Annotated in this window: 211 protein-coding genes and 8 tRNA genes (2 of these 219 only partly in view); 96 read left to right on the top strand and 123 right to left on the bottom strand. The window is 59.5% G+C overall.

Annotated elements, in window-relative coordinates:
* The 3 genes from F550_RS0104840 to metG form a co-directional block, all read right to left on the bottom strand.
* Positions 1-30, bottom strand: partial view of an amidohydrolase gene (locus F550_RS0104840; protein WP_018147399.1) — the 5' end (the start) only. Its footprint begins 1,347 nt before the window's first position; only the first 30 of its 1,377 coding nucleotides appear in the window; the start codon lies at positions 28-30; the stop codon falls past the left edge of the window.
* Positions 31-110: 80 nt separating this feature from the next.
* Positions 111-740, bottom strand: coding sequence for a hypothetical protein (locus F550_RS0104835; RefSeq protein ID WP_018147398.1), 630 nt, complete (start codon positions 738-740; stop codon positions 111-113).
* 1 nt (position 741) lies between these two features.
* On the bottom strand, positions 742-2,487 hold the full coding sequence (gene metG / locus F550_RS0104830) for a methionine--tRNA ligase (RefSeq protein ID WP_040500783.1): 1,746 nt from the start codon (positions 2,485-2,487) through the stop codon (positions 742-744).
* A 108-nt stretch (positions 2,488-2,595) separates the two neighbouring features.
* Between metG and F550_RS0104825 the strand changes: the two genes are divergently transcribed.
* Positions 2,596-3,057, top strand: a complete 462-nt coding sequence (locus tag F550_RS0104825) for a DUF1761 domain-containing protein (RefSeq protein ID WP_018147396.1) — start codon at positions 2,596-2,598, stop codon at positions 3,055-3,057.
* A gap of 59 nt (positions 3,058-3,116) precedes the next feature.
* Here F550_RS0104825 and F550_RS0104820 read toward each other — a convergent pair whose 3' ends face one another.
* A complete protein-coding gene (locus F550_RS0104820) occupies positions 3,117-3,557 on the bottom strand; it encodes an OmpA family protein (RefSeq protein ID WP_018147395.1) in 441 nt (146 codons plus the stop codon).
* Between the two features lie 142 nt (positions 3,558-3,699).
* Between F550_RS0104820 and F550_RS0104815 the strand changes: the two genes are divergently transcribed.
* The 17 genes from F550_RS0104815 (at position 3,700) to F550_RS0104730 (ending at position 22,389) form a co-directional block, all read left to right on the top strand.
* Positions 3,700-3,775: transfer RNA gene (locus tag F550_RS0104815), tRNA-Thr, on the top strand.
* 107 nt (positions 3,776-3,882) lie between these two features.
* Positions 3,883-4,782: an NHL repeat-containing protein gene (locus F550_RS0104810; RefSeq protein ID WP_018147394.1), complete on the top strand. Its 900-nt coding sequence runs from the start codon at positions 3,883-3,885 to the stop codon at positions 4,780-4,782.
* Between the two features lie 392 nt (positions 4,783-5,174).
* A complete protein-coding gene (locus F550_RS0104805; RefSeq protein ID WP_018147393.1) occupies positions 5,175-7,976 on the top strand; it encodes a hypothetical protein in 2,802 nt (933 codons plus the stop codon).
* A gap of 103 nt (positions 7,977-8,079) precedes the next feature.
* A complete protein-coding gene (locus F550_RS0104800; protein WP_026180573.1) occupies positions 8,080-10,701 on the top strand; it encodes a TonB-dependent receptor domain-containing protein in 2,622 nt (873 codons plus the stop codon).
* 173 nt (positions 10,702-10,874) lie between these two features.
* Complete coding sequence (locus F550_RS0104795) at positions 10,875-11,747, top strand: type II secretion system protein N (protein ID WP_018147391.1); 873 nt, start codon at positions 10,875-10,877, stop codon at positions 11,745-11,747.
* A 4-nt stretch (positions 11,748-11,751) separates the two neighbouring features.
* Positions 11,752-13,689 (top strand): type II secretion system secretin GspD, encoded by a 1,938-nt coding sequence (gene gspD / locus F550_RS0104790; protein WP_018147390.1) that lies wholly within the window; start codon positions 11,752-11,754, stop codon positions 13,687-13,689.
* Between the two features lie 34 nt (positions 13,690-13,723).
* Positions 13,724-15,220, top strand: a complete 1,497-nt coding sequence (gene gspE / locus F550_RS0104785; protein WP_018147389.1) for a type II secretion system ATPase GspE — start codon at positions 13,724-13,726, stop codon at positions 15,218-15,220.
* Positions 15,221-15,222: 2 nt separating this feature from the next.
* Complete coding sequence (gene gspF / locus F550_RS0104780) at positions 15,223-16,437, top strand: type II secretion system inner membrane protein GspF (RefSeq protein ID WP_018147388.1); 1,215 nt, start codon at positions 15,223-15,225, stop codon at positions 16,435-16,437.
* Between the two features lie 20 nt (positions 16,438-16,457).
* Entirely contained in the window at positions 16,458-16,922 is a 465-nt protein-coding gene (gspG, locus tag F550_RS0104775) for a type II secretion system major pseudopilin GspG (RefSeq protein WP_018147387.1), read from the top strand.
* Between the two features lie 6 nt (positions 16,923-16,928).
* Entirely contained in the window at positions 16,929-17,414 is a 486-nt protein-coding gene (locus F550_RS0104770) for a GspH/FimT family pseudopilin (protein ID WP_018147386.1), read from the top strand.
* A complete protein-coding gene (gspI, locus tag F550_RS18405; protein WP_018147385.1) occupies positions 17,398-17,805 on the top strand; it encodes a type II secretion system minor pseudopilin GspI in 408 nt (135 codons plus the stop codon). Before F550_RS0104770 ends, gspI begins: the two co-directional genes overlap by 17 nt.
* Positions 17,802-18,434 carry a type II secretion system minor pseudopilin GspJ gene (gene gspJ, locus F550_RS16880; RefSeq protein ID WP_018147384.1) on the top strand — a complete coding sequence of 211 codons (633 nt, stop codon included), beginning with the start codon at positions 17,802-17,804 and terminating at the stop codon, positions 18,432-18,434. Before gspI ends, gspJ begins: the two co-directional genes overlap by 4 nt.
* Complete coding sequence (gspK, locus tag F550_RS0104755; protein ID WP_083910912.1) at positions 18,431-19,429, top strand: type II secretion system minor pseudopilin GspK; 999 nt, start codon at positions 18,431-18,433, stop codon at positions 19,427-19,429. Before gspJ ends, gspK begins: the two co-directional genes overlap by 4 nt.
* Positions 19,430-19,432: 3 nt before the next feature.
* Positions 19,433-20,599 carry a type II secretion system protein GspL gene (gene gspL, locus F550_RS18400; RefSeq protein WP_018147382.1) on the top strand — a complete coding sequence of 389 codons (1,167 nt, stop codon included), beginning with the start codon at positions 19,433-19,435 and terminating at the stop codon, positions 20,597-20,599.
* Positions 20,596-21,090, top strand: coding sequence for a type II secretion system protein GspM (gene gspM, locus F550_RS0104740; RefSeq protein WP_018147381.1), 495 nt, complete (start codon positions 20,596-20,598; stop codon positions 21,088-21,090). The genes gspL and gspM overlap by 4 nt, the downstream gene beginning before the upstream one ends.
* A gap of 4 nt (positions 21,091-21,094) precedes the next feature.
* Entirely contained in the window at positions 21,095-21,847 is a 753-nt protein-coding gene (gene gspN / locus F550_RS0104735) for a type II secretion system protein N (RefSeq protein WP_026180570.1), read from the top strand.
* A complete protein-coding gene (locus F550_RS0104730; protein WP_018147379.1) occupies positions 21,844-22,389 on the top strand; it encodes a hypothetical protein in 546 nt (181 codons plus the stop codon). Before gspN ends, F550_RS0104730 begins: the two co-directional genes overlap by 4 nt.
* Positions 22,390-22,428: 39 nt before the next feature.
* Here the strand turns inward: F550_RS0104730 and F550_RS0104725 are convergent.
* The 5 genes from F550_RS0104725 to F550_RS0104705 all read right to left on the bottom strand — a co-directional run bounded on the left by F550_RS0104725 (position 22,429) and on the right by F550_RS0104705 (position 26,739).
* Positions 22,429-22,504 (bottom strand) — tRNA-Asn (locus tag F550_RS0104725).
* A gap of 251 nt (positions 22,505-22,755) precedes the next feature.
* Positions 22,756-23,550: an enoyl-CoA hydratase/isomerase family protein gene (locus F550_RS0104720; protein ID WP_018147378.1), complete on the bottom strand. Its 795-nt coding sequence runs from the start codon at positions 23,548-23,550 to the stop codon at positions 22,756-22,758.
* 19 nt (positions 23,551-23,569) lie between these two features.
* Positions 23,570-24,343 carry an SDR family NAD(P)-dependent oxidoreductase gene (locus tag F550_RS0104715; protein WP_018147377.1) on the bottom strand — a complete coding sequence of 258 codons (774 nt, stop codon included), beginning with the start codon at positions 24,341-24,343 and terminating at the stop codon, positions 23,570-23,572.
* Positions 24,340-25,599, bottom strand: a complete 1,260-nt coding sequence (locus F550_RS0104710; RefSeq protein WP_018147376.1) for an acyl-CoA dehydrogenase family protein — start codon at positions 25,597-25,599, stop codon at positions 24,340-24,342. The genes F550_RS0104715 and F550_RS0104710 overlap by 4 nt, the downstream gene beginning before the upstream one ends.
* A gap of 18 nt (positions 25,600-25,617) precedes the next feature.
* Positions 25,618-26,739, bottom strand: coding sequence for an acyl-CoA dehydrogenase family protein (locus tag F550_RS0104705; protein ID WP_018147375.1), 1,122 nt, complete (start codon positions 26,737-26,739; stop codon positions 25,618-25,620).
* Positions 26,740-26,965: 226 nt separating this feature from the next.
* Here F550_RS0104705 and F550_RS0104700 point away from each other — a divergent pair, with 226 nt between their 5' ends.
* Positions 26,966-27,997: a phosphotransferase family protein gene (locus F550_RS0104700; protein ID WP_018147374.1), complete on the top strand. Its 1,032-nt coding sequence runs from the start codon at positions 26,966-26,968 to the stop codon at positions 27,995-27,997.
* A 14-nt stretch (positions 27,998-28,011) separates the two neighbouring features.
* On the opposite strand, the gene F550_RS0104695 is transcribed toward F550_RS0104700, so the two are convergent.
* Positions 28,012-28,085 (bottom strand) — tRNA-Cys (locus F550_RS0104695).
* Between the two features lie 150 nt (positions 28,086-28,235).
* Between F550_RS0104695 and F550_RS0104690 the strand changes: the two genes are divergently transcribed.
* The 8 genes from F550_RS0104690 (at position 28,236) to F550_RS0104655 (ending at position 38,594) form a co-directional block, all read left to right on the top strand.
* A complete protein-coding gene (locus tag F550_RS0104690) occupies positions 28,236-28,889 on the top strand; it encodes a protein-L-isoaspartate O-methyltransferase family protein (RefSeq protein WP_018147373.1) in 654 nt (217 codons plus the stop codon).
* A 129-nt stretch (positions 28,890-29,018) separates the two neighbouring features.
* Entirely contained in the window at positions 29,019-30,314 is a 1,296-nt protein-coding gene (locus F550_RS16875) for a TolC family outer membrane protein (RefSeq protein ID WP_083910911.1), read from the top strand.
* A gap of 123 nt (positions 30,315-30,437) precedes the next feature.
* Complete coding sequence (locus F550_RS19530; RefSeq protein ID WP_083910910.1) at positions 30,438-31,541, top strand: DUF2497 domain-containing protein; 1,104 nt, start codon at positions 30,438-30,440, stop codon at positions 31,539-31,541.
* An 89-nt stretch (positions 31,542-31,630) separates the two neighbouring features.
* Positions 31,631-34,489, top strand: a complete 2,859-nt coding sequence (locus F550_RS0104675; protein WP_018147370.1) for a valine--tRNA ligase — start codon at positions 31,631-31,633, stop codon at positions 34,487-34,489.
* A 16-nt stretch (positions 34,490-34,505) separates the two neighbouring features.
* Positions 34,506-35,600: an isoaspartyl peptidase/L-asparaginase family protein gene (locus F550_RS0104670; protein WP_018147369.1), complete on the top strand. Its 1,095-nt coding sequence runs from the start codon at positions 34,506-34,508 to the stop codon at positions 35,598-35,600.
* Between the two features lie 78 nt (positions 35,601-35,678).
* A complete protein-coding gene (locus tag F550_RS0104665; RefSeq protein WP_026180569.1) occupies positions 35,679-36,215 on the top strand; it encodes a GNAT family N-acetyltransferase in 537 nt (178 codons plus the stop codon).
* A 186-nt stretch (positions 36,216-36,401) separates the two neighbouring features.
* The gene (gene ilvD / locus F550_RS0104660; protein WP_018147367.1) at positions 36,402-38,129 is read left to right on the top strand and encodes a dihydroxy-acid dehydratase; all 1,728 of its coding nucleotides are present in this window, start codon (positions 36,402-36,404) and stop codon (positions 38,127-38,129) included.
* A gap of 93 nt (positions 38,130-38,222) precedes the next feature.
* Complete coding sequence (locus tag F550_RS0104655; protein WP_156807820.1) at positions 38,223-38,594, top strand: hypothetical protein; 372 nt, start codon at positions 38,223-38,225, stop codon at positions 38,592-38,594.
* A gap of 9 nt (positions 38,595-38,603) precedes the next feature.
* Here F550_RS0104655 and xth read toward each other — a convergent pair whose 3' ends face one another.
* Positions 38,604-39,383, bottom strand: coding sequence for an exodeoxyribonuclease III (xth, locus tag F550_RS0104650; RefSeq protein ID WP_026180568.1), 780 nt, complete (start codon positions 39,381-39,383; stop codon positions 38,604-38,606).
* Between the two features lie 146 nt (positions 39,384-39,529).
* Here xth and F550_RS16865 point away from each other — a divergent pair, with 146 nt between their 5' ends.
* Positions 39,530-42,262: a M1 family metallopeptidase gene (locus tag F550_RS16865; RefSeq protein ID WP_018147364.1), complete on the top strand. Its 2,733-nt coding sequence runs from the start codon at positions 39,530-39,532 to the stop codon at positions 42,260-42,262.
* Here the strand turns inward: F550_RS16865 and F550_RS0104640 are convergent.
* Complete coding sequence (locus tag F550_RS0104640) at positions 42,211-43,431, bottom strand: CaiB/BaiF CoA transferase family protein (RefSeq protein ID WP_018147363.1); 1,221 nt, start codon at positions 43,429-43,431, stop codon at positions 42,211-42,213. The genes F550_RS16865 and F550_RS0104640 overlap by 52 nt on opposite strands.
* A 114-nt stretch (positions 43,432-43,545) precedes the next feature.
* On the opposite strand from F550_RS0104640, the gene F550_RS0104635 reads away from it, so the two are divergent.
* Positions 43,546-44,718, top strand: a complete 1,173-nt coding sequence (locus F550_RS0104635; protein WP_018147362.1) for a DUF2336 domain-containing protein — start codon at positions 43,546-43,548, stop codon at positions 44,716-44,718.
* On the opposite strand, the gene F550_RS0104630 is transcribed toward F550_RS0104635, so the two are convergent.
* On the bottom strand, positions 44,715-45,404 hold the full coding sequence (locus tag F550_RS0104630) for an EAL domain-containing protein (protein WP_018147361.1): 690 nt from the start codon (positions 45,402-45,404) through the stop codon (positions 44,715-44,717). The two genes, F550_RS0104635 and F550_RS0104630, sit on opposite strands and share 4 nt — an antisense overlap.
* 118 nt (positions 45,405-45,522) lie before the next feature.
* Between F550_RS0104630 and F550_RS0104625 the strand changes: the two genes are divergently transcribed.
* On the top strand, positions 45,523-46,329 hold the full coding sequence (locus F550_RS0104625) for an NUDIX hydrolase (RefSeq protein WP_018147360.1): 807 nt from the start codon (positions 45,523-45,525) through the stop codon (positions 46,327-46,329).
* Here F550_RS0104625 and F550_RS0104620 read toward each other — a convergent pair whose 3' ends face one another.
* The 6 genes from F550_RS0104620 to F550_RS0104595 form a co-directional block, all read right to left on the bottom strand.
* Positions 46,330-47,595, bottom strand: a complete 1,266-nt coding sequence (locus F550_RS0104620; RefSeq protein ID WP_018147359.1) for an amidohydrolase family protein — start codon at positions 47,593-47,595, stop codon at positions 46,330-46,332. It lies immediately after the preceding gene.
* On the bottom strand, positions 47,592-49,022 hold the full coding sequence (locus F550_RS0104615) for an amidohydrolase (protein ID WP_018147358.1): 1,431 nt from the start codon (positions 49,020-49,022) through the stop codon (positions 47,592-47,594). The genes F550_RS0104620 and F550_RS0104615 overlap by 4 nt, the downstream gene beginning before the upstream one ends.
* Before the next feature lie 125 nt (positions 49,023-49,147).
* The gene (locus F550_RS0104610; RefSeq protein WP_026180566.1) at positions 49,148-50,053 is read right to left on the bottom strand and encodes a hypothetical protein; all 906 of its coding nucleotides are present in this window, start codon (positions 50,051-50,053) and stop codon (positions 49,148-49,150) included.
* Positions 50,054-50,160: 107 nt separating this feature from the next.
* On the bottom strand, positions 50,161-52,158 hold the full coding sequence (gene parE / locus F550_RS0104605; protein WP_018147356.1) for a DNA topoisomerase IV subunit B: 1,998 nt from the start codon (positions 52,156-52,158) through the stop codon (positions 50,161-50,163).
* Between the two features lie 119 nt (positions 52,159-52,277).
* Positions 52,278-52,940 carry a uracil-DNA glycosylase gene (locus tag F550_RS0104600; protein WP_018147355.1) on the bottom strand — a complete coding sequence of 221 codons (663 nt, stop codon included), beginning with the start codon at positions 52,938-52,940 and terminating at the stop codon, positions 52,278-52,280.
* Positions 52,927-53,505, bottom strand: coding sequence for a LabA-like NYN domain-containing protein (locus F550_RS0104595; protein WP_018147354.1), 579 nt, complete (start codon positions 53,503-53,505; stop codon positions 52,927-52,929). Before F550_RS0104595 ends, F550_RS0104600 begins: the two co-directional genes overlap by 14 nt.
* A 129-nt stretch (positions 53,506-53,634) precedes the next feature.
* Here F550_RS0104595 and rpoZ point away from each other — a divergent pair, with 129 nt between their 5' ends.
* The 7 genes from rpoZ to recO are packed head-to-tail and all read left to right on the top strand — an operon-like array spanning position 53,635 to position 59,683.
* A complete protein-coding gene (gene rpoZ / locus F550_RS0104590) occupies positions 53,635-53,985 on the top strand; it encodes a DNA-directed RNA polymerase subunit omega (protein WP_018147353.1) in 351 nt (116 codons plus the stop codon).
* 7 nt (positions 53,986-53,992) lie between these two features.
* Complete coding sequence (locus F550_RS0104585) at positions 53,993-56,236, top strand: RelA/SpoT family protein (protein WP_156807819.1); 2,244 nt, start codon at positions 53,993-53,995, stop codon at positions 56,234-56,236.
* Complete coding sequence (gene pyrE, locus F550_RS0104580; RefSeq protein ID WP_018147351.1) at positions 56,233-56,814, top strand: orotate phosphoribosyltransferase; 582 nt, start codon at positions 56,233-56,235, stop codon at positions 56,812-56,814. Before F550_RS0104585 ends, pyrE begins: the two co-directional genes overlap by 4 nt.
* 14 nt (positions 56,815-56,828) lie before the next feature.
* Positions 56,829-57,242, top strand: a complete 414-nt coding sequence (gene acpS / locus F550_RS0104575; protein WP_018147350.1) for a holo-ACP synthase — start codon at positions 56,829-56,831, stop codon at positions 57,240-57,242.
* Positions 57,239-58,009 (top strand): ribonuclease III, encoded by a 771-nt coding sequence (rnc, locus tag F550_RS16860; RefSeq protein WP_018147349.1) that lies wholly within the window; start codon positions 57,239-57,241, stop codon positions 58,007-58,009. Before acpS ends, rnc begins: the two co-directional genes overlap by 4 nt.
* The gene (gene era, locus F550_RS0104565) at positions 57,999-58,946 is read left to right on the top strand and encodes a GTPase Era (RefSeq protein WP_018147348.1); all 948 of its coding nucleotides are present in this window, start codon (positions 57,999-58,001) and stop codon (positions 58,944-58,946) included. The genes rnc and era overlap by 11 nt, the downstream gene beginning before the upstream one ends.
* Positions 58,946-59,683 (top strand): DNA repair protein RecO, encoded by a 738-nt coding sequence (recO, locus tag F550_RS0104560; RefSeq protein ID WP_018147347.1) that lies wholly within the window; start codon positions 58,946-58,948, stop codon positions 59,681-59,683. The genes era and recO overlap by 1 nt, the downstream gene beginning before the upstream one ends.
* On the opposite strand, the gene F550_RS0104555 is transcribed toward recO, so the two are convergent.
* Positions 59,680-60,378 carry an extensin-like domain-containing protein gene (locus F550_RS0104555; protein WP_018147346.1) on the bottom strand — a complete coding sequence of 233 codons (699 nt, stop codon included), beginning with the start codon at positions 60,376-60,378 and terminating at the stop codon, positions 59,680-59,682. The genes recO and F550_RS0104555 overlap by 4 nt on opposite strands.
* Positions 60,379-60,457: 79 nt before the next feature.
* On the opposite strand from F550_RS0104555, the gene parC reads away from it, so the two are divergent.
* Together parC and F550_RS0104545 are read left to right on the top strand one after the other, a co-directional pair.
* Positions 60,458-62,692, top strand: a complete 2,235-nt coding sequence (gene parC / locus F550_RS0104550; RefSeq protein WP_018147345.1) for a DNA topoisomerase IV subunit A — start codon at positions 60,458-60,460, stop codon at positions 62,690-62,692.
* A 65-nt stretch (positions 62,693-62,757) separates the two neighbouring features.
* The gene (locus F550_RS0104545) at positions 62,758-63,318 is read left to right on the top strand and encodes a LemA family protein (protein WP_018147344.1); all 561 of its coding nucleotides are present in this window, start codon (positions 62,758-62,760) and stop codon (positions 63,316-63,318) included.
* Between the two features lie 80 nt (positions 63,319-63,398).
* On the opposite strand, the gene F550_RS0104540 is transcribed toward F550_RS0104545, so the two are convergent.
* Genes F550_RS0104540 through F550_RS0104515 form a run of 6 tightly spaced genes read right to left on the bottom strand, consistent with a single transcriptional unit; the run spans position 63,399 to position 70,167 of the window.
* On the bottom strand, positions 63,399-64,979 hold the full coding sequence (locus F550_RS0104540) for a TRAP transporter large permease (protein WP_018147343.1): 1,581 nt from the start codon (positions 64,977-64,979) through the stop codon (positions 63,399-63,401).
* Positions 64,969-65,634 carry a TRAP transporter small permease subunit gene (locus F550_RS0104535; RefSeq protein ID WP_018147342.1) on the bottom strand — a complete coding sequence of 222 codons (666 nt, stop codon included), beginning with the start codon at positions 65,632-65,634 and terminating at the stop codon, positions 64,969-64,971. Before F550_RS0104535 ends, F550_RS0104540 begins: the two co-directional genes overlap by 11 nt.
* 9 nt (positions 65,635-65,643) lie before the next feature.
* The gene (locus F550_RS0104530) at positions 65,644-66,765 is read right to left on the bottom strand and encodes a TRAP transporter substrate-binding protein (RefSeq protein WP_018147341.1); all 1,122 of its coding nucleotides are present in this window, start codon (positions 66,763-66,765) and stop codon (positions 65,644-65,646) included.
* Positions 66,766-66,819: 54 nt separating this feature from the next.
* Entirely contained in the window at positions 66,820-67,584 is a 765-nt protein-coding gene (locus F550_RS0104525; RefSeq protein ID WP_018147340.1) for an arginyltransferase, read from the bottom strand.
* Positions 67,585-67,596: 12 nt separating this feature from the next.
* A complete protein-coding gene (locus tag F550_RS0104520) occupies positions 67,597-69,432 on the bottom strand; it encodes an SLC13 family permease (protein WP_018147339.1) in 1,836 nt (611 codons plus the stop codon).
* Between the two features lie 42 nt (positions 69,433-69,474).
* Positions 69,475-70,167 (bottom strand): OmpA/MotB family protein, encoded by a 693-nt coding sequence (locus F550_RS0104515; protein ID WP_018147338.1) that lies wholly within the window; start codon positions 70,165-70,167, stop codon positions 69,475-69,477.
* A 164-nt stretch (positions 70,168-70,331) separates the two neighbouring features.
* Between F550_RS0104515 and F550_RS0104510 the strand changes: the two genes are divergently transcribed.
* From F550_RS0104510 to F550_RS0104500, 3 genes are all read left to right on the top strand, one after another.
* Positions 70,332-71,201 (top strand): NAD(P)-dependent oxidoreductase, encoded by an 870-nt coding sequence (locus F550_RS0104510; protein WP_018147337.1) that lies wholly within the window; start codon positions 70,332-70,334, stop codon positions 71,199-71,201.
* 1 nt (position 71,202) lies between these two features.
* Entirely contained in the window at positions 71,203-72,204 is a 1,002-nt protein-coding gene (locus F550_RS0104505) for a TIGR00341 family protein (protein WP_018147336.1), read from the top strand.
* 66 nt (positions 72,205-72,270) lie between these two features.
* Positions 72,271-72,705, top strand: a complete 435-nt coding sequence (locus F550_RS0104500) for a DUF1801 domain-containing protein (RefSeq protein ID WP_018147335.1) — start codon at positions 72,271-72,273, stop codon at positions 72,703-72,705.
* Positions 72,706-72,717: 12 nt separating this feature from the next.
* Here the strand turns inward: F550_RS0104500 and dacB are convergent, their stop codons facing one another.
* From dacB to F550_RS0104480, 4 genes are read right to left on the bottom strand one after another with little or no spacing between them, the layout of a single operon-like run.
* A complete protein-coding gene (gene dacB / locus F550_RS0104495) occupies positions 72,718-74,193 on the bottom strand; it encodes a D-alanyl-D-alanine carboxypeptidase/D-alanyl-D-alanine endopeptidase (protein ID WP_083910909.1) in 1,476 nt (491 codons plus the stop codon).
* Complete coding sequence (hemB, locus tag F550_RS0104490) at positions 74,186-75,190, bottom strand: porphobilinogen synthase (RefSeq protein ID WP_018147333.1); 1,005 nt, start codon at positions 75,188-75,190, stop codon at positions 74,186-74,188. The genes dacB and hemB overlap by 8 nt, the downstream gene beginning before the upstream one ends.
* Positions 75,191-75,214: 24 nt before the next feature.
* Positions 75,215-75,742: a GNAT family N-acetyltransferase gene (locus F550_RS16855; RefSeq protein WP_018147332.1), complete on the bottom strand. Its 528-nt coding sequence runs from the start codon at positions 75,740-75,742 to the stop codon at positions 75,215-75,217.
* A 46-nt stretch (positions 75,743-75,788) separates the two neighbouring features.
* Positions 75,789-76,142, bottom strand: coding sequence for a PilZ domain-containing protein (locus F550_RS0104480; protein WP_018147331.1), 354 nt, complete (start codon positions 76,140-76,142; stop codon positions 75,789-75,791).
* A gap of 225 nt (positions 76,143-76,367) precedes the next feature.
* Between F550_RS0104480 and F550_RS0104475 the strand changes: the two genes are divergently transcribed.
* Together F550_RS0104475 and F550_RS0104470 are read left to right on the top strand one after the other, a co-directional pair.
* Positions 76,368-76,862, top strand: a complete 495-nt coding sequence (locus F550_RS0104475) for a MarR family winged helix-turn-helix transcriptional regulator (protein WP_233348989.1) — start codon at positions 76,368-76,370, stop codon at positions 76,860-76,862.
* Between the two features lie 56 nt (positions 76,863-76,918).
* Positions 76,919-77,617 (top strand): hypothetical protein, encoded by a 699-nt coding sequence (locus F550_RS0104470; RefSeq protein WP_156807818.1) that lies wholly within the window; start codon positions 76,919-76,921, stop codon positions 77,615-77,617.
* Here F550_RS0104470 and F550_RS0104465 read toward each other — a convergent pair.
* On the bottom strand, positions 77,588-78,100 hold the full coding sequence (locus tag F550_RS0104465; RefSeq protein WP_169332243.1) for a c-type cytochrome: 513 nt from the start codon (positions 78,098-78,100) through the stop codon (positions 77,588-77,590). The genes F550_RS0104470 and F550_RS0104465 overlap by 30 nt on opposite strands.
* A gap of 840 nt (positions 78,101-78,940) precedes the next feature.
* On the opposite strand from F550_RS0104465, the gene F550_RS19080 reads away from it, so the two are divergent.
* Positions 78,941-79,435 (top strand): SdrD B-like domain-containing protein, encoded by a 495-nt coding sequence (locus F550_RS19080; protein ID WP_156807817.1) that lies wholly within the window; start codon positions 78,941-78,943, stop codon positions 79,433-79,435.
* A gap of 68 nt (positions 79,436-79,503) precedes the next feature.
* Here the strand turns inward: F550_RS19080 and tig are convergent, their stop codons facing one another.
* The 5 genes from tig to F550_RS0104435 all read right to left on the bottom strand — a co-directional run bounded on the left by tig (position 79,504) and on the right by F550_RS0104435 (position 83,422).
* Positions 79,504-80,838 carry a trigger factor gene (gene tig, locus F550_RS0104455; protein WP_018147326.1) on the bottom strand — a complete coding sequence of 445 codons (1,335 nt, stop codon included), beginning with the start codon at positions 80,836-80,838 and terminating at the stop codon, positions 79,504-79,506.
* A gap of 160 nt (positions 80,839-80,998) precedes the next feature.
* Positions 80,999-81,083 (bottom strand) — tRNA-Leu (locus tag F550_RS0104450).
* Between the two features lie 49 nt (positions 81,084-81,132).
* The gene (locus F550_RS16850) at positions 81,133-81,978 is read right to left on the bottom strand and encodes an NAD(P)H-hydrate dehydratase (RefSeq protein WP_018147325.1); all 846 of its coding nucleotides are present in this window, start codon (positions 81,976-81,978) and stop codon (positions 81,133-81,135) included.
* Positions 81,979-82,087: 109 nt separating this feature from the next.
* A complete protein-coding gene (locus F550_RS0104440; protein WP_040500769.1) occupies positions 82,088-82,627 on the bottom strand; it encodes a histidine phosphatase family protein in 540 nt (179 codons plus the stop codon).
* A gap of 99 nt (positions 82,628-82,726) precedes the next feature.
* Positions 82,727-83,422: a Coq4 family protein gene (locus F550_RS0104435; RefSeq protein ID WP_018147323.1), complete on the bottom strand. Its 696-nt coding sequence runs from the start codon at positions 83,420-83,422 to the stop codon at positions 82,727-82,729.
* Positions 83,423-83,733: 311 nt separating this feature from the next.
* Between F550_RS0104435 and F550_RS0104430 the strand changes: the two genes are divergently transcribed.
* The 6 genes from F550_RS0104430 (at position 83,734) to F550_RS0104405 (ending at position 90,469) form a co-directional block, all read left to right on the top strand.
* Complete coding sequence (locus tag F550_RS0104430) at positions 83,734-84,072, top strand: P-II family nitrogen regulator (protein ID WP_018147322.1); 339 nt, start codon at positions 83,734-83,736, stop codon at positions 84,070-84,072.
* A gap of 57 nt (positions 84,073-84,129) precedes the next feature.
* Positions 84,130-85,533, top strand: coding sequence for a type I glutamate--ammonia ligase (glnA, locus tag F550_RS0104425; protein ID WP_018147321.1), 1,404 nt, complete (start codon positions 84,130-84,132; stop codon positions 85,531-85,533).
* A 186-nt stretch (positions 85,534-85,719) separates the two neighbouring features.
* Complete coding sequence (locus F550_RS0104420) at positions 85,720-86,346, top strand: ATP-dependent Clp protease proteolytic subunit (RefSeq protein ID WP_018147320.1); 627 nt, start codon at positions 85,720-85,722, stop codon at positions 86,344-86,346.
* Positions 86,347-86,464: 118 nt separating this feature from the next.
* Entirely contained in the window at positions 86,465-87,730 is a 1,266-nt protein-coding gene (gene clpX / locus F550_RS0104415; protein ID WP_018147319.1) for an ATP-dependent Clp protease ATP-binding subunit ClpX, read from the top strand.
* A gap of 161 nt (positions 87,731-87,891) precedes the next feature.
* Positions 87,892-90,300 carry an endopeptidase La gene (gene lon, locus F550_RS0104410; protein WP_018147318.1) on the top strand — a complete coding sequence of 803 codons (2,409 nt, stop codon included), beginning with the start codon at positions 87,892-87,894 and terminating at the stop codon, positions 90,298-90,300.
* Positions 90,301-90,393: 93 nt separating this feature from the next.
* Positions 90,394-90,469: transfer RNA gene (locus tag F550_RS0104405), tRNA-Val, on the top strand.
* Between the two features lie 192 nt (positions 90,470-90,661).
* Here F550_RS0104405 and F550_RS0104395 read toward each other — a convergent pair.
* Entirely contained in the window at positions 90,662-91,198 is a 537-nt protein-coding gene (locus tag F550_RS0104395; RefSeq protein WP_018147317.1) for a thioesterase family protein, read from the bottom strand.
* 22 nt (positions 91,199-91,220) lie between these two features.
* Positions 91,221-92,477, bottom strand: coding sequence for an FAD-dependent oxidoreductase (locus F550_RS0104390; RefSeq protein ID WP_169332242.1), 1,257 nt, complete (start codon positions 92,475-92,477; stop codon positions 91,221-91,223).
* Between the two features lie 167 nt (positions 92,478-92,644).
* Between F550_RS0104390 and F550_RS0104385 the strand changes: the two genes are divergently transcribed.
* On the top strand, positions 92,645-94,369 hold the full coding sequence (locus tag F550_RS0104385) for a sensor histidine kinase (protein WP_018147315.1): 1,725 nt from the start codon (positions 92,645-92,647) through the stop codon (positions 94,367-94,369).
* 11 nt (positions 94,370-94,380) lie between these two features.
* Here F550_RS0104385 and rlmJ read toward each other — a convergent pair whose 3' ends face one another.
* From rlmJ to F550_RS0104370, 3 genes are all read right to left on the bottom strand, one after another.
* Positions 94,381-95,163 (bottom strand): 23S rRNA (adenine(2030)-N(6))-methyltransferase RlmJ, encoded by a 783-nt coding sequence (gene rlmJ, locus F550_RS16845; protein WP_018147314.1) that lies wholly within the window; start codon positions 95,161-95,163, stop codon positions 94,381-94,383.
* A 3-nt stretch (positions 95,164-95,166) separates the two neighbouring features.
* Entirely contained in the window at positions 95,167-96,966 is a 1,800-nt protein-coding gene (locus tag F550_RS0104375) for a M28 family metallopeptidase (protein ID WP_018147313.1), read from the bottom strand.
* A gap of 90 nt (positions 96,967-97,056) precedes the next feature.
* Entirely contained in the window at positions 97,057-97,962 is a 906-nt protein-coding gene (locus F550_RS0104370; protein WP_018147312.1) for a pirin family protein, read from the bottom strand.
* A gap of 38 nt (positions 97,963-98,000) precedes the next feature.
* Here F550_RS0104370 and F550_RS0104365 point away from each other — a divergent pair, with 38 nt between their 5' ends.
* The 3 genes from F550_RS0104365 (at position 98,001) to F550_RS0104355 (ending at position 100,694) form a co-directional block, all read left to right on the top strand.
* Positions 98,001-98,597, top strand: coding sequence for a uracil-DNA glycosylase family protein (locus tag F550_RS0104365; protein ID WP_018147311.1), 597 nt, complete (start codon positions 98,001-98,003; stop codon positions 98,595-98,597).
* 68 nt (positions 98,598-98,665) lie between these two features.
* Positions 98,666-99,583 (top strand): alpha/beta fold hydrolase, encoded by a 918-nt coding sequence (locus F550_RS0104360; protein ID WP_156807816.1) that lies wholly within the window; start codon positions 98,666-98,668, stop codon positions 99,581-99,583.
* A 64-nt stretch (positions 99,584-99,647) separates the two neighbouring features.
* On the top strand, positions 99,648-100,694 hold the full coding sequence (locus tag F550_RS0104355; RefSeq protein WP_018147309.1) for a Glu/Leu/Phe/Val family dehydrogenase: 1,047 nt from the start codon (positions 99,648-99,650) through the stop codon (positions 100,692-100,694).
* 22 nt (positions 100,695-100,716) lie between these two features.
* On the opposite strand, the gene F550_RS0104350 is transcribed toward F550_RS0104355, so the two are convergent.
* Positions 100,717-103,329 (bottom strand): ribonuclease E/G, encoded by a 2,613-nt coding sequence (locus F550_RS0104350; protein ID WP_018147308.1) that lies wholly within the window; start codon positions 103,327-103,329, stop codon positions 100,717-100,719.
* A gap of 398 nt (positions 103,330-103,727) precedes the next feature.
* On the opposite strand from F550_RS0104350, the gene F550_RS18390 reads away from it, so the two are divergent.
* The 3 genes from F550_RS18390 (at position 103,728) to prfB (ending at position 108,784) form a co-directional block, all read left to right on the top strand.
* Positions 103,728-104,915, top strand: coding sequence for an N-acetylmuramoyl-L-alanine amidase (locus tag F550_RS18390; RefSeq protein ID WP_018147307.1), 1,188 nt, complete (start codon positions 103,728-103,730; stop codon positions 104,913-104,915).
* Positions 104,916-105,039: 124 nt separating this feature from the next.
* The gene (locus F550_RS0104340) at positions 105,040-107,610 is read left to right on the top strand and encodes a penicillin-binding protein 1A (protein ID WP_018147306.1); all 2,571 of its coding nucleotides are present in this window, start codon (positions 105,040-105,042) and stop codon (positions 107,608-107,610) included.
* A 60-nt stretch (positions 107,611-107,670) separates the two neighbouring features.
* A protein-coding gene (gene prfB, locus F550_RS0104335) for a peptide chain release factor 2 (RefSeq protein ID WP_156807815.1) occupies positions 107,671-108,784 on the top strand; the annotation gives its coding sequence in 2 pieces (ribosomal slippage) (positions 107,671-107,739 and positions 107,741-108,784; 1,113 coding nt in all).
* A 60-nt stretch (positions 108,785-108,844) separates the two neighbouring features.
* Here the strand turns inward: prfB and F550_RS0104330 are convergent.
* From F550_RS0104330 to F550_RS0104320, 3 genes are all read right to left on the bottom strand, one after another.
* Positions 108,845-109,384, bottom strand: a complete 540-nt coding sequence (locus tag F550_RS0104330) for a bactofilin family protein (protein ID WP_018147304.1) — start codon at positions 109,382-109,384, stop codon at positions 108,845-108,847.
* Positions 109,368-110,585: a peptidoglycan DD-metalloendopeptidase family protein gene (locus F550_RS0104325; RefSeq protein ID WP_018147303.1), complete on the bottom strand. Its 1,218-nt coding sequence runs from the start codon at positions 110,583-110,585 to the stop codon at positions 109,368-109,370. Before F550_RS0104325 ends, F550_RS0104330 begins: the two co-directional genes overlap by 17 nt.
* Positions 110,586-110,779: 194 nt before the next feature.
* Positions 110,780-111,238: a peroxiredoxin gene (locus F550_RS0104320; protein WP_018147302.1), complete on the bottom strand. Its 459-nt coding sequence runs from the start codon at positions 111,236-111,238 to the stop codon at positions 110,780-110,782.
* 80 nt (positions 111,239-111,318) lie between these two features.
* On the opposite strand from F550_RS0104320, the gene F550_RS0104315 reads away from it, so the two are divergent.
* Complete coding sequence (locus F550_RS0104315) at positions 111,319-114,738, top strand: YhdP family protein (protein ID WP_156807814.1); 3,420 nt, start codon at positions 111,319-111,321, stop codon at positions 114,736-114,738.
* 29 nt (positions 114,739-114,767) lie between these two features.
* Here F550_RS0104315 and mazG read toward each other — a convergent pair whose 3' ends face one another.
* The 8 genes from mazG to F550_RS19525 all read right to left on the bottom strand — a co-directional run bounded on the left by mazG (position 114,768) and on the right by F550_RS19525 (position 122,416).
* Positions 114,768-115,571: a nucleoside triphosphate pyrophosphohydrolase gene (gene mazG, locus F550_RS0104310; protein WP_040500443.1), complete on the bottom strand. Its 804-nt coding sequence runs from the start codon at positions 115,569-115,571 to the stop codon at positions 114,768-114,770.
* Between the two features lie 265 nt (positions 115,572-115,836).
* Positions 115,837-116,649, bottom strand: coding sequence for an MBL fold metallo-hydrolase (locus F550_RS0104305; RefSeq protein ID WP_018147299.1), 813 nt, complete (start codon positions 116,647-116,649; stop codon positions 115,837-115,839).
* On the bottom strand, positions 116,646-117,419 hold the full coding sequence (locus F550_RS0104300; RefSeq protein ID WP_018147298.1) for a TatD family hydrolase: 774 nt from the start codon (positions 117,417-117,419) through the stop codon (positions 116,646-116,648). Before F550_RS0104300 ends, F550_RS0104305 begins: the two co-directional genes overlap by 4 nt.
* Positions 117,420-117,429: 10 nt before the next feature.
* Positions 117,430-118,377, bottom strand: coding sequence for a DNA polymerase III subunit delta' (locus F550_RS18385; RefSeq protein ID WP_018147297.1), 948 nt, complete (start codon positions 118,375-118,377; stop codon positions 117,430-117,432).
* Positions 118,377-118,997 (bottom strand): dTMP kinase, encoded by a 621-nt coding sequence (gene tmk, locus F550_RS0104290; RefSeq protein WP_018147296.1) that lies wholly within the window; start codon positions 118,995-118,997, stop codon positions 118,377-118,379. Before tmk ends, F550_RS18385 begins: the two co-directional genes overlap by 1 nt.
* On the bottom strand, positions 118,994-120,151 hold the full coding sequence (locus tag F550_RS16830; RefSeq protein WP_018147295.1) for a D-alanyl-D-alanine carboxypeptidase family protein: 1,158 nt from the start codon (positions 120,149-120,151) through the stop codon (positions 118,994-118,996). The genes tmk and F550_RS16830 overlap by 4 nt, the downstream gene beginning before the upstream one ends.
* Positions 120,152-120,242: 91 nt before the next feature.
* The gene (locus tag F550_RS0104280) at positions 120,243-121,196 is read right to left on the bottom strand and encodes an SPOR domain-containing protein (protein WP_018147294.1); all 954 of its coding nucleotides are present in this window, start codon (positions 121,194-121,196) and stop codon (positions 120,243-120,245) included.
* Positions 121,197-121,378: 182 nt separating this feature from the next.
* Positions 121,379-122,416, bottom strand: coding sequence for a septal ring lytic transglycosylase RlpA family protein (locus tag F550_RS19525; protein ID WP_018147293.1), 1,038 nt, complete (start codon positions 122,414-122,416; stop codon positions 121,379-121,381).
* Between the two features lie 232 nt (positions 122,417-122,648).
* Between F550_RS19525 and F550_RS0104270 the strand changes: the two genes are divergently transcribed.
* Positions 122,649-122,738, top strand: a tRNA-Ser gene (locus F550_RS0104270).
* A gap of 125 nt (positions 122,739-122,863) precedes the next feature.
* Here the strand turns inward: F550_RS0104270 and F550_RS0104265 are convergent.
* The 3 genes from F550_RS0104265 to F550_RS0104255 all read right to left on the bottom strand — a co-directional run bounded on the left by F550_RS0104265 (position 122,864) and on the right by F550_RS0104255 (position 124,523).
* On the bottom strand, positions 122,864-123,262 hold the full coding sequence (locus tag F550_RS0104265; protein ID WP_018147292.1) for a hypothetical protein: 399 nt from the start codon (positions 123,260-123,262) through the stop codon (positions 122,864-122,866).
* Positions 123,263-123,381: 119 nt separating this feature from the next.
* A complete protein-coding gene (locus tag F550_RS0104260) occupies positions 123,382-124,026 on the bottom strand; it encodes a GNAT family N-acetyltransferase (protein WP_018147291.1) in 645 nt (214 codons plus the stop codon).
* Between the two features lie 2 nt (positions 124,027-124,028).
* Entirely contained in the window at positions 124,029-124,523 is a 495-nt protein-coding gene (locus tag F550_RS0104255; RefSeq protein ID WP_018147290.1) for a hypothetical protein, read from the bottom strand.
* Positions 124,524-124,727: 204 nt separating this feature from the next.
* Here F550_RS0104255 and F550_RS0104250 point away from each other — a divergent pair, with 204 nt between their 5' ends.
* Entirely contained in the window at positions 124,728-125,720 is a 993-nt protein-coding gene (locus tag F550_RS0104250) for a LysR family transcriptional regulator (RefSeq protein WP_156807813.1), read from the top strand.
* Here F550_RS0104250 and F550_RS18375 read toward each other — a convergent pair.
* The 4 genes from F550_RS18375 to F550_RS0104230 form a co-directional block, all read right to left on the bottom strand.
* Complete coding sequence (locus tag F550_RS18375; RefSeq protein WP_018147288.1) at positions 125,698-126,072, bottom strand: helix-turn-helix domain-containing protein; 375 nt, start codon at positions 126,070-126,072, stop codon at positions 125,698-125,700. The two genes, F550_RS0104250 and F550_RS18375, sit on opposite strands and share 23 nt — an antisense overlap.
* A gap of 315 nt (positions 126,073-126,387) precedes the next feature.
* The gene (locus F550_RS0104240) at positions 126,388-127,485 is read right to left on the bottom strand and encodes a CaiB/BaiF CoA transferase family protein (protein WP_018147287.1); all 1,098 of its coding nucleotides are present in this window, start codon (positions 127,483-127,485) and stop codon (positions 126,388-126,390) included.
* Positions 127,486-127,596: 111 nt separating this feature from the next.
* Positions 127,597-131,043, bottom strand: coding sequence for a transcription-repair coupling factor (gene mfd / locus F550_RS0104235; protein WP_018147286.1), 3,447 nt, complete (start codon positions 131,041-131,043; stop codon positions 127,597-127,599).
* A gap of 55 nt (positions 131,044-131,098) precedes the next feature.
* The gene (locus F550_RS0104230) at positions 131,099-131,359 is read right to left on the bottom strand and encodes a succinate dehydrogenase assembly factor 2 (protein WP_233348988.1); all 261 of its coding nucleotides are present in this window, start codon (positions 131,357-131,359) and stop codon (positions 131,099-131,101) included.
* A gap of 110 nt (positions 131,360-131,469) precedes the next feature.
* On the opposite strand from F550_RS0104230, the gene recG reads away from it, so the two are divergent.
* The gene (gene recG / locus F550_RS0104225) at positions 131,470-133,536 is read left to right on the top strand and encodes an ATP-dependent DNA helicase RecG (protein ID WP_018147284.1); all 2,067 of its coding nucleotides are present in this window, start codon (positions 131,470-131,472) and stop codon (positions 133,534-133,536) included.
* On the opposite strand, the gene F550_RS0104220 is transcribed toward recG, so the two are convergent.
* A complete protein-coding gene (locus tag F550_RS0104220) occupies positions 133,507-134,226 on the bottom strand; it encodes a DUF502 domain-containing protein (RefSeq protein WP_018147283.1) in 720 nt (239 codons plus the stop codon). The two genes, recG and F550_RS0104220, sit on opposite strands and share 30 nt — an antisense overlap.
* Before the next feature lie 79 nt (positions 134,227-134,305).
* On the opposite strand from F550_RS0104220, the gene F550_RS0104215 reads away from it, so the two are divergent.
* From F550_RS0104215 to F550_RS0104205, 3 genes are read left to right on the top strand one after another with little or no spacing between them, the layout of a single operon-like run.
* Positions 134,306-135,313 (top strand): phosphotransferase family protein, encoded by a 1,008-nt coding sequence (locus tag F550_RS0104215; RefSeq protein WP_018147282.1) that lies wholly within the window; start codon positions 134,306-134,308, stop codon positions 135,311-135,313.
* Positions 135,306-135,683, top strand: coding sequence for a DUF6285 domain-containing protein (locus F550_RS0104210; protein ID WP_018147281.1), 378 nt, complete (start codon positions 135,306-135,308; stop codon positions 135,681-135,683). The genes F550_RS0104215 and F550_RS0104210 overlap by 8 nt, the downstream gene beginning before the upstream one ends.
* A 1-nt stretch (position 135,684) precedes the next feature.
* Complete coding sequence (locus F550_RS0104205; protein WP_018147280.1) at positions 135,685-136,590, top strand: DUF3089 domain-containing protein; 906 nt, start codon at positions 135,685-135,687, stop codon at positions 136,588-136,590.
* On the opposite strand, the gene rfaE2 is transcribed toward F550_RS0104205, so the two are convergent.
* Positions 136,587-138,038, bottom strand: coding sequence for a D-glycero-beta-D-manno-heptose 1-phosphate adenylyltransferase (gene rfaE2, locus F550_RS0104200; RefSeq protein WP_018147279.1), 1,452 nt, complete (start codon positions 138,036-138,038; stop codon positions 136,587-136,589). The two genes, F550_RS0104205 and rfaE2, sit on opposite strands and share 4 nt — an antisense overlap.
* 154 nt (positions 138,039-138,192) lie before the next feature.
* On the opposite strand from rfaE2, the gene F550_RS0104195 reads away from it, so the two are divergent.
* Genes F550_RS0104195 through F550_RS0104180 form a run of 4 tightly spaced genes read left to right on the top strand, consistent with a single transcriptional unit; the run spans position 138,193 to position 143,019 of the window.
* Complete coding sequence (locus tag F550_RS0104195; protein WP_018147278.1) at positions 138,193-139,653, top strand: cryptochrome/photolyase family protein; 1,461 nt, start codon at positions 138,193-138,195, stop codon at positions 139,651-139,653.
* A 2-nt stretch (positions 139,654-139,655) separates the two neighbouring features.
* Entirely contained in the window at positions 139,656-140,987 is a 1,332-nt protein-coding gene (locus F550_RS0104190; RefSeq protein WP_018147277.1) for an NAD(P)/FAD-dependent oxidoreductase, read from the top strand.
* The gene (locus F550_RS16815; protein ID WP_083910907.1) at positions 140,984-141,787 is read left to right on the top strand and encodes a DUF1365 domain-containing protein; all 804 of its coding nucleotides are present in this window, start codon (positions 140,984-140,986) and stop codon (positions 141,785-141,787) included. Before F550_RS0104190 ends, F550_RS16815 begins: the two co-directional genes overlap by 4 nt.
* Positions 141,784-143,019: an SAM-dependent methyltransferase gene (locus tag F550_RS0104180; RefSeq protein WP_051076815.1), complete on the top strand. Its 1,236-nt coding sequence runs from the start codon at positions 141,784-141,786 to the stop codon at positions 143,017-143,019. Before F550_RS16815 ends, F550_RS0104180 begins: the two co-directional genes overlap by 4 nt.
* A gap of 41 nt (positions 143,020-143,060) precedes the next feature.
* On the opposite strand, the gene F550_RS0104175 is transcribed toward F550_RS0104180, so the two are convergent.
* A complete protein-coding gene (locus F550_RS0104175; protein WP_018147274.1) occupies positions 143,061-143,768 on the bottom strand; it encodes a DUF6134 family protein in 708 nt (235 codons plus the stop codon).
* Positions 143,765-144,289 (bottom strand): cupin domain-containing protein, encoded by a 525-nt coding sequence (locus F550_RS18370; RefSeq protein WP_018147273.1) that lies wholly within the window; start codon positions 144,287-144,289, stop codon positions 143,765-143,767. Before F550_RS18370 ends, F550_RS0104175 begins: the two co-directional genes overlap by 4 nt.
* Before the next feature lie 124 nt (positions 144,290-144,413).
* Here F550_RS18370 and F550_RS0104165 point away from each other — a divergent pair, with 124 nt between their 5' ends.
* From F550_RS0104165 to F550_RS0104135, 7 genes are all read left to right on the top strand, one after another.
* On the top strand, positions 144,414-145,418 hold the full coding sequence (locus F550_RS0104165) for a cysteine synthase A (protein WP_018147272.1): 1,005 nt from the start codon (positions 144,414-144,416) through the stop codon (positions 145,416-145,418).
* Positions 145,418-146,269 (top strand): 3-mercaptopyruvate sulfurtransferase, encoded by an 852-nt coding sequence (sseA, locus tag F550_RS0104160; RefSeq protein WP_018147271.1) that lies wholly within the window; start codon positions 145,418-145,420, stop codon positions 146,267-146,269. The genes F550_RS0104165 and sseA overlap by 1 nt, the downstream gene beginning before the upstream one ends.
* On the top strand, positions 146,266-147,426 hold the full coding sequence (metC, locus tag F550_RS0104155; RefSeq protein ID WP_018147270.1) for a cystathionine beta-lyase: 1,161 nt from the start codon (positions 146,266-146,268) through the stop codon (positions 147,424-147,426). Before sseA ends, metC begins: the two co-directional genes overlap by 4 nt.
* Positions 147,427-147,571: 145 nt before the next feature.
* On the top strand, positions 147,572-147,706 hold the full coding sequence (locus F550_RS19480) for a hypothetical protein (RefSeq protein ID WP_267878942.1): 135 nt from the start codon (positions 147,572-147,574) through the stop codon (positions 147,704-147,706).
* Between the two features lie 98 nt (positions 147,707-147,804).
* Positions 147,805-148,992, top strand: a complete 1,188-nt coding sequence (locus F550_RS0104145; RefSeq protein WP_018147268.1) for a type III PLP-dependent enzyme — start codon at positions 147,805-147,807, stop codon at positions 148,990-148,992.
* Positions 148,993-149,106: 114 nt separating this feature from the next.
* Positions 149,107-150,138 carry a 1,9-bis(guanidino)-5-aza-nonane synthase gene (locus F550_RS0104140; protein WP_018147267.1) on the top strand — a complete coding sequence of 344 codons (1,032 nt, stop codon included), beginning with the start codon at positions 149,107-149,109 and terminating at the stop codon, positions 150,136-150,138.
* A 116-nt stretch (positions 150,139-150,254) separates the two neighbouring features.
* A complete protein-coding gene (locus tag F550_RS0104135; protein WP_018147266.1) occupies positions 150,255-151,070 on the top strand; it encodes a crotonase/enoyl-CoA hydratase family protein in 816 nt (271 codons plus the stop codon).
* A gap of 88 nt (positions 151,071-151,158) precedes the next feature.
* Here the strand turns inward: F550_RS0104135 and F550_RS0104130 are convergent.
* Positions 151,159-151,235, bottom strand: a tRNA-Asp gene (locus F550_RS0104130).
* A gap of 136 nt (positions 151,236-151,371) precedes the next feature.
* Positions 151,372-153,810, bottom strand: a complete 2,439-nt coding sequence (locus F550_RS16805) for a putative bifunctional diguanylate cyclase/phosphodiesterase (protein ID WP_018147265.1) — start codon at positions 153,808-153,810, stop codon at positions 151,372-151,374.
* Between the two features lie 125 nt (positions 153,811-153,935).
* Here F550_RS16805 and glpK point away from each other — a divergent pair, with 125 nt between their 5' ends.
* Positions 153,936-155,444: a glycerol kinase GlpK gene (gene glpK, locus F550_RS0104120; RefSeq protein ID WP_018147264.1), complete on the top strand. Its 1,509-nt coding sequence runs from the start codon at positions 153,936-153,938 to the stop codon at positions 155,442-155,444.
* Between the two features lie 2 nt (positions 155,445-155,446).
* On the opposite strand, the gene F550_RS0104115 is transcribed toward glpK, so the two are convergent.
* The 6 genes from F550_RS0104115 to F550_RS18365 form a co-directional block, all read right to left on the bottom strand.
* Positions 155,447-155,523, bottom strand: a tRNA-Pro gene (locus tag F550_RS0104115).
* A gap of 57 nt (positions 155,524-155,580) precedes the next feature.
* Positions 155,581-156,087 (bottom strand): MerR family transcriptional regulator, encoded by a 507-nt coding sequence (locus tag F550_RS0104110; RefSeq protein ID WP_018147263.1) that lies wholly within the window; start codon positions 156,085-156,087, stop codon positions 155,581-155,583.
* A 15-nt stretch (positions 156,088-156,102) separates the two neighbouring features.
* Complete coding sequence (locus F550_RS0104105; protein WP_018147262.1) at positions 156,103-156,399, bottom strand: integration host factor subunit alpha; 297 nt, start codon at positions 156,397-156,399, stop codon at positions 156,103-156,105.
* A gap of 50 nt (positions 156,400-156,449) precedes the next feature.
* Positions 156,450-157,418, bottom strand: a complete 969-nt coding sequence (locus tag F550_RS0104100; RefSeq protein ID WP_018147261.1) for a beta-ketoacyl-ACP synthase III — start codon at positions 157,416-157,418, stop codon at positions 156,450-156,452.
* On the bottom strand, positions 157,415-158,455 hold the full coding sequence (gene plsX / locus F550_RS0104095) for a phosphate acyltransferase PlsX (protein WP_026180555.1): 1,041 nt from the start codon (positions 158,453-158,455) through the stop codon (positions 157,415-157,417). Before plsX ends, F550_RS0104100 begins: the two co-directional genes overlap by 4 nt.
* Positions 158,456-158,543: 88 nt before the next feature.
* Complete coding sequence (locus F550_RS18365) at positions 158,544-159,080, bottom strand: ubiquinol-cytochrome C chaperone family protein (RefSeq protein ID WP_018147259.1); 537 nt, start codon at positions 159,078-159,080, stop codon at positions 158,544-158,546.
* Positions 159,081-159,150: 70 nt separating this feature from the next.
* On the opposite strand from F550_RS18365, the gene F550_RS0104085 reads away from it, so the two are divergent.
* Positions 159,151-159,633 (top strand): outer membrane protein assembly factor BamE, encoded by a 483-nt coding sequence (locus F550_RS0104085; protein WP_018147258.1) that lies wholly within the window; start codon positions 159,151-159,153, stop codon positions 159,631-159,633.
* A gap of 102 nt (positions 159,634-159,735) precedes the next feature.
* Here the strand turns inward: F550_RS0104085 and F550_RS0104080 are convergent, their stop codons facing one another.
* The 11 genes from F550_RS0104080 to F550_RS0104030 form a co-directional block, all read right to left on the bottom strand.
* A complete protein-coding gene (locus F550_RS0104080) occupies positions 159,736-161,889 on the bottom strand; it encodes a sodium-translocating pyrophosphatase (protein ID WP_018147257.1) in 2,154 nt (717 codons plus the stop codon).
* A 139-nt stretch (positions 161,890-162,028) separates the two neighbouring features.
* Positions 162,029-162,958 carry a thiamine-phosphate kinase gene (gene thiL, locus F550_RS16795; RefSeq protein ID WP_018147256.1) on the bottom strand — a complete coding sequence of 310 codons (930 nt, stop codon included), beginning with the start codon at positions 162,956-162,958 and terminating at the stop codon, positions 162,029-162,031.
* 6 nt (positions 162,959-162,964) lie between these two features.
* Positions 162,965-163,441 carry a transcription antitermination factor NusB gene (nusB, locus tag F550_RS0104070; RefSeq protein ID WP_018147255.1) on the bottom strand — a complete coding sequence of 159 codons (477 nt, stop codon included), beginning with the start codon at positions 163,439-163,441 and terminating at the stop codon, positions 162,965-162,967.
* Complete coding sequence (gene ribH / locus F550_RS0104065) at positions 163,438-163,866, bottom strand: 6,7-dimethyl-8-ribityllumazine synthase (RefSeq protein WP_018147254.1); 429 nt, start codon at positions 163,864-163,866, stop codon at positions 163,438-163,440. Before ribH ends, nusB begins: the two co-directional genes overlap by 4 nt.
* Positions 163,866-164,993, bottom strand: coding sequence for a 3,4-dihydroxy-2-butanone-4-phosphate synthase (gene ribB, locus F550_RS0104060; protein WP_018147253.1), 1,128 nt, complete (start codon positions 164,991-164,993; stop codon positions 163,866-163,868). The genes ribH and ribB overlap by 1 nt, the downstream gene beginning before the upstream one ends.
* Complete coding sequence (locus tag F550_RS0104055; protein WP_018147252.1) at positions 164,990-165,619, bottom strand: riboflavin synthase; 630 nt, start codon at positions 165,617-165,619, stop codon at positions 164,990-164,992. The genes ribB and F550_RS0104055 overlap by 4 nt, the downstream gene beginning before the upstream one ends.
* A gap of 89 nt (positions 165,620-165,708) precedes the next feature.
* Positions 165,709-166,365 carry a RibD family protein gene (locus tag F550_RS0104050; protein WP_018147251.1) on the bottom strand — a complete coding sequence of 219 codons (657 nt, stop codon included), beginning with the start codon at positions 166,363-166,365 and terminating at the stop codon, positions 165,709-165,711.
* Positions 166,362-166,832, bottom strand: coding sequence for a transcriptional regulator NrdR (gene nrdR / locus F550_RS0104045; protein ID WP_026180554.1), 471 nt, complete (start codon positions 166,830-166,832; stop codon positions 166,362-166,364). The genes F550_RS0104050 and nrdR overlap by 4 nt, the downstream gene beginning before the upstream one ends.
* 7 nt (positions 166,833-166,839) lie before the next feature.
* Positions 166,840-168,144 carry a serine hydroxymethyltransferase gene (gene glyA / locus F550_RS0104040; protein WP_018147249.1) on the bottom strand — a complete coding sequence of 435 codons (1,305 nt, stop codon included), beginning with the start codon at positions 168,142-168,144 and terminating at the stop codon, positions 166,840-166,842.
* Positions 168,145-168,311: 167 nt separating this feature from the next.
* Entirely contained in the window at positions 168,312-169,529 is a 1,218-nt protein-coding gene (hemA, locus tag F550_RS0104035) for a 5-aminolevulinate synthase (protein WP_018147248.1), read from the bottom strand.
* Between the two features lie 113 nt (positions 169,530-169,642).
* On the bottom strand, positions 169,643-170,419 hold the full coding sequence (locus F550_RS0104030; RefSeq protein ID WP_018147247.1) for a class II aldolase/adducin family protein: 777 nt from the start codon (positions 170,417-170,419) through the stop codon (positions 169,643-169,645).
* A gap of 103 nt (positions 170,420-170,522) precedes the next feature.
* Between F550_RS0104030 and F550_RS0104025 the strand changes: the two genes are divergently transcribed.
* On the top strand, positions 170,523-171,287 hold the full coding sequence (locus tag F550_RS0104025; protein WP_018147246.1) for an NAD kinase: 765 nt from the start codon (positions 170,523-170,525) through the stop codon (positions 171,285-171,287).
* 7 nt (positions 171,288-171,294) lie between these two features.
* On the opposite strand, the gene secF is transcribed toward F550_RS0104025, so the two are convergent.
* From secF to yajC, 3 genes are read right to left on the bottom strand one after another with little or no spacing between them, the layout of a single operon-like run.
* Positions 171,295-172,224, bottom strand: a complete 930-nt coding sequence (gene secF, locus F550_RS0104020; protein ID WP_233348986.1) for a protein translocase subunit SecF — start codon at positions 172,222-172,224, stop codon at positions 171,295-171,297.
* A gap of 52 nt (positions 172,225-172,276) precedes the next feature.
* Complete coding sequence (secD, locus tag F550_RS0104015; protein ID WP_018147244.1) at positions 172,277-173,953, bottom strand: protein translocase subunit SecD; 1,677 nt, start codon at positions 173,951-173,953, stop codon at positions 172,277-172,279.
* Positions 173,954-173,974: 21 nt separating this feature from the next.
* Entirely contained in the window at positions 173,975-174,358 is a 384-nt protein-coding gene (gene yajC, locus F550_RS0104010) for a preprotein translocase subunit YajC (protein WP_018147243.1), read from the bottom strand.
* Positions 174,359-174,656: 298 nt separating this feature from the next.
* On the opposite strand from yajC, the gene F550_RS0104005 reads away from it, so the two are divergent.
* The gene (locus F550_RS0104005; protein WP_018147242.1) at positions 174,657-175,232 is read left to right on the top strand and encodes a hypothetical protein; all 576 of its coding nucleotides are present in this window, start codon (positions 174,657-174,659) and stop codon (positions 175,230-175,232) included.
* Between the two features lie 6 nt (positions 175,233-175,238).
* Here F550_RS0104005 and F550_RS0104000 read toward each other — a convergent pair whose 3' ends face one another.
* The 9 genes from F550_RS0104000 to F550_RS0103960 all read right to left on the bottom strand — a co-directional run bounded on the left by F550_RS0104000 (position 175,239) and on the right by F550_RS0103960 (position 183,232).
* Positions 175,239-175,598, bottom strand: coding sequence for a HesB/IscA family protein (locus F550_RS0104000; RefSeq protein ID WP_018147241.1), 360 nt, complete (start codon positions 175,596-175,598; stop codon positions 175,239-175,241).
* A 35-nt stretch (positions 175,599-175,633) separates the two neighbouring features.
* Positions 175,634-176,029, bottom strand: coding sequence for an SUF system Fe-S cluster assembly protein (locus tag F550_RS0103995; RefSeq protein WP_018147240.1), 396 nt, complete (start codon positions 176,027-176,029; stop codon positions 175,634-175,636).
* Positions 176,030-176,038: 9 nt separating this feature from the next.
* Complete coding sequence (locus tag F550_RS0103990) at positions 176,039-177,265, bottom strand: aminotransferase class V-fold PLP-dependent enzyme (RefSeq protein ID WP_018147239.1); 1,227 nt, start codon at positions 177,263-177,265, stop codon at positions 176,039-176,041.
* Positions 177,262-178,503, bottom strand: coding sequence for a Fe-S cluster assembly protein SufD (sufD, locus tag F550_RS0103985; RefSeq protein ID WP_018147238.1), 1,242 nt, complete (start codon positions 178,501-178,503; stop codon positions 177,262-177,264). Before sufD ends, F550_RS0103990 begins: the two co-directional genes overlap by 4 nt.
* Positions 178,500-179,261 carry a Fe-S cluster assembly ATPase SufC gene (gene sufC / locus F550_RS0103980; protein ID WP_018147237.1) on the bottom strand — a complete coding sequence of 254 codons (762 nt, stop codon included), beginning with the start codon at positions 179,259-179,261 and terminating at the stop codon, positions 178,500-178,502. The genes sufD and sufC overlap by 4 nt, the downstream gene beginning before the upstream one ends.
* A gap of 64 nt (positions 179,262-179,325) precedes the next feature.
* Positions 179,326-180,039 (bottom strand): hypothetical protein, encoded by a 714-nt coding sequence (locus F550_RS0103975; RefSeq protein ID WP_018147236.1) that lies wholly within the window; start codon positions 180,037-180,039, stop codon positions 179,326-179,328.
* Positions 180,040-180,137: 98 nt separating this feature from the next.
* Positions 180,138-180,539 carry a nuclear transport factor 2 family protein gene (locus F550_RS0103970; protein ID WP_018147235.1) on the bottom strand — a complete coding sequence of 134 codons (402 nt, stop codon included), beginning with the start codon at positions 180,537-180,539 and terminating at the stop codon, positions 180,138-180,140.
* Between the two features lie 14 nt (positions 180,540-180,553).
* The gene (gene sufB, locus F550_RS0103965) at positions 180,554-182,089 is read right to left on the bottom strand and encodes a Fe-S cluster assembly protein SufB (protein ID WP_018147234.1); all 1,536 of its coding nucleotides are present in this window, start codon (positions 182,087-182,089) and stop codon (positions 180,554-180,556) included.
* The gene (locus tag F550_RS0103960) at positions 182,090-183,232 is read right to left on the bottom strand and encodes a cysteine desulfurase family protein (protein WP_018147233.1); all 1,143 of its coding nucleotides are present in this window, start codon (positions 183,230-183,232) and stop codon (positions 182,090-182,092) included.
* A gap of 122 nt (positions 183,233-183,354) precedes the next feature.
* On the opposite strand from F550_RS0103960, the gene F550_RS0103955 reads away from it, so the two are divergent.
* Positions 183,355-184,095, top strand: coding sequence for an alpha/beta hydrolase (locus tag F550_RS0103955; protein WP_018147232.1), 741 nt, complete (start codon positions 183,355-183,357; stop codon positions 184,093-184,095).
* Here the strand turns inward: F550_RS0103955 and F550_RS0103950 are convergent.
* Positions 184,092-185,222, bottom strand: coding sequence for an anhydro-N-acetylmuramic acid kinase (locus tag F550_RS0103950; RefSeq protein WP_407637642.1), 1,131 nt, complete (start codon positions 185,220-185,222; stop codon positions 184,092-184,094). The genes F550_RS0103955 and F550_RS0103950 overlap by 4 nt on opposite strands.
* 50 nt (positions 185,223-185,272) lie before the next feature.
* Here F550_RS0103950 and tyrS point away from each other — a divergent pair, with 50 nt between their 5' ends.
* Positions 185,273-186,526, top strand: a complete 1,254-nt coding sequence (gene tyrS, locus F550_RS0103945; RefSeq protein WP_018147230.1) for a tyrosine--tRNA ligase — start codon at positions 185,273-185,275, stop codon at positions 186,524-186,526.
* On the opposite strand, the gene hflX is transcribed toward tyrS, so the two are convergent.
* The 9 genes from hflX to F550_RS0103900 all read right to left on the bottom strand — a co-directional run bounded on the left by hflX (position 186,523) and on the right by F550_RS0103900 (position 198,037).
* Positions 186,523-187,863 carry a GTPase HflX gene (gene hflX / locus F550_RS0103940; RefSeq protein WP_018147229.1) on the bottom strand — a complete coding sequence of 447 codons (1,341 nt, stop codon included), beginning with the start codon at positions 187,861-187,863 and terminating at the stop codon, positions 186,523-186,525. The two genes, tyrS and hflX, sit on opposite strands and share 4 nt — an antisense overlap.
* Positions 187,860-188,114 (bottom strand): RNA chaperone Hfq, encoded by a 255-nt coding sequence (gene hfq, locus F550_RS0103935; RefSeq protein ID WP_018147228.1) that lies wholly within the window; start codon positions 188,112-188,114, stop codon positions 187,860-187,862. The genes hflX and hfq overlap by 4 nt, the downstream gene beginning before the upstream one ends.
* Before the next feature lie 85 nt (positions 188,115-188,199).
* A complete protein-coding gene (locus F550_RS0103930; RefSeq protein ID WP_018147227.1) occupies positions 188,200-189,606 on the bottom strand; it encodes a hypothetical protein in 1,407 nt (468 codons plus the stop codon).
* A 36-nt stretch (positions 189,607-189,642) separates the two neighbouring features.
* Positions 189,643-191,016 carry a Trk system potassium transporter TrkA gene (trkA, locus tag F550_RS0103925; protein ID WP_026180551.1) on the bottom strand — a complete coding sequence of 458 codons (1,374 nt, stop codon included), beginning with the start codon at positions 191,014-191,016 and terminating at the stop codon, positions 189,643-189,645.
* Between the two features lie 2 nt (positions 191,017-191,018).
* On the bottom strand, positions 191,019-192,407 hold the full coding sequence (ntrX, locus tag F550_RS0103920; protein ID WP_018147225.1) for a nitrogen assimilation response regulator NtrX: 1,389 nt from the start codon (positions 192,405-192,407) through the stop codon (positions 191,019-191,021).
* A complete protein-coding gene (locus F550_RS16790) occupies positions 192,404-194,599 on the bottom strand; it encodes a sensor histidine kinase NtrY-like (protein ID WP_018147224.1) in 2,196 nt (731 codons plus the stop codon). The genes ntrX and F550_RS16790 overlap by 4 nt, the downstream gene beginning before the upstream one ends.
* 74 nt (positions 194,600-194,673) lie before the next feature.
* Positions 194,674-196,041, bottom strand: coding sequence for a sigma 54-interacting transcriptional regulator (locus F550_RS0103910; RefSeq protein WP_018147223.1), 1,368 nt, complete (start codon positions 196,039-196,041; stop codon positions 194,674-194,676).
* On the bottom strand, positions 196,038-197,090 hold the full coding sequence (locus F550_RS0103905) for a two-component system sensor histidine kinase NtrB (protein WP_018147222.1): 1,053 nt from the start codon (positions 197,088-197,090) through the stop codon (positions 196,038-196,040). The genes F550_RS0103910 and F550_RS0103905 overlap by 4 nt, the downstream gene beginning before the upstream one ends.
* Positions 197,087-198,037, bottom strand: coding sequence for a tRNA dihydrouridine synthase (locus F550_RS0103900; RefSeq protein ID WP_233348985.1), 951 nt, complete (start codon positions 198,035-198,037; stop codon positions 197,087-197,089). Before F550_RS0103900 ends, F550_RS0103905 begins: the two co-directional genes overlap by 4 nt.
* 158 nt (positions 198,038-198,195) lie before the next feature.
* Here F550_RS0103900 and F550_RS0103895 point away from each other — a divergent pair, with 158 nt between their 5' ends.
* A complete protein-coding gene (locus F550_RS0103895) occupies positions 198,196-199,341 on the top strand; it encodes a bifunctional 2-C-methyl-D-erythritol 4-phosphate cytidylyltransferase/2-C-methyl-D-erythritol 2,4-cyclodiphosphate synthase (protein WP_018147220.1) in 1,146 nt (381 codons plus the stop codon).
* A 9-nt stretch (positions 199,342-199,350) separates the two neighbouring features.
* A complete protein-coding gene (locus tag F550_RS0103890) occupies positions 199,351-199,842 on the top strand; it encodes a CinA family protein (RefSeq protein ID WP_018147219.1) in 492 nt (163 codons plus the stop codon).
* Positions 199,843-199,855: 13 nt separating this feature from the next.
* Here F550_RS0103890 and F550_RS0103885 read toward each other — a convergent pair whose 3' ends face one another.
* Positions 199,856-200,314 carry a type II toxin-antitoxin system RatA family toxin gene (locus F550_RS0103885; protein WP_018147218.1) on the bottom strand — a complete coding sequence of 153 codons (459 nt, stop codon included), beginning with the start codon at positions 200,312-200,314 and terminating at the stop codon, positions 199,856-199,858.
* Between the two features lie 9 nt (positions 200,315-200,323).
* The gene (gene lipA, locus F550_RS0103880) at positions 200,324-201,271 is read right to left on the bottom strand and encodes a lipoyl synthase (RefSeq protein ID WP_018147217.1); all 948 of its coding nucleotides are present in this window, start codon (positions 201,269-201,271) and stop codon (positions 200,324-200,326) included.
* A gap of 144 nt (positions 201,272-201,415) precedes the next feature.
* Between lipA and F550_RS16785 the strand changes: the two genes are divergently transcribed.
* The 4 genes from F550_RS16785 to F550_RS0103860 all read left to right on the top strand — a co-directional run bounded on the left by F550_RS16785 (position 201,416) and on the right by F550_RS0103860 (position 206,197).
* Positions 201,416-202,987, top strand: a complete 1,572-nt coding sequence (locus tag F550_RS16785; RefSeq protein ID WP_018147216.1) for an AMP-binding protein — start codon at positions 201,416-201,418, stop codon at positions 202,985-202,987.
* A gap of 94 nt (positions 202,988-203,081) precedes the next feature.
* Positions 203,082-203,597 carry an ATP-dependent zinc protease family protein gene (locus F550_RS16780; RefSeq protein WP_018147215.1) on the top strand — a complete coding sequence of 172 codons (516 nt, stop codon included), beginning with the start codon at positions 203,082-203,084 and terminating at the stop codon, positions 203,595-203,597.
* Positions 203,598-203,636: 39 nt separating this feature from the next.
* Entirely contained in the window at positions 203,637-205,202 is a 1,566-nt protein-coding gene (locus tag F550_RS0103865; RefSeq protein ID WP_026180549.1) for a UUP1 family membrane protein, read from the top strand.
* 2 nt (positions 205,203-205,204) lie between these two features.
* Positions 205,205-206,197 carry an alpha-L-glutamate ligase-like protein gene (locus F550_RS0103860; RefSeq protein ID WP_018147213.1) on the top strand — a complete coding sequence of 331 codons (993 nt, stop codon included), beginning with the start codon at positions 205,205-205,207 and terminating at the stop codon, positions 206,195-206,197.
* 4 nt (positions 206,198-206,201) lie between these two features.
* Here the strand turns inward: F550_RS0103860 and F550_RS0103855 are convergent, their stop codons facing one another.
* From F550_RS0103855 to tpiA, 15 genes are all read right to left on the bottom strand, one after another.
* On the bottom strand, positions 206,202-207,104 hold the full coding sequence (locus F550_RS0103855) for an SDR family oxidoreductase (protein WP_018147212.1): 903 nt from the start codon (positions 207,102-207,104) through the stop codon (positions 206,202-206,204).
* A 44-nt stretch (positions 207,105-207,148) separates the two neighbouring features.
* The gene (locus tag F550_RS0103850; protein ID WP_018147211.1) at positions 207,149-207,514 is read right to left on the bottom strand and encodes a DUF6460 domain-containing protein; all 366 of its coding nucleotides are present in this window, start codon (positions 207,512-207,514) and stop codon (positions 207,149-207,151) included.
* A gap of 31 nt (positions 207,515-207,545) precedes the next feature.
* Complete coding sequence (locus F550_RS0103845; RefSeq protein ID WP_018147210.1) at positions 207,546-208,382, bottom strand: mechanosensitive ion channel family protein; 837 nt, start codon at positions 208,380-208,382, stop codon at positions 207,546-207,548.
* Between the two features lie 46 nt (positions 208,383-208,428).
* Positions 208,429-209,163, bottom strand: a complete 735-nt coding sequence (gene pdeM / locus F550_RS0103840) for a ligase-associated DNA damage response endonuclease PdeM (protein WP_018147209.1) — start codon at positions 209,161-209,163, stop codon at positions 208,429-208,431.
* A gap of 72 nt (positions 209,164-209,235) precedes the next feature.
* A complete protein-coding gene (lpdA, locus tag F550_RS0103835) occupies positions 209,236-210,645 on the bottom strand; it encodes a dihydrolipoyl dehydrogenase (protein WP_018147208.1) in 1,410 nt (469 codons plus the stop codon).
* Positions 210,646-210,660: 15 nt separating this feature from the next.
* Complete coding sequence (locus tag F550_RS0103830) at positions 210,661-212,103, bottom strand: pyruvate dehydrogenase complex dihydrolipoamide acetyltransferase (RefSeq protein WP_018147207.1); 1,443 nt, start codon at positions 212,101-212,103, stop codon at positions 210,661-210,663.
* Entirely contained in the window at positions 212,103-212,426 is a 324-nt protein-coding gene (locus F550_RS18360) for a DUF5076 domain-containing protein (protein ID WP_018147206.1), read from the bottom strand. The genes F550_RS0103830 and F550_RS18360 overlap by 1 nt, the downstream gene beginning before the upstream one ends.
* On the bottom strand, positions 212,416-213,846 hold the full coding sequence (locus F550_RS0103820; protein WP_018147205.1) for a pyruvate dehydrogenase complex E1 component subunit beta: 1,431 nt from the start codon (positions 213,844-213,846) through the stop codon (positions 212,416-212,418). The genes F550_RS18360 and F550_RS0103820 overlap by 11 nt, the downstream gene beginning before the upstream one ends.
* On the bottom strand, positions 213,846-214,865 hold the full coding sequence (gene pdhA, locus F550_RS0103815; protein WP_018147204.1) for a pyruvate dehydrogenase (acetyl-transferring) E1 component subunit alpha: 1,020 nt from the start codon (positions 214,863-214,865) through the stop codon (positions 213,846-213,848). Before pdhA ends, F550_RS0103820 begins: the two co-directional genes overlap by 1 nt.
* 69 nt (positions 214,866-214,934) lie before the next feature.
* Entirely contained in the window at positions 214,935-215,234 is a 300-nt protein-coding gene (locus F550_RS16770; protein ID WP_169332241.1) for an FtsB family cell division protein, read from the bottom strand.
* A gap of 77 nt (positions 215,235-215,311) precedes the next feature.
* Entirely contained in the window at positions 215,312-216,586 is a 1,275-nt protein-coding gene (gene eno / locus F550_RS0103805; protein WP_018147202.1) for a phosphopyruvate hydratase, read from the bottom strand.
* A gap of 110 nt (positions 216,587-216,696) precedes the next feature.
* Positions 216,697-216,876 carry a 50S ribosomal protein L32 gene (gene rpmF / locus F550_RS0103800; RefSeq protein ID WP_026180546.1) on the bottom strand — a complete coding sequence of 60 codons (180 nt, stop codon included), beginning with the start codon at positions 216,874-216,876 and terminating at the stop codon, positions 216,697-216,699.
* 87 nt (positions 216,877-216,963) lie between these two features.
* Complete coding sequence (locus F550_RS0103795) at positions 216,964-218,598, bottom strand: CTP synthase (protein ID WP_018147200.1); 1,635 nt, start codon at positions 218,596-218,598, stop codon at positions 216,964-216,966.
* A gap of 59 nt (positions 218,599-218,657) precedes the next feature.
* Positions 218,658-219,161, bottom strand: a complete 504-nt coding sequence (gene secG, locus F550_RS18825; RefSeq protein ID WP_018147199.1) for a preprotein translocase subunit SecG — start codon at positions 219,159-219,161, stop codon at positions 218,658-218,660.
* Between the two features lie 67 nt (positions 219,162-219,228).
* Positions 219,229-219,996, bottom strand: a complete 768-nt coding sequence (gene tpiA, locus F550_RS0103785; protein WP_040500439.1) for a triose-phosphate isomerase — start codon at positions 219,994-219,996, stop codon at positions 219,229-219,231.
* 75 nt (positions 219,997-220,071) lie between these two features.
* Here tpiA and F550_RS0103780 point away from each other — a divergent pair, with 75 nt between their 5' ends.
* The 7 genes from F550_RS0103780 (at position 220,072) to lexA (ending at position 227,410) form a co-directional block, all read left to right on the top strand.
* On the top strand, positions 220,072-221,973 hold the full coding sequence (locus F550_RS0103780; RefSeq protein WP_018147197.1) for a peptidylprolyl isomerase: 1,902 nt from the start codon (positions 220,072-220,074) through the stop codon (positions 221,971-221,973).
* Complete coding sequence (trpE, locus tag F550_RS0103775) at positions 221,970-223,400, top strand: anthranilate synthase component I (protein ID WP_018147196.1); 1,431 nt, start codon at positions 221,970-221,972, stop codon at positions 223,398-223,400. The genes F550_RS0103780 and trpE overlap by 4 nt, the downstream gene beginning before the upstream one ends.
* Complete coding sequence (locus F550_RS0103770) at positions 223,397-223,972, top strand: anthranilate synthase component II (RefSeq protein ID WP_018147195.1); 576 nt, start codon at positions 223,397-223,399, stop codon at positions 223,970-223,972. Before trpE ends, F550_RS0103770 begins: the two co-directional genes overlap by 4 nt.
* Positions 223,973-223,984: 12 nt before the next feature.
* Complete coding sequence (locus tag F550_RS0103765; protein WP_018147194.1) at positions 223,985-224,761, top strand: alpha/beta fold hydrolase; 777 nt, start codon at positions 223,985-223,987, stop codon at positions 224,759-224,761.
* Between the two features lie 73 nt (positions 224,762-224,834).
* Positions 224,835-225,863 (top strand): anthranilate phosphoribosyltransferase, encoded by a 1,029-nt coding sequence (trpD, locus tag F550_RS0103760; RefSeq protein ID WP_018147193.1) that lies wholly within the window; start codon positions 224,835-224,837, stop codon positions 225,861-225,863.
* Positions 225,863-226,663, top strand: a complete 801-nt coding sequence (gene trpC, locus F550_RS0103755; protein WP_018147192.1) for an indole-3-glycerol phosphate synthase TrpC — start codon at positions 225,863-225,865, stop codon at positions 226,661-226,663. Before trpD ends, trpC begins: the two co-directional genes overlap by 1 nt.
* A gap of 63 nt (positions 226,664-226,726) precedes the next feature.
* Complete coding sequence (gene lexA, locus F550_RS0103750; RefSeq protein ID WP_018147191.1) at positions 226,727-227,410, top strand: transcriptional repressor LexA; 684 nt, start codon at positions 226,727-226,729, stop codon at positions 227,408-227,410.
* Here the strand turns inward: lexA and F550_RS0103745 are convergent.
* Positions 227,407-229,527, bottom strand: a complete 2,121-nt coding sequence (locus F550_RS0103745) for a ComEC/Rec2 family competence protein (protein ID WP_026180545.1) — start codon at positions 229,525-229,527, stop codon at positions 227,407-227,409. The genes lexA and F550_RS0103745 overlap by 4 nt on opposite strands.
* 36 nt (positions 229,528-229,563) lie before the next feature.
* Here F550_RS0103745 and gltX point away from each other — a divergent pair, with 36 nt between their 5' ends.
* On the top strand, positions 229,564-230,151 hold the start of the coding sequence (gltX, locus tag F550_RS0103740; protein ID WP_026180544.1) for a glutamate--tRNA ligase. It continues 897 nt past the right edge of the window; the window shows 588 of its 1,485 coding nt (coding positions 1-588); the start codon lies at positions 229,564-229,566; its stop codon lies off the right edge, out of view.

Raw genomic sequence — 230,151 nt, 5'->3', positions numbered from 1 at the left:
GCAGGCGGTGAGTTTCAATCTCGAAAGCATGTCGGGTCCTCTCAGGTTTCTGAGAAGCAGCCTAGCAGACTTTGCCTTCGCTGCCAGTCATGACGGCAAGGATGAGGGAGTCAGGTCTTGTCAGTCATGCTCTCATGCAATTGAGGCGCGTAACCGTTCTGCAGCGCTTTCAGGCCTGCTGCGGGCGTGAGCGCGGTCACATCGCCGTGCGGGAGCGGCTGCGGCTTGCCATCGCCCTGAAACGACCACTTACGGCAATGGCCATCTGTGGTCACAAACACGCTGCTATCGTGCGCGAACATCGCGCCATCTGGCAGATGCGCGGCCTTCATATCTGGTGCCATGGCCTTTCCTTTCAGGCGCGCCTGCACCTCTCCAGCAATGGCCTTATCGATATCCGCCGCCCGGCCGGATGCGTCGATCGCACCAGCAGCGACCAGTGCAACGCGAAAAGCTTCTGCGCGTGGCCGCCTGCATTCGAAACAGGGCCGGTGGCCTGCTGCGAGCGCCGTTGCTTCATCCAGGAAGAAAAGCTCCGTGTAGCGCCCCGGCGCCATCAGCTCGCGGCGACGTCCCTTGAAGTCGAGCGCGCAGATAATCCACTGCCGGCTTTTCCAGCGTGTGGGTTTCAGTTGCCGGCTCGCGTCATGGAAACAACCGCCTCGATTGCCCATGAAGGTACCGCGGGCAGAAACAGCGTGGATCTCGCCAAACGGATCAACGCGGTTCTGCAGGGGCATGTCAGTCGTCGCCGCCGCCGAAGCGGTCAGTCCATTCGGCGACCTGCTCGTCCTCAATCTTGCGGAAAAGCACGTCGGGTGGCGTAATCTCGTGGCCGCGTGGCAGGGCATCGAGCAGCGCTGGCACGTCGCTGAAAGCGTCTGCGCTCATGCTGCGGCGATCTTCCGGCACGCCCAGCGCGCTGAGGATCATGGCTGCTGCTTCTGGAATGATCGGCTGGGCGATAATGCCGAAGAGCGCGGCAAGGTTGAGGCCAGAGCGCACGCCGATCGCGGCCGCATCGACATCGTTCTTGTACTTCACCCATGGCTCTGCCTTGGTGAGGTATTCATTGCCAGCCGCCCAGATCGCGCGCGTCTCAGCCGCTGCCTTTCGGAAATCCATATTCTCATAGTGCTCGACCAGGGCTGGCAGGCGCGTTTGCAGTTCGCTGACCATCCAGGCCTCTGCGTCACCCGGCTCGCCGCCATCCGGTACCTTGCCGTCGAACTTCGACGCGCAATACTTGGTGATCCGGTTGACGAAGTTGCCAAGCACATTGGCGAGGTCGGAATTGACTGCTGACTGAAAGCCCTCCCACGTGAAGGCCGCGTCAGACCCTTCAGGCGCATTCGACGTCAGATACCAGCGCCAATAATCGGCTGGAAGCAGCTCCAGCGCCTGATCCATGAAGACGCCGCGCTTGTTGGAGGTCGAGAACTTCCCGCCATACCAGGTGACCCAGTTGAACGCCTTGAGCCGGTCAACCAGCTTCCATGGCTCCTGCGAGCCGAGGATGGTGACGGGGAAGCCCACCGTGTGGAAGGCGACATTGTCCTTGCCCATGAACTGGACATAATCGACGTCGTCAGCGCCCTCATCGGTTCGCCACCAGGATCGCCAGGCATCAGGCTCGCCCTTGGCTTTGGCCCATTCTTCCGTTGCGGCAATGTACTCGATCGGTGCATCGAACCAGACATAGAACACCTTGGTCTCAAAGCCTTCGCGAATGGAGCCGTCAGGATTGGTGACCGGCACGCCCCATGAAAGATCGCGTGTAATCGCACGGTCGCGCAGGCCCTCATCAAGCCATTTCAGAGCAATGGAGCGCGCAAGCGGTGGCCAGTCGGTCGCCGCTTCGATCCAGTCACGGATGCGGTCCTGCATTTGCGACTGGAGCAAGAAGAGATGGCGCGTCTCGCGCACCTCGACATTCTTTGAGCCTGAGACAGCCGAATAGGGATCGATCAGGTCCACCGGGTCCAGCAGACGCCCGCAATTGTCACACTGGTCGCCGCGCGCTTTCTCAAAGTCGCAATGCGGGCAAGTGCCTTCCACATACCGATCGGGCAGGAAGCGGGCATCATCAACTGAATAGACCTGGCGCATTGTGCGCTCTTCGATCAGACCATTGGCTTCAAGCACGTGCGCGAAATGCTGGGTGAGGGCCGCATTCTCAGCGCTGCACGAGCGTCCGAAATGGTCATAGGAAAGGAGGAAATCCTCGCCGGCCTTCTTCTGGATCTCGTGCTGCTCATCGACATAGGCGCGAACCGGCACATCTGCGGCCTGCGCGGCAAGCTCGGCTGGCGTGCCATGTTCGTCTGTGGCGCAGATATAGAGCACGTCATGTCCGCGAAGACGCTGGAAGCGCGCATAGATATCGGCCGGCAGCATGGAGCCTGCCAGATTGCCGAGATGCTTGACCCCATTGATATAGGGCAGGGCGGAGGTCACCAGGATGCGGCGCGGGGCGGAATTCGACATGATAGCTTCCGTCATTCTTGTTTTCGGCGTATTGTTTCAGGCGCCGGGGCTGTGAAGGGGCACTCTTAGGCGCGGCCGCAGAAAAATGAAACGGGCAGGGAGGAAACAATGCCACGTCTCGCAGGAGTAAATCTGGTGGGCGTTCTGCTCGCCGCTATCGTCATCTATCTTGTTGGGTTCGTCTGGTACGGGCTTCTCTTTTCAGAGCCCTACATGAATGCCGTCGGCATCTATTTCAATGAAGCTGGCGACGCGATCACTTACGCAACCTCTGAAGGCATGCAGACCCGCACGATGGAAGACGTCGAGCTGTTCTGGCTGCTGGGCGGGTTCGTCGTTCCGCTCTTTCTCGCCTTCGGGCTTGGCTGGCATCTGCGCCGCAAGAGCATCACCTCGGCGTCTCGCGCCGCAGGCTCCGCGTTCGCGCTTTCCCTTCTGATTGGCGTGCCGCTCATCGCCTATCCACTTATCTACACGCCGTGGCATGACTGGACAGGGTTCTTGGTGAACGCCTCTCATACTGTCGCGTGCTTTGTAGCGGGCGCGGTTGTTCTGTCATTTTTTGACTGATCAGAAAGCCCCCGGGCTGCGAAGGTCGGGGATTTCGGGGGTGGGGGACTTCGACGGTCTTATCCGACTGTAGCGGGGACAGTCTGAAACTCGATGTCGACATTACGCGCCATGACAGAATTGCCGAGATCAATCTCCATGGCAGTTCTGGACGCGCGAATACCATGCGCGACGAGCTCGTTCATGACAGTCGTCCGGCGGCGCTCGGCCAGCCCTGCAACCGGGGTCTCATAAATATCGCCTGCAAATGCTGTCGCATTCAGACGCTGAATGGAACAGCCGGAGAGCTGATCGCCTGCTTCACGAATCGCATCGCGCGCAAAAGGGGTCAGCTCGGCTGTGCCAGGTTTGAAGTAGATCTTGAGTTGCACCAGATCGCAGGTCGCGACCTGCGGAGCATAGTAAGGCTCTGTTGGCGGCGGTATGCGCGCCTCATCCGCGAGAGCCGGAACGCCGGCAATCGAACAGACAGTGGCAAGGGCCAGAAAATATCGTCTCATAATCAGTGCTCCTTGTTGCAACACTGATCTCATAACGCGTCCATGGCCAAAAGGTGCCCGCAAAAGGTTAAAATGCGGCGCTGCAGTGATCTTGCAAAGGAATCTTGCCCTGCGGCGAAGCTCGGCTTAAAGGGCGGGTGTCGCCGGTATAGCTCAGCTGGTAGAGCACCTGATTTGTAATCAGGGGGTCCCGGGTTCAAGTCCTGGTGCCGGCACCATTTGCGCCCTTGCGCATTTCTTCCTGCAGTTGTTGTTGTTGCGAAACCGTCATGCGTCTCCTTTCGGAAGCGCCGACGGTCGTCGCCGACTTTGTGAGGAAAAAATTATGCGGACTGCGATGATCCTTGGGCTTGCGGCCCTTGCTGGCTGCGGCGCTAAAATTCCGGAAATCGATACGCCGACACCTGTGCTGCCCAACGCCGAGGCGCCGACAGTCTTTACGCGCTCATACGGTCTTACAGAATCGCCCGATGGCAATATCAGGGTCTTCGCCAAGGAGGCGCGCGATTCGACCTTTCTTTATGAGATGCGCAGACAGGATGATGGGGCCTGGTCGGACCCCGCAAAGCTCGACTTCCCGACGATGGTGACGCTGACGACGCCATCCTTCAGTCATTCAGATGGTATGCTCTACTACGCGTCGGACGCCGACATCATGGAGCGGGGCCAGAGCGACGCGAACATCTGGCGCGTGGCACCGACTGTGGAGGGCTGGGCTGAGCCAGAACCGCTGCCGGCGTCGGTGAATACCGACGCTGCCCAGATCAGCCCGGCCATGGACCGCTACGGCAGGCTCTATTTTACTGATAATGGCCATGAGAGCGTCGGCGGTCACGATATCTTTGAAGCGACGGTTGATGAGCAGAGCGGTGAATGGACCGTCTCGGCCATGCCCGATGGCTTCAACACGTTTCGTTCAGAGGCCCATATCGCTGTCACACCTGATGGCAACCGGATTTTCTTCTATAGCCCGCGCACACCAAAAATTGGCAGTGTTGATATCTGGACCGCGGAACGGGGCGCCGACGGTGCCTGGCAGGCCCCGCAGAACCTTGGCGAACCCGTTAATACTCCGGGCATAGACTTCGGTGCAGGGATGTCAGGGGACGGATCAATTCTGTTCTTCTCCCGTGACGGCGAGCTTATGATGATATCGCTGAATGCGGCGCTTGCGGGTGCCGGTAGCGTTGAAGACAAAACGGTGTCGAATACCGACGCCGGGTAAGCCTTTGGTGCCAGCGAACGCCGCCACCAGAATTGTCTGTGGATAGAGAAACGGGGTCGCCGCGCGCGACCCTGTTTCGGATTCACCCGGTCGGGGCGCCCGTGTTCGCTCGAAAATGATTGCTTTCATATTCCATCAGTGCAGAAACGAACTAGAGACAAAGAATATCTTTATGCGCGCTATACTTATGCCGTTGAGCTCAGATCTTGGGTCGGCATGTCGTATTCTTGTCATAAAACAATTGGCTCGATTTGGTCGAGCAATGTGAAGGTTTTGTGATGTCGTATTAGTGTCGTTGAGCTGTGTCATAGCGCCCCCCGAGAGCGGGAGTTGGCAAAGGTTAGCCCCCGTTCTGCGTGATGGAACTCAGTTAACCCTGAAGGGGGCTTCCCATGAAAAAGGCGACTACTCTGCGTCTGGCATTCACGACGAGCGTACTGGCGCTTGCTGTAGCGGCATGTACGCAAGGGTCAGACATCTCTTCGCCAGGTGCATCTAATCCCGGTACGCCTCCGGACGGCGGCGGCGGTGGCGGCGGTGATGGCGGCGACGGCGGCGGAACTGTTTCCTGCCCCAGCGGCTTCACGCAAGGCGCCGCAGTGGGCGGTTTGACAACGTGTTCTCTGTCCGGCGTGATCCTGTCTGATCTGACGCTGGAAAACGTCAATGGCGTCGCCTACCGGATTGAGGGCCGCGTGGACGTGGGTGAGGATATTGGCGCCGACGGAAGCGCGGGCGGCACGTCTGCCTCGCTGACGATTGAGCCGGGCGTGACAATATTTGGCGCGTCTGGCGCCGATTATCTTGTGGTGAACCGCGGCTCGCGTCTGCTTGCTGATGGTCAGGCTTCTGCACCGATTGTCTTCACCTCTGCGAACGACCTTGAGCGCCAGGCAGACAGCGACCCATCGAACGATGATGGTGGCAGCAATATTTCTGAGTGGGGCGGTCTTGTCCTTCTTGGCCGTGCGCCAATCAATAACTGCCTCAGCCCGACGGCGACCACTGGCACGGACGCCTGTGAGAACATCATTGAGGGCGTGACCAGCCCTGAAGCTGTGTACGGCGGTGGCCGCGCAAATGACGATAGCGGCATCATGCGGTACATGCAGGTTCGCTTTGCCGGTTTTGCGATCAACACGCAGGGCAATGAGCTCAACGGCATCACGCTTGGCGGTATCGGTAACGGCACCACGTTCGAGTACATCCAGGTTCACAACAACTCTGACGATGGCGTCGAATATTTCGGCGGCACGGTGAACACGCGCTACCTGGTGCTGACCGGCAACGACGATGACTCCATCGACACCGACAATGGCTTCAGCGGCAACATCCAGTATGCCTTGGTTGTTCAGCGCGAAGATGGCGGCGACAATATCGTCGAAGCTTCCAGCGCAGGCGGAACAGCTTTGCCGCGATCGAATGCCACTATCTCGAACTTCACTTTCATCGGTAATCGCTCGAACGCTTTCCGCCTGAACACCAACACAATCGGCCGCTACGTCAACGGCATCGTTGATTATGGTGCTGAATGCTTCCGCTTCGAAAGCTCCGCCGGTGACGGTGCTGCAGGATATGGCGGCATTGACGTCGATCCGAGTTTCGATTCAGTTCTGTTCGATTGCGATGGCGGTCTTGCCCGCTCCGGCAGCGACGAAGCCACTGCAGCGGCAGCGGTTGCCGGTGGGAGCAACAACACGACTGGCGTTTCCAGCTCGCTCGCAGGGACCTACTTTCCGGGACCCGCAGAAAACGGCGTCACACCCTTCAACGCCGCCACGCTCGACGGTTTCTTCGACACCACAAACTATATTGGTGCGTTCGGCCCGACCGAGACACAAGACGCCAACTGGGCGTCGGGGTGGACCTTCGCGCTCTTTTCGGACCCAGCTTGTCCGAGCGGTACATCCGACTCTGGTCTCGATCTCGACGGTCAGAATGTCTGCCGGATCTCGGGTGTCCAGACCTCCAGTGTCCGCCTCACCCGCGGCAATGTATATGAGCTTGATGGACGCGTGGATGTTGGTGTCGATATCGGTGCCGACGGAAATGCTGCCGACGGTTCTGCTGCGACATTGACCATTGAGTCCGGCGTGACCGTCTTCGGTGACAGCGGCGAAGACTATCTTGTCGTGAACCGCGGCTCGCAGATCTTCTCAAACGGCACGGCTGCCGACCCAGTCGTCTTCACCTCCGAAGACGATCTGACGAACAGCCAGATCGATCCTGCCAACGCCATCGGTGAGTGGGGCGGTCTTGTCCTTCTTGGTCGCGCGCCAATCAACAACTGCCTCAGCCCAACGGCAGCTTCGGGTACGGTGGACTGCGAGAACATCATTGAGGGCGTAACCAGCCCTGAAGCGGTGTATGGCGGCGGTGTTGCAAACGACAACTCCGGTTCCATGACCTTCACCCAGGTGAAATATGCCGGTTTTGCGATCAACACGCAGGGCAATGAGCTGAACGGCATCACTTTTGGCGGCATTGGCAACGGCACCACCGTTGAGCATGTCCAGGTTCACAACAACTCTGATGATGGCGTCGAATTCTTCGGCGGTAACGTCAACGTTCGTTATCTGGTCCTGACCGGCAATGATGATGACTCGATCGACACCGACAATGGCTATAACGGTAACATCCAGTATGCGATCGTTGTCCAGCGCGAAGATGGCGGTGACAATATCGTCGAAGCCTCTAGTGCCGGGGGCACGGCGACGCCGCGCTCAAACGCAACCATCGCCAATTTTACTTTTGTCGGTAACCGGTCGAATGCGCTGCGCCTGAATACCAATACGATCGGTCGCTACGTCAACGGCGTTGTCGACTACGGTAAGGAGTGCTTCCGCTGGGAGGACTCGGCTGGTGACGGTGTTGCCGGATACGGCGGAGTTGGTGTCGACCCTAGCTTCGACTCGGTTCTGTTCGACTGCGATGGCGGTCTTGCCCGCTCCGGTGGTGACACGGCTGCAGCCCAGGGGGCGGTTACCGGTGGTTCGAACAATACCACGAGTGTTGCGTCAACTCTGAGCTCAACCTTTGTCAATGGTTCGGCCGAAGCGGCTGCGACGCCTTTCGATGCAACCACGCTCAATGCGTTTTTCGAAACAGCCCCATACATCGGCGCTGTCGAGAATGCGCAGGATACCTGGTGGCAGGGCTGGAGCTGCGGCCTTGAGGCCTCGGACCCCTGCTGATGAACGGGCCCGGACCGGTTAAACCTGCCGGTCCGGGCCTATCCATCTGGTCTCAATGACAACGCTCCAAACTTTACATGTCCGGCCGGAAAGGACACCTGAAATGTCTCAACGATCACTCCAGATTTACCTTATGCTCTCAACCGCGCTCTGCGCGATTTCGCTTCAGTCTGCATCGGCTCAGGAAGCTGAAGCGACCGCACCAGCCGAAGTGGAAGAAGACGCTGACCGCGCGCTTGAAACAGTTGTGATTCGCGGTGAGTACATTCCAGCGCCCCAACGTGAGACGTCGCAGGTCGCTTCTTTCCTCTCCGCCCAGGATCTCGCCCGACAAGGCGATGCCAACGTTGCTCTCGCCTTGACCCGTTTGAGCGGTCTTAGCGTGGTAGACGACAAGTTTGCTTATGTTCGCGGCCTAGGGGACCGGTATTCTTCCGCGCTTCTTAATGGCTCTCCGCTGCCAAGTCCGGAGCCGCTTCGCCGGACCGTTCCACTCGACCTCTTCCCGTCTGCAGTGCTCGAAGGCGCTGCGGTTCAGAAGACATATTCCGCTTCTTATCCGGGGGAGTTCGGCGGCGGTGTGATTGACCTGAAAACGGTCCGGATGCCGCGCGAAACCTACGCCAATGTCGAACTTGGTGCCGGGCTCAACACAGTCACGTCTTTGAATGAGGGCATCTTCTACCGGGGCAGCGATACCGACTGGACTGGCTTTGACGACGGCCTGCGTGACCTGCCAGGCCCGCTCTCGCGGCTCATTTCCAGCGGAACACCTTTGAGCTCGCTGAGCAATGCGGAAATCGAAACCGCTGGCGAAAGTCTGGTCAATTCGCCACTGACTGTCATCCAGAACGGCAAGCTCGGTCCGGATTTCAACGCCTCAATGGATGGCGGTTGGGTCGGCAATTTTGGCGAATTCGATATCGGTGCCGTAGGTGTTGTCGGCTACGACCAGAGTTGGGAAACCCAGGAATCCACGAGGCAGTTCGTTCAAAGTGGAACGATAGGCACCGAGTTGGAGTCGTTCGAGACGACGATGGACGTCACGACCAATGCGCTGGGCTCTGCCACGATTGGATGGGATCTCCACGAAGTGCAGGCGACCGCCTTCTACGTGCACTCGACCTCCAAGGAAGCCCAGATTGATACGGGCCGCGACTTCAACGCGCCGGGTTCAACGGGTGAAATATACGACGAGTCTACGGGCTGGTTCGAACGCGAACTCGCCTTCTTCCAGCTACGAGGCCTTCACGAGTTCGGTGACCTGGCCTTCAACTGGCGTGGGTCGGTAGCCGAATCCTCCCGGGATGCGCCATATGAGCGGTCGCTTCGTCGGCTTGTCGATGATCAGGGCCGGGTCCGTTACTCCGTCGCGAACAGCTACAATGTTCGCTTCTCTGAGCTGACAGACGAGAATGGCAGCTTTGGTGGCGACCTCTCATACACTCTGCCGATCGGACCGTACCGCGACGCCGTCTTCAAGGCAGGCTATGATTATTCCAAGACGGAACGTGAGTATGGGTTCCAGACTTTCAGGTTTGCGGGCGGTAACTCTCTCCCGCTGGACGTGCAGCTCGCTCGGCCAGACTATCTCTTCTCACCTGACAATATCAGCCCGTCGCGTTTTGAGCTCGTTGAAAGCACGTCGACCAACGACTCTTACCGGGCAGATCTTGAGGTTGCAGCAGGCTTCCTCGAGGCGGACGTTGAGCTTCTCGACTATGTGCGCACCACGATTGGTCTTCGGTATGAAGAAGGCGAAGAAAACGTCGAAACCTTCGATCGCTTCGGAAATGTCGGGACCGGCAACGCGACCATCATAAATGAGTACTGGCTCCCGTCGGCTACGCTGACGTGGAATTTCGCCGACGACCTGCAGCTTCGGCTCGGCTATTCGGAAACGGTGGCGCGTCCTCAATTCCGCGAACTGGCGCTATCGAGCTATTTCGATCCCGAGACCGAACGCACCTATCGCGGCAACAACCAGCTGCTCGATAGTGAGCTGACGAACTATGACGCCCGGCTGGAATACTATCTCGGCCGTGACGAGTTCATAACCGTTGCGGGCTTCTTCAAGGAAATCGAGAACCCGATCGAAGAAGTTCAATTCTCGACTTCGACCTTCGTCTTTGAGACAACCTTCATCAACTCTCCAAAAGCGGAGCTGTTTGGCGGTGAATTCGAGTATCGGCGCACATTTGACAGTCCTATCTTCACCGATGTCGACTGGGTAGCGAACCGCGACTGGCTGTTCTCCCTGAACTATACGTACACGGCCTCGGAAATCTCGGCGGGATCTGGCACACAGATATTCGACCCGATTACCCGTACTCTGCGCGATGCTTCGACTTTTGGTATCGACGGCTCAGAACTTCAGGGCACACCTGAAAACATCCTGAACATGCAGTTTGGCTGGCAGAGCGATGTGGAGCAATTCACCTTGCTTCTGAACTGGGTCGATGAACGTATCCTCCAGCGGGGTATCGACTCTGCGACTGCGGAACTGCCGGACATCATTGAAGATCCAGGCATCCAGCTTGATGCCGTTTATAACCGGGATTTTGTTATCGGTGGTCATGACGTCACGCTTGGTTTGCGCGCTCGTAACCTCCTCGGTGAGGCACATGAAGAATATCAATTTAGTGAAGGCGGCCTTGGTAGGACCGAATTCAACACTTACGATCGGGGCACAAGCTTTTCCGCAACGTTGAAGCTGCAGTTCTAATTGGGCAGTTAAGCAAACAGCCTCGGGATGTTGACCGGCTTCGGTCTCAAGCGCCGCTTCTAAAAGGACTGATTCAGTCTCTGTGGCACCCGGGCAGGCTTTCAACACGTACCAGTTAAGTTATACCGGCTCGGGGGCAGGGTGATCCTGCCCCCGGACCATTGAGGGATGGTATGGGATTCGAAGGACGCTTATCGCTGCCCGTCAATACCGGGCGCCTTATAGAGGCCGCCCGCCTGGCGCTGCAGTTCGTGCTCGTCATTCTGTTTGCCATGCTTCTGGCGCGTGTGATCTGGTTGCTGATCGCGCCTGCCGATGCGGTTTCGACCCTGACGCTGCGCCCTCTGCCGACACCGATCCAGCAGACCACGCGAGCAAATGCCCGCGGCGATCTCAGCCTTCTGCTGACAACAAATCCGTTCGTTTCATCCGGCCGCACTGCGGAGATCGTGCCCGATGCGCCTGAAACCACGCTGAACCTCAAACTCGTTGCCATCTTCATGTCGACCGACCCGACAGCCGACTCAGCGACAATCGTGACCCCGGATAATCAGACCGCCCGTTTTCAGCCCGGCGAAGAAATCATCCCCGGTACGCGCCTTGAGCGGGTCCTCAGCGACCGCGTGATCATTTCGCGCAATGGCACTGAAGAAACCTTGATGCGCGGTGGCCGCGAAGCGGGCTTGTCAGTGATTGGAAGCCCCAGCGATGCACGCCAGCAGACCTCGACCGTACAGCAGCCGCGTACAGCCACCTTCTCGCCAGGCGTGACGGCCCGCACGCTGCTCGCCAGCATGAACCCGATTGCCGAGACAGATAATGGTGCAGTCGAGGCTTTTGTGCTCCAGCCGCGAAGCAATCCCGGGCTTATGCAGGATGCCGGGCTCGAGCCTGGCGACCGGCTGATCCGTATCAACAACAGACCCGTCTTTGAGCTCGATACAGCGGCGCTCGCTGCTGAATTGGGTTCGGCGCAGACTGTCAGTGTGACAGTATTGCGGGGCGGGGAAGCACGTAATCTCGATATCCGTTTCGAGGAGGGATGAGACCATGAAGAAACTCCTCGCCGCCATGGCGATCCTCACGGTCGGAGCGCTGGCGCCAACCGCCAATGCGCAGACCGACCGCCATGTTCTCAGTCTCGACGATGTCGAGATCACGGCCCTGATCGACGATGTTTCGACGATCACCGGGTATACATTCATCCTGCATCCGGATGTTGGCCGCACACGGGTCACGGTCCTCTCGCAGACGCCAATGACGACCAATGAAGTCTTTGAAGTCTTCCTCTCCACCCTGCGCGTAAACGGCTTCGCCGCGATCCCGGCGGGCAGGGGCGTCTACCGCATTGTACCCGAGGCGCTCGCTGTCGGTGAAGCAGGCGGGGCCGCTAGCGGTCCGAACGCCTTTGTTACCCAGGTCTTCACCCTCGACAGTTTCGGCGCGGTCGAAGCCGCCCAGATGCTGAAACCCATCATTGATGCGCAGGGACAGGTCGTGGCGAATGCACGTTCCAACTCTGTCGTCGTCGTGGACTACGCCTCAAACATGCCGCGCATCCGCGAAGTCATTCAGTCGCTCGACACGTCTGACCGGACCGAAGTTCGCACCATCGCCCTGAAAAGCGTGCCAGCCCGTGAAATGGAGGGGATTCTCGTGAACCTCCTCGGCACGCAGGATGGAAATGCCCGCGCCAACTTTGAAGTCACCGCCTCACAGACCAGTAATTCGGTGATCATTCGCGGCGATAGCCCGACCGTGGCGCGTGCCGTTGAGGTCGCGACTGAACTCGACGCCGCCGAGCCGACCCGGGACAATATCCGGGTTATCCAGCTGAACAATGCGACCGCCGAAGAGCTGGCGCCCGTGCTCGAGTCGCTGGCGCTCGCAATGGCCGACCAGCGCGGCCCAGCAGAAAGCACTGCGCCGCCGGCCACGATCGCGGCCCATGTGGAATCAAACTCTCTCGTCATCAGCGCGGCGCCTGACGCACTGCTTGCAATGGAGCGGGTCGTTGATGCGCTCGACCAGCGCCGGGCACAGGTTCTGGTCGAAGCGATCATCGTGGAGATGTCGGATGACACCGCCCGTGAGCTTGGCGTTCAGTTCCTGCTCTCAGGCACTGGCGACTCCACCACGCCCTTCGCGTCCACAAACTTCTCGCGTTCCGCGCCGAATCTCCTCGCGCTTGCGGGCGCTATCATTGATCCCGACATTGGAGACGGCGGCGAGGGCGGCGGATCAAACCAGTTCACCAATGCAGCCATCAATTCGCTCCTCGGCGTCAATGGCTCGGTGCTCGGCATTGGCGGCCAGGACGGCGACACGCTGTTCGGCGCGATCATCAACGCGGTAGAGCAGGACACGAACTCCCGCGTCCTCTCCAAGCCTTTCAACATGACGCTCGACAATGGCACGTCTTCGCTGCTTGTCGGTCAGGATGTGCCGCTGACGTCTGGCGAAGTGCTTGGCAATGACAATTCCAACCCGTTCCGCACGGTCCAGCGCGAACAGGTCGGCGTGAAGCTTGAAGTGACGCCGCGCATTTCCTCTGACAGCACGATCCGCCTCGATATCTATCAGGAAGTTTCCAGCGTCGATGATTTCATTGGCGGCGGCTTCTCGCCCGACATCATACTGAATACGCGAGAGTTTCGCACCAGCCTGCTTGCTGATGATGGCGAGATCATTGTGCTCGGCGGCCTCATTGAGCAGACCGACTCGACCGTCAATTCCAAGGTGCCGTTCCTTGGCGATATCCCCATTGCCGGAAACCTCTTCAAATCCGAGGGCCGCTCGAACACCCGCACAAATCTGATGATCTTCATCAAGCCGACCATCGTGCGTAGCCGCGGCGATGCACAGGCGGTGACGGGGCGCAATTACAATTATATCCGCGCGCAGGAGCTACTTCGCACGAAGGATATTGGTGTCAGCCTCGACACCTTTCTGAGCGAAGTCCTCGGCCCAGAGGCGCCGACAGAATAAGATTGCAGGCGGCCAGCCTGCAGACTGAGTAGAGATGAGCGATACATCGACTGAAATCCGGACACTCACTTACGCCTTTGCACGCGACAAGGGCCTTGTCGTTATGGGCGAAGAAGATGGCGCAATCAGCCTCGGTGTGCGCGCTGGCGCAGACCCGATGGCGATCGTCGAAGCGCGCCGCGCTTTGGGGCGGACCTTACGCTTCACCCCCCTGGATGCGGGCCGGTTTGAGCGCGAGCTCTCTGAAACCTATGCCCGCAGCGCCATAGAGAATGAAGAAGCCGACGCGGCGATGGTTGGCCATGGTGACCTTCACTCCCTGATCGACGACATTCCGCAAACGGCAGATCTCTTGGACGGCGATGATGACGCACCTGTGGTGCGCCTGATCAATGGCCTTATCTATGAAGCAGTCAAACGCCGCGCCTCGGACGTTCACATCGAACCGCATGAGGACAATCTTTCGGTCCGCTACCGCATCGACGGCGTCTTGCAGGAAGTGCTGACGCCGTCCCGCAAGTTGGCCTCACCCCTGACCAGCCGGGTCAAAGTGATGGCGAGGCTCGATATTGCCGAAAAGCGCATCCCGCAGGATGGCCGGATCTCGCTCTCGATCGGTGGACGCTCCATCGACGTGCGTGTCTCGACCCTGCCGTCGCGCTATGGCGAGCGGGTCACCATGCGTCTCCTTGATACGCGCAACGCGCTGCTCGGTCTCGATGAGCTTGGCATGGACCCGGAAACGCTTGCCCGCTTCCGCACCGTTCTTGCCCAGCCAAATGGCATTACCCTCGTCACCGGGCCGACCGGGTCCGGCAAGACAAGCACGCTCTATTCGGCGCTATCTGTTCTGAACAATGGTCAGCGCAACGTCATGACGCTGGAGGACCCGATTGAGTATGGCCTCGACGGGATCAGCCAGACCCAGATGCACCACAAGGTCGGCCTCACTTTCGCGGCGACGCTGCGCGCGATCCTTCGCCACGATCCGGACGTCGTCATGGTTGGTGAGGTGCGTGACCTTGAGACGGCAAAAGTCGCCTTCGAATTCTCCTCCACAGGCCGCCCGGTGCTGTCCACCGTTCATACCAATTCATCCGTCGGCGCGATCCAGCGCCTGCGCGATATGGGGATCGAGCCTTATGTGATCGCCGCCACGATGCGCGCGGTTCTCGCCCAGCGGCTGGTCCGAAAGCTTTGCGATAGCTGCAAGGCCCCGCATGAGGCGACCTCAGACGAGAAAGCTATGTTCGGTCTACCAGCGGCAGACGCGCTAGACTTCTATCGTCCTGTCGGCTGCATGGCTTGCGCGCAGACAGGCTATCAGGGCCGCCTTGGTGTTTATGAGCTGCTCCTCGTCGATCAGGAGATGCGCCGTCTCATCCGCGAAGACGTCTCCGAGGATGATCTGGAGGCCCACGCTTTTGCAGGCCAGGACACGCTCTTCCGCAACGCCGCTCGCTATGTCACCACAGGCCAGACAAGCGTCGAGGAAGTCCTGCGCGTCTGCCGCAGGGAAGAGGACGCCTGAGCATGGCCGTCTTCGACTATCAGGCGATCGGGACGGACGGGAAGAAAACCCGCGGGGTCATCACGGCCGATTCCGCGCGCGCCGCCCGCAAGGAATTGCGCCTGCGCCAGCTTTCCCCGCTCAACATTGCCGAAAGCCGCAAGGCAAAGGCCGGAGCCTCGCTCAACGGACACGACCAGAAACTCGCAGGCGGCGACCTCGTCGTTGCGACGCGCCAGCTTGCCTTGCTGGTCAAGGCGGGCACCCCTGTCGAAGAGGCCATCGGCTCTGTGGCCGCCGAAGCTGAAAAGCCGGCAACCCGCAAGGTCTTCCTCGGTGTTCGGTCGTCAATCACTGACGGCCACTCTGTGTCTGAGGCCCTGAACAGCGCCCCGAGGGCCTTCCCGCCTTTTTACCGGGCCGTTGTCTCATCCGGGCAGGCCTCAGGCCGTCTCGACGAAGTTCTGGAACGCCTCGCAACCCATCTCGAAAAGTCGCGCAAGATGCGCAACAAGATCATGTCGGCGCTGATCTATCCCATCGTGCTGACGGTCATCGCACTCCTCGTCGTGACCCTTCTCATGGTGTTCGTTGTCCCGGCCATCGTTGAGCAGTTCGACACGCTCGGGCAGGATCTGCCGTGGCTGACGGATGCCGTGATCAGCATCTCCAGCTTCTTGAGGCAGTGGGGCATTGTCGTCCTGATATTGCTCGTCGCGGGCGTGTGGGGCCTTCGCCGCCTCTTTCGCCAACCACGCATCGCCGAAGCGCGCGACCGGTTTATCCTGTCGCTGCCCGTCGTCGGACGACTCGCGCGCGGTATCTCGTCGGCGGCCTTCGCGCGCACCTTCGCAACCCTCTCTGCATCAGGCTCTCCGGTGCCGGATTGTCTCGGCGCGGCGCGCGGGGCCATGTCGAACGCCGTCTTCCGCAAAGCGACGCTCTCTGTTCGCCGGCGCGTCGAAGAGGGCACCGGCCTTGCCCGCGCCATGCGCGCCGAACTCGTTTTCCCCCCCATCCTCCTTCACATGGTCGCCAGTGGTGAGCGGGGCGGCGACCTAGCAGGCATGATGGAGCGCGCCGCCGACTACCTCGAGGATGAGTTCGACAATGCGTCGACCATCGCGCTCGGTCTGCTTGAGCCGATCATGATCGTGGTCCTCGCCGGCATTGTCGCGCTGATCGTCCTCGCGATCATGCTGCCCATTCTTCAGATCAACCAGCTGGCCATCGGCTAGCGCCTAACGGAGACGCCTTCATGTTCGCAAGAAAACACCGTCCGGCAACAAAGAAACTGCGCTCGAAACAGGCAGGCTTCACGCTGACCGAGATCATGGTCGTCGTCTTCATCATCGGCCTCCTTTCCACGGTCGTTCTGGTCAATGTGCTTGGCGCGCGAACGAGTGCGCAGGTTCAGGCCGCACGCGCCAATGTGACGGCACTCACCAATGCGCTCGAGCAATACAGTCTCGACATGTACGACTATCCGACCGAGCAGCAGGGCCTCGACGCGCTGGTGGATCAGCCGACAGATACGACCGCTGCGGGCAGCTACCGGCGCGGCGGCTATATCAATTCTGTCCCGCTTGATCCGTGGGGCCGTCCCTTCGTCTATGAGCGCCCGGGCGAGAAATCCGGCAAGGCCTACGACCTCTATTCGCTTGGCGCTGATGGCCAGGAAGGCGGCGAAGACGAGAACGCAGATATCGGTAACTGGAGCTAGGGTCTGATGCGGCCCCGCCACCTGCCAGCCCGGCGCGATGCGGGCATGACGCTGGTCGAGGTGATGCTCGTGATCTTCATCATGGGTCTCGTCACCTCGGTCGCGGTCATGACGCTGCCGCCGCGCGAGACCCAGCAGGAGCGGGCGGTCCGCAAGGTCGAGACCGTGCTGCGTGATGCACAGGACAGGTCAGTTTTGACCGGAGAGATCATTGGCATCCAGCCGACAGATACAAGAATTGAGCTGGTCAGCTGGACGGGTGAGGAGTGGCTTGCCATCCAGCGCGGGGCGCTTGAACTCCCAGATGGCGTCAGGCTCGAAGTCCTCCCGCCCGATGGCGCCCTGCAGTCGCGTGAGGACACGCCCCAGCGCATCATCTTCAATCCACTCGGACGCGCCGAGCCCATCAATGTCGCGGTCAACTGGCGAAGCTGGTCGCAGCGCCTGACGCTCACCCCTGACGGGGAGGTGATCCATGACAGGGAAGGGTAGGCGATCCTCTCAGCGCGGCTTCAGCCTGGTGGAAACAATCGCGGCGCTCGGCATCCTGTCGCTGGCGGCTATCCCCCTGATGGAGGTCGCCACAGGCGCCGTCCAGAATACGGCTCGCCTTGAATCGCGCCTGCTCGCGCGCACCACGGCCGAGAACATTCTCGCCCGCGCGATATCTGATCCTGACCCAATTGAGCTCGGCGTTACTGAAGGCACAGAGATCCAGATGGGGCGTCCCTATCACTGGGAACTGACCGTCTTCCCAACCGAGCGCGACGCGCTTCTTCGCCTTGAGGTCCGCGTCAATGAAGAGAGCCGCGAACAGATCCTCGCTCGGCTGATGACGCTGAAAACGCTGCCCGCCAGAACCACTGAGCAGGCTGCCGAATGAGACAGGTTCAACCTTCCTCTCAGTCCGGTTTCACGCTGGTCGAAACGCTGGTTGCCTTGCTCATCCTCTCGGTGATGGCGATCGCGGGAGGCAGCCTTCTGATGCGGGCCACTGATGCAGGCAAACAGGTGCGCGACCGCGATATCGATATCCGCCAGCTCGACATCGCGCAGGCCTATATTCGCGACGATCTGGAAGCGGCGACCTTGCGCGCCGTAGAGACCGCGAACGGGCGCGGCGGCCTTCGGTTTCTGACCGGCGGTGAGACCCGGACGACAGGTGCCTTGATCAGCTTTGTGCGCAATGGTTGGATCAATCCCGAAGACGCCGCAGAGCGCTCCGGTCTCCAATATGTCAGCTATACACTGACCCAGGATGGCGAGCTCGTTCGCGAAGCGGCCCTCCGGCCGGACCCGACCCCATCAACCCCTGTGACACGGCGCGTCCTGCTGACCGGGGTCGAAGCGATAGATCTCGCCTTCTGGCGCGGGGACGAGCTGTCTCTCTATTGGGAGGGCGTGCCCGGAACCGCAACAAATCTGCTGCCAGATCGCGTCGATTTTGCCGTCCGCTTCGACGATGAACGCATACTGACGATTACTAGCCTTGTCGGCGGGGTGCCATCATGAGGGGGGCGGCACGTAAATCTGAAAGAGGCGTCGCGCTCGTCACGGTACTGATGATAGTCGCGGCCATGTCTGCCGTCGCTGTGACCCTGTCCTCAACGGTCCTCTCAATGACCAGCCGCGCACGGGCCGTCGATGCCGCCAGCCAGGCCGACTGGCTTGCGCTGTCGTCTGAGGAGTTCGGCCGTGTCCTGATCGAGGAGATGTTCACTGCAACCGAAGGCAAGCTCTTTGCCGGTATGCCGGGCCTCGGTCAGCCGGTGAGGTTTGAGATTGATGGCGGGCTCATCACGCTCACAGGCAGCGACGGGGGCAATTGTTTCAACGTGAACCGGCTTGCTGCGCCCAGTGCTGTGGCGGACGCATCAGGCGGCAATTCCACAACGCCGACAACCGCCGAAGACTATGAAAGCCTGCTCGACCTTGCGGGGCTTGATGATGGCAATCTGACAGGCCTTGTTGCGAGCCTAGTCGACTGGGTGGACGCCGACCAGTCACCGGGCATGAGCGGCGCGGAAAATGCCTTCTACGCCTCCCCGGGCCTGCAATACCGCACGCCAGGCATTCCTATGATCGACATCTCAGAGCTTCGGGCCGTTCGGTACTATACGCCAGACATCGTCGAAGCGCTGTCACCGCTTGTCTGTGCATTGCCCGGCGGAGACGAGGTGCCTCTAAACATCAACACGCTTAGCCAGGCAGAAGCGCCGCTCCTCTCGCTCGCCTTTTCCGGCGCGCTGACGGTAGAGACCGCCCGCGACCTCATCTTTCAGCGGCCTATTGGCGGTTGGCCCGATGTCGCCTCATTCCTGGCCGAACCAGCCGTGCGAGAAATCTCCCCAGAGCTTCGCCGCAACGACATGTTATCTGTCCAGTCAGCCTATATAGAAATCGAGGCAGCGATAGACTTCATGGGGACACGCCGCCTTGTGGACATCATGTACCGTCTGGATGGCCCGCAGCGCGCGAAAACTGTATGGCGAGAGCGGAAAGGGTAGGACATGGCCAGTCTCTTTGTTCTTCTTCCCGCGCACGCCGCCGACACGCCCCTTTTTGGTTGGCGCGAGGCAGGCGCGTGGCGTTTTGGCGACACGATGCCGGTAGACCGGGCTGGTGACACCGCTGTTGCGCTCGTGCCCGGCACGGCGGTCACGCGCCATCAGGTTCAGTTCACCGCGAAAAAGCCCTCCGAAGCTCGGCAGGCCGCTCTCTTTGCTGTCGAGGATGATGTCGCAGAGCCCGTGGACCAGCTTCACATCGCCCTTGGGCGTCCGGACGAAGAGGGCACACGCGATGTCCTGGTTGTAGCTGCGGTCGACATGGCAGAGTGGATGGCCTGGCTTGCCGCGAACGGACTGGCGGCAGCTGACCTTGTAGCGACGCATAGCCTGATGCCGGACGGCGTCTCAGCCTATCAAGCGCCCGGCGAAATCCTCCTCAGGAAGAACGGCCTCGCTTTCGCGCTCGATGACGAGACGCCAGACGATGTGCTTCGCCTGATTGCCGCCGATCCTGTCGGACCCGTGCATGGCGCGGCGCTGGCCCGCCGCCTTCGAACCACACTGACGGGAGAGGGCGCGCTCAACCCCGAAGCCTATATCGAGATGCTCGCCAACGAATATGAGCAGGCCGAACAGGGCAGCGTCATATCCTTGCGCCAGGGCATCTACACACGCCGCCGGCAGATGGGTTTTGACGGCGCGCGGCGCTGGCGCTTCGTTGCCGCGCTGGCGGCTGGCCTTGTGCTCCTCTGGCTTGCAAGCGTCGGTCTCGAAACCTCCGCCTACCGCAATCAGGCGGACGCTTTGCGCACAGAAACGACGGCCCTGATCAATGCCACGGTGCCGACCGCAAATGGCGACGTCGATACAGCCATTGCCAGCCTGCGTGAGCTTCAGCGGGTTGGCGCAAGCTCTGTCCGCCCGACAATCGCGTCCGCAGCGCTCTATGAAGCCCTGGAGGAGGCATCGAACGCCGAAATCCGGTCGCTTCGCTATGATGCTGCCGGTGGACAGCTTACGGCGCTTGTCCTCATCGATGATTACGCCGAAGCCGACGCCATCGCAGGCCGTCTCGAAATAAATGGTTTCGGTGTCTCGCTTGGCCAGGCGCGACAGACAGGCGCGCAGGTGCTTGCCGAGTTCGTAATTGAGGGAGCCGCCTCATGAGAGACTGGTGGACCGGACTATCGCTACGCGAGCAGGGCCTGATCGGGCTCGCCTGTGCGATCCTCGTCATACTTATCGGATGGTACGGCATTGTCTCGCCGCTTTTGACGGCGCGTAGCGATGCGCGTGTCGAGAGGCAGGCGGCCGCCAGTGACCTTGCGCAGGTCGAACGGCTGCTCGCCGTCCGGCGCGCCCAGATGCCACTGTCAGCCGGTGTGACCTCTGCCGGGCGCGCCCCCTATAGCGGCGATGCGTTCAAGACCGAAGTCACGCGCGCTGCCCAGTCTGCGGGCCTCTCCATCTCGCGCCTGCAGGGCGGCGAAGCGGGGCGGTTTTCAATGGTTTTCGAGCAAGCCGACGCACGGCAGCTATATTACTGGATGAACGAGGTCGAAAATCGCCTCGGTGGACGGATCGAGCGTATGAGCATCGACCAGTCCTCAGACAACCGAGTAAGGGCCACGATCGACGTTGTGGCCGGAGGAGGCTGAAGCCATGCGTATCCTGCTGATTCTAGCCGCTCTCATTGCGCTTGTCTGGGCTGGCGCCTCTCAGGTGCCGCTCGGCTTTGCGCTGCGCCAGCTTCCCTTGAATGCGATGGGCGTGCAGTGGACCCAATCTGAAGGGACGGTCTGGAATGGTCGCATCATGGGCGTCTACTTCAACGGACAGCCAGTGGGCGATATCGATGTGGCGCTGAAGCCGCTCTCCTTGATCACGATGCGACCTCAAGTGGCCTTTCAGTGGGGTGGGGCAGGCGGGCGCGGTGCCGGAACGCTGGCCATGAGCGGCGATATCATCGAAGCCGATGATCTACGCATCGAGCAGCGTATCTCCGCGCTCGAAAGCCTGTCTCCTGAGGTTCGCGCAATCGGCGGCATCTTTCGCCTCTCACAGGGCGCTGTACGCATCGAGGGCCAGCGGTGCACGTCTGCGACGGGGCGTCTGAACTCGAACACAGTTTCCATCGCCGCTGACCGGTTTGGGCGGGAGTTCTCTGAGCTCTCAGGATCCCTCGATTGCCGGGATGGTGCCTTCAACATCCAGATGAACGGCTCAGGGCCAGCGGGTGATACGATTGCCATAGACGCGGAAGCGACCCTCTATGGCCGCTCGGAGATCGAGGTTGTGGCCAACACAAATGATAATGAGATCGAGGCGCTGCTTGCCAATGCGGGTTTCTCCCGCCGGAACGGCGTCTGGACATATACGCGCGAAACCAGCGCGATAGGGCAGGGCGCACAATGAGACCGATCCAGACCAGCCTTTCACTTGTCGCCGCAATCGCGCTTCTTACGGCCTGTGAGAGCCTGCCTGGGGCGAATGAGGCGGCGCCACAGGAAGGGGCTGAGGCCGCTGCCACACAGGTCTCTGCGGCAGACGCAGCGCTCGCCGCGCAGGGCCTCGCGCCGGCTGTCAGTGTCATCCCGCAATCGGGCCTCGGCGCGCAGACGCTTGCCGCCAATGAGTGTGGCCTCTTCCTATGGAGCAAGACGCAGCCAGATCGCCTGATCTTTTTCCAGCGGGCTGCAAGCGGTCAGGCGCGAATCAAGATCGCCGACCAGACGGTCGACGCAGTCCAGAGCGCGAATCGCGGAAACATCTTCGGCCAGTTCATGACCGAGCAGACTTTCCTCGCGCCCAGCGGCCAGCAGGTCATGATCAGCTTTACTGCTGGAGAAGAGCTACAGGGCGGCCAGCGCATCGCTGATGGCCGCATGACCATCACCGCCGAAGAAGGCTGGCGTACCGTCATACCGGTGCTCGGCGTGCGCGCCTGCAAGCCCTGAGGGCCCCGGGCGTCGAGCAAGTATCGATGTTGGGGAAAGTGGCTCCGCGAGTAGGACTCGAACCTACGACCGGGCGATTAACAGTCGCCTGCTCTACCAACTGAGCTATCGCGGATCACTTGCGAGACGGCTCCAATACCAAAGCAAGCGGCCGTGTCAAACAGGGTCTTGCAGCCCCGGGCAAAAAAAGGGCGGGAGAAATGAATCTCCCGCCGAGGCGTTGGGTGATGGTGGGTGTCTCCAAAGAAGACAGGATCAGGTATGAGTCGGAATGGTTAATGCGCCGTAAAGGGATTAACGAAAATGCCGCTGGGATTCACAATAGTCCAGTGACCATCGCCAAACCCTGTCTGCAGCGACTTTTCACTAGGCGTCCTTGTAGACAGGCTTCCGCTTCTCGATGAAGGCCTGCATGCCCTCCTTAACGTCTTCAGTGCCTGCGCAGAGCACCTGATTCCGGTTCTCGATGGCCATGGCTGCTTCAAGGCTGGCAGCGTCAACCGCCATATTGAGACCTTCCTTGGTGAGGCGAAGGCCCATGGGGGAGGTCGCCAGCATCTCTTCGACGAAAACTTCGCCAGCCGAATCAAGCTCGGCGTCCGGCACGATCTGGTTGACGAGGCCAACAGCGAGCGCGCGGTCTGCATGGATGAACCGGCCGGTCATCATCAGTTCAGACGCGATCGACACGCCGACAAGGCGCGGCAGGAAATAGCTGACCCCCATATCGCAGGCCGAGAGGCCAAGCTTGATGAAAGCAGCGTTCATTTTCATGCTTTCGCCGCCAATGCGGATGTCGGAGGCGAGCGCAAACGCAAACCCACCGCCGCAGGCTGCGCCCTGGACCAGCGAAATGATCGGCTGCGGACAGCGGCGCATCTTGATGTAGACGTCCGCGAGATACCCCTGGAAGCCGAACCCGCCGCCAAAGGGCGTTTCATTCTCGCCGCGCGCCTTGATGTCGAGACCGGCACAGAATGCGCGCCCGGCCCCTTTCATCACGACGATGCGGCAGTCGCGATTGTGAAACAGGCCGCCAAAATAGTCAGAGAGCTCACCTACCATCTCGGTGTTGATGGCGTTCAGCATGTCCGGTCGGTTGAGCGTCAGATAGTGCACGCCCCCGCGAACCTCGACGCTGATCGTCTTGTAATCGTACATGGACTTTCTCCCTTTGGCCCTAGCGTGAGCCCTGGCCGTCATCGACGCGGATACAGGTGCCTGTGACAGCATCCGAGGACGGGCCGACCAGGAAAAGCAGCGCTGCATCGAGCTGGGCCGGGTTGCCAATCCGCTTGCGCGGGAAGTGCTGGGCGATATCGCCCATACGCTCCAGCATGCCGTCCATCATCTCGGATTCGAATGCGCCCGGGGCGATGGCGTTGACGTTAATGTGATTGCGGCTCCACTCCACCGACAGCGTCTCTGTGATCCGCACGACAGCAGATTTCGAGACCGAATAGAGCGCGGCGCCGTTGCCCGCATAATGATAGGCTGCAGCTGACGCGATATTGACGATCCGCCCCGGCTGGTCCGCAGCCATGAGGCGGCGCGCCACCTCACAGCTGAGAACGAAGGGGGCGCGGACATTGATGTCCAGCACGCGGTCGATCAGCTCGATATCCATCTTGTGGGCGCGCTGGGCGTCCGGAATGCCGGCATTGTTGACGAGGATGGTGACCGTGCCGAGCGCCTCTTCAGCCTTGGCGACAGCGGCAACCATCTGGTCGGCATCGGTCGCGTCCATCTGGACGGGCAGGGCGGTGCCGCCTGCCTCCTCAATCTCCTTTGCCAGCGATTCCAGCCGGTCCAGCCGCCGGGCCGCGATCGCGACCTTCGCACCCTGACTGGCGAGAACCTTGGCAAAGCGAAGACCAAGGCCGGAGGATGCGCCGGTGACCAGCGCGACCTGTCCGGAAAGGTCGGTCGAGTTGTTTGGCAGGGGATAGCTCATGCTTTCGCCTTTCCACTGGTCGGGATTTCCTTGAACGGCACATCCTTGTCGACGCGGATATCGCCCGGCAGGCCAAGCACGCGTTCGCCAATGATGTTGCGCAGGATCTCGTCAGAGCCGCCCTCGATCCGGGTCGCCGGTGAGCGCATCAGCATGGCTTGGAAGCGGCCATTCTGCGGGCTGTCCTCATCCCAGACGACGCCGGCTTCACCCTGCAGGTCGAGCGCATACATGGCGAGTTCCTGCATCGTGGCACCAGCGACCAGCTTGCCGATGGAGTTCTCAGGTCCGGGCGTCTCGCCCTTTGAAAGTGCCGAGATCGCTCGCATGCCGGTATATTTCAGGCCGCTCTGCTTGACAGCGAACTGGGCGAGCTTGGAGCGTACGCCAGAATCAGCGGTCGCCGCTTCGCCGTCGATCTCCATATCCATGCAGAACTTGAACAGCTCCGGAAAGCCGGTCGACATGCCAGAGCCAATGGACAGACGCTCATTCATCAGCGTGGTAAGCGACACTTTCCAGCCATTCCCGACATCGCCAAGGCGCTGGTCATCAGGGATGCGGACATCATCGAAATAAACCTCATTGAAGCCCGATGCGCCGTTCGCCTGTTTGATCGGCACGACTTTCACGCCGGGGCTGTCCATGCGCAGGAAGAACATGGTGAGGCCCTTATGCTTCGGCACGTCCGGGTCGGTACGCGTGATGAGAAGACCCCAGTCGGAGTTCTGCGCGCCGCTGGTCCAGATCTTCTGGCCATTGATGATCCAGTCACCGGAGCCATCATCGGCTTTCACCGCCCTGGTGCGCAGGCCTGCAAGGTCAGAGCCGCTGGCAGGCTCGGAGAAGAGCTGGCACCAGACTTCCTCGCCGCTTGCGAGTGGTGGCAGCAGGCGTTCCTTCCATTCTTCGTTTGCCCACTCCATCACGGTCGGGCCGCACATGCCGTGGCCGATTGTGAACAGGCCGGAGAGGACGGCATAGGGGCCTTCTTCCTGGCTCCAGATCACGCGCTCCATGGCAGAGCGGGCGCCCCCGCCATATTCCTTTGGCCAGTGCAGACAGGCCCAGCCGGCTTCGGCTTTCTTCTTCTGCCACGCCTTGGACGCCTTGATCGGGTCTTCGCTTTCAAGGCCGTTGGAGCCAAAGCTTGCGCGCTTCAGTTCATCTTCAAGGTGCTTGGGCGCATTGGCGTCAAGCCAGGTGCGGACTTCCTTGCGGAATTCGGCTTCTTGCGGTGTATCGTTGAAATCCATGATGTTTTCCCTTCCCTTCTAGGCGGCCGCTTCGACATTTCCGGCGCTCATCCGTTCGATGAGCAGGCTCTCCCAGGTAGAGAGCGAGCCGATGGTCAGGGCCAGTGCATTGGAGCGGCGGTAATAGAGGTGGCAATCGAACGCCCAGGTGAAGCCCATGCCGCCATGGACCTGGATGTTGTTCTTGGCGCAGTGCTGGAACGCATTCGTTGCCGAAACGCGAGCTGTGGCTGCCGCAATCGGCAGTTCAGCCGCGCTGGAGGACAGCGCCCATGCACCGTAGTAGCAGTTGGACCGGGCCAGCGTGGCAGAGACATACATGTCCGCGAGGATGTGTTTCACTGCCTGGAATGAGCCGATCTGCCGGCCGAACGCCATACGTTCCAGCGCATAGTCACGTCCCATCTCCAGCGCGCGGTCTGCGCCGCCTAGCTGTTCAAAGCCGATCAGGATCGCGGCCCGGTCCATAATCTGCGTCGCGATATGCCAGCCATCCCCAGCGCTGCCGATACGGGTCGCAGGCGTGCCTTCGAAAGTGAGCTTCACCTGTCCACGCGTCGGGTCAATCGAATCGAGCGTTTCGCGGCTGACACCGCTGCCGGACAGGTCGACCAGGCAAAGCGACAGGTCGCTGCCTTCCTTGGCCAGAACAATGGCGAAGTCCGCGATCCCGCCATCGGTAATCGGCGCCTTGGAGCCAGACACTGTCTTGCCATCGAAGGTCAGGGCGACTTTCGCAGGCTTCATCCTGCCAGTGCCTTCATTGATGGCCCAGCAGCCAATCGCCTCGCCGGCAGAGATTTGTGGCAGCCATGCCTGCTTCTGCTCTTCGCTGCCGGCCTGCATCAGGCATTCAGCGCCAAGATAGACTGTCGATGCGACAGGCACCGGCGCGAGGACGCGGCCAAGCTCTTCTGCAACGACACAAAGCTCCAGATGGCCTAGGCCGACGCCGCCATATTCCTCCGGGATCGCCGCGCCGAGTACGCCAAGGTCGGCCAGCCCCTGATACAGCTTGGCGTCATACTGGTCATCGCCTTCCAGTATCGCGCGAACCGCTGCTGGTGGGCAATTCTCCTTCAGGAAGCGGCGAACCTGGTCGCGCAGCTGTTTCTGTTCATCTGAAAAATCGAGATTCATCGGTGTCTTCCGTCCCTTTCTGGCCGCGGCTTTGGCGCACGCTGATTTGCTTATGGACAGAAATGAGAGCCATGCGGCCGGGTCAGTCAATCATGCCGCCACGTTACGGGGCCGGGACAGAGAGAGGACGGCTGCCGGTCTCACAGCTACCGTACCATGGGGAAGGCTTGTCATTCGTATTTCTGACCATCAGCGCTAAGAGGTAAACGGCTGAAGGAGAGGCAACATGGACACAGGCGTAGACCTTGAACGGCTGAGATCATGGATGGATGAGCAGTCACTTGGAACTGGCCCCATAGAGAATGCCACACGTCTCACCGGTGGCACCCAGAACATTCTTCTGAAGTTCGACAGGGCAGGGCGCACATATGTCCTTCGCCGTCCGCCGCTTTCGCTGCGTGGTAACTCAAATGAGACAATGCGGCGTGAGGCGCGCGTCCTCGCGGCAATTGCTGATTCTGATGTTCCACACCCCGGGCTGATCGCCGCCTGCGGAGACGAAGATGTGCTGGGCGCTGCTTTCTATCTCATGGAGCCCGTCGATGGTTACGCGCCGTCTCAAGGCCTGCCGGAGCCATTCTTCAGCTCCCCAAACCTTCGCCACCAGATGGGGCTCTCTCTTGTAGATGGCATCGCGGCGCTCGGCGCCATTGATTACAAAGCGGCCGGCCTTGCTGGCCTCGGTAAACCGGATAATTATCTTGAGCGTCAGGTCAGTCGCTGGAAGTCTCAACTTGAGAGCTATGCTGAGATCCCCGAATGGGATGGTCGCAAGGATATAGAAGGCGTCAACCGCGTCGGCGACTGGCTGGAGGCGAACCGGCCCAGCACATTCCGGCCCGGCATTATCCACGGCGACTACCACCTCAACAATGTCATGTACCGCCATGACCGTCCTGAACTCGCCGCCATCGTCGACTGGGAACTGACCACGATTGGCGACCCGCTCCTCGACCTCGGCTGGTTGATGGCGACCTGGCCGGACGAGGCGGACCTCGCAGATGGAGGCACCGTGACAGTGCAGCCATGGGAAGGCTTCCCGACAGCCGACGAACTCATCGCCCATTACGCAGCGCAATCAGACCGCGACCTCTCCCATATCCATTGGTACGGCGTGCTGGCCTGCTACAAGCTCGGCATCATCCTCGAAGGCACGTATGCACGGGCACGTGCCGGTAAGGCACCGAAGGAAATTGGCGACACGCTGCATGCCAGCACAATCCGGCTGCTGCGGCGGGCGCTGCGCTGGATCAATTGAAGCGGGAAATTCCCTGGAGGCCCCGGCCGGAATCGAACCGGCGTACACGGATTTGCAATCCGCTGCGTCACCACTCCGCCACAGGGCCGTGCCGAGAGAAGGAGCGTCGAATAGCAGCGCTCCGGGTTGCTTGCAATGTGCGATTGCGGCGTTTCGCACATCGGCCCGCCGTTGCACCTTCAAGCGGGCTAAGATAAGGCGACTGCAAGCAGCACTTATTGCCTGAAAGGTTGCGCCAATGGACTTTGCGAAGATGCGCCGGATCATGGTGGATTCACAGATCCGCCCGAATGATGTGACCGACCCCGAGGTCGTCTCTGCCTTTCTGCAGACCCCGCGCGAAGCCTTTGTCCCAAAGAGCGCGCAGTCCATTGCCTACGCCGAATATGAAATCGAGACGAGCGATGGCCGGGCGCTCTGGACGCCGCGCGATATCGGCAAGATGATCAAGGCACTGCAGCCAGAGCCGTCCGACATTGCGCTCGTGATCGGGGCAGGGGCAGGCTATGAGACAGCCATCCTTTCCAATCTTGTTGAAACCGTCATCGCGCTGGAAGACAGCGATGAACTGGTCGACGAACTTACAGCCCGATTTGCAAACCTCGGCCTCGACCGCGCAGTAGCTGTCCAGGGCGACCTTCATGAAGGCCTCGCCGATCAGGGCCCGTTCGACATCATTCTCGTCTGCGGATTGATCGAGCAGGCCCCGGAGACCTGGTTCAACCAGCTTGCCGACGGCGGACGCCTGGGGGCGGCGGTCCCGGCCGGCCGGGACCTCGCACGGGCGCGGATCTGGACCAAGGCTGGCGAAACCGTTTCCTACCGTGAGGTCTTCGATTGCTGCCCGCCGCGGCTGCCGGGCTTCGAAAAGCCGAAAACCTTCGTTTTCTAGCGACGCGCAGGGGCATCTGTCGCGGCGCCGGCCCAGGCCACCGAAGCGAACGCTACTCAGGAAGTGAACAGTGTTCACTTTTCGAAAAAACCTGTGTAGGGTCGTCCTTGCCGAGGGAGGGCACGGCGAATGCTTCGGATAAGAAGAGCCGCGACATTACTGGCAACGAGCCTTGCCATGACGGCGCTGCCCGTCAGCGCTGAAACACTTCAGGACGCGCTCTCTGCCGCCTGGCTGAACAATCCAGCGCTTGAGGCAGAGCGCGACAATACAGCCATAGCGAGCGAGCGAATTGAACAGGCCCGTGCCCAGCGCAAACCAAGCGTGACCCTCTTCGGTAGCTATGTCTACGAATCAATCGATTCGAACCGGCCCTTCGCGTTCAATCTTGGCGACCGCCCCGTTGCGTCAGCGCAGCTTGAGGCCCGCTTGCCCGTGTATACCGGGGGGCGTCTGATCGCCGGGATCCAGCAGGCCGAAGCAGGCGCTCTCGCCGCAGGCGCGCAGCTGGAAGCGGCCGGCCAGTCCATTCTGCTCGATACGGTGATTGCCTATGTTGATATCATCCGGGCCCGCGAAGTCATCTCGATCCGGCTGAACAGTATCCGCCTTCTCGAAGGACAGTTCACCGCGGCATCAGACCGGTTTGAGGTCGGCGACACCACCCGAACCGACGTCTCTCTTGCAAGGGCGAGGGTAGAAGGTGGCCGCGCCGCGCTTGCATCCGCGCAGGCCGATCTTGAAAACGCGCTCGCCCAATATGCGCTGCTTACCGGTCTGGAAGCATCAGATCCGCTGGCACCTGTACCGCCGCTCCCTGAATTGCCGAAAACCTTCGAAGCAGCGCTCGCCACCGCGCTCGACCTTAATCCGGATATCGAAGCTGCCCGTTTCGCAGAGCAGGCGGCCCGCCGGTCGGTAGAGGTCGCCCGCGGCGCGCTGAAGCCGGAAGTCTCGGTCATCGCGCAGGCTGGCGTCCAGGAATACCACACCGATGGCTTTACCGATTCCAGCGTGGTTGCGGGCGCGCAGGCGAGTGTCCCGCTATTCACTGGCGGATTGAACACGTCGCTCGTTCGAGAAGCCCAGCTGTCGCGCCGTCAGGCCGCCACACGGATCGCACTTAGCGAACGTATCGTACGTACCAATGTTGCGCGCGCCTGGTACGGTTTCGAGGCCGCCGACCGCGCGGTCGATGCCTCGGCCCGCCAGGTTGAAGCCGCCGAGCTTGCCTATGAAGGCGCGCAGGAAGAACTGAGCGTCGGTGTCCGCACGACGCTCGATGTCCTCGATCAGGAACAGCAGCTTCTTGAGGCGCGCCTCTCAAGGGTCAGTGCAGAACGCGACCGCTATGTGGCCGCTCATGCCTTGCTGGCCGCGATGGGGCAGCTGACGCCCTCGCGCCTGGACCTTGGCGTTCGCTAGCAAGTCTGGTTTAGTTAATCTCGGTGCCGCGGGTGTATCCTGGCCCGAATCCGTCATAACATCATGTTAACTGGCGCAGTATAGCCGGATAGAGGCACAATTGTTTTTCTGCGGGAGCTGAAAATGGCGGACAAAGCGCAATCGGAACCGACTATGGAGGAAATTCTTGCCTCCATCCGCAAGATCATTGCGGACGATGGCGAGAGCTCGCGTCCCGCTACCAAGGCAGACAGTCAGGAGACACGCTCAGTCGATGTGAACGTCTCGGACGATGATGATTTCGACGACCTGTCGCTGGAAGACGTCATGGCTGAAACCGAGTCCGATGACGTGAACGACCCGGCCGACAATTACTTCTCCAATAATCAGGAAGAAACAGGCCGCCATGCCGATTTCGACCTGATGGAAAAGGAAGACACGTCCGGCAGCCTTCTCGCCGACGTCGATGACGACATGTTCGATGATCTGACCTCCGATGAAGTCACGTCGAACGAGAACGATTTCGCACCTGAAGCCCCGCAACCGTTTGAGGCGCAGGAAGACGAGCTTGAAGACTTCGACCTTGCATCCGGCAATGACGAAGACGACAGCTACGTCGTTGACAGGCCTGTCTTCGGGCGCGGCGCCTCCGGTGCCACCTGGACACCTGAAGAGCTGGCGGCCCCGCAGACCGAGGCCGACCCGCAGGAGTCCGAACAGGCTTTCACCGCCTCGGATGACGAGCCGGACTTCGAGCCCGCGCCAGCTTTCCAGACCGAGCCTGACTATGGCACGGAGCCTGACACCAACACCGATCCGCTCGCTGGCGTCGCGCCGCAGCCGGAGCCCGTTTCCCAGACTGAAGCTGACGATGACAGCTTCATGTCCAGTTTCGATCCAGCGCCACCTGTCGAGGTGGAACCGGAAACAGAGCCGCTCGTTGCGGACATGAGCCAGGAAGAGCCGGAGCCAGAGCCCACGATGACTGATACATATACGTCCCAAGGGTCAGAGGGCGGCGACGCCCTGACTGACGAGCGCATCGCAGGCGCCGCCGCAACCGCGCTCGGTAAGCTGATGGTGAAGCGCACTACACCCGAAGACGAGGCCAATCCGAACACGCTGGACGGCCTCATGCGAGAGCTGCTGCGCCCGATGATCAAGGAATGGCTCGATGCCAACCTGCCAACGATTGTTGAGCGCAAGGTCGAGGAAGAAGTACAGCGCATCGCCCGCATGGCGCGCTAGACCCTCGTTCACACCCTGATATAGAGACGAGGCGCGCCCCAACAGGCGCGCCTTTTCTTTTGTAAACCGACTGATGATGGACCGACGACATGCTTGACCAACGCTTCGATCCCAAGAGCGCCGAAGGGCGCATCTATGAGCGCTGGGAAGAGGCGGGCTGCTTCCGCCCCTCCGGCGATACGAGTGCGCAGGCCTATTCGGTCGTCATCCCGCCGCCCAACGTCACCGGCGTCCTTCATATGGGCCACGCGCTCAATAATACGCTTCAGGACATCCTCGTCCGGTTTGAGCGGATGCGCGGCAAGAATGTCCGCTGGCAGCCGGGGACGGACCATGCCGGTATCGCGACCCAGATGGTGGTTGAGCGCCAGCTTGCCGCAGATGGCAATGAGAGCCGCGCCAGCCTCGGCCGCGAAGCCTTCATCGACCGCGTCTGGGAATGGAAAGAAAAGTCCGGCGGCCAGATCATCCAGCAGCTAAAACGCCTCGGCGCATCCTGCGACTGGGACAATGAGCGCTTCACCATGGGTGACCGCGCCAATCCCGACGACCAGATGCAGGAAGCGGTCCGCAAGGTCTTCGTCGACCTCTACGATCAGGGCCTGATCTACCGCGACAAGCGTCTGGTGAACTGGGACCCGCACTTCCAGACCGCCATTTCTGACCTAGAAGTCGAGCAGAAAGAAGTCCAGGGCGCTTTCTGGCACCTTCGCTATCCGCTCGCTGACGGCGTCACCTATGAGCACCCCGTGACCGATGAAGACGGCAATCCGGCCGGCACCGAAACGCGCAACTATATCGTGGTCGCCACGACCCGGCCTGAGACCATGCTCGGCGATACCGGCGTTGCCGTGCACCCGGATGATGAGCGCTATGCCTCGCTCGTCGGCAAGTTCGTCGACCTGCCGATCGTGAATCGCCGCATCCCGATTGTCGCCGATGAACATGCCGACCCTGAAAAAGGCTCAGGCGCGGTAAAGATTACCCCCGCGCATGACTTCAACGACTTTCAGGTTGGCGAGCGCGCTGGCCTGCCACGTCTCAATATCCTGACGGCGACTGCCGCCATCGTTGACGGCGCGGAGGCGGATGCTGCCGGTATTCCGCGTGACTATCGCGGCAAGGACCGGTTCGACGCTCGCAAGAAAATCGAGGCGGAGTTCGAAGAACTGGGCCTTCTGGTCGAGGTCGAAAAGAAAAAGGTCGAACAGCCCTTCGGCGATCGCTCCGGCGTCGTCATCGAACCTTGGCTGACAGACCAGTGGTATGTGAACGCTGAGGAGCTGGCCAAGCCGGCCATCGACGCGGTGCGTTCCGGCAAGACGAAATTCGTGCCCGGGAACTGGACCAAGACCTATTACAACTGGATGGACAACATCCAGCCATGGTGCATCTCCCGCCAGCTCTGGTGGGGACATCGGATTCCGGCGTGGTTCGGTCCAGGTATTGATAGCGATGGAAACGCGCTCGACACTCCATCGAAGTGCTTCGTCGCGGAAACTGAGCAAGAAGCAGTTAAGGCAGCTCAAGAGTGGTATGGCCCAAACGTCAAAATCGATGTCTTGGACGCCGGTTTCACTCACCAAGGTTGGGAAGCTGGCGAGAAACCCTCACGCATCGGCATATCGCAGGACGAAGACGTCCTCGACACCTGGTTCTCATCCGCCCTCTGGCCGTTCTCGACGCAGGGCTGGCCGGAAAACACCGAGGCGCTGAAGGCCTATTACCCCACCAGCGTGCTCGTCACCGCGCATGACATCATCTTCTTCTGGGTCGCCCGGATGATGATGATGGGCATTCATTTCATGGACGAAATCCCCTTCCACGACGTCTACATCCACGCGCTCGTTCTCGATGAGAAGGGCCAGAAGATGAGCAAGTCCAAGGGCAATGCCATGGACCCGCTCGAACTCGTCGACCAGTTCGGCGCCGACGCGTTGCGCTTTACTTTCGCCCGTCAGGCAGCCCAGGGACGCAACATCCGCCTCTCGCCGCAGGCCGTCGAAGGCTATCGCAACTTCACGACCAAGCTCTGGAATGCCGCGCGCTTCGCTGAGATGAACCAGTGCGAGTTCGGCCACGATCTCAAACCCGGCGACCTCAAACTCCCGCTCAATCGCTGGATCGCGGCAGAGCTTGGCAAGGCCGCGTCTGAAGTCACCAAGGCGCTGGAAGCTTACAAGTTCAACGAAGCCTCCGACGCGCTCTACCAGTTCATCTGGAACGTCTTCTGCGACTGGTACATTGAGCTGATCAAACCGGTGATGAACGGAGACGACGAGACCGCGAAGGACGAGACCCGAAAGACGTGTGGCTGGGTCCTCGACCAGACGCTGAAGCTACTCCATCCCTTCGCGCCATTCGTCACCGAAGCGCTTTGGGAGCAGACCGAGCAGGATACCCGCATACGTACTGGCTTCCTGATGGTTCAGGACTGGCCGGCCTTCGCTGATGCCTGGGCCGACGATGACGCCGAAGCAGAGCTTCAATGGGTCCTCGATACCGTGTCCGAAATCCGGTCCACCCGGTCGGTCCTCAACGTGCCGGCTGGCGCGCAGGTGCCCGCGTCGCTGATCGGCGCGTCTGATCAGGTCCAGGCCTGGGCCAGGCAGAACGAGACGCCAATCAAACAGCTCGCACGCCTCTCCGTTTTCGACATTGCTACCGAAAAACCCGCTGGCGCCGTGACCATCGCGTCCGGCGACGAGACAATCGCGCTTGAGGTGCAGGAGTTCATCACCCTCTCTGATGAGGTTAGCCGCCTCGACAAGGAAATGGCGAAACTCGACAAGGACATCGTCGGTACCGAAAAGAAACTGTCCAATGAGAACTTCGTCGCCAAGGCGCCGCCGGAAATCGTCGAGGAAAACCGCGAGCGCGTGACAGAATGGACCGCCACCCTTGCAAAGCTGCGCTCGGCGCGTGAACAATTGGCCGCGCTAGGCTGACAGGAACGAGAGACTCATGAAGCACCTCATTGCCGGATTAATCCTCAGTGCCGCACTCGCTGCCTGTACACCGGATGCGCCAGAGCAATCCGAGCTTGGCGCCGCGAGCGACACCAGCGCTGATGCATCAGCTGACATGAGCGAAGCGCCGCAAGCAACCGACGAGACGGAGACCGACATGGCCACAGCGCAGCGGCCGGACTGGCGGATCGTCATTCATGGCGGGGCAGGTGTCATCCTGCGCGAGAACCTCTCCGATGAGCAGGAAGCGGCCTACACAGCCGCGCTCGAAGCCGCGCTTCAGGCAGGTGCTGGCATTCTCTCAAATGGCGGGTCATCGCTCGATGCCGTGCAGGCCGCCGTTCTCACAATGGAAGACGACCTGCTCTTTAATGCAGGCTACGGCGCCGTCATGACCGCCGACCGCATGCATGAGCTTGATGCCTCCATCATGGAAGGCAACCAGCGCGATGCGGGCTCCGTCGCTGGCGTCACACGCGTCAAGAACCCCATCCTCGCCGCCCGCGCCGTCATGGACCAGTCCGAACACGTGATGTTTGCAGGCGAGGGCGCCGATAGTTTTGCCGGATCTGTCGGTCTGGAGCTTGTCGAGAATGACTACTTCACAACCGATCGGCGCGTAGAGGCGCTCGACCGCGTTCTGGAAACGCGTGAGCGCACGGATGCTGACCGACACGGCACTGTTGGCGCCGTTGCCATCGACCAGAACGGTAATCTGGCCGCCGCGACCACAACGGGCGGCATGACCGCCAAGATGCACGGCCGCATTGGCGACGCACCGCTCATCGGCGCGGCTACCTATGCCCAGAACGGTGTCTGCGCAGTCTCCGCCACCGGCCACGGCGAGTACTTCATCCGCGTTGGCGTCGCCAAGACGATCTGTTCACGCGTCGAACTCGCCGGTGAAGGCATCCAAACGGCCGCTGAGAACGCGCTGGCCCAGGTCGCAGACCTCGGCGGCGACGGCGGCGTCATCGTCATGGGCGGCGAGGGCGAGTTCGCCTATGTCTTCAACTCCAAGGGCATGTATCGCGGCATGATGGACGCGGACGGCACGCTGGAAACGGCCATCTTTGAGGCTGGCAAGTAATCACGCTGCCGGGATGAGCCGTCCATCAGGCAGACGCCGCATCTTTTGAGCACAGCCCGTAACAAAGAGGCCGTTGATATGTCAGCTGATCTCACAGGTGTTACTATCCGCGCTGCTGTTCCCGGCGACGCGGCTGCGCTCGAAGAACTCGGCCAGCGGACCTTTCTTGAGAAGTTCGGTCATCTTTATGCCAAGGCCGATCTCGACGCCTATCTTGAAGAGGCTCACGCACAGACGTTCTACGCTCATATGATCGACAGCCCGGACTACCTGGTCCGGGTGGCCGCGCTGCCAGACGGCGCGCTCGGTGCCTATCTCGTCTGCTCGCCGCTGGAGCTGCCGGCCGACGACGCCGAAGACGGCGCAGTGGAGCTGATGCGGGTCTATGTCGACACCCCGCTTCAGGGCAGGGGGCTCGGCTCCCATTTCATCGGTGAAGCCGTGGAGTGGGCGAGGATCTCTCAAGCGCCAGAACTCTATCTGAGTGTATTTTCCGGAAACGAAGATGCGCGCAGGCTTTATGAGCGACATGGCTTTGAGAAAGTGGGAGAGTTTGACTTCCCGGTCGGAAAACACCTCGATCTCGAATTCCTTATGCGGCTGAAATTGGAATAAATTTGCGCGGAGTTTGCGCGGCACCGGCAAAAACACCGCTAGTACACCGTCACTGCACCGTGATTTAAGGACAAAAGGGCAGAATTTTTCGCACACTTTCCGGCGGAAATTCGCTGCCGACCCCTAGCCTCAACCGGGACGGGCTTCTATCAGATCATCCAAGATCAAGCTTTAGGAGCCCGCGAAATGAGCAAGACCTGGGACAAGTCACGCCTGCCGTCGCGCCACGTCACCGAAGGCCCGGCCCGCGCCCCGCATCGCAGCTATTATTACGCGATGGGCCTGTCGACCAAGGACATCAAGAAGCCCTTCGTCGGCGTCGCGTCCTGTTGGAATGAGGCCGCCCCCTGTAACACCGCCCTGATGCGTCAGGCCCATGCGGTGTCCGAAGGCGTAAAGGCCGGTGATGGCACCCCGCGTGAATTCTGTACCATCACGGTTACAGACGGCATCGCCATGGGCCATGAAGGCATGCGCTCATCGCTCGTTTCGCGCGAAGTCATTGCAGATTCCGTCGAGCTCACCATGCGCGGCCACGGCTATGATGCGCTCGTCGGCGTTGCAGGGTGTGACAAGTCGCTGCCGGGCATGATGATGGCGATGCTGCGCCTCAACGTACCGTCGGTCTTCCTCTATGGCGGCTCCATCCTGCCGGGCCGTTTTGAAGGAAAAGACGTCACCGTTCTCGACGTTTTCGAAGCTGTTGGCGCCCATGCAGCCGGCAATAATGACATGACCGAGGAGAAGCTCCACGCGCTGGAGAAAATCGCTTGTCCGGGCGACGGGGCCTGCGGCGGTCAATTTACTGCAAATACAATGGCTTGCGTCTCCGAAGCGATCGGTCTCGCGCTCCCACTGTCCTCGGCTCTGCCGGCGCCTTATGCGAACCGCGATGAGTATGCCGTTGCCTCCGGTGAAGCCGTGATGCGCCTGATCGAGAGCAATCTGCGTCCGCGCGACATCTGTACCCGCGAAGCCTTTGAAAATGCAGCCATTGTTGTCGCCGCGACGGGCGGCTCGACGAATGCCGCGCTGCACCTGCCAGCCATGGCAAATGAGTGTGGTGTCGATTTTGAATTGAAAGACGTCGCCCGCATCTTCGAGAAGACCCCCTATATCGCGTCCCTCAAGCCCGGCGGCGAATATGTCGCCAAGGATTTCGGCGAAGCAGGCGGCGTGCCGATGCTCATGAAAACCCTTCACGAAGAAGGGCTTATCCATGGCGACTGCATGACCGTAACCGGCAAGACCTGGGCCGAAAACCTTGAAGAGGTCACCTGGAACCCCGAACAGAAAGTCATCTACCCGGCCGGCAAGCCCATCACCAAGTCAGGCGGCGTGGTGGGGCTCTGGGGCTCGCTCGCTCCTGATGGTGCCATCGTTAAGGTGGCCGGGCTTCATTCCCTGAAGTTCCGCGGTCCAGCGCGTGTGTTCGATGGCGAAGAAGCCTGCTTCAAAGCTGTAGAAACAAGGGATTACAACGAGGGCGACGTTCTGATTATCCGTTATGAAGGGGCAAAAGGCGGCCCTGGCATGCGCGAGATGTTGTCGACCACGGCCGCGATTTACGGACAGGGCATGGGCGACAAGGTGGCGCTCATCACGGATGGTCGGTTCTCCGGGGCCACGCGCGGGTTCTGTATCGGCCATGTCGGCCCGGAAGCCCAGGAAGGCGGCCCGATCGGGCTTATCAAGGATGGCGACATGATCTCGATCGACGCCGAAGCCGGTACGATCGACCTGGAGGTCAGCGACGCCGAGCTTGAAACGCGCCGCAAGGACTGGGCGCCTCGTATTACCCGCTATGGCTCAGGCGCGCTTGCGAAGTTCTCCAAGCTCGTAGGCCCTGCGCATAAAGGCGCCGTCACGCATGAAGGCTTCGAGGGCGAGCGGCACGTCTACGCAGATCTCTGATCTGTCGTCGAATCTGCAGATTGCGGCCATGAAATGGTCAATCCGTTCAGCGAGAATTCAGCCTTGTCCGGCTAGTCTGAGAGGATGATCAAGTTGAAATACTTACTGCCCATGGTCGCCGCTTTGGCTGTTGTTTCCACGGCAGCAGCCGCGCCGAACGCCTTTGCGTATGAAAGCTGCTCAAAGCAGGCCGCCTCGATTGAGACGGCGCGGCAGGCAGCACTGGAACTCAAAGCCGAACGCAACGCGGTTGTTCCAGAGCTCGAAGCGGCGGGTGATGCCTGGGAGGACGCCCAGACAGTTCGCAATTTCAGCGCAGACCATGCAATGCGCGCTGACCAGGCGAAGGTCGCCTATGATGCGTCCAAGTCAAAGCTGAGGTCGATTGAAGCGGAGCTTCAGGAGGCTGTTGCGAACGTGAATGAGAGAGTGAGCGTCTATAATAGGCATTGCGCGAGCGACTGACCCTGACTGTCAGTCTGCGAGCTCTGCGATCACGGGCACATGATCTGACGGTTTTTCCAGCTCCCGGGCTTTCTTGTAGATCTCGACGCCCTGCAGCCGGTCAGCCGCCTGCGGTGAGAGCAGAAGATGGTCGATCCGGATGCCATGGTCTTTCTGCCAGGCGCCCCCCTGATAGTCCCAGAAACTATATTGATGCGCGCGTCCGTCGGCAGCTTCATACGCTTCAGTCAGGCCCAGCCATTTGAGCTCTCTAAAGGCGTCTCGTGTGTTTTGGAGTGCCAGCGCATCGTCGCGCCAAACCGCGATATCCCAGCAGTCTTCATCGCGCGGAATGACGTTATAGTCGCCTGCCAGCACGAAGGACTCTTCAAGCTTTAACTGGGCCTCGGCATGCGCCTTGAGATGCTTCATCCAGTTCAGCTTGTAGTCGTATTTGTCGCCCGGCGCAGGGTTGCCATTGGGCAGGTACAAACCGCCCACGCGAACGGGCCGGTCCGCGAGAATGAGGGCTTCTATATACCGGGCCTGGTCGTCATTTTCATTGCCCGGCAGGCCGGTGATGACATCCTCAAGCGGATACCGGGACAGGAGGGCGACGCCATTATAGCTCTTCTGGCCATGAACCGCACAATTATAGCCAAGCTCCTCGATCTCCAGATACGGGAAATTATCGGTCTCGCATTTGATTTCCTGCAGGCACACGACATCTGCGTCGATAGCCTTCAGGACCTCGATCACGGTGGCCATGCGGGCCTTGATTGAATTGACGTTCCAGGTCGCGATTTTCATGCGCGCCTTATAGGACCGATTCAGGCTGGGCGCCATGCGTGGGCAGGCAAAATAGGCGTGGGTAATCGCAGTGCTGAGGGTCTTTTCCGGGTGACGCAAGCGGTCCGGCGCTCTTATGGCTTAGAGAAGGTCATTAGGGTTTCTTCATGAAGCGTCTCTCTTTTCTTTGCTTCGCACTCGTTCTTGGCGTTGCCGCTTGCGGCCCGACGCCCCGCCAGAAGCAACCTGAACTCGCCGACCTCTATGAACGTGCTCCCCGGGGGCCGCTTCCCGGCGGTGTTCGCCCCACCGGCTATGATATCGACCTGACCATCGACCCTTCGAAAGCGCGCTTTGGCGGGACGGTCACGATCGACGTGGAATTTGACCAGCCTGCTGACGGCTTCTGGCTGCATGGTCAGGGCTTGGAAATACGAAGCCTTCGCGTATCGGGTGGCCTGCTGAGCGACGAAAAGGCGACATGGCGGGATGTCCTGAATTCGGGTGTTGCGTGGATCAATTTTCCGCGCCGAGTAAACCCGGGCAGCGTCCGGGTCGCTATCGACTACACCGCGCCTTTCGACGCCAATCTTGCGGGCCTTTTCAAAGTCGAGGAGCAGGGCGAATCCTACGCGCTGGCCAAATCAGAGAGCATTCAGGCCCGCCGGTTCATGCCCGGATTTGATGAGCCGAAATTCAAGGCGCCGTTCGACACGACACTGACCGTTCGTGTGGATGACCTCGCCATTGCGAACACACCGGTTGAGCGCGAAGAAATACTGGAAGATGAGGGGCTTAAACGGATCACGTTCAAGCAGACGCGGCCTTTGCCGACCTATCTTCTTTCGTTCGCTGTCGGTCCATTCGACGAGGTTGATGGACCGCCGCTTGCACCCAATGCCGTTCGTGACGTCTCAATTCCGCTGACCGGGTATACGCGGGCCGGCAAGGGGAATGAAATCTCCTACGCGCTGATGATGACAGAGCCGATGATCGCCTTCTTTGAAAGGGAACTCGGCGTACCATACCCATATGAGAAGCTCGATATCATTGCCGCGCCGCAATGGCTGAGCGGGGCCACGGAGCTTGCGGCGGCGATTACCTATCGTGAAAGCCGGATACTCTATGGTCCGTCCAGCGGCCCGGCCGCGCGCCGCGCGCTTCTCAACATCCACAGCCACGAGATCGCTCATATGTGGTTCGGCGATCTCGTCACGCCGCCCTGGTGGGATGATCTCTGGCTGAAAGAGGCGTTTTCGAGCTGGGCCACCGGTATCGTATTGTCCGATCTGGAGCCTGATGGTGGATACGAGCTGGATTCGGTGGCCGACAGCGTCGATGCGATGAGCCTCGATAGCTTGGCGAGTGCCCGCGCGGTTCGTGAACCGATCACGTTGAATGAAGATATCCGCAACGCCTACGACTCCATCACATATGACAAGGGCCTTGCGGTTATCGCGATGGTCGATTCCTATTTCGGCGCTGAGACATTCCGGCCTGCACTCGGCCGCTATATTGAGCGGTTCGAGGATGGCGTGGCCGACAGCCCGGATTTCTTCGAGATCATAGCACAGGAAACCAATGAGCCAGACCTGACCACGGCGTTTCGCAGCTTTGTCGAACAGTCCGGTCTGCCGGTCATTGATACGCGTCTGCAATGCCGCGAAGACCAGACCCCAGAGGTGTCCCTGTCGCAGAGCCGCTATCAGCCGCTCGGCAGCCCAATTGAGGAAAGCCGGCGCTGGACCGTGCCTTTCTGCATGATCGCGGCAAGTGGTGAGACGCGCGAGCGTGTCTGCACAATGATGAGCGATCAGCAGACCACGCTTTCGTTTGATGGGTTTGAGACCTGCCCAGACTGGATCATGCCAAATGCGGCGGGGGCCGGCTATTGGCGCTTTACCTTGCCAGAGGCCCAGTGGGCACTGCTGGCGGTTAATTTCGCGTCGCTTGAGCCCGGTGAAGCCATGGTTGCCATCGATAGTGCGCGGGCAAGTTTCCAGGCTGGAGGTCTTTCCTTGCCGACACTGATGGCGATTACGAATGCGGGTGCCCTGCATGCCGAACGCCAGGTCGTCGAAGAGGCGGTTCGCACCTATTCTGATCTCTACAGGGCGGCATCAGGCGACGAGGCAGCCCGCACCGGCATCGCGGCAGAAATTACTCGCGTTTTCCGCCCCCGTCTTGCAGCGATTGGGGACTCCGAACTGGAGCGCGACCAGATTATCGCCTCCCGTCTGGAGGCCTTTCTAGCTCGAAGCGGCAATGATGAAGAGCTAAGGTCCGAATTCGCCCGCGCGGCGAATGCCTATGTCGGGCTTCCCGTTCGCGGCGAGGTGCGCCCTCTGACGAGTGATGACTTTTCCACAGCGCTCGCAATCGGCCTGCAGGAAGGCGGAGAACCCTTCCTTGAGGCGATGATCGTCTCGCTTTCGGAGATTGACGACCCGACCTTTGAACAATCGGTCGCCTATGCGATTGGCCAGAACAATGATCCGGCGCTTCTACCGGTCATCCTGGATCTCTCCATGTCTGGAAAGCTTGGAACGCGAGAAACCTACTCGGTTATGTATGGACAGATGCGCCAGACCGAGACGCAGGTGGGTGCATGGCGATGGTTGCAGTCGAACTATCCTGAATTCGTCACCCGCATCCCAGGTCAAAGGCCGCGGTCAACACCCCGCATGGCGGCGGAGCTCTGCACGCCAGCCGCGATCAGTGAGCTTGATGCCCTCTTCGAGGAATATGGCGACCTCGCCCCCGGCTATGAGCGCGCGCTGGCCGAGGCGCGAGAGAGCATTCAGCTCTGCATCGCACTGGAGGCCGAACGGGGCGACGAGGTCCGCCGCTATTTTGCCGGGCTAGCCCCGTCGGAGACCGCCCCGGCTTCCAGCAACTGAGTGATCTCTGCTTCGGTCCGTCCGATCGAAGAGAGGATTTCGCGGCTGTGCTGCCCGAACTTTGGCGACGGCCCCTTAGGCCCATCATCGGCGCCCGGAAAGCGGACCGGTGAGGCGGGAGACTGAAAGGTCGAGCCGTCTCCGGCAGACGATGGCAGGTCGACAATGCCGCCCGCTGCATGCACCTGCGGGTCTTTTGCCGCTTCCGCCAGCGTCTGCACCGGCGCCCAGGCAATAGAGTGCTCATCAAGGCGTTTGGCTGCCTCATCGCGCGTCAGCGCGCCAAAGCCTTCATCCAGAATGCCGACGCATTCGGCATTGTTCTTCCGTCTGGCCTTGGCCGTTGAAAAGCGCTCATCCTCAATCAGGTCTTCGCGGCCGATGACACGGCAGATCGGGGCCCAGTCGGAATTACCCTGACGCGCCACAATGCAGAGCCAGTGTTCGTCGCTGGTGCGGAAGAAGTTCATGATCGGAACGATCTGCTCATGGCGCTGTTTGGTGGAGCCAAGCCGTCCGAAGAAGAGCTGGATCGCAAAATCAGAGCCGAGCGTGAAGAGCGCCGTGCGCAGGAGAGACGCTTCAACGAGCCTGCCCTTGCCGGTCTTGCCCGCTTCGACGAGCGCCGCGCAGATGCCAGCAGCCGCCGCGATACTGGTCGTATGATCGCCGAAAGCGGTGCGGCAGGGGAAGGGTTCCCCGCCCTTTGGAATGGTAGAGCGGGCAACGCCTGAGCGCGCCCAGAAGCTGGCGACATCAAAGCCCGGCTTGTCCGCATCAGGACCGTCGAGGCCATAGCCGGTCAGGCTGCAATAGACGAGCTTTGGATTGACGGCCTTCAGGCCCTCATAATCCAGACCGGAGCGAGACAGGCCGCCGGGGCGCACATTGGTCAGGAAAACGTCTGCAGTCTCTGCCAGCTCGCGCAGGATCTTGCGACCCTCTTCGGTTGTCGTGTCCAGCGCGATGGATTTCTTGCCGCGATTGTCGAAATCGAAGACCGGATTGTCCTGAATGTCGGTACCAATCGTTCGGAAGAAGTTGCGGATCGGGTCGCCGCCTGGGGGCTCGACCTTGATTACATCAGCGCCCCAGTCGCTGAGGATACTGCCTGCGCCAGGGGCTGCCATATAGGTGGCGTATTCGATAACGCGAATTCCTTCGAGCATGTCTTCTCCCAGATTTTCTCAGGTCTGCTGCCGGACCCATTGGTAAACCGGACATTAACCGGCATGATAGGATTGTCAGCAGATTGATTCCTTGGGTAAGGGAAGGCGCTATCAATGGGTATTGCAAGCATGCGGCCGCAATTGTCCGAACAGGACATTGAGCGGCTCATGAAGGGCGAGACACCGGACGAGCGGGCTGGCATTGCGCACAAGCTCTGCCGCCGGATTGCGACCGACCCTCTCACCGATATTGAGCGCACACACGCTGAGGAGATCATCGCGATCCTGGCTGAAGATGCGGCTGAACTTGTCCGCAAGACGCTTGCGGTTGCGCTTCGCAATTCGCCGAGGCTGCCGCGCAATGTTGCGCTTAAGCTTGCCCGCGACGTCGAGAGTGTGGCGCTGCCGGTCCTTCAGTATTCGCCGTCCCTCACTGACCAGGATCTCATTGAGCTCGTGCGCGCGGTGCAGGGGGCCAAACAGATTGCCATCGCCTCACGCGAACGCGTTGATTCAGAGCTCTGTGAGACGATTGCCGGCGAGGGCATAGCAGACGCAGTCTCGGCGCTCGCCCGCAATCGCGGCGCAAGCTGGAGCAACAAGGCGTTCGATCGCTCCATTGGCCGGTTTGGCGATGATGAGGGGGTGAAGACGGCCCTTATCGCGCGGGAGCATATTCCGGTACACATTGCTGAAAAGCTGGTCTCGCTGGTCTCAGGTCAGGCCTTCGACATGCTGGTCAACCGGCATGAACTTCCAGCTCAGCTTGCTATCGACCTAGCCTCCGGGGCGCGTGAACGCGCGACTGTGGACTTGGTGGAGCAGGCCGACCGCAGTCAGGATATGGGCTATTTCGTACATCAGCTGGACCTTAATGGCCGGCTTACAAACTCGCTGATCATGCGCGCGCTTTGCCTTGGGCAGATGAAGTTTGTCGAGCATGCCATGGCAGAGCTTGCTGGCGTGACGCATGGCAAGGCGTGGCTGATGATCCATGACGCTGGCCCACGCGGACTGGCGGCCATTTTCGACAGGGCGGGTCTGCCCCGCAAGCTGCTGCCAGCCTTCAAGGCTGCGGTGAATGTCTTTCACGAGACAGAGGTCGACGGCGGCCCGAACGACAAGGCGCGATTCCGCATGCGCATGATCGAACGCGTGCTGACGCAGTTCCAGGCCATCCCGAAGGGGGACCTCGACTATCTGCTCGAGAAGCTCGATTTCTATTCGGACCAGGCCAAGGCAATGGATGCCGCCCCGTCCGAGGCAGCGGCCCGCCGGGTCAGCTAGCCGTCGACACGCGGGGCACGCGCAAGCTCGATCCCGACGCTCGCCAGTTTTTCACCGTCGCGGTAGCGGGCGTTCTCTGCGATCACAGCCATGCCGCAGGCGCTGGCCGCTTCGATACGGTTGAGAAGATCGGCCTCGTTCCAGACTTTCAGCGCATCGATGCGGACGGAATCCAGAAGCAGGCGAAGGTGGGTGTCGAGCGGCGTGCACCATGAGCGGGTCGCATTCACGCCAACGCGGAAGCCCCGGCGGCGGAGCGCTTCAATGCTTTTCAGAATGTCGGATTTGGACTGGAACAGAGTTGCGTCCTCGACCTCGATACAGATTTCCTGTGGGCAGAGCTTGCTGCGCGCGGCGGCCGCTTCGCAGGCGATTGGCGTGTCAGGGTGCATCAGGGCGGCGATTGGCGCTTCGATGATGATCGGGCGGGCGGTGGCCTGCGGATTCTCGTTAGCCAGTCGTGCAACAGCTTCGACATGATGCGCAAGCCAGAGGGCCGGGCTGATCCTGTTGACGAAAAGGCTGTTGCCGCTGAATGAGACCCGGTCGTCGAACGAGAACTGCGTTTCGGCCACGAGGTTCACAATGTCACCGCTGGTCAGGTGAACAACCGGCGACAGCCTCAGCTCGTCTGAACCTGGAACGATCGATGGTTGAGCCGTTGAGCGTGTCCGAACCTGTTGCATGCAGCATCCCTGTCTGTGATTGTGTCTGAAAGAAACAATGACAGACGCTGGTTGAGATCACGCGGATCGAGATGAGTGGATTTTCAGCAAATTTGCTGGATTTGAGGGAGGACTTGTTATGACTGAGGCCGCGCCGAGACTTTCTGCAACTGTCCTTCTCGTGCGCGATGCGCCCGATCTCCAGGTCCTGATGGTAAAGCGCCACTATCAGATCGATTTTGCCGCTGGCGCGCTCGTCTTTCCAGGCGGCAAGACGAATGAAGAAGATGCTTCTGATGAATGGGACGCGCTCAGCGACGGGAGCTATGATGGCAAAGCCCGGACGGCCCGCGTCGCCGCGCTTCGCGAAGCCTTTGAAGAATCAGGAATAATCCTTGCCCGTCCGGCCAGTGCCCGAGGAAAAGACGCCCCTCTGGTCGGCGTTGATGTGGCCGATAAGATCGCGCCATTCAGGGAAGCGGTTGATCGGCGCGAGAAGAGCTTTGTTGAGCTGATCAAGGAAAATGATCTGATCCTGGCGCTCGATACGCTGGTTCATTTCGCCCACTGGATCACGCCGGACATGATGCCAAAGCGGTTCGACACGCATTTTTACCTTGCGCCGACCCCGCCGCAGCAGCTTGCAACGCATGATGGGCGCGAGACGACCGATGCAGTCTGGCTGTCGCCACAGCTGGCGCTCGACATGGAAGCGGCAGGCAAAGCGACCATTATCTTTCCGACCAAGATGAACCTCGCCAAGCTCGCCGAAGAACAGAGCGTGCCAACAGCGATGAACCGCTTTCAGGATGGCGGGGTTGTCACCGTGCTACCTGTCGTGGGGAAGGATGAAAACGGCAAACCATGCCTGCACATCCCGGCCGAAGCTGGTTATGTGCAGACAATAGAGCCGCTCGAAAAAATCGAGAATGTCGCCAAGCGCTGATCAGCGCCGATAGGCCAGGGGCCGCTCGCTTTCATCAAGATTGATATAGCGATCGCGGAGCTTGGTCTGACGGCTTTCCATCGATTGTTCTTCGCCATCGATGTAGACGCGTACAGGTGCGCTTCTGACGTCCAGGGGGTCGCCGTCCCAGATAACGATGTCACCGGCGCTGCCGGTTGTCAGGCGTCCGGCGCCCTCAATCCCGAAGATATCGGCTGGCACTGATGTGACAGCCCGCAGCGCATCCGTGTGATCGACACCGCTGCCAACGGCATTGCCTGCGCTTTGCAGAACGAGACGGGTTTGATGGCTGTTGTCATCGAAGTACGCAAAAGCCGTCGTGACACCAGCATCGATGAGCCGAGCGGCGTTCTGCTGTGTCGCCCCAAGCTGGGCAAAACTGCTCGGCAGGTTGTCATAAGGGTCGATGATGACGGGAATGTCCGCATCTGCGAGCGCGTCGGCGGCCATCCAGCCTTCCTGCGCACCGACGATCACGATCTCAAGGTTCGGATTATCCTGCTTCAGCGCAATGATCTGGCGAAGATCGCTCTCACGGCTGGCCGAGATCAACAGCAGCTGCTCGCCCCGTGCGGCCCGGGCGAGGGCTTGAGCATCAAGACGGCTCAAGACATCGCCTTCCTGGCTTGCGATATAGCGCGCCGGGAACGCGCGTGCATCGCCGAGCGCTGCGCGGAAGGTCGCCCATGCCGCCGGGCGAGACCCGCCTGCCAGACCCGCGCCGCCTTCACCAAGATTTACGAAGGTGAATGCGCGTTCCTTGACGATGGAGCCTGGCTCACCTGTCGTGGTCGCGATGAAGCCTTGCCCGCCGAAAAGGGAGGAACCGAGGCTGGGCGCCACGGCCATGTGGGTCACCCCTTCAATGCGCGTGACATCGATGACGGTGGATGCCGGATTGAACGCATCGCTCATGTCGAGAGATGCGCTGAACCCAGACTGCGCCGCCGCCGTGTCGTTTGTGGAGTCCTCTGCACCGACTTCGACGATACCCGTTCGGGTAAACGAGCTGAAGATGCCAGGGGTCACCCAGGCGCCATCGGCATCGACCGTATCGAGGCCGGACGGCACATTATCCTCATCGGCCCAGGCGACAACCAGCCCATCGCGGATGACGAGCGTGGCATTTTCACGAACCGTTTCGCCGTCAAAGAGGTTGGCATTCTGGATGACGAGGTTCTGCGCGGCCGCAGAAAGGGCGAGAACCGACGTGGAGGCGGCGATGGCTGCAATCTTGCGGATCATTTCACGTCTCCTTCACCGGGCTGGCCGAGTTCGAAATCAGTAACGGGCGTAAAGTCGGGACGGTCGAGGTCAAACATGAGCGCGCCATCGACATAGACCTTTTCGGCATTCGTAAAGGTGCTGAATGGGTCGCCATTCCACACAACCACGTCGGCATCCTTGCCAACCTCAAGCGAGCCCGTCTCGTCGAAAATGCCGAGCGAGCGGGCTGGATTGGCCGACAGCCAGGTCCAGGCATCGGCGTCGGAGATCTCGATCCCCGCGCGGCGGCCATCGGCAAGTGCCTTCGCGGCCTCCTGATTGAGCCGCTGGATGCCGATATCGCTGTCGGAATGAACGATGGCGCAGGCACCTGCCTGATGCACCAGCGGAATATTCTCACGAATGCCGTCATAGGCTTCCATCTTGAAGCCCCACCAGTCGGCCCACATGGACGAGCAGATATTCTCCTCGGCCAGACGGTCGGCAATCTTGTAGCTCTCGACCGCGTGGTGGAAGGAGGTGACCTTATAGCCAAATTCCTTCGACATATCGATCACCTGCGCCATTTCGTCGGCGCGGTAGCAGTGCATGTGGACGAGGATGTCGCCGTCGAGCACGCCGCTCAGCGTATCGAGCTCCAGATTGCGGGTCGGCATCTCGCCGCCATCTTCTTCCCAGGCCTGCCACTTCTTTTGATAGGCCTGCGCTTCGATCCATGAGCCGCGATAGCCCGCGACATTGCCCATACGTGAATAAGGCGCGCCGCCGGGAAAGCGGCCGCCGCCATAGCCGTAGACGCGTTTTGGGTTCTCACCGCACGCCATTTTTAGCGTGTAAGGCGCATCCGGAAACTTCATGCCCTGCACCGTGCGCGAAAGCACGTTTTTGATGGTGACCCCGCGCCCGCCAAAGAGGTTCGCAGACCCTGGAAGGATCTGCATCGAGGTGACACCGCCTGCCAGGGCGCGCGTAAAGCCGGGGTCCTGTGGCCAGATGCCGTGCTCAGCCCAGACCTCCGCCGTGACCGGACCGGAAATCTCGTTACCGTCGCTGTGGGCGGTGACACCCGGTGAGGCATAGACCCCAAGGTGGGAGTGGTTGTCGATAATGCCGGGAGTTACAAACTTGCCAGTTGCATCGATAATTTCGACATCGTCGCCAGCCTCAATATCTTCACCGATGCTGGCGATGTCGCCGTCCTGAAGCAGGACGTCGTAATTCTGGTGAATATTGCCAACACCGTCATAGACGGTGGCATTCTGCAGAAGGACAGGCCGCGATGGGTAAGGGGCGTATGTCGACGGATAAGGATTGCGATTGAACGCAGCTTCCTGTTCTTCGCCGGCCGCAGCCTTTTCCTCGTCAGTATCGGTATCACTATTGCCGCAAGCGGAAAGCAGTGCGGCGACGGACAGCGTTGCTGCCAGACGCATGGCAAACTTCATGTCAGCCCCTCAGCCAGATTTCAGTTGAGGTCATTGTGGACCGTTTGATCGGTCTTGCAATGGGTGACCCTACAGGGATTTGAAAAAATCTGCTCTGACTTGCAGCTATCGTGCGCCGGTCAGTATCAGGCGGATAAAGGCCGTGTGCAGGTGGGTCTTGAAAGGTCGAGAACGAAGCTCGCCGGGGTTGGCGATGTGTCTTCGCTGCGGTGCAGTTTCTTGAAGACACGGGCGAGCGCCGCCTTGCCTAACGTTGCAGGGACCACTCCGCCTGGTCGGCCGGGCCGCGCGCCAAATGATCGTCGAAGACGGCCGTTCGCATAGAGCGCATTGGCGCGAAGAAGGGCAGGCCAGGTCATGAACTCGCAGGAAAGAGAGACATTCATCATGTCGCCATTCTGGACCCTGTGTGGTGCATTCTGCGGCCATGAAAGGCCCATGCCCGGGGAGAGCTCGAACGTTGTTGCGCTGGCCTCAAACGTCTCCTGAAAGACCAGGCTTTCGTCACCTTCGCTGAGCGCAATGGCTTCAAGACGTTCTGTCGGCGCAAAGGGATCGGCCGCCGGATAGACGTGCAAGGTCTTGGTGCCTCGTATCTGCAGCAGAGCCACAAGCGGTATGTCGAGGTGATAGTGAACGTGAATGCCCGGCGAGGAGATCAGAACGCTCATATCGCGTTTGATCGCGCGTTGACCAATGCGGGCCTGCAAGCTGTCGTAAATGGAATTCGCCAGGCCGGAATAGTCAGCGACGAGATCGTTTGTGGCGCGAAGGTTCAGCCAGATGCGGCCATTTCGAACCGCCGCCAGGATATCTTCCCCAGACAGGCCGTCGGCTGTGCCCCGAACCGGTCTGTCTTCGCCTTCGCCATGATCACCAAACGTCCAGACGCCAAGCCGCTCGCGTGGATAGGCGTCAAGGAGGGCGGCCAGTGACGCGTCACAGAAGAGCGGCGAATGATCCAGGCTGTGATCTGCGCGCAGAAGATCTGCGCCAGCGTGCTGATCCAATACCTGCCAGTCTACACTCATGGTATGAAACCCGTTCCCGTCTGCGCTTCAGGCCGTAATATACTGTAACGGCGTGAAGAATCTGTTGTCGGGCGAGCAAGATTTGCGCCAGACGGGCGCGGGTAAGGTCAGACGTCCAGATCGGACGCGAACTTGGCATTGTCCTGGATGAACTTGAAACGATGCTCGGCCTTGCGGCCCATGAGTGTGTCGATGAGTTCAGCAGGCTTCAGCTCCGTCAGCTCATCGAGCGAATCCGGCAGCGTGATACGGGCCAGCGTGCGGGACGCCGGATCCATCGTCGTTTCTTTCAGCTGCGGTGCGTTCATCTCACCGAGACCCTTGAACCGGCCGATCTCGACTTTCTCGCTGTTCTTGAATTCCGAGGCGATCAGCTGCGCTTTCTGCTCATCATCCATCGCATAGACAGACTTGCCCTTGTGGCTCAGCCTGTAAAGGGGCGGCATGGCCATATAGAGCCGTCCAGCTTCGATAAGGCCCGGCGTCATCTGATAGAAGAAGGTGATGAGAAGCGACGCGATATGCGCACCGTCGACGTCAGCATCGGTCATGATGATCACGCGCTCATAGCGAAGGTCGTCGAGGGTGAATCGCGACTTCAGCCCCGTGCCAAGCGCCAGCATCAGGTCCGACAGTTCCTGGTTTTTCTCCAGCTTGTCCATGGACGCCGAGGCGACGTTCAGGATCTTGCCGCGCAGGGGCAGGATGGCCTGCGTCTTCCGGTTGCGAGCTGTCTTTGCGGTACCGCCAGCAGAGTCGCCTTCGACGATGAAGAGTTCTGTGTCGCCGGTATTGGCCGAGCAATCGGCCAGCTTGCCCGGCAGGCGCAGGCGGCGGGTCGCAGATTTGCGCGCAACTTCCTTGTCCTTGCGCCGCTTGGCCCGCTCATCGGCGCGTTCCATGGCCCAGTTGAGAAGCTTGTCGGCCTCTTTCGGGCTACCGGCCAGCCAGTGATCGAACCGGTCGCGCACCGCATTCTCGACCAGGCGAAACGCTGCCGCGGTCGAGAGCTTGTCCTTGGTCTGGCCGACGAATTCTGGTCCGCGGATGAACACAGACAGAAGGATGCCAGCATAGGACATGACATCATCGGCGGTGATCGCGGTCGCCTTTTTCTGGCCGGTCAGCTCGCCATAATTGCGAAGACCCTTGGTGATCGCAGAACGAAGGCCAGCTTCATGGGTGCCGCCATCCGGTGTCGGGATGGTGTTGCAGTAGGACCGCGAAAAGCCATCGGCCTCGCCAAACCCTGCCGCTGTCCAGGCGATCGCCCATTCGACTTTCCCTTCGTCGTTCTCGACGAGACCGGAAAAAGCTTCATTGGTGATCGTCGCCTTGCCCTTGAAGACCTCTTCCAGCTGGTCGGCGAGACCATTGGGATAGGAGAGGGTGGCTTCTGCGGGAATCTTGGAGTCCTCTGGCAGCAGCGACGGGTCGCAGCTCCAGCGCAATTCAACGCCGCGATAGAGATAGGCTTTCGAGCGCGCCATCTGGAACAGGCGCGAGGGCCGGAACTGAAGCTTGTCGCCGAAGATTTGGGTATCCGGGCGAAAGCGCACGCTGGTGCCGCGTCTGTTGGGCGCCGCGCCTTTCAGCTCAACGGGTGAAACGACCTGACCGCGTTCGAAGACCTGGACATAAAGTTTGCGGTCACGGGCAACTTCCACTTCGACGCGCTCGGAAAGCGCATTGACCACCGAGATACCAACGCCGTGCAGACCGCCCGCGGTCGCATACGCCTTGTCGGAGAACTTGCCGCCCGCATGGAGCGTGCACATGATCACTTCGAGGGCGGACTTGTCAGGGAACTTAGGGTGGGGATCGACCGGGATACCGCGGCCATTATCTGTAACAGTCAGAAAGCCATCGGCCGCGAGCGAAACTTCGATACGGCTGGCATGGCCGGCCACGGCTTCATCCATGGCGTTATCGAGCACCTCGGCGAAGAGGTGGTGGTAAGACCGTTCATCGGTGCCACCAATATACATGCCGGGCCGTTTGCGAACGGGCTCCAGACCTTCGAGAACCTCGATGTCCTTTGCCGAATAGCCGGATGTATCTGGAGTCATGTCGTCGAACAGTTGCGCCTGATTTGAAGCTGCCATGACCACCTCGTCTAGAACGAATCAGACCGATCATACGAGGGCGAACCTCAGCTCTCCTAGCCCTCATGCATGATTAGCTGTTGAAGGATCGCAATCTGCTGCCGCGGCGTCAGATGAGTTTAGCGGCCGAGGAGCTCATTGGCGCGGCTGAAGACATCCTCGAACATCGCCGCCGTCAGGCGCCCCGTATTCGTATTATAACGGGAGCAATGATAGCTTGAGAGAAGGATCCGGTCGCCCGGCAGGGCATATTCGGTACCGTGACCAAAAGGATGGTCCTTCACCTTGAGGTCAAAGGCGCGCAGCGTTGAATCGTGCGCAATCTTGCCCAGGCAGAGTAGGACGCGTGCGTCTGGCAGGGCGTCGATACGGGCCATGAGGTAATTGCGGCAGGTGTTCACTTCGGTGCCGACAGGCTTGTTCTTGGGGGGCACGCAGCGCACCGCATTGGTGATCATCGCCTCTTTCAGCTCAAGCCCATCATCAGCGCGCGCCTGATATTCGCCCTCAGTATATCCGAACTTGCCGAGCGTCGCGTAGAGCAGGTCGCCAGCCCAGTCGCCCGTGAACGGCCTGCCAGTCTTGTTCGCTCCGGTCACGCCAGGCGCCAGTCCGATGACCAGCAGTTTTGCGGATTTGTCGCCAAAGGAAGGGACCGGTGCATTGAACCAGCCAGGATGCTCCAGACGATTTTTTGAGCGATAGGCGACCAGCCGGGGGCAAAGGTCGCAATTGGTCGGGGCCTCGGGCGGATAGATGGTCTGATGCTCAGTCATCGTCATGCGTCGCATAGGCGCTGGTCTTCTCGGAATTGCCACTGCGCGGACGCGCGATCAGGTCCGACAGTTCTTCCAGGTCGATAAAGACGTCGGCCTCGCGGCGCAGCTCGTCGCCGACCGTCTGGGGCTGGGACTTTACTGAGGACACAAGCGTGACCCGGCAGCCTTTGGCTTTCACGGTCTCAACCAGGCGCCGGAAGTCGGCATCGCCTGCAAAGAAAACGACGTGTTCGACGGTGCCGGCGGCCTCCATCATGTCGACTGCAATTTCAACGTTCATGTTCCCGCGTGCGCGGCGCCGGCCTTCACGGTCGGTGAATTCGCGCGCAGGCTTGTGGATGACATTGTAGCCATTGTAGCTCAGCCAGTCGACGAGCGGGCGAACAGGGCTGTATTCGTCGCCCTCAAGGATCGTCGTGTAATAGTTCGCCCGCAGGAGACGCCCGCGATTGCGGAACTCGATCAACAGTTTTCGGAAGTCGATTTCGACATCAAGAGCGCGCGTTGTGGAATAGAGGCTTGCTCCGTCAATGAACAGCATCAGCCGTTCGTCTTTATAAAAGGCCATTTATCTGCCAGTATTCAGGATCTTAATTAAATGCCGACAGGCTAGCTGGCCACTGCACTCTGCGCAAGGGACGGGTTGTAACGACCTGCTGCAGCGCATATAAAGACCGGCTATCAGGAGATTTCCCATATGGCACGAGTAACAGTCGAAGACTGCATTGAGCAGGTCCCGAACCGTTTTGACCTGATCCTTCTGGCGGCGCAGCGCGCGCGCATGATCCGCGAAGGCTCACCTATCACGGTTGACCGCGACAATGACAAGGATCCTGTGATCTCCCTGCGCGAGATTGCTGATCGCTCCGTCAGTCTCGATGTGGTTCGCGAAGGTCTGATTGCTGGCCTCCAGGAAGTTCGTCCGGGCGAAGAAGAAGAGCGCGAAGCCGATCGCGCCGCTCTGGAAACGGCACCTGCTGCGACCGAAGAAGACGTGATGCGCGCCTACCAGGCCGAACTGGAGTCGGGCCGCGACGACCGGTTCTAGTCTGCCGATGGAGAGTGCGACCGTACCTCAAACTGACCGGTCGCCCGCGAATATGGAGCGGCGCGAGGCGGGAGCCCGCGTCTCCATTCCAGCACGCGAAGACCTGATTGAGGCGGTTCGCGCCTATTATCCTGAAGTGGATTCTGCAAGGCTTGGGCAAGCCTATGATTTTGCTAAGGAAAAGCACGGCGAACAACTTCGAAAATCCGGCGACCCCTACTATTCGCACCCGGTTCAGGTTGCGATGCTTCTGGCTTATCTGCAGCTCGACCAGTGCACGATCATGGCGGGTCTGCTGCACGACACGGTCGAGGATTGCGAAGTTTCCCTGGATGAGATCGAAGCGAGGTTTGGCGATGACGTCGCCGAGCTGGTCGATGGCGTCACGAAGCTCGGCAAGCTTGATTACAAGTCGGAGAAATCCAAACAGGCCGAGAACTTCCAGAAGTTCATACTGGCGACCGTTCAAGATATCCGGGTCCTGCTCGTAAAACTCGCCGACCGGCTGCACAATATGCGCACCTTGCACTTTGTGCCGAAGGAAGAGTCCCGCCGCAGGATCGCTGGGGAAACGCTAGAGATCTATGCGCCGCTCGCGCGTCGTGTGGGGCTTTACCACGTGGCTTCCGAACTCGAAGATCTTGGCTTCCATCATATCAATCCGGCCGCGCGCGATAGCATCGTCGACAAGCTCGAAGAGCTTATGTCCGTAAATGCTGATGATCTTGAGCGCATCCGTTTTGCAATCAAGCAGATCGTTGCCGAACATGGCATTACCGCTCGCATAAAAGGGCGCCGCAAGCAGCCTTACTCAATCTGGCGTAAGCTCGAGCGCAAATCGATTTCCTTCAGGGGCGTCGCCGATATCTTTGGCTTCCGCGTGATCGTGAGCGACGTCAGCGAGTGTTACCGCTTGCTCGGGGCGTTCCATACGGTCTGGGCCTGCCTTCCCGACAGGTTCAGGGACTTTATTTCCGTGCCCAAGCCAAACGGCTATGCGTCGCTCCACACAACGGTTCGCGCATCGGGTAACCGCCTCGTCGAGTTGCAGATCCGCACCGAAGAAATGGACCGCACCGCCGAGCACGGGGTTGCGGCACACTGGACTTACAAGAACAGCGAATACGGGTTCGACCTTGAGTCCTCGAAGGCTGCAGGTCTAGACCCGAGCATGAACCTTCGCGCCTTCGGTGAATTGCTCGCCGACGGCGCAGAGCCCGATGAATTCCTCGAGCACGCCAAGCTCGAAATGTACCGCGAGCATGTTTTCGTGTTCACGCCGAAAGGACGTCTCATCATTTTGCCGAGCGGGGCAATGCCGCTCGATTTCGCTTATGCCGTTCACACGGCTGTGGGTGACACATGTGACGGTGTGAAGGTCAATGGTGTTGATCGTACGCTTCGTACACCACTCAAGAATGGTGATGTCGTGGAAATCCTGAGGCGACCTGAATCGCGCCCCGTCGTCGGCTGGGAAGCACTGACGGTGACGGGTAGGGCACGGTCTGCGATCCGCCGCCTCATCCGCGGACGAGAACAGATCGAGTTTGTTAAGCTTGGCCGCGCGCTGATGGACCGTGATTTGAGGCGGGCAGGGATCGACCCGATCGAGATCGACATGCCCCGCATTGCGCGCCGCGCATCGTATGAGACCGCAGAAGACCTCGCAGAGGCGATCGGCCGTGGACGTTATGAGACGGCCGAGTTCATCCGAACCGCTTTTCCAGGCCACGAGCCGTCGCAGGCGGTGCTGACAGATCGCACGCTCATAGATGACATGCATGCCAGCCAGATGATTGCGGGCGAGGACCTGACACCAGGCGTGACCCTTCATCTTGGTGAATGCTGCCACCCCATTCCGGGTGACCGCATCATTGGTCTGAGAGAGCCCGAAAAAGGTCTCGTCATCCACACGATCTTCTGCCGTCAGGTCGCCGCCTATGAAGACCGGCCCGATCTCTGGGTCGACCTTCGCTGGAATGAAGTTGCCAAGCAGGGCGTGGTGGCTGTGGGCCGGATCGGTGTGCTTGCGGTGAACAAGCCGGGCGTCATGGCGCTGCAGTGTTCGGCGGTCGCGCAGGCAGGGGGCAATATCACACGCGTCGAGACAGGTGAACGGGCCGCTGATTTTCTTCAGCTGATCTTCGATATCGAGGTTGAGGACTTGCGTCATCTCGAGCACATAAGGGCCGCATTGCGCGCGCTCGCCGTCGTGGAGAGCGTCGAGCGGATTGAGGAGACGACCAATTGACCAATGATGATGTGCTCGACTGTTTCCGCGAAGCTGGCGCATTGCTCGAAGGTCATTTCATTCTCTCATCGGGGCGCCGCAGTCCCGTTTTTCTCCAGAAGGCGCTTGTCTTCTCACAGCCAGAGCTCGCCGAGCGACTGTGCAACGCGCTGGCAGACAAGGTCACCGAAAAGTTCGGCAGGATAGACGTAGTGGCCGGACCTGCCGTTGGCGGGATCATTCCCGGGTACGAGCTTGCCCGCCAACTTGGCTGCCGCTCCATCTTTGCAGAGCGCGTCGATGGGGAGCTGCAGTTCCGGCGGGGTTTTTCCATTGCTGAGGGCGAGCGTATCCTGATTGCCGAAGATATTGTCACAACGGGCCTCTCTTTCCGTGAGACCGTTGTCGCGCTCGGCAAACTTCCGGGAGAGATTGTCGGCGGCTCCTGCGTCATCGACCGCTCCAATGGCCGCGCCGATGTCGGCTGCGAGCTTGTCTCACTCGCCCGTGTTGATTTTCCAGACTACGATCCGGAAGACCTGCCTGACGACCTCAAGGCTATCCCTGCCGTGAAGCCCGGCAGCCGCGGCCTCGTCTGAAGGAGCGCTCGGTCATGATCATCGGAATGGGCAATGATCTCTGCAATATCGAGCGGATCGAGAAGTCGATCGCCCGGTTCGGGGACCGGTTCAAGCAACGCTGCTTTACCGAGACCGAGATCGCCCTCGCTGAGCGCCGACGCCGCTCGGCCGAAACCTATGCAAAGCGTTTCGCCGCAAAGGAAGCCTGCGCGAAGGCACTTGGCACCGGCGTGCCCCGTCGCGGCGTCCACTGGAAACATATGGGCGTGGTGAACCTGAGGACGGGCAAGCCGACCATGGCCCTTACGGGCGGGGCCGCCGTGCGGCTTGCTGAAATGATGCCGGACGGACACGAGGCGCTCATTCATCTGACCATTACAGATGATCATCCATGGGCGTCGGCTGTTGTCATTATTGAGGCGCTGCCTGTACAAGCGCGCTCATGAAACCGGCCCGCCCGAAACGTACGCGCCTCCGCGCATCCGGCAAGACGCTGAAACGCAAGCGTCCAGAGCTATCGCCGGAAGATCGAACAGCGCTCGAAGGCCGGCTCGGCTATACGTTCAAGACGGTTGAATGGCTGCACCGCGCGCTGACGCATCCAAGCCTCATCGACAATTACGACGGCGATGCGCAGTTCTCGAACCAGCGCCTGGAATTCCTTGGTGACCGCGTTCTTGGCCTGATCATGGCCGAGATGCTGATCGCAAAATTCCCGTCCGAGCGCGAGGGCTATCTCACCCGTCTTTTCCACCAGCTCGTCAGCGGTGAAGCCTGCGCCGAAGTCGGTGAAGCGATTGGCCTCCGTCCCTTCATCTTTCTCGATGCGTCGATGGAGAACAATAAGCGTGGCAGTTACGACAAGAGTGTTGCCGACGCGATTGAGGCGATCGTCGCGGCCATCTACCGCGACGGCGGACTGGAAGCGGCGCGAACCTTTATCAGCCGTCACTGGATGATGGAGCTTGTGGACCGTGAGCTCTCGCAGCAGAACCCGAAAACAAGACTGAGTGACTGGTGTGGCGCAAACCGCGCACCTTATGCGACTTATGATATCATAGAGCGATCTGGCCCGGACCACGAGCCGGTGTTTCTGGTCCAGGCGAAGGTCGAAGGTCATGGGCAGGCCACCGACAAGGGCCGATCGAGGCAGGAAGCTGAAATGGCTGCGGCCGACCGTTTATTGAAGGATCTTATCCGCAATGCAGGCTGAGGATATCAAGCGCGCTGGCTTTGTTGCCATCATTGGCGCACCGAATGCGGGCAAGTCCACGTTGACCAATGCCATGGTCGGCACCAAGGTCGCGATCGTGACCCACAAGGTTCAGACGACCCGGTTTCCGGTGCGCGGCGTAGCCCATCAGGATGACGCCCAGATCGTGATCGTCGATACGCCCGGTATCTTCGGAGCAAAGAAACGGCTTGACCGCGCCATGGTAAAGTCTGCCTGGACAGGCGCCGAGGATGCCGATGCCGTCGTGCACCTGATTGATGCGGCTGCATGGATCGCAGAACGAAAAGGCAAGGCGGCGCCAGCTCAGATCAAATCTGTCGAAGACGACCGCGATGTCATCCGCACGCTGAAGCGCAATGAGCGCAAGGTCATCCTCGCGCTCAACAAGATCGATCTCTTCCCTCACGATGAGGTCCTTCCGCTGATCTCTACATTCAACGAAGAGGGCGCCTATAACGACGTCTTCATGATCTCCGCAGAAAACGGCGATGGTCTCGACACGCTGATGGCGCATCTCGCCTCGAAGATGCCGGAAGGCCCGGCCATGTTCCCGCCAGAACAGTCTGCCGATATTCCGATGCGCCTGCTTGCCGCCGAGATCACGCGCGAGAAGCTGATGCTGCGCCTGCACGAAGAGCTGCCCTATCAGCTCACCGTGGAGACCGAGACCTGGGAAGATTTCCAGAACGGCGACATCCGGATCGAGCAGAAAGTGATCGTTGGCCGCGACAATCACAAATCCATGGTGCTCGGCAAGAATGGCCAGACCATCAAATGGGTCAGCAGGGCCGCACGCGAAGAGCTGGGTGCGCTGCTGGGCACACGCGTGCATCTCTTCCTTTTCGTGAAGGTCGACGAGAAGTGGCAGGAACGGCGCGAAAGCTACGCGCATCTCGGACTGGAGTTCGATAGCTGATGCAATGGCGCGATGAGGGCCTTGTCCTCGGCGGCCGTAAATTCGGCGAAAGCGGCTTGATCCTTGATGTCCTGACGCGCGAACGTGGACGCCGCTCTGGCCTTGTGTATGGCGGCGCGTCCAGAAAGAAGCGGGCCCAGTATGAGCCCGGCAATACGGTCGATCTTTCCTGGTCTGGCCGTCTCGAAGAACAACTTGGCCGGTTCGATGTCGCTGAAAGTACGCGCCAGCGCGCCTCGCGCCTCATAGATCTGCCGCTCGCCCTCAATGCTGTTGCCTCTGTCTGCGCATTGCTTCGCGGCGCGCTCAATGAGGGCGATCATGCAGGCTCGGCGCTCTTTGATGCGAGTGAACTTCTGCTCGACCAGCTGGATCAGCCCGATGTCTGGCCCGCGCTCTATGTGCGGTGGGAGCTGGGATTGCTGGCGGCGCTCGGCTTCGGCCTCGACCTCGATGCCTGCGCGGTAAGCGGGGCCAATGATGGCCTCACCCATGTATCTCCAAGGACAGGCCGCGCGGTGAAGGGCTCTGAAGCCGAAGACTATGTCGACAGGCTATTCGTCCTGCCCAACTTCCTCACCGATACGCAAGCGCCGGCCGGCCCAGTCGATATCTCACAAGGTCTTGAGTTGACGGGACATTTCATTGAGCGGCGCCTGTTTTACGCCATGAACCGCGACCTGCCTGAAGCGCGGCGACGCCTGGCCGCCAAGCTTGCCCCGCGCGGCCCCGCCTAGCGACAGATGCTCGACCCGCCCATGTCGAAGTGAAAGTGATCGGCGTGCGCGGCGTTATAGTCCGGCCCCAGGACGACCGAGAAAAGCTGGCAGGCGCCGCCATGGACCTCATCCAGAAACTCACCGAATTCTCCGTCCTCACGCCAATGCTGGCGTACATCGATGACGCGGCCGTCCGCCAGACGAAAGCCTTGGATATCGATGGCATTGGCTTTCCCGTGTTCGCTGAGATTGCTGGAGCCGGCGATATTGCGGCACGAAAATGAACCATAGGAGAGGATGCGGTCGACCTCTTCGCCGAGAATAGCCTCTGCGGCTGGCGCGACCACTTCCTGCTCCCACACGAAGAGAGAGGCCGTCGTTGCGCATGTCATTTTCAGCGGTGCCACGGAATAGGGGTAGTTCGACTGGTCGAGGGTGAGCGGGCGTTCAAGCGGACAGCGCTCCGTGCCGCTGTCATCGGACAGGGCAGTATATTCCACCGAGGCCCGGTCGAGCAGGCTGTAGCACTGATCGAAATCGCTCTTCAGCCGGGAGAGTTTCAGCGGGGTCGCCAAGCCGATCGGGTCCGTCAGACTTAGCGGGCGAAGCGGGTTGTGCTGCACAGGCACGTATGCATTGAAGGCAATCGCAGCCAGAAGCAGTGCCGCAACGACACCAACCTGTTTAATACCCCGCTCAAGCGTGCTGATCATTTCTTATAATCGTCCGTCATTCTGATAGACTCGTGGCTTGAGCCTGATTCCTCCACAGGCTGAGCCCGAAGGAGCAAATATGTCCGACCTTCTGGACCCCGAAGATGGCAAGATCATCAATGAGCCGCTGAGTGAAGCCCTCACCAAGCGCTACCTTGCCTATGCTTTGTCGACCATTACCTCGCGCGCGCTTCCTGATGTGCGCGATGGCCTGAAACCTGTCCAGCGCCGCATCCTTTACGGCATGCGCGAACTTAAGCTCGATCCAGACTCCGGCTACCGCAAATGTGCGAAAATCGTCGGTGACGTGATGGGTAACTTCCACCCGCACGGCGACAGCGCGATTTACGATACGCTTGTCAGGCTCGCCCAGAATTTCTCTGTTCGCTATCCGCTTGTCGATGGTCAGGGCAATTTCGGCAACATCGACGGCGATAATGCGGCCGCCTACCGTTACACCGAAGCCCGGATGACCGAAGCGGCCAAGCTCCTCCTGGAGGGGCTGAATGAGGACGCAGTCGACTTCAAGGACAACTATTCGGAAACCGAGCGCGAGCCAGTTGTGCTCCCGGCCGGCTATCCGAACCTGCTGGCCAATGGCGCAACAGGCATCGCTGTCGGCATGGCGACGTCCATCCCACCGCACAACGTCGCCGAAGTCATCGACGCCGCGCTCCTGCTCATCGACGACCGCGACACGCCGCTCACTGAACTGATGAATGTCATGCCGGGGCCGGACTTTCCGACGGGCGGCGTCATCGTCGAACCGCGCAGTGCCATTCGCGAAGCCTATGAGACGGGCCGGGGCGGTTTCCGCATGCGCGCGCGCTGGTCGGTCGAGGATCTTGGTCGGGGCACCTGGCAGATCGTCGTCACCGAAATACCCTATCAGGTCCAGAAATCACGTCTGATCGAAAAGCTCGCTGAGTTGCTCGACACCAAGAAGGTGCCGCTTCTCAGCGATGTTCGCGACGAAAGCGCCGAGGACATCCGCGTCGTTCTCGAACCACGCGCCAAGACGGTCGACCCGGACGTTCTGATGGAGAGCCTGTTCAAGCTCTGCGATCTGGAGTCGCGCTTCTCCATGAACATGAACGTGCTCGACCGGGGCGCGCCGAAGGTGATGAGCCTTCGCGAGGTCATCATTGCCTATCTCGACCACCGCCGCGAAGTCGTGGTTCGCCGGGCAAAGTTCCGTCTCGACAAGATCGAGAAGCGTCTGCACCTGCTTGAAGGCTATCTGATTGCCTACCTCAATATCGATGAGGTGATCCGCATCATCCGCGAGGAGGATGAGCCCAAGAAGGAGCTGATGCAGCGCTTCAAGCTTACGGATACGCAGGCAGAAGCGGTTCTGAACCTTCGCCTGCGGGCCCTCCGCAAGCTCGAAGAGATGCAGATCAAGACCGAGCATGATGAACTCCTGGCAGAGCAAGCCGATATCGAATCGCTGATAGGCTCGCCCCGCCGCCAGTGGACCAAGGTCGGCAAGGAGCTGAAAGACGCGCGCAAGATCTTCGGGCCCGAAACAGAAATCGGTCGCCGCCGCTCAACCTTTGAAGATGCGCCGGAGATCGATCTCTCCGCCGCGCTCGAAGCTTCGACGCCGAAGGAGCCGGTGACGGTCGTCCTTTCATCGATGGGCTGGATCCGCGGCATGAAGGGGCATGGCCTCGACCTTGAAACGACCAAGTTCAAGGAAGGCGACAGCCTCTATCTCAGCGAAGAGGTCCAGACGACGGACAAGATCGTGCTACTGGCGAGCGATGGCCGGGCGTTCACGCTCACCTGCGACAAGCTCCCGGGTGGACGCGGCCATGGAGAGCCAATTCGCCTGTCCATCGATCTGGAAGACAATATCGAGATCATCTCCATGTTCCGGCTGGACGGTAACCGAAAACGCCTGATGGCGTCCGATATCGGCTATGGCTTCATCGTGCCTGAGAGCGAGCTGGAGTCGAACCGCAAGGCCGGCAAATCGGTCGTGAACACGGGCGGCGGCAACCTCCTGATCAGTCATGTGGTTGATGGCGACCAGATCGCTGTCATCGGTAGCAACAAGAAGCTTCTCATCTTCCCGATTGAAGAGCTGCCGGAAATGCCGCGCGGCAAGGGCGTGAAGCTGCAGGCCTATCGCGGCAAGGACAAACTGGCGGATGCCATGACGTTCAAGGCCGAGGAGGGGTTTGCGGTCAAAGATGCAGCCGGCCGTTCGCGCACCTTCCCGGAATGGGAAGAATGGATCGGCAAACGGGCACAGGCCGGCAAGGCGGCGCCGCGCGGCTTTCCGAAGTCAGGCACGTTTACGGGTTAGCTTGTCATGCTGAACAGGCAGGACTACTGATCTGTTCGGAACTTAATTGGAGGTGAGGGACCGCCATGACATTTCTATATATTCTCATAGGCGCGATGGCGATCCTGGTCGTCTTCCTGATCGGCATCTACAACTCGCTCGTCGCCAAGCGGCAGCGCTGCAATCAGGCCTTCGCTGACATCGATGTGCAGCTGAAGCAGCGCCAGAACCTGATCCCCAATCTGGTGGAGACGGTCAAAGGCTATGCCAGCCATGAGCGGGAAACGCTCGATGCCGTTGTGCAGGCAAGAAATTCAGCCGTTGCCGCCCAGTCGCCGGGTGAAATGGCGCAGGCCGAAGGCATGCTTACCGGTGCCCTCGGACGGCTCTTCGCCCTGTCCGAAGCCTATCCCGATCTGAAGGCGAATGAGAATTTCAAGGACCTGCAGGACGAGCTTTCGGTCATCGAAGACAAGCTTGCTGCCGCTCGCCGTTTCTACAACGCTGCCGTGCAGGACTATAACACGTCGCGCGAACAGTTTCCGAACTCCATCGTGGCCGGTATGTTCAACTTCGAGGAACGCGAATTCTTCGACCTGGGCGGCGACCGCACGGCGCTTTCAAACGTTCCGGAAGTTAAATTCTAGCGTTTTAGCGCTTCAGATCTGAATCTAAGTCCCGGTCTTTCGTCACTGAAAGATCGGGACTTTTTCGTTTCGGATCAGTTTTAGTCAGACTGAAGCGACGGGAGCCAGGTCGCAAGCTCCGGCAGGAAGGCGACAGCCAGGATCATCATGATCTGAAGCCCGATAAAGGGCAGGGCGCCTTGCCAGATTTCGATCGTCTTGACGTTGTCCGGTGCCGCGCCTCGAAGATAGAAGAGCGCAAAGCCGAAGGGCGGCGTCAGGAAACTGGTCTGCAGGTTCAGCGCCATCAGAATGGCGAGCCAGACAGGGTCAAACCCCATAATAATCAGCGGCGGCGTCACCAGCGGCACGACCACGAAGACGATCTCGATGAAGTCGAGGAAGAAGCCGAGCACGAACATGACCAGCATGGCGCCGATCAGCGCGCCCCAACGACCGCCGGGTATGGCCTGAAGCAGGTCGGCAACCATGTCGTCGCCGCCGAATCCCCGGAAGACGAGCGAGAAAAGCGATGCCCCAATAAGGATCAGAAAGACCATCGCCGTGATGTGGACGCCGCTTTTCAGGGCAAGTGACAGAAATCCCCGCCGATGAAGAATGACCATGCCTGCGGCGATACCGGCAAGAAACACAGCTGCCGCCGCCACGATAAGACCGATGCCGACAAGGGTGATCCCGTCTGTCGATGCGACCCCAAGGCGGAGGTCCATGATGTTTCGGATAAAGAGTATGACCAGAAGGGCCGCAAAGGCGGCAGCAATGATCCGCACAAGCATCCGGTCGGAAGGTTCGGCGAGGCGCAGGCCCGCCAGCAACAGGGCGCCGCCAACGCCAATGGAGGCAGCTTCTGTCGGAGTTGCGATACCGGACAGGATGGCACCAAGCACGGCGATGATCAGGAAGAGCGGTGCCCCAAGCCCGAACGCGATTTCCTTCGCGGTCAATGGCGGGCTGGTATCGTCGACAACAGGCGGGCAGCTATCGGGTTTGAACATGGCCATGATCGTGATCCAGCCGAGATAGAGCCCAACCAGTATCAGGCCCGGTATCAACGCACCGGCGAAGAGGTCGCCGACGGAGACCACAAAGCTGCCGACGCCCATCTCGTTGGCGGCCTGGCTGGCAGCGTTCGAGACCGCATCTGCGAGCAGGATAAGGACAATGCTCGGCGGAATGATCTGGCCGAGCGTGCCTGACGCGGCGATTGTGCCCGTGGCGAGTTTCGGGTCGTATTTCTGCGCCAGCATGGTCGGCAGTGCGATCAGCGTCATCGTGATGACCGTCGCCCCGACAATGCCGGTTGAGGCCGCCAGCAAGGCGCCGACAAGCACGACGGCATAGCCAAGCCCGCCGCGAACGCGTCCGAGCAGGCGGCCGGCAATATGAAGCAGATCCTCAGCCACGCGCGAGCGCTCCAGGATGACGCCCATAAGTACAAAGAGCGGAACGGCGACCAGCGTTTCGTTCTGCATGATGGAGCCGCCCTGGATACGGCTTGGCAGGGAAAGCAGCAGCGGCTCTGGGAATACCCCGAAGGCGATCCCGATGAGGGCAAAGAGAAGTGCGACGCCGCCAAGGGTGAGCGCAACTGGATAGCCGGCAAGCAGCGCGCCAATCGCCGTCAGGAACATCGCAAGCGCAAGCAGGAGTTCAAGCTCCATAATGGCGCTCCTGAGGTGTCATCTCGTCTTTCGCGCTGCCGAAGCCGGTAAGGCCAAGCGCTGCTTTCAGCGCGACCGAGAGGCCAGCGACGATCATCAAAACCGCGAAAATCGGCACCAGCGTCTTGAACAGGAATAGAAGTGGCAGTCCGTCGCTTTCGCGTGAGCCCTCGAGCAATGACCAGGTACGCGTTAGACCCTGCTCGCCTGTGGTAAGCAGACGAATACAGATCGGGAAGAGGAAGAGATATGTCCCGGCAAGCTCGACCCAGTGGCGGCCCGCTTCGCCAAACCGTGGGCGCAGAATGTCGACGCGGACGTGGGTGTCATCGCGCAAAGCGCTGGCCGCGCCGAGCATGAACATGGCCGCAAAGGCATAGATGACCGTCTCAGACAGCCATGTTGCGGTTAGAGCGAGCGCATAACTGCCGATCACCACGATGAGCTGCAGCATGAAAAGCAGAATTGCGGCCAGCATGGCGGCGCGCAGCGACCAGTCCAGTGACCTGTCGAGCCCATTCGCCAGCGTCTGGCCCGCCCCGTGTAGAGGGCGGGGAATGATCAGGATCAGAAGTGGCAACAGTAGAAGCGGCGAGGCCACCAGACCGATCCACTTCAGGAAGCTACCGATCGTCAGGAAGACTTGCGGGTCCATGATGGGGGCCTAGTCTCGGCTCTTACGGCCAAGGGCCCGGGCAGCATAATAAGGCCCGTCGGACACGGCGGCCCAGCCTGCCATTGTTTTTAGGCCCGCCTCAAAGCTCTCATAGATGCGTTTCTCGATGCCATCGCGGCCTGAGGCGTAACGTACGTCGCGCGCGGCCTCTGACATGGCGGTGACGACCTCATCCGGGAATGACCGAAGCTGGACGCCATGCTCCCGGACGAGCAGGTCGAGATAGACAGAGTTCTGATAGGTGAACTCACCGAGCGATGTGTGATTGACGGACTCGCACGCCGCCTTGATCAGCGCCTGCTCACCTTCGCTCATGCCTTCCCAGAGCTTCAGATTGATGCCGACGGCAAGGCTCGCCCCAGGCTCATGGAAGCCAGGCCCGTAGTAATAAGGGGCCTCGCGATAGAAGCCGAGCGAATAGTCATTCCAGGGCCCGACCCATTCGGTCGCATCGATATTGCCCGTCTGGAGCGCCTGATAGATCTCGCCGCCGGGCAGTGATTTGGCCGACCCGCCAAGCGCGCGCAGCACGTCGCCGCCCTGGCCAGGGATACGCATCTGAAGCCCGACAAGGTCATCGAGGCTGGTGATCTCACGCCGGAACCAGCCGCCCATCTGGTGGCCCGTATTGGCCCCCTGAAGCGGTTTGATGCCGAAGCCAGCCGACAGCTCATCCCAGAGGGCCTGACCGCCGCCGAAATCAATCCAGCCCATGATCTCCTGTGCCGTCATGCCGAATGGCACGGCGGTAAAGAACGGATAGGCGGTCGACTTGGCGGTCCAGTAATATTCTGCGCCGTGATACATGTCGGCAGAGCCGTTCGCGACAGCGTCGAAGCTCTCGAAGGGTGGAACAAGCTCTCCGGCGGCGTAAACTTTAACTTCGATCAAGCCTTCGGACATAGAGAAAATACGTTCCGCCACACGCTCTGCAGCACGCCCGAGACCGGGCAGGCCCTTGGGCCATGTCGTCACCATGTTGAGGCGCCGGCGGTTACGGCTGATTGATGGCGCGGCGAGATTTGCCGCACCTTCCGGATTGCCGAACGAAGCGGCAGCGCCGCCTATGCCAAGAAGACCTGCGCCAAGCAGGTTGCGTCTGCGTATCATATCCTCCCCCGGATCCCGCGGATCGCCCGGCCTCCCCCTCAGAAGGGCCGGGTTCTATTCAGTCTCTTGAAGCGGACGCCAGACCGGGCCGTCAAGCACTTCCAGCGGCTGGAAGCGGCGTTTGTAGTCCATCTTCGGGCTCTGCTTGATCCAGTAGCCAAGATAGACATGCGGCAGGCCATAGTCTTCCGCGCTCCGGATATGATCGAGGATCAGATAGGTTCCGAGGCTGCGTTTTGGCTGGCGGGTATCAAAGAAGGTGTAGACCATCGAGAAGCCATCGCGCAGTACATCGGTCAGAGACACAGCAATCAGCGGCGCGTCTTCCTCGGGTCCTTCGCGATATTCGAACATCAGCGTCTGGACGGGGGTCTCGTTCACCATGCCGGCAAATTCACGGAAGCCCATATCGGACATGCCGCCGCCTTCATGGCGGGTCACCAGATAGCGTTTGAGAAGCCGGTATTGCTCCCGCGTGGCTTTCGGCGCGACGGGACGGCGCACAAGATCACTATTCTTGCGCAGGATACGCGACTGGTTGCGGCTGGGTAAGAATTTCGACGCGTCGACGCGCACACTCCGGCAGGCATTGCAGGACGGGCAGGCCGGACGATAGGCGACAGACTGGCTGCGCCGGAAGCCGGACTCGCTCAGCTGGTTGTGAAGCGCGTCTGGGGACGCCTGATTGAGATGTGTGAAAGCCTTCCGCTCCATCTGGCCATCCAGATAGGGGCAGGGTGTGGCGCCCGTGACATAGAAACGAAGTCCGCGTCCGACGCCCGGTACGGTAAATAGCGACTCATCAAGTTTCATCGTCATCGATTAACGCACTCATAGATCAAAACGCCAAGGGGCCATTATGGTAAAAGCGACCCACATCACAACCAACAGTGGCCCACCGAACTTTAGGAAGTCTGAAAATCGGTAGTGGCCTGGCGCCATTATCAACATGTTTGTCTGATAGGCGATAGGCGAGGCGAAACTGCAGTTCGACGCATAGATGACTGCAAGTATATAGGGGAGCGGATCACTTCCGGTTGTTTGCGCCGCCTCCAGCGCGACCGGCGCGAAGAGGACGGCGGTTGCAGCATTGCTGAGGATATTGGTCAGGATCGCCACGCAGATGAAGATGGTCGACAGGATAACCACCGGGCCATGGGGCGCGGCGAAGCCGACGACCCCATTGGCGATCAGCGTGGCGGCCCCTGTCTTCTCGAGGGCCGTCCCCATCGCCAGCGCAGCGGCAATGACCAGGAAAATACGCAGGTCGAGCGCCCGGCTCGCCTGACGCGTGTTGAGGCACTGGGTGATGATCATGGCGAAGGCGGCAGCGACAGACGCGATCAGGATGCTTGTGAGGCCTGTTGCCGCCAGCACCACCATACCGAGCGCAATCAGCCGCGCCGCAAGGCTGTGCGCCGTGATCGGGATTTCCTTCTGCGACCATTCAAGCAGAATGATGTCGCGGCTTGTGCGCAGCTCCTGAAAGACATCCTGGGGCGCGCAGAGAAGGAGCGTGTCGCCAGATTCCAGCCGTATCTGCCCGAGCTTTGAGCGGATCATGCGAGAGCGTCGCTGAATGCCCAGAACCACGGCAGATGTCAGCCGACGGAACCCCAGCATTTCAACCGTACGCCCGGCCATTCTGGAGCCCGGCGCGATCACCGCTTCGATCAGGCTGAGCTGAGGAACAGATGTCTCGACCTTTTGCGCATCGTCGCCCTGCCAGATCTGCTGGAGTAGTCCTGGCTTGGAGGCGAGAAGATCGCTGATGGCCTTGCGCGTGGCGGCGACGATAACAAGATCGCCCGCGCGAAGCTCAATGTCTTCAAAAGGTGGAAGCAGCGCGCGCTCCCCCCGCTGAATGAGGCGCACGGTCATGTCTTTCAGGTCCGGGAACATGCCTGCCACAGGCGCCTGGCCGATCAGGAAATGGTCATGCGTCACTTCGATCTGCGCCACGAACTGCTTGCCGCTCGGCACGATTTCCTGCGCAAACGTATCGCGGTCGGGCAGCAGGAAGCGCGAGAAGATCGCGATATAGACCAGTCCTACCGCCGCCAGCATGAGCCCCATGGGCGACTGCTCGAAGAATCCGAGCGAGATACCTTCGGTCCGCCGATAGGCATCGGCGGCCAGAAGGTTGGTCGACGTGCCGATCAGCGTTGTCATGCCGGCCAGGATGGACACGAAACTAAGCGGCATCATGAGACGCGAGGGCGATGCGTTCATCCGCATGGCAATCGCGCTCATGATCGGCAGAAACATGATGACGACGGGTGTATTGTTCGTGAAGGCGCTGATCGCGAAGACGGCGAGGAAGGTCACGAACAGCGTATAGATGGGCCGTTTGCCATATGAGCGGACCAGTGATTTGGTCGGCCCATCAATTGCGCCCGTTTGAAAAAGGCCCTGGCCGACAACAAGCAGGGCCATGATCGTGATGAGGGCAGGGTTTCCGAAACCAGCGAGTAGGTCTGCGGATCCGATTGGTGTGCCGCCAACCCCGGTTGCTCCCGGCAGGGCAAAGACGACCAACAGGGCTGTCACGACGCCAATAGAGACAAGCTCCATCGACCAGCGGTCCAGCACATAGAAGACTATCGCGCAGACAATGACGCCCAGGCTGACCCACATGGGCCAGTTTTCAATCAGCTCAGATGCCATCCAGTCTCCCGGCCGCGCCCGGGACTTTGCCAGGGCGAGAAATCAATCGATATGGACGACTATGCTCAAGCGGCGGTTCTGAGGCAAGCTGGTTGAAGTGGCATCGAGGGGCCGGGTGTCGGCAAGGCCTGCAACGCTGCGGATGCGGTTCGGCGTAAGTCCATGGGCGAGGAGCGCGCGGCGGGCAGCGTTGGCCCGGTCTGCCGAGAGGTCCCAGTTGGAATAGTTGGCGCGGTGGACCGGGTCGCTATCTGTATGGCCTTCGACCGATACCGAATAATCAACAAGCGAGAGCGCAGCTGCGGTCAGATCTATAAGCGCTTCGCCGCGAGTGTTCAGCGTTGCGGCGCCTTTTTCGAACAGGGGCGCGCGGTCAGGGTCGAGAAGTTCGATACGCACACCATTTTCGAGGGTCTCCAGGGAAACGAAACTTCCGTAATCATTGAAAAGGGGCGACGAACCAAGCGTTGTGGCCAGCGCATCGGCTTCACTCTGAGCCGGGTAAAACGAAACAGGCTGCAGTGATTGTGTGGTGAGCAAAGAGGCTGCGCTAAACTGTTCAGCGACGCTTTCCTTCTGCTCCGGTGTTGCACCATGAACCAGCCATAGCACAAGGAACAGCGCGCAAAGCGCAGTCAGGAAGTCTGCATAAGCAAGTTTCCATCCACCAGTCTGGCGGATCGGCGCCAGGGGCATTCTGCCCCGGGCACGCGACAAGGCGTGTACATCAGCCATAACGTCCGATCTTTCTGATCTTCATGGACGGGTCTAAACGAAGGTGTTTTAGGTGAGGTTTGGCTGGATCGTTGAATTTTAAACAAATCTGGTCGTGTTGCGCCTGAAGCCCTAAGTCGGCACGAGGCAATCGGCAGGCATATGATCAGAAATGAGAGGTCTAGATGAGTAAGTGCGCATTTCTTGGACTTGGCGTCATGGGGTTCCCAATGGCCGGACATCTTGTGGCCAAAGGTTATGAGGTCTCGGTCTGGAACCGGACATCGTCCAAGGCAGACGACTGGGCCGCAAAATATGACGGCACCGCCGCGAGCTCGCCCGCCGATGCGGTAAGGGGCGCTGAGATCGTCTGTCTTTGCCTTGGCGATGATCCTGATGTCGAAGCCGTCTTCGATCAAATCGAAGACGCGCTGGCCGAAGGCACGATCGTCATCGATCATACGACAGCGAGCGCTGACCTCGCGCGCGCTCTACATGAGCGGTGCGCGTCTCGCGGGGCCAGTTTCATCGACGCCCCCATCTCTGGTGGTCAGGCCGGGGCTGAAGCTGGCAAGCTGACAATTATGTGCGGCGGCGATGACAGCGCAATGGATAAAGCGCGCCCGGTGATGGAGGCTTACGGCGCCCGCATTACCCATATCGGTGAGAGCGGCGCGGGCCAGCTGGCCAAATCAGTGAACCAGATCTGCATTGCGGGGATCGTACAGGGGCTTTCAGAAGGCATCCATTTCGCAGAGGCGAACGGGCTCGACGTCTCAAAGGTCATGGAGGCGATCTCTGGCGGGGCCGCACAAAGCTGGCAGATGGAGAACCGCTGGAAAACCATGGCCGCAAGAGAGTTCGAACACGGCTTCGCGGTCGACTGGATGCGTAAGGATCTGCGTATCGCGCTTAGGGCGGCCCGCGAGAGCGGTGCGCGCTTGCCAGTGACATCGCTGGTCGATCAGTTCTATGGCGACGTTCAGGCCGATGGTGGTGAGCGCTGGGACACGTCCAGCCTGATCACGCGTTTCGGCAAGTCGCGAAAGCAGTGATTTGAAACAGGTTGAAATCCATCTGAAGAAGCGCGACAGCGACACGATCGTCCGCGCGATCAAGGCGTTTGAGCCGGTCGACTGGATCCAATTCGATATCGAGCAGCAGGATCGCAAGATGATCCGCGTTCTGATGCATGACGGGCGCTGCCAGGTTCTTATCGACGCAGTGTCCGAAGCGCTGGAAAATTGCCAGGACTGGCGGGTTACAATGATCCCGGTCGAAGCGAGCCTGCCAGAACCGCGAGAACTTGAGCAGGATGAAGCTGCCAGCGAACTTCGCGTCCTGCGGGAAGAGTTGCTGGACGACGTCGTCAAGGACGCGACCCTGACGCGCGACTTTCTTATTCTGTCCGCGCTTTCAACAGTCGTCGCCGCCATCGGTTTGAACTCCAATGGTGTGGCCGCAGTTATCGGTGCCATGGTGATTGCGCCGCTGCTGGGGCCCATTCTCGGTTTCGCTCTTGGCGCTGGTCTGGGAAATATGGCCCTTCTTCGCCAGTCTGGCGTCACACTGGCCGGTGGTCTTGGGATCTCGCTTTTTGTCGCGTTCCTGATCTCTTTCGTGTTGCCGCTCAACACCGACAGCTATGAGCTCATGTCGCGCACGCAGGTCCGGCTGGATAGTATTGCGCTGGCTCTCGCCGCAGGTGGTGCGGCGGCGCTCTCAATGGCGCAGGGTAAGTCAGCTGTGCTGGTCGGCGTCATGGTGGCGGCAGCGCTCCTGCCGCCCGGCGCGGCATTCGGCCTGTTCGTTGGATCGCAGGAATGGTCATATGCTGGTCGCTCCGGCCTGCTGCTTCTCCTGAACATTATCTGCCTCCTCGTTTCAGCGTTGGCTGTTTTCCGTCTCAAGAACATCAAGCCGCGCGGCTGGATAGATCAGCAGAATGCAACGCGCGCTTTCTGGGTGAACATTTCGCTTTCGGCCATCCTTCTGATTGGGCTCGTGGTGCTTATTATCGTACTCGATCTCGGCGATGAGGTTGCCATCGGCGACTGATCTCGAGGTGCGTTTGCAGCCTCACGCCTCGACACGCTAGGTTTGCGCTCCTGAAGGGGAAAGAAGATGGCAAAAGCAGAGAACAAGACGCAACCGACCGCGCAAACGCCAGCGGAGTTCATTGATCAGATTGATCATCCCGTCCGTAAGGCGGACGCAAAACGCTTGCTGGAAATCTTTGGGGAGACAACAAGTCTCGCCCCGCGCATGTGGGGGCCGGCCATTATCGGCTATGGGCGCTATGCCTATAAGTATGAAAGCGGCCGGGAAGGTGACTTCCTGATGACTGGGTTTTCGCCGCGCAAGGCGAACCTCTCAATCTATATCCTGCCGGGCTATCTCGATCTCGAAGACAAGCTCGCCCGGCTAGGCAAGCACAAGGTCGGAAAGTCGTGTCTCTACATCAACAAGCTGGCGGATATTGACGAGGATGTGCTCGCCGAAATCATTGATCATGGCGTCCAGTATATGCGGGCGCGCTATGAGACGTGGGAAGAGTAGGGCGCGGTCGGCCTACTCCAGAAGCTCTACGACGTCATAGAGGATTTCATCTATACGCCGGCGCGTCGCCGATGATCTCAACGAGGAGTCATTGGCGAAGATGGCGAACGCGTACTTCGTCCCGTCTCGCGTCTCGAAATAGCCTGCAAGCGCACCGGTGCCGGTCAGGCTTCCGGTCTTCGCGCGTACCTTGTTAGGTGCGCCGAGGTCCGTGAACCTGTAACGGAGCGTGCCTGTCTCCCCCGCCTTGGAGATGTTCGCCGACCACGTATTGAACCAGCTCTGGCGGCTCGCCCAGACCAGAAGATCTGTCATCGCCGAGGGGGTAAGACGGTTGTAGACCGATAGGCCGGACCCGTCAGAGAAATTGTATTCGCTTGGGTCGGCACCCGCGGCGACCATCATGTCGCCCATCAGTTTGAGGCCAGATTCCTGGGACCTGTCCCGCGCGGTCAGCGAGATGTGGTGCAGCAGCACTTCGGTATAAAAATTATTGCTCTCATGAAGAATTTCTTCGAGCAGGTCGTCCGGATCCGGGTCAGGCAATGAAAAGTCTGCCACAGGCGGGAGCGCGTCTGGATCGACTTCCGGCTCATGGGTCAGCTCTGCGCGGTAGACGGGGCCGTGAACGGTGACGCCGCGCGCCTCCAGCATGGCCTTCAGCACTTCGCCCGCATAGAGCGCCGGGTCATCGAGACCAAACTGAAGGTGCACGGGCGGAGAGGCCAGCGGAAGCCTGCCCAGCAGAAAGGCCTGCCTGGCGCCTGGGCGTCTGATCAGGTCCACATTGAACTGCCGCGTGGTAACGGTTTCGGCTTCGGCGGTATTGATCGTGAAGAACGGCGTCCATTCCCAAGAGACTTCAGGCGGCTGCCCTCGGCGGCTGCCGGGCGTCAGCCTCGCCCGGGCAACCCCGCTATCGATGCTGAGAGAGGAAATCGCCGTGGCATAGCCAAAGCGGAAATCCTCGTGCGTCCAGCCGGAAGGCCAGTGCGGTGGCTGAAACAGGCTGTCATCGACATCGATCGAGGCGATGTCGGTCACGCCGCTGGCGGAGACAGCATCGGCGATCTGCTGGAGGCAATTGGTCTGGCAGTTACCTGTCGCAGAAAGGCTGGGATCGCCAGACCCCGTCAGGACGAGGTCCGGATAGTCTGAAATCTCGGTTGTCTCAAACCGAATACTGGTGCCCGCAGGCCAGCGGCCGGAATCATAGTCTCCCAGCATGCGAAAGGCCGCCGCCGTGGTCACAAGCTTGAGCGTGGACGCAGGCGCAAACCTCTGGCTCTCGGAGACAGCAAAGACCTGCTCACCGTCTAGCGACACGACGGAAATGCCCCAGCGGCCGCCTTCAAGGTCTGGCAGCGGCACGGTTTCTTCTGAAGTCTGCGCCTGAGCGCCGAGCGTGAAAACAGCAAGGCACGCAAACAGAGCGGGCAGATGACGGGTTGTGTTGAAGATGTTTGGCAATCGGGAGGTTTTAATCATGCATCAGCTTCGCAGCCGCTTCGGCGAAATAGGTGATGATGCCGGAGGCTCCAGCCCGCTTGAAACAGAGCAGCGTCTCCATCATGACGCGTTCCTCGTCGATCCAGCCCTGCTGGCCAGCGGCCTTGATCTGCGCATATTCGCCCGACACCTGGAAGGCGATGGTCGGCACGGCGAACGTCTCCGACACCCGTCGAATGATGTCGAGATAAGGCAGACCCGGCTTCACCATGACGAGGTCGGCGCCTTCCTGAATGTCCATGGCGACCTCGCGCAGGGCTTCGTCGCTATTGGCCGGGTTCTGCTGATAGGTTTTCTTGTCGCCCTTCAGCGCAGAGGCGGACCCGATCGCATCCCGGTAGGGACCATAGAAGCCGCTCGCATATTTGGCGGCGTAAGACATGATCATCGTGTTGACGTGACCGGCCTCTTCGAGCGCCGCCCGGATTGCGCCGACGCGCCCGTCCATCATGTCAGAGGGAGCGACGATATCTGCGCCGGCTTCGGCCTGAAGGACCGCCTGTTGTCTCAACAGATCCACCGTCGCATCGTTCAGCACATAGCCGTCACCGTCGATGAGCCCGTCATGGCCGTGAACCGTGAATGGATCGAGCGCGACATCGCAGATGATGCCTACATCAGGCGCGGCGGCCTTCATTGCCTTGATGGCCTCGGGGATCAGACCATCAGGGTTCAGCGCTTCGGACCCGGTTTCATCCTTCCGGGCAGGATTGATATGCGGGAAAATGGCAATTGCCGGGATACCCAGATCGCTGGCGCGCCTGGCCGCATTCGCAGCTTCTTCGACGTTCAGCCGATAGAGCCCCGGCATCGAGCCAACTGGAATGCTCGGCTCCTCGCCGTCATGGACGACCATGGACCAGATGAGGTCGCTTGGAGAAACGCTGTTCTCTGCGGAGAGGTTTCGAACCCAGCCTGCCTGACGAAGCCTGCGGAGCCGGGTGGACGGATAGCTTTGCGGAAATGGCGATGTCATGAGGCGCTACTTAGCGTGCTTTGATTAATTGCGAACGGTTTTTATCATGAAAAAACGTTTGGAAACATCCATAAGCGGTGCCTGTGCTGCCTCTATCCGAAACATGTAGTCCAGCATGTCGCCGCGCGGGATTTCTTCAAACCCGAGCGAGGCATAGAATGGACCGTTCCAGGCAAGGTCGCGAAAGGTGGATAGCGTGACCCGAGGAGCGCCGAGGTCAATCGCGCGCTGGTCGAGCCATGACATCAGCTGTCGCCCAATACCCTGCCGGCCATATGCCGGATCGACGCTGACCTGTTCGAGGTAGAGATCGCCTTCGATCAGCCCATACTGAATGAAGCCGGCCACGCGATTATTGGCGACAACTTCCGCAACATCGATGACGCCTGCATCAACAGCCGTCTCAACATCTGAAGCCTCGACATGGTCGTTGAGAGCGTCGTCGGACAGCAGGCCTGTCGGTTTGAACAGAGCAGACGCAGCTATGTCGGCCGCAATAATGGCGCTCACATCCTGCAGACACGCAGGCCTTATCAGGACGCTCTGTTCCATATTTCCGATGTTAGCCGGGTTTACAGCCGTGCCAATGCCGAAACGATCAGAGGGTGATGGTTTTCGCGCTTAGTAGCCTGATGCCGACAAGCGGGCCTCGCTGCCATTGGCGGCGCGCGGAACAGCGTTTCAGCTTTGAACGGTCAGGGCTGACAATCTCGACCGTGAAGGTGTCTGGCAGGATGGACGTCTTGTTTAGCAGGATCTTTGCGCCGCGCTGGGACATATCCTTCACAACGAAGGAGAGCTTGAACCCTGTGTCCAGGATAAGCGTACCGGACGTGTTTACGTCGAAACGCGGGAAGTCGCGTTTGTCGACATTGTCAGACAAGGGCATTTCGATCTTCGAGTGCATCATCGTGTCTTCTACAGTCTTCTTTACTCTCGGATATTCGAGCATTCACCTTCGGCTAGTCAGTGATTTCAAACAAAAAGGGTGCATGAGAAGAGTTTATCAAACGTTTATGTTGGACGTCAGGTTTCTGCGAGCAGCCAATATTAACCAGTAGGCCGCCATTTGTTAACGAACAGGCCGGCTCAGAAGGTCATGATTAACGAAATATCAGGATGAAGGGCGTAACTCTGTTCAAACTACAACAAAAGTTGAGTGATGATGGTGATTACAATGAACAACGCTGCACAAGCAGTGACCGAGGAAGATACGGTTGCTGAATCTTTCCTGAAATCCCTTTCTCTTCTCGAGCAGGCGCATCGCAGGCTGCATGATGTCGTGAAGGACGATCTCGAACGTGGCGGTGAACGTCACCTGACGGGTGTCCAGGCACTGCTCCTTTACGAGATCGGCGAGAATGAGACCCCGGCTTCTGTTCTGCGCGCACGCGGTGCGTTTGCTGGCACGAGCCTCTCCTATAATATCAAGAAGCTTCAGGAAGGTGGCTACCTTCTCCAGTCTCGTTCTGAAGCTGATAAACGCACGGTGCACCTTCGCCTGACCGATCGTGGTCACAAGGTCCGCCAGCGCGTCGAAGGGCTCTTTGCCAAGCAGGCAGACGCACTGGAACCAACAGCCAGCGTTCGTCCGATGGATCTGACCCAGCTCAACAAGACCGTCTCGCGTCTTGAGCGTTTCTGGTCCGACCAGATCCGCTTCCGTCTCTAGATTTGACTTCAACCATTGGCGGAGAGCGTTATAGCTCTCCGTGAATGGTTCGGTCATTGAAGTTCATACCTGCTGGCATCCTGCTGTCAGTTTTTGGTCTCCCCGCAGGGGCGGGGCCCTGGGGGCAGCCGGATGAGGCTGCCTATGGGCGTTTTGCAATCAATCGAACCGAAGTCGAAGGCCTTCCTGGCCTGCGAACTGATATCTATGGCGAGTACGGCATCTCCGATCATTGGACGCTGACCGCCAAGTATGAGCGCGTCACCTTCGATGAGTTCTCCGAATTCACAGCCAGCGGATGGCGGAGTACGCTGAGACGCAGCATCAGTTTGGCCGACGCCTGGACGGCCTCACTCGAGGCGGGCGTTCTTGAGGGCGAGGCGATCGGAGGTGCGGCAGGGTGCCAGTCTATTGGCGCCGAAGGCCGCAGTGGCATTGGGCGATCGTTCGCAAGGGGCAAGGGCACGAAGCGAAGAAACGGTTTCTGGTTTGCTGAAGCCGCAATTCGCGCCCACTCTGATGGATGCCAGAGATACCGCCTCGAGGCAGGCTATGGCCGCGAAATGACCCGCAACATCTGGCTGGTGAACCAGGTCTGGCTCGATCAGGGGTCTGAGAACGCGCGGTCGATAAAGTATCAGTTCGAATATGTCTGGCGCAGAGAGGTGTTCGATATCTCTGCTGGCTCACTCCTGGAGCTTGGCGGCGAGTTTGAAGAGGCAGGCCTATTCCTCGCCCTCGCGCGGCGTTTCTAGACGCGCATCCGTTCCAGTTGCGTCCGGCGTCGCCAGTACGAAGCCGCTCTCGACCATAAGATAGGCGATCACAGCGTGCCGGGCTTCGGGCTTGCGGACGCCCGAAAAACTCATGCGGTTCCCCGGCAGGTAGCCACGCGGATTTGCAAGCCACTCCTCGAGCCTCTCTGGAGACCAGACGAAATCCGCCTCCTGCAAGGCACGCGAGTACTGAAACCCATCTACTGACCCGACCGTGCGGCCGAAGACACCATGAAGGTTCGGACCAACCAGGTCCCGTGCCCCCTCGGCAACGGTATGGCAGGACTGACATAGCTTGAACGTGCGACGCCCCAGATTGTAGTCGGCTTGCGAATAGGGGGCAGGCAGAGCCTCAAACGACGCTTGTGAACGTGTTGAGGTGGCAGAAACTTCCGATGTAGTCTCGATCTCACTGGGCGGAGATGGAGCATCCGCCTGATCAGTCGTGCGATCACACGACATCAATACGGCGCCGGCAAAAGCTATAAAAAGTACATGAGAGTTCATGAGAGTATCTGAATATCCTTATGCGCTAAATCAGAGCCGTATTAACGCACGAGCTTCGATAGGACCGCTGGTTCTCGGTTCGAACTTGCTTGATCAGCCCAATTTTCCGGATTCGTGAAGCGCTCGCTTAATCCTGATCAGTTACGCACACTCGTAGCAGGCAGCGGTCCCTTCTTGCAGTGAGACAGATTGAGGCAGTGCGTGCCTTCATCCCTGTTTGTTTGAACATCGCCTCCACTAAAGAGCAGGTTCCAATTGCGGACATCTCACCTACTTCTGGCTATTTTCGCGTTTCAGCTTCTCGCCGCCCCGGCGTGGGGACGACCTGCTGAGCCAGGTACGTGGGACCGAATACTCTCACCGCAGTCGACTGACATAAGCGCGCAGATCCGCTCAGAGCCGATTGGCTCTAGAGACTTTGCAGCGCCACCGGGCGCAAGCGTCCGGCGCGCCAAGCTAACTAACGTCAATATCAATGCCATTGATGCGGCAATGGCGAACTTGTTCGCCGGAGAGCTGGCGCCGACTGCGCAGCCGGTCCGGCGGCTCAACGTTGGTAGCCGATCCGCCCAAGCGGTTCCGCGCAGTGCCGACTGGCGCAGTCAAGAGGCATGGGGTGCCTTTCTCGTTGAGGCCCAGCTGCGGGTGACAGCGAAATCACTCCCAGACGGCGTAGAGACAATCACGCTTCAAGACGTGTCCGCGTCGTACACAAAACAGATAAAAACCAGGGCAGGGCGGGCCCTGTCCCATCAGGCTACCTCAACCGCGTCTGACGATGCCGCTAAGGCCATTATGCGCGAAGCCTTCGAGCTGGGGGGTAATAGCCCCATCAATACCGGCCGCCATCCACGCCCGGAATTGCGGGTCAGTGCGTCTGCGACCGAGCTTACGCCACTAGAGACGTTGAACCGGCGTGAACCCTTAGGGGAGGCTTCTGGTCGCAGCGGGCAGCTTCGTGGCAGCGTCTTCATTGATCATGACGGCAACGGTGTGCCGAGCCGCGGCGATGTGCGCCTGGAGGGCCATCCAGTCCTTCTGACAAGCCTTGAGACGGGCGAGGACGCCGCCGAGCACCCGTCGGCGTCGTTCGGTCAGTATGCTTTTGAGGGACTGACGTCAGGCAGGTACGCGCTGTCTGTCAGTATCGGCTGGGACAGGGTGGAGGTACCAGCGCTCCTGAACCCTGACGATATGATGCAGATTGTCGAGATCGCTGTGCCACCAGATCTATTGTCGGTAGACGACGCCCGTCTACAGCGACCGCCTTCACGTCTCCGAACGAGCTGATATTTGGCAAAGAAAAAGCCCGACCAATTGGGGCCGGGCTTTTATGAAAAATCGAAGAGGCGTCGGGCCTATTCTTCGTCTTCGCTCATAAGCTCTTCGCGAGAGACTTTTTCTTCCTCGACCGTCACGGTCTCAAGAAGGTGGTCGACGACTTTGTCTTCGTAGATCGGGGCACGAAGCTGGGCCATGGCGCCTTCATTCTTCTGGAAGAATTCGAGCACCTGACGCTCCTGGCCTGGATAGCGCTGGGCTTCGCGAACGAGGGCCTGCTGGACTTCCTGCTCTGAGATCTTGATCTCTTGAAGGCGGCCGATTTCGGCGAGGACCAGACCAAGGCGCACGCGGCGCTCAGCAATCTTGCGGTACTCTTCCTTCAGCTCGTCCTCGGACTTGTCCTTGTCCTCGTCACTGACGCGGCCGGCATCCATTTCAGACTGCAGCTGCTGCCAGATCTGGTCGAACTCCATGTCGACCATCTTTGGCGGCAGGTCGAAGTCATGCTTTTCGTCGAGGGCATCAAGCAGGTGACGCTTGGCCTTGGCGCGTGAGGCGTTGTCCAGCTCCTGCTGGAGCTGCGTTTTGAGCATCGTTTTCAGCTCTTCGAGCGAATCGATGCCCAGGCCCTGGGCGAACTCTTCGTCGATGTCAGGCTTCTTCGGGGCGCGAACCTCATTGACCTTCACTTCAAAGACAGCGGCCTTACCGGCAAGATGCTCGGCCTGGTACTGCTCGGGGAAGGTGACTTCGACGTCTTTTTCTTCGCCGGTTTTGAGACCAACAAGCTGCTCTTCGAAGCCGGGAATGAAGCTGCCGGAGCCGAGAACCAGCGTATGGCCTTCAGCGGCGCCGCCTTCAAACGGTTCGCCATCGACCTTGCCGAGGAAGTCGATCACGACAGCGTCGCCGTCTTTGGCCTTCGCGGTCTTGCCGCGCGGCTCGTACTTCATGTTGTTCTCGGCGACCTGATCCAGCGTTTCGTCAAGCTGGGCATCGTCGACTTCAGCGACAGGTTTCTTGATCTTGATGTCAGACATGTCGGCGGGTTCGAAGTCCGGCATGATGTCGACGTGCATGTGATAGGACAGGTCTTCCTCGCCTTCGAGGACCTTCTCCATATCGCTTTCCATGTGCATGTCAGGCTGCGAGGCAGGGCGGACGTCTGCGTCCTTGATCGCCTTCTCGCTTGTTTCCTTCATTGCTGCTTCGATGACTTCGCCCATGAGCGACTTGCCGAACATCTTGCGCACGTGTGAGGCAGGCACTTTGCCAGGCCGAAAGCCTTTCAGGCGCATTTGCGGGCGGATCTCTTCGATCCGCTCATCAAGGCGCGTCTTGAGGTCACTTGCAGGCACCTTGACCTTGTAAGTGCGGCTCAGGCCATCAGTCGTTTCGGTGCATTCCATCTTGTCATTCCTTGTGCCGTCTAAGCCCCGAGGCATCTGGCTTTGGCGTTGATTTTTCCTAGAAGCGGCGGTGTATGTCACAGCGTGTCTGCACTGTCCATGCGTGCCGCTGATGCAATCTCATATGGCGCTGGGACCCCGTAGAAGGGGCCTTTAACGCTGGTGCGGATGGAGGGACTTGAACCCCCACGCCTCGCGGCGCCAGAACCTAAATCTGGTGCGTCTACCAATTCCGCCACATCCGCTTGTGGGCCAACGCCAGAGCTGGTCTCCTACTTGCGTGGCCCGGACCTATCAAGCGCGTCTTGCATAAAACTCTTTGAGGAGGCCGGGCAGGGCATCTGGGAGGTCTTCTGAAATGAGGCCAGGACCGAGACGCCGGGCGACCTCGCCATGGCACCATGCGGCAGCGCAGGCGGCTTTGAAGGCAGGCATCCCCTGCGCCATCAGGCCGCCAATCATGCCGGCCAGGACATCTCCGCTGCCTGCCGTTGCCAGAAATGGAGAGGCGTGGCGATTGGCGATCAGCTGGCCATCGGGGGCGGCGATGAGTGTCTCATTGCCTTTAAGCAGCACGATAGATCCGGACCGGGCAGCAGCGATCGCGGTGGCTTCGGGCCGTGAGTAATCGTCCAGAAGGCCGGGAAAGATGCGCCCAAACTCCCCGTCATGCGGGGTCATGACTGTAGGATGTTCGATCGCATCAAAGAGAGCCTCGGGCGCGTCCTTGAAGACGGTCAGGGCGTCTGCATCCAGAACGGCAGAGCCTGCTCTTGCCAATATGGTCAGCGTGTTCTCGCGCGTTGCATCGGTGACCCCAGCGGCCGGCCCGATCAGTGCGCAGGCGGCACTTGTTGCAAGCGTTGAGAGGGCGTCGCCCGAGTTGAAGGCCTTGACCATGACGGAGGTCTCATGGGCGGCGTTGACCAGTGTTGCCGATGGCGGTGAGAAGAGCGTGACGAGGCCGGCACCAATGCGAAGCCCGGCGCGGGCAGCCAGCCTTGCAGCGCCTGTCGAGGCGGCCGGTCCGGTGACAACGCCCAGCGCGCCGCGCTTGTGCTTGTGACTGTCATCAGACGGCCAGGGCCAGTCATTGAGCCAGTGATCAGGATGATTGATTTCGGGCGCTGAGGAGGTCATCGGGCTTGCGGAGTTTCCGTGGGAAAGTTCGGTCTTTACTGGCCGTCGGGACGGTGTCGTCACGGTGTCTGGGCGGTGTTTCGGCGGTGTCTCAAAATAGCCGCTGGTGTCACAGCACTTTGGTTGCCGCCTCGCTGCCGGTTTCGACCACGCGAAGAACGTCGTTCTCACGCTCCAGTTTCGTGACCGAGCAATGGCCCGGTGTGAAGCTGGTGACCAGATCGCTGCCGGTCAGGTGACCAACGATCGTGTTGATGGCGATGAAGTGGCTGAACACCACCGTTTGGTCTTCAATTGAAGCCAGCTTGCCGATCAGCGTGTCCCGCCAGTCGGCGACCACGGCTGGGGCAGCGTCCCAGGTGCCTGCCATGAAGCCGCGCAGCCAGACGACGCGGTCATCAAGACCTTCCGGCGTCGGGATTTCGCTCACGGCAGGTTCGGTTGCGACCTTGAGGCCCGACTCAGTGGCAAACGGCCTTGAGGTCTCCTGGCACCGGCGCATGGGGCTGACGAGGATCTGGTTTACAGGTTGCTGGCCTAGCTGCTGAGCAACGGCCTCAGCCTGCCGGAGGCCAAGCGCGGAAAGGCCGGGGTCCGGTGCGGTGCCCCAGCCAGCTTCAGCTTCGCCGTGTCTGACAAAATAGATCATTGGATGTCCCGGATCGTTCGATTGATGTGGCTGGCCACGAAAGAGGTCAGCATCCATCGAATTTCATGTCGGGACAACCGGCTAAGGTGTCGCTTGTCGCTAGAGCTCGCCCGCATAGGGGTCGATGCCCTGGGCGCGCATGACCTCGTGGGCATGATAATAGGCGACCGGCAGATTGATGTTCAGCTCTTCGCGAACCTCATCGAGGGGGCGCGGAAGCAGGGTTTCGATGTCCTGCTCGATTAGGCGTTTGGCGAGTTTGCCGTTGCGCCGGCCTTCCTTCATGACAGCCTTGATGTTCGCTTCGCGCGGCACGCGCTTGGCGACCTGGCGACCGCCCATGTAACTGATGAAGCTGACACCGGCGCCGCCATGCTGGCTGTGTGTAAAGCCGAGCAGGGTCGCTTCGCCGAGCGCATCGCGACCATAGCCAGTCAGGATATGATACATGTCGTGGGTGTCGCGCAGGCGATTGCCGTACCAGAGCAGGTCGTCTTCGTGTGCGCGCAATTTGCCGGGCCGCTTTTCGCTTTCGGCGACGAGGCCCGCAGCTGAAAGCCCTTCACGCTCCATGAACTCAACATAGGTCCGGCCAACGCTACCCTCGGGCAGGTCGTGCAGCGGGTCGTGATTGTCGAGGATCGGGGGGAGGAAAGTCCGCTTGCGAAATTGCGCCTGTCCTGCGGGCGTTGCCATGAACCGCTCAAAATCCTTAAGCGCGGACTTTCCGTTCAGCGCCTCGATGATCTCGAAGACCTGTTCGGTGTCTTCCTTGTCGGCGATGAGCTTTTTCATGTGCCGCCAGGCCTTCAAAGGCTGGAGCTTTGGTGCTTGTCGGGCAGGATCAAGGTAGAATGTGGTCGTACTCATGGGATGCCATAGGTGCCAATTGTAACTGTCACGAATATAACACCTCGAGCGACAAAAACAATGACGCATGCGTCACCTTTTTTTTGCTGACTTTCGAACGATTTCTGGGCAGTGGCGCTGAAAATATAGGCAGGGTGAATTGGCTTCACTGATTTGAGCTGCCGAAAAGATCGACCGCAGCGTGCAGCCTGATAGGGGTGACGCAACTGCCTACAGAGAAGGGATATGGGAAGGCGATGAAAAAAATTGAGGCGATTATCAAGCCGTTCAAACTCGATGACGTAAAAGAGGCGCTTCACGGCGTCGGCATGCAGGGGATGACTGTCACTGAGGCGAAGGGTTTCGGGCGCCAGCGCGGTCATACCGAGCTCTATCGCGGCGCAGAGTACGTCGTCGACTTCCTGCCCAAGCTGAAGCTGGAACTCGTCGTTTCTGATTCGAGCGTTGCCAATGCGATTGATGCAATCACCAAAGCTGCCCAGACCGGAAAGATCGGCGACGGCAAGATTTTTGTTTCGGACGTGACAGAAGCCGTGCGCATTCGTACGGGTGAGACCGGCGACGGCGCACTCTGAACAATTGCCCGTCCAGATATAACGGGCACGCAAGTACAAATCTAACAGGAGGGCTTAATGGCCGAAAATCTCGTAAAAATGATGAAGGAGAAAGACGTCGAGTTCGTCGATCTCCGCTTTACCGATCCACGTGGCAAGATGCAGCACGTGACCTTCGACAAGGGTATGGTCGGTGAAGATTTCTTTGAAGAAGGCCAGATGTTTGATGGCTCGTCCGTCGCAGGCTGGAAGACGATCAACGAGTCCGACATGCTGCTTATGCCGGACCAGGGCGCAGCGATCATCGACCCGTTCTTTCAGCAGACCACAATGGCAGTCTTCTGCGATGTTCTCGACCCGACGACGATGCAGCCATACAGCCGCGACCCGCGCACCACGGCGAAGAAAGCGGAAGCCTATGTGAAGCAGGCTGGCGTTGGCACCACTGTGTATTTTGGTCCGGAAGCTGAATTCTTCGTCTTTGATGACGTTCGCTGGAGCACCGACCCGCACAATACAGGGTATTCGTTCGACTCCACTGAACTTCCGTTCAATACGGGCAAGGAATACGCCACCGGCAATATGGGGCACCGCCCACATACCAAAGGCGGCTATTTCCCCGTCCCGCCAATCGACTCCGAGCAGGACATGCGGTCCGAAATGCTCGCTGTCATGGGCGAGCTTGGCATGGAGCCTGAAAAGCACCACCACGAGGTTGCGCCAGCCCAGCATGAGCTTGGTCTGAAATTCTCCACGCTCACCGTGATGGCTGACCGGCTACAGCTCTACAAATATGTGATCCACAATGTGGCGGCGCAGTATGGCAAGACGGCGACTTTCATGCCGAAGCCATACTTCAACGACAATGGCTCTGGCATGCACGTTCACCAGTCCATCTGGGACGGCGACAAGCCGACCTTTGCAGGCGACGAATATGCCGGTCTTTCCGAGAACTGCCTGTTCTACATCGGCGGCATCATCAAGCACGCCAAGGCGCTGAACGCGCTTACCAACGCGTCGACCAATTCCTACAAGCGTCTGGTGCCAGGCTTTGAAGCCCCAGTCATGCTGGCCTATTCGGCCCGCAACCGCTCTGCCTCCATCCGGATCCCGTTCGGCTCCAGCCCGAAGGCAAAGCGTATCGAGACCCGTTTCCCGGATCCGACCGCCAACCCATACCTTGCCTTCTCGGCGCTGCTTATGGCTGGCCTCGACGGGATCGAAAACAAGATCCATCCGGGCGAAGCCATGGACAAGGATCTCTACGACCTGCCGCCAGAAGAAGCCAAATCGATCCCGCAGGTTTGCGGCTCGCTGCGTGAAGCGCTTGAGAACCTCGATGCTGATCGTGACTTCCTCAAGAAAGGCAATGTGTTCGATGATGACCAGATTGACGCCTATATCGGCCTCAAGATGGAAGAGGTGGAGCGTCTTCAGCTTCATCCGCATCCGGTCGAATTCGACATGTATTACAAGGTCTAAGCTGGCCGCGTAGCGCATTCATGATGCCGGGGCAGCGATGTCCCGGCATCTTCTTTTTCAAACCTCACCACTGTTTACAGTTTCGCAGGGGGCTTGCGTGCAGAGTGCAGTAGACAAATATGGAAGTGTCTGCGACCACAAGGTCCAGATTTCACGAACGACTACAGGCAGGCTGGACCGCGTTATATGAACACCGACCCATTCAACACCGCTCTCAATCTCGTCCCCATGGTTGTCGAACAGACAAGCCGCGGCGAACGGGCCTTCGATATCTTCTCGAGGCTTCTGAAGGAGCGGATCATCTTCGTGACGGGCGGGATCGACGATGGCATGGCCGCGCTGATCACCTCGCAGCTTCTCTTCCTTGAGTCCGAGAGCCCGAAAAAAGACATCTCGATGTATATCAACAGCCCCGGAGGATACGTCTCCTCCGGTCTTGCGATCTATGACACGATGCAATACGTCCGCTGCCCGATCTCGACCATGTGTATTGGTCAGGCCGCGAGCATGGGCTCGCTCCTGCTTGCTGCAGGTGAAAAGGGCATGCGTTTCGCGCTGCCGAATGCGCGCGTCATGGTGCACCAGCCATCCGGCGGCTATCGCGGCGTGGCAACCGACATTGAGCGCCATGCCGAGGAAATCCTCGAGCTGAAGCGCCGCCTCAACAACATCTATGTTCGCCACACCGGCCAGGACTATGAGACGATCGAGCGCAAGCTGGATCGCGATACGTTCATGACGGCTGAAGAGGCGTGCGAATTTGGCCTTGTCGATCAGGTCTATGAGCGCCGCAAGGACGAAGACAAAAAGTAGTAGGCACCTCATGTGCTTGAGGCTTGCGCTGCACGGCCCACGAAATAAGATCATTGTCTAGAGGGATTTTCGCGCGGAATAAATCGTGCGTTAAAGGCTCCCAAGCTAAGAGGAAGCCATGACCAAGCAAACCGGCTCCGGCGATTCCAAGAATACGCTCTATTGCTCCTTCTGCGGAAAGAGCCAGCATGAAGTTAAAAAACTGATTGCCGGCCCGACCGTCTTCATTTGCGACGAATGCGTCGAGCTCTGCATGGATATCATCCGTGAGGAGAGCAAGGCGGCAGGCTTCAAGTCGAAGGAAGGCGTGCCGAGCCCGCGGGATATCTGCGATGTGCTCGACGATTATGTGATTGGCCAGAAATACGCCAAGCGCATCCTGTCGGTCGCGGTTCACAATCATTACAAACGCCTCTCGCATGCCTCGTCTTCTGACGGCGTCGAGCTGTCGAAATCGAACATCCTGCTGGTTGGCCCGACCGGTTGCGGCAAGACGCTGCTAGCGCAGACGCTTGCGCGTATCCTGGACGTGCCATTTACCATGGCAGACGCCACGACACTGACCGAAGCCGGTTATGTCGGCGAAGATGTCGAGAATATCGTGCTTAAGCTGTTGCAGTCTGCCGACTATAACGTCGAGCGGGCGCAGCGCGGCATTGTCTATATTGATGAGATCGACAAGATTTCGCGCAAGTCGGACAATCCGTCCATAACCCGCGATGTGTCGGGTGAGGGTGTCCAGCAAGCGCTTCTGAAGATCATGGAAGGCACGGTCGCGGCTGTGCCACCGCAAGGCGGGCGCAAGCATCCGCAGCAGGAATTCCTGCAGGTCGACACGACGAACATCCTGTTCATCGTTGGCGGCGCGTTTGCCGGCCTCGACAAGATCATTACCTCGCGCGGCGACGGTACCCGCATGGGCTTCGGCGCCGATGTGAAGGATCCTGACGCGCGCGGTGTTGGCGAAGTGCTTCGCGACACAGAGCCAGAAGACCTTCAGCGTTATGGCCTGATCCCGGAATTCATCGGCCGTCTTCCTGTCATTGCGACGCTGGAAGACCTCGATGAGCCAGCCCTGATTGAGATCCTGACCCAGCCGAAGAACGCGCTGCTGAAGCAGTATCAGCGTCTCTTCGACATGGAAGATGTCGAGCTGACCTTTACCGAGGAAGCCCTGACAGCGGTGGCCCGCAAGGCAATTGCCCGCAAGACGGGTGCACGTGGCCTGCGCTCCATTATGGAAGGGATCCTGCTCGACACGATGTTCGAGCTGCCCACGCTTCGCGGCGTCGAAGAGGTCGTTGTGAACGGTGAAGTGGTCGAAGGCCATGCCGCGCCGCTCTATGTTCACGCCAAACAGGCCAAGCCAAACGAAGCCTCGTAAGGCTACCCACAGGAAATGCGTCAGATCGGCCTGTTCGAGACAGCTTGAACAGGCCGCTTTTGTCTCCACATCTTCCTCAGGAAGCCGGAATCGTCGAACAGTAAACGAGGTCCGGCCGGATTGCTGCTGAGCAGGATCCAGATAATCTAGAGGAGGCTTGAATGCCCAAAAAAACCCTCCCAGTACTGCCGCTCCGCGATATCGTGGTTTTTCCCGATATGGTGGCGCCGCTTTTCGTTGGCCGTGACAAGTCCGTTGCTGCCCTCGAAATGGTGGATGAAGGCGAGAACGAGATCATGCTCGTTGCCCAGAAGGACCCGTCGACCGACGAGCCTACGGGCGATGATGTACATGCGCTCGGGACCGTTGCGACGATCCTTCAGCTCCTGAAGCTGCCAGACGGCACGGTGAAAGTGCTTGTCGAAGGCTCTTCGCGCGCCCGCATCACGGCCTTCAACGACCGTGACTCCTATTTCGATGCCGAGGTCGAACTCGTCGAGCCGGAAGAGGGCGACACGGGTGAGGTGCAGGCTCTGGCCCGCGCTGTGATCGACCAGTTCGAGAACTATGCCAAACTCAACCGCAAGATCCCGCCGGAATCGGTGGCGACGGTGTCGCAGATCACGGAGTCCGGAAAGCTGGCCGATGCGGTCGCCTCGCAGCTGCAGGTCAAACTCTCCGACAAGCAGGAACTGCTCGAACTGACGAACGCTCGCGAGCGTCTCGAAAAGGTCTTCGCTCTCATGGAGGGCGAGATGGGCATGATGCAGATGGAGCGGAAGATCAAAAACCGCGTCAAGCGTCAGATGGAGAAGACCCAGCGTGAGTATTATCTGAATGAGCAGATGAAAGCCATTCAGCGCGAACTTGGCGATTCCCCCGAAGGCGAGCGCGACGAGGTCTCCGAGCTTGAAGACAAGCTGCGCGAAACACCGCTTTCCGAAGAGGCCCGCACCAAGGCCGACCAGGAGATGAAGAAGCTGCGCCAGATGAGCCCGATGTCAGCAGAGTCGACGGTCGTGCGCAATTATCTGGACTGGCTGGTCGCCCTGCCATGGGGCAAGCGTACCGATATTTCGACCGATCTCACCAAGGCTGAAGAGCAGCTTGATGAGGACCATTACGGCCTTGAAAAGGTCAAGGAACGGATCATCGAGTATCTGGCCGTGCAGAAGCGGACCAAGAAGCTCAAAGGCCCGATCCTCTGCCTCGTCGGCCCTCCAGGCGTCGGCAAGACATCGCTCGGCCGCTCGATTGCCGAAGCCACGGGCCGCGAATTTGTTCGCGTCTCACTGGGCGGCGTGCGTGACGAGAGCGAGATCCGCGGTCACCGCCGGACCTATATCGGCTCCATGCCGGGCCGGATCATCCAGTCGATGAAGAAGGCCAAGACCGGCAATCCGCTCTTCCTGCTGGACGAGATCGACAAGATGGGCATGGACCATCGCGGCGATCCGGCGTCTGCGCTTCTCGAAGTGCTCGACCCGGCGCAGAACTCGACCTTCAACGACCATTATCTGGAAGTCGACTATGACCTGTCTGATGTGATGTTCGTCACCACGGCGAACTCGCTCAACATGCCACAGCCGCTTCTCGACCGTATGGAAGTGATCCGCATTGCGGGTTACACCGAGGAAGAGAAGATCGAGATCGCCAAGCGTCACCTCTTCCCGAAGATCCTCAAGGATCACGGGCTCGCAGAGAGCGAGTGGCAGGTCGAAGATGAGGCGATCCGCGATCTGGTCCGCTATTACACGCGCGAGGCCGGTGTCCGGAACCTCGAGCGTGAGCTGGCAAAGCTTGCCCGCAAGGCGGTGCGCCAGATCTCGCAGAGCGACAAGACAGTCATCACGGTGACCAGCGAGAACCTCTCTGAGTTTTCCGGTGTGCGGAAAGTCCGCTATGGGCTTGCCGACGAGGAAGACCAGATCGGTGCGGTCACAGGACTTGCCTGGACGGAAACAGGCGGCGACCTTTTGACCATCGAAGCGGTCAAGATGCCGGGTCGCGGCATGATGAAGGTCACGGGTAACCTCCGCGATGTCATGAAGGAATCGATCCAGGCGGCAAGCTCGCTTGTCCGGTCCCGTGCGGTCATGGTCGGCATCAAGCCGAGCCAGTTCAACACGACCGACATTCACGTCCACGTGCCGGATGGGGCGACGCCAAAGGATGGCCCGTCAGCGGGTGCCGCAATGACCACAGCCATCGTGTCGTTGCTGACCGGTAACCCGGTGCGCCGCGATGTGGCGATGACAGGTGAGATCTCGCTGCGCGGCCGCGTGCTGCCGATCGGCGGCCTGAAGGAAAAGCTCCTTGCTGCACTTCGTGGCGGCATCAAGACGGTGCTTATCCCGCAGGAGAACGAGAAGGATCTCGCTGAGATCCCGGATATCGTGAAGGAAGGCCTGAAAGTCATTCCGGTCACCGATATCAATGAGGTGTTCTCTCATGCGCTGGTGCGGCCAGTGTCGGAGATCGAATGGTCTGACGCCGACGAAGCTGCGCTGCAGGCAACGCTAGCCGGCAAGTCGTCGGAAGGTGATGGCGACGCTGCCGTTCGCCACTAAACCGGCCAACACGACCTTTTGAGAGACGGCCCCTGTACTTAGGCGCAGGGGCCGTCTTGCATTTCGGGGCAGGCTGAAGCAAATGTCTGGCGGGGGCGGTTAGCTCAGTTGGTAGAGCATCTCGTTTACACCGAGAGGGTCAGCGGTTCGAGCCCGTTACCGCCCACCATCCATACATCAGCGGCGACGACGCCAGGCCCGGTAGGCTGCGATCATGCAGCCAATGGCGAGACCGAGTGCGGCGAGGGCCAGTATGTGCATGGTCTTCTCCTTACAAGTCCAGATCTGGTCTCACCCATATAGCTGAGCGCGACCTGCCACCAACGCTGATCATAGTCTGCGCGGACTGGTCACGCAGACCCTATTCGGTGCGCAGGCTCCGCACGGCCTCGACATCTGCGATCATTGCCTGAAAAGCGTCGGGCAGGGGCGGGGACGTTCGTTCGACGCCGAGATAGGTTACCACATCCTGCATCGTGACACGCTCGCGCTTGCGGCTGGCAAAGCGGGAGATGATCCGCACCGTCGCGGTCGGCTTGCCCTTGTGAATGAAGTCATGCTGGAGGCACATATAGGTGTCGGTCCAGCCGACCAGATGTGTCTTTATCTCAAACCGCTCTCGCCAGCTGAGCGGGCGCGAGAACGCAACTGACTCAGCGCAGACGACCGGAAACCATCCGCGCTTTCTGAGTTTTGTCCACGTGCCTGTGCGCACGATATAGTTGATGACGCCAAGATCGCTGAACGAGAAATAGCGGCTATTGGTCATGTGCGCGAACATGTCCTGATCGGTGAGCATGACGCGGGACTGGATGCGGGTCGTATCGAAAAGGCTGAGGTGCGGTTTCGCCAGGGAGGCCCTGATGAAAACCATGAATAGCCGGAAGAAAAGGTTCATTAGGTGTGCCGATTAAACAGGATTACATCGCTGCTTGCATCTTGCGCGCCAGACCGGCGTTGAAATTCACGATATTGGACACCGCCTCGTGGGAAAAAGCCGAACCTGTGTACCAGGTTGCTCGCTGTCCCTGCATCTCTTCCAGCCGTGTCAGCAGCCCTTCCCGCACCGCCTCTGACTTGTAGCGCGCAAAATACTTCCACGTGCGCTGCAGGATGATGTTGGTGACCTCGCCGCCCTCGCGGGTGATCTCCTCGCGCAACAGCTCTTCCAGCTCGTCATCGCTATAGGCGCCGCTGAGCTGGCCCGTGAGGTAGAGATGCCCGCCAAGGTCTGGCTCATACCCATCATAGCGCGCCGACATCATCTGGCCTGTCCGGGCTCCGGGAACGAGGGCGCGGCTCCAGGCGGTGACATCCATGTCGGTGAACTTTTCAGGCGTCGCAACAAGCGTTGTGGTGTAGCCGTTCCAGTCCATGGCGCTGGCGGCAAATTCCTCTTCGGGGAGGGGCACATCCAGCAGTTTCGCGAAATCATCGATCGCGATCGCACAGACAAGCTGGTCGGCTTCGAAGACGTCTCCGCTGGCTGTTGTCAGCCTGGCCCCGCTTTCATTTCGTTCAATGTGCGCAATGGGTGTGTTGGTGCGCACATCCAGCGCCTTCGCGATCCGTTCCCAGAATGCCGTCCAGCCTTCCACGGGCATTTTGAGCTGTTTCAACAAGCCCGTCAGGATGAGGTCGAAATCGTTCCAGCGCATGGCCTGAACGATGGGTGTTTCATCGACGAAGCCGTAGCCGAGATTGGTCATGGATCGATACATGAAGCGCTCGATCTTGTGCAGATTGCGCGCGCGCAGCCAGTCTGCGGTAGTCTGGGCGGCTTCCTGTCTGGTGGCCTTCGACACCGGCGTCCGGCTGAGCCGGGCCATGAGACTGCGCCGGGCGGCAAGAAAGCTGAGAATCTGGAAAGGCAGGGCCGAGCCATCGCCGCGTTTGACATAGTCGAGAAAGTCTTCGCCATCGAAGCTCTGTTCGCGCAGAGGTTTAAGGTTAATGCCTGTCTCTTTCATCCACGCCAATACGATCCTGTGCGCGCGGGTCGTGTAGCACGTTCCCATTTCAACAACGGCGTCGCCCTGGAGAAATGAGAAGGACTTGCCGCCCGGGCGCGGCGCAGCCTCGAATACTGTAATCGTTGCATTCGTCTGCTCACGCAGAAGCCGGGCAAGGCTCAATCCGGCCGGTCCACCGCCGACTATCGCTATTCGCTGCGCCATAATGGCTCCCATCGGCTGGGCTTGGCTACGGTACAGCCGCGCCATTCGTGTTGATCTTGCAATTATTTCGGCGATTCTCCACACACAATTACATGGCGGGCGATGTGTTTCATTGATCACAGCAAGTTTGCCGATGGTTAAGACACTTCTGCTAGTTCGGTGTTCTGATGGATCAGTCGCCGAAGGCCTCAAGCTGGGCCAAAACCCTGTTCAAGAAACTGCCTGCGCCCAGCTCGGCGTCGGAAGAACGCGTTTATGCGGAGATGCAGCGGCTGATGATCCGCCTGCTGATCCCAATGGCTGTCATCAATTTCGTGAATGGCCTGATCTATTCGATCGCCTTCCTGCAATACGTCGAGCCCTGGCGGGTCGCCCTCTGGTTTACACCCGTGGTCCTTTTTTCGTCGATGCAGGCGCTTAGCGCTCATAGCATCAAGAAGCGGGGCGGGCTCAATCGTGTTTCGGTAAAACTGCTTCGCAAGGCAGAAGCTACATCTCTTGTGCTTGGCGTATTCTGGGGGGCTTCTGCGGTTGCCTTCTACTCAGACAACGACCTCGCAAACCTGTTCATCTGCGTTGTTATAGCGGGCATGAGCGCAGGCACTGTCTCCATCCTGGGGCCCGTGGCGCGCGTCGGCAGCCGCTTCCTGCTCGGCAGCGTGCCGGTGATGCTGTGCGCCAATATTGTTCTTGGCTCTCCCTTCGCGCTGGAAGTCACCCTGCTGGCGCTGTCATTCACGGCCGCGCTCATAATAGGCGGTCTGCGAAACTACAAGCACGTCTTCGAAATGGTCGATCAGAGCATCGAAAGCGAGCGCGCACGCCAGCGCCTTGCCGATGCGATCGAGTCGTCCAACGACGCTTTTGCGTTCTATGATGACAGGAACGAACTGTTGATTGCCAATGCCCGGCACCGCGACTGGTTCGACGGTGAACGGCCAACGTTTTCGCCCGGTGAAGACAGCATGCCTGTTCTGCTCGACAGCGGCCGCTGGCTGATGCGGTCTAGCCGGAGCACGGGCAAGGGCGGCGCCGTCGTTGTGCACACTGATATTACGGCCCTCAAGACCCGTGAGCGAGAGCTGATTGAAGCACAGCGCGAAGCGGTTGAGGCTGACGAGTCCAAGAGCCGTTTCCTCTCAACGATGAGCCATGAGCTTCGCACGCCGATGAATATCATTCTCGGCTTTTCAAAGCTTATGACGGGCGAGTCGAAGATTGCGCTGTCGCCTGATGATGTGCGTGAATACGCCGACAATATTCACGCAAGCGGTACCCATCTCCTGAAGCTCATCAATGATATTATTGATTATTCGAAAGTCGGTCTTGAGCGGATGCCGGTGCACGCGGTCGACCTGGATACGAGCGCTCTGCTGAGTGAAACGATCACCCTGGCGGCAGGGTTTGAAGACCAGGCGTCGGTCGATGACTTCGACGTCAGCGTCTCGGCCAAGCTGCGTACGCTTCACGCAGATGAAACAGCCATGAAGCGGATTCTCATAAATCTGGTCAGCAATGCAATCCGGTTCAATGAGCCCGGCAAGAAAGTGGTTATTCGCGCAGGTCTCGATGCACAGGGGGCGCCTTTTATAGCCGTTCGCGATTTCGGGCCCGGTATTCCTGAAAGCAAGCTTGAGAAGGTTTTCGAAGCTTTCTATCAGGCGGACGGCAGCTTTGACCGGGAACATGGTGGAACGGGCCTTGGCCTGACACTTTGCCGGCACCTCGCCAGGCTGATGTCCGGGGATGTCGTCCTGAAGTCTCGGGTGGGTGTTGGCACGACCGCGATACTGAGCCTGCCGCCTTCTGCTGTCGGTCGGCCGTCTGACCGCCCTATGGCCAGTGATGACGAGGAAGAATGGATCGGCCCTGCGGACCGTGACGTCGCCTGAGGCGGCAACTACTACCAGTAGCTATCCAGCGTTTCAGCGATTTCATAGGCAGGACGCGCCATGGCCGGCGTGGTACGCAGACCAATGATGGCAGACCCCTCCAGCGCTGAATCCTTGCCGCTCGTGTCCTGCCAGCGCGTGCCGGCAACGAAGCCATAATCCAGGCTGGAGATGAACTGGCCGAATTCCAGTTCGCGCTCGTCCAGGAAAAGCGGCATCCAGACCAGAAAGGCCGCCTTTGGCCAGCGTTTCATCGCGCGTGGCAGCCAGCTTGCGAGCTGGTCCATGTCGCGTTCGGTTTCGTAGCTTGGATCAAGGAAGACCAGCAGGCGTTCGCCGCGGCGGGGCTGAAGCTTCAGCGCGCCATTATAGCCGTCTTCCTTGAGGGCGCGGGCGCGGTCATCTCCGCCAATCGCCGTCTTCAGCTTCTCGATTTCGGCTGGGTGCTTCTCAAAGAAGATCATGCGATCGCGCTCACGCAGACATTGCAGGGCGATCTTCGGCGATCCCGGATAGGCCTGCGGCCCGGCGGCGCCCGTAAACTCCAGCCAGGCCTTGAGCGCGTCGGAGCCTGATGGAGGAGACTTCAGAAGACGAAGCACGCCTTCATCTGCCTCCGCCGTCTTGCGGGCAAGCTTGTCATTCAGATCATAAGTGCCGGCAGCCGAATGGGTCTCCAGATAGAGCCAGTCATGCTGGGCCTGAGCAGCGATCTGGAGAATTGAAAACAGGACTGCGTGCTTGAACACGTCAGCCCTGTTTCCGGCATGATAGCCATGCTGGTAGGAAAGCAAGGTCTACTCGCCGTCAGCTTCTGCGAGCGAGGCCTCGCGGGCGGCCTCGAACTCATTGCCTTCATACCAGGTCGGCCACTGGTCGGAATTGATGATTTCAAGTCCGACCTCGTAGAGCGCGGTGACATCTTCCACCATGCCTTCAAGGTTCCAGTCTTCGGAGTACTCATCCATCGGCTTGTGGTAGCGCTGCGCGGTGTAGGTGTCGGCAGCTGCACGGCCTGCAGCCACGCCGCCATCGCGCTTGTCGATGCCGCCATCAGCGTAAAGCATCGGCACGCCCTTCTTGGCGAAGGAAATGTGGTCAGAGCGGTAGAAAGAACCGGCTTCCGGACGCGGATCCGGCTCTACGACGCGGTCCTGGGCTTCGAGCTTGGCTTCGAGGATGTCTTCCAGTTCAGAAGCCCCATAGCCAACGACGACCATTTCCTTGGTGCGTCCCACAGGTAGCATACCGTCCATATTGATCCCGGCGACGATCTGGTTGAGCGGCACGGTTGGATTGTCGGCATAATAGGCAGAGCCGAGAAGGCCGGATTCCTCGAGTGTCACGGAGACAAAGAGACCAGAGCGCGGATGCTCACCTGCGGCCATGGCTTCGGCGATATCCAGAAGCGCTGCGGAGCCGGTCGCATTGTCCACGGCACCGTTGAAGATTTCGTCCTGGTAGAAATCTTCGGTTGGCGCGCCAGTGCGTTCTTCGGTTTTCTTGCCGAGGTGATCCCAGTGTGCGGTGTAGAGAACATATTCCTCAGGGCGTTCGGTGCCCGGAAGCATGCCGATCACATTGCGCGACTCCATGGTATCGACGGTCTGAACGATGTTGCCGGACACTGTGAGGTCCCCCATGTCGACCGGCTCGAAGCCTGGCTCCATGGCGGCGGACTTCATTTCCTCCAGGTCCATGCCAGCATCAGCGAAGAGGGTTTCAGCGACATCGCGGCTGATCCAGGACTCGAATGTGGTGCGGCTGGAACCGCCATCGCCGCGGACGAGATCGGCTTGCGCGCCAGACCAGGAATTGCGCACGACTTCCCACGGATAGGAGGCCGGCTCGGTCTCGTGAATGATGATCGCGCCGGTTGCGCCCTGACGGGCGGCTTCTTCGAACTTGTAGGTCCAGCGGCCATAATAGGTCATGGCCTTGCCATTGAAGAGGTCATCTGTGCCGCGCGCAAACCCCGGATCATTGACCAGCATGACGACCGTCTTGCCGTCGACATCGAGGCCCTCATAGTCGTTCCAGTCATATTCGGGGGCAACGACGCCATAGCCGACGAACACCAGTTCGGAATCGTCGAAGGCGAGTTCTGTTTCGTCCTGATGCTTGGTCCAGAGAACAGCGTCTTCCTTCAGCGTAAGCTCCATAGGCTCACCGGAGGAGAGACCGTTGACGCGGATCCCCGATACGCTCTCGTCCAGGGTCTGTTCGACCATGCCAACGGACTGGAACCAGCCGCCATTGTCGCCGCCCGGCTCAAGTCCGATGCGCTCCATCTCGCGGGCAATCCAGAGCGCAGCGTTCTCGCCTGCTTCGCTGCCCGGGCCGCGGCCCTCATAGGCGTCGTCTGCAAGGGTCGAGATACGAACGGCGAGATCTTCGGCGGTGATCTCTGCCGACGAGTTGTCCGGAAGCGGCAGGATCAGGTCTGCGCTTTCGAATGAAGCATCTGCGTCCATGTCTTCAGTTGCAGCGGCTTCGTCTGCGGGCGCTGTGTCGACTGTGTCTTCATTCGTCGCGGCGGGGTCAGAGCAGGCAGCCAGGGCGAGCAGCGAAATGGCTGGCCAGAAAGTGCGCTTCATAAAAAGTCTCCTGAATCGGTCTGTTGCTGCATGTTGTGACACAGCGGCGCAAGCCTCACAAGAAACCCCGCAGCGCCGATGCGCGCGGCGTCAGCCAGGACCGGGCAGAGCGATATAGTCTTCTTCACCATCGGGGAGGCCAAACCGGGTGCCAATCCAGTTTTCTTCGATGGAGCGCGTCCAGTCGGCACGTGCCTCATCGATAAGCTCGCGGCGGCTGGCGACGAAATTCCAGTCGATCAGGCGTGGTCCATCCATGGTCTGACCTCCGGCCAGCATCAGATGGCTGTGCGCTGAGGCAGTGATCTCAGCGCGTTCGCCGGGTTTAAGAATGATCATGCAGCCATCGCCATAGGTCTTTCCCGCGATCTCGACCGTTCCTCCGGCGACATAGATGGCGCGCTCATCTGCGGCGTCGCCTGGAACGTCGAAAGCGGCGCCGTCGGGCGCAGAAATGCCGAGGTACCAGATCCCCCATGGAAACTCGACAGGGGAGCGGTGGCCCCAGGCTTTACCGGCAAGAAGCCGGGCGCGCGCGCCGCCGAGGTCAAACTCCGGTAGCGTATCTGCCGGGTGGTGCGTAAAGTAGGGGTCGCAGGCCTCATGTGTCTTTGGCAGAGCGACCCAGGTCTGGATGCCGTGCATGCGCATGCCGGTTTGGCGTTCGGCGTCAGGGGTTCGTTCCGAATGCACGATGCCCTTGCCAGCGACCATCCAGTTGACCGCGCCCGGCCTGATCGTGATGTCAGAGCCGACGGTGTCCTTGTGATGGATCGCGCCATCGAAAAGATAGGTGACGGTTGCCAGACCGATATGGGGATGGGCGCGCACATCGAAGCCCTTGCCGGGCGGATAGTCGACAGGTCCGAAATGATCGAAGAAGATAAACGGCCCGACCAGTTTGCGCTTATGGAAGGGAAGCACCCGGCGAACCTTGAAGCCGCCGCCAAGGTCTCTGGGCCTCGCATCGATGACAAGGTCTACAGGGTCTGACATGCGCGTTCGTCCTTGCTTTGGGCTATTGCCTATCCATCTTGGCGCAAGTGAACGATGAGCTGAACACCTATCTTGAACAATTACGCGCCTGCACGATCTGCGCAGGCCAGATGCAGCGTTCGCCAAACCCCATTGTCAGAGCCGCAAAGGGGGCGCGCATCCTGATTGCGAGCCAGGCGCCGGGAAACCTCGCCGACCGTTCATCCAGGCCATTTGCAGACCCGTCCGGCGTGCGCCTGCGCGAATGGATGGGTGTCAGCGAAGAAGAATTTTATGACGAGTCCCGGGTCGTGATTGCGCCCATGGGCTTCTGCTTTCCAGGCTATGACAAAAATGGCGGCGACCTGCCGCCCATGAAAGTCTGCGCGCCCACCTGGCGGCCGGGACTTCTGGAGCGCTTGCCAGATATCAAACTGGTTCTGGCCATCGGCGGCTATGCTCAGAAATGGCACCTTGGACCTGACGCCTCGCGAACGCTAACCGAAACAGTTCGTAGCTGGCGTACCCATCTGGAGGCCGGTATCCTGCCGACACCCCATCCAAGCTGGCGCAACAATGCCTGGCTGAAGAGGAACCCGTGGTTTGCGGCAGATGTCCTGCCTGTGCTGCGCCAGAAAGTGAGAGACCTGCTTTGAGATGGCTGATCCTCGTTCTCCTGCTTACCGTTTCAGCCTGCGCCACACCGCGCATGCAGGAGGCGCTCATGACTGATGGGCAGGTCCAGCCGGACCTCGCGCCGGAGCTTTCGACCTTTGTCAGTTTCGATGGGGCGGAGCTTGGCCTGACAGTCTGGGACGCTGAGCCCGCGCCAGCCGAACGCGAGCACGTCATTCTTGGCGTTCATGGCATGAATGACTACGCCAACGCCTTTCACATGGCCGCGCCATGGTTCGCCGCGCGCGGTGTGAAGACCTATGCCTATGACCAGCGAGGGTTTGGCCGGTCCATCGGGCGGGGCATCTGGCCTGACCCGGAGCTGATGCGGAAGGATTTGCGCGTTGCGGTAGATCTGGTGCGCGCGCGTCATCCAGATGCGACGCTAACGCTGGTCGGGATATCGATGGGCGGGTCGGTCACGATGACCGCGTTCGGGTCGGATAATCCGCCTGAAGGCGTGGACAGGTTGATCCTGTCCGGGCCGGGTCTGCGCGGCTGGGGCGCCATGAACTGGCTCTATCGCGGGGCCCTCTGGCTTTCTGCACATTCGCGGCCAGGATGGGTTGTCCGGCCTCCGCGCGGGGTCAAGATCGAGCCTTCGGACAATATCGAGATGCTGCGCCGGATGATGGCAGACCCACTGCGCATGACGGACAACCGGATTGATCAGGTCTACGGCGTCGTCGCCCTCATGGAGGAAGCGCATGCCGCCGCACCAAAGCTGCCCGCATCGATGCCCACGCTTCTGACCTATGGTGCCAAGGACATTGTCATCCCGCCAGCAGGCATGAAACGGACCATCCGGAGCCTGCCCGAACATGTGCGTACCGCCTACTATCCCAAGGGGTATCATATGCTGCTGAGAGACCTTCAGGCTGAAATCGTCTACGCCGATATGTGGGCTTTCATGCAAGATCCTTCTGCAAGCTTGCCGTCGGGCGTATCTGCCATTCCAGACAGGTGAGCGAAGCGGTTGACCGCCAATTCCAGCGCGCTAAGGCCGTGGCGAGACATTCAGGAGATCAGCCATGTTCGACCATCCTTCCTTCGACGGTCATGAAGGCGTCCATATGTTCGAAGACAAGGCGAGTGGCCTGAAAGCCATTATCGCGGTGCATTCGACGGCGCTTGGGCCAGCGGCGGGCGGATGCCGGATGTGGAATTATGATACCGGGGAAGAAGCGCTTCGCGATGCCCTGCGCCTCTCCAAGGGGATGAGTTTCAAGAATGCCATGGCGGGCCTGCCGCTCGGCGGCGGCAAGGCCGTTATCTGGGGCAATTCGAAAACCGACAAGTCACCGGCCCTGTTCGAGGCGTTCGGTCGTGCGATCAATTCACTGAACGGTTCGTACTATACCGCCGAAGACGTGGGGATCAGCCCGAAAGACATGGAAATCGTGGCGACGCAGACGAAATACGTCGCCGGACTGGACCAGGGCGATGCGGCGAGCGGCGACCCATCGCCGATCACCGCGCTTGGCGTCTATCGCGGCATCAAGGCCAGTGCAAAGCGCGTTTTTGGTACAGATGACCTCTCGGGGCGCACCATTGCGGTCCAGGGCGTCGGTCATGTTGGCGGTTATCTCTGCGATCATCTCGCGGAAGAGGGCGCGACCCTCATCATTGCGGACATTGATGAGGCATTGCTGAAAGATGTCAGCGCGCGTACCGGGGCCACGGTCGTCGCGACAGACGAGATCTATGATCAGTATGTCGACATCTTCTCGCCGAACGCGCTTGGCGCGGTCATCAATCCGCAGACGCTGCCGCGTCTGAAAGCCAAAGTCGTTGCAGGCGGCGCGAACAATCAGCTTTCCATCGCCGAAATGGACGCCGCTCTCCGTGACCGGGGCATCCTCTATGCACCAGATTACGTCATCAATGGCGGCGGCATCATCAATGTGGCTGCGGAGATTTCCGGTGCCTATTCGAGAAACTGGGTCATGGGCAAGCTGAACGTCCTCATCGAGACGCTGGGCGAAGTGCTCGACGAAGCACTGAGCCGGAACGCGCCGACAAATGAGGTGGCCGAGCAGATTGCACGCACACGCATTGCGGCGGCGCAATCTGCCTGATCAGTCTGAAGCGTAAGTCGCCTTAGCGACGGCGGGCCCACCAGCCACGCCGTTTCGGCTTCTCTTCTTTTTTCTCTTCCTTGGCCGGAGCCTGTTTTTCGTCGGCGACGAGAACGGGTTCGCTGGCGACAGGTTTTCCGGGCTCGGAAACGGCGGCGGCAGAAGGCTCCTCCGGTGTTTCAGTTTCCTTAGCCGTATCAGCTGCTGCCGCGACAGGTTCGGGCTCCTTCGGCGCCGGCGTTGGCGCTGCGACCTCTTCGGCAGGGGCCTTGTCCTGCGTCGGCTGTTCGGAAGCGGTCTGGTCGCTCGATGGCGCCTCTTGCTCTGGCGAGCTTACCGCATCGTCTGCTTTGGCGTCCGTTCCTTCAGCCTCGGCGTTCGCCTTCTGCGACGGGCGACGTCCACCACGACTGCGGCGTGAGCGCGACCGGCGCGGCTTTGGTTTGTCTTCCTTCTCTGCGCCATCGTCTTCGCTCGAATTGCTTTCGCCCTTCGAGTCGCCATCATCCTGTTTGATGGCATCAAGCGCGACAGCCTTGGCAAGTTGCGGCTGGGCCGAATTCGACCGGTTGGCTTCATCTGGATCGGGGAGGGCAGGTGGCTCCTCATCGATCATCATGGCGACGCTGTGCGCGATGCCATCAAGAAGCGCGCCGCCATCCAGTGGCACGACAGGGTTTGGCTCGCGCCGTCTGCGGCGACCGCCGCGGCGACCGCGGCGCCTGCGCTTGCGTGAGCTGCCTGACGAGTCGTCATTGTCGGAGCCATCATCCGATGACTGCTGATTGTCGCCATCATCGTCCGTGTCGGCTTCGGACCCGGCATCAGCCTCAGTCTCGGAATCATCTTCCTCGACATCGTCCTCTGCCATTTCGTCGCCCTCATCGGGCAGCTGATCGTCATCGGCGTCGCCGCTGATATGACGATTACGGTCCGATTTGCGGCCACGGCGGGATTTGTAATTCGGGTCCTTCTCGGCATCGATCCGGAAATCGCCGGGAAGGAGTTCTTCTGACGACTGGATGGAGATCGCAAAGCCGGCGACGTCCTCAATCTCGGTAACCGCTTCGCGCTTATTGTTGAGAAGGTAGAGCGCCACGTCGGTGGGGGCGTGGACAGTGATGGAGGCGAGTCCGCCACCTGCGGCGCGCGCTTCCAGCGCGCGAAGGAGCTGGAGCGCTGCAGACGGAACCGACCGGCGCCGGCCTGTCCCATCACATGCATCGCACGGATCAGATGTTGCCTGAAGCACACCGGCGCGGCGGCGCTGACGTGAAATTTCCATCAGACCAAACTGAGAGATCTTGCCGCTCTGCACGCGGGCCCGGTCGAATTTGAGGCAGTCTTTCAGCTTCTTTTCAACCGCGCGATTGTTCTTGTTCTCATCCATGTCGATGAAATCGATCACGATGAGGCCGGCGAGATCGCGAAGGCGCATCTGGCGGCAGACTTCTTCGGCTGCTTCCAGATTGGTGCGCAGGGCGGTCTGCTCGATATTGCGTTCTTTCGTCGCCTTGCCAGAGTTCACGTCGACGGCAACCAGGGCTTCTGTCTGGTTGATGACCAGATAGCCGCCCGACTTCATCTGCACGGTCGGCGAGAAGATGGAGTCCAGCTGTTCTTCAACTGCCTCAGAGACAAAGAGCGGCGCAGCGGATTTCCACTGTTTCACCTTCTTTGCCTGCGTCGGCATGATCATCTTGGAGAGGTCTTTTGCCTCTCTATAGGCCGCCTGACCCTGGATGATGACTTCCTCGATATCCTTGTCGAACATGTCGCGCATGGCGCGGTGAACGAGGCCGCCTTCTTCATGAATGATGCAGGGCGCGATCGATTCCATGGTCCGGCCACGGATATTGTCCCAGAGCTTCTGGAGGTATTCATAGTCGCGGCGGATGTCGGTCTTGGTGCGTTTGGCACCGGCCGTGCGCACGATCAGCCCCATGCCGGTCGGCACGTCGAGGCTGGACATGATTTCCTTCAACCGTTTGCGGTCAGCACCGTTCGCAATCTTGCGGGAAATGCCGCCGCCGCGCGGCGTATTCGGCATAAGAACGCTGTAGCGGCCGGCCAGCGACAGGAAAGTGGTAAGCGCTGCGCCTTTGTTGCCGCGCTCTTCCTTGACCACCTGGACCAGCATCACCTGCCGGCGGCGAATGACTTCCTGGATCTTGTAGCGTTTGGAGCTTGCCTGCGGCCGCGGCTTGGCGGCAGCCGCTTCAGAGGCAGCTTCATCAGCATCGGACTCATTTTCGCTATCGTCGCCGTCACCATCATCGCTGCTGGCGTCGTCGTCATCATCATGAGGATCGTCAGCTGCAAAACCGTCATCGTCATCATCGACGGCGGCGCGGGCGGCATCCTGAAGCAGCGCTTCGCGGTCTGCCTGGGGAAGCTGGTAATAGTCTGGATGGATTTCGTTGAAAGCGAGAAAGCCGTGGCGGTTGCCGCCATACTCAACAAAACAGGCCTGGAGCGAGGGTTCGACCCGCGTCACCTTGGCGAGGTAGATATTGCCTCTTAGCTGTTCCTTGCCTGTGGTTTCGAAATCGAAGTCATCTACGCGTCCATCCGATACGAGCGCGACCCGGGTTTCCTCCGGGTGGACCGCATCGATCAGCATCAATTTGCTCATAGGTTATCGCCTTGTGATCTGGCGGCGCGGCGCGGGAAGTTGTCATCCCTGTGCTGCGGCGAACGCCAGTTAAGTTGTAACGGGATACCTTGCGTCCGCACGTCTGCGCGCCTTTAGGCGCTAGTCTCGACGGTGCTTGCTGGGACATAAGATACATTGCTGGTTGTTCCGTGTCCGAAAATGTCATGCGCGGGGAAGTACGCCCGTCTACACGCCATCCGGAAATGGCTCTGCCCCTTTATAGAGGTCTGTAGAAGCATGCCGAAAGCTGGACCTAATGAAAAGCTCAAAAATCAGAGAAGTACGAAATAAGCAGTGGCTTCTCTGACGGTAAACGCTGGATTAACGAAGCCGATGCATTCTTCAAACTCAATGACTCAGCGACTTTCGACAGGGCCATGACCATTTCAGTTCGGTATTTTATTCTAGTTGTCTGCGCTTCCGTCTGGCTGTGTGTCAGCGCGTGGGCGGGCGAAATCAGCGAAATTCGCGTCGAGGGTGAGGGCGAGTACACCCGAATCACACTTGCCTCGAATGGAGAGATCCACCACGGGATCTTCTCTCTGTCTGAAGCGGGTGACCTTTTCGTTACTGTCGACTTTCCGGGTTCGCGCGTTGCTGACCGGGCCGTAACGCCGCCCCCAACAGGCGCGGTATCATCCTATGAAATCCTCGGGGGCGGGATCGCCTTCAGATTGAAAAAACCCGTGACCGTCTCCCGCGCGCTTAGCGTTGGCCCGACAAGCAGCGATCCGCGCCATCGTCTGGTCGTTGACCTTGTCCGCGTTGCGCCCAACCGGTTCGACAGGGACGCTTCCATCGATGTCGACCGGCGCGCGGCCTTCTTCGCGGGCGGCGGCGTCAGCGAAACTCTCGAGGTTGCAGAAACGCAAGCGCCGCCACGCAAACGCGTCATTGTCATCGATCCGGGCCACGGCGGGCGCGACCCCGGGGCGTCTGCGCAAGATGCAACGCGCGAAAAAGTGGTTGTGCTGAAAACGGCGCAGGCCCTGAAAACCTATCTCGACGCAACGGGGCGTTATTCGGTTTTCCTCACCCGCGACGACGACACCTATATCGAGCATGAAGACCGCGTCTCCATGGCGCGTAACTGGGGCGCCGATCTCTTTATCTCTATCCATGCCGATGCAGCTGGGAACCGCTCTGTGTCCGGGGCGACCGTCTATACCCTCAATACACGCGGCGAGGGCAGGGTGGACCCGACGGCAAACAAGCATGGCTGGCATTTGCCGATCGAGGATGGCACCTCGCGCGAAGTGGCGAGCATCCTGACCGACCTCACCAAGCGGGAAACCAAAACGAATTCATCGATCTTCGCAGAGTTGCTGATCCCGGAACTCAGCCGGGCAGGGCCGGTCGTCCGCAACAGTCACCGCCAGGAGAACTTCTTCGTTCTTCTGGCGCCAGATGTTCCGGCTGTTCTGGTCGAGGTCGGCTTTCTGACGAATCGCGCAGATGCTGCGCGTCTGGCCTCTGCCGACGGGCGAAACCGCGCCGCGCGGGCCATTGCAAACGCGATTGATAGCTATTTTGACCGTCCAGCAGGCCATACTGCAGTAAATTAGGTGCTCGCGGCTTCCGTCTGCCGCCAGCGCGCCTTACTCTCGTCACCTAGTTCTGCGAGGCGCTGTTCTCGTGTCGAATAGAGTTGCCTAATAGACTGGCCCAATAGACGAGAACGGACATCGCATGAGTGAACAGTCGGTCTGGAAGCGTTATCTGACGTGGAAGCTTGCCCGCCGCGTGGCGATCGGGATCTTTATCATCGGTGCGCTCTGCTTCGTCGCGCTGGTTCTCTGGGTCGCCGCTCTGTCGCGGGACCTGCCATCGCATGAGCGTCTTGCCGACTATGAGCCACCGATTACCTCGCGGGTTCATGCCGGCGACGGGACGCTGATTGCCGAGTTTGCCGAAGAGCACCGGGTCTTCGTGCCGATCGAATCCATGCCCGACCACGTAACCCAGGCCTTCGTCGCCGCCGAAGACAAGAAGTTCTTCGAGCATGATGGTCTCGACTATGTCGGCATCCTGCGCGGGGCGATCAATTCGGCCCAGATCAAGCTTTCGGGCAGCGATGGCAACCTGCAGGGCGGGTCCACGATCACCCAGCAGGTCGCCAAGAACATGTTGCTGACGCGCGACCAGCGCATCGAGCGCAAGGTCAAGGAAGCGATCATTGCACGCCGCATGGAAAACACCTTCACCAAGGACCAGATTCTCGAGCTTTATCTCAATGAGATCTATCTTGGCGTGCGGGCTTACGGCGTCGGCTCTGCCGCTCTGATCTATTTCAACAAGTCGCTTCCAGAGCTTAGCCTGTCGGAAGCGGCCGTTCTGGCATCGCTTGCCAAGGCGCCATCGACGGTAAACCCCTATCGCCGCCCGCAACGTCTTCTGGCCCGCCGCAACTATGTCCTCAACCGTATGCTGGAAGACGGCTACATAACTGAGGAAGAGGCTGAAGAGGCAAAGTCCCAGCCGCTTGAAGTCGTGGACCGCCTGCGTGGCCCCGAATACGCCGCGGCGACCTATTTCGTTCAGGAGCTTCGCCGCGACCTTATCGAGGAGTATGGCGAAGAAGCGCTTGAGCGCGGCGGGCTTTCGATCCGCACCACGCTGGATACACAGATGCAGCTTGCCGCCCAGAATGCGCTTCAGTCAGGCCTTGAGACCTATGACCGCCGCCATGGCTATCGCGGCCCCTTCACTTCGGTGGATGCGTCCGGCGATGTTGCGGGCCAACTCCAGGAAGTTGAACGCCCCGCCGGCTTTGGTGACTGGGAAGCCGGCATGGTCCGGGACATCTCCGGCGAGGGCGCGGTAATTGTGCTCAATGATGGCCGCACGACCAGCATTCCGGATGAAGATGTCCGCTGGGCAAATAGCTGGGACCGCCCGGATGGCGGCGAAGGTCTTGCGCGCGGCGATGTCATTCTCGTCGATGTCGAGCGTACCGAAGAGCTGAAGCCGGGCGCTGAAGCCCCGGCCGAGGGCGAGCTTCGCAATGAAGAAGACTGGATTGCGGTGCCTTCCGAAACGGCGACCTTGAAACAGGTGCCTGCGGTCGAGGGCGCCATCGTGGCGCTTGATCCGCATACCGGGCGCGTGCTGGCAATGGTCGGCGGCTATTCCTTCTTCAAGAGCCCGTTCAACCGGGTCACGCAAGGCATGCGTCAACCAGGGTCCGCCTTCAAACCGTTCGTCTATGCGGCCGCGCTCGAAAATGGCTATACGCCTTCGACGCAAATCCTCGACTCCCCGTTTGTCTATTTTGATCAGGTAACGGGCCAGACCTGGAAGCCTCAGAACTATTCTGCGGGGCGCAGCTATGGCGAAGTGACCATGCGCACCGCGCTGGAGCGCTCCTTCAACCAGGTGACCGCGCGTGTGGCCGTCGATATCGGCATGGAAGATGTGTCCGAGCTTGCCGAGCGGTTCGGTCTCTATGACGATCTGCCAGCCTATCCGGCGATGGCGCTGGGCTCTGGTGACACCACGCCCTGGCGGATGGCGCGCGGCTATGCTGCTTTCGTCAATGGCGGCAAGGAAGTGACGCCAACGCTGCTGGACCGTGTTCAGGACCGGCACGGCCAGACGCTCTATCGCCATGACAAGCGCGCCTGCGAAGGCTGCGTCTCGGAAAGCTGGGACGGCGAAACGCCGCCAGAGCTTGCCGACGACCGCGAACAGCTGATCGACCCGGTGATCGCCTATCAGGTCGTGCACATGCTTGAAGGCGTGGTGGAGCGCGGGACGGCCCGGCGCGCAGCCAGCCTCAACAAGCCTCTGGCCGGCAAGACCGGGACGACGAACGATTATTTCGATGCGCTCTTCTATGGCTTCTCGCCGGACCTCGTCGTTGGTGTCTGGGTCGGGTTTGACCAGCCGCGAACGCTTGGAAATGGTGAGGCGGGCGGCTCGGTCGCCCTGCCGGTCTTCGTTAATTTCATGAAAGAAGCGCTCGAGGATGCGCCCGCCATGCCGTTCCGTATCCCGCCCGGTGTGCGGCTTGTTTCGGTCGATCATGATACCGGCGGTCTGCCGACATCGAGATCGGGTGAGGTCATTGTCGAAGCCTTCCGGCCGGGCACAGAGCCGGGTGCGGTCTTTGACGAGGATGATGGGTTCTCCATCTCGGGCAATCAGGGCGCCAGCATGTTTGGCGGCAATGATACGGCCGATCCTTCCGCAGAAGGCTTCGGTGACAATCCGCCTGAGGAAGATGATGTCGCGGACGAGAATTTGGGCGGGATTTATTGACCCTGCGACCCAATATGTGCATGCCGTCCAGCCTCACGATCAAGTAGAGACACGAGACTTATGTCCACTGAGATTACGACCCTTATTAATGAAATCGAGCAGTCTGCAGAGCTGCTGAGGAGGCGTCTTTGACTGGGACGTCGCCCAAAAACGTCTTGAAGAGCTGAACGCGCTCTCCGAACATCCTGAATTCTGGAATGATCCAGACAATGCCCGCAAGCAGATGGCCGAGCGCCAGCAGCTTGAGACGAGTATTCAGACCGTGCTCGACCTCCAGCAGGAGACCGCCGATGGGCGGGAGCTCCTGGAACTTGCTGATGGCGACGCCGAAATGATCGAGGATATCGCCGCCAGCATGAAGCGCCTGAGAGAGCGCGCGGCGAAGGCCGAGCTTCAGGCGCTTCTGTCAGGCGAGGCCGATGGCAATGATTGCTATATGCAGATCAATGCCGGGGCAGGGGGCACGGAAAGCCAGGACTGGGCTGCCATGCTGCGGCGAATGTATGTCCGCTGGTCAGAGAGCAGTGGCTACAAGGTCGAGGAAGTCGATGCCCATGACGGCGAAGAGGCCGGAATCAAGTCGGCGACGCTGCTGATTTCGGGCCAGAACGCCTATGGCTGGCTGAAGTCGGAGTCCGGTGTCCACCGGCTCGTCCGGATATCACCTTACGACTCGTCGGCCCGGCGGCACACCTCCTTTGCCTCGGTCACGGTGTCTCCCGTAATTGACGAGTCCATCGAAGTGGAAATTGATCCGTCAGATGTGCGCACCGATACCTACCGCGCATCCGGTGCGGGGGGGCAGCACGTCAACAAGACTGACTCCGCGGTTCGCCTGACGCATGAGCCGACCGGTATCGTGGTTGCCTGCCAGGCGGGTCGGTCGCAGCACCAGAACCGGGCGAAAGCCTGGGAGATGCTGCGGTCAAAGCTTTATGAGGTCGAGCTTCAAAGGCGCCGGGACGCAGTGAAGGACAGCCACGACTCCAAGTCCGATATTGGTTGGGGCCATCAGATCCGCTCCTATGTCCTTCAGCCTTATCAGCTCGTGAAGGATGTCCGCACCAATCACGAGACGTCAGACACGTCGGGCGTTCTGGACGGCGATATCGATGCTTTCCTAAGCGCGTCGCTCGCCCATCAGGTCGGCGCGTCGGAGGAAGAGGACGCATAGAAAAACGGCCACCCGTGAAGAGTGGCCGTTATCTGAAACTGATTTGTCGTCTCTGACCGATCAGGACAGCGCGGTGCTGTGCGCCGTGCTGGCGCTCGATGAAGAGGTCTTTGGGTCGGACGTGCTGGTCGCCTTGCTGGACATGTCGCTGCTCGATGGCTTCGCAGGCTTTGGACCAGACGTCTTGAGCGGGTCATCTGAATGTTTGACCTGGCCTTCGAAGATCGCGTTTGGCTGGATGCTGAGCGAGGCATGAAGAATATCGCCTTCGACGCGGGCGCCGGTTTCAAGCTCAACGCGGCGAGCCCGGATGGAGCCGAGCACTTCGCCCTTTACCTTCACGGCGTCGGCTTTCACTTCGCCGATCACCTTGCCGGTTGCGCCGATCGTGATGTCGCCCGCAGTCACGTCACCTTCAACGACCCCGTCAATATGCAGGGCGCCTTCAGAATTGATCGACCCTTTGATTTCCATGTCGTTGCAGATGATGGAGGCTGCCGAGGAACGGGCACCGCTCGTGCGGCTTGCGGCCGCGCGGCTCGTATCTGCGGGCGGCGTGTAGCTGGACGCGCTCGAGGTCTCTTTACTCTTGGTGAACATGTTTACCTGCCCTCAGAAACTCAACTGGATCATATGGCTTATTGTTGAACCATACTTCGTAATGGAGGTGAGGCCCGGTGCTGCGGCCCGTGGACCCCATTGCGCCGATAACATCACCGATGGCGACCGTATCACCTTTGTCGACGTTGATACGTCTTAAATGTGCGTAACGCGACTTGAAGCCATGGCCGTGATCGACCTCGACCAGACGGCCATAACCGGACTTTGTGCCGGCAAAGCTGATCGTGCCGGGGCCCGTCGCCGTGATTGGCGCGTTCCAGTAAGCGCCGACGTCGACACCATTGTGCCAGCCAGGGCGCTGATTGAAAGGATCGACGCGAAGGCCGTAATCAGAGGTCAGACGCGAAGGCACACCCACCGGATCAGCCAGTGGAAGGTTAGAAATGACCGTCTCATAGTAACGGGCTTCTTCCATCCGCGCGGCGACCTGTGCGACGCGCTCGGCGAACATTGCTTCTTCCGGCGTGTTGAAATTGCCTGAGGCGAGGCTTGCAAATGGGACAAGAGGGCCGCCCATTTCGCGGTTCTCAGCAATCCGGTTCGTGCCAACGGCTGTCAGACGCAGAACGCCGCGGGCAGCTTCTGCGCGTTCGATGGCAATGTCCTCGACTTCATCGAGAAAGGCCTGCTGTTCGCGCTGGATATCAGCAATCTGGCCGCGAACACCGACATTCGTCGCATTCGCTTCTTCAACCTGCTCGGATGCGCGCGACTGTCTGCGGTCGGCTTCGTCGATGGAAGCATTTACGAGAAGGGCGGTGCCATTGCCGCGAAGGGCGGAGGCTTCAAGCTCCCCCCCGTTGCGGAGCGACTCCAGCATGACTTCAAGCGTGCGGTGGCGCTGTTCGAAATTGACGGTCGCTTCCTGGAAAGCTTCGGTGCGCTCTACGAGTTGGGAGCGCGACAGCGCATCACGGGCGCGCAGCTCCTGTACCCAGCGTTCGTATTTGTCGATCTGTTGCTGGCCCTGGGCCGACAGCGTGCTGCCGGGGATAAAGACGAGACTTGCGGTGGCGTAGAGTGTCCAGCCGACGACGGCGGCGATGGCGATGGACAGTACGGCTTGTTGCGGAGGCGATATAGTAAAGTAACGGACGGTACCGCCACTGCGGTGGTAAATCTGACGCTCCGGGAAAAGGCGACTGAAAAGTTCACTGACCTTCATCGTCTTCTTCGTCATCGACGCGCCAACCTCTCTAAAAACTCTTACACTTGCCGTGGATTCTTCCTCGGCGACACCCTCACGAGCTTGTGTAACGCAGTTTGAGCCTATGCGAAAAGGGTAAATGGCTCGTTTGGACGCATTTTTTTCAGAATTGATAAAATTTTGTACCAAATCTTCCCCCGCCCCGGGCACAACAGGTGCAGAATAGATCAAAGTATAGACAGAACTTCCTCTGCATGTCCTTTGACCCGCACCTTCTGCCAACATTCAATAATCGTGCCATCGGGGCCGATGGCAAATGTAGACCGTTCAATGCCCATGAATTTGCGACCATACATGTTCTTTTCCTTCCAGACGCCGAAGGCTTCGCAGGCCGACCCGTCATCGTCGGCCGCGAGCGGTATTCCAAGCGCCTGTTTTTCAATGAACTTCTCATGAGAGGCGAGGTCTTCGCGGGAGATGCCGACGATGTCGAACCCTTTCTGCGCAAACGCCTCCCTGAGTTCGGTGAAGGCCTTCGCCTCGGTCGTGCAGCCAGGCGTATTGTCCCGCGGGTAAAAGAAGAGAATGAGACCGCGGCCGTTCTCGGGAGGGACCTCAACCGGGCCATCAGTGGTGATGAGTTGGAGTCTTGGGGCGGTGTCGCCTGCGCAAAGAGCTGCTGACATCGTGGTTTCGTCCTATTTCTGCTTTATTGAGAAGCTAGTAGGGGTCTACAGCCAGAACTGAAGGAGGCAAACCGGCCTTGGTGCGACAGACCGCAGCCGTCATTACATTCGAGATTGTCGGCGGGATACTTCTTCTGGCGATTGCGGGGGCTATTGGACTTGCGTTCCTTCTCTCGCGCGGGCCGGTAGAGCTCAATGTTTTCAAGGGCGAAGTTGAAAATGCCCTGATATCTGCGCGAAACGGCCGCGACGTCGACATCGGACGGCTGACGCTGCAATGGTCGCCGACGGACCGCCGCATGATCGTCGCGGCAAATGGCCTGAAGCTCGCAGACAATGACGGGCAGCTTGCCGGAGAGGCCGAACAGGCCGTGATCACGCTTGATGCCGGATCGCTGCTCTTTGGCCGGGCCGAAGTTATCGGCACAGAGCTGCGTAATGGCTGGGCAGATGTGCGCAACATTTCGCCGACCGAGTGGACATTTGCAGGCGAGCCTCTGCCGGAGTTCGAAGCCCGCGACCTGCCAACCACGCCCGAAGGCTGGTTGAAACTGACAAACTCATCCCTTGGAAGCGTCTTGAGAGGTCTTCAGGCCAACAGGACGGTAAACCCGCTCGAGACGGCCGCGTTTCGCAATATGGAGCTTCGCTTCTTCGATGCCTCCGGCGACCTTCTTGCCCAGATGGAGGAGGCCAATGGCCGGTTTGAGGAGTCCGAGCGCGGTATAGAAGTAGAGCTTGCAGGAAGCGGGGAGGGGATAGGTCTTCCCGGCGACGTCTCTTCCGAGCTGACCGTGCCGCCCACTTATGACGCGCTGAATTTCAGCATTGGCATCACAAACTGGAGTGTGGGGGACCTCGCCGCACGTTTCGGTGTTGGAGACAAGATCATCAGCGGCTTTCCGGCCGATATCATCATAGGCCTCGAATATCAGGACGGCGAAGGCGTTACAGCGCTCAACCTTGCCGCCGATGCCGAAGATGGCCGCGTGACACTTGCAGGCCGAGAGATCGACATAGAGACGCTGATCTTCGATGCGGCGTACGACCCCGTCGCAGACCTGCTTCAGCTGAATGACCTTGCGGTCGTCACCGAACGCGCCAGCGGGGATATCGCTGGCAGCATCACGGGCATTGTGAAACGCGAAGATACGATCGCGTTCGATCTGACGTCCGACGCGTTTGAAATCGACGTCACGCCATACTTCCCGGAAGTCTGGGAGCTCGATGCCGTCCGCGTGACCGGCTCCCTGGATGAAGAGACGACCGCGCTTGTACTGGACAATTATGAAGTCTCGACACGTGGCATCGATTTCAAAGGGACGGCAGACCTTGCTCCGATAGGTGATGTCGCAGAAGGGGAGCTACCCTTCCGCATTCTCTCTGAAGGAGAGGCCGAAGGCACCATTACCAAGGAACAGGTGCTGGCATTCTGGCCGGAAACGCTTGGTGCCGGCGCGCGGAATTTCACAGAGAACCGCGTCCTCAGCGCGCGCGTTACAGCGGCGAACTACCGGCTGGACCTGAAACCCGACAGTTTTGCCGAGGGGTTTCTGCGTGACGAGGATCTGATGGTTCGCTTCTTCATTGAAGATGGCGCGGTCAAATTCCTTGATGACCTGCCGCCTGTAACAGATGGCGTCGGCAGCGGCCGGCTGACGGGTAACGGTTTCCAGGTCCAGCTGAGTGAAGGCGATTATGACGGCTGGACCCTGACAGAGGGCAGCGTCCAGTTTCCAAAGCTCAACCCGAAGGGCGAGATGTCCCGCATCTTCGCAAGAGGCGAGGGGCCGCTGGTCAATGTGATGCGCAATATCGCGAACTCACGGCTCATGGAGGGGAATGACGGCGCGCTGGATCCGGAACGGTTCTCTGGCAACGCAACGGCGACCTTTGAGATGCTTCGCCCAGCCCTCGACGATGTTCCGATGGAGGATATGGACATCAAGGTTTCCGCCAAGGTGACAGATGCCGCCTTGTCCGATGTTCTACCGGGGCTCGATCTCACAGGCGCCGATGTCGATGTCGCATTGGAGAATATGCGCCTCGTCATGACCGGCTTTGGGGACCTCGGCCCGGCGCCGGTCCAGTTCACCTGGCGCGATGAATTTGGCGATGACGTCGATACGGCCGACCTCTCAGCAAGTGCCTTCATCTCTCCCGATTTCCTCAACCGGTTCGGCATTGTTGGCCGCGCCTATGTTTCTGAAGACATCCCCGTAGAGCTTCAGGCGCAGGTGGCAGCAGACGACCTGGCGGCAATCGAAGTTGGGTTTGAGCTCCAGCAATCGCGCGTCGACATATCCGAAATCGGATACATCAAACCGGTCGGTGAAGCGGCGCGAGCGACACTCTCCTATGACGCGAAATCTGACACAAATGCCTCCACTTTTCGCTATGTAAGCGAAGAAGCCCGCTTTGACGGGGATGTTGTGCTCTCGAAGATAGGGCGACTCCAGACCCTGAGCGTTCGTGAGGCGTTTCTTGACGGGTTTATGGACGTCAGCGGCAATATCCGGCGCGAGCCCAACGGCAAACTTGTCAGCGAGCTAAACGGGGCCTTTCTCGATGCCAGCGCATTCTTTGGCGATTTCGGCGCCATGGGCAGCAACGCGTCCGGTGTCAGCCTGCCCATCACGCTCAGCGCCGAGCTGGATACGCTGCGCCTGCGAAGTGGCCTCGACCTGGAAGATGCGAGCCTGACCTTTGTGAGCTCCGAAAATGGCGTGCGCGAAGTGCGCGCCGACGGCACGATTGAGACCGGTGGCCAGATGAGCGCGCTGTATACGGGCCCGACGGCAGACGACCCGGCAAAGATCAGTCTCGACAGCGATGATGCAGGCTTCTTCATGCGGGCCTTGCTGCGCCAGGACTTTCTGACGGGCGGCTCGCTTCGGCTCACTGGCGACCTTGCGCGGGGGACTGATCCAGCGCGACTGTCGCTCAGACTGAACGATGTGCGCATGCGTGACGCGCCATTCCTGACGCAGGTGTTGTCCTTGGCATCCCTCAGAGGGCTCGCCGACACGCTTAGCGGGGAAGGGGTGCTTTTCAGCGATATCGACGTGCCCGTCGCCATGCAATCGGGCCGTTTCGTGATCGAAGGCGCACGTGCCAATGGCCCTGCGCTGGGTCTTACCTTGAATGGCTGGTACGAGCAGGAGAGCGATGAAATCCGTCTCAGCGGTGTGCTGGTTCCAAGTTTCGGAATGAATTCCATGCTCGGCGGCGTGCCGGTGATCGGCGATCTTTTCGTTGGCCGCGAGGGCGAGGGCATCTTCTCGCTGACCTATTCGGTTCGCGGAACGCTCAACCGGGCGCAGGTCGCGGTCAATCCGCTATCGGCGGTGACGCCTGGCGTCCTGAGGCGGATATTCGAGAACCCGGCCGACACGTCCATTCCCGACAGCATTCCGGTTGACCCGGGAAAGACACCGCCAGCGCCGCCCATGCCGGATGCAGAGTTTATTCCTTCAGCACCAGGGGTTGAACCGAACTAGCATCGCTTGCTTGCCGCTCGGAAGGCCGTTTATTCCTGGGTCTTTACCTCATCCCAGAGCGCGCCTTGCTGATCCAGCGACAGATCGCTGAAAACCTGCCCGCGCCCCGCCGCTAGGGCTTCCATGGCACGAAAGCGGCGTTCGAACTTCGCATTTGCTTTCCTGAGCGCAATTTCGGGATCCAGCTTGAAGCGTCGCGCAAGATTAGCTGAGACGAAGAGCAGGTCGCCGATCTCGTCCTCAATGTCATCGATATCGCCGCTATCTATCGCCTCGCGAACCTCGCCGGATTCCTCTTCTAGCTTCAGAAGAATATCCTTGGCGTCAGTCCAGTCGAAGCCCGTTCGCGCGGCGCGCTTCTGGATCTTTTCGGCGCGCATGAGCGCAGGGAGGGCGTTCGCCACACCGGCTAGTGCAGATGTGTCCTCATCGGACTTGCCTTTCTCGGCGCGTTCGCGCGCCTTGATTGCCTCCCAGGCTTCGGTCTGTGTGTCGGCGTCGCGTTCGTCTGCGTCTCCGAAGACGTGCGGATGCCGGCGCACCATCTTGTCATTTATACTCCGGGCCACATCCTCGACGCTGAAGAGCCCGGTCTCCGACGCAATCTGGCTGTGGAAAACCACCTGCAGCAACAGATCGCCGAGTTCTTCCTTGAGATCGCTGTAGTCGCGCCGCTCGATCGCATCGGCGACCTCATAGGCTTCCTCGATCGTGTAGGGGGCAATCGTCTCGAAACTCTGCTCAAGATCCCATGGGCAACCACCATCGGGATTGCGCAGCTGCGCCATGATCGATTTCAAGCGGTCGAATTGGGAAGTGTTGGAGGTCGTCAAAACGGGGAAGCTCCATTCAGCGTGTGATTTGTCGTACGGATATCCGGTTAACCTTCTGGCGTGCTTGCGGCCTCGCGCACAATAGGGGAGTGCCAGGTTTTTCAGCTTGGCTCGCCAAACGTGTTCTGGACAGCCAGCGGAATTGCCTGAGACAGGCAGCGATCGCGATATACTAAAATCCCGCGCACGGCAGCGTCAGGGAGTGGCTTCGTCCAAACTAACAAAGATCGCATAATCTATATTATGGGAAATTACGACATACGGTTCAGAGCGTGAAATCGATGGAGAGGCCATCATAGGCCGGCCGGATATGCGTCGGAAGCTCTTTGCAGAGCGTCTGATAGTCCATGTCGATGTGAAGATTCGTCAGCCATGCTTCGCGCGGTGCGATCTCCTCGATCCAACCCAGCGCACGGTCCAGATGGGCATGGCTTGGATGTTCTGTATAGCGCAGCGCGTCCAGAACAATGATGTCGACCCCTGCTATAGCCTTGAGGCTCTCTGGCGGGAAATCATGGAGGTCATTGCAATAGGCAAGATTGCCCATTCGAAATCCGAGGCTCATGATCCTGCCGTGCATCTGTTCGACAGGCAAAAAGGTCACCGGACCGCCCTCTCCGCTGATCGTGAACGGCTCCAGCGGCACGATGTCGGCCTGCCTGTCCAGGATGGGCGGGTAGCCGCCATGGCCTTCAAAACAGTAGCCGAACCGCTCTGTCAGCGTGCTGGCTGTCCGTGCATCGAGATAGGTCGGCACACGTCGCCGCATGCGAAGCGCCAGCGCGCGAACATCATCGATCCCGTGCGACTGGTCTGCATGGTCATGTGTATAGACCAGCGCGTCGAGATGCTTGACCTCTGCGTCAAGCAACTGGTCGCGCAGCTCAGGCGAGGAATCGATGAGAATGCGTGTGCACTCGTCTGGTGTCTCAACTGGCCCGGCATCGACGAGCGCGCAACACCGGCGCCGCCTGTTGCGCGGCTCAGCCGGGTCGCAGTCGCCCCAGTCATTCCCGACACGTGGTACGCCGCCGGATGACCCCGTCCCAAGAAATGTAAAGCGGCCCTGACCTGTCATGATGGTATTTTATTGAATAATTGCAGAGCATTATGTTCACAAATAGATGCTATTTCTTCGCGAGACATATTGTGCAACTCTGCCAGAGCATCCGCGACATGTGGCAGATAGGCCGGCTCATTACGGCGACCCCGGTAAGGTACTGGCGCGAGATAAGGACAATCGGTTTCCAGGATGACCCGGTCGAGCGGCACCGTCGATACAACTGAGCGGACATCCTTGGCGCTCTTGAAAGAGAGAATGCCTGAGACCGAGAAATAGGCGCCGAGCGCGACGCCGCGGTCTGCAAGGTCCTGCCCACCCGTATAACAGTGCAAAAGAATACGGAACGAACCGTTCTTGTATTCGCTTTCGAGCAGATCGGCCGTCATTTCGTCTGCTTCCCGTGTGTGAACGACAAGCGGCAAGCCTGACCGGCGCGCCGCATCTATATGACGGCGAAAATTTGCGACCTGGTCCTGTTCTGCGGAATACCCGTAATGGAAGTCGAGGCCCGTCTCCCCTATCGCAACGGTTTTGGGGTCGGCAGCAGCGGTCAGAAGTGCCTCGACCGTCAGGTCCGGGAAATCCTTGGCATGGTGCGGATGAACGCCGGCCGTGTTCCAGATGTCCTCATTGGCGTCCGCGATTGCCTTCACCGTCTCGTAATTGTCGAAACGGTCACAGATCGCGAGGAAGCGCTTTACGCCGGCTTGGCGCGCTCGGGCCAGAACCTCCTCGCGGTCGTCTTCGAAGGCCTCTGCGTGGAGATTTACGTGCGTGTCGAACATGAGGTAGCGACTAGCCCTTTGCGGCGCCGGATTGAAGGCCTGTCACCAGTTTTGACGCCGCCTGAACCGGTGTCATGTGCAGGTTTCGCTGCGCGGCGACAGTGCGCTGAAGTTCAAACCAGACCGTGGCCCAGTGCGGCGCGTCATTCGCCTTCTCGCCAACCCAGCTCATGATTTCATCTGCGAAGACAGCAAAGGATGTCTCGTCTTCAGCTGCGGCCTGAATGGCTGTGGCGAGCGTTGCATCATTCGGTTTGGGAAAGGCTTTGAGCAGACTGCGCGCCGCATGGGCCGCAGCAAGGACTTTGGTCCCGGTCAGCTCCTCGGCACGTCCTGGCCGGCCCTTGACCAGCGTTGCGGTCTGTTCAGGCGTTTCGGAATTCTGGGCCTTCAGCGCCCGGAGCGTATCCTCATCCGAGAGCGTGTTTAGTCTGAGGGTCTGACAGCGTGACCGGATCGTCGCGAGCACGGGAACTGTGCCATGAGAGATCAGGAACAGGATCGCCCGCGCCGGTGGCTCTTCCAGTGTCTTCAACAATGCGTTTCGGCCGTTTGCGTTCATCTCATCAAGTGCGTCGAGGATCCCGACCCGCCAGCCGCCGAGGGCCGGCTTCAGCGAGAAAAAGCCGTTGAGTTCGCGGATCTGCTCGACCGAGATGTCCTGTTTCAGGTTTCCCTTGTCATTGAGGCCGCGTTGAACGTGTTTGAGGTCGGGGTGGCCCGAGGACGTGATCTTCTGCATCACCGGGTCGTCTATTGATGCTGCCGCAACATCAGGTCCGGCAGGTTTCGCCCCAAGCAGCATCGCGGCAAGACGAATAGCGAAGCGCGATTTTCCGATGCCGGACGGGCCTTCTATGATCCAGGCATGATGAAGACGCCCGCCATCGCGGGCTTTGAGGAATTTCTTCTGGGCGGTCTCATGCCCGAAAAGCGGAAGGGCAATCTCGCTCATCATCAATCCTCGTGCAGTTTGGAGAGCGCCGCCTTCAGGACATCATCAGGCGCCTGCATGGCATCGATGACCCTGCAGCGCTCTGGATCACGGGAGGCGATATCCAGAAATGCTTCGCGGACCTTTTCATGGAAGTCGATCGGCATGGACTCGAAGACGTCCGACATCCCCCTGTCGCGGCGCCGAGAGAGCAGATCCTGAACAGGCCCGTCGAGAATAAGCGTCCGGTCGGGCTGGGAGGTGCCGACGACGAGTTTGTCCAGCGTATCGATGCTGTCTTGATCGAGGCCACCTAGCCCCTGGTATACCCGGGTCGAATCCGCAAACCGGTCACAGATGACCCATGCGCCCGCCTCAAGCGCGGGAATGATGATGTTCTCCAGGTGGTCACGGCGCGCGGCATATACCAGAAGCGCTTCGCTGAGTGCGCTCCAGCGATGTCCGCCCGGTGGTGAGAGTACAAGCGCACGGACAGCCTCGGCAAGCTGGGTGCCGCCGGGTTCTCTCGTTACCGTGACCGCGATGCCGTCGTCCAGGAGGTGAGTTTCAAGGCCGGCAATCAGCGTTGACTTGCCAGTGCCTTCCCCGCCTTCAACCGTTATGAAACGCCCGCGGCGGGTCATTCTGCCGTGCCGCCACCCATTTTCAGGCTGAGCCCTTCGATCGCGCGGCCCATGAAGCCAAGCTCGCCGACCGATTCAGTCGCGACGAGCGGCGCGGTCACCGGGACGTCCTTGCCTTCCATCGTGACGACGAGCGTGGCGATCTCATCGCCAGCGGCGATCGGCGCTCTGAGAGGGCCGTCGAAGACGATTTCGGCATTGGCTTCGTCGAAAGCCCGCTTGTGGCCTGCTACGCGAAACTCGGACGCAAGACGAACGCCAACGGACCGTGCCTCTCCATTCCAAACCGGAAGCTCTGCAATCGGTTCTTCGGTTGGTTCGACGGTGCGTGTATCGAAGGCCGTGAACGCCAGACGCATCAGGCGCTGGGATTCGTCATAGCGTGCCTGCGAGCTTGGAAGTCCGTTCAGGACCATGATCATGCGCTGGCCATCGCGCTCAGCAGATGCGGTCAGGCCGTAGCCGGAGGCTTCGAGGTGACCTGTCTTCAGGCCGTCTGCGCCTTCCATCGTGTAGAGCAGCGGGTTGCGATTGCCCTGCGTGATGCCATTCCAGGTCATCTCGAGCTCTGAATAGTATTTGTAATATTGCGGATAATTGCGGATCTCAGCGGCCGCCAGCTTGGCAAGATCGATCGCCGAAATGACGTGCCCCTCAGCTGGGAGGCCGCTGGCATTCTCGAAATTTGCGGACGACAGGCCCATTTCCCGGGCAACGTCTGTCATCCGGTCGGCAAAAGCTTCCTCTGAGCCCGACAGGCCTTCTGCGAGCACGATGCAGGCATCATTCCCGGAGAGCACGATAACGCCGCGGAGGAGCTCCTCGACTGTCGGCGTTTCGCCGATCTCGAGGCCCATCGTGGAGCCGCCAGTTGCCCAGCCGCCTTCACGCCAGGCACGTTCGCTGACGACCAGCGTGTCGTCCAGCGAGAGCTCACCCTTTTCGATGGCGTCATAGATGACGTGAGCGGTCATGATCTTCGTCATCGAGGCAGGGATCATCTCCTCGTTGCCGCGCTTTGAATAAAGAACATCGCCGGTCTCATAATCCATGATGACCGCAAATTCCGCTTCTGTATCGATATACTGCGCGCTGGCAGGCAGGCCGGCCCCAAACATGACGAGGATAGCAGCAAACAAGTTCAGGCGGGGCATTTCATGGTCTCCGGAGGCTGGCAGGATCTTCTGATCTGCAACCTAAACCAGTGACGGCGTTTTGGAACCCGGGTCAATGCACCCGGCTGTATCAGCCCTGCGTGACGAACCCGTCGCGAAACCCTTGCGACTGCAGGCTGCTCCGGGCCCGGTTGGCCGCGGCGCGGTCGCGAAATGGACCGACCATGACACGGTGATAAGTTGTGCCATTGACGTCGACCGTCCTTACATCGTTCGGCAGGCCTGAGGTCACGCGGTTCGCGACCGAGCTGGCTGACCCGGGCTTTGTGAAAGACCCGATCTGGACAAACAGACCAGAGGACTCGGCTGTCTGCACCGGCTTCTGCGGAACGGGCGCTGGTGCCACCGGTTGCGGGCGCGGCGCCGGCGTCATGGGCTGCTCTTGCGGCGCAGTGCGGGCCTCCAGTGGCGCAGGGCCAAGATAACTAACCTCAACCTCATTGCGGTTTGCCGCCGACACGCCAAGCATTTCTGCGGCGTGGGTAGACAAGGCGAGTGTATCTGCCCGCTCCGCCGATGTGCGCGATGAAATGCGCACGACAATCTCACGGCCTGTCGCCGGGTTTAGGACGTGAGCCAGACTGTTGAGTGGCAGGCTCGCATGTCCGGCGGTCATAGTACCACCAGAAACAAGGGATGGGGAAACCGACACCATGTTCGTAAAGCTGCCAGATGGAGCAGCGGCGCGCATGGTGGGCGACCGGGGAGACGTCAGGTTGGCGGGGGGGACGCTTCCCGGATAGGCAAAGCGGATCTTCTGCCTGACAGATGGAAGCGTGCCGGAGCCTGTCCGGGTCACCGGCCCCCGCCAGGTGTCATGCGCTGCAGACGGGTTCGGCCTTGGCATGGCGCCAGAGACTGACCGCGATGCTAGCGTTCGATGGCTTTGCTGGGCCGCTGTCTTGCGCACGAAATCAATAGGTGCGCCGACACGCGGATCAGCGGTTGCAAATACCTGACAAGATGAAACGAGAAATGTCGTTGCGACGAGCGCACGTATCCCGGTACTGGCGTTCAAAGCCATAGGAACCTCATTCTGAAGTCTATTTTCGTGTCCGACATTCTGCCGGGGCACGGACCGATTTATTCGGTCAACTTGAACAGTAGAGTAAGAAGGTAGAGGTCAATTGAAGCTGAAGTGAAAGTTTGCAGGGGTTCAGGTAGGAATTTGCTTACAGGTTGCGCCGGGCCCGCCAGTAGCGGGATCTAGCGCAGAACCAGAAAACCCTCACCAAGTCCCAGAGTGCTTAGGGTCTGGCGCGCTGTCTCTCCAGCATCGCGCGTTGCGAACGGGCCGGCAAAGACGCGGAAATAGTCTGCGTTTTCAATCCGGATCGCTTCGATATCGGTCTCAAACTGGCCGCGCAGACGCTCTGACACCGCCTCGGCATTGTCGATACGCGTGAAAGCGCCGATCTGGATGAAGACTTGCGGACCGAGCGGCATTGCTGAATTTTCCGTCGGGTCAGACGCGACGTTGTAAGGGCGAATGCTGGCCTGCCCCCGTTCTATCGGTGGCTCTGGCTGTTGCTGGGCTGTCTGCGTCTCGACCTCAGGCTTCAGCGGCCGCGGCTCTTGCAGCTTTGCAGGTGTCGCGATGCGTTTGCCAGGGTCCGGCACGCCGAGAGACGGCTCTACGCCGCCAAGCAAGGTGTCGTTGTAAAGGGTTGGCTTGGCTTTCTGTTGTTCGAGCGCGCTCGCCGCGTTTGGGCCCACACTCGGCTGGAATGAGGCACTATCGTCGAATTGAACTGTCTGTTTGCGCGGCGCAGGGCCGATATAATCGAGCGTGACGGTTGCCGTCCCCTGCTCCAGCATGCCGAGCGTTTCGGCGGCGCGGCGCGAAAGATCGATGATCCGGCCGCCTGTGAACGGGCCGCGATCGTTTACGCGCACGACGATTTCACGGCCATTGGCCTGATTTGTCACTTTCACCAGGCTGGGCAAAGGAAGGTTCGGGTGAGCTGCTGTCAGTGCATCTGCGTTGAAGATTTCGCCGCTCGCTGTGGGCCGGCCGTTGAAGGCCCGGCCATACCACGAGGCAATGCCGCTCTCTTTGGCGGCGACGAAGGATGACGTGGCAGATGACGTCCGAAGCAGCTGCCCGGTATATATGGGCGCAATGTCTATATGGGCGCGGGAAAGGTCCCGGTCCATATCATCCGCCCGGGCTGGCAGTGCCACAAGCCCAATGACCAGCAGGCTCGCCAGGGTTTTCTTGGATGCTCGATGCGATGTCGCCATGGGACCTCGTCTTCTGTTCAGGTTTTCACCGGCTGCCAGCGTGCAGCCGATGTGCTGGATCGAAACCAGCCTGGGCCCCTGCCCCAACTGGTTTCATTACGACGGAAATTACAAACAAAGGGTTTCTTCGCCTAACCCTCTGACGCGACAGGTCGCGCTGGAATAAGGCAGAATTGAGGTTCAGCACTGCTCTTGCATTTGCTCGCATAATGTCAGAAAGAGCGCCCCACGCGGAGGGATGGCAGAGTGGTTGAATGCACTAGTCTTGAAAACTAGCGAGCGTGCAAGCGTTCCCGGGGTTCGAATCCCCGTCCCTCCGCCATTCTTCAGTATCCCAAACATGAAGCAGCACCTGCGGCCGCGGGCCCGGTGGCTGCGGCGGATGGTTTGTCTATAGCGGCATGGATACCTGCATCCGCATGTATCTGCGGACATTCGGCCTGTGGGTCAGGGCGGCTGCAGAAGCAGGCCGTTATGCTGCATCAGCCTTGGCAGGACTGAGCGTGTGGTCTGGTGAGCATCTGGAATCAGGTTGATGCAGCCGTGTGCATTAGCTGCCGTTCCGAGCAGTCGCTGAACCACACTTCCCGGCGCGAGCCGTTGCCATGGGGCGCGTGGGGCGAAGTCTGTCCAGTCAGCTTGTTGTGACGGTTCATCCCCGAAAGCCTGCAGCGTGATATAGACGCGGCCCTTCTTGCAGACTGCAAAGCCGATGAGGCCTGAGCTGTGTTCGGCACGGCGGGCGTCCAGGTAGCGATCGAGCCAGTAAAGCTCCCACAGGAAGATGGGCCAGTACCTGAGGTCCAGCATGCCGAGGGTTTCGAAGATCCAGTCACGGGCGATCATGGCAGAGAGCCTAGACGGGAGATGTCAGGGGGCGGAAACTCTGGTGCGAGGAGAGTGCGCTGAGGGTGTTCCGGCGGTGTCTGGGCGGTGTTTCGCGCCGCGCCGGTTTCGCCAGCTGACTAAGCAGCTTTTTCCGCCGCCTGCGTCCCCGATCGCTCTGCAGATTCTTCGAGGATACCCTTTCGGTCCCAGTCGCCTTCGGGACGGATAAGAATGAAGGGGTCGCTATCGGGGCCGAGCGCGTCTGGATGAGACGGAACCGGAATGTCGATTTCAGTATACTCATAGTCGGAGAAGCTGAAGCCCTGCCGGCCTTCCTGAAGCTCGCAATGCAGTACCCTCGACCAGAGCGGCCAGAGGCGCGCCTGGATCTGGCCGATCATGAGCGTGTAACCTTTGCGCGCCGCGATTTCGAGGGCGTGGGCAAGCAGGATGCGCTCAATATGCCGGCCACGCATGGACGGCAGGATGCAGACTCGTTCGATCTTACCGAAGCTGGCGAACCAGCGAAGTCGCAGTGTTCCGACGGGTTCGCGCCCGATGGATGCAATCAGGTGGAGGGCGGCCAGATCATTGCCGTCATATTCTTCGTCATAGGGACAGCTCTGCTCTGCCATGAAGATGGCTGCCCTTATGGCAAATATGCGCTGCAGATCATCGAGGGACTGAACGGGCCGGACGTTCACAGCACGAAACTTGTCGATGGTCGGCGGTCGCCGGAGGGCTTTTGCGCCCGTTATTGGATAGGGAAGCGGAGCCTGCATGACTATTCGCTCACCGGGTCTGAGATGAAGAGGTCTTTCAGCCCGCCTTCGAACGGGCGATAGCCAAGCGCGAGCATGGACCGCGCGCCATCTTCGGTGGCCCCGCGCGCATAGGTAGGCACGGCAGCAAATGCATTCAGGCGGAGATCGCCCGCCGACATGAGGACCGATTTTCGCGCCTCGCGTGTGGCGCCAGCATAGATGCCGCAATAGACGCCAAATACAGGGGTGTTTGCCGGTGCAATGTGACGAACGGCAGGATCGCCCGGATTGAATGAGCCGTCCTCGACCGCCTCTCTGCCCGCTTCGGTAACGGGGACGACGAGGAAGATGCCGGATATCGGATCACCGGTGTTCCAGATCGTCATCTGCGTGATGGCGTCGACGGTCGCGACGACTTCCGGGCTGGCGAGTTCGCCGTCGATGAGACGCTCACCAAGACGGAGGGTTTCCGCCAACTCTGCTGCGCCTGCCCGGCGCAGATCGTATTTTCCCATGATGTCAGCCACTTTTTGCGGCGAAGCGATACAGTACGGACTGGCGGTTTGTGATACAACTGATCGGTGAACGGTCATCGAAAAACTCCCTTTGCGCGAGATTTCTCGGTTTTCGCTCATGGGTTGTCAAGTATTACGATTTACAATTGGGCGGTTTGAAGTCAGGGCGAAGCCTCTAAGCCTTTGCTCCGGGACCAAATTTTCATGAAGAAAAACCAACTCGACTGGGACAAGCTTCGCGTGTTCGGTGTGGTGGCAGAGCTCAAGAGTTTTACTGCGGCCGCAAAGCGGCTCGGTGAATCGACCCCGACGGTCAGCCGGAAAATCGATGAGCTTGAGAAAATGCTGCGATGTGATCTCTTCACCCGCACCACAAAAGGCGTCGAGCTGACAGAGGCTGGCTGGCAGGTCGTGAAGCGAACGCATTCGATGGGTGATCAAGCAAATGAGATCATCAACACGCTAAGCGGTATCGATAAGGATGGCGGGGGAAGCCTGCGCCTGGCTGGTCAGGACGGCGTCGCCTCGCACTGGATCACAAAATTCATACCGGAGTTTCAGGCCGAGAATGAGCTGATCGATCTGGATATCCAGATTCTGGACCATGAAATTGACCTGATTGCGAGCGAGTCCGATCTCAGCATTACATTCACCGAGCCTCGCCACAGGGACATCATGGCAATCCGGCTTGGCGTGCTTCATTACATGTTTTTCTCGACCGAGACCTATCTCAAGGGACGCGCGGTGCCGGAGAGCCTCTATGACCTTCGTGGTCACGACGTCCTCATTCATGACGCTTATTCTCACCAGATAGAACGCTGGTCGACGCGGGCGGTCGACCTGAAGAAGGCACTGCGCTTCAAGCTGCACACCAATTCCGGCACTGTACTGAAAGAGATCTGCGCCTCGGGAGGCGGCATCGCGGTCATGCCATCCTATGTCATTGATATCGACGACCGGCTGGTGGCGCTCGACCTGCCTGAAGTCGCACCGATCCAGTTCTGGTTGACCTACTCGCCGCGCATCCAGAGGCTCTCACGCGGGCGCGCGCTCATCGACTGGTTGCGCAAGCAGTTCTCAAGCGATCGCTCGCCCTGGTTTCAGGAGACGTTCGTGAACCCGAACAGGTTCGAGACCTATGAGAGACGTTTAAGGCCGGAGGCCTCGCCTGGAGCTAAACCGTCTTCAGGATCGTAACGATCGCTTCCAGTTTCTTTGGATCGTCGATTGTGCGGGCAATGCGTCCAACTTCGGCGCGCATGCGGTCAATCTCTGAGTCTTCGCTATCGGACCCACCCAGAAGAACTTCTTCGGGAAACAGGTGATCGATCGGAACGGTCAGGATGTTGGCGATGGCCGCGAGCGTCCCTGCACTAATCCGGTTCGTGCCGTTCTCATACTTGTGGACCTGTTGATAAGACAGGCCGAGTTGCTTGGCGAGATCATCGAGCGTCATGCCTATACGGCGTCGGGCCTGGCGAACGAGTTGGCCAATACCGCGATCTGCGTCGCTCACCTTACGCGGTGATGCCGTTAGAACTGTGCTCATTTAAATCCTCGAACAACCATAATTAGTGATTTGCTCTCATTACTATCGTCTAGCTTTACGCGTTACAGCAATAAGCAGCTTCACAAAATATATGAAACACAAGACTTACTGAAAGTCATCATCAAGTGATCATGACAATAGATAAAAAAAGGGCCGCCTATTGGCGGCCCAGTTCAAGCAAGAAGGACGTCGATCGCAAATCAAGCGGGCAAAAAACGCCCATAAGCACGACCGACCCTGATTTTATAGCAATCGGCGTCTGAACGGGGTGGCAGGCTTATCGTTGTCTCCCGTTCAGGTGTCGCGGCTGCACCTTTAGCTGATCTGCCAGTCATTCAGCACTTCATCGGTATGGGCGCCAGGGCTGGCTGGCGGGCGCTGGATCTCGCCGGGAGTCCTGGAGAAACGGGGGGCTGGGGCCGGCTGGGTGACGCCCTCATAGTTGACGAAGGTCTGGCGTGCCTTGTTGTGCGGATGATCGGGCGCTTCCTGCATGGAAAGGACTGGCGCGAAACAGACGTCCGTGCCTTCCATGATGTCGCACCATTCATCGCGGGTCTTCGTCTTGAAGACGTCAATGACCTTTGCCTTGAGATCTGGCCATTTCGCCCGGTCCATCTGGTGCTGGAAGTCCGGGTCTGTGAGGCCCGCCTTTTCCAAGAGAAGCGCGTAGAACTGTGGCTCGATAGAGCCGATGGCGACGTAGCCGCCATCCCTGGTCTCGTAGGTGTCGTAGAAATGGGCGCCGCCATCGAGCAGGTTGTTCTCGCGCTCATCATTCCAGACGCCCATGGCGCGCATGCCATAGAACATGGAGGTGAGAGAGGCCGCGCCATCGGTCATGGCAACATCGATGACCTGGCCTTCGCCGCCGCCCTTGGCGTTGATGACCGCAGCCAGCAGGCCGAAGGCGAGATAGAGCGCGCCGCCGCCATAATCACCGATCAGGTTGAGTGGCGGCGCAGGACGCTCGCCCTTGCGGCCCATGGCGCCGAGCGCGCCGGTGAGCGCGATATAGTTGAGGTCGTGGCCGGCTGCCTGTGAGAGTGGACCTGTCTGGCCCCAGCCGGTCATCCGGCCATAGGCGAGCTTTGGATTGCGCTTCAGCGCGACGTCAGGGCCAAGGCCGAGGCGCTCCATGACGCCGGGACGGAAGCCTTCGATCAGGCCGTCGGCCTTCTCGATCAGCTTCAGCGCTGTTTCAACATCGTCAGGGTTTTTCAGGTCGAGGGCGATCGAGCGCCGGCCGCGCGATTCGACATTGGCTGGCGTGGCGGCCCGCCCGCCCTTGCCTGCCCGGTCGATCCGGACAACGTCAGCGCCGAGATCGGACAGCAGCATGCCGCAGAACGGCCCTGGTCCAATTCCCTGAAATTCAACGATCTTGATGCCTGTTAGTGGTCCGCTGGCCATAGCCTGGCTCCTCCCTGATTTCGCAATTCGCGAGACCATATAAGAGCCGGACCCGCTGCCAAGACTTGCCGTCGCGTCGCAGTCCGCCGCCAGCGCAGCGCCAGTGCCAGGTCAGTGCGGAACGAGGCCGCTCAACTCACGCAGCAGGTTGCGGATAAGCTGGATGCGCTTTTGCTTGTCATCAGGGGCGCGCGTCACGACGAGTTTCGAGTCTGGGCGCAACTTCATGGAGTTGGGCCGTGACTGAACGATGGTCATCAGCTCACGCGGTTCAACCGACGTGTCTTCGCGGAACGCCATGACGATGCCCTTGGGCCCGGAATCGAGTTTCGAGATGCCGAGCGCCTTGCAGGCGGCCTTGATGGCGGTGACATCGAGAAGCTGCTTGGTCTCCTCAGGCAGCGGGCCGAACCGGTCGATAAGCTCGGCGGCGAAGCGCTCGCGGCCTTCTTCCGTGTCGATCTCCGCAAGGCGGCGATAGAGGGCGAGGCGAACGCCAAGGTCCTCGACATAGTCTTCCGGTATGAGCACGGCGACGCCGAGATTGATCAGCGGCGACCAGTCATCAGCGACTTCTTCTTCAAGGTCATTGCCGGATTTGAGGGCCGCGACGGCGTCTTCCAGCATGGACTGGTAGAGCTCCACGCCGACCTCTTTGACATGGCCTGACTGCTGGTCACCGAGGAGGTTGCCGGAGCCACGCATGTCGAGGTCGTGGCTGGCGAGCTGGAAGCCAGCGCCGAGGCTGTCGAGCGACTGAAGGATACGCAGGCGGCGTTCGGCGCCCGGGGTCATGACCTGTTGGCGCGGCGTGGTGAGGTAGGCGTAAGCGCGCAGTTTCGACCGGCCGACGCGGCCGCGAAGCTGGTAAAGCTGCGCCAGGCCGAACATGTCGGAGCGATAGATGACGAGCGTATTGGCGCGCGGGATATCGAGGCCGCTTTCAACGATGGTGGTCGACAGGAGCACGTCGAACTCGCCCTCATAGAAGGCGGTCATGATGTCTTCCAGTTCGGTTGGCGGCATCTGTCCGTGCGCGACCACAAAGCTCACTTCAGGGACATTGTCGCGCATGAAGGTTTCGAGGAAATCGAGGTCGGTGATTCTCGGCGCGACGAAGAAGGCCTGGCCGCCGCGATACTTCTCGCGCAGCAGGGCTTCGCGGATGGTGACGGTGTCGAATTCAGCGACATAGGTGCGCACCGACAGGCGGTCGACGGGCGGGGTCGCGATGATCGAGAGGTCGCGAATGCCGGTCAGCGCCATTTGAAGCGTGCGCGGAATGGGCGTTGCCGAGAGCGTCAGGACATGGACGTCGGATTTCAGCTCTTTCAGGCGTTCCTTGTGCTTCACGCCAAAGCGCTGCTCTTCGTCGACGATGAGCAGGCCGAGCCGTTTGAACTCGATCGACTGCGAGAGAAGCGCATGCGTGCCGACGATGATATCGACGTCGCCATTGGTGAGCCCTTCGCGGGCCTCATTGGCTTCCTTCTGGGTGACCATCCGCGAGAGATGGCGCACTTTGACGGGCCAATTGGCAAAGCGTTCCGAAAAGGAATTGAAGTGCTGGCGGGCGAGCAGCGTGGTCGGCGCGATCACCGCCACCTGCATGCCGCTCATCGCCGCGACGAAAGCGGCACGGAGGGCCACTTCGGTCTTGCCGAAGCCAACATCGCCGCAGACCAGGCGGTCCATGGGCCTGCCGCTGGAGAGATCGGTCAGCGTGTCTTCGATGGCGTTGAGCTGGTCGTCGGTTTCCTCATAAGGGAAGCGGGCGGCGAATTCCTCATAGAGTCCCTGCCCTGTCGTGGTTGGCTCGGCTCGTTTCAGCTCACGCGCGGCGGCGATGTCGAGCAGTTCGGCGGCCATTTCGAGGATGCGTTTCTTGGCCTTGGCCTTGCGGGTCTGCCAGCCGACTCCGCCCAGTTTGTCCACGGCGCTTTCAGCATCATCGCTGCCATAGCGGCTGATAAGGTCCACGTTCTCGACGGGCAGATAGATCTTGTCGCCGCCGGCATATTCCAGCTCGAGGCAGTCATGCGGGGCGCCGGTCAGCTCCAGCGTTTTCAGCCCTTCATAGCGCCCGACGCCATGATCGACATGGACCACGAGGTCGCCTGTATTCAGCGAGGCAGCTTCGGAGATGAAATTGGCGGCCTTGCGCTTGCGGCGCGGTGCGGCGAGCCGATCGCCGAGGACGTCCGGTTCAGAAATGATGGCGAGGGCATCGGTTTCGATCCCCTGTTCCAGAGGTAGCTCGCAGATGCTGAGACCCGCGCTCTTTGCCGCCTGCATCGAATAGGTCCGCGGAAGCGCGCCGAGGCCATGGTCTTCCATGACGTTGACCAGCCTGTCGGCCGAGCCGGACGTCCACGCACCGAAAACAACTGTAAGGCCTTTCTCGCGGAGTGCTAGCGCATGAGCGGCGGCGGCCTTGAAGACATTGAGTTCGGGCTGTGCGCGCTCAGGGGCGAAATCGCGGCCATATTTGCCGCCAAGGTCTATGCCGCCCGCTGCGGCGGATGCGGTGAACCGGGCGATGCCGCGCGACGAAAGCGCTTCATCAAGCTCGCTATTGGCAAGATAGAGCGCGTCCGGTGGCAGAACGCGGGACGGCCGGTCGTCGGTTGCCGCGTCCAGCCGGGCTGCGTGATAATCTTCTGCCTGTGACCGGCGTTCGGCTGCTGCCTCGCCCGACAGGTAGCTGAAGCCGACAATCGCATCATCGCCGATATAGTCGAAGATCGTATCGAGATGGTCGTGGAAGAGCGGCAGCCAGTTTTCCAGCCCCTGTCGGCGGATCTGGGCGCGCGCTGCCTCATACATCGTGTCGCCGCCCGGTGCGCCAAACGCACTAAGGTATTTCTCACGGAAGAGGCTGAGTGTGTCGGTGGAGAAGAGGATTTCAGAGACAGGAGCGAGCGTGACCGAGGTCAGCTCCCGCGTCGAAATCTGTGTCTCTGGATTGAAGGCTTTGAGCTGGTCCAGCGTGTCACCGAAGAGGTCGATCCGGATCGGCTCCTCGCTGGTCGGCGGAAAGATGTCGATAATGCCGCCGCGAATGGCGTACTCGCCGCGCTCGCTGACGGTGGAGGCGCGGATATAGCCGTTCACTGAGAGGTAGTCGGTGAGCGCGTTTTCAGCGAGCTCTTCGCCAACGCTCATCGAGAAGCTCGCCGCGCGCATGGTCTCGCGCGGCGGCATGCGCTGCACGAGGCCAGAGCCCGTGGTGATGACGAGCAGAGGCTGACTGTCTTCGCGCTGCTGGGCGATACGGGCAAGCGCGGCGCATCTTTGCGAGGACACAGCCGCGCTTGGGCTGACGCGGTCATATGGAAGAATGTCCCAACCCGGCAGGAGGACACGGTCCATAGAGGGGTGGAAGAACTCTGCGAGCTTTAGCGCGGTTGCGGCGGTCTTGTCGTCGCGGGCCACATAGAGGGCGATGCCGCCTGCATCCAGAAGCGCATCCTGAAAGGCTTTGATGTCCAGCCCGAAGGGCGCACCGGAGACATTCGTCGGCGCAGAAAGACTGGCAAGACGCGAAGGGCTAGGCATGGTCGATCACCTGACGGGATAGACAGGAGCGCGCCTTCAGCGCGTTCGCCGTAATTTACTGAGCGCGCGCGTCGTATCTAAAGCCGAGCAGCTGGTCCAGCACCGGGCCTGCATAATTTGGCGGAACAGGCTTGTTGCCGATGATCCACGCGAAGACTTCCCAGTCAGGCGTCGCCAGGAGACGCTCGAACTCATCGAGCTCTGCGTCCGACATATCGGCGATCCGCTCATTTGCGAACTGGCCCATCAGGAGGTCCATTTCTCGGAAGCCGCGGCGCCATGCCCGGAATTTCAATTTACGTTTGCGTTCTTGCACGATCGAGACCTCTATTGAGCTTGAAACCGTCACATAGGTGCGCGTGCGCCGCTTGCCCAGCTACCTCTTCAATTGAAGCCTGCGACGCTTTCGATATGGTCCCTACGCTTATGCGCGATGAACGACTCTTTCCCTTGTTCCAGCCGGTCGACAAATTGCCGGGGATCGGACCCAAGCTGAAGCCTGTCTTCGAGCGGCTGATCGGCGGCGACACCGTATGGGATCTGCTGTTGCACCTGCCTGAGAAATGGCTCGACCGGCGCGTGCGCGACAGCTTCCAGGACCTTGTCGCCGGTGAGGTCGCGACCGTGCGCGGCGAGGTGCAGTCCTGCAAGGCGCCCTATTCCGACCGTGCGCCGCACCGCATCCAGCTGTTTGACGGGTCGGGCTTTCTGACGCTGACTTATTTCCGGGCTGACCCGAGATGGCTGCAGGGACAGTTTCCGATCGGCAAGGAGCGGATCGTGTCAGGCGTTGTCGGTGAGTTCCAGGGCGAGCGGCAGATGTCGCACCCGGACTATGTGCTGGACCCGGCCCGCGGCGAAGCGCCGCCGCCTGTCGAACCGATCTACAGGCTGACGGCCGGGCTGACCAATCGGCGGGTTCATTCGGCCGCCGTTGCGGCGCTGGAGCTTGTGCCAGATGACCTTCCGGAATGGCTGGGGGCTGACCTTCTTGAAGCGAATCACTGGCCCGCGTTCAAGGCGGCGCTGTCGGGGCTGCATGCGCCAGAAAACTACAATGAAGACGCGTTCGAGATCGCACGGCGGCGGCTCTCCTATGATGAGGCTTTGGCGCGCGAGACCGTGTTTGCGTTCGCAAGGGATAGCCGGGCGCGAAAATCTGCTCCGGCGCTAGAGGCGGCGAATGATGCGCTGAATGAGCTTGTTGGCCGCCTGCCCTACAAGCTGACATCGGCGCAGCGAAAGGCCGTCCGGGAGATTACAGATGATGTGGCGCGGCCTCATCCGATGCGGCGGATGCTGCAAGGCGATGTCGGGGCCGGCAAGACGCTGGTTGCGGTGCTGGCGGCGCTGAAGGCTGTGGCCTCTGGTTATCAGGCGGTCTTCATGGCGCCGACCGAAGTGCTGGCCCGCCAGCAATATGAAACGGTTGCCGGATTTCTCGGCCCCCTCGGTCATGAGGTTGCGGTGCTGACGGGGCGGGAAAAAGGGCCAAAGCGCGAAGCGACGCTGATGGGGCTCGCCGATGGCAGCATTCATGTCGCTGTCGGGACGCAGGCGCTCTTTCAGGAAAGCGTGGCGTTCAAGAAGCTCGGCCTGATCGTGGTGGATGAGCAGCACCGGTTTGGGGTGGCAGACCGGATGCGCCTGGTCGAGAAGGCATCGGCGCCGCACATGCTGGTGATGAGCGCGACACCTATTCCGCGAACGCTGGCGCAGGCGGTTCACGGCGATCTCGATGTCTCAATCCTTGATGAGAAGCCAGCGGGGCGTCAGCCCATCGAGACACGGGCCATTCCGGACACGCGGATCGAAGATGTCGTCGAGGCCATCGGGCGAGCCGTCGAGCGCGATGAACGCGTCTTCTGGGTCTGTCCCCGCGTCGATGCAGATGAGGATGACAGCTCGGCTGTCGCGCGCGCGGCGGCGCTAGAGGACTGGCTGGGCCAGAAGGTCGGCCTTGTGCATGGGCGGCTTCGCGGCGACCAGAAGGATGAAGCGCTGGAAGCGTTCAGACGCGGCGAGACGCGCGTCCTGGTGGCCACGACGGTGATCGAGGTCGGCGTTGATGTGCCCGATGCCACGGTGATGGTCATTGAGCGGGCCGAGGGGTTCGGGCTTGCCCAGCTTCACCAGCTGCGCGGGCGCGTCGGGCGCGGCTCTCGCAAGTCCTATTGCATCCTGCTCTATCGCCCGCCGCTGGGCGAGGTGGCGCGCAAACGTCTTGAAACGTTGCGCGAGACCGATGACGGCTTCGCTATCGCCGAGGCCGACTTCAAGCTCCGCGGGCCCGGTGACCTGCTTGGTGTTCGCCAGTCCGGCGCTGTCGATTACCGGATTGTCGACCTGCAGCTGGATGCCGACCTTATCGAGATCGCGCGCAAGGATGCCCGCTATGCCATTGAGGGCGATCCGGGACTGACGAGCGAGCGCGGGCGGGCACTTAGCCTCCTGCGCGAACTTCTAAGCCCGCTCGTCAGACAGCGGGAGTGAACGCTGCTCAGGCTCGCCCTTGCCGAAGTGAGGTACAACAAGACCAGCGGACAGAATCATCTTGGCGCCGTCCTCGATAGACATGTCCATTTCGATGCACTCGGTTTCCTTCACATAGATGAGGAAGCCCGATGTCGGGTTTGGGGTTGTCGGTACAAAGACGCCGACGAATTCAGGGCTGAGGCGATGGGCGATCTCCCCCTTGGCATTCGAGGAGACGAATCCGATGCACCAGGAGCCAGTCTTCGGGTACTCGACCATGACGACGCGGTCGTAAGAGGCCTGTTGATTGTTGGTCAGCACCTCGACCAGCTGTTTGAAGGCGGCGTAGACATTCCGGACGATGGGGACGCTCGACAAGAGCCGGTCGGCCCCGCGCACCACTGAACGTCCGAGAAGGTTGGTGGTGATCGCGCCGAGGATGGTCAGGGCGACGATCATCACGATCACGCCGAAACCCGGTATCGCGATATTGGTATAGGTTTCCGGCTGGATGACCGGCGGCAGCAGGGGTTTGACGCGGTTGTCGATGAAGTTGATCAGAAATTGCAGGACGAAGAACGTAATGGCGATCGGCGCCGCGATCACCATGCCGGCAAGGAACCGGCCACGAAGCCACGCCCCCAGGCTCGGCCGTTTCGGGGCCGGGGTCATCAATCCGTTGTCTGATTGACCGGACTTTTTCGCCATTAAAGCGCTCCTGAATCTCGCATGGGTTTACGTTGAGTATGGCTTGGAGAAGATATGATTTCGGTTAATTGTGGCCGAGATGAGTGACAAACAAGAATTCGATAACAGGCTGCAGGCGGTCCTTAGACGCGTGTATGGTGAGCAGACCAGACTCACCGCTGCCAATAGACTGTCCGGCGGCGCGAGCCAGGAGACATGGCTGCTTGAATTAAGTGGTGAGGGCGCTCCTGGTTCCCTCATCTTGCGCCGGGCCCCTGAAGGTATGGAGGCGACCGAAGACTCGCGCGCCCTGGGCCTTCCAAATGAAGCGGCGCTGATTCGCAAGGCCGCAGAGACCGGTGTGGTCGTGCCCGAGGTCGTGCATGTCCTCACCCCTGGTGAAGGACTTGGCGAAGGCTTCATCATGTCGAAGATCGAGGGCGAAACGATCGCCCGGCGCATCCTTCGCGATGATGAGTATGCAGAGGCGCGCAAGAATTTGCCCGCCCAGTGCGGCAAGTCGCTTGCGGGTATTCATGCCATCGACGGATCGGATGTCTCGCGCCTGCGGCTCAACAGCGGGCTTGAGCAGATCGATCATTATGAGGCGACCTATCAGGAGATGGGCGAGTGCCGGCCCATCTTCGACCTGGCGATTGTCTGGCTTCGCGAGAATGCGCCGACGCAACTAGATCCAGTGCTTGTTCATGGCGACTTTCGTCTCGGCAACATCATGGTCGACGAAAAGGGCCTCGCCGCCGTGCTCGACTGGGAGCTCGCCCATTATGGCGACCCGCGCGAAGACATTGGCTGGATGTGTACCAATTCCTGGCGCTTCGGGCATTCCGACAAGCGGCTCGGCGGGTTCGGCCATGTCGAAGCCCTGCTTGAGGCCTATGCTGAGGCTGGCGGGGCTGAGTTCACGCCTCGCGACATCGACTGGTGGGACATGCTCGGCAGTATGAAATGGGGCATCATGTGTATGGGGATGTACGAGACGTTCCGTTCTGGCGCCGATGCCAGCGTAGAGCGCGCGGCCATTGGGCGGCGCGTTTCGGAGACAGAGATGGACCTCATCAACCTGCTGGAGGGTCAGCGTCATGCATAATCAGCCAAGCGTCAGTGAACTGGTCCAGGCGGTGAAGAATTTCGTCGATCACTCGGCCATGCCTGAGCTGACAGGGCGCGCGGCCTTTCACGCCCGCGTCGCCTCCAACGTGCTCGCGACAATCCTCCGCGATCTCGACAGCCGGGAAGAAAACGACGCCGAGGAGTATGCGCGTCTGCAGGCGCTGATTGCCGACAGCGACGGCAAGACGCGCGCTGAGCTGAACGCAGAATTGCGCGGCAAGATCAGGTCGGGCGAGCTGACGGTTCAGTCAGCTGAGCTGATGGACCACCTCAAAAAGACCGCAATTGCGCAGTTGAAAGTCGATCAACCGAAATATTCGGGACTGGCAACTGCTCTAGAGGACTAAAATGCGCCCTATCCTGATTGCGCTTGGCATTGTGGCTGCGCTCGCTGTCGGCTGGGTCGTGTTCAAGGATAGCCTTTATGCGTCCTGGCTCGGCCAAGGTGAGCGGGTTGCCGAAGAGCCTGACTATTCCATGGAAGAGGACTGGCTTGATCGCCCTGCCGAGCTGCCCGCCGGTGGATGGGCGAGCCCTTGGGGCGTTGATGTCTTCCTGATTGCGCCCATGCCGACGAGCCCGGCACCCGCTGGTCTGATGGATGCGTCTTCCGAGGCCCTGAAATCCGATTATGCGCGTTTTGTTGAACAGACCGAATTGGTATCCGAGACGGCTGTTCTTTATGCGCCGTCCTATCGCGCGCCGTCTCCGGCTGCGGGCAAGAAGCTGAGAAGTGAGGGCACAGATCTCGCGGCCGCTGACGTCCGGCAGGCCATGACCCGTTACCTGAATGCAGACAATCGCAAACGCGCGCTGATCCTTGTTGCCGCGCCGGGCAGCGAGACCATGCTTGAGCCAGTGATTGAGGCGCTGCCGCAGGACGAGGAATTTCGTCAGCGCTTTGGCGGTGTGATGCTGCCAGCGGGCATGGCGACCCATGAATGGTCTGAAAAGGTCGGGCCTTGCAGCGATGCCGTGGAGGCCTGCGTGGTGGAGACGGGCCTTGCCACAAGCAAGCCGTTCCGGCGCTTCCTGATGCCGAGTCTGCCGCGGCCACAGCTCGTCTATTCCGACACCGGCTCTATTGGCGCGGAGATAGACAGCCGCGCCGAGGCGCTGTCTAGCTGGCTTGAAGAGAATGCGACGAAACCTGCTGAGCCTTTTGACACATGGGCCGCTGAAGAAGTTGTCGACGTCGCGCCAATCCGCCGCCCGAACTCCGAGCGTGATATCTCAGGTGAGCGCGGAAACTAGCTGCGCGAGCGCTCGATGATGCCCGTGGTCGAGCGGCCCTCCATCAGCGGCACGATGATGACCTCACCGCCGCGCGCGGTGACGGTCTCTGCGCCGACGATCTCGTCAGGCTTGTAGTCCCCGCCCTTGACCAGAACGTCCGGCTGGATCGCCTCGATCAGGGCGGCTGGTGTGTCGTCGTCAAAGCTGGTTACGGCATCGACGCCAGCGATTCCAGCGAGCAGGATTGCCCGGTCACCTTCGGTATTCACAGGGCGGCTGTCGCCCTTCAGACGCTTGACGGAGGCGTCTGTATTGATCGCGACGATGAGACGGTCACAGTGCGCCCGCGCCTGCTGAAGGACTTTGAGATGGCCCGGGTGCAGGATGTCGAAACAGCCATTGGTGACGCCGACACGGAGGCCTGCTGCCCGCCAGCGCTGGGTCATCTCCACGAGGTCCTGCCGGTTGAGTACCGGGGCTGATGGCGGCGCATCATCCTGCGATAGCGCGCGGTGAAGCTCCTCGGCGCTGACCGTTGCGGTACCGACCTTGCCGACAACAATGCCGGATGCGGCGATGGCCAGTGAAACAGCGTCGCGAAGATCTGCGCCGGTGGCGATCGCGGCGGCGAGAGCTGCCATGCTGGTGTCCCCTGCCCCGGACACGTCGAAGACTTGCCGCGCTTCGCCGCGAAGGTGAAAGGTTTCCTGTCCGGCCAGCCATGACATGCCCTTGCCGGCACGTGTCACAACGATCTGGCAGCCCGGCATGTGTTTGGAGGCGTCCAAAAGTGCCGCTTCGACCTCCCTGTCCGATGAGGTTGGCAGGCCTGTGGCCCCGCTCAGCTCGCTCGCATTGGGCTTGATGAGGTCGGCGCCGGCATAGAGCGAGAAGTCTTTCGACTTCGGGTCAACCAGAAGCGGGATACCTGCCGATCTGGCCGCGTCTACGCAGGCCGTGAACACGGCTGGCGTGATCGTGCCCTTGGCATAGTCTGAGACGATGATCGCAGACGCGCCCGTTGCCGCCTTGGCGATCGCTGAAGCGAGCACAGCGCCGGCTGGCCCCATGTCAGGCCGGTCATCTTCGGTATCGACGCGAAGCAGCTGCTGTGTGCTGGCAATGAAGCGCGATTTGACGACGGTCTTTATGGCGCTCGTTTTCGCGAGCTGGCACTCGATCAGAGGGTCGGACCCTAGAAGCGCTGCAAGCTGTTCGCCTGCCTCATCGTCGCCGACACAGCCCAGCATGATCGTGTGGATGCCAAGCGCGCTGAGATTGCGGGCGACGTTTCCGGCCCCGCCTGGCACCTCGAGAGAGTGGGTCTTGCGCAAGACCGGCACGGGGGCCTCAGGTGAGACACGGCCGACATCGCCGTACACATAGCGGTCCAGCATCAGGTCGCCGATGCAGAGAACGCGTTTGCCTGAAGCTTTCTCAAGGATTTCAGATATTTGCTGTCTCAAGCTAGATATTCCTTGTGCCAGCAGGCCGATAGGAGCGCGCGCTCTTCTGCGTAATCAATCTTTTCCCTGAGCACCAGACTGGAGGCTGCTGGACAAGGCTGATCTGCGTCACAGTTTAGCGCGTACTCGTTTTAGGAATGTTCACAGGAGGCATGTGCTGGCGCAAGATAATCCCAATTCCGTAATCGTATGGTTTCGCAATGATCTTCGGATTTCGGACCATGCAGCGCTTGCTGCCGCCGCCGATGCGGGGGCGAAGATCTATCCGGTCTATATTCTTGAAAATGACGCCGACGGCAGCAGGCCGCTTGGCGGCGCATCGAAATGGTGGCTCGACAAGTCCCTGAAGTCGCTTCGGTCTGATATCTCTGAGCGCGGCGGGAAACTGATCTGCCGCAAGGGTGACGCGAGCAAAGTGATTCGCGATCTCATTCAGGAGACGGGTGCAGACGCCGTATTCTGGGGGCGGCGGTACACGCAGCCGGAGATCGACCGCGATGCCGAGATCAAGCAGCAACTAAAGGACGACGGCCTCGAGTCGCGCAGTTTCAACACGACGCTTCTGACAGAGCCCTGGGCGTATCAGACGACGACCGGCGGCTACTACAAGGTTTTCACCCCTTATTGGCGCTCGGTGCGCGATAGCTATGAGGCGCCGGATCCAATGGGCGCGCCCGATAGCTTTGCAGGCGTTGGGATTGATGGTGACGAGATCGAGGATTGGGGACTTCATCCAACCAAGCCTGACTGGTCAACCGGCTTCGATAGCCTATGGACGCCTGGTGAAGCGGGCGCGCAGGAGCGGCTGAGCGATTTCCTCGACGGGCCGGTGCGGGACTATGAAGAAATGCGCAATCGGCCGGATGTAGAGGATGGTACGTCCGGACTTTCTCCCCATCTCCATCATGGTGAAATCAGCCCGGCAACGGTCTGGCGCGCCGTCATGGGGCGTATCAATCGCGGTCTGAAGCAGGAAGAGAGCGCCTTGTCCTTCTTGTCGGAAATCGTCTGGCGTGAATTTTCCTACGTTCTGCTCTATCATAATCCGGCTATGGGGCGGGAAAACTACAACGATAAATTCGATGCCATGTCGTGGAGGTCCAGCAAGAGCGACCTTGAGCGATGGCAGAAGGGTCAGACCGGGTATCCGATTGTCGATGCCGGTATGCGCCAGCTCTGGGAGACAGGCTGGATGCACAACCGGGTCAGGATGATCGTCGCCTCGCTCCTGACAAAACACTTGCTCATACACTGGGCCGACGGCGAGGACTGGTTCTGGGATACTCTGGTCGATGCAGATCCCGCGTCCAATGCTGCGGGATGGCAGTGGACGGCAGGGTCTGGTGCCGATGCCTCGCCCTATTTCCGTGTCTTCAACCCAATCACGCAGGGCCAGAAGTTCGACAAGACGGGCGAATACGTCCGCAAGTGGTGCCCAGAACTCGCAAAGCTGCCGCAAAAGCATCTTCATGCACCCTGGGAAGCGGGCAAGGACGTACTGGAAAAGGCAGGTATCGAATTGGGAGCGACTTATCCCAAGCCGATCATTGAGCATAAGGCCGGGCGACAACGCGCACTCGATGCGTGGGAGTCGCTCAAGGAAAAGCAGGACTGAGAATGAAAAAAATCGCTGTCATCGGGTCAGGCATCAGTGGGCTCGGCGCTGCTTTCGCACTGAAGGACACGGCAGAAGTAACCGTGTTCGAGGCGCGTGATCGCGCCGGCGGACATGCCCATACGAAGACGATCGACTATGATGGCACCGAACTCAGCGTCGATGTTGGCTTCATTGTCTATAATGGTCGGAATTATCCAAACCTGACGGGGTTCTTTGAGGCTCTGAATGTAGAGACCGAACCGAGCGATATGAGCTTTGCGGTGTCGAATGAAGACGGCTTTGAATGGGCCTCGACCATCAAGGGAATGTTCGCCCGCAAGCGGAACCTGCTGCGTCCGCGTTTTCATCGTTTCTGGCGGTCGATCCTGAAGTTCAACGATATGGCCCGCGAGGAACTTGCGGGCGGACTTATCGGAAGTGAGACGCTCGGCGTATGGCTGGGCCAGAAAGGGTTCAGCGAGGACTTCAAGCAGAACTATATTCTGCCTATGGGCGGGGCGATCTGGTCGACGCCGCCGGCCGAAATGATGGACTATCCGGCGCTAAGCTTTTTCCGTTTCTTCGATAATCACCGGCTGATGCATGCCGAGCGGCCCACATGGCGGACAGTCACTGGCGGCTCGAAGCAGTATGTCGATGCGGCCAGCAGCGTGCTTGGTGAGCGTCTTCGGCTCAATTCGCCGGTTGAGCAGGTCAGTCCGTTTGGGGACCATGTGAAGGTGACAACCGCTGACGGGCACGATCACCTTTTCGATGATGTGATCGTCGCTACCCACTCTGATACAGCGAGATCACTGCTGGCACCCGCCTATGAAGATCAGCGCTTTCTTCTGAAGTCGGTCGGCTACAGGCCGAACCGCATCTATCTTCACAAGAACCCGGACTATATGCCGGAGCGCAAGCGGGCATGGGCGAGCTGGAACGTTATTGACCGACAGTCGGACGGCGAGAATATCTGCCTAACCTACTGGATGAACCGATTGCAGAATTTGCCGGACAAGCATCCGCTCTTCGTGACGCTGAACCCGGTCGAACCGCCGCCCGCTTCGGATGTGTTCTATGAGCTGACTTTTGATCACCCGCAGTTCGATGCAGCGGCAGCGGCGGCCTGCCGGTCACTGGAGCGTATTCAGAGCGACCGGGGGCTCTGGCTCGCAGGCGCCTGGCTCGGCTCTGGTTTTCATGAGGATGGCCTGAAAAGTGGTCTGCGCGCAGCGCTGTCTCTTGGTGGCCGCGTGCCATGGGAGGCAGAGAACGTGACCCTTGTTGAGCGGCTGGGAGCCAAAGCGGCCAAGGCCGACCTCAGAGCCGCCGGGACTGCAGCTCAGTGACCTACCCTTCCCCCGCCTTGCGGCTCCATCATGGCGAAACGGTCCACAGGCGGTTCACACCGTTTGTGTCGGATTTCAGCTACAAGGTCTTCATGATCGAGCTGGATATCGACCGGCTTGATGAGGCTGACCGGCAGTGCCGTCTGTTTGGTGTGGACCGCAGTGCGCTCTTCTCATTTCGGCCCAAGGATCATGGCGAAGGCGGGGCGCAAAGCCTGCGAAGCTGGGCAGAGGACCGTTTCAAGACGGCAGGCGTTGACGCGTCTTCGCTGCGGTTGCGGCTGATGACATTTCCACGGCACCTCTTTCACAAGTTCGCGCCAATTTCGCTCTGGCTTGCAGAGACAGAACACGGCGCGCCTGCAGGTGTCCTCTACGAGGTCCGAAACACGTTCGGCGAGCGGCATACGTACGTCTCAGTGATTGAGGGTAAGTGGACGCGGCACGTGTCGAAGAAAGATTTCCACGTGTCGCCCTTTTTCGATCTTTCGGGACATTACGAGTTTTCGCTGCAACGCTCAGAAGACCGCCTGAAACTTGGCGTGACGACGATGAAAGACGGCGCTGCCAAACATATGGCGACGCTATCGACGGCCTTTGAACCGGCGACCGATCAGGCGCTGTTGCGCGCGGCGGTCTTGATGCCTGCGTCGACGATCGGCGTGACGCTTGGTATTCATTGGGAAGCGTTGAAGCTTTGGCTGAAAGGCGCAGATTATCACCCCAAGCCGCATCAGAATGAACAAACCGTATCAATAGCAGCGCCATCGGGCCGCACGATCAAGGAGACCCAGGGATGAGCGAACAATTGGATGAAACGAGAGCGACGATGACGTCCCTGAGGCAGTTGTCCGGGGTTCCGGCCGGGTTCCGCTTGGCAGGCCTGTTCTTGCTGCGCACTGAGAACGGATCGCTCCGGTTCAATCTGCCGGATGGACGGACAGTGCTGTTCGATCATGGCAATCCCGGCCCGCATGCGGTGGTCGATGTGCATGAATTCGGTTTCGCCAAACGGGCGCTTGCGGGCGGTGATATCGGTTTTGCCGAAAGCTATATGGACGGCGAATGGTCGACGCCGGATCTGACGGCCGTGCTGGAGTTTTTCTCGGAGAATTTCGAGGCCGCTGGGAAACTCGCTGTTGGCGGGTCGCTGGTGAAGGGCATCAACAAGCTTCGCCATATCTTCAACCGCAACAGCCGGGCAGGCGCGCGCCGCAATATCATGGCGCACTATGACCTTGGCAATGATTTCTATTCGGCCTGGCTGGACGAGACGATGACCTATTCTTCGGCGCTGTTCGACCGGCCGAACATGTCGCTCGAACAGGCGCAGACCGCGAAATATAATGGCATCGCAGACCAGCTCATGGCGGGTCCGGACAGTAACATCCTGGAGATCGGATGCGGCTGGGGCGGTTTTGCAGAATATGCTGCAAAGGTTCGCGGCTCGAAGGTGACCTGCCTGACGATCTCGGAAGCCCAGCGCGACTATGCTGCGGCGCGGATGCAGAAAGAAGGTCTGTCGGACCGGGTTGAGATCCGCCTCGAAGACTACCGCGACCATCAGGGGGCGTATGACGGCGTTGCCTCGATCGAGATGTTCGAAGCGGTCGGTGAGGCCTACTGGCCAAGCTACTTCCAGAAGGTTCGCGAAAGTCTCGCTGGGCCAGATGCGAAGGCTGCGCTGCAGATCATCACCATCGAGGACAAGCTTTTCAGACGCTACAGGAAGCGAACCGATTTCATCCAGCGCTATATATTTCCGGGCGGAATGTTGCCGAGCGAAAAAGCGCTGCGGGAATCGCTATCGGAGTCCGGGCTTCGCTTCGATGCCGTTCACTATTTCGGTCAGGACTATGCGAAGACGCTGAAGATCTGGGCGGAGCGTTTCGAAGAAGCCTGGGACAAGGTGCAGACGTTCGGGTTCGATGAGCGGTTTCGCCGTCTCTGGCGGTTTTACCTGAGCTATTGCGAGGCCGGGTTCGGGAATGGCCGGATTAATGTCGGTCAGTTCCAGCTGTCGCGGGCCTAAAAGAAAAGGCGGGCTTTAGAGCCCGCCTTTTTCAGGTCGTCCTAGTAAAGTTCGGTCAGCACGTAATCGATCTGTTGGCCGCGTGCCTCAAAACCGAGTTTCACCCAGCGCGATTCGTCATCGTACCAGAGGTCTACGGTCAGGTCAGAGACGAGACGATAGTGGGTTGTCTCAACATCTTCGCCGCCGATCGTAATGGTTTCGCGTCCGATTTTCTCGACGCTGGTGTCGAGAAGTTCACCCGATTCGGTCGATAGGATCTGGTCGCTGAAGGCCTGCTGGATATTCCAGTGGCTAGACGGGATGATTCCAATGGGAGCATCGCCGGTATAGGCCGACCCTTCGATTGCGAGACTGTCGCCGCTCATATTGGCTTCGACATATTCATCATCGCCATCATCATTGGTCCTGCCTGACAGTCCAACGAGGTTTCCGTCCTTCCAGGCTTCCGTCGCATCCAGAGAATACCGAAAGACGGTGATCGGTCCGAGGCCCGCCTTCAGATCTACATCGGACGTAGCAGTGAATCTGTCTTCGGACTCGACATCGAACGAGATGGTATGGGTACCAAACTCCTTGCCCTTGCGAAGAACATTAAAGGCGATGCGGTCGCCATCTTCTGGCTGCCATGCCGCCGGCGCGTCTGCTTCGACCGGAGACTTGATGCTGTCGGTCTCAGCTGTGTCAGCGAAGGCGGGCGCCGCCAGAAAGACGACTGCAATAGAGGCGATACAGGGTCGATTGTTCACGTAAATCTCCAGAATGGCGTATCTGCACGAGCAACGAAGCAGGTACATGCCTTGTTCCCGGCCGCTTCGGGCCGGTGGCGGACGCCGGAGGTGGCCAGAACCAGATCGCCGGCCTCAAATGTGCCGCGGCCATCCTTGAGGCTGCCCTCAAGGACGATCATCGCCTCGAGCGTGCTGTGACCGTGTTCGAAGACGCGGTCTCGAGGATCAAGTCGCATGAGAGAGCCGCTTTCCTCGGGAAGCTTCGCCGTCCGGGCCCCAGAGAGGCCGCGCCGCCAGTTCACAGCATCATAATCGGTCTGGATGATATCGGTTGCGACATCCTCCATCCGGTCGAGCGCCTGGCGGTAATCCGCCCCGGCTTTGCCCAGAGACGTGCGGACTGTTTCCCAGACGCGCGCGGTCTCATCGCCCTCGCTGGACATCAGACGGTGGATCGTGGCCGCGATACTCATGCTGAGCGACAGATTGCCGGTCGCATAGTCGAGCATGAAGGTCTGATATGTATCCGGGTCGTTCATAGCGTGTTCCAGAAGTTGCAACTCGCTCTGAACTACGCGTGCGGTCGCCATCTGGATCAATTGGGCGAGTGTTGTAACTGACAGTGTGCCCAGCTAAACCAGATCAATAAATGGAGTGCCTTGAATGATCCTCAATTCTGTCCTGGATGCGATCGGGAATACACCGCTCATAAAGCTGCAGCGCGTCTCAGAAGAAACCGGCTGCACAATTCTCGGAAAGGCCGAATTCCTCAATCCCGGCCAATCGGTGAAGGATCGCGCGGCGCTTGGCATTGTGCGTGACGCCGAACGCTCTGGCACCCTGAAACCGGGCGGCACCATCGTCGAGGGCACAGCCGGCAATACAGGTATCGGGCTTGCGCTCGTGGGCAGCGCGCTCGGCTACCGCGTGGTGATCGTCATGCCGCGGACCCAGAGCCAGGAAAAGAAGCTGGCGGTGAAACTCCTGGGGGCCGAGCTGATCGAGGTGGACGCCGTCCCCTATTCCAACCCGAACCATTATGCGCGCTATTCCGGCAAGCTTGCAGAAGAGCTCGCCAAGACCGAACCCAATGGCGCAATCTGGGCGAACCAGTTCGACAACATTGCCAATCTGGAGGCCCATTACGAAACGACGGGCCCGGAAATCTGGGCGCAGACCGAAGGGAAGGTCGATGGCTTTATCTGTGCGGTCGGCTCCGGCGGCACGTTGGCCGGCGTTGCGAAATACCTTCAAGAGCAGAGCAAGGACGTGAAGATAGGTATCGCCGATCCCGGCGGCGCGGCGCTTTACGAGTATTTCAAGAATGGCGAGCTGAAATCAGAGGGCACCTCGATTACCGAAGGCATCGGTCAGGGCCGGATCACCAAGAATATCGAGGACCTGAGGGTCGATTATGCCTATCGCTGCCAGGATGAAGAGGCGCTCAACATCCTCTATGATCTCATCCAGAACGAAGGGCTTTGTCTTGGCGGGTCTGCCGGGATCAATATTGCGGGAGCTGTGCGGCTCGCCAAGGACCTTGGGCCGGGCCACACGATCGTGACGATCCTCTGTGATTACGGCAATCGCTACCAGTCCAAGCTCTTCAATCCGGAATTCCTGCGAAGCAAGGACCTGCCCGTACCGCCATGGATGGAGGAAGCCTGATGGCAACAACATCCCCCCTCGTTTCAGCCCGCTGGCTGATGGACAATATGCACGCGCCCGATCTTCGGGTTGTGGATGCGAGCTGGTTTCCAGGCTGGAGTGCCGCGCCCGGCGCAGGCCGCCAGTCCTATGATCGCGGACACATACCGGGCGCTGTCTATTTCGACATCGATGATGTTTGCGATCAGGAGGCCGAGCTGCCGCACATGATGCCGGATTCGGTGAAGTTTTCGTCCCGCGTGCGAAAACTCGGCATTGGCGATGGCAACCGCGTCATCGTCTATGACGCGAATGACTTCTTTGCCTCTGCGCGTGTCTGGTGGATGTTCCGGGCGATGGGGCACAAAGATGTCTATGTCCTGAACGGCGGCCTGCGCGCCTGGCAGGCCGAAGGCGGAGAGCTGGAAGACCTGCCGCCGGTCATTACGGGTGGGCGCCACTTTACCCCGCGCGTGCGCTCAGACCTCATCCGGTCGCATGCACAGGTCATAGCCGCGTCACGGGCCGCAAAGCCTCCTATACTTGATGCCCGGCCTGCCGGAAGGTTTTCCGGGACAGAGAAAGAGCCCCGCGAAGGCCTTCCTTCCGGCCATATTCCAGGAAGCCTCAACGTGCCGGCTTCCAGGCTGGTTGAGCCGGATGGCAAGCTCGCGCCGACCGACAAGTTGCAGGACCTTCTGGGTGGTCATGCGAGCGGACCGGTCATCGCCAGCTGCGGTTCGGGCGTGTCAGCTGCGGTCATAGCCCTGGCGCTCGCAGAGCTCGGCAATTGGGACGTCGCCATTTATGATGGGTCGTGGTCTGAATGGGCCGCGCACCCTGAAAGCGAGATTGCGACGACGTCGGCATGAAACTTCCGACCCGGCTGATCCATAACCGCAAGGGCAATCCGGAACGGCGAACGGTGAACCCGCCGGTCGAGCGCGCGTCAACTGTTCTTCTGCCAGACCGCGGCGCCCTTTACGGCAGCGGGACAGGCTATGGGCGTATGGGGCTCTCTGTTCATCGTGAACTGGAAGCCGCCCTCTGCGAGATCGAAGGTGCGGCGCATGCGCGGCTCACCCCGTCGGGCCTGAGTGCCTGTGCGGTCGGCATCGCCTCGGCTGTAAGGGCCGGAGACCACGTTCTGCTATCAGACTCGGTTTACGGGCCGACACGACGCTTCTGTGAGAAGCGGCTGCCGAAGATGGGGGTATCGTCTGCAAGGTTCAATCCGCGCGACCTGGCGGCGCTCGAAAGAGCCATCACGCCGCAAACGAAACTCATCGTCCTGGAGGCGCCCGGTTCACTTACGTTTGAAATCTCCGACACGCCTGCCATCGTGAAAATGGCGCGGCAGGCCGGTGTTCTGACCATGATGGACAATACCTGGTCGGCTGGCGTCTATCACCGGCCGCTCGACCTTGGTGTCGACATATCCGTGCAGGCACTGACGAAATACATGGTCGGTCATGCCGATGCGTTTGGCGGTGCCGTGATGACGACCAAGCCAGCTCACGGCGCAGCGGTGGAGGCGCTCACGGAGGATTGGGGCATCTCTCTTGGGCCGGACGATGCCTATGCCGCTCTGCGAGGCACACGCACCCTCTTCACGCGGCTGAGCGCTCATCAGGAAAGTGCGCTGGGGCTGGCCAGGTGGCTTCAGACGCAGCCGGATGTAGCGCTGGTCATCCACCCTACCCTTCCCAGCCATCCCGATCATGAGATCTGGCGCCGCGATTTTTCCGGCAGTTCAGGTCTTTTTGGCTTCCTGCTGGATGCGCCGGATGACGCACACATTGATGCCTTTCTGTCAGCGCTGAACCTCTTCAAGATGGGCTTCTCCTGGGGCGGGTTCGAGAGCCTTGTTATCCCTTGCGATGAGCAACTGACGCGCCTTCCAGATGACTGGACAGCGCATCGGCAGGGGCGTCTCGTCCGGCTCCATGCGGGGCTCGAAGACCCTGGTGATCTCAAGGCAGATCTGGAGCGCGGACTGCGCGCGCTTCATGACGTAAAAAACACTTGATCTTTGAATACGGTTTCAATATTCGAACCGCCGACACGCAAGCGAGCTACGACGGTCCCGAAAGGGCGTCAGTACGGGTGAGCCCAGATGTCTTCACTTTCATCACCGGACCAAACCCCCGGTAATGCTTGACGAGGATACTTGGATGGCCCCTAATATGATCGCTTTCGCGGCAGCTTACAGCCGTATGGATGCAGCCTGGGATACCGGGCTCTATAACTATTACGACAAAAAATTCGGAGATTATGCGGCTGCGGTCGCTGAACTTATAAGGCCGTAGCGGGTTCGCCCGCCGAACTGTCGAGCGCGTCAGGCGTTGTGTTCTGGTGCAGTCTGTAAGTTCACTGGCGTCATGCCAGCAAATTCCGAATCATTGCCATGTTTAAAACTGGATATGCGCCTCTGGCGCGCCCTGCTATTCTTCCCGATACTTCCACGCGTACTGGCCTTCCGGCCTTTGCAAGCGTTGGAGATGTCCTGCGCGCCTATGAAGGCGATGACGCGATCTTTGTGCTTTACCCAAAGAAGATCGCGGCGGCTGCGCGCACCTTCCTCAACGGTTTTCCGGGCAAGGTTCTCTATGCCGTCAAAGCCAACCCGCATCCAGCCGTCATCAAGACGCTCTGGACCAGCGGTGTGCGCAATTTCGACGTCGCATCGACGCGCGAAGTCGACCTGATCCAGGGCCTCGTGCCTGGCGCGAAGCTCTTCTTCATGCATCCTGTGAAATCACGCACTGCGATCCGCCATGCCTATGAGTGCGGAGTACGCGACTTTTCGTTCGATTCGTTCGACGAGCTTCAGAAGATGCTCGAAGTCACCGGCTATGCCAGCGACCTGATCCTCCACCTTCGCGTGGCGCTGCCGAAGGGCGGCGCGGCGATGCCGCTATCCGGCAAGTTCGGCGCGGACCGTGATCTTGCGATCGAGCTTCTCGGCGAAGCCCGTCGGCATGCCTCCAAACTCGGCGTAACCTTCCATGTCGGGTCGCAGTGTCTTGAGATCAGCGACTATGACACCGCACTGTCCTATGTGCGCTCCATCGTCGATGCGTCCGGCGTCGAGATCGACTCGATTGACTGCGGCGGCGGGTTTCCTGTTCCCTACCCCGGCATGTCGCCAAAACCGATGGGCGACTATTTCAGCGCTATTCGCGCCTCGCTTGCCGCGCATGGTTTTGATGGCCTTCAGGTTCTGGGTGAGCCTGGCCGGGCGCTCTGCGCGCAAGGTGGCTCGACGCTGGCCCGCGTTGAGCTTCGCAAGGATGGCGACCTCTATCTTAATGATGGCAGCTATGGCTCGCTGTTCGATGCGGCCCAGTGCGCATGGAAATTCCCGGTCAAGCTCCACACCGTCGAGCCACGCGCGGCCGCAGAAACAGAAGCGTTCCGCTTTTTCGGACCGACCTGCGACAGTCTCGATGTGATGGAAGGCCCGTTTGAGCTTCCATCCGATGTTGCTGAAGGCGACTGGATCGAGATCTGCCACCTTGGCGCCTATGGCCAGGCCCTGTCTTCGCGCTTCAATGGCTTCTATAGCGAGACCACTGTCGCCGTTATGGCGTAACCCGCCCCCTCGTACCAGACCCTGAAACCTCCGCTCTGACGGGCGGAGGTTCTGTCTGTCTGGACCCTGTCACATCACACCGTTACAACGCCTCCCACGCAATCGGAGTTATCCATGGCTGACAATTCAAACCGCAAGGCCGAGCTTCTCAGCAAGCCGGTCGAGCATATCGACATCACCACGTTCGATGCTCGCCCTATCGTCGAATCGATGGGCAAGATGTCCTTCACGTCCCGCGACCTTGCCCGGGCGACAGACATCTTCAACATGGCGCTGGAAGATCAGGACTGCTCCACCATTCTGACACTCGCTGGCTCCACCTCTGCCGGCGGCTGCATGCACGTCTACCGCGACCTCGTGAAATACGGACTGGTTGATTGTATCGTTGCGACCGGCGCATCCATCGTCGACATGGATTTCTTTGAAGCGCTTGGATACCAGCACTATCAGGCACCAGAATCCGTAGACGATAACATCCTGCGCGACCTCTATATCGACCGGATCTATGACACGTTCATTGATGAGGAAGAGCTTCAGGCCTGCGACGACGTAATCTACCAGATTGCGAACAAGCTGGAAGCGCGCCCCTATTCCTCGCGTGAGTTCATCTGGGAGATGGGCAAGTGGCTGAAGGACAATGCGGTCAAGAAAGGCTCGCTCATCGAGACCTGCTATGATCACAATGTCCCGATCTTCGTGCCGGCCTTCTCTGACTGTTCTGCTGGCTTCGGCCTCGTGAAGCATCAGGTCGAGAACCCAGGCAATTACATGTCGATCGACAGCGTCGCCGATTTCCGTGAGCTGACCGACGTCAAGATCGCGGCAGGGACAACCGGCCTGCTGATGGTTGGCGGCGGCGTGCCGAAGAACTTCGTGCAGGACACTGTGGTCTGCGCGGAAATCCTCGGCAAGGAATGCGAGATGCACAAATATGCCGTGCAGATCACTGTCGCCGATACCCGCGATGGGGCCTGTTCTTCTTCGACGCTGAAAGAGGCGGCGAGCTGGGGCAAGGTTCAGACCGTCTATGAGCAGATGGTCTTCGCTGAAGCCGGTTCCGTCGTGCCACTTCTCGCATCGGCCGCCTGGCACAAGGGCGCCTGGAAGAACCGCAAGCCGCGCGAGTTTGCGAAGCTCTTCCTCTAGCGCCGAGTGCGGCGAATAGAGCCACCAAAACTGTATGACGCCGGGACATAACTTGTCCCGGCGTTTTTCGTTCGGCAGATTGGCCGGCGGATCACAGGATTTATGAGGAGACGACGATGTCGGAACGCATTCAGGTTACCAAGAAAGATGGCGTCGCTGACGTCAAACTTGTTCGCACGGACAAGATGAATGCGCTCGACGACGCCATGTTCGAAGCGCTGCTTTCGACGACCGATGAGCTTTCCAAGGACAAGTCGGTTCGCTGTGTCGTTCTCTCCGGCGAGGGCCGCGCGTTCTGTGCCGGGCTGGACATGGGCAATTTCGGCAAGATGGCTGAAGGGTCTGGTGGCGGCGGAACGCCTGCTGGGCGCTCAAAGCTTGAGCCGCGCACGCATGGCATCACGAACCGCGCGCAGCAGGCCGTGTGGGGCTGGCGAGCGCTGCCAATGCCGGTCATTGCGGCCGTGCACGGCGTCGCCCTTGGCGGCGGCTTTCAAGTGATGCTGGGCGCCGATATGCGCATCATCCATCCGGCGACAAAGCTCTCCATCATGGAGATCAAATGGGGGCTGGTGCCGGACATGGCGGGCACGGCGATCATGGGCACGCTCTGCCGCGACGATCGCCTCCGCGAGCTGACATATACCGGCCGCATCTTCTCGGGCACGGACGCCGCCGAATACGGCTTTGCGACCGAGGTCAGCGAAACGCCATATGAGCGGGCAATGGAGCTTGCCGGTCTGATTGCGTCAAAGAATCCTGACGCTATTCGCGCCAACAAGGAGATCTACAACAATCTGCCGAACATGAATGATGCCGAAGCCCTGCTTCAGGAATCGGTGCTGCAGGACAAGTTGATCGGCAGCAAGAACCAGGTCGAGGCGATCATGGCCGAGCTTCAGAAGCGTCCAGCCAACTTCGTCGATAGCTGATACAGGTCTCTATTGTAGGTAAAAAAGAAAGGCGACCGTCTGGAACGGTCGCCTTTTTCTTGATCTGCTTTCACCATTTCGTTCGAAATGGCGCGAGTGACGGGGCTCGAACCCGCGACCTCCGGCGTGACAGGCCGGCACTCTAACCAACTGAGCTACACCCGCGCAGATCGTCCACCGCATTTGGCGGTGAGGCGCCTGATTAGACAAGGCAGGCGGGCCGGTCAAGCATGAACTGCGCCCGTGTGCAGACGAGTTACAGCTAGAGATGCTGCCACCCCCTGCCCGTCTGAAATACGGTCTAGCCGGTGGCCTTTTGCTTGTCGCGCGGCTTGGCATCGAGCTTGATAACATCGCCCGTCATACGGATCTCGGAGTCGGATGCCGCCAGTAAAAGATCGGCCTCTGCCTGCGTGCGTATCGGTATCAGATGGCCGAGGAGGTCCAATGGCTGCGGCCTGCTGATGAGATAGCCCTGAAGCTCATCGCACCCGATGTCGGTCAGATACTGCTTCTGGGTCTCGGTCTCCACGCCCTCGGCGGTGCAGCTCATGTTCAAGGCCTTGGCGATCTGAAGCGTGGCTTTGGTGATCGCGCGGCTTTCGTGGTTGTGGTCAATGTCTTCCACGAAGCTCTTGTCGATCTTCAGCTTGTCGAATGGGAAACGGCGAAGATAGCTGAGCGAGGAGAAGCCCGTGCCAAAGTCATCCAGCGAGATGCGAAGGCCGATATCCTTGAGCTGTTTCAGGCGCTGCAGCGTGAACTCGGTATCGTTCATCAGCACTGATTCGGTGATCTCCAGCTCCAAGCGGGCCGGATCGATCTGATTGACCGCGATCGCATTGATGATCGTCGTCACAAGGCTTGAGCTGTGGATCTGGAGAGGCGAGATATTTACCGCGACCCGCATATTGTCCGGCATGCGGCGAGCGGCCTTTAGCGCTTCGCGTAGTGCCCAGTCGCCGAGACGCGTAATGATGCCGCTGTCTTCTGCATGCTGGATGAAATGGTCTGGCCCGATCAGGCCGCGGGTTGGATGCTCCCAGCGGATAAGGGTTTCGCAGCCGATGATCTCATTTGTCTTGGCGTTAAGTTGCGGTTGAAAGAAGAGCCGCAACTCATTGTTTTCAAGTGCCTTGTTGAGGTCGAGCTCAATGCTCTGACGAGCGCGTGCCTTGTCTGCGAGGTTCTGGCTGAAGACGCACCAGGTGCGTTTGCCCACTTCCTTGGCCTGGTAGAGCGCAAGGTCAGCATGTTTCAGCAGCGTCTGGATTTCCATATTATGCTGCTCGATGATCCGCACGCCGATACTGGCGCCGCAATGCACGATCGAGCTCCAGATGTCGTAGGGACGGTTGAGCGTCTCGCTCATTGCCTTCACGGTCTCCAGAAGGGCGTCCTGATCTTCGCTCTCTAGCAGGACTGCGAACTCATCGCCGCCAAGCCGGGCTGTAACCTCGGCATCGGGCGCTGCATCCCGCAGACGTTTGGCCACCTGACAAAGAAGCTCATCACCGGCTGGATGGCCGAGCGTATCATTGACCCATTTGAAATTGTCCAGATCGAGCCAGAGAAGCGCGCGGCAGCGCCCTTCCGGTACGGGTCGCAGCGAAGCCTTTTCGAGAGATTCGTGAAGATTGGCGCGGTTCGGCAGCGAGGTAAGCGGGTCGTAATGCGCCATGAAGGCAATGCGGTCTTCGATGGCCTTCGACTGGGTAATATCCGAGGCGACGCCTCGAAAACCCTGAAACCGCCCAGTTGCGTTGAAGATCGGTTTGCCGGTGAGAGACCACCATGTCTCTTCCGCGTTCTCAACCTGCAGGACGAGATCCCGGAAACTCTGTTGACGCTCAAGGCAACGCGCCAAGGTATTTGCTTCATCACTCGATTTGAAGAGGGTTAGCAGGTCATCCCCCTGCGACATGGCTTCAAAATGATTCTGCTCTGTCATGGAGGGCAGCGGTATCTCGATCAGACAATTCTTCTCGTCGGTCTGCCACAGCCAGTCGGAGGTGCTTTCCTCAAAGTCTCGGAGAAGCAGGCCGATCAGCTGGGCCTGCTGCTTAACCGCGGTACCGCTGAGATGCTGCTCGACAAACTGGTTGAAAGACCATTTCGAGGACGTCCAGAGAACGACTGCGTAGACAAAGGCTAGTACCGACAGGAAGTCATTGCGTGGATCCTGGCCCAGCTGAAGGCCGACAATATAGCCAAGGGCGGTTGGCACAAGAAAGCCGATCGCCGCTTCTGGTATACGTCCGACAAGCAGGACCCCTGCGAACATGACGCCTGCGACAATGGAGCTGACGGCCAGCTGATTGGTATGGTCCGTCAGCGGCAGGATCAGCAACGGCAGGATACCCCAAAGAATACCAAGCACTGAAGCAAAACGTCCGAACCGGTCGATGCTGGCCTTGGACCGCTCATCCGCCGAGCCGAGGTCAGCGTGCTGCCTGTTGCGGCGCATCATAAAATAGCCGACGAGCATGATCGAGGTCGCGATCACCATTGTGAGCGACCAGACGCCAAGAAGTCTGTTCGCGGGCGTGTTCGCGAAGGACATCATGACAACGGCAGCATTTACGAGGTTGGCAAGGCCAATGACGGGCAGGAGCGAGCCAACTGCGAGCAGCTGTTTTTCACGGATCGAACCAAGCTGTTCTTCCGGAATATCCAATGTACCCACAATGCCCGCGCTCTTCAGCGCGAGTGTATTCGCTGGCTTAGGTTCGTCGCCCATTACCATTCCTCTTTGCGGACCTTCGCTCACGGTCTTAGACAGGAGAGGTGAACATCCCCTCAAGACGGGTCCTTGAAATTTCAACGACCTTTCGCGTGGGGCACTGAAAATACGGAGCTTTTCCTATGTCGCCTCAACCGCTCATTCTCACCCTGGATCAGGGCACAACGTCCAGCCGCGCTATGGTCTTCGACGCGGCCGGTACTGTTGTCGCGACCGCTCAGGAGGAGTTTGCGCAACACTTCCCGAAGCCCGGCTGGGTTGAGCATGACCCGGAAGATATCTGGCGGACAACCTTGGACACCGCCCGCCAGGCCATGAGCGAGGGTGAAGCGCAGACGGACGGGCAAGTCGTCTCTATCGGTATCGCCAATCAAAGAGAGACAGTTATTGTCTGGGACAGGCGAACAGGAAAGCCGGTCGGGCGGGCGATCGTCTGGCAGGACCGTCGCACGGCAGCCATGTGCGAAACGCTTCGCGCTGCCGGCCATGAGACCCTCGTCAATCGCCGGAGTGGCCTGACCATCGACCCCTATTTCTCGGGCACCAAGCTTCGCTGGATCCTTGAGAACAGGCCCGAGGCCGAAAAGCTCGCCGCGGAGGGTAATCTGGCGTTTGGCACGGTGGACAGTTTTCTGATGTTTCGCCTAAGCGGCGGCAAGACGCATGTCACAGACGAAACCAATGCCAGCCGGACGCTGCTCTACAACATCCAAGACGGCCGCTGGGACGATGAGTTGCTGCGCCTGCTGGATATCCCGAAATCGGTTCTGCCCGAGGTGAAGCCGAGCGCGGCGGCCTTCTGCGAGACGGACCGGCAATGGTTTGGCCGGTCCCTGCCGGTGACGGGTGTCGCAGGTGATCAGCAGGCAGCCGCTTTCGGACAGGCTTGTTTTCATCCGGGCATGGTCAAGAGCACCTATGGAACGGGCTGTTTCCTGCTCGCGAATACGGGTGACCAGTGCCTGCAGTCGACGAACCGCCTCCTGTCGACAGTAGCCTGCCGGACTGGATCGAGACCGCAATTTGCGATCGAAGGGTCTATCTTCATTGCGGGCGCTGTTTCTCAATGGCTGCGCGACAGCCTGCAGATCATCGAGAGCGCGAGCGAAACAGAAGCGTTGGCCAAGCAGGCTGGCGGCAATGAGGGCGTCTATTTCGTCCCAGCTTTCACCGGTCTAGGCGCACCGCACTGGGATCCGGAGGCGCGCGGAAGCATGTTCGGCCTCACACGCGGGACAGACAAGGCGGACATTGCCCGCGCTGCGCTTGAGTCGGTGGCCTATCAAACGCTTGATCTTCTCAACGCGCTTAATGCCGATGGGTTTGATACCAGCCGCATTCGCGTCGATGGCGGCATGGTCGCCAATAGCTGGTTCCTGCAATTCCTGGCGGATGTGTCAGAGACTACTATTGACCGCCCGGACATGATCGAGAGCACGGCGCGGGGCGCGGCATTCCTCTCGGGGCTTCAAGCTGGCGTCTTCGAAAGCGTGGATGTGCTCGAGAAGCTCTGGCAGAGCGAAACGGTGTTCTCGCCGTCAATGGCAGATAGTGAGCGAAAATCGCTCGTTTCGGGCTGGGAAAAAGCCGTAAAGGCAACGCTTTACAGGGCCCAGCTGGACCGGGAATAGAATGGTCGGAGCGGCGGGATTCGAACCCACGACCCCTTGTCCCCCAGACAAGTGCGCTACCGGGCTGCGCTACGCTCCGACTAGGCGCCTGCTTAATCGCGGCGCCTGATTATTGCAATCGCTGTTGCTGCTGGTTTCAGGCCGCCTTGCTGAGACGCGCGGCGTCGAGCCGGGCCTTTATGTCTTCAAGATCAGACAGCATCGTCTCCAGGCGTGACCGGCTGGCACCTAGCGGTTTGGGTCCGGGTTGTTCATAGGAAAACGCGGCGCGAACCGATTCCTGCAATCTGCGAGCCGGGCCTTCCGGTTCGGTCTTTGCTGAAATTGGGTCTGCCCTTTTCGCATTCAGCGTAGCATCACCGCCAAGAACGGCATCGAGCCCCTGTTCGTTGAGGAGCTGGCCTGCCCCCTTCAGCGTGAACCCCTTTTCATGGACGAGCAGCTGAATGGCCTTGAGCGCCTTCATATCCTCTGGTCGGAACATGCGGCGCCCGTCTGGGCGCTTCATGGGTTTCAAGTGCCGCGTGAACTTGCCTTCCCAGTAGCGCAGGACGTGGGGCTGAAGGCCCAGTTCGTCTGCGGCTTCCCCGATCGACCGGTAGGCATCTGCGGATTTCTTGACCCGCTTTGCGGCATTTCCCATGGATTTCCCTCTTATCTATTCTTCTGATTCGACTGCCGATTTGAGGAGCGGTGACGGTTTGAACGTGACGACTCGGCGGGCAGAGATCTTTGCCTCGACGCCTGTTTTTGGATTGCGTCCAGCACGCGCTGATTTCTTGCGAACGACAAAGTTTCCGAACCGGGAGAGTTTGACCTCATTCTCGTGTTCGAGGCTTTTCCCGATAAGGTCGAGCACACGGTCGAGAATGTCGCCAGATTCCTGACGAGTCAGGCCAACTTCACGGACGATAGCGTCCGACAGCTCTACGCGGGTGACGGTTTGATTGCTCACGAATTCAGCTCCTCTGGTTAACAGATATGGCCGATTTCTTAATGAAAAGATTACAGCCTGAAGAGGGAGGCGCCCCAGGAAAAACCGCCGCCCATCGCTTCACTTAACACAAGATCACCCTTTTTGATGCGTCCATCCTTAATCGCTGTGTGAAGGGCCAGCGGAATGGAGGCAGCGGATGTATTTCCGTGCAGGGCAACGGTCGAAATGACCTTGTCTTCATCGAGACCGAGCTTGCGGGCGACACCGTCCAGAATCCGCTGATTGGCCTGATGAGGCACGAACCAGTCAATGTCGTTTATGTCGTGGCCAGTGTCTGCGAGGACGGCCCGAACGGCGCTGGATATGTTGGTGATCGCATGGCGAAACACCTGATTGCCCTGCATCCGGACGTGGCCAATTGTGCCTGTGGATGAGACGCCGCCATCGACATAGAGCAGGTCTTTCTTGGAGCCGTCGGTACGCACGTGATGGGCGATGACGCCCTCATCCGCTTCGCCAGTCCCCGTCTGAAGCACAACAGCCCCTGCCCCATCGCCAAAGAGCACGCAGGTCGACCGGTCGGACCAGTCAAGGATTCGGGTAAATGTCTCCGCGCCTATGACCAGCGCAGTGGTAAAGAGGTTCTGGCGCAGCATCGAATCAGCGGTCGCGAGCGCGAACAAAAATCCTGAGCACACCGCCTGGACGTCAAAAGCTGCGCCCTGTTTCATGCCGAGCTTGTGCTGGACCGTGGTGGCGGTAGCCGGAAATGTCTGATCCGGCGTGGTCGTCGCGACCACGATGAGATCGATGTCGCCTACGGTGAGACCTGCATTTTCAATGGCTTCGCGCGCGGCGGCCGTTGCGAGGTCTGATGTGAATTCACCATCTGCAGCGATGTGGCGCTCTTCGATGCCGGTCCGCTCCCGGATCCACTCGTCAGACGTATCGACCATGGCTGCAAGGTCGTTATTGGTGAGGGTCCGGGCCGGAAGGTAGGCGCCAGTCCCCAAGATCAAGCTACGCTGCATACTCATCCGTCGACTGTTTCCGTGTCGGTAACCTGTTTGGACACTCGCGAGAGGGCCGAGGCTACTTCCTGCATATAGTTGCTGTGCGCAAGGTTTGCCGCCAGGCTAATTGCGGTTGCGTAGCCTTCAGGATCTGTGCCGCCATGGCTTTTGACGACCACGCCATTCAAACCGAGCAGGACGCCGCCATTAACGCTGGACGGGTTCATCTTCCGTTTGAGTTCCTTGAGGCCGGACCCTGCGAGCACCGCGCCGAGTTTGCTGACCGCGCTCGCTGTGAGGGCCTGACGTACATAGGTGGAGACGAGACGGGCGGTGCCCTCTGCTGTCTTCAGCGCGACATTGCCTGTAAACCCGTCAGTGACGACGACATCGACCACGCCCATTGAGATATCATTGCCCTCAACGAAGCCTCTGAAGTCGATGCCGAGATCTCGGTTGCGCAGGATCTCGCCGGCAAGCTTGATGGCGTCGGTGCCTTTTTCCTCTTCGGACCCGATGTTCAGAAGACCGACAGTGGGCCGTTCCTTGCCGAAGACGGCGCGGGCATAGGATTCGCCCATCACGGCGAACTCGACAAGCTGTTCGGCATCGGCGTCGAGATTTGCGCCCACATCCAGAACGACGCAGCGGCCTTCCAGAGTAGGCCAGACGGCAGTCATGGCGGGCCGGTGCACGCCTTCCATCTTGCGGAGTGCCAGCATCGACATAGCCATCAGAGCGCCGGTATTGCCTGCAGAGACGCCCGCGGTAGCCCGGCCATCCTTTACCGCCTCGATCATGCTCCACATGCTGGTGCCTTTTGCCTTGCGCAGCGCGCTTGATGGCTTGGCATTCATGCTGACGATATCAGGCTGGTCACAGATATCGCAGATCGCTGCGAGGTTGCGCGCTGCAATGCCGGCTTCAAGCTCAGCCTGACGCCCGTGGAGGAGAAAGCGCGTCTTTTCGCTGGTCTTACTGAACAGCTTTATGCCGTCCAGAACAACTTCAGGGGCTGCATCGCCGCCCATGGCGTCAATTGAAAGGGTGAGTTCGCTCATCTGGGAGACAGTACCAATCATTTATTGGCCAGACAGTAGGCACCCGGCCAGAGCAGTGCAACTGACTGACCGCAACGCGGAACGTATTTCATGATTGGTCCCAGCCTGTCTGTCCCGCCAGCAGCGCGTCGTCGGCCTGGGAAGCCAGCGACGCGTGCGCGCGCATCATGCTCGTGCGCAAAACGAAAGTGCCATCGCCGGACGCAAGGCCATTGCGCTCGATCATGGATGCAAGGTCGCTCTCGATATTGTTGCCAGCAAAAGCTTCGTTGACGGCGATGCCCAGCCCGACGAATCTTTCCCCGATTTTTCGGACCTTGCGGGCGATTGACGCGTCCCCGACCCCTGTTTCCCGGAGGCCTGCATCTATTTCGTCGAAGATGCTGTCTGTCAGGCGGCTCGATAGTGCCTGCCCTTCCGGGCCAATGGCCGCGAGACGTCCCGTCACCAGTCCGGCGAACAAGGCTATACAATTTGTGCGGCCTTCAATCGTGTCCTCAAGCGCGTTGCCGCCATAGAGGCGCGGAGCCCGGGAGCGGGCCGTCACATCCTTATGAAGGCGCTTTGCAGCTTCGCTGCGATCTCGCGATTTCTGGCTTGTGAAAAGGTTTCGGAGCCGTTGCATATCTGCGCTCTGTAACTTGCCAATTGCCTGCAGTGCCCTGTAAGCGAATTGGGAGTGAAAGGAACTGTTTATGGCACATCGTACCATTCTTGCGAGCGTGGCACTGGCCTGCATAACAGCGGGCTGCATTTCCCCGGTCAAAGCCTATCATGGCTATGCCCCTGACGAAGTTGCTCCCAACCAGATCACGCCTGGCATTGATACGCGCTCGACCGTATTGGCCCAGCTTGGTTCACCTTCGACAAGCAGCGTCTTCGACGAGAACACCTGGATGTACATCACGACGGTCCAGGAGCGTTTTGCTTTCTATCGTCCGGAAATCTCGACACGTACCGTCACAGCGATCCGGTTCAGCGACGAGGATGTCGTTGAAGAGGTGCTTGAATACGATCAGAATGATGGCCGCGTCATCAACTATGCGTCGCGCGAAACGCCTACCCGTGGCCGTGAACTTGGCCTCTGGGAGCAGATATTCGGCAATGTCGGTCGTTCTGTGCTGCCGCAGACAAACGAAGCGACGCCTGGCAACCCGACAGGTCGTCGTCCCCAATAGTCTGTGATGTGGGCGCGTCTGATCGCCAGTTTCATTTATCCCGAACAAAAAAGCCCCGGCCAGATTGGCCGGGGCTTTTCTTTGTCTTGAGTGGCCGAAGCCCTAGTGCGCCAGCATGGCCAGCATGAGCAAGGCCACGATGTTCGTGATCTTGATCATCGGGTTCACGGCCGGGCCAGCAGTATCCTTGTACGGGTCACCAACGGTGTCGCCAGTCACAGCGGCCTTGTGAGCCTCTGAGCCTTTGCCGCCATGGTTGCCATCTTCTATATACTTCTTCGCATTGTCCCATGCGCCGCCCCCTGATGTCATGGAAATCGCGACGAAGAGACCCGTCACAATGACACCGAGCAACATGGCGCCGACAGCTGCGAGCGCAGATGCTGGGCCTGCAATTGGCCAGATCACAAGGAACAGAACGATCGGCGAGAGCACTGGCAGCAGTGATGGGACAATCATTTCCTTGATCGCTGCGGTGGTAAGGATATCGACAGCACGCCCATAGTCAGGGCGAACCTCGCCTTTCATGATGCCTGGCATCTCACGGAACTGGCGACGGACTTCCTCGACCACAGCCTGCGCCGCACGTCCAACCGCCATCATCGACATGCCACCGAACAGGAATGGCAGCAGGCCACCAAACAGCAGACCTACGACGACGTAAGGGTTGGCGATCGAGAAGTTCACCGCGCCGACATTGGCAAAGAAGCTGCCTTCGACGGCGTTTTCGGTGAAGTACTGCAAGTCGGCATTGTAGGCCGCAAACAGAACAAGCGCACCGAGGCCGGCAGAACCGATGGCATAGCCCTTGGTCACCGCTTTGGTGGTGTTGCCAACGGCGTCCAGCGCGTCCGTCGTTTCCCGGACTTCCGGTGGAAGCTCTGCCATTTCAGCAATACCGCCAGCATTGTCGGTCACCGGACCGAATGCATCGAGCGCGATGATCATGCCGGCAAGCGCCAGCATTGTGGTCGTCGCGATCGCGATGCCGTAAAGACCCGCGAAGTTGTAGGTGACGATGATACCTGCGATGATCGTGATGGCAGGCAGCGCGGTGGACTCCAGCGAGACCGCCAGACCCTGGATCACATTCGTGCCGTGTCCCGACTCCGATGATTTGGCGACCGAACGAACCGGGCGGTAGGCGGTGCCGGTATAGTATTCGGTGATCACGACAATAAGGGCCGTGACGACCAGACCTGCTGCACCGCAGACGAAAAGGTCCATACCGGTCAGCGCGCCGACAGCGACACCGATGGATGCGCCACCCGCACCCTCGAGCACGCCGAAGCCTGCTGGCAGCACGAAATAGATCGCGGCAGCAAGACCGATCAGTGAAAAGATGCCGGTTACGATGAGACCCTTATAGAGCGCCCCCATGATGTTCGTGGAGCCCTTGCCGAGCCTCACGAAGAAGGTGCCGATAATCGAGGCCACGATGCAGACCGCACAGATGGCGAGCGGCAGCAGCATGATGGAACCGATATATGGCAAGGCGCCAAAGTAGATCGCACTGAGAACCATGGTCGCGACGATCGTCACGGCATAGGTTTCGAAAAGGTCAGCCGCCATGCCTGCGCAGTCGCCGACATTATCACCGACATTATCAGCAATCGTTGCAGCATTGCGCGGGTCATCTTCCGGAATGCCGGCTTCGACCTTACCGACCATGTCGCCACCGACGTCCGCACCCTTGGTGAAGATACCGCCGCCGAGACGGGCGAAGATCGAAATCAGGGAAGCCCCGAAGCCGAGCGCAACGAGACCGTCAACGACCGTCCGCTCACCGTCCACATAGCCTTCAAAGCCTGTCAGAAGGCCGTAATAGGCAACGACACCAATCAGGGCGAGACCGACGACCAGAAGTCCGGTGACCGCACCGGACTTGAAGGCCATATCGAGCCCCTTGGCGAGGCTGATGCTGGAGGCCTGCGTCGTGCGGACGTTCGCCTGAACCGAGACTTTCATCCCGATGAAGCCCGCAGCGCCTGACAGGACTGCGCCGATGACAAAGCCAAGAGGCACTTCCCAGCCACGGAATGCGATGGCGAGGCCAATCGTGACGACGACGCCGACCATCGCAATTGTCGTATACTGGCGTTTGAGATAGGCGTTTGCGCCTTCCTGGATCGCCGACGCGATTTCTTTCATGCGGTCCGAGCCAGCATCAGCGCTCATGATCGAGCGCGACTGAAGCCAGCCATAGAGCACTGCGACGATGCCCGCCGCGAGTGCGATATAATACCATAGGGTCATGTTTTGCCCTTCCTCCCTTATATTTTCGGAGCTTGATTCGCGCGGAATCAAACCTCCCCATTTGTGGATTCAGGAGTGCCAAACCCTGCCGCGATTAGCAAGAAACTTCGAGTGGAAGCGGGAGGCGCTTAACGTCGGTTTAGTGTGAATAGCCTGAGCGCGTCGGCGTCTCGAAGATCTCGTCCTGAAAACGAAGCTCAACCTCGCTGCCGGTACGCACTTGTCCGATTACGGTGACAGAGAGGCCGCTTTCATCCGCCCGCTCCAAGCACGCCTCTAAATCAGAAGGCGGCACCGTGAAAAGCGTCTGATAGTCGTCGCCGGAGGTTGCCAGATTGATCGCGTCTTCTGCAGTTGAAACGGGGGCTGCATAAGGCACATCGCTGAGTTGGAGCGAAACAGCCACCCTGCTCTGTTCAGCAATAAGGGCAGTATCGGATAGAAGCCCATCGGAGACGTCGATCGAGGCGCTGGCAAAGCAGGCTACGAGGTCAGCGACCTCTACGCCCGGCAGCCGGGGTACCCTGTAATGATCCGCATGGGTCGATGGGCGCCCGGCCTTCGCATCGGTAAGCCCCAGGCCTCCATGACCGATTTCGCCGGTCACGCAAAGAACATCGCCTGGCTGGGCGCCGCTTCTCTCGACGGGCCCGGCAGCGAGGCACGTGCCCGTCAATGTGATGGTCAGCGTGAGGGGACCTGGCGTTCGCACAGTGTCACCGCCCAGGAGGGTAACGCCCCATTCTACGAGGTCGGCGCCGAGTCCCCTGCAGAAAGTCGCAAAACTTTCTTCGGTGAAATCATTGGGCAAAGCGACGGACAGCAACGCATCTTTGGGCAAAGCGCCTTTGCAGAGAATATCCGAGACGTTCACGCGCAGGAGTTTCTTGCCGACCGTCTCTATGGGGTCGCTGGAAAGAAAGTGTACGCCTTCGACAATCGTATCCATTGTCGCGATCGTCGCGCCCACACTGTCGCTCAGCGTCGCGACATCATTCTTGAGATTGTGCGCGCCGGGAGCAGTGGCGAGCGGGCGAAGATAGCGGTCGATCCAGTCGAACTCGCTCATTGCGCCCTACTCCTCTGGCCTGACGTCCCGGCCGATATTGTCCAGAACCGCGTTCACGAAATTTGCTTCGGATGATTCGAAAAAGTCATGCGCGAGCGATACGTACTCGTCGATCACCACGGCGCGCGAAAGTTCGCGGTGCGCAATGAACTCTGCCGTCGCTGCGCGAAGAATAGCGCGCGTGGTGGAGTCGAGGCGGGCAAGCTTCCAGCCCTTGTTGAGCCGCTTCAGGATCGCGCTGTCGATGGCACTCTGGTGCTCGACGGTCGCTTTCAGGATTTCCTTGAAGAGATCGGGGTCGGCTTCCTCGACAGGCTCCTCATCCGGGCCGAAGCCCAGACGGTCTTCCATGAACTCACGGATGACGGCGCTGGCACCGCGGCCTGTCTGTTCCATCTGATAGAGCGCCTGCACAGCCGCCAGGCGGGCGCCAGCCCGGCGCGCGCGAATAACTTCAAAGGGGAGTTTCTGAGCGTCGCTCATCCCACAAACTTCTTGCGGAGCTTCAACATTTCAAGGCAGGCGATTGCAGCATCGCGGCCCTTGTTCTTGCGTTTGCGGTCCGCGCGTTCCAGCGCCTGCGCTTCGTTTTCGACCGTCAGGATACCGTAGCCGATGGCGAGGCGCCGCTCGACAGCGAGGGTCATCAGACCGCGGGCACTCTCACCGCAGACATAGTCATAATGGCTGGTCTCACCGCGAATGACGCAGCCAAGCGCAATATAGCCATCAAACCGGCCACTGTCGGCCGCCATGGCGATGATGCCTGGGACTTCAAATGCACCAGGCACTTCGATGGTTTCCAGGGAGACGTCCTCATCGGCGAGTGTTTCGGCAACGCCCGCTTCCATTTCGCGAGAGATGTGATCGTAATAGCGCGAGGTCGCGACGAGAATGCGGTGGGGCATCAGGAGTTTCCGTCCGTAAGGGTTCGCCAGCCTTCGATTTGCATGCCATAGCCTTCAAGGCCAGCCACGCGTGTCGGCTTGGTGTCTGAGAGAAAGGTCATTTTCCGGACGCCGAGCTCACGCAGGATCTGCGCGCCGACACCGTACTCGCGAAGCGGCATGTGACCATCATCGTCCTCGGAGGTTTTAAGGCCGAGACGCGACGCGATCGAGTTGGGGCGCATCGTGTTGACGAAGACAACCACGCCTGGCTCATCGGACTCAGCAATGATCTTCATTGCCTTTTCGACAAGGTTTGCGCGGGGGCCTTTCTGGCCTAGAATGTCCGACAGAACATCGGTCCGATGGACGCGCACAAGAACCGTCTCGTCAGGGCTGATCGTGCCGTGGACTACGGCGATGTGCTCGGAATTGTCCAGCGAGTTACGGAAGACGACCGTCTTGAAGCCATCGCCATACTCACTGTCGAGCGGGGCTTCTACGCGCCGCTCCAGATAGCGGTCATTCTTGCGGCGCCAGGCGATAAGATCTGCGATCGTGCCGATCTTGAGACCATGAAGCTGGGCAAAGGAAACCAGTTCAGGAAGTCGGGCCATCGTCCCGTCATCATTCATGATTTCGCAGATCACGCCAGCTGGATAGAGGCCCGCCATGCGAGAGAGATCGACAGCCGCTTCAGTATGCCCTGCCCTGACGAGCGTGCCGCCATCGCGCGCGATCAGTGGAAAGACATGGCCCGGTGAGACGATATCGTGGTGATCCTTGGTCGGGTCGATTGCAACAGCGACGGTCCGGGCGCGATCTGCCGCAGAAATACCGGTCGTGACGCCGTCTTTTGCTTCGATCGAGACGGTGAAGGCCGTCTGCATGCTTTCGCGGTTGTCACGCGCCATCATGTCGAGGTTTAGCGTGCGAGCCCGCTCCTTCGTCATGGAGAGGCAGATCAGGCCGCGGCCGAACTTCGCCATGAAGTTGACCGCTTCAGGGGTCGCAAAGCTTGCCGGGATGACAAGGTCGCCCTCATTCTCGCGGTCTTCCGCATCAACGAGAATAAACATGCGCCCATTGCGAGCGTCCTCGATGATTTCATCGATGGAAGAAATTGCGTGGTGGAGGTCGCCGCTCATGCCTTACCCTTGGTCTCCGGTGCGTCTGCACCGATCATCCGGGCGACGTACCGCGCGAGCATGTCGACCTCAAGATTTACTTTGCTGCCCGGCTGTAATGCGCTCAGCGTCGTGACTTGCCAGGTATGGGGAATAATCGCGACATCGAAGTCGCCATCTTCATGAGCCTTTGCGACGGTGAGAGACACGCCGCTAACTGTTACCGAACCTTTGGTCGCGAAGTAGCGGGCGATGCTGGTTGGCGGGCGGATGCGCACACGGTAGCTGTCACCCTCTTCCGAAATCGAGACGATCTCACCGAGGCCGTCGACATGACCATAGACGAGATGGCCGCCGAGCTCGTCGCCAAGTCTGAGTGACAGTTCAAGGTTTACAGGTGAACCGGTCTCAAGCTCGCCGAGCGTCGTCAGAGACAGCGTTTCTGGGACGGCCTCAACCTCGAACCAGCTACCATCCTCGGCCGGGCCAAACTCGACAACCGTCAGGCAGACCCCTGCATGCATGATGGAAGCGCCCAACGTAATGTCGTCTGCTGGAAAGTGTGAGCGCACACGGAGGCGTCTCAGCCCGTTCGTGTCCTCGACGCTCTCAACGCGTCCAATGTCGGTAACCAGACCGGTAAACATGTCTATTCCTCTTCCTCAACGGCCATATAGGGATGGGTTGCAGGTGCACCAATCACTTTCGCTGGGTCAATTTGACTTGGGGGCAGTCGTCAGATCGGGGTCCAGAGCTCAAGGCAGTCGTCATCGAATGCCTCCCGTGCGGTGAGCGACCAGCGGCGGGTTTGCTCCATGCGGTCCAGCCCAAGCAGACCGATGGCTGGAATGCCGTCCCCGCCGATCAGAATGGGCGCGCGAAACCAGGCGAGGACGTCGACCAGACCAGCAGCGAGGAAGCTGGCTGCCAGCGTGCCGCCGCCCTCGAGGAAAATGCGATTGAAGCCTTCAGCTTCGCAGCGGCGGAGCAAACCATTAAGATCGATTTGACTTCCATCGCTGCCTACGGCCCAGGTTTCAGCGCCGGTCGCTCCAAACGGTGACGGGTCGGCGTGGTCATCATGGGCCAGAATAACCCTGCCGAGACCAGTTGATTCCACCAGCCTCGACTGACGCGGCGTGCGTAGTTTGCTGTCAGCAACAATACGGGCCGGTTGCGTGTCTGGCGCAGGAACAGTGCGCGCGGTCAGAAGCGGATCATCTGCCAGCACCGTGCCGACACCGACCAGGACTGCGTCATGCTCGGCGCGCATCTGGTGAACGCGGGCGCGTGATTTGCTGTTTGTGATCCACTGGCTGACACCGTTCGACAGCGCGATGCGGCCATCGAGCGAGGTTGCGAGCTTCAGTGTGACGGTGACGTTCCGGCTCACTCTTCGTTGCCGGGGTCGTCTAGCGCTGAGGAATCGATGAACTTCGCAAAGTCGGTCGGATCGCGAAAATCCTTGTAGACGCTGGCGTAGCGGACATAGCCGACCGGATCGACGTTCTTCAACGCATCCATGACGAGCTCACCGATGTCAGCCGACGTCACTTCGGTCTCGCCACTGCTTTCAAGCTTGCGGACGATGCCGGACACCAGCTGCTCGACGCTCTCATCGCCGACGGCGCGTTTGCGAAGCGCTATGGTGACGGATTTCGCGACTTTCTCGCGGTCGAAGAGGGCTTTCTTGCCGTCCCGCTTGGCGACGATGATCTCTCGTAGCTGTACGCGCTCAAATGTCGTGAACCGGCCACCGCAAACCTCGCAGGAGCGGCGCCGACGCACAGCCGTATTATCCTCGGCGGGACGCGAGTCCTTCACGGCAGTATTTTCAGCGGTACAGAAGGGGCACTTCACGGGCGGTCTATCCCAGCGTGTGGTAGATCGGGAAACGGGCGGTGAGCGCCTTCACCTCTTCGGCGACGCGCGCCTCGGTTGCAGATGGGTCTCCGGCGGCTACGGCATCCACGATCTCACCGATCCATGCGCCGATCTGGCGGAATTCTCCTTCCCCGAAACCACGTGTTGTCCCAGCAGGTGAGCCGACACGAATACCGCTGGTGATGGCAGGCTTCTCAGGGTCGAACGGGACGCCGTTCTTGTTGCAGGTAATATAAGCGCGGCCGAGCGCGGCCTCGGCGTCCTTGCCGGTCACTTTCTTGGGGCGAAGGTCGATCAGCGCGACATGCGTGTCAGTGCCACCTGAGACCAGATCCAGCCCGGACTCCTTGGCCGCAGAGGCCATTGCGCGTGCGTTCTTTACCACATTGTCAGCGTAGACGTGGAAATCGTCGGTAAGGGCCTCGCCGAAGGCGACCGCCTTCGCGGCGATAACATGCATGAGCGGACCACCCTGAATGCCCGGGAAGACGGCCGAGTTCACTTTCTTCGCAATCGTCTCGTCATTGGTCAGAACCATGCCGCCGCGCGGACCGCGAAGTGTCTTGTGGGTTGTCGTGGTCGCGACGTGGCAATGATCCAGCGGGTTTGGATGCGCGCCGCCGGCCACGAGACCCGCAAAGTGCGCCATGTCGACAAGGAACCAGGCGCCAACTTCGTCGGCGATTTCGCGGAACCTGGCAAAGTCGATCTGGCGGGGATAGGCCGAGCCGCCCGCGATGATGAGCTTGGGCTGATGTTCCTTGGCGAGCGAGCGCACCTGATCAAAGTCGATGAGGTCGTCTTCTTTGCGCACGCCGTACTGGATGGCATTGAACCATTTGCCAGACTGGTTGGGTTTTGCCCCATGAGTGAGGTGGCCGCCGGCATCGAGGCTCATGCCGAGAATGGTGTCGCCCGGTTTGATGAGGGCCTGAAAAACGGCCTGATTGGCCTGGCTGCCGGAGTTTGGCTGGACGTTCGCAAAGTCGCAATTGAAGAGCTTCTTCGCCCGATCCATTGCGAGGTTTTCAGCTAGATCGACGAATTCACAGCCGCCATAATAGCGACGTCCCGGATACCCTTCGGCATATTTGTTCGTGAGGACGGACCCCTGCGCATCGAGCACGGCTTTGGAGACGATGTTCTCTGATGCGATCAGCTCGATCTCGTGCCGCTGGCGATCAAGTTCCTTGGCCAACGCGTCTGCGAGTTCCGCATCGGTGTCCTTGACCCCTGCCGAAAAGAAGCGGTTCAGGTCGAATGTCGCCGCGGGAGACGTGTCAGGCATAGGGGCTATCCTCTTTGTGGTGCTTGGTTCTCATTTACGAGGCATTGCGCCCTCTAGCAAGGCGCAGGACCGCACACCCTGCCGCTCGTTTTCGCGCTTCAAGTGGGCGGGGCCGAAGACAAAAAAAAGACCTGAAGCGCGGACACTCCAGGTCTTGTCTGTTTGCGCTATGCGGCTTCTTCGAGACCGAGCTGTTTCCAGACCGCCAGAATAGCGGCGACAAGCTCATCCATCATGACTTCATCATGGACAGGGCCAGGCGTGAAGCGGAGCCGTTCGGTGCCACGTGGAACGGTCGGATAGTTGATCGGCTGAACGTAGATGCCGAAATCAAAGAGCAGCGTGTCGGACAGCGCCTTGCACTTTTCTGGATCGCCAACCAGCAGAGGCACGATATGGGTTACGCTGTCCATGACGGGCAGTCCTGCCTGACGGAACTTCTCCTTGAGCAGGGCGGCCTTGGCCTGATGATCGGCGCGAAGTCGGCGGCCATCATCGGACCGCAGCTTGCGCACGCTGGCAAGCGCGCCAGCGGCCATTACGGGACAGGTGGAGGTGGTGAAGATGAAACCCGAGGCCATCGAACGGATGGCGTCAATCATCGTGTCGTGACCGGCGATATAACCGCCCATGACACCATACGCCTTGCCGAGGGTGCCTTCGATAATATCGACGCGGTTCATGACACCGTCGCGCTGGGCGACCCCTGCCCCGTCATCGCCATACATGCCAACGGCGTGGACTTCGTCGAGATAGGTGAGCGCATCAAACTCATCTGCGAGGTCGCAGAACTCTTCGATCGGGCCGACATCGCCGTCCATTGAATAGACGCTTTCGAAAGCGATCAGTTTTGGACGCGAGGGATCGTCATTCTCGATCAGTGCGCGCAGATGTTCGATATCATTATGGCGGAAGATGCGGCGGTCGGCGCCGGACCGGCGGATCCCCTCGATCATCGATGCGTGATTGAGCTCATCGGAATAGATAATCAGCCCCGGCAGGATCTTGCCCAGCGTCGAGAGCGTCGCTTCATTGGCGACATATCCCGATGTGAAGAGCAAAGCGCCCGACTTGCCGTGAAGATCGGCAAGCTCTTTCTCAAGCTCGACGTGATAGCGGGTCGTGCCGGAAATATTGCGTGTTCCGCCGGAGCCTGCGCCAAAGCTGTCGATCGCTTCGTGCATGGAGGCCAGAACGTCTTCATCCTGGCCCATGCCGAGATAATCGTTCGAGCACCATACGGTGATCTCCCGCTCGCCGGATTCAAACCGGGCGGTTGCCTTGGGGAACTGGCCACGATGACGCTGAAGATCGACAAAGACGCGGTAGCGGCCTTCGTCACGAATATTCGTCAGCGCATCTTCGAATGCTTTGATATGTTTCATATCATTTGCCTTCCTGAACGCAGGATTGCTGTTGTTACGGAGCTATATGGCAAACTCACACAGCGCATTCTATAGGTGTTTTCCGCTATACCGTTTTTGTCGCAGACACAGGGTTAAGCGTCATATCCAGGCGACTGGCGATCGAGTTTGCGTTTGAGCCCAGGCCAGACGAGCTTTTCGGTCAGGGTTTCCATGCCGCGAGACCCTTGCCCAGCAACCTTTTCCTGAATGTCGCGGTCGCATTCCAGAACGCCGTCACGCCCGGCAGAAAGGGCCTGAACCTGCATGCTACAGGCGCGCTCAAGGAAGAACATCTTCGTGAACGCAATCGATGCGGTCTTGCCGCATGTCAGCGTGCCGTGATTACGAAGCATCATGGTCGACTTTTCAGGGCCGAGGTCGCGCACCAGTCTTTCGCGCTCATCAAGGTCGAGCGCGACGCCCTCATAGTCGTGATAGGCAAGATCATCGCGCACAATCATCGCTGTCTGCGAGATCGGCATTAGCCCTTCCTTTTGAGCGGAAACAGCAACGCCCTGATCGGTATGAAGGTGCATGACGACATTTGCGTCCTCGCGATTCGCGTGGATGGCCGAATGGATCGTGAAACCTGCCGGATTGATGAAGTATGGCGTGTCCATCACGATATTACCTTCCAGATCGACCTTGACGAGGGAGGATGCGGTGATCTCGTCAAAGAACTGCCCGTAAGGGTTGATGAGGAAGTGATGTTCCGGACCCGGCACACGATGTGAGATATGCGTGAAGATCATGTCGTCCCAGCCATGCAGAGCCACGAGGCGGTAAAGCATCGCGCAATCGACCCGTGCCTGCCACTCCTCTGCGGATACGGCATTCTTCACATCAACTGATTTCATATCGTCCGGCATGTCTTCCTCCTGATCTTTGACGGCATCATACAGGAATTATGGCGATTTGCACCATCCCCCTGCCCACGCTTGACCTGAGCGGCGCAGCCAGCGAGATGGGCCTATGAAGATAAAGATCGCTTTCACAGCCTCCCGGCGGCCCGAAGCCCAGGAAGCCTTGCAACGCCTGACCAAGCAGTATGGCCAGTGTGATGAAGACGACGCCGAAGTTATCGTGGCGCTCGGCGGCGATGGCTCAATGCTGAACGCAATGCGCCGCCGGTTCGACGATCGAAAGCCGGTCTATGGCATGAACCGCGGCACGGTCGGCTTTCTGATGAACGATTTCGTCGAAGAAAATCTCTATGAGCGAATCAACAAGGCCTCGAAGGCCTCGCTGATTCCGCTCCGGATGACGGCCACGGATGTGCATGGCGAGCATTTCGAGCGTCTGGCGATCAACGAGGTCTCATTGCTGCGAGAGACGGCGCAGAGCGCGAAGCTGCGGATTCGTGTCGACGGAAACGAGCGGATGAGTGAGCTGACCTGCGACGGCATCATGGTGGCAACGCCTGCAGGCTCTACTGCGTATAACCTTTCAGCGCATGGCCCGATCCTGCCGATCGGTGCCAATCTTCTTGCACTGACGCCTGTAAGTGCTTTCAGGCCCAGACGCTGGCGCGGCGCGCTGCTGCGTCATGATGCGAAGGTAGAATTCGAAATCGTTGAACCGAACCGGCGCCCGGTGTCTGCATCGGCCGACAATCAGGAAGTCCGCGACATCGCCAAGGTCACGGTGACCGAAGACCGTAGCAAACCGCTGACAATGCTGTTCGACCCAGGCCACGCGCTCGATGAGCGCATCCTTCGCGAGCAGTTCTCATTCTGAGCTGGAATTAAGAGACGCCCTGAAAGCCTTCGACTTCGCGGCGCTGTTTCTCGCCCTGATCGAGCCCCAGCAAGAGCAGCACCGACGAGGCAACGAACACTGATGAGTAAGTGCCGATAATCACGCCGAAGATGAGCGCAAAGCTCATGCCGCTCAGCACAGTTCCGCCGAACAGGTAGATGCTGAAGAGAGCAAGCAGCGTGGTGCCGGAAGTCAGCAAGGTTCGCGACAGTGTCTGGTTCACAGCAAGATCGATGACCTTGTCGGACTCCATCTTCTTGTATTTGCGCGCTTCCTCTCGCACGCGGTCAAAGACGATCACGGTGTCGTTCATCGAATAACCGACGATGGTCAGAAGCGCGGCGATGGTCGACAGGTTGAACTCAAACTGGGTCAGCGAGAACATACCCATCGTTATGATTACATCATGGAAGAGCGCGGCCACGGCGCCGAGTGCATACTTCCATTGGAAGCGAACCGAGATGTAGGCCATCATCAGAGCCAGGGCGACACCAAGCGCCAGAAGACCACTTCTCAGCAATTCACCGGAAACTTTGGGGCCGACCGCGGCGCTGCTTCGGACATTGACGTCTGTAAAGGCTTCGTTGAGGGCAGCGCGGACGCGGTCATTCGCCTGTTGCTGGGCTGTGTCCTGGTCCATTCCCTCTTCGGCCTGCTGGGTTGCAAACCGGATCACGATTACTTCGATACCTTCGACGCCAGTACCGCGAGCCGCGTTAACGCCAACCTCACCGAGGTCGAGGCCAGCCATGACTTCGCGCACATCTTCTTCCTGCACGCCTTCTGGCTGTTCGATCTCGATGACGGAGCCGCCCGCGAAGTCGATGCCGAAATTCATGCCCTTGGTGAAGATGAGCGCAAAAGACGCCGCAATCAGCACTGCCGAGAACAGCAGAGCCGGCAGGCGATACGACATGAAACGAACGTTCGTGCTCTTGGGCCAATACTGAAGCAGCATAACGTTTCCTCTAGATCGACAGCTTGCGGGGACGTGCAGCGCGAAGCCACATGGCCGTGAACCAGCGCGTGACAACGAAAGCTGTGAACACCGACGTCACGATCCCGATGGCGAGCGTTACTGCAAACCCCTTAACCGGCCCGGACCCGAGCAGATAAAGGATGGAAGCTGCAATGAAAGTGGTGATGTTGGCATCGAGAATGGTGGAGAGGGCGCGTTCGTAGCCGGCAATCACCGCCGTGGTCGGCGATCTGCCATTCCGCTGCTCTTCCCTGATCCGCTCAAACACGATCACGTTCGCATCGACCGCCATACCGATGGTCAGGACGATGCCCGCAATGCCCGGAAGCGTCAGCGTTGCGCCAAGCCCTGACAGAGCGCCGAGGATGAGAACGATGTTGGCAATCAGCGACCCGACAGCAAACCCGCCAATGAGACCGTAAGCAAGGATCATGAAGACGCCGACGAGCACCATGCCTATCATGCTGGCATTCGTCCCGGCTTCAATCGAATCGGCGCCAAGGCCCGGACCCACAGTCCGTTCCTCGATGAAGTTCAGTTTTGCCGGCAACTCACCAGCTTCGATAATGTCGGCTAGGTCCTGAGCCTCTTCGAGCGTGAAGTCGCCTGTGATCTGAACATTGCCGCCCCAGATCGGCTCATTGATGCGCGGGGCAGACATGACGGTCCCGTCCAGCACGATCGCGAAGATCTGCCCGCGATTATTGGCTGTTGTCTGGCCAAAGCGCTCAGCGCCTGTGCCATTCAGCCGGAAATCGACCGCGGGCGAATTGTCATCGGGGTTGCGGCCCTGGCTGGCGGTGGCGATGTCGCTGCCCGTCACAACCGGTGTCCGATTGACAAGAATCGGGCGACCGAACTCGTCTTCAAGCAGCTCGAACCCCGGCGCAGGGCGCGTGGCTTGAGCCGCATTGACCGACGATGGGTCGGTATTCGCCATATTGAAGGTGAGCCGACCGGCCTGGCCGAGGATGTTCTTGATCCGGCGCGGATCGGCCTCACCCGGAGCCTCGATGACGATTCGTGTATCGCCCTGTGGCGTGATTGCCACCTCGCTGACGCCATCGGGGTCGAGCCTGCGACGGATGATGGTGATCATCGTGCTTTGGGCATCCGCAGCTAGTGCTTGCTGGGCGTCGTCGCTGACGCGAACCATGATCGTGTCCTGGCCGGTCTGGTCAATCGACAGAACACGCTGGTTGCCTGTCGCCCCGATTGTCGGATTGATGCGGCGGAGCCGGCGAAGGGCGTCTTCCATATCTTCAGCATTGCGAAGCTGGATCGGCAGGGTGACGCCCTGCTGCTCAGGCACGTTGCGTTCAATCAGCGGGTCGCGGTTCAGCGCCTGAACGATGTCCGTCTGAAGTGTTTCAAGCCGGTTGGCGGCCACTTCTTCCGGTTCAATCTGTGTCAGGAGGTAGACGCCGCCCTGAAGGTCGAGGCCCAGATTGACCTTGCTGGTCGGAAGAAAGCTCGGCCACCACGACTGTTCTGCCGCCTCGACCTGCTGCTGATAGGCCGCGATATCCTGCGGGGCGTCAGATTCAGGCTCGCGCGGTTCTACACCGAGGAACCCATTGGAGAAGGCATTCGGCATAGCCATGAGCGTGCCCCAGATGAGCACGATCAGGATCAGAATGACTTTCCAGGCCGGAAAATTCAGCATGGCCCACTCCCCTCAGAGTGATCAGGACGATTTGGTATCGTTAGCGGCAGGCACCGGTTCATTCTTGCCGCGAACATCGGCAATCATTGCGCGGACGATTCGCACGCGGACGCCGTCGGCGACTTCGATGCTGAGTTCCTGCTCGGTCACCCTGATGACCTTGCCGATCAGACCGCCCGACGTGATGACGGTATCGCCCTTCCCGACGGCCTCGATCATCTGCTTGTGCTTCTTCTGGCGCTGGTTGGCCGGCCGGATAAGCAGAAAGTAGAAAATGAGGATCAGCGGAACGAAGAAGATCAACTGTCCGACGATGCCGCCCATGCCGCCAGTTGCTTCCTGCGCAGAAGCCATGGGGGCGAGGCTTGCTGCCGTCAGGCCTGCCAGCGTTAGTCTTGAATACATACTCTTATCTCCGCGGAATTTCAGGCTCGTCGCTATATCTGTGGAGGGCTTACATTGCAAACAAGACCAATCAATACGCGATTACAGTACGGCCCGGAGTTCAACTCGCGTCTCTTGCGTCCCGATCGAAAAAACATTTGCGTCTCTTATCCAATATGTTGGTGAGCGCATATTCTCCACGGCTTGGATAATCCCATGAATGCCGGACAATAATCAGTAGCTGAAGCAGTTGACCGCAACTGAAAACTTGGCCCTTTATGCATGTGCGGCGGAGGGAGCATTCATCATGAGATTCTGTTTGCTGGCGACAGCCATCGCAATTGCGTGCGGTAGTGGTTTCGCAAATGCGGAGGACGCTGGACCTGCCCCAGATGCGTGGGAAATCCGTTCGTGGGACCGCACGATCACATGGCGCGGATCAGCAGACGATGACATCAATTACCTGATGTACACTCTCCATACGACAGCGACAGACAAGCCGGGGGTTATGTTCTCTTGCAGTGATAAATACGGCCTCAACGTCCTCTACAGCTTCGACGACGTAGATTTGATGGAGCTTTTCTATAGCAGGCGCCAAAGCAGATTGCGGTCTGTCCCGATCCACATGTGGGTGGGGGACTACGCGTTCGATCTCGCCTATTATAACGTCCGCAGGCACGACAAGGTCATCGCCAATCAGAAAGCGTCACAAGCCTCCATCGCTATGGGCGCTTTTCTGCAGAATCTGCCGATAAGACTGAAGGCTCACAACTATTTCGATGTAACCTTGGACCTGCCGCCGGCGGACCAATCCGTTCACCGATTCATCGAAGTTTGCGACAAAGCTTCCGAACTGGCTGAAAGAGTACGGGCAGCAGAAGCTGAAAAAGAGTAGTCTGGCCTATCCGGCCACTGCCGGAGTGATCGTCACGCTCTCGCCGCAGCCACAGGCATCTGTCTGGTTCGGGTTACCGAAAACGAACTTCTCGTGAAGCATCGTCGTTTCATAATCGACGGTGCAGCCCAGCAGGAAGAGGACAGCTTTCGCGTCGACAACGATCTTTACGCCCTTGTCCTCGACAATCTCATCGAGATCTGCGGGCGCTTCGACGTAGTCCATCACGTATTCCATACCTGCACAGCCGCCATTCTTGACGCCGACACGCAGATAGCCGGCGCCCTTTTCAGCCATGATCTCTTCAACGCGCTCTGCAGCGGCGTCTGTCAGGGTAACAAGTTGTGGGCGTGGTCTTCTGGCCATGAGGATTAGATGTGACCTGTCAGTTCGTGTTTCAACTACAGCATGTTCAACGCAAGGCGCGCTTCATCAGACATGCGCGACGGATCCCAGGGCGGATCGAAGGTCAGCCGGACCTCAACATCCTGAACACCTTCGACGGTGCGGGCGGCATTTTCCACCCAACCAGGCATATCTCCGGCAACCGGGCACCCAGGCGCGGTCAGCGTCATATCGATATCGACCTTGCGATCATCATCGATGTCGACCTTGTAGATCAGACCGAGTTCGTAGATGTCGACCGGAATTTCCGGGTCAAACACCGACTTGAACGCCATGATCAGCTCGTCCGTCAGGCGGTCGAGTTCTTCCTGTGGAATCTTCGTGTCGCCGGCGCCGCTGTTTTCGGCGTCGAGCGTCTGATCAGTGTTCGAAAGGCTCATATCGTCTGGCATCACAGGCCCTTATAACAACATTCCGCGCGCTTTGTTGAGCGCACCGATAAAGGCGTCAACTTCATCGAGTGTATTGTATAGCGCAAAACTCGCGCGTGCGGTTGCACTAACCCCTAGGTGGGTCATCAATGGCTGAGCGCAATGGTGACCTGCACGTATGGCAACACCATAACGGTCCAGTAGTTGCGCAATGTCGTGTGGATGCACGCCTTCAAGGCTGAAGGAAAGGACGGGGCCCTTGCCTTCGGATGTCCCGTGAATACGGACGCCATTGATCGCAGTAAGCTCCTCTGTCGCCTTTTTCAGCAAGGAGGTCTCATGCGTGCGCACCTCATCCATATCGAAAGCTGAAAGCCAGTCGATTGCAGCCCCGAAGCCGATAGCCTGCAGGATGGGCGGTGTGCCTGCTTCGAATTTGTGCGGTGGTGAATTATACGTAACGCGGTCCTGTTCGACGATTTCGATCATTTCGCCGCCGCCCTGATAAGGACGCAGCGCTTCGAGCGCCTCCATGCGGCCGTAGAGCGCGCCGATACCGCTTGGCCCGTAAATCTTGTGTCCGGTCAGGACATAGAAATCACAGCCGATGTCCTGCACGTCGATATCGAGATGGACCCCCGACTGGCAACCATCAATCAGGATATAGGCGCCAGCAGCATGCGCGATCTCGGTTGCCCGGCGCGCATCGGTTTTTGTGCCCAGAATATTCGACATATGGGTCAGCGTAACGAGCTTGGTTTTGGGACCAACCGCCTTCTCAAGCGCGTCCATGTCCAGTGAGCCATCTTCGAGAACCGGCACCCATTTGAGGACAGCGCCATGGCGCTCTCTCAGAAAGTGCCATGGCACGATGTTGGAGTGGTGCTCCATGATCGAAAGGACGATCTCGTCACCCGGCTCGATCATGTCGGTGATGCCGGACGCGACGAGGTTCATGGCCTCCGTGCCACCCTTGGTGAAGATGATGTTCTCATCGCCTTCAGCGTTCAGGAAATGGCGGACCTTGCCGCGCGCAGCCTCATAGGCCTCCGTTGTCTCATTCGCGAGCGTGTGAAGGCCGCGATGGACGTTGGCGTATGCTGTTCGCGCCTGGTTCGACATGCAGTCCAGCACGGCGTCAGGCGTCTGCGCACTGGCAGCATTGTCGAGATAGACGAGCGGCTTGCCGTTCACATCGCGGCTGAGAATCGGGAAGTCAGCGCGAATGGCTTGAAGGTCCAGGGCACGCGCCATCATGCGCTCCGTTGCTGGCGGAGAAACCGGCTTGTCGCATTGATGAGCTGCTGGCGAACGCCATCATGCGCGTCTTCAAGCGCTTCTGCGATGAAAGCCTCAGTCAGAAGCGCTCGGGCTTCGGGTTTCGGGATACCGCGCTGCTGCATGTAAAAGAGCGCCTCGTCATCAAGCTGGCCCGACGTGTTGCCGTGTTCGCATTCGACGTCATCGGCATAGATTTCAAGCTCGGGCTTGGCGAAGACTTCCGCGCCGTTGTCGAGCAGCAATGCCTGATGCTGCATGTTGGCATCGGTGTACTGGCCGACCGTTCGAGGCACGAGGAACTTGCCCTGGAAGATGCCGCGGCCGCCATTTGCCACGGCGCCCTTGGTAAGCTGCGTTGTGACGCAGGATTCCGCGCCATGGGTTACGTGCGTCGTGTAGTCGATGTGATAGCCAGAGGCAGCGAGGTAAGCGCCGTTGATTGCCGCCTTGGCCTCCGCGCCCTTATGCTCAAGATGCGTCTCGATGCGGCAAAGCTTCCCGCCGAATGAAAGCGCGGTTTGTTCGAACTCTGCTTTGGTATCGAGATGAACGGTCGTCGTGATGGCCGTCACATCGTCCAAACTCCCTTCCTGCAGAAGTGTGCGGCTAATGCTCCCGCCTTCTCCAATACCGAACTCGATAAGGAAGGAGGAAAACCCCGATCCGCCGGAATAGTGCTCGAAGAGGTCGAGGTGCGCATTTTCGCGAACAACGAATACAAGCCTGGAGAAAGCCGTTTCGCGATTGTCGCCCATTATCGAAACGACGAGGGGGCGCTCAATCTTTCCGTCGACTTCCACCATCAAAATGTCATCAGCGGCATGGCCGGTCATAGCTGCGGCCAACGCGCCCATGGGCAACAGGTCGGCCTGCGCAAAGTCATGTTCGCCCGTCTTTGGAAAGATACGAAGACCTTCTGGAAGGTCCTTCGGGAAGGTCCAGGACCGGCCGTCGAAAGTCAGCTCTACAGAGTTGGCTGGCGCATCGACAAGGGTGTCGGCGGCGCCGCTAGAGGACTGGAGCGCGGGGAGCGCCTGACGCACGTCGCTCCATTTCCATTGCTCAAGCCTTCGATTGGGCAGGCCGCGCTCAGCAAACACATTAAAGGCCGACCGATGGGCATCATCGCTATCGAAACCTTCAAACAGCCTAGCGAGCTGCTGTTCTGCTTCGGTTGGATTTTTCAGGGCTGGCAAAAGCTCGGTTGAAGTCAAGCGACCTCCCCGAGGATGCCGTCATAGCCTTCTCTCTCAAGCTGATGGGCAAGCTCTGGGCCGCCAGACTTGATGATCCGTCCTTTGGCCAGCACATGCACCTTGTCTGGACGGATATGGTCCAGCAAGCGCTGATAGTGCGTGATGACAAGCATGCCGCGCTCTTCGCTGCGCAGCGCGTTCACGCCATCTGCAACGGTCTTGAGCGCGTCGATATCAAGTCCGGAATCCGTTTCATCCAGGATCGCGAAGCGTGGCTCGATCATCATCATCTGAAAGATTTCCAGACGCTTCTTCTCGCCGCCGGAAAACCCGACATTGACCGGGCGCTTAAGCATTTCAGCATCCAGATTGAGTTGCTTGCCGATCTCGCGGGCCTTCTTGATGAAGTCGGGCGCGGAAAACTCGTCTTCGCCGCGCGCCTTACGCTGGGCGTTGATCGCCGCGCGCACGAACGTCATGACGGGCACGCCGGGGATCTCGACCGGATACTGGAAGGACAGGAAAAGACCTGCCGCCGCACGCTCATCAGGCTCCATGGAGAGGAGATCTTCGCCCTCCAGCGTCGCGGTGCCGCCGGTTGCTTCGTAGCCTTCGCGGCCGGTCAGCACGTAGGACAGGGTCGACTTGCCGGCACCATTGGGCCCCATGATCGCATGGACTTCGCCAGCGGGCACGTCGAGCGACAGGCCGTTCAGGATCGTTTTGCGGCTATCGCCTTCGCCAATATCGGCGGTAAGATTATCAAGCTTCAACATGCAGCCGATGTAGAGATGCTGGGCCCGAATTCAAAGCCCGTATCGCCGCACCCGCAAGCAAATGTCAGCGAATATCGGTCAGACCGTAAAAATCCTGGCCCGAAACAGCCGCATCGAGATCAATCGGGTTCAGTAGAAGCGTCCCGATATAGTGGACGCTTTCTTCCTGACCGTTCAGGATACGCTTAAGCGCCGTGTTGATCGGCGTTGCGACACCCTGAGGACCGACAAGGACAAAGCTGTCGAGGCCTGGGTCAAAGCCGTAATGCTCAGTGAAGTACGGATTTGCCGCCATGAAGCGGTCAAACCGTTCCCATTGCCAGTTGAGCGGCGAGTTCGCCCGGATCACTTCGCCAAGATAGAGGCCTGCGAACGAGACGGTGTTATCGCCGCGCCCGTCCGCAATCAGCGATTCGCCAGCGCGGCCTTCCGCAGCTTGAAGCCTGTTGACGGTGTGAACATCCTTCAGCCAGTCATCGATGGTCTTGAGACTCTCGATTGAGAAATCGAGTTGTGACCGGTCGAGGCGGTTGGGGAGCAGGATGAGCTGGTCACCTTCAGGCGACATGAAACGGTTGAGCGCTGGCCCGATGTCGGAAACTGACAGGCTGGCTGCATAGCGTCCATCGTCGCGGCCGATAACCTCCCCGCGCGCAAACCCGGCATGTGACGCCGTGGCGCCATAGCCGTCATAGGGAATATAATAAGGGGTCGGCTTTGCCGGTGTCGCGCACGATACCAGCGCGAACAGTCCCAAAATGATACAAAGACGGGCCATCAAGGTCCAATCGGATAAACGTATACACACTCAGGTCTGCTTACCAGCAATCCGTGTGCCGAGCGTTAATCGACTGGATTCGCGGCGAAATTACAACTTCAAGCGTCAAAGTCCCGCATCAGGTCGCCCTGCCCCGGTTCGAGGCGCTCTTGCCACTGGTTGAGTTCGATGCACGAAGCCGAGCGGAACCTGGCCTGTAGAATGCCATCAATCCGGACCGGATCATCGGTGCCCTGCCGCGTGAACTGTAGCTCAAAATGGGCCCAGCCCCCATCGCCGGAAACCGAGATGACTTCATAGCCAAATGCCACATCTTCACGAAGCGGCATGACCTTTTGCATCGCTTCCCGCAGGGCAAGCTTGTCTTTCAACGGTGCCGAGAACGGGCTTTCGCGGTAGAGAAGTTCATCTGCGAACAGGTCAAGGAACGCATCCACGTCGCAACCCTCAATCGAGGTTTTGAGCGAGACCAGCCATGCGTCGAATTCCTGCATTTCCATGTGACGGTCTCTGTCTAACCCACTGATCCTTCGAGACTTACCTTGAGCAAGCTCTGGGCCTCGACAGCGAACTCCATCGGAAGATGCTGCATCACTTCGCGCACGAACCCGTTGACGAGAAGCGCAACCGCTTCTTCCTCGCCGAGCCCGCGTTGACGCGCATAGAAGAGCTGGTCTTCTGACAGTTTAGTGGTCGTTGCCTCGTGCTCAAGCTGGGCATCGGCGCGGCGGTTTTCGACATAGGGCACCGTGTGTGCCCCGCAGTCGCCGCCGATCAGTAGCGAATCACACTGGGTGAAATTGCGCGCCTTCTCAGCCTTCTTGTGGATCGAGACGAGCCCGCGATAAGTGTTGTCGGACCGGCCAGCAGAGATCCCCTTGGAGATGATGCGCGAGCGCGTATTCTTGCCTAGGTGGATCATCTTGGTGCCCGTATCGGCCATCTGGCGGCCATTGGTCACTGCGATCGAATAGAACTCGCCCTGGCTATCATCACCGCGCAGGATGCAGGACGGATATTTCCACGTCACCGCAGAACCTGTCTCAACCTGCGTCCAGCTGATCTTGGACCGCGCGCCGCGGCAATCGCCGCGCTTGGTCACGAAGTTGAAGATACCGCCTTTGCCATTCTCATCGCCCGGCCACCAGTTCTGTACGGTCGAGTATTTGATCTCGGCATCATCCAGCGCAACCAGTTCGACGACAGCAGCGTGTAGCTGGTTTTCGTCTCGCATCGGGGCCGTACAGCCTTCGAGATAGGACACGTAAGAGCCCTTGTCGGCAACGATGAGCGTGCGCTCGAACTGGCCCGTATTTTCGGCATTCATCCGGAAATAGGTGCTGAGCTCCATTGGGCAGCGAACGCCCTCGGGGATGTAGACGAAAGTGCCGTCCGAAAAGACCGCGCTGTTCAATGTCGCAAAGAAGTTATCGGACTGAGGCACGACAGAGCCGAGATATTTGCGGACCAGCTCCGGATGCTCACGCAGGGCCTCGGAGATCGACATGAAGATCACGCCAGCTTTCTCAAGCTCTTTGCGGAACGTGGTTGCGACGGAAACAGAGTCGAACACGGCATCGACAGCAACGCGAGGCTTCTGCGGATCACCGCGCGCCTCTGCGGCCGTCTCAGCAGCGCCCTCTACGCCAAGCAGCACCTCTGCTTCGCGAAGTGGAATGCCGAGCTTCTCATAGGTTTCGAGAATTTCCTTGGGCACGTCATCAATCGACTCATATTTCGCGCCCTGTTTTGGCGCGGCATAATAGTAGATGTCGTTATAGACGATTTTCTCATAGTCGACCTTGGCCCAATCGGGCTCATCCATGGTTTGCCAGCGCTCATAGGCCTGAAGGCGCCAGTCCAGCATCCAGCTAGGCTCACCCTTCTTCTCGGAGATAAAGCGAATGACTTCCTCATTGAGACCCTTCGGAGCGTACTCGGTCTCGATGTCAGTCTTGAAGCCTGCTGAATAATTCTCGGACTCGAGCGCCTTCGCTGCCGCGACAGTGCCTTTGTCGATACTATCCTTGATCCTGATGTCATCGGGCATTCAAGCCGTCTCCTTCGTCTTGCGCCGGTGCAAAGCCTGCAACCAGGCATCAGCCGTCCGGTCAAAATCTTCGGGCGTGCTGTTCCATCCAAAGCTGGTGCGGATTGCGCTTTCTGCAAGAGCGTCATCTGCGCCCATCGCTGAGAGAACAAGCGATCTTTTCACTTTGCCGCTCGAACACGCCGATCCCGATGACACGGCTATTCCAGCAAGATCCATCGCCATGACCTGCGTTTCCGCCCGAAACCCAGAATACGCAAAATTCGACGTGTTTGGAAGGCGTTCAGCCGTTTCGCCAAAGACGGTGACGCCCGCTTCGGCTTTCAGCCTGGCTTCCATCCTGTCGCGATGGCCTGCGAGATTCGTGTAGGTCGAAAGATCTTCAGTGGCTGCCTGGGCGGCAGCGCCAAAGCCTGCAATACCGGCAAGGTTCTCTGTCCCAGAGCGCAGCGAGCGTTCCTGCCCGCCACCGAACAAGCTGGCGCGCAATGGTGCCCCGCTTTTCAGCCAGAGCGCGCCCGCACCCTGGGGGCCGCCTGCCTTGTGCGCAGAGAGCGCGAGATAATCGACGCCCAGTAGTGACACGTTGAGCGGGATCTTGCCGAGGCCCTGCACGCCGTCGCAGATCGTCAGACCACCTGCCTCCCGCACCAGCGCGGCCGCTTCAGCGACCGGCTGGATGACGCCCGTTTCGTTGTTTGCAAGCATCAGAACGAGGACCGGACGACCATTTGCTTCGCGGTCCCACGCTGTCAGCCGCTCCGAGAGATCAGCAAGATCGGCCTTGCCCGATGGTGTCGCATAAACAGTCTGGACCCGCGCGCCGGAGTAGCCGGCATTCTTGGCAGCCGCTTCATGCTCGATCGCCGATACCAGGAGCGTGCAGGCGCCCTCAAGCTGGCGCACGACCCCATTTATCGCCATTCCGATCGCTTCAGTGCCGCCTGAGGTGAAGACGACACCCTGCGGCAAACCGGAAATGGCGCCCGCGACCTGGCGCCTCGCCGTTTCCAGCACCTTGCGCGCCTGCCGGCCCGGACCGTGGACGCTGGACGGGTTTGCACCCACCTCAAGCGCCGCGAGCATCGCATCGCGTGCTTCGGGCCTGAGAGGCGCTGTTGCATTGTAGTCTGCATAGATCATGGGCTGGCCGATAAGCTAACACGGTTCATCCTTACACAAAAACTTGCATTCAGTTGCCGCTTTCGCCTAAAGCGCCCTCTTCACTCCCCAGCTCAAAGCGACATAGAGAAGAGGCGCCCAGCATGGCAGAACTCATTATTCCTGGTCCGGCAGGCCGTATCGAAGCCCGCTACACTGAACCGGCACAGGAAGACGCGCCGATTGCGCTGGTTCTTCATCCCCATCCGCGGGCAGGCGGATCGATGCAGGATCCGATTACGATCCGCCTCTATCAGATGTTTGAAAAGCGCGGTTTTGGCGTTCTTCGCTTCAACACGCGCGGCGTTGGCCGTTCCCAAGGCGTTTATGATCAGGGTGTCGGTGAGCTGGAAGACGCCGCCTATGTTCTCGACTACATGGAAAACATGACGGAAAATCCGCGCTTTGTCTGGTGCGCTGGATATTCGTTCGGCGCGTGGATCACGCTCCAGCTACTGATGCGCCGGCCTGAAATCGATGGCTTTCTCGCCATCGCGCCGCCCTGCAACCACTATGACCTTTCTTTCCTCGCCCCCTGCCCTGCATCGGGCCTGATCATCTCTGGTGAGAATGACAAGATCTCCGGCCCAAAAGATGTCGAGCGCGCTCTGACCAAAGTCCGTGTGCAAAAAGGCGAAGTGATCGAACGCGATACGATCATGGGTGCCAATCACTTCTTCGTCGACAAGCATGATGAGCTGCTGGACAAGTGCGAAACCTATGTCGATCGCCGTCTTATCGAGGACGAGCAGAAGATGCGGCTGGCATCAGACACCTCGAAAAAGCGCGGCGCCGCCGCGATTACCGATCAGAGCGATGAGGACGTCGAAGGCGACGACGACTAGTCGGCAATCAGGCCGCCTGTCATCGCTTTCGGGACATTTGTGGTGCCGGGCCAGCTGACGGGCAGCCCGCGCATTGTTCTGACCGCCAGATAGGCAAAGGCCTGCGCCTCGATAGAATCGCCCAGCCAGCCGACAGCTTCGGCTGACCGCACTGTGCATGGGACACGGGATTTGAGCTCTGCCATCAGCTGCGGATTTCGGCGCCCGCCGCCGCAGACGATGAGCTGATCAGGTGTGTCATCGAACTGTCTGATGGCGTGGGCCACCGCTTCGGCTGAGAACGCCGTCAGGGTCGCCGCGCCGTCCTCCAGCGTCATGCCTCGCGCGAGATTTGCGTCGAAATCGAACCGGTCGAGGCTTTTTGGACCGGTCAGATCAAACCAGGGCTTGTCCATCCAGAGATCGATCGACATCTCATCGACCCTGCCGGCAGCCGCGATCTTGCCGTCTGTGTCCTGCGTCCCCGCGCCGTGCAGCTCGATCCATTCGTCGATCGGCCCATTTGCGGGACCTGTATCGAACGCGAGCAAATCGCCGTTCGCGGACCGGTAAGTGATATTCGCCACACCGCCGAGATTGAGGACAGCGTTTGACTGGCTATCGCCGAGATTGCGCAGGAGCGCGGCATGGAAGGCAGGCGCGAGCGGTGCCCCCTGCCCGCCAGCCGCAACGTCGGCGCTCCGGAAGTCATATGCGAGCGGGACACCGAGAGCGTCTCGCAGGCTCACGCTGTCGATCAACTGAAGCGTGCGGCCGGTTACATCGGTTGTAGGAGGCCTGTGGAGCACCGTCTGGCCATGAACGCCTGCGATGGCCGGTGGATCGCCGCGCCAGTCCGCCATGAGCTGCTGCCAGGCATCTGCATGGGTGCGCGTCAGGACATTTTCCGCAGCTCTGAACGGCGCTTGGGGCTGTGGACCAGTCCAGTTCCATTTGCGTGCCGCATCCACCGCTGCCTTCAGCGCAGCCCGCTCAGCGTCATCATATTTGCGCTCCGCAACCGGCCCGATGTCATAGACACGCTCCCCATCTGTCAGGATGAGGGCGCCATCGACGGCATCGATAGAGGTGCCGGACATGAAACCAGCCGCCCATACGGGCTCAAAATGATCTGTCGCCTGTTCCAATTGTCGTATGACCCGTGCTAGCAGCGCCCTTCGATAATGGAGAAACCGGCATGAGCCAATACAGGTCCGACTTCCTGACGACGCTGGAGACACGCGGCTTCATCAAGCAGGTCACCCATCCGACAGAGCTGGATGCGTACTGTGCGAACGGTGTACCTGTCGCCTATATCGGTTTCGATGCAACGGCCGACAGCCTGCATGTCGGATCGCTTCTCCAGATCATGATGCTGCGCCACCTCCAGAAGGCAGGCGGCAAGCCGATCGTTCTCATGGGCGGCGGAACGACCAAGGTTGGTGACCCGACGGACAAGGAGAAGTCGCGACCTTTGCTGACCAATGAGCAGATCGAGGAGAACATTGCCGGCATCAAGAAAGCATTCGAGCCCTTCCTGACCTTTGGCGACGGCCCGACCGACGCAGTCATGGTGAATAATGACGATTGGCTGAGCAAGCTTGGCTATATCAACCTGCTGCGCGAAGTGGGAGTCCACTTCACGATCAACACGATGACCAAGCAGGAGACGGTGGCTCGGCGCCTCAACAATGAGCAGCCTTACACCTTCCTCGAGTTTAACTACCTCATCATGCAGTCCTACGACTTCCTTGAGCTTTATCGCCAGCATGGCTGCCAGCTGCAGATCGGCGGGTCGGACCAATGGGGCAATATCGTTGGCGGCGTCGATCTCGTTCACAAGGCGGATGGCGGTGATGCCTATGGGCTGACCGCGCACCTCATTACGACCGCGTCAGGCGGCAAGATGGGCAAGACGGCTGACGGCGCGGTCTGGCTGAATGCAGACCGCAAGTCGCCTTACGAATACTGGCAGTTCTGGCGCAATACTGAAGACGCCGATGTTGGCCGCTTTTTAAGACTGTTTACCGAGCTTTCGATCGGAGAGATCGAGAAACTGGAAGCGCTTAAGGGCGCTGACATCAATCAGGCAAAGATTGCGCTTGCGAATGCGGCGACCACCATGCTGCATGGCGAAGATGCAGCAAAAGACGCTGAACGTGCCGCGTCGGCTGTCTTCGGCTCGGGTAGCACGGACGATGCGCTGCCGACGGCGGATATCGCGCGCGCCGATCTTGAAGCCGAGCTGCTGGTAGCAGCCGCTTTCACAATGGCCGGCCTCAGCAAATCGAACGGAGAGGCTCGCCGTCTGATCAAGCAGGGCGCTGCGCGTGTGAATGACGCGCTTGTTTCTGATGAGAACGCGTCATTGACGCTCGCCGATCTTGGCGATGGGGATGCCGTTAAACTGTCGGCCGGCAAGAAACGGCACGCGCTTCTGAAGGCGGTCTAGGCCTCGGGAGCGACCGTCACATCAAAGTCGATATCGGGAAACTGTGAGGCAAAACGACCCTCATGTTTCTCGCTCAGGCCAACGATGAGCTCAGTGCTGCCCTCCGGCTGAACGCGCTCGTCGTGAACGGCGCCGTATTCGAACAGCCAGGCCCTGGCTGCGCCCTGGCTTGGATCGAGCCGGATCTTGAAGGTCTTGAGCTCATCCTGGATCGAGTCCTGTACCAGCGCGAGAAGTTCAGTGATCCCCTCCCCCGTTAGCGCCGACGTGATAACGGCGGGCGTTTCCTGAACGCCTGTGCGAACAGAGATACGAAGCGTCTCCTGCACATCCTCTGGCAGGAGGTCAATTTTGTTCCAGGCCTCGATGATGGGTGGAAGCGGGTGGCCGCTTTCCTCTTCCAGGCGTTTCAGGACCCGCAGAACGTCCTGCTTGCGTTCTTCGTCAGAGTCTTCTGACCGGTCGCGAACATGTATCAAAAGATCAGCTTCCAGCGTCTCTTCAAGCGTCGCCCTGAAACTGTCGATGAGGTGGGTGGGCAGGTCAGTGATGAAGCCCACTGTGTCGACGAGGGCCGCGTCACCCAGTCCGGGCAGTTCCAGCCGCCTTATGGTCGGGTCCAGAGTTGCGAAAGGCATATCGCGGGCGAACACATTCGCTCCGGTCATCCGGTTGAAGAGGGTCGATTTGCCAGCATTCGTGTAGCCGACAAGCGCTATGACCGGGAAGCCCGCCTCGCGCCGCCCTGAGCGCTGTAGCCCGCGGGTGCGCCGTACATCTTCGAGGTCTGACTTCAACGACGCCAGCGTCCGGTCCAACATGCGGCGGTCTGCCTCAAGCTGGGTCTCGCCGGGGCCGCTGAGGAAGCCCTGACCACCCCGTTGGCGCTCAAGGTGTGTCCACGTCCGCACGAGCCGCGAGCGCTCATAGGATAGCCGCGCCAGCTCGACCTGGAGCTTGCCTTCCTTGGTGCGGGCACGAAGGCCAAAGATTTCGAGAATGAGGCCTGTCCGGTCGATAACTTTCGACCCGAGCGCGCGTTCGAGGTTTCGCTGTTGCACGGGTGTGAGGGCCGCATCTACGACGCAGAGGGTGCAGCCTGATGCTTCGATATCCTCTTTCAGTCGCTCCAGGATGCCGCCTGACAGAAGATGTGATGCGCTCGGTTTGCGGATCTGCTCGGGGCGCAGGAATGCAAGGTTGCAGCCCAAAGCCTCAACCAGACCCGATGTCTCGGAAAGTCTTTCCCTGTCCGGCCGGTCGGACGGCTGCGTCCACGGAATGATCACACCCGCCCTGTCAGGGACAGGCGTACGGTCAATCAGCTCCGTGTTCAATCCTTGTCCGCGCTGGTTTCTTCGTCGAACAGCTGAACGGGTGCCCCCGGCGCGATCGTCGAAATTGCATGCTTGTAGACAAGTTGCGGCGGGCGTCCGTCGCCGCGAAGCAGGACGCAGAAATTATCAAACCAGGTGACAACCCCCTGTAATTTAACACCGTTCACAAGGAAGATCGTCAGCGGAGTGCGCGACTTCCTGACAGCATTTAGGAACGTATCCTGCAGGTTCTGTTTTTTATCCGACGACATGGTCTTTATCCGTATGCTGGCGCTGTTCGCTATGCGTTTTCGCAGGCGCTATCCGGATTGCTAAAGCTTTGCAAGTCCCGGCTGCTTAGCGACGCCAAAATGACACCGTAAGCAATGGTATCAGAGCAAGTATCTCAAGTCGGCCCAATATCATACCAAAGATTGCAAGCACCTGATAGAGCGGCGCATCGGAGATTTCTGCCCGAGGAATGAGATGTCCTGAATTTGTCAGACTACCGAGCGTTGTCGCCAGGGCATCGTCGAAGCCTAGTCCCAGAAAGGAAAACAGGAGCAGGCCGATGACGGAGGCCATGATGTAGGCGACGAGATAGACCCAGATCCCCATCAGCGTCCTGTCCGACTGAATACGCCCTCTGAACTGAAAGTGCACCAGGGACTGGCGAAAGCCCATCCGCTTGAATTCCTGACCGACCCGTCGCCCGAGCACATAGAGACGCCCCAGCTTCAGACCGCCTGCGGCTGAAAGAGCCGCGCCGCCGACAAGGCACGGCGCCAGTTGCAGTGGAAGCGGCAGATTTCCGGTCGTTTCCTCAGCAACAAGAGCAATGCCGCTCGTAGACAGGCTCGAAAGCGTCCAGCCGATCGCATTGAGACCTGTCAGGCCGAGTAGAACACCGGCGACGGAGAAAAGAATGAGGGCGAGTCCAAATGACAGCGTTTCCGCATCAATGAACGCCTTTTTCCACTGACGGTTCGCGATCTGAATCATGAAGAAAATCCCGAGCGACCCCAGAATAAGTCCCAGCGAAAGACCCAGCACCCGCGCGATTCGGACGACATCGCTGGACACGCTGAGAGGATCAACCAGCCCTGTGGTAATGGCACTCACGGCATCGAGAAACGCCATGTCGACCGGTATTCCGCCGACCACTTCGATGGTAAAAATGGCGAGGATGCAGATGCTCCCGAACAATCCAGTTACCTTCAGGACCCTGGGCATTGTGTCGAAAAAGCTCTCATCGGAGATGCTGAACAGAGGCGTACGGTGAATGCCCGGCCCATCAAGGCTAAGCGCCGCGAGCACTGTCGCAGCGAATGTTACCGTCGCAGCGGCGCCGGCTAGATGAAGGAGGGCGCGCCACAAGAGGATTGACCCTGGTAGCGGAGGTCCTGCCGGATCGAAAACCGAATGGCCCGTCGTGGTCAGGCAGGAAATGGCTTCATGGATAGCCGCAGCCGCGCTGGCGTTCGGCAGGCCCAGCAGAAAAGGCGGCGCACAGGCAAGGCCCGCAAACACCCAGAAGAAAACCATGAAAGCCAGACCGTCAGATGGCTGGGCGCGCCTGGTGGGGCGACCGACCATAACGAGTGTCGCCGAACTCACCGTCGCCAGCAGAACAGCCGTGGTAAGAAAAACCCTGAACTGCAGGCCCTCGCCGAGCAACAGTGCGACGAGCGATGCGAAGCCCATGGCAATCACGAAGCCAAAACCAGTGAAGGCGAGCATTCTGATGATCGCAGGATAGTTCATGGGATCCGCCTGAAGGAGGAAGGTTACCCGGAAACGCTAAAAGAAATCAGCGCTGACCCGGAAGAATTGCTCGACCTTGCTCGTCATCGCGCCTTCATAAAAGAGCAGAACGTGATCATTCGCCTTCACGGTTACGTCGCTGGACGCAAAGACAACCTCGCCATCGCGTAGGACGGCCGCAGCGGTCACGCCCTTTGGCAGATCATCATAGCCAAGCGTCTTGCCGATCAGCGGGGATGTATCGAGTGTGACGCCTTCTGCAATCTCTGCGGCTCCATCTTCCAGCGACTGCAGCGCGAGAATGCGGCCACGGCGCATCTTCATAAGAATGCGCGAAACGGTGAGCGCCCTAGGGTCGAGCACCGCGTCGAGTTTCATTTCGCGGGCGAGAGACGCAAGCTCAGGCGCGTTGACGAGCGCAAGCGCACGTTTGGCCCCCATCTGTTTGGCGAGCTTTGAAATAAGGATGTTGGTCTTGTCGTCATGGGTCGTTGCAATGACGAGATCGGCGGTCGGGGCGTCGGATTCTTCCAGGATATAGCGTGTCAGGCCATCCCCATGGATGACAATGGTGCGTGAAAGCTCAGCGGCGGCCCGCTCGGCACGCCCCACATCTGCTTCGATGACCCGAACGCGAATACCCGATTGCTTCTCGAGCCCCTTTGCGACGTACAGGCCGACATTACCGCCGCCGACAACCACGACGCGGCGCATCTCCGGCTCCGGCCGATTGAAAATGCTGTTCAGCCTGTGACTGTGAGATTTCAGGACAGCGACATAGGCGGTGTCGCCAATCTTGAGGTGGTCGTTTCCGCGGGGTGCAAAAACATGGCCCGCCCTGTTAATGCCGACAACCCGTGCACTCAGGCTTGGAAACAGCCCCTGTATCTGATCCAGCGCCGTATCAAGGACGGGGCTGTCTGCAAGCACCTCGATCGCGACAAGTTGAACATCACCGCGTCCGAAGTTCACGCTCATCAGCGCACCGGGCGTGCTGAACCGCTGAAGGATGGCATCACCAACTTCAATCTCTGGCGAGATGACGAGATCAATGCCGAGACCTTCTCGCGAAAAGAGCTGCCGGTAACCGACCTGGAGATATTGCTGGGCCCGGATGCGCGCAATCTTGTTGGGAATGTTGAACAGCGTATCCGCGACCTGGCAGATCACCATGTTCACTTCGTCGGAATAAGTGACCGCGATGATCATGTCGCAATCGGCGCCGCCTGCTGATGCCAGGACTTCGGGATGGCCCGCGTGCCCCTCAATGCCCCGGACATCCAGTTCGGTCTGCACAATATCAATCAGCTTGGTGTCCTGATCGATCATCACGATGTCATGGTTTTCCCTGGCTAGCCGCCGTGCAATGCCCTGCCCGACGCGCCCAGCTCCACAGATAATAACCCGCATGGCTAGACTTCCGACCGCGATGCCGACGCATTGACGCCAAGCGCTTTCAGCTTCCTGTGCAGCGCCGACCGTTCCATGCCAATAAACTCGGCTGTGCGGGAGATATTGCCGTCGAACCGGGTAATCTGAAGAGTCAGATACTCGCGCTCGAACTGCTCGCGGGCATCTCGAAGAGAAAGACCGACGAGATCAGCAGAGGCCGACGGATGGGCGCTGCCGCCGAGACCGCTTCTCTCCTGTGGCAGCTCATCCACGGACACCGGACGCTTTGCATCATGGGGCGACAGGATCAGAATACGCTCAACCAGGTTCTTTAGCTGACGGACATTGCCTGGCCACTCCATGGACTGAAGGACAGCAACGGCCTCGGACGAAAACGAGCGGGCATTCAGTCCGGAACTGTCAGATATCTTGCCTGTAAAGTGATCGACCAGCGCCGGGATATCATCTCGGCGCTCTGCCAGAGATGGCACACGAATAGGTACGACGCTCAGCCGATAATAGAGGTCTTCCCGGAAACGCTTTGCAGCGATCTCTTCCTTGAGATCCTTGGTCGATGCGGACATGACGCGCACATCCACGTGCACGTCTGATTTGCCGCCGACACGCTGGAAGCGCTGCTCTGTCAGCACACGCAGTATCTTGTTCTGTGTGCCGAGGGGCATATCGGCCACCTCATCCAGCAGAAGCGTGCCGGTATGGGCCTTTTCAAAGAGACCGATCCGCTTCGGTCGGCCCTCATGGTCTTCCTCACCGAAGAGCTCCTGCTCCATAAGGTCCGGAGAAATATTTGCCGCGTTCACAACGACAAAAGGGCCATCATGACGATTGGACTGCGCATGAATAAGGCGTCCGGCAAGCTCCTTGCCAGCGCCAGCTGGTCCTGTGACCAGAACACGAGAATTGGTCGGGCCGACCTTGTCGATAGCCGTTCGCAACGTCGCGGCCGCATGGCTGGTACCGATCCAGTCATCACTGCTGATGACCATATTGCGGAGCGATGCATTCTCACGCTTCAGCGCCGTAGATTCCAGCGCTCTGCCGACAAGGTGCAACAGGCGGTCTGACTTGAAGGGCTTTTCGATAAAGTCATAGGCGCCGCGCCGGATGGCAGCGACGGCTGTCTCGATGTTGCCATGCCCACTGATGACGATGACCGGGATAAGCGGGTCGATCGACTTCATGAATTTGAGAACCGACAGGCCATCCATGTCGCTGCCCTGCAGCCAGACATCAAGGATGACCAGACCCGGCGCACGCATCCTGACTTCCTCAAGGGCCTTCTCTGCTGTCGCCGCGGTGCGGACAGCATAGCTTTCATCCTCAAGCACCCCCGCGATCAGGTCGCGGATGTCTGGCTCGTCGTCTACGACAAGAATATCGGCACTCATGAGAGAACCTCCGTGGTCTCAACTTCGGCAAGCTCGTCCAGTTCGGCATGTTTTGGCAACATGATCCGGACACGCGCGCCGCTACGCGATCCCTCGCGCTCCTGTAATTGTATCGCCCCACCATGATCGACGATGATCCTGTTGACGATGGCGAGCCCCAGACCGGTGCCCTTTTCGCGCGTTGTGACATAGGGTTCCAGAAGGCGTTCGCGCGCCTCTTCAGGAAATCCCGGCCCATTGTCCTCAATGATGATTGCGATCGAATCATCACTCTCTTCGATCTTGATTTCTATCAGCCCCTGTTTCTCTTCCGTTTCAGGCAGGCGCTCGATTGCTTCGGCAGCATTCTTTACAATATTTCCAACGGCTTGTCCCAACAGGCGCTCATCCGCTGATATCATCAGAGGCTTTCGTGCATGCACGATGTCCACGTCGATTTCAGGGCTGACAACCTGTTGCGAAAAGCCGATTTCATCAATGAGCTTGGCGAGGTCGAACGTGTCCAGGGTCGGTTTTGGCATGCGCGCGAAGCCGGAGAACTCCTCGACCATACGGCCAATGTCGCTGACCTGCCGCAATATCGTATCAGTGCACTTCTCAAAGATCGTATCGTCTTCGGGAATGTACTGTGTATAGCGACGCCTTAGACGCTCGGCCGAGAGCTGAATCGGGGTCAGCGGATTGCGGATTTCGTGCGCGATGCGACGTGCGACGTCACGCCAGGCAAGCTGTCGCTGCGCCGTTACAAGACGTGTCGCGTCATCGAAGGTGAGAACCAGCCCTCCGGTTGAATCGCGGGCCGCTTTTAATCGGAAATGGCGCGGGCCGCCGACAGTGCGAAGATCAAGCGAGGCATCAATCGGCAGCCCGGATGCCATTGCCTCCTCGGTATGAGGCATGAAAGCGGGCGCGATCTCCGAAAGGAGGCGCCCCTCAACCGGTGCTTCAGCGTCGAGGAGCTTCTGCGCCGACGGGTTCGCCAAAGTGACGACAAAGCCTTCGTCGATACGGATGACGCCGGCGCTTACCTCTTCAAGCAGGGTTTCCAGGAAGAGCCGCCTGTCTTCGGCCTCTTCGCGCGCGAAGATGAGCGCAGATCGCTGCGCGCCCAACTGTTCTGTCATGACGTTGAAAGACCGCGTCAGGGCGCGAACCTCATCCTTGCCTCGCGGAAGCGGGACGCGGATATCGAGATCTCCATCACGCACAGACTGGGCCGCATTTGCCAGCCGGCCAATCGGCCCGGTGATCCTGCTTGCCGCCTCAAGCGCCAGCCTGATCGCCATTAGGAGGACGAGCGCAACGATCTGGCCATAGGCAACAATGAAGAGCGCCTGCGAACGCGTACTCAGCTCGCCAGCAATCCGGTATTCCTCCAGCGCCTGCTCTGCACGTCTGAGGCGAGCAAATGCATCGCGGTCTAGGGGCTTGGCGAGATAGAGATAGGCCTCTGTCATCCCGTTCAGCTTGATAAGCGACGTCGTGAACCCTTCATTTTCGAAGAGAGACAAGACCACTTCACCGTCGTCGGCTTCATCGAACATGTCAGGTGTCGGCCGACGGTAGTAGGCTTCACTACTCGCATTCTGGCCAATGGAAAGCGGATCCCCCTCGCGGTCGATGACATAACCCACGCGCATGTTCCGCAGCAGGGCCTGCATGCCGAGATATGAGGAAAAGGCTTCCGGCTCATCGGTGAGGCCTTCCAGCGCATTGTTTATATCGGTGGCCGCAAGGCGCGTGTCCTCCTCGAGGGAGTCGCTATACTCATCGACGTTTTCACGCGCGACTGTCGCAGTCTGCTCAACGAGAGTGAAGACACGCTCGCCAAACCAGGTGTCGAACCCACGCGAGATGGCCGCCCACAGAAAGACTGAGACGACGAGAGCCGGAATGACGGCGGAAAGGCTGAACAATAGCAGGAAACGGCGCGCCAGCCGGTTGCCCTCGGCGCCCTTCTCCAGCGTTCTGGAGGCCCGGTAGCGCTGCACAATAATCAGGGCGAGGATGCTAATGATAACCGTATTGGCAATGATCATTGCCTGGACGTCGCGGCTCATTGGCGCGATCGGGTCCATCTCTGATACGGCGACAAATGTCACCATGGCCGCCAGAAAGGCAGCTACGAGAAACAGCCACTGAAACAGGGTCCAGCCGGTCTGGGATTTTCCAGGCTTCAGGAAGCCGCGCAAACTCTACCTCGTCGGTGTCGCTGTTGTCGAAGCGCAACACTGAGACTTTAGAGCAACAGACCGGGAGGCGTCAATCAGTCGTCTGCGAGGCCGAGTGAGTTGATCCTGGAGCGAAGCGTGTTTCGGTTGACCCCTAGAAGGGCAGCTGTCCGAAGCTTGTTGCCGGATGTAACTGACAAGGCAAGCTTGATCAGCGGGCGCTCAACCTGCTCCATGATGGTGCGGTGAATGTCGCTATCGTCCGGGTCTGCCTGCAGCAAATCGGCCATTACGTATTTGTGCAACAGCGTCTCGACTTCCTTCTCGAAGCTGCCGGACGACGAGATGTCCTTCAGCGCTTCGGCCCGCAGTTCGCGCTCGACGTCGCGCTGAGAAATCACGGCATCAGGGCTGAGCGCCGCAAGACGCATGATGAGATTTTCGAGCTCGCGAACATTGCCCGGCCAGTCATAGGCCATGATGAGGTCCATCGCCGCTGGCTCCAGCTGCTTGCTTGGCAGCCCTTTGCGTTGAGCGCGGATGAGGAAAGCGCGAACCAGTTCGGGAATGTCTTCCTTGCGCTGTCGCAGTGGCGGCATAAAAATCCGCACCACATTGATGCGATAGAACAGATCTTCTCTGAAGCGGCCTTCCTCAACGAGGGCGCCTAGCGGTTTGCGCGTCGATGCGATAATGCGCGCCCCACCTGCTTCCCGCATCAGCTTGACAAGCTGGGTCTGTGCCTCGGCGGGCAAGTCACCGATCTCATCGAGATAGAGCGTTGCACCCTTGTCGAAGGCGAGGCCCGGTTCTTCAGCTGTCCCGAAGAGGTCCTTGCTGATCCGATCGGTCGGCATTGCGGCCAGGTCCAGCGCCTTGAACGGCCCGGTCATCTCGCTGCCGAGCTCATGGATGGCCTGGGCGGCAAGCTCCTTTCCGGTGCCGGATTCGCCCTCGATCAGGACGGTCAAGTCTGTACTCATCACTCGCGAAATGATGCGGTAGACTTCCTGCATAGGCTCTGAGCGGCCAATTAGAGGCAGGCTGTTCTCGCCCTGCCCTTTCAGAGCATCAGCGGCGGCGGCATCCTTGCGCAAAGGCCCTTTGAGCGCGCGCCCGACAAGGCTGGTCAGCTGGTCGATATCGAACGGCTTGGGCAGATAGTCATAAACGCCATGGCGAGCAGCTGACGCCGCCGTCAAAATCGTGTTCTGGCCGCTCATCACAATGACGGGAAGGTCAGGACGGGCCAGCTTGATGGACGGCAGCACTTCGAAGATTGCCGTGTCACCGAGATAGACGTCGGTGACGATCACGTCGCCTTCGCCATTGCGCACCCAGCGCTCAAGCGCATCCACAGAGCTGGTCGCGCGGACCTGATAGCCCGCGGTGACAAGGGTCTGGTTGACGACCAGCCGGATGCTGGCATCGTCTTCGGCGAGCAGTACAGTCTTCTGACTCATTGAACGTTTTCCCGTTTCATCGGCAGGAACACCGAAAATTTTGTCTGGCCGGGCCGGCTTTCGACCTTGATGCGGCCTTCATGTGCCGCGACGACCTCAGAGACGACACTCAAACCAAGACCGCGCCCGCCAGCTTTCGTCGATGAGAACATATCGAACATCTGGTCGCGGGTCTCCGCGCTTATGCCTTTGCCATTGTCTTCGACCGTTATCCTGATCGCGCGCTGCAGCCGGTTCACATTGCGCTTGCTGGAAAAGGCAAAGCCGGTCTCGAAGGCCGTCTGCAACGTAACCTGGCCTTTGCCGCCCGTTTCACCAGCCGCTTCGGCAGCATTGCGGACGATATTCTGGAAGGCCTCATGCAGATGGTCTTCATCGCCGAGTATTTCGGGCAATGATGGATCATAGGCACGCTTGAGCATGATGTTGCCACCATGCGCGGCTTCTTCAGCGACAAGAATCTTGTCGAGAAGCTGGTGGATGTTGAAACGGTCGCGGCGCGGGGCTGAGAACAGCTCGAAGGCCGACAGACGGCTGACGAGTCGTTCGATCCGGCTTGCCTCGCTGCGGATGATATCAAGTAGCGGTGCCTGGGTCTCATCTGCTCCGCGCAGAAGGAGCTGCGCAGCACCGGAAATTCCGGCCAGCGGGTTCTTCACTTCATGTCCGAGTATGCGGCCAAAGCCGGAGATGCCTGCCGCGCTGTCTGCGGCATCGCGAACAAGTGACTCGCAGAGCGCAACAATCGTCGTGCCCTGCGGGGCCGGACGCAACCGCACATCGTAGAGCTTACCTTTAAGAACCGATGGGCCGGACACTGTAACGCCATGGGCGCTGACATCGCCTTCTTCGCCGCTTACCCGGTCCAGAAGCTCAAACAACGGCGAGTCGTGATAGACGAACTCGCCCAGATTTCTCTGCCTCAGAATGGCCAGAGAATGGCCCAGTACAATCTGAGCTTCGGTATTGGCCGCCAGTATCGTCCGCCGCGCATCAATGTGCAGGACCGCAAAAGGCGCAAGATCAAGAAGGCTCGCTTTTTCGCTCACGCAGCGACACTCCACTTGTCGGCATAGACCCGGTTCAGGAAATCGAAGAGCGGGGCCGGCTCGACAAACTTGCACGCTGCGCTGCGGATTTCTCTGCGCTCGGTGTCAGACCAGTCATTCGCGAGCCAGTCGATGGAGGCCGAGATGTGCTTGCGCACGATCCGCAGACCAAGGCATGTCCCATAGAGCGTCATGCTATCCTCGATCTGCTCGATCAGGCTCTCATGCTTTTCGGCGGCGCTCGGTTCGCTCCAATTGGTTCTTCCAGCAAGGTGAGCCGAGATCTCACCCAGCATCCAGGGGCGCCCCACGGCTGATCGCCCGACCATGACACCGTGAGCCCCAGACTGCTGCAGGGCTTTATCCGCGTCTTCGACGGACCCTATATCGCCGTTCACCACAACAGGCAGCGCGACGGCATTCACCGTATCTGATACCCGTGCCCAGTCCGCCTGCCCCTTGTAGTACTGGCAGCGCGTGCGCCCGTGGACCGCTAACATGCAGAGGCCAACGTGTTCGGCGTATTGGGCGAGTTCAGGCGCGTTGAGCATATCGCTGTCCCAACCGAGCCGCATTTTCAAGGAAACCGGAAGGCCACCGGCCCCCTCAAGAGCGGCATCGATAATGGCCTTTGCAAGATCAGGCTCTTTCATCAAGGCCGAGCCAGACTGACCGCCCGTCACCTGCCGGGATGGACACCCCATATTGATATCGATCTGGTCGACGCCCGCCTCAGCGAGCAGTTCAGCGCCGCGCCTCATGTCTTCGGGCCGTCTTGCGGCGAGCTGGACGATCCAGCGCCCCTTGCCCTCATGACGACATGTGCGGCGTACAACATCGGGCCGGGCCATGGCCAGCGTCTCACCGGCCACCATCTCCGAGACGACAGCTTCAGCGCCAAACCGCACGGCCTGACGGCGGAATGCGGCGTCCGTCGAGCCTGACATCGGAGCAAGCCAGACTTTTTCTGCCAAAGGATGATGCATAGACTTCATATACTCAGTTTGAACATATTTTTGCTCTGCACAATAGTTGAGCATGCTGGCCGCACACGGACAGAGAATTGCTGTGGCCAATCCGCATCAGCCCCATTAATGGCCAACTTATGAGCGTGCATGCAATCATCGTAGCGGCTGGCGCTGGACAACGCGCTGGACGAAATTCGCCCAAGCAGTTCGAAATGCTTGCCGGCAAGCCGGTTTACAGATGGTCTGTCGATACGCTTCTGGCAGATGAGCGATTTAAGACGGTCTGCATCGCTCTTCCGAAATCAAGTCTGGAGGCGGTGCGCGCCACCCTTCCAGTCGACCAGAGACTTGTTTGCGTTGCGGGCGGCGCCGAGCGCGCTGACTCCGTGCGCAGCGGATTGGATGCGCTTGAGGCCGATGAGAATGATCTGGTCTTCATCCATGATGCGGCTCGGCCCGGGCTGGACGGGGTCATTATCGACCGTCTGATCGAAGCCCTCGATGCGCATGTCGCTGCAGCGCCCGCCTTGCCCATCACGGATGCTGTAAAGCGCCGTGAAGATGGAGCTCTGCGTACGATCGATCGCTCCGACTTGTACAGGATACAGACCCCTCAGGCCTTTCGTCTGAACGTCCTCAAGGATACGCTCAGCCAGACCAGTAAGGCTTATGTCGATGATCTTGAAGCTGTCGAGGCAAGCGGGGTTGCTGTCGAGCTGGTTTCTGGATCAGAGAAATTGAGCAAGATCACCTACCCCGATGATTTCGAGAAAGTTCGCTCTCTTATGTTTTCCAGCGACCTCCCCATCAGAGTTGGCACAGGGTTCGACGTCCACGGTTTTGAGCCAGGGCCCGGCGTTACACTTTGCGGCGTCTTCATTGAGCATGATGCCAAACTGAAGGGGCATTCTGATGCGGACGCTGGCTGGCACGCGCTGACGGACGCGATTCTTGGAGCCATGGCGCTCGGCGATATCGGCGATCACTTTCCGCCGTCTGATGCGCAATGGAAGGATGCCGACTCCGGTATGTTCCTGCGCCACGCAATTGACCTCACCCGCCAACAAGGCTGGGAGCTTACCAATTGCGACGTGACGCTGATCTGTGAGGCCCCAAAGATCAAACCGCATCGCGAAGCCATGCGAGAAAAAACAGCCGCTGTGACCGGACTTGCGCTAGACGCCGTCAGCATCAAGGCCACCACCACCGAGGGCCTCGGCTTCACTGGTCGAGGCGAAGGGATTGCGGCGCAGGCCGTGGCAACGCTGAGACAGCTTCGTTAGGAGTATAAAATGTTTCCAGACCGACTTCGAAATCTTTGCCTGCTGACCATGGATGAAGCGCGCGAACGCCGCATCAAGATTGCGACGGCAGAATCCTGCACGGGTGGCCTGATCGCAGCGCTGTTTACGGAATTCTCCGGCTCGTCAGACGTTTTCGAGCGCGGCTTTGTCACCTATTCCAACCGCGCAAAGGAAGAGGTGCTTGGCGTGCCAGGCGATCTAATCGCGGATAATGGCGCGGTCTCTGAAGCAGTGGCCCGGATAATGGCCGAAGGCGCGCTTGAGGCGAGCCGCGCAAATCTTGCCATTGCGGTGACCGGTGTTGCCGGCCCCGGCGGCGGCACACCGATGAAGCCGGTGGGCACAGTTCACATTGCCTGCGCCCGTGAAAACAAGGCCGTTCTCCACGAAGTCTGCTATTTCGGGGATATTGGCCGCCACGAGGTTCGCATGGCGACGATCGAGACAGCGCTCGAAATGATCCGGCAGCAAATTCCGTAAGACGCTGTTCCGGTCAGGTCCGACGCGCACCATATCGCCGGTCGGCCTCTTCGATGAAGGATTTCATGATCTTGTTGACGGCAAGAGACGTGTTCGCCTTGGCAAGGAATGACAGGACCGGGTTGCGGAACTCATAATCGATAAAGAAGTCGATGACCGTGCCAAGCTGGCCATCCGGCGTCATCTTCCAACGGTTCTGCAGCCGCTTGAACGGTCCGTACGCAAGCTTCACTTCAACCGTGTTATTCGGCTGGTCGGCGGTGATGTCGGTCGCAAAGCGCTCGGAAAAGCCTTTGAAGCCGACATCGACCTCACCGCGATATTTTCGAACGCCGTTTTCTTCGCGCTCACCGCTCACCTTCATGGAGCGGATCCATTTGATGAAATCGGGATAGCGGCGAACATCCGCGACAAGATCAAAGACCTCATCGGCGCGATGCTCGATGATCACCTGCTTGGAAAGACGCGGCAAAGGCGGCTCCTACTGATTGCCAGCGACCCGGGCCGCTTTCATCTTCGCGAAGTCTTCGTCGGCATGATAGCTCGACCGCGTTAATGGCGAGGCGGAGACCATGAGGAAACCCTTGGACCGGGCGATCTCCTCGTAGGATTTGAATTCATCTGGATGGACGAAACGGTCAACGGCCGCATGCTTGCGCGTCGGCTGAAGATACTGACCGATCGTCAGGAAATCGATGCCGGCCGTGCGCATGTCATCCATGACCTGCATGACCTCTTCCTTGCTCTCGCCGAGGCCAACCATGAGGCCGGACTTTGTGAACTGGTTGGGGTCGCGGGTCTTTACGCGCTCCAGCAGACGCAATGAGTGATAGTACCGGGCGCCTGGCCGGATGGAGAAATAGAGACGCGGCACTGTTTCAAGATTGTGATTAAACACGTCTGGCGCGGCATCGATGACGATGTTTTCCCAGCCATCCTTGCGCAGGAAGTCAGGTGTCAGGATCTCGATCGTCGTGCCCGGTGACGCAGCCCGAATGGCGTTGATCACATCAACAAAGTGCTGCGCGCCGCCATCCTCGAGGTCGTCGCGGTCCACAGAGGTAATAACGACGTGCTGCAGGCCCATCTCATAGACGGCATCGGCAACGCGGCGCGCCTCGTCGCGGTCGACGGGCTTCGGCTTGCCGGTCGAAACATTGCAGAACGAACAGGCGCGCGTACAGACCTCGCCCAGGATCATCATGGTCGCGTGCTTTTTCTCCCAGCACTCGCCAATATTCGGGCAACCGGCTTCCTGGCAGACCGTGACCAGCCCGTTTGAGCGCACAATTTCCTGCGTCTCGTGGAAACCGCGGCTGGTCGGCGCCTTCACCCGGATCCAGTCGGGCTTGCGCAGAACCGGCGTGTCGGGCCTGTTGCGCTTCTCCGGATGCCGGAATTTCTGTTTGCTCTCAATGAGTGTCACCATGGCCCCTAAATGGACTGATGGGGCCGCCTCATCAAGTTGCAATGTCGCATGACGGGTTTGACCCGGCTGACCTTGCGAGTTGCTTTCGTCACCTTCTGTGACATTTTGTTACAAAATTCAGATCAGCACGAAGCGAAGCCCGCCATGTCAAACATTCCGAGCCCGATTCCCTACAATGCCAAACGCACGCGTACGGACATCTTTTCCGCCTTTCTGAGAGCGCGCAGGGAATTCGGCCCGTCGACAACCGCTGTGATCGACGGGGATGAGCGCGAGCTGACCTATAACGATCTTGCGCGCGCCGCTTTCGCCCTCGGCTCCGCCCTGAAGCGGAAGACCTCAAAAAACGAAGTTGTTGGCATCATGCTCCCGACAGGCGCAGGAGCTGTCATCGCATTCCTGGCGGTCCTTGCCGCTGGCCGTATTCCCGCAATGCTGAACTTCACGGCTGGGTCGGCGAACATCAAGTCAGCGATGAAGGCCGCAAAGGTTGAGCGCATTCTTACGGCGCACAAATTTGTTGAACTGGGCAGCCTTGAGCCGCTGATTGAAACGCTGAGTGACGCCTCTGAAATCATCTATCTTGAAGACGTTCGCGAGAATCTGAGCGTCAAGGACAAGCTGAAAGGCGTCGTTGGCCCGATTTTTCCAACGACCGTCTTTGCAGGCCCGGACCACAAGAAGACGGGCGTCATCCTCTTCACATCCGGCACTGAAGGGGAGCCGAAAGGCGTCGTTCTCAGCCATCAGAACATTGTGTCCAATGTCGAGCAGGTCCGCGCCCATATCGGCCTCGATCCGCAAGCCGATGTGGTCTTCAATCCGTTGCCGACATTTCACTGCTTCGGCTTGACCGTCGGCGCGCTGCTGCCGCTCATGGCTGGGGTCAAAGCGATCTTCCATCCGACCCCCCTGCAGCCGCGCGAGATCGCCAGACGCATTGGCAAGACCGGTGCGACCATTCTGCTCGCGACCGACACCTTCATATCCCAATATGCCCGTGTCGGCGAAGACGGCGACCTCAACAGCGTCCGTCTCGCGGTCTGCGGCGCTGAGCGCGTGCGCGATGAGACGCGGCAACTGGTCCGCCGCAAATTCCAGATCGAAATCCTTGAAGGTTACGGCGCCACCGAAGCCTCTCCCGTCGTCGCCGCCAATTGCATCGAAGAGAACAGGCCCGGCAGTGTCGGCCAGCTTATGGCCGATATGGAATATGAGCTTATACCCGTTGAAGGCATTGAGGATGGCGGCAAGCTCCGCATCCGCGGCCCGAACGTCATGCAGGGCTATATGCGTTCGGATAATCCCGGCGTGATCGAGCCCCTGGATGAAGGCTGGCACGACACCGGCGACATCGTGGCGATCGACAAGGATCGCTTCATCCGCATTCAGGGCCGCGTCAAACGCTTTGCCAAGATAGGCGGCGAAATGGTCTCGCTTTCCGTCGTTGAAAACTGCGCGAGCGCCATCTGGCCGGACGACATGCATGCGGCCGGCGCGATCCCCGATCCGCGCAAGGGTGAGCAGGTCGTGCTACTCACGACAGCCGCTTCTGCCAATCGCAGCGACATACTTGCCTGGTCGCAATCTCACGGTGTTTCGGAACTTTCTGTCCCGCGAAAGGTCTACCATGTCGATGACATCCCGGTCCTCGGGACAGGGAAAATCGATTATGGCGCCGTCAATCAGCTCGTGAAAGATCTCACCAGCGCCTGACGGTCACGGATAGATACGAGTTTCGCCATGCGAAATTCACAATTGTCGTGTTCAAGCGCGCCGATAACACGAAGCAAGACAGGCAAATAATATTATGCTCAAACTGATTACTTCGCTGCTCGTTCTTTCAGGGGCCGCGCTCGGCGCATCTGCGGATGACGATAACGAAAAACATACGCTCGGCTGGCTGGAACATGTCCGTATTGCCGACCTCGACATCGAACTCGACGCAAAGCTCGACACTGGGGCAACGACATCCTCCATTCATGCCGAGATTATGTCCGCGCCACCTCGCAAGGAGTTTGACGATGAGGATGAGAGCCGCGACATCATCTTCAAGGTCATCAACGAAGATGGCGATGAACGGACAATCGAAACCGAGATCGTCCGCTGGGCAGCCATCAAGACCAAACAGGGCGGCGTTCTTTATCGGCCGGTTGTCGAACTTGAATTCTGTCTTGGCGGATTGCTGATCGAGGATGAAGTAACGCTCGCTGATCGCGGCAATTTCAACTATGAAACTCTCATCGGGCGCAACATGCTTGAAACTTCAAATATCATTGTTGATTCAAGCGAAATCTATACGAAGCGTGCTCGTTGCCCTAAATAGCCCAGCCAAGGTCTCAATGGGGCGAGTCGGAGTCAGTTTTTGAAACAGACACAATTGCTGATTATCGTGGGCGCACTCATTGCGGCCGCGCTCGGCATCTTTTCATATAAGGTGACCCGCCTCGGCTTTCCCGTGGTGCCCAACCTTGATTCCGATACCTGGACGATCGAAGCCAAGATTTCTTTCCGTGGCCGGGGTGACCCGGTTACGCTCCGCCTTGCCCTGCCAAACTCGGAAGGACCTTTCACGGTCGTTGATGAAAGCTTCGTCGCGTCCGGCTTTGGGGTTGAAACGGACAATAGTGAAGCTGGCCGCCAGGCTATCTTCGAACGGCGCGCACAAGATGGCAGCGCCGTCCTGTTCTACAGCGCCAAGCTGATTTCCGTTGATCAGCGTTACTCGTCACAGAACCGCCCCACACCGGATGCCGTTTCAGATTTCCGGCGGTCTGAACGACGGCGCGCGATCCAGGAGAATGCCACCCCGCTACTCGTGGCTCTCGATTCGGTTCTGACAGAAGCTCTCGAGAAATCTGCGGGCGAGCGGAGTTTCATCGCGCAACTTGCCCGGCTCAGCTCTGATGAAGGCGACGATCGCATCTCGACCATCATTGAGGGCGGTCCGCCAGAAATCTCGAACGCGTCGGACCGGCTTGTCTTTCTTCTCAACGCGGCTGGTACACCTGCGCGCCACGTCCAGGGCATCATTCTCGACACAGATACGCGCCAGGCGCCGCTCCAGACATGGATAGAGTACTGGCTCGGCGACCGCTGGGTCAGCGCGAGCGGCACCACAGCCGAGCCACTCGATGATGCGCGCGCCTTGCCGATTGTCTATGACCGTCAACCGATTGTCTCCGGTGACGGCTTCACCCGCCTCGGCGTCTCCTGGTCGGTTGCGCGCAACTTTGAGAGCCAGCTTTCGCGGGCGCTGGAGCGCGGCCAGGAATACGCCCCTTGGGTCAATGCAACCTCACTCCTCAGCCTGCCGATCGACCTGCAGCTCGTCTTCCGCGTCCTTCTGCTGATCCCACTAGGCGCGCTCATCATCGTCATCCTGAAACAGGTAATCGGCATGCCAGCCTTTGGCACGTTCATGCCCGTCCTGATCGCGCTGGCATTCCGTGAAACCCAGCTGATTACGGGGATAATGCTGTTTGTGGGTATCGTCGCCGTGGGTCTCCTGCTGCGGGCTTACTTCAATCAGCTTCAGCTCCTGCTCGTGCCACGACTGGCGGCCGTACTCATCATCGTGACCTTCGTGATGATGTTCATTGCGCTCGCTGGTGAAGCCATGGGTATCCAGACTGGTCTCTCGATCTCCCTCTTCCCACTGGTCATCATCACCATGACGATCGAGCGTATGTCGCTTACCTGGGAAGAAGACGGGGCTTCAGAGGCGCTCAAGAAAGCAGCTGGCTCGCTCGCGGGGGCCATACCGGCTTATTACATTCTGACCAGCGAATATATCGAGCACATCGCCATCGTCTTCCCGGAGCTGTTGCTGATCGTCTTGGCGGGCGTGCTGCTCCTTGGCCGCTATACAGGTTACAAGGTGACCGAGTATTTCCGGTTCAAGGTTCTGGCCAATGAGGGACGGAACTGAGAATGCTGAGGCTCGGTCCAGTTTCGCGGCTGGCAAAGGCCGGCGTGCTCGGCATCAATAGCCGTAACCTCGACTTCATCATCTCCTATAATCCGCGCCGTCTTTATCCGCTGGTCGACGACAAGGTCATCACCAAGAAACTGGCCATAGAGGCTGGCGTGACCGTGCCTGAACTCTACGGCGTCATTCGCTATGGCGGCGAGATGCACATCATTGAAGAGGTCGCCCAGAAGCACCGGTCCTTCGTTGTAAAGCCGTCAAACGGCTCTGGCGGGGGCGGGATCATGGTATTCAATGGCGTTGCCAAGACCGGTCTTCGCCGGATGAATGGCCAGATTGTCCCATGGCCGGACGTCCGGTATCATCTCAACAATATGTTGAGCGGAATGTTCTCCATGGGCGATGGCTCGGATCAGGTAATGATCGAAGAACGCCTCGTACCGCATTCGGCATTCTCGAAACTGGCATTCGGCGGCGTCCCTGATGTCCGGGTCATCGTTTTCCGGGGTATTCCGGTCATGGCCATGCTGCGTCTTCCGACAGCAGAGTCTGACGGGAAGGCAAATCTTCACCAGGGCGGCATTGGCGCAGGCATCGATCTTGTGACTGGCATCACCACGCGCGGCGTCCAGCACAATGATTCTGTCGATGTTCACCCAGACTTCGAAACCCCGGTCCGCGACTTCCAGGTGCCTTCCTGGTCAGAAATCCTCGAGCTGGCCAGCCGCCTCGGCAAGCATGTCGGGCTTGGCTATGTTGGCGTCGATATCGTGATCTGCGAGAATAAGGGCCCTACCCTGCTTGAGCTCAATGCCCGCCCCGGCATCGCCATCCAGACCGCCAACCTCAAGGGTTTGCGCCCGCTTCTCCTCCCGATCCACAAGCTGCCATCGGTACCGGATGACGTGCACGAGCGGATCGAGATCGCGCACGCCAACTGGAGAGGCGAGCCGCTGGACCGGTTCATCGCGCCGGGCGACGAACCGGTCCGTTAGCGAGCTAGACTGTTCGTTTGGCCTTGTCCTGGGCATTGGTCGCTTCGATTGCATCCCTTGCCGCCTTCCACTCTTCGTCGCCCCACTGCGTGAGCTGAGCAAAGTTGCCGCCAGACGCGTTGTACATGGCGCCGTCTATCGCGATGGTCTGCCCGTTGATGTATTCGGCGCCCGGTCCCATTAGAAGAACGGCAAGGTTCACGAGCTCATGCATCTCACCGACGCGGCCCATCGGGTTAGCTGCACCTGAATCCATGCGTTTGGCGCCTTCTGCGTCCGGAGAAAGCCGCTTGGACATGCCCTCGGTCGGGAAAGGACCCGGCGCGATGGCGTTGAAGCGAAGGCCATAGCGGCCCCATTCAACCGCGAGGCTTTGCGTCATCGTATTGACTGCGGCCTTTGACATGGCGGACGGGACAACAAAAGGCCCACCATTCCAGACCCATGTGGTCAGGATGGAGGTAACATTGCCGCGCCGTTTCTCAGCGATCCAGCGCTTGCCGATGTCGTGGGTCATGTAAAAGCTGCCGCGAAACACGATGTTCGAAATCGCATCGAAGCCGCGAATGGAGAGGTCTTCGGTTCTGGAAATAAAGTTGCCGGCGGCATTGTTCACCAGACCGGTGAGTGGCCCGTGCTTCGACCAGATCCCATCATTCATGTCGGTAATGGCTTCTGCAACGCGGATATCGCAGGCATGCGGCACCACTTTGCCGCCATGACGGTCCATCAATTCTTTCGCTGTCTCTTCGCAAACCTGACCGCGCCGGCCACAGATGTGAACCTCGGCGCCGAGTTTCAGAAAGCCCTCGGCCATTTCCTTGCCCAGCCCCGTACCACCACCGGTCACGAGAATGCGTTCTCCGGTCATGAGCCCCGGCTTGAACATCAGCTTGTCTGTATCCACGGTTCGTCTCCCTTTGATATTTTGGGCGACCTTAACTCGTGTTCCTATTTGCGAAAGGGCAAACTGAGGACCCTCCAGATAAGCCACACCGGTAGTACAATGGCTGCCCCAGCGAGAAGTGGCTTCCAGAAAGTACGCACTATCCAGAGGAAGGCGCTGAACAGCGTCTGCACGAGCTCCCAGAGCGCACCGCCAATGTTTATGCCCTCGCGTTCGGGGCTGAAATCCAGTGCGAGCAGGAACAATCCAACAATAATGCTGAGGGCCAGCAGTTGGACAAATTCCCAGACGCCGACTGAAAACAGCCTGGCGGCGAGCGGACGTGGCGGCGGAGGTGGCGGGACCGGCTGTCCGGTCTCATCATCCACTTTGGTCACGATTGGGGTTTCGACAAGGCTGCTATCTGACATCTGCACTGAGCTTCCCTGTCTTCGCCATGGCCTAGTTCGCGACCTTCTGAACAAGTGTACGATGCGGATAGGGAATGGAAATACCCTGATCATCGAACGCTGACTTGACGCGCTTGATCATGTCGAACTTCAAATTCCAGAGTTCGCTGGCGTTACACCAGAGTCGGCACGTAATATCGACCGAGCTATCGCCGAGATTCGTAACTTTCACGAACGGTTCTGGATCGCTGAAAACGCGTTCGTCCTGATCCACGATACCTTTGATGATGGCCAGTGCCTTGTCCATGTCATCATCATAATCGATGCCGAAAACAATATCGCAGCGACGCGTATCGTATCCGGAGAAGTTCTTGATGATGCCGTCAATGGCTTCCGTGTTCGGGATGATGATCTTCACATTGTCGAGCGTCGCAAGGATCGTCTGGAAGAGATTGATCTCTTTGACGGTACCTACAGCGTCCGCAATCTCCACGAAGTCACCGATCTTGTAGGGCCGGAACAGCATGATCATCACGCCCGAGGCAATATTGCCGAGCGCGCCCTGAAGCGAAAGACCAATGGCTAGCGTCAGCGCACCAAGCACGGCCACGAAGCTGGTTGCCTGCACCCCGAACACCTGTAGCGACGCGATCAAAACTGCCGCTGTGACAAACCAGCGAACCAGTGAGCCGAAGAACGCGCCCAGGGTCTCGTCCACGCCATTGCGCTTTGCCATCTGCTTGCGAACAACACTTGAGAGCCAGCCCGCGATCCGCAGACCAATGACAAGCACCAGAAGCGCGCCAATGACTTTCAGCGCGCCGCTCAGCAACGATGGCCAGTATTCCGCAAAGAGCGTGTTTAGATCGATATCCTGAAGCTGTTCCATGTAGACCTCTATTTACCAGTCCCTGACCTAGGACAAAGTCACATGATTACAAACGCCAGTGACCACCCCGCTGTGTGTTCGCGATATCATGCGTAAGCAGCCTGCGGTCGACCATGTGAACGTGGGCATCGCCCGCCGCAAACACCATCAGGCCACCCGTGAAGTGGCGGCTGACGGCGTCGTCGAGAATATTCAAACCGCCTGTAAATGTACCCATGGACGGCATGATGAGCCGATGCCCGTCGGTAACGAAGCACTTGCGGCGCAGGGAGCGGCCGCGGCCTCTGACGCGTGCCACTGGGTGAAGGTGTCCCGAAAGCTCACCCGCCTCTCCAGTCGGCTCGTGGCGGAAGACGCAAGGGCCCTTTCGTAACACTTTCACGCCCCGGCCGCCAAGATGAGCCGGGGGATCAGGATCATGGTTTCCCTCTACCCAGACCCAGTCCGTCTGCGCTGTCAGCGCACGTATCCGCACGCGCTCTGCGGGTGATAGCCGCGCTTCAGCAAGCGGGTCATGAAAGCTGTCGCCAAGGGAAATGACGCAATCTGGTGCAAACTCTGCGACAAGCGCTTCAACCAGTTTCAGCGTCGCGCTGGTATCGTATGGCGGGAGCAGCTGACCGCGCCGGGCATAGCTTGAGCCCTTCTCCAGATGGAGGTCAGACACGACTAGCGTGCGCTCGGCAGCCCACCAGAGTGCGCCTTGGGCGAGCGGTGTAAACAGCTCGCCGCGAAGGTGCAGCTGGACTGTATACCCGGTGTTTCTGAGGGGTGCCGACATGACCCGAACATGCCGGGCGCCGCGCAACAGGTCAATTTCGGGATGCGGGTCGGACTGCGCCTCTCTAGCCGATTACATGTGAATGACCCGGCCCTGCGAAGCCAGCACGCTCTCATGCATCATTTCCGAGAGGGTCGGATGCGGGAAGATGGTGTGCATCAGGGTCTCTTCCGTCAGCTCGCCTTCCCTTGCGATGACATAGCCCTGGATGAGTTCCGTCACTTCCGCGCCGATCATATGGGCGCCGAGCAATTCGCCCGTCTCAGCGTCGAAGACCGTCTTCACCAGACCTTCGCTTGCACCAAGCGCAATTGCCTTGCCGTTGCCGATAAAGGGGAACTTTCCAACCTTGACCTTGTGACCGGCCTCTTTCGCCTGCGCTTCAGTAAGACCAACCGAGGCGATCTGCGGGTGCGAATAGGTACAGCCCGGCACGTTCCAGGGATCAAAGGCGTGCGCGTCCTTCGCGCCCGCAATGCCCTCGACGCACATGACGCCTTCATGGCTTGCCTTGTGTGCGAGCCATGGGCCGCCCGTTAGGTCTCCGATCGCATACAGCCCATCAACATCGGTCCGGCCAAAGCCGTCGACCACCACATGGGTCTTCTCGACCTTCACGCCCAGCTCTTCCAGGCCGAGGCCTTCGACATTGCCGACGATACCGATGGCGAGGATGACGCGGTCAACCTCTAGCTGCTCGGTCTTGTCGCCCGAAGATATGTCAGCGGTAACTTTGCCTTTGCCCTTCTTGAGGGATTTGACCTGCGCGCCCGTATGGAACTTGATGCCCTGCTTCTCGAACTGTTTGCGTGCGAACGTCGAGATTTCCTCGTCCTCGACAGGCAGGATCCGGTCGACGGCTTCGACTACCGTCACGTCGCTGCCAAGCTCGTTATAGAAGCTCGCAAACTCAATCCCGATGGCCCCTGATCCGATGACGAGCAGCTTCTTTGGCGTTTCCTTCGGCACCATGGCTTCGCGATAAGTCCAGACCAGATCGCCGTCCGGTTCAAGGCCTGCCTGAGGGATAGCGCGCGCCCGAGCCCCTGTCGCAAGAATGACGTTCTTTGCCTTGTATTCGTTTGTCTTGCCGCCCTTGTCCTTGACCGACACGGTCGGTACAGGCTTGCCGTTCTTCAGGGTCGCCTCACCCATGATGACATCGATCTTGTTCTTCTTCATGAGGTGGCTGACGCCGGAAGAAAGCTGCTTGGCGACACCGCGAGAGCGTTTGACAACCGCGTCGAGATCAAAGCCAGCCTTGTCGATCTTCAGACCGAACTGCTCGGCGTTCTTGGCATAGTGCAGAACCTCCGCCGACCGCAGCAGCGCCTTGGTCGGGATACAGCCCCAGTTGAGGCAGATGCCCCCCAGGCTCTCGCGCTCGACAATGGCTGTCTTCAACCCAAGCTGGGTTGCGCGAATTGCAGCAACATATCCGCCAGGGCCGGAGCCGATGACGATGAGATCATAGTCAGCCATTCTTGGCCTCCAGTTCTAAAGCAGCATGCTCTGCGGGTGTTCGACATAGCGCTTGAAGGCGGCGAGCCATTTAGCCCCCTCTGCCCCGCCAATGACGCGGTGGTCGCATGACAGCGTCACAGTCATCACCGTTGCCGGCACAACCTCATCGGCCTCATTGACGACGGCACGCTTCTCCCCTGCCCCGACAGACAGGATCATGCCTTCAGGCTGGTTGATGATCGAGCCAAAGGACTTGATGCCAAACATGCCGAGGTTCGAGATTGAGAACGTCCCGCCGGAATATTCCTGAGGCTTGAGCTTGCGCTCGCGTGCCCGCGTGGCGAGGTCTTTCATCTCTCTTGAGATCGTCGCAAGACCCTTAGTCTGCGCATCGCGGATGACCGGCGTGATGAGGCCGCCATCTATCGCGACTGCCACCGAAATATGCGCCGACTTGTGGTAGGCGATGCCCTTGTCGGTGAAGCTCGCATTGCAATCTGGTTCTGACATGAGCGCCAGGGCAGATGCCTTGATCAGCATGTCATTGACCGAGATCTTCACGCCCTCTGGCGCCGCCTCATTGATGTCGGCGCGAGACGCCAGAAGCTTGTCGAGCTTGATGTCGATGTTGAGCGGGAAGTGCGGCACCTGCATGAAGCTTTGCGTCAGGCGCTTGGCGACCGTCTTGCGCATACCGTCCAGCGGTTCGAGTTCATAGCTGTCAGGGTCATAGACGCGGTCATCAAGCACTTGCGGCAGGATGAGGCCGTCCGGTGCTTGCGGCGCAGCAGATGGTGCGCCGGCGGCGGATTTTTCTGGGGCGGCCTTTTTCTTGCCGGGCTCTGCCGCTTCGACGTCGGCCTTCACGATACGCCCGTGCGGGCCGGACCCCTCAAGTGTAGAGAGATCGACGTCCCGAAGCGCGGCGATCCTGCGTGCGAGCGGGCTCGCCTTGATGCGGTCCTTGCCGGAGCCGACATCCGCCAGCTTTGGCGGCGTGCCTTCCAGCTCTTTCGAAAGGTCCTTGCTCTCGGCCTCGCGCGGCTTTTGTGCCGTCTCCGACTTGTCGGTTGTGCGTTCTGCATTCTTCTTGTGGGAGGCGCTATCATCGGCCTTCGTCTGGTCAGGCTTGGCATCTTTCTCCGGCTCAGCTTCAGCCTCAGCCTTCTTCTTATCGTCTGCCTCGCCGTTTCCAGCATCGCTCTTGGGCGCTTCGACCCTATCGGGGTCTTCGCCTTCCTCGGCGAGGACGGCGATCACGGAATTGACCTTCACGCCTTCGGTACCGGCATCGACCACGATCTGCGCAATCGTACCTTCGTCGACGGCCTCGACTTCTATCGTCGCCTTGTCGGTCTCGATTTCAGCAATGATGTCGCCGGACGAAACCGTGTCACCTGGCTTCACGAGCCAGCGGGCAAGCGTGCCTTCCTCCATGGTCGGCGAAAGCGCAGGCATGGTGATATTGATGGCCATTAGCTTTCGACCTTCCGCGTCGTTCCAGTGAGGCCCGGCGCATGCCGCAGACGCTCGCCAATGCCGCCCAGTATCTGTTCCATGATCTCTTGGGCAGGAGGGCCATCCGGATTCTGCTCGCGAAGAACCTTGGTCACATGTTTGGCAATGTCCGCCAGCATGAAGCCCCACATGGGCGGCTCCTTCTCCGGATCTCCGGACGCCCCGACTTTCAGGCTCACATGATCCTGATTATTGGAGATCCAGAACCGGATCATCTCCTGCGCGAATGCATCATGCTGGATCGTGTCCGGCTTCGACAGTTCCTTGTGATCACTTGACATAACACACCTGCTTTGCCGCCTTGATGATGTCTGCTGTGCCCGGAAGGCTCATGGCTTCCAGGTTCGCTGCGTACGGGAGAGGCACATCCTTCTGGTGTACGCGGGTTGGTGGCGCGTCGAGGTAATCGAACGCTTCGTTCACCACGGTCGCGCAGATCTCAGCGCCCACCCCCATGAACCGCCAGCCCTCTTCGCAGGTGACGATCCTGTTGGTCTTCTTCACGCTTTCGATAACCGTATCCGTATCGAGCGGGCGAAGCGAGCGAAGGTCGATAACCTCTGCGTCGATGCCCTCTTCGGCCAGCTTTTCAGCCGCCTGAAGCGCGAACCCGACCATGCGGGAATGGGCAACAAGCGTCACGTCGCTGCCCGTCCGGCGCACACGCGCCTTTCCGATCGGCAGAACGTAATCTTCAACGTCCGGAACCGGGAAGCTTTCACCATAGAGCAGCTCATGCTCCAGGAAGACCACCGGGTTCGGGTCACGGATCGCGGCCTTTAGAAGGCCCTTGGCGTCAGCCGCGTCATAAGGCGCGACGACTTTCAGGCCGGGCACATGCGCATACCAGTTGCTGTAGTCCTGGCTGTGCTGCGCGCCGACACGTGAGGCGGCGCCATTCGGGCCACGGAACACGATCGGGCACCCCATCTGACCGCCGGACATATATAGCGTCTTGGCCGCAGAGTTGATGATCTGGTCAATCGCCTGCATGGCGAAATTGAAGGTCATGAATTCAACGATGGGGCGAAGACCGCCAAAGGCCGCACCGACGCCAAGACCGGCAAAACCGTGCTCGGTGATCGGTGTATCGACAACGCGCTTGTCGCCGAACTCCTGAAGCAGCTCGCGGGTCACCTTGTAGGCGCCCTGATACTCGGCGACTTCCTCGCCCATGACGAATACGGTTTCGTCGCGGCGCATTTCCTCGGCCATCGCATCGCGCAACGCATCGCGAACGCTCGTGTCGATGAAGTTCGTGCCCTCGGGCACGTCGGGATCGGTCAGCGTATCTTCATCTGGCTGCGGCGGTGCCGACGCGCCCTCATCCTCAGATGCGTCATCGCTTTCATTACCGTCGCCTTCAGTGGCGGGGGCGTCCTTGGCTTCGGTCTGGGCCTTTGATGCCTTTGTATCGTCGTCGCCCGCTGGCGCGTCATCCACATCATCGACACTTTCGCCTTCTTCGGCGAGGCGCGCGATGACCGCGTTGACCTTCACATTCTCAGAGCCCTCGGGGACGAGGATCTTCGCGAGCGTGCCTTCATCGACCGCTTCGACTTCCATCGTCGCCTTGTCGGTTTCGATTTCGGCGATGATGTCGCCGGACGAAATCTCGTCGCCTTCCTTCTTGAGCCAGCGCGCAAGCGTGCCTTCTTCCATGGTCGGCGAAAGGGCCGGCATCAATATGTCGATGGCCATCAGGCAGACTCCACTTCGCGCAACACATCGGTCCAGAGTTCTTCCGGGTTCGGCTCGGGGCTATCGAGGGAGAAATCCGCTGCCGCCTTCACCAGTTCCTTGATCTCCTTGTCGAGTTCTTTCAGCTCTTCTTCGGTTGCGATCTCCTGCTCAAGCAGGTGGCCTTTGAGGCCGTCAATCGGGTCATGATGGGTACGGATGTCGTCCACCTCTTCGCGCTTGCGGTACTTTGCCGGATCCGACATGGAGTGGCCGCGATAACGATAGGTCTTCATCTCGAGGATGTACGGCCCTTTGCCAGACCGCGCATATTTGACGGCCTTCTCGCCTGCCGCCTTCACGGCGTAGACGTCCATGCCGTCAACTTCCTCGCCCTCGATCTCGAACGAGATACCGCGTTTGAAAAGCTCGGTTTCCGCCGATGCGCGCGCAACGCTCGTGCCCATGGCGTACTGGTTGTTCTCGATCACATAGACGACCGGCAGATCCCAGAGAGACGCCATGTTGAAGCTCTCATAGACCTGACCCTGATTGGCCGCGCCGTCGCCGAAATAGGTCACGCAGATATTGTCCGTGCAGCGATACTTGTTGGAGAAGCCTAGACCGGTCCCGATAGGCACCTGCGCGCCGACAATGCCGTGTCCACCGAAGAAATTCTTCTCCCGCGAGAACATGTGCATGGAGCCGCCCTTGCCCTTGGAATAGCCATCGGCCCGGCCGGTCAGCTCTGCCATGACACCTTTTGGGTCCATGTCGCAGGCGAGCATATGTCCGTGGTCGCGGTAGCCGGTAACGATCTGGTCACCCTCTTTCAGGCAGGCCTGCATGCCGGTCACGACAGCTTCCTGACCAATATAGAGGTGACAGAACCCGGCAATCTTGCCCATGCCATAAAGCTGACCGGCCCGTTCCTCGAAACGGCGGATCAGCAGCATGTCGCGATAGTATTTCAGCGCTTCGTCGCGCTTGAGCTTTGGCGGGGATTTGGAAGTCTTGCTTCTGGACGGCGTCTTGGCCATGAGGCCTCCCTTTATCGAGACCTACTTATGTACGTTTTAGACCGCCTTCGTCCAGTTTTAGCACCTATGTCAAAATGCAGCCCCGGAGGTATCGTTTATGACAATTATCTCATCCCGGTAGACAAGGTCGAGGTCTTCGCGGGCCATGAGCTCGACAAGATCGGCATCGATCCGGCCTGGTGTCAGCCGTGCGATGTCCCGTCGCAGCACGTCATTGGCTGCCTGGATGGCATCAAGTTCGGCCTGCTTTTCAGACAGCTCCTGTTGAAGATCGGTCCAGCTGCCAAGGCCCTGCTCGCCAGCAAATGCATGGTACGCAAAATAGGCAATCAGCGCCGTGAGACCTGCAGCTGCATATTTCGGGGCCATGAAAACTCCTCTGTCAATGAGCGAATCGGCAGAGGACTCCATTTAGGTAAATATTGTCTTACGTCTGGCGCCCGAACTTAGGCGTTGATGAGCATACGGCCTGCATAGAGCGCCGCTGCACCCAGCTCTTCCTCAATACGGATCAGCTGATTGTACTTGGCGAGGCGGTCAGAACGCGACAGAGAGCCTGTCTTGATCTGTCCACAGTTTACCGCAACGGCGAGGTCAGCAATCGTGTAATCCTCGGTCTCACCTGAGCGGTGAGACATGACAGCGGTATAGGCATGGCGGTGCGCCAGCTCGACGGCGTCAAGCGTCTCAGAGAGCGTGCCGATCTGGTTGACCTTGACCAGGATCGAGTTGGCCGCGCCGCGCTCGAGGCCCATGGCGAGACGCTCCGGGTTGGTCACGAAGAGATCGTCGCCCACCAGCTGGCACTTGTCACCAATCGCTTCTGTCAGGACGCCCCAGCCATCCCAGTCATCCTCTGCCATCCCGTCCTCGATCGAGATGATCGGATAGCGGTCGACGAGATCTTCGAGGTAGCGGGCCATGCCCTCGGCATCGAGCGTCTTGTTCTCACCTGCGAGGACGTACTTTCCGTCCTTGTAGAACTCGGTTGAGGCGGAATCGAGCGCAAGCGCCACTTCGTCGCCCGGCGTATAGCCGGCCTTCTCGATGGCCTTCATAATATACGCGATGGCTTCCTCGGTGGAGGAAAGATCAGGCGCAAAGCCGCCCTCATCGCCAACGGCGGTGTTGTGACCTTCCGAATGCAGCAGCTTCTTCAGCGACTGGAAGACCTCGGAGCCGACCTGCACCGCATGTGCGATACTTTCGGCCGCGACCGGCATGATCATGAATTCCTGAATGTCGATCGGATTGTTCGCGTGCTCACCGCCATTGATGATGTTCATCATCGGGGTCGGCAGGATGCGCGCATTCGAGCCGCCGATATAGCGGTAAAGCGGAAGGCCGCAGCTTTCGGCAGCTGCCTTTGCAACGGCCATTGAGACGCCGAGAATGGCGTTCGCGCCGAGGCGCTTCTTGTTGTCCGTGCCGTCGAGCTCGATCATCAGTCCGTCAATCAGGCGCTGCTCGGTTGCTTCGATGCCGACCAGTTCGTCATTGATCTCGCCATTCACGGCATCGACCGCCTGGCCGACGCCCTTGCCGCCATATTCCTTGCCGCCATCGCGAAGCTCGTGCGCTTCATAGGCGCCTGTCGAGGCACCGGATGGAACGGCGGCGCGGCCGGTTGCGCCGTCTTCGAGCGTTACATCGACCTCAACGGTTGGATTGCCGCGGCTATCGAGGATCTGGCGGGCATAGATATCGACGATTTCGCTCATGGGGCGCACTCTCTTCAGGTATTCGCTAGATATGACAACGCCCCCGGTCTCCCAGGGGCGTCATGTCGGTTACTTTGTGTTGTCTCGCGGCGCAAGTTTGCGCGCGAGGTTTAGTCTTGTGGTTCGATGATCTGACGACCGCGATACATACCTGTCTTTAGGTCGATGTGGTGCGGACGACGAAGCTCGCCGGAATCAGCGTCTTCGATAAAGGTCGGCGTCGACAGACGATCGTGAGCGCGGCGCATGTTGCGCTTGGACGGCGACGTTTTTCTCTTTGGGACTGCCATGATGTCGTTCCAGTTCTGCGCGATGCCGTGACACCGCATGAAAATCAAACCGCGCGTATATCCGCGCGACTCGCCGAATGCAACCCGTCAGACGAGACGGGACTGCACTTTGGCAGCTTTGATGAAGCTAGCAAAAAGCGGGTGCGGCTCAAAGGGCCGGGATTTCAGTTCGGGGTGAAACTGGACACCGATAAACCAGGGATGATCGTCCAGTTCGATGATCTCCGGCAGAAGGCCGTCCGGCGACATGCCAGAGAATCGAACGCCCTCGGCACGCATCCTGTCGATATACGCGCGGTTCACCTCATAGCGGTGACGGTGACGCTCTGAGATCTCCGTCGTGCCGTAGATTTCTGCGACCTTGCTGCCTGGCTCTAGTAGCGCTGGATAGGCGCCGAGCCGCATTGTGCCACCCTTGTCGGTGTTCTCGTCGCGAACAATTTTCTCATTGTCCTTAGTCCATTCCTCAATGAGGCCGACCACGGGTTCGTCGGTCGGGCCAAACTCGGTTGTGGACGCAGCCTTGATGTCGGCGAGCTGGCGGGCGGCCTCAACCACAGAGAGCTGCATGCCGTAGCAGATGCCGAAACAGGGGATTTTCTTCTCGCGAGCAAAACCGGCGGCGCGCATCTTTCCATGGGCGCCGCGCTCACCAAAGCCGCCCGGCAGCAGGACACCGTGAACACCCTCAAGGATGTCGAGCGGGTGATGCTCATCATCGAACTGTTCGGAATCGATCATCCGCACCTGTACGCGCACCTTGTTTGCTAGACCGCCATGCACCAGCGCTTCGGACACCGACTTATAGGCGTCCGGCACGTCGGTATACTTGCCAACAAGACCGATACAGACCTCGCCATCTGGATTGTGGATCGTGTCTGCGATTCCGTTCCAGCGCGACAGATCTGGCAGCGGCGCGTCATTTATGCGGAAATGCCAGAGCACTTCGGTGTCCAGACCCTCTGCGTGATAGGCAGACGGAACATCATAGATATGGCCAACATCGCGCGCCTCGATGACGCTGGACGGGCGCACATTACAGAAGCTTGCAATCTTGCCCTTCTCGGTCTCCGGGATTGGCCTGTCACAGCGACAGAGCAGGATCTGCGGCTGGATACCGATCGAGCGCAATTCCTTGACCGAGTGCTGGGTCGGCTTGGTCTTCATCTCGCCTGCCGCAGGAATGTAAGGCAATAGCGTCAGATGGATGAAGCAGGTCCGTTCGGGTCCAAGCTCTTGCCCAAGCTGGCGAATGGCCTCGAAGAACGGAAGCCCCTCGATGTCGCCGACCGTGCCGCCAATCTCGCAAAGGACGAAATCCACATCCTCACCCGGATCAGACAGGATGAAATCCTTGATGGCATCGGTTACATGCGGAATGACCTGTATCGTCGCGCCGAGGAAATCGCCGCGGCGTTCCTTCTCGATGATGGACTGATAGATGCGGCCGGTCGTGATGTTGTCGGACTGGCGCGCGGAGACGCCGGTAAACCGCTCATAATGACCAAGGTCGAGATCGGTTTCGGCGCCATCATCCGTAACGAAGACTTCGCCATGCTGGCGCGGCGACATCGTGCCGGGGTCGACGTTCAGATAAGGATCGAGCTTGCGCAGCCTGACCTTATAGCCGCGCGCCTGAAGAAGCGCGCCCATGGCGGCCGACGCAATGCCCTTACCCAGCGAGGAAACCACGCCGCCTGTAATGAAAATATAGCGGATCATGGAAAGTCAGTTTGCCCGATTCGCGCACATGCGCACACGCGCATGTCAGTTTATGGTGATTAAGGCTGCGGTTGCTCGTCTGCCGTATCGCTCGCGTCCTCGTCTGAGGCAGCGTCTGGCGGCACATCAGCAGCCAGTGGGTCGGACGTATCTTCCGGTGCCGTAGTGTCTGGCAGGTCCAGCGTATCGTCCATAGGGATCGCCGTCGTTGCCGGCTCTTCGTCGAGCAGAGGTGCTGTCGGATCTGTCGGGTCGAACGGCGTATTACCGGTGCTGCCGCCAAATTCTTCATCCAGCGCGCGCTCAACATCGGTGCGGTTATCGCTGAGGCTACGCGTCGTGATCGTGGTCAGGACAAGGCTCGTGATAAAGAAGATCGCCCCGAATATCATCGTGGTGCGAACCAGCGCGCCAGCGGCGCCCCGGCCCGACATCAGACCGCCGCCTCCGCCGCCACCGCCGCCGCCGCCAACGCCCAGAGCTCCGCCTTCAGAGCGCTGCATTAGCACGACGCCAACCAGCACGAGGCTGGCCAGGATGTGGATGACGAGAATTACGGTCATGGATCGTCCCTAGATATATCAATCGCGCCCGATAGGCCGTTCAGCTGCTCAGGCCAAGCCCTCAAGCTCACTTTTGGGTGACACAGGCAGCGTAGATGGCCAGAAAGTCTTCCGCTTTCAAGCTCGCGCCACCAATCAGTCCGCCATCGACATTTTCAACAGCGAGAAGCTCAGCTGCATTGCCGGGTTTCATGGAGCCGCCATAGAGGATGGGTGTCTCATCTGCCTGGCCTGGAAAACGCTCGCCCAGTATTTCGCGAATCTTGTCGTGTACTTCTTCAACCTGCCCGGTCGAAGCCACCTTCCCCGTCCCGATGGCCCAGACAGGTTCGTAGGCGACCACAAAGGACTTCCCAAAGGCACTTGCCGGAATAGAGCCAGCCAGCTGCGAAGACACCACTTCGATCGTGCGGCCCGCCTCGCGCTCTTCAAGGGTCTCGCCTATACATATAATTGGGGTAAGCCCGGCCCGGAATGCCGCCTCGGCTTTTGCCGCAACCATCTCGCTGGTCTCGCCATGATCAGCGCGGCGTTCCGAATGACCGATGATGACGTACTCCCCGCCAATGTCTGCGATCATTTCGGCTGCGATATCGCCCGTGTGCGCGCCGGAAGATGATGCATGGCAATCCTGCGCACCCGTCTTCAGGCGCGATCCACTTGCCGCCTCGACCACTTTGGATAGCAGCGTCGCAGGCGGACAGATAAGGCAATCGGCAACATCGTCATATGTGGCCAGGCCGCTGGCGATAGAGGCAATCGTATCGCACGACTGCGACAAGCCGTTCATTTTCCAGTTCCCAGCAATCAAGGGCCTGACCATGCCGCTCTCCATGTCTTGCAACTCCCAGCGCGCTCGCCTAGCAAGCAGTTCGGCGGCTTACAAGGCAATTAGCGAGGCGACGCGCATATGCTGACCATGATCCGGAACATGCTCCGCTCCAAACTGGCGGGGCTTCTTTTTCTGCTTATCATCGTGGCGATGGGTGCCTGGGGCGTGACCGACGTCTTTGCAGGCGGCATCGGCGGCAACCTTGCCGTAGCAGGCGATACCGAACTCACCGAGAGCCAGCTGGATCAGGAAGTTGAGCGCCAGCTACGCACCGCTGAAGACGATCGTGGGCGCGCCATCAGCAAGGCCCAGGCCGCAGAGCGGGGGATAATCGACCAGATTTTTCAGCGCGAGCTACTTCAGACGACACTTGTTGCGTATGCCGACAAACTCGGCGCTCGCGCTAGCACTGCATCGGTTCTCGAAGCGATCAGAAACGATGAGGCCTTCGAATCCGATACAGGCAGTTTCGATCCTGTTCTGTATCGTGGCCTTCTGAACCAGTCCGGTTTCACGCCTGCGAGTTTTGAAACCTTCCTGCGCCGTGATCTCTCTATCAATCGTCTGCGCCGCTCGGTGGCGGCGGCCTTGCGCACGCCGGATGCGATGTCCCGCCTGCAGGCGGCCTTTGATGGCGAGGAACGCAAAGCGCAGTGGTTCTTCATATCGAATGAGGATCTGCCTGAGCCTGATCCCGTCACGGACGAGGAGCTGACGACCTACTACAACGAACAGAAGGCGGCGCTCGAGAACCCGCAACGCCGCCGTGTCAGCCTGCTTCATCTGACGGTCGATGATTTCGTCAACCAGTCGGAATTCACCCACGAAGAGCTTCGCGCCTATTATGAGTCCGTGAAGTCACGAGAATATTCCGCGCCTGACACGCGGACGTGGACGGAATTTGTGTTTGAGACAGAAGAGGCCGCCCGCGCCCAGCTGGGCCGCATTGCTGGCGGCGCCGCACCCTCGACCATTCAAGGTCTCGTCAGTTCATCTGAACGCTCAGGCCTTCAGACATCGCTTTCCAATCAATCCCTTGCAGAACGCCTGTTTGGACAGGCGGCGTCCCCCGGAAGCATTTTTGGTCCGTTCGAATCTGGTCGCTTCTATACCGTCGCCCGTCTGGAATCGATTACGCCGGGCGCCAGCGAGCCATTCGAAGCTGTCCGTGAAGAGATCGTGGACGTGCTGTCGCGCGAGCAGGCGATTGGGCTCTATTACGACTCGATTTCGCGCCTCGATAATCTCATCGGCACAGGCGCGAGCCTAGAAGAGATCGGCCTCGAAATGGGCACCCCTGTCTTGAGTTTTGCGCCCGTGGACCGGTCCGCCACGACGCAGACCGGCAGGCAGCTCACTGTGCTGCAGCAGGATCCGGCGATCCTGCAGCGCGCATTCGAGCTGACGGCCGACAGCAAGACATCGCGCTTTGGCGAGGACGAAAACGCCTACATCCTGCGTGTCGACGAAGTGATTGAGCCCTTTACGCCCGACCTTGAAGATATTCGGGAAGATCTCCGCGCGGGTCTTGAAATGCAGCGTCGCTCCACTGCTCTTTCGGAGGCTGCTGACGCCATCAAGAGGCAGGTCGAAAGCGGGGAGATGAGCTTTGCTGAAGGCGCGGCTGAGTATGGTGTCGAACTGACCTCACCCGACGTCTTCTTTACCCGTCAGCCATCGCCCGAAAGCGGTATTCCGCCGGCACTCGCAAGCGGCGTCTTCTCGCTTCGTGAGGAAGGTAACGTCTTTACCGCGCCCCTTCGGACCGGTGATGCTGTCGCGCTTGTTCAACTTGTTGGGATCGACCGGTCCGCCCTGACTACCGACGGCACGGCGACGCCAGATACCCCAGAGCTGCAGGAATCGATCGGGAATGATCTCTTCAACGCCTTTGTGACCGACATTCAGAGCGACGTCGAACTCAAGGTGAATGAGGGTGCCCTCGCCTCCTACAAGGCCCGGGTAAACCCCGACACATGAGCCGCGACCGGCTGATTGTAAGGCGGCGGATTGGCGATATCGAAACGCCGGTGTCGGCCATGCTGAAGCTCGGCCCGGACCAGCCAGGCTCATTTCTGTTTGAGTCGATCCATGGCGGCGAACGACTCGGCCGGTATTCCTTTGTCGGTGTCGAGCCTCTGCAATGGTTTCGCATCCTGAACGGCCAAGCCGAGCTCTCGGCGCAATCCGATTTCAGCGACGCACGCGCCATTGACGCTGACCCTATCAGCGCCCTTCGCCAGTTCGTCGAGATGGCCAAAGCCGAAACCGCTGAGCCTGATCTGCCGCCAATGGCATCGGGCGCATTTGGCTATATCGGCTACGACATGATCCAGTATGTCGAACCGGTGGAGATCAAAGCACGCGACGATCTCAATGTCGCTGAATGCGTTCTGGTCATTCCGGGTGTCGTGATCGTCTTCGATCACCTCTATCAGGAGCTTGTCCTGATCGGGCGTCATGCAACCGGCGCCGAAGCCGACGCCAATAGCCGTCTCGACCGGATTGAGGCGCTTTTGCAGAACCCCTCCCCCATGTCGCCCCGCGACCAGTCCAGCGATGCGCTCGATTTCCAGTCGAACACCAGCAAGTCGCGTTATTTCGAGATGGTCCGAGAGGCGGTGGAATACGCTCGCGCCGGGGATACCTTCCAGATCGTACCGAGCCAGCGCTTCTCAGCGCCGTTCAAGCGCCAGTCGATCAGTCTTTATCGCGCCCTTAGACGCCTCAACCCGTCGGCCTTCATGTTTCATATGAATATGGGCGATGTGCGTCTGGTTGGCTCCAGCCCGGAAATCCTGGTGCGCCTGCGCGATGGCCGGGTCGCGATCCGCCCGATCGCAGGCACAAGACCCCGGTCCGGCGACCCGGTCGAAGATGCCCGCCGCGCAGCAGACCTGCTCGCCGACGAGAAAGAATGTTCAGAGCACCTCATGCTCCTCGACCTTGGGCGTAATGATGTTGGCCGCGTCGCCGCCTATGGCAGCGTAGAAGTCAGCGAACAATTCATCGTCGAGCGTTATAGCCACGTCATGCACATAGTCAGCCATGTCGAAGGCAATCTGCGCGAAGGCCTCGACGCGGTGGACGCGCTTCTAGCTGGCCTTCCGGCAGGGACAGTCTCCGGCGCCCCCAAAATTCGCGCCATGCAGATCATCGACAAGCTCGAAACATCGCGGCGCGGCATTTACGGCGGCGCGGTCGGCTATTTCGGCTGGAATGGCGACATGGACACCTGCATTGCCCTGCGCACAGCCGTTCTGAAGGACGGCCAGGTCCATGTGCAGGCCGGCGGCGGCGTCGTACTCGACAGCGACCCAGAGTATGAGTTCGCCGAAACCGTCCACAAGGCCGGGGCCCTGAAACGCGCCGCCGACCTCGCGGCCATCTATGAGTTCGACCAATGATCCTCGTCATCGACAATTATGACAGCTTCACCTGGAATCTGGTCCACTATGTCGAACAGGCGGGCGCGCCCACACGGGTCATCCGCAATGACGAGCTGAGCGTTGAGGACGCGCTGGCGCTCAATCCTGATGGTGTTGTCCTCTCGCCCGGCCCTTGCACGCCGCGTGAAGCCGGGATCTGCGTCGATTTCATCAAGCATGCGGAAAACACGCTACCGATACTCGGCGTTTGTCTTGGCCATCAAGCTATCGGCGACGCCATGGGCGAGCCCGTCGTCAAAGCCGGCGCCATCCTGCACGGAAAGGTCTCGACGATCCGAACGATGCAGACCGGAATTTTCGATGGCCTGCCGGAGCGCTTCGAAGTCGTTCGCTACCACTCGCTCGCCATTCCCAAAGACAAGCTGCCAGACACGCTGATTGCCAACGCCTGGACAGATGACGGAGAGGTCATGGCCGTGCATCACCGCAGCCGTCCGCTCTATGGGGTCCAGTTTCACCCCGAATCGATCCGTACCGAATACGGTCATGAGATGGTGGAGAACTTCGTCAGGTTGACGCGTCAGGCCTAGGGAGCCCCACAGATGGACGAAACCACCCGCGCAGCAAAAGAGCTTCTCGAAGATTTGCGGCCCCGCTCGCCAAGTGCGGCGCCCGGTCAAAATCTTCTCCCACCCGATACCCGGTTCCAGGCCGAGGGCGAGTTCGGGACGACACCGCTCTGGCGCGCTGGACCGCAAGGTGCCACGACACTCTTCATCCATGGCTGGGATGATACGCACCGTGTCTGGCGGCACTTCGCGATGGACTTCATCCAGAATGGCCGCCCCGTCCTTCTCATGGATCTGCCAGGTCATGGCGCGTCACAGCTTGAAGCCTGTAACTGGAAGACGGCCGGCCAGTGCGTACACGATGTTACTGTCCAGCATGGGCCGGTCGATGCGATCATCACGCATTCATTCGGAGGTCGAGCCGCCGCCAGAGCCATCGAACTTGGCGCAGAGGCCGATTACCTGATCATGATCGCCCCGCCCCTCTCCCTGACCGGAAGCGGCTTTGCCGATCGCCAGCGCAAGAAAGGCGTTAGCGAGGCTGTCATCGAAGAGGCAGAACGCCTCTACCGCGAAGAACTGGGCTATGAAATCGACGGTCCTGACATGGCTGCTGCGCTCTCTCGGTTTGACGGCAAGATCGTCGTGATTGGCTCCCACGCAGATGAGCAATGCCCCATCGAGCCAATGCGCGCTCTGGTCGATGCACTGGAAAACGCCCACCTCGTTGAATTCGAAGGCTTCGGGCACCGCGACCTCGCCCTGTCGCCGGACGTTCTCACGTCCGTTCTTACGTCGCTCGACTATTGAGACGCCGTGCCCTGTTGATCCGGCGGGGCTTCATGTCTATCGCACTGCGGCAGAGACAACGCCAAGAGCGCCCATGACCGACCCTGCCCTACTGAACGCCATAAAGGCACTCGCCCGCTCCGAGGAGCTGGAGCAGGACGTGCTGACGCCGGCTTTTGATACGCTTCTGTCTGGTGAGGCACCGCCCGAACAGATCGGCGCTTTCCTCATGGGTCTCGCCGTCCGGGGCGAGACGTCGAAGGAGCTTTATGCGGGCGCCATGACCATGCGCCAGCATGCCCGGCGCGTTCAGCTGGACGGACCGCTTCTCGATACATGCGGCACGGGTGGTCTGTCGTGGAAATCCCTCAATACTTCCACGGCAAGCGCCATCGTAATCGCTGCAGCAGGTGGCCGCGTCGCCAAGCATGGCAATCGCTCTGTTCCGCCGAAGACCGGATCGGCCGATGTTCTCGAAGCGCTCGGGGTCGAACTGGATATAACGGCTGAAACATTCACCGCCTGTGTCGAAAAGGCCGGGGTAGGCTTTCTGTTTGCGCGCAGCCATCACTCAGCGATGCGCCACGTTGCACCGGTGCGTTCAAGCCTTGGTATCCGGACCATTTTCAACCTCCTCGGCCCGCTCTCCAATCCGGCCAGTGCGACGCACCAGATCCTTGGCGTCTATGATCCGCGCTGGCTTGATCCAATGGCTGAAACATTGCTGAAGCTTGGTATCGAAAAGGCGTGGGTGGTGCACGGCGTCGACGGCATCGATGAGATTTCCATCTCCGGGTCGACAGAAGTCCGGGAAGTCGAGGGGGGCAGGATAAACGCCTTCCGGATCGAGCCAAAAGATGCGGGGCTTGATACAAGTCCGCTCGCGGCCCTCGAAGGCGGATCGCCCGAAGACAATGCAGGCGCCATCCGCGACCTCCTAGAGGGGCGAAGTGGCCCATTCAGAGACGTAGTCCTCCTCAACGCGGCCGCAGGCCTCTGCCTTCTGGGCCTGTCCGCCAATCTGTTCGAGGGCGCACAGCGCGCGGCTGAGGCCATAGATAGCGGGCGGGCACTCCATACGCTGACGACACTCGCCAGCATCAGTTCAGGAAAGACCTCATAGTGGCGACCGCTCTCGACCGGATCATCGAATACAAGCAGGATGAAGTCGCCGCACTAAAGCAGCAGACCACTGTCTCCGCGCTTCTGGAAGCCTGCAAGTCAGTGCCCAAACCGCGTGGATTTTCCAGGCAGCTTTCAGAGATTGCCGGGGCTGGCCAAGCCGCACTGATCTGCGAGCTAAAGCGCAAATCGCCATCCGCCGGAGACATTCTACCGGGGGCCAACCCCGTCGCTATCGCACAAGAGTACGAATCGGCCGGCGCGGCCTGTCTTTCTATCCTCACTGATTATCCAAGCTTTGGCGGATCGCTGGATGATTTAAGGGCGATTAGGCAAGCCGTTCAGCTTCCACTCCTGCGCAAGGAATTCATGATCGATCCGATTCAGGTCGCCGAAGCGCGCGCAGGCGGCGCAGACGCGATTCTTGTCATCCTCTCTGCGGTCGATGATGCCGTCGCGAATGAGCTTCTGTCCGCCGCGACTGATCTTGGAATGGACGCGATCGTAGAAGTGCACGATGAGGCTGAGCTGGACCGCGCCAACGCGCTTCCAGGCCTGCTGGTCGGGGTAAACAACCGTGATCTCAAACGCATGGTCACTGACCTGTCGACGACGGAGCGGCTTGCTCCCATGCTCGATCCATCGAAGACGTTGATTTCCGAGAGCGGCATCTCCAAGCCAGCTCACATCAAGCGGCTGGCCGGGGCTGGCGCACGTCGATTCCTCATCGGCGAGAGCCTCATGAAGGCAACTGACCGCAAAACGACCTGCGAAAATCTCAGAAAGGCGCTTGACGATTGACCCGAAACGGGAACGCATGTAGAACACATGTGAACGAACAGGGTTTTATCCGGAGGCCAGACTGTGCTAACCAATAAACAGAAAGAGCTGCTGCTCTTCATTCATGAGCGCATCAAAAGCGATGGGGTCTCCCCGTCCTTCGACGAAATGAAGGAAGCGCTTAACCTGGCATCCAAGTCGGGCATTCATCGTCTGATTACGGCGCTCGAAGAACGCGGCTTCATCAAGCGCCTGGCCAATCGCGCACGCGCCCTCGAAGTCCTGAAACTTCCTGATTCTGCTGCACCTGCAGCGCCGCCTCGCGGCCGGCAGGTCTTCAGACCGAGCGTTGTGGGCAAGCCGATGCCGGCTGCCTACCTCTCCAATAAGACCATTCCGGTGCTGGGGCGGATTGCTGCGGGTGTGCCGATCGAAGCAATCCAGCACGAAACCAGCCGCATCCAGTCGCCTGCAGACCTGCCGGAGGGCGACGAGCACTTCGCGCTTGAGGTCAAAGGCGATTCGATGATCGACGCAGGGATCCATGATGGCGACCTCGTCATCCTGAAGCGGACAGAGGAAGCTCATAGCGGCGATATCGTCGTTGCGCTGATCGATGAAGAGGAAGCAACGCTGAAGCGGCTCCGCAAGAAGGGTGCATCCATCGCGCTTGAGGCGGCCAATCCAGCCTATGAGACGCGGATCTTTGGGCCTGATCGCGTGCGCATTCAGGGGCGCCTCGTCGCCCTTGTACGCCGGTACGACTAGTCTTCATTCGGGCTTGCCTTGCGGCCATCGAGGCAGGGCTGCCATTTTCGGGTCCCGCACGGTGCTGTCACGAGTTTCGTGCGGCCCGTGCGGTCGTGAACAAGGCTGACGCCGCGAGCGTCCTCGACAATCCTCCACAAGATTATCTGTGTACCGGGCGGGCAGCCTGCCGAATTGGGTTGGACCATCAGTGCAAAGTCCGCAGTAGCGCCGCAAGTCTCGCCCCTGGCCCCATCGAGTATGGCGATACGGCCTGAAGCGGTTTCGAAGATGCAGTCACGTCCCCTGCAGTCACCGCTTGAAGGAAGGTCCGTCAGGGTAAGAGGCGAAAGCCCGTCTCCATTGATTATGGCGAGCTTCTGCCAGCCGGTGGTCGTGTCTCGGATGAGAATCTCACCAGATGGCGACCAGTGCAGGATTGTCTGAGGAAGCGACCACCAGACCAAAGTCGCCACCCCCATAGTCGCTATTATCAGGCCGATCCGGTAGCGAAGACCCCGGGCGAGGCAAACCGCGGCAAGACCGGCACTCAGTGTCAGGAGCACGCCGGCAGGCATAGGCTCTCGGATCATGAAATCACTGGCAGCCTGGCCGGACACCCAGTGCGCAATCGTCAGCACCTGCTCAAGTGACCACCCAAACAGGCGCAGGAACGGCTCATCGAGACCGATCGGTGCGGTCGCAAGCGCCAGTCCAGCCAGAGGCGCGCTAACGAAGCTGATGACCGGCATGGCCATGAGATTTGCCCAGAGGCCGCCCGGTGCCACACGGTCGAAGTGATAGAGCGCGAATGGCGCCGTAGCGGCCGCCCCGATAATGGACGTCACCACCAGCGACTGCAGCGTGAAGACAAAGCCGCTGCGGCCTCGACCATCCAGATTGTCCTGTCGACGCTCTCTCCAGACCAGGTATGTCGCGATCAAGGCGCCCGTCGCCGCAAACGACATCTGAAAGCCCGGCGTCATCACGCTGTGCGGCTGGATCAGGATGACCGCAATCATGGCGACCGCGAAGGATCGGAAACTTAATGGCGACCGGTCGAGCAAAATCGCACCGAAAAAGACAGCCGCCATGATGAAGGCGCGCTGGGTCGAGATGCTGGCGCCTGAGAGCACGAGATACACCGCCGTCATCGCAAGTGCGATGGCGGCGGCCGGTTTCTGAACGGCGATCCGCAGCGCCAGCCACTCCCATAGCGTCAGGAGCTTACGAATTGTCACGAAGACCAGTCCGCCAACGATACCAAGGTGAAGCCCGGATATAGCAAGAAGATGGGCGAGGCCTGCCCTGCGCAGCGCCTCGATGTCGTCCTGCCTCATGAAACTGCGATCACCAGAGGCTAGCGCAGCTGCAAAACCGCCAGCCCGCTCTCCAGCCGCATCGTGAACATGAAGCGCGAGAGCCCTGCGCATCGTATTGATCGTACTTCTTATCCTGTTGCCTGCGCCCTTCTCAGGCCCGAGCGCCCCGCCCCGGCAACGTCCCTGTACATAGCCAACCGCGTCCAGCCCTTCAAAGAAGGCCTGCCGGTTGAACGCATAGTCGCCAGGCATGCTGGGCTGTGGCGGCGGGCGAAGAACAGACCAGCAGCGTACAAACCGGCCCGGCGCAACATTCAGCGACAGGCTGTGGGTCAGGCGGATTTTCTTTGGCAAGTCAGCACTGTCCACACCGCCAATCGCATGAACATCAATGCGAAGCCTCAGGCCATTTGTGCCTGGCTGAACCGATGTGACCCAGCCCTCGACCATCGCAGGGCCGATCATCGCCTGAACGGCCGGCTCAGCGCGCAGCTCAGTATGCGTTTTGGACACGCCTGCCCCGCAAACAGCCCCAAACAGCAGGATCGCTGCCAGACGTAACGTAAAGATACCGGAGCGTCGCACGGCGGCAGCCGCGCCAACACCAGTAAGCAATAAAGCGATAACGAAAATTGCAATCGGCGGCTCAAATGAAAGTGAGAAATAACCTGCCGCACCAAGGCAGAGACCGAGGGCGAAATAGAGCGGACCGTTCAGGACAAGGTGGACAACCCGGCTCTCCGCCGCCTCGCCGCGAGGGAAATCAGCCTGCCTCTTGCCTGAAGCTTCGTCAGGGTGTTGATGGCGCCGAGACACCTGATCAGAAGCAGAGCCGGACGGTTTGTCAGACTGATGACGATGATTACGCGATTTGCCCCCTCCCCCACTGGCATGCTCCACATTGGCGGTGCACGCACAGCTCTTTTCAACTACCTGTTTGCCCGTCGCAACCAGGGAAAATTCCTGCTACGTATCGAGGATACCGACAAAGCCCGCTCAACGCAGGAAGCTGTCGATGCGATTCTCGATGGGATGACCTGGCTCGGCCTCGATGCGGATGAGCCGCCGGTCTTCCAGAGCGCGCAGGCCGGCCGCCATGTAGAATGCGCCGAAGAAATGGTCCAGCGCGGCCAGGCCTTTCGCTGCTATGCCACCCCTGAGGAACTTCAGACCCGCCGCGAAGAAGGAGAGGCAGCTCGTGCCGCTGCGAAACAGGAAGGCATAGAAGAGGCCGACAAGCAGAAACTTCTGCAGACGGCAGAAAAGCTGCTTGCCCCGTTCCGTTCCCCCTGGCGCGATGGCGGTGACCCGCCTGCGGCAGATGCACCGTACACTATTCGCCTGCGCGCTCCGGATGCTGGCCAGATCATTGTTCAGGATGGCGTCCAGGGCGAGGTCAAGGTTTCCGCGCGAGAGATCGATGATCTCATCCTGCTCCGC

The sequence above is a fragment of the Henriciella marina DSM 19595 genome, from assembly GCF_000376805.1.
Classification (GTDB): domain Bacteria; phylum Pseudomonadota; class Alphaproteobacteria; order Caulobacterales; family Hyphomonadaceae; genus Henriciella; species Henriciella marina.
This window is presented reverse-complemented; position numbering and strand designations above follow the sequence as displayed.

What these genes read in the sequence shown, in the direction of transcription:
- lon (WP_018147318.1), top strand. Translation starts at nt 87,892, where the DNA reads ATGCCCAAAAAAACCCTCCCAGTACTGCCGCTCCGCGATATCGTGGTT.
- gspN (WP_026180570.1), top strand. Translation starts at nt 21,095, where the DNA reads ATGCGTATCCTGCTGATTCTAGCCGCTCTCATTGCGCTTGTCTGGGCT.
- F550_RS0103910 (WP_018147223.1), bottom strand. Translation starts at nt 196,041, where the DNA reads ATGAGTCAGAAGACTGTACTGCTCGCCGAAGACGATGCCAGCATCCGG.
- F550_RS0104325 (WP_018147303.1), bottom strand. Translation starts at nt 110,585, where the DNA reads ATGACGAAGAAGACGATGAAGGTCAGTGAACTTTTCAGTCGCCTTTTC.
- F550_RS0104480 (WP_018147331.1), bottom strand. Translation starts at nt 76,142, where the DNA reads ATGCTCGAATATCCGAGAGTAAAGAAGACTGTAGAAGACACGATGATG.
- F550_RS0103770 (WP_018147195.1), top strand. Translation starts at nt 223,397, where the DNA reads ATGATCCTCGTCATCGACAATTATGACAGCTTCACCTGGAATCTGGTC.
- F550_RS0104385 (WP_018147315.1), top strand. Translation starts at nt 92,645, where the DNA reads ATGGATCAGTCGCCGAAGGCCTCAAGCTGGGCCAAAACCCTGTTCAAG.
- F550_RS0104665 (WP_026180569.1), top strand. Translation starts at nt 35,679, where the DNA reads ATGTCAGCTGATCTCACAGGTGTTACTATCCGCGCTGCTGTTCCCGGC.
- tyrS (WP_018147230.1), top strand. Translation starts at nt 185,273, where the DNA reads ATGAGCCAATACAGGTCCGACTTCCTGACGACGCTGGAGACACGCGGC.
- secD (WP_018147244.1), bottom strand. Translation starts at nt 173,953, where the DNA reads ATGCTGAATTTTCCGGCCTGGAAAGTCATTCTGATCCTGATCGTGCTC.
- F550_RS0103930 (WP_018147227.1), bottom strand. Translation starts at nt 189,606, where the DNA reads ATGAACTATCCTGCGATCATCAGAATGCTCGCCTTCACTGGTTTTGGC.
- trkA (WP_026180551.1), bottom strand. Translation starts at nt 191,016, where the DNA reads ATGCGGGTTATTATCTGTGGAGCTGGGCGCGTCGGGCAGGGCATTGCA.
- gspD (WP_018147390.1), top strand. Translation starts at nt 11,752, where the DNA reads ATGAAGAAACTCCTCGCCGCCATGGCGATCCTCACGGTCGGAGCGCTG.
- gspI (WP_018147385.1), top strand. Translation starts at nt 17,398, where the DNA reads ATGACAGGGAAGGGTAGGCGATCCTCTCAGCGCGGCTTCAGCCTGGTG.
- pdeM (WP_018147209.1), bottom strand. Translation starts at nt 209,163, where the DNA reads ATGTCGGCACCCCTCAGAAACACCGGGTATACAGTCCAGCTGCACCTT.
- F550_RS0104440 (WP_040500769.1), bottom strand. Translation starts at nt 82,627, where the DNA reads ATGATCTATTTTGTCAGACACGGCGAAGCTGAAGCTGGCTGGGGCACC.
- F550_RS0104630 (WP_018147361.1), bottom strand. Translation starts at nt 45,404, where the DNA reads ATGCAACAGGTTCGGACACGCTCAACGGCTCAACCATCGATCGTTCCA.
- rnc (WP_018147349.1), top strand. Translation starts at nt 57,239, where the DNA reads ATGAAACCGGCCCGCCCGAAACGTACGCGCCTCCGCGCATCCGGCAAG.
- gspJ (WP_018147384.1), top strand. Translation starts at nt 17,802, where the DNA reads ATGAGACAGGTTCAACCTTCCTCTCAGTCCGGTTTCACGCTGGTCGAA.
- F550_RS16780 (WP_018147215.1), top strand. Translation starts at nt 203,082, where the DNA reads ATGCTCAAACTGATTACTTCGCTGCTCGTTCTTTCAGGGGCCGCGCTC.
- F550_RS0104100 (WP_018147261.1), bottom strand. Translation starts at nt 157,418, where the DNA reads ATGAGTATGCAGCGTAGCTTGATCTTGGGGACTGGCGCCTACCTTCCG.
- sufC (WP_018147237.1), bottom strand. Translation starts at nt 179,261, where the DNA reads ATGTTGAAGCTTGATAATCTTACCGCCGATATTGGCGAAGGCGATAGC.
- sufB (WP_018147234.1), bottom strand. Translation starts at nt 182,089, where the DNA reads ATGCCCGATGACATCAGGATCAAGGATAGTATCGACAAAGGCACTGTC.
- F550_RS0104205 (WP_018147280.1), top strand. Translation starts at nt 135,685, where the DNA reads ATGCGCCCTATCCTGATTGCGCTTGGCATTGTGGCTGCGCTCGCTGTC.
- F550_RS0104145 (WP_018147268.1), top strand. Translation starts at nt 147,805, where the DNA reads ATGTTTAAAACTGGATATGCGCCTCTGGCGCGCCCTGCTATTCTTCCC.
- F550_RS0104210 (WP_018147281.1), top strand. Translation starts at nt 135,306, where the DNA reads ATGCATAATCAGCCAAGCGTCAGTGAACTGGTCCAGGCGGTGAAGAAT.
- F550_RS0104500 (WP_018147335.1), top strand. Translation starts at nt 72,271, where the DNA reads ATGGCAAAAGCAGAGAACAAGACGCAACCGACCGCGCAAACGCCAGCG.
- F550_RS0103780 (WP_018147197.1), top strand. Translation starts at nt 220,072, where the DNA reads ATGCTGACCATGATCCGGAACATGCTCCGCTCCAAACTGGCGGGGCTT.
- F550_RS0104810 (WP_018147394.1), top strand. Translation starts at nt 3,883, where the DNA reads ATGCGGACTGCGATGATCCTTGGGCTTGCGGCCCTTGCTGGCTGCGGC.
- ribH (WP_018147254.1), bottom strand. Translation starts at nt 163,866, where the DNA reads ATGCCCCACCGCATTCTCGTCGCGACCTCGCGCTATTACGATCACATC.
- F550_RS16805 (WP_018147265.1), bottom strand. Translation starts at nt 153,810, where the DNA reads ATGGGCGACGAACCTAAGCCAGCGAATACACTCGCGCTGAAGAGCGCG.
- F550_RS0104525 (WP_018147340.1), bottom strand. Translation starts at nt 67,584, where the DNA reads ATGACGATGAAACTTGATGAGTCGCTATTTACCGTACCGGGCGTCGGA.
- F550_RS0104350 (WP_018147308.1), bottom strand. Translation starts at nt 103,329, where the DNA reads ATGAGCAAATTGATGCTGATCGATGCGGTCCACCCGGAGGAAACCCGG.
- F550_RS0104430 (WP_018147322.1), top strand. Translation starts at nt 83,734, where the DNA reads ATGAAAAAAATTGAGGCGATTATCAAGCCGTTCAAACTCGATGACGTA.
- dacB (WP_083910909.1), bottom strand. Translation starts at nt 74,193, where the DNA reads ATGATTAAAACCTCCCGATTGCCAAACATCTTCAACACAACCCGTCAT.
- gspG (WP_018147387.1), top strand. Translation starts at nt 16,458, where the DNA reads ATGTTCGCAAGAAAACACCGTCCGGCAACAAAGAAACTGCGCTCGAAA.
- F550_RS16875 (WP_083910911.1), top strand. Translation starts at nt 29,019, where the DNA reads ATGCTTCGGATAAGAAGAGCCGCGACATTACTGGCAACGAGCCTTGCC.
- F550_RS16855 (WP_018147332.1), bottom strand. Translation starts at nt 75,742, where the DNA reads ATGGAACAGAGCGTCCTGATAAGGCCTGCGTGTCTGCAGGATGTGAGC.
- F550_RS18370 (WP_018147273.1), bottom strand. Translation starts at nt 144,289, where the DNA reads ATGAACGACCCGGATACATATCAGACCTTCATGCTCGACTATGCGACC.
- F550_RS0104085 (WP_018147258.1), top strand. Translation starts at nt 159,151, where the DNA reads ATGGCACATCGTACCATTCTTGCGAGCGTGGCACTGGCCTGCATAACA.
- F550_RS18365 (WP_018147259.1), bottom strand. Translation starts at nt 159,080, where the DNA reads ATGCAACGGCTCCGAAACCTTTTCACAAGCCAGAAATCGCGAGATCGC.
- gspM (WP_018147381.1), top strand. Translation starts at nt 20,596, where the DNA reads ATGAGAGACTGGTGGACCGGACTATCGCTACGCGAGCAGGGCCTGATC.
- F550_RS0104530 (WP_018147341.1), bottom strand. Translation starts at nt 66,765, where the DNA reads ATGATACGCAGACGCAACCTGCTTGGCGCAGGTCTTCTTGGCATAGGC.
- F550_RS0104475 (WP_233348989.1), top strand. Translation starts at nt 76,368, where the DNA reads ATGAACAACGCTGCACAAGCAGTGACCGAGGAAGATACGGTTGCTGAA.
- lpdA (WP_018147208.1), bottom strand. Translation starts at nt 210,645, where the DNA reads ATGGCTGACTATGATCTCATCGTCATCGGCTCCGGCCCTGGCGGATAT.
- xth (WP_026180568.1), bottom strand. Translation starts at nt 39,383, where the DNA reads ATGAAAATCGCGACCTGGAACGTCAATTCAATCAAGGCCCGCATGGCC.
- mfd (WP_018147286.1), bottom strand. Translation starts at nt 131,043, where the DNA reads ATGCCTAGCCCTTCGCGTCTTGCCAGTCTTTCTGCGCCGACGAATGTC.
- nusB (WP_018147255.1), bottom strand. Translation starts at nt 163,441, where the DNA reads ATGAGCGACGCTCAGAAACTCCCCTTTGAAGTTATTCGCGCGCGCCGG.
- F550_RS0104390 (WP_169332242.1), bottom strand. Translation starts at nt 92,477, where the DNA reads ATGGCGCAGCGAATAGCGATAGTCGGCGGTGGACCGGCCGGATTGAGC.
- trpE (WP_018147196.1), top strand. Translation starts at nt 221,970, where the DNA reads ATGAGCCGCGACCGGCTGATTGTAAGGCGGCGGATTGGCGATATCGAA.
- F550_RS0103990 (WP_018147239.1), bottom strand. Translation starts at nt 177,265, where the DNA reads ATGATGGCGCGTGCCCTGGACCTTCAAGCCATTCGCGCTGACTTCCCG.
- F550_RS0104515 (WP_018147338.1), bottom strand. Translation starts at nt 70,167, where the DNA reads ATGGCTGATGTACACGCCTTGTCGCGTGCCCGGGGCAGAATGCCCCTG.
- F550_RS0104715 (WP_018147377.1), bottom strand. Translation starts at nt 24,343, where the DNA reads ATGAGCTATCCCCTGCCAAACAACTCGACCGACCTTTCCGGACAGGTC.
- metC (WP_018147270.1), top strand. Translation starts at nt 146,266, where the DNA reads ATGAAACTTCCGACCCGGCTGATCCATAACCGCAAGGGCAATCCGGAA.
- F550_RS0104395 (WP_018147317.1), bottom strand. Translation starts at nt 91,198, where the DNA reads ATGAACCTTTTCTTCCGGCTATTCATGGTTTTCATCAGGGCCTCCCTG.
- F550_RS0104370 (WP_018147312.1), bottom strand. Translation starts at nt 97,962, where the DNA reads ATGTCAGACCCTGTAGACCTTGTCATCGATGCGAGGCCCAGAGACCTT.
- F550_RS0104250 (WP_156807813.1), top strand. Translation starts at nt 124,728, where the DNA reads ATGAAGAAAAACCAACTCGACTGGGACAAGCTTCGCGTGTTCGGTGTG.
- metG (WP_040500783.1), bottom strand. Translation starts at nt 2,487, where the DNA reads ATGTCGAATTCCGCCCCGCGCCGCATCCTGGTGACCTCCGCCCTGCCC.
- recO (WP_018147347.1), top strand. Translation starts at nt 58,946, where the DNA reads ATGCAATGGCGCGATGAGGGCCTTGTCCTCGGCGGCCGTAAATTCGGC.
- F550_RS0104255 (WP_018147290.1), bottom strand. Translation starts at nt 124,523, where the DNA reads ATGGGAAAATACGATCTGCGCCGGGCAGGCGCAGCAGAGTTGGCGGAA.
- F550_RS0104435 (WP_018147323.1), bottom strand. Translation starts at nt 83,422, where the DNA reads ATGAAAAAGCTCATCGCCGACAAGGAAGACACCGAACAGGTCTTCGAG.
- F550_RS16785 (WP_018147216.1), top strand. Translation starts at nt 201,416, where the DNA reads ATGTCAAACATTCCGAGCCCGATTCCCTACAATGCCAAACGCACGCGT.
- F550_RS0104710 (WP_018147376.1), bottom strand. Translation starts at nt 25,599, where the DNA reads ATGGATTTCAACGATACACCGCAAGAAGCCGAATTCCGCAAGGAAGTC.
- F550_RS0104305 (WP_018147299.1), bottom strand. Translation starts at nt 116,649, where the DNA reads ATGACAGGTCAGGGCCGCTTTACATTTCTTGGGACGGGGTCATCCGGC.
- parC (WP_018147345.1), top strand. Translation starts at nt 60,458, where the DNA reads ATGTCCGACCTTCTGGACCCCGAAGATGGCAAGATCATCAATGAGCCG.
- F550_RS0104025 (WP_018147246.1), top strand. Translation starts at nt 170,523, where the DNA reads ATGAAGATAAAGATCGCTTTCACAGCCTCCCGGCGGCCCGAAGCCCAG.
- F550_RS0104375 (WP_018147313.1), bottom strand. Translation starts at nt 96,966, where the DNA reads ATGAAGCGCACTTTCTGGCCAGCCATTTCGCTGCTCGCCCTGGCTGCC.
- glyA (WP_018147249.1), bottom strand. Translation starts at nt 168,144, where the DNA reads ATGCCTGACACGTCTCCCGCGGCGACATTCGACCTGAACCGCTTCTTT.
- F550_RS0104585 (WP_156807819.1), top strand. Translation starts at nt 53,993, where the DNA reads ATGGAGAGTGCGACCGTACCTCAAACTGACCGGTCGCCCGCGAATATG.
- F550_RS0104190 (WP_018147277.1), top strand. Translation starts at nt 139,656, where the DNA reads ATGAAAAAAATCGCTGTCATCGGGTCAGGCATCAGTGGGCTCGGCGCT.
- F550_RS16865 (WP_018147364.1), top strand. Translation starts at nt 39,530, where the DNA reads ATGAAGCGTCTCTCTTTTCTTTGCTTCGCACTCGTTCTTGGCGTTGCC.
- plsX (WP_026180555.1), bottom strand. Translation starts at nt 158,455, where the DNA reads ATGAGCGAACTCACCCTTTCAATTGACGCCATGGGCGGCGATGCAGCC.
- F550_RS0104340 (WP_018147306.1), top strand. Translation starts at nt 105,040, where the DNA reads ATGAGTGAACAGTCGGTCTGGAAGCGTTATCTGACGTGGAAGCTTGCC.
- F550_RS18385 (WP_018147297.1), bottom strand. Translation starts at nt 118,377, where the DNA reads ATGATGAGCGAGATTGCCCTTCCGCTTTTCGGGCATGAGACCGCCCAG.
- F550_RS0104620 (WP_018147359.1), bottom strand. Translation starts at nt 47,595, where the DNA reads ATGATCCGCAAGATTGCAGCCATCGCCGCCTCCACGTCGGTTCTCGCC.
- trpD (WP_018147193.1), top strand. Translation starts at nt 224,835, where the DNA reads ATGACCGACCCTGCCCTACTGAACGCCATAAAGGCACTCGCCCGCTCC.
- F550_RS0104180 (WP_051076815.1), top strand. Translation starts at nt 141,784, where the DNA reads ATGAGCGAACAATTGGATGAAACGAGAGCGACGATGACGTCCCTGAGG.
- F550_RS19530 (WP_083910910.1), top strand. Translation starts at nt 30,438, where the DNA reads ATGGCGGACAAAGCGCAATCGGAACCGACTATGGAGGAAATTCTTGCC.
- secG (WP_018147199.1), bottom strand. Translation starts at nt 219,161, where the DNA reads ATGACCGTAATTCTCGTCATCCACATCCTGGCCAGCCTCGTGCTGGTT.
- F550_RS0103955 (WP_018147232.1), top strand. Translation starts at nt 183,355, where the DNA reads ATGGCAGAACTCATTATTCCTGGTCCGGCAGGCCGTATCGAAGCCCGC.
- F550_RS0104420 (WP_018147320.1), top strand. Translation starts at nt 85,720, where the DNA reads ATGAACACCGACCCATTCAACACCGCTCTCAATCTCGTCCCCATGGTT.
- F550_RS0104355 (WP_018147309.1), top strand. Translation starts at nt 99,648, where the DNA reads ATGTTCGACCATCCTTCCTTCGACGGTCATGAAGGCGTCCATATGTTC.
- F550_RS0104730 (WP_018147379.1), top strand. Translation starts at nt 21,844, where the DNA reads ATGAGACCGATCCAGACCAGCCTTTCACTTGTCGCCGCAATCGCGCTT.
- F550_RS16770 (WP_169332241.1), bottom strand. Translation starts at nt 215,234, where the DNA reads ATGGCCCCGAAATATGCAGCTGCAGGTCTCACGGCGCTGATTGCCTAT.
- F550_RS0104770 (WP_018147386.1), top strand. Translation starts at nt 16,929, where the DNA reads ATGCGGCCCCGCCACCTGCCAGCCCGGCGCGATGCGGGCATGACGCTG.
- F550_RS0104165 (WP_018147272.1), top strand. Translation starts at nt 144,414, where the DNA reads ATGATCCTCAATTCTGTCCTGGATGCGATCGGGAATACACCGCTCATA.
- glpK (WP_018147264.1), top strand. Translation starts at nt 153,936, where the DNA reads ATGTCGCCTCAACCGCTCATTCTCACCCTGGATCAGGGCACAACGTCC.
- F550_RS0103765 (WP_018147194.1), top strand. Translation starts at nt 223,985, where the DNA reads ATGGACGAAACCACCCGCGCAGCAAAAGAGCTTCTCGAAGATTTGCGG.
- parE (WP_018147356.1), bottom strand. Translation starts at nt 52,158, where the DNA reads ATGGCAGCTTCAAATCAGGCGCAACTGTTCGACGACATGACTCCAGAT.
- glnA (WP_018147321.1), top strand. Translation starts at nt 84,130, where the DNA reads ATGGCCGAAAATCTCGTAAAAATGATGAAGGAGAAAGACGTCGAGTTC.
- F550_RS0104465 (WP_169332243.1), bottom strand. Translation starts at nt 78,100, where the DNA reads ATGTCGTGTGATCGCACGACTGATCAGGCGGATGCTCCATCTCCGCCC.
- F550_RS0104835 (WP_018147398.1), bottom strand. Translation starts at nt 740, where the DNA reads ATGCCCCTGCAGAACCGCGTTGATCCGTTTGGCGAGATCCACGCTGTT.
- F550_RS0104675 (WP_018147370.1), top strand. Translation starts at nt 31,631, where the DNA reads ATGCTTGACCAACGCTTCGATCCCAAGAGCGCCGAAGGGCGCATCTAT.
- F550_RS0104555 (WP_018147346.1), bottom strand. Translation starts at nt 60,378, where the DNA reads ATGATCAGCACGCTTGAGCGGGGTATTAAACAGGTTGGTGTCGTTGCG.
- F550_RS0103850 (WP_018147211.1), bottom strand. Translation starts at nt 207,514, where the DNA reads ATGTCAGATAGCAGCCTTGTCGAAACCCCAATCGTGACCAAAGTGGAT.
- acpS (WP_018147350.1), top strand. Translation starts at nt 56,829, where the DNA reads ATGATCATCGGAATGGGCAATGATCTCTGCAATATCGAGCGGATCGAG.
- thiL (WP_018147256.1), bottom strand. Translation starts at nt 162,958, where the DNA reads ATGAGCGAGTTCGACTGGATCGACCGCTATCTTCGCCCGCTCGCCACT.
- tmk (WP_018147296.1), bottom strand. Translation starts at nt 118,997, where the DNA reads ATGACCCGCCGCGGGCGTTTCATAACGGTTGAAGGCGGGGAAGGCACT.
- hfq (WP_018147228.1), bottom strand. Translation starts at nt 188,114, where the DNA reads ATGTCGTCGGATAAAAAACAGAACCTGCAGGATACGTTCCTAAATGCT.
- F550_RS0104595 (WP_018147354.1), bottom strand. Translation starts at nt 53,505, where the DNA reads ATGGCCTTTTATAAAGACGAACGGCTGATGCTGTTCATTGACGGAGCA.
- era (WP_018147348.1), top strand. Translation starts at nt 57,999, where the DNA reads ATGCAGGCTGAGGATATCAAGCGCGCTGGCTTTGTTGCCATCATTGGC.
- eno (WP_018147202.1), bottom strand. Translation starts at nt 216,586, where the DNA reads ATGAGCGAAATCGTCGATATCTATGCCCGCCAGATCCTCGATAGCCGC.
- sseA (WP_018147271.1), top strand. Translation starts at nt 145,418, where the DNA reads ATGGCAACAACATCCCCCCTCGTTTCAGCCCGCTGGCTGATGGACAAT.
- F550_RS0104280 (WP_018147294.1), bottom strand. Translation starts at nt 121,196, where the DNA reads ATGGCTTTGAACGCCAGTACCGGGATACGTGCGCTCGTCGCAACGACA.
- tig (WP_018147326.1), bottom strand. Translation starts at nt 80,838, where the DNA reads ATGGAATGCACCGAAACGACTGATGGCCTGAGCCGCACTTACAAGGTC.
- gspL (WP_018147382.1), top strand. Translation starts at nt 19,433, where the DNA reads ATGGCCAGTCTCTTTGTTCTTCTTCCCGCGCACGCCGCCGACACGCCC.
- F550_RS0104330 (WP_018147304.1), bottom strand. Translation starts at nt 109,384, where the DNA reads ATGTTCACCAAGAGTAAAGAGACCTCGAGCGCGTCCAGCTACACGCCG.
- rpoZ (WP_018147353.1), top strand. Translation starts at nt 53,635, where the DNA reads ATGGCACGAGTAACAGTCGAAGACTGCATTGAGCAGGTCCCGAACCGT.
- recG (WP_018147284.1), top strand. Translation starts at nt 131,470, where the DNA reads ATGCGCGATGAACGACTCTTTCCCTTGTTCCAGCCGGTCGACAAATTG.
- F550_RS0104540 (WP_018147343.1), bottom strand. Translation starts at nt 64,979, where the DNA reads ATGGAGCTTGAACTCCTGCTTGCGCTTGCGATGTTCCTGACGGCGATT.
- F550_RS16850 (WP_018147325.1), bottom strand. Translation starts at nt 81,978, where the DNA reads ATGACCTCCTCAGCGCCCGAAATCAATCATCCTGATCACTGGCTCAAT.
- F550_RS0103975 (WP_018147236.1), bottom strand. Translation starts at nt 180,039, where the DNA reads ATGGCCCGTCTTTGTATCATTTTGGGACTGTTCGCGCTGGTATCGTGC.
- F550_RS0103890 (WP_018147219.1), top strand. Translation starts at nt 199,351, where the DNA reads ATGTTTCCAGACCGACTTCGAAATCTTTGCCTGCTGACCATGGATGAA.
- tpiA (WP_040500439.1), bottom strand. Translation starts at nt 219,996, where the DNA reads ATGGAGAGCGGCATGGTCAGGCCCTTGATTGCTGGGAACTGGAAAATG.
- gspE (WP_018147389.1), top strand. Translation starts at nt 13,724, where the DNA reads ATGAGCGATACATCGACTGAAATCCGGACACTCACTTACGCCTTTGCA.
- F550_RS19080 (WP_156807817.1), top strand. Translation starts at nt 78,941, where the DNA reads ATGCGCGAAGCCTTCGAGCTGGGGGGTAATAGCCCCATCAATACCGGC.
- F550_RS0104805 (WP_018147393.1), top strand. Translation starts at nt 5,175, where the DNA reads ATGAAAAAGGCGACTACTCTGCGTCTGGCATTCACGACGAGCGTACTG.
- F550_RS0104110 (WP_018147263.1), bottom strand. Translation starts at nt 156,087, where the DNA reads ATGGGAAATGCCGCAAAGCGGGTCAAGAAATCCGCAGATGCCTACCGG.
- F550_RS0103820 (WP_018147205.1), bottom strand. Translation starts at nt 213,846, where the DNA reads ATGGCCATCGACATATTGATGCCGGCCCTTTCGCCGACCATGGAAGAA.
- F550_RS0104030 (WP_018147247.1), bottom strand. Translation starts at nt 170,419, where the DNA reads ATGCCGGACGATATGAAATCAGTTGATGTGAAGAATGCCGTATCCGCA.
- F550_RS0103860 (WP_018147213.1), top strand. Translation starts at nt 205,205, where the DNA reads ATGCTGAGGCTCGGTCCAGTTTCGCGGCTGGCAAAGGCCGGCGTGCTC.
- F550_RS0104690 (WP_018147373.1), top strand. Translation starts at nt 28,236, where the DNA reads ATGGACTTTGCGAAGATGCGCCGGATCATGGTGGATTCACAGATCCGC.
- F550_RS18375 (WP_018147288.1), bottom strand. Translation starts at nt 126,072, where the DNA reads ATGAGCACAGTTCTAACGGCATCACCGCGTAAGGTGAGCGACGCAGAT.
- hemA (WP_018147248.1), bottom strand. Translation starts at nt 169,529, where the DNA reads ATGAAACATATCAAAGCATTCGAAGATGCGCTGACGAATATTCGTGAC.
- F550_RS0104820 (WP_018147395.1), bottom strand. Translation starts at nt 3,557, where the DNA reads ATGAGACGATATTTTCTGGCCCTTGCCACTGTCTGTTCGATTGCCGGC.
- F550_RS0103795 (WP_018147200.1), bottom strand. Translation starts at nt 218,598, where the DNA reads ATGATCCGCTATATTTTCATTACAGGCGGCGTGGTTTCCTCGCTGGGT.
- F550_RS0104545 (WP_018147344.1), top strand. Translation starts at nt 62,758, where the DNA reads ATGACATTTCTATATATTCTCATAGGCGCGATGGCGATCCTGGTCGTC.
- F550_RS0104700 (WP_018147374.1), top strand. Translation starts at nt 26,966, where the DNA reads ATGGACACAGGCGTAGACCTTGAACGGCTGAGATCATGGATGGATGAG.
- F550_RS0104300 (WP_018147298.1), bottom strand. Translation starts at nt 117,419, where the DNA reads ATGTTCGACACGCACGTAAATCTCCACGCAGAGGCCTTCGAAGACGAC.
- hemB (WP_018147333.1), bottom strand. Translation starts at nt 75,190, where the DNA reads ATGACATCGCCATTTCCGCAAAGCTATCCGTCCACCCGGCTCCGCAGG.
- F550_RS0104265 (WP_018147292.1), bottom strand. Translation starts at nt 123,262, where the DNA reads ATGATCGCCCGTGACTGGATCTTCGAAACCCTCGGCATGCTGGACCTC.
- F550_RS0103995 (WP_018147240.1), bottom strand. Translation starts at nt 176,029, where the DNA reads ATGCCAGACGATATGAGCCTTTCGAACACTGATCAGACGCTCGACGCC.
- F550_RS0104610 (WP_026180566.1), bottom strand. Translation starts at nt 50,053, where the DNA reads ATGAGTGTAGACTGGCAGGTATTGGATCAGCACGCTGGCGCAGATCTT.
- lipA (WP_018147217.1), bottom strand. Translation starts at nt 201,271, where the DNA reads ATGGTGACACTCATTGAGAGCAAACAGAAATTCCGGCATCCGGAGAAG.
- F550_RS0104240 (WP_018147287.1), bottom strand. Translation starts at nt 127,485, where the DNA reads ATGGCCAGCGGACCACTAACAGGCATCAAGATCGTTGAATTTCAGGGA.
- F550_RS0104795 (WP_018147391.1), top strand. Translation starts at nt 10,875, where the DNA reads ATGGGATTCGAAGGACGCTTATCGCTGCCCGTCAATACCGGGCGCCTT.
- F550_RS0104055 (WP_018147252.1), bottom strand. Translation starts at nt 165,619, where the DNA reads ATGTTTACCGGTCTGGTTACCGACATTGGACGCGTTGAGAGCGTCGAG.
- F550_RS19525 (WP_018147293.1), bottom strand. Translation starts at nt 122,416, where the DNA reads ATGGCGACATCGCATCGAGCATCCAAGAAAACCCTGGCGAGCCTGCTG.
- ntrX (WP_018147225.1), bottom strand. Translation starts at nt 192,407, where the DNA reads ATGAGTGCCGATATTCTTGTCGTAGACGACGAGCCAGACATCCGCGAC.
- F550_RS19480 (WP_267878942.1), top strand. Translation starts at nt 147,572, where the DNA reads ATGGCCCCTAATATGATCGCTTTCGCGGCAGCTTACAGCCGTATGGAT.
- F550_RS18390 (WP_018147307.1), top strand. Translation starts at nt 103,728, where the DNA reads ATGACCATTTCAGTTCGGTATTTTATTCTAGTTGTCTGCGCTTCCGTC.
- ilvD (WP_018147367.1), top strand. Translation starts at nt 36,402, where the DNA reads ATGAGCAAGACCTGGGACAAGTCACGCCTGCCGTCGCGCCACGTCACC.
- F550_RS0104360 (WP_156807816.1), top strand. Translation starts at nt 98,666, where the DNA reads ATGACTGATGGGCAGGTCCAGCCGGACCTCGCGCCGGAGCTTTCGACC.
- F550_RS0103960 (WP_018147233.1), bottom strand. Translation starts at nt 183,232, where the DNA reads ATGATCTATGCAGACTACAATGCAACAGCGCCTCTCAGGCCCGAAGCA.
- F550_RS0104220 (WP_018147283.1), bottom strand. Translation starts at nt 134,226, where the DNA reads ATGGCGAAAAAGTCCGGTCAATCAGACAACGGATTGATGACCCCGGCC.
- F550_RS0104080 (WP_018147257.1), bottom strand. Translation starts at nt 161,889, where the DNA reads ATGACCCTATGGTATTATATCGCACTCGCGGCGGGCATCGTCGCAGTG.
- pdhA (WP_018147204.1), bottom strand. Translation starts at nt 214,865, where the DNA reads ATGGCCAAGACGCCGTCCAGAAGCAAGACTTCCAAATCCCCGCCAAAG.
- F550_RS0104215 (WP_018147282.1), top strand. Translation starts at nt 134,306, where the DNA reads ATGAGTGACAAACAAGAATTCGATAACAGGCTGCAGGCGGTCCTTAGA.
- gspK (WP_083910912.1), top strand. Translation starts at nt 18,431, where the DNA reads ATGAGGGGGGCGGCACGTAAATCTGAAAGAGGCGTCGCGCTCGTCACG.
- secF (WP_233348986.1), bottom strand. Translation starts at nt 172,224, where the DNA reads ATGTCGTATCGCCTGCCGGCTCTGCTGTTCTCGGCAGTGCTGATTGCG.
- yajC (WP_018147243.1), bottom strand. Translation starts at nt 174,358, where the DNA reads ATGTATTCAAGACTAACGCTGGCAGGCCTGACGGCAGCAAGCCTCGCC.
- F550_RS0104615 (WP_018147358.1), bottom strand. Translation starts at nt 49,022, where the DNA reads ATGAAGTTTGCCATGCGTCTGGCAGCAACGCTGTCCGTCGCCGCACTG.
- F550_RS0104520 (WP_018147339.1), bottom strand. Translation starts at nt 69,432, where the DNA reads ATGGCATCTGAGCTGATTGAAAACTGGCCCATGTGGGTCAGCCTGGGC.
- F550_RS0104510 (WP_018147337.1), top strand. Translation starts at nt 70,332, where the DNA reads ATGAGTAAGTGCGCATTTCTTGGACTTGGCGTCATGGGGTTCCCAATG.
- F550_RS0104600 (WP_018147355.1), bottom strand. Translation starts at nt 52,940, where the DNA reads ATGACGATGACTGAGCATCAGACCATCTATCCGCCCGAGGCCCCGACC.
- F550_RS0104535 (WP_018147342.1), bottom strand. Translation starts at nt 65,634, where the DNA reads ATGGACCCGCAAGTCTTCCTGACGATCGGTAGCTTCCTGAAGTGGATC.
- F550_RS0104625 (WP_018147360.1), top strand. Translation starts at nt 45,523, where the DNA reads ATGACTGAGGCCGCGCCGAGACTTTCTGCAACTGTCCTTCTCGTGCGC.
- F550_RS18360 (WP_018147206.1), bottom strand. Translation starts at nt 212,426, where the DNA reads ATGTCAAGTGATCACAAGGAACTGTCGAAGCCGGACACGATCCAGCAT.
- clpX (WP_018147319.1), top strand. Translation starts at nt 86,465, where the DNA reads ATGACCAAGCAAACCGGCTCCGGCGATTCCAAGAATACGCTCTATTGC.
- F550_RS0103970 (WP_018147235.1), bottom strand. Translation starts at nt 180,539, where the DNA reads ATGGAAATGCAGGAATTCGACGCATGGCTGGTCTCGCTCAAAACCTCG.
- F550_RS0104640 (WP_018147363.1), bottom strand. Translation starts at nt 43,431, where the DNA reads ATGCTCGAAGGAATTCGCGTTATCGAATACGCCACCTATATGGCAGCC.
- F550_RS16830 (WP_018147295.1), bottom strand. Translation starts at nt 120,151, where the DNA reads ATGCCCCGCCTGAACTTGTTTGCTGCTATCCTCGTCATGTTTGGGGCC.
- rpmF (WP_026180546.1), bottom strand. Translation starts at nt 216,876, where the DNA reads ATGGCAGTCCCAAAGAGAAAAACGTCGCCGTCCAAGCGCAACATGCGC.
- F550_RS0103845 (WP_018147210.1), bottom strand. Translation starts at nt 208,382, where the DNA reads ATGGAACAGCTTCAGGATATCGATCTAAACACGCTCTTTGCGGAATAC.
- F550_RS0104705 (WP_018147375.1), bottom strand. Translation starts at nt 26,739, where the DNA reads ATGAATCTCGATTTTTCAGATGAACAGAAACAGCTGCGCGACCAGGTT.
- F550_RS0104720 (WP_018147378.1), bottom strand. Translation starts at nt 23,550, where the DNA reads ATGTACGATTACAAGACGATCAGCGTCGAGGTTCGCGGGGGCGTGCAC.
- gspF (WP_018147388.1), top strand. Translation starts at nt 15,223, where the DNA reads ATGGCCGTCTTCGACTATCAGGCGATCGGGACGGACGGGAAGAAAACC.
- F550_RS0104260 (WP_018147291.1), bottom strand. Translation starts at nt 124,026, where the DNA reads ATGCAGGCTCCGCTTCCCTATCCAATAACGGGCGCAAAAGCCCTCCGG.
- F550_RS0104320 (WP_018147302.1), bottom strand. Translation starts at nt 111,238, where the DNA reads ATGTCAGCAGCTCTTTGCGCAGGCGACACCGCCCCAAGACTCCAACTC.
- F550_RS0104135 (WP_018147266.1), top strand. Translation starts at nt 150,255, where the DNA reads ATGTCGGAACGCATTCAGGTTACCAAGAAAGATGGCGTCGCTGACGTC.
- F550_RS0104670 (WP_018147369.1), top strand. Translation starts at nt 34,506, where the DNA reads ATGAAGCACCTCATTGCCGGATTAATCCTCAGTGCCGCACTCGCTGCC.
- F550_RS0103900 (WP_233348985.1), bottom strand. Translation starts at nt 198,037, where the DNA reads ATGTCAGGCTCGACGGACGCCGCATTCCGCCGTCAGGCCGTGCGGTTT.
- F550_RS0104140 (WP_018147267.1), top strand. Translation starts at nt 149,107, where the DNA reads ATGGCTGACAATTCAAACCGCAAGGCCGAGCTTCTCAGCAAGCCGGTC.
- F550_RS0103830 (WP_018147207.1), bottom strand. Translation starts at nt 212,103, where the DNA reads ATGGCCATCAATATCACCATGCCTGCGCTTTCGCCGACCATGGAGGAA.
- F550_RS0104000 (WP_018147241.1), bottom strand. Translation starts at nt 175,598, where the DNA reads ATGGCCAGAAGACCACGCCCACAACTTGTTACCCTGACAGACGCCGCT.
- F550_RS0103895 (WP_018147220.1), top strand. Translation starts at nt 198,196, where the DNA reads ATGAGCGTGCATGCAATCATCGTAGCGGCTGGCGCTGGACAACGCGCT.
- F550_RS0104825 (WP_018147396.1), top strand. Translation starts at nt 2,596, where the DNA reads ATGCCACGTCTCGCAGGAGTAAATCTGGTGGGCGTTCTGCTCGCCGCT.
- F550_RS0104635 (WP_018147362.1), top strand. Translation starts at nt 43,546, where the DNA reads ATGGGTATTGCAAGCATGCGGCCGCAATTGTCCGAACAGGACATTGAG.
- ribB (WP_018147253.1), bottom strand. Translation starts at nt 164,993, where the DNA reads ATGAGCGGCGACCTCCACCACGCAATTTCTTCCATCGATGAAATCATC.
- F550_RS0104800 (WP_026180573.1), top strand. Translation starts at nt 8,080, where the DNA reads ATGTCTCAACGATCACTCCAGATTTACCTTATGCTCTCAACCGCGCTC.